At 49.3% G+C, this 167,071-nt stretch carries 131 protein-coding genes and 1 riboswitch; of the genes, 69 read left to right on the top strand and 62 right to left on the bottom strand.

Annotation, left to right across the window (positions count from 1 at the left end; genetic code table 11):
• The first annotated feature begins 4 nt into the window (after positions 1–4).
• The 4 genes from AB1757_01470 (at position 5) to AB1757_01485 (ending at position 3,781) form a co-directional block, all read left to right on the top strand.
• Positions 5–811 carry a hypothetical protein gene (locus AB1757_01470; protein ID MEW6125705.1) on the top strand — a complete coding sequence of 269 codons (807 nt, stop codon included), beginning with the start codon at positions 5–7 and terminating at the stop codon, positions 809–811.
• 186 nt (positions 812–997) lie between these two features.
• Complete coding sequence (locus AB1757_01475) at positions 998–1,699, top strand: hypothetical protein (protein MEW6125706.1); 702 nt, start codon at positions 998–1,000, stop codon at positions 1,697–1,699.
• 99 nt (positions 1,700–1,798) lie between these two features.
• Positions 1,799–2,566, top strand: a complete 768-nt coding sequence (locus AB1757_01480) for a hypothetical protein (GenBank protein MEW6125707.1) — start codon at positions 1,799–1,801, stop codon at positions 2,564–2,566.
• A 123-nt stretch (positions 2,567–2,689) separates the two neighbouring features.
• A complete protein-coding gene (locus AB1757_01485) occupies positions 2,690–3,781 on the top strand; it encodes a glycosyltransferase family 2 protein (GenBank protein ID MEW6125708.1) in 1,092 nt (363 codons plus the stop codon).
• Positions 3,782–3,813: 32 nt separating this feature from the next.
• Here the strand turns inward: AB1757_01485 and AB1757_01490 are convergent, their stop codons facing one another.
• Together AB1757_01490 and AB1757_01495 are read right to left on the bottom strand one after the other, a co-directional pair.
• The gene (locus AB1757_01490) at positions 3,814–5,817 is read right to left on the bottom strand and encodes a hypothetical protein (protein MEW6125709.1); all 2,004 of its coding nucleotides are present in this window, start codon (positions 5,815–5,817) and stop codon (positions 3,814–3,816) included.
• Between the two features lie 383 nt (positions 5,818–6,200).
• Positions 6,201–7,136, bottom strand: a complete 936-nt coding sequence (locus AB1757_01495; protein ID MEW6125710.1) for a glycosyltransferase family 2 protein — start codon at positions 7,134–7,136, stop codon at positions 6,201–6,203.
• A 299-nt stretch (positions 7,137–7,435) separates the two neighbouring features.
• Here AB1757_01495 and AB1757_01500 point away from each other — a divergent pair, with 299 nt between their 5' ends.
• The 3 genes from AB1757_01500 to AB1757_01510 all read left to right on the top strand — a co-directional run bounded on the left by AB1757_01500 (position 7,436) and on the right by AB1757_01510 (position 11,892).
• Positions 7,436–8,881: a bifunctional glycosyltransferase/class I SAM-dependent methyltransferase gene (locus tag AB1757_01500; protein MEW6125711.1), complete on the top strand. Its 1,446-nt coding sequence runs from the start codon at positions 7,436–7,438 to the stop codon at positions 8,879–8,881.
• A 51-nt stretch (positions 8,882–8,932) separates the two neighbouring features.
• A complete protein-coding gene (locus tag AB1757_01505) occupies positions 8,933–11,209 on the top strand; it encodes a 6-pyruvoyl-tetrahydropterin synthase-related protein (protein ID MEW6125712.1) in 2,277 nt (758 codons plus the stop codon).
• 128 nt (positions 11,210–11,337) lie between these two features.
• Entirely contained in the window at positions 11,338–11,892 is a 555-nt protein-coding gene (locus AB1757_01510; GenBank protein ID MEW6125713.1) for a DinB family protein, read from the top strand.
• Positions 11,893–12,005: 113 nt separating this feature from the next.
• Here the strand turns inward: AB1757_01510 and AB1757_01515 are convergent, their stop codons facing one another.
• Positions 12,006–13,253 carry a thiol-disulfide isomerase gene (locus AB1757_01515; protein ID MEW6125714.1) on the bottom strand — a complete coding sequence of 416 codons (1,248 nt, stop codon included), beginning with the start codon at positions 13,251–13,253 and terminating at the stop codon, positions 12,006–12,008.
• A gap of 154 nt (positions 13,254–13,407) precedes the next feature.
• Between AB1757_01515 and AB1757_01520 the strand changes: the two genes are divergently transcribed.
• The 11 genes from AB1757_01520 (at position 13,408) to AB1757_01570 (ending at position 26,210) form a co-directional block, all read left to right on the top strand.
• Positions 13,408–14,361, top strand: coding sequence for a 4-hydroxyproline epimerase (locus tag AB1757_01520; protein ID MEW6125715.1), 954 nt, complete (start codon positions 13,408–13,410; stop codon positions 14,359–14,361).
• A 72-nt stretch (positions 14,362–14,433) separates the two neighbouring features.
• Positions 14,434–15,555, top strand: coding sequence for an FAD-dependent oxidoreductase (locus AB1757_01525; protein ID MEW6125716.1), 1,122 nt, complete (start codon positions 14,434–14,436; stop codon positions 15,553–15,555).
• Entirely contained in the window at positions 15,548–15,796 is a 249-nt protein-coding gene (locus tag AB1757_01530; GenBank protein MEW6125717.1) for a (2Fe-2S)-binding protein, read from the top strand. Before AB1757_01525 ends, AB1757_01530 begins: the two co-directional genes overlap by 8 nt.
• A complete protein-coding gene (locus AB1757_01535; GenBank protein ID MEW6125718.1) occupies positions 15,789–17,060 on the top strand; it encodes an FAD/NAD(P)-binding oxidoreductase in 1,272 nt (423 codons plus the stop codon). The genes AB1757_01530 and AB1757_01535 overlap by 8 nt, the downstream gene beginning before the upstream one ends.
• A gap of 203 nt (positions 17,061–17,263) precedes the next feature.
• Entirely contained in the window at positions 17,264–18,160 is an 897-nt protein-coding gene (locus AB1757_01540) for a dihydrodipicolinate synthase family protein (protein MEW6125719.1), read from the top strand.
• Positions 18,161–18,202: 42 nt separating this feature from the next.
• Positions 18,203–18,397 carry a hypothetical protein gene (locus AB1757_01545; protein ID MEW6125720.1) on the top strand — a complete coding sequence of 65 codons (195 nt, stop codon included), beginning with the start codon at positions 18,203–18,205 and terminating at the stop codon, positions 18,395–18,397.
• A gap of 25 nt (positions 18,398–18,422) precedes the next feature.
• Positions 18,423–20,009, top strand: coding sequence for an aldehyde dehydrogenase (NADP(+)) (locus AB1757_01550; GenBank protein MEW6125721.1), 1,587 nt, complete (start codon positions 18,423–18,425; stop codon positions 20,007–20,009).
• Between the two features lie 29 nt (positions 20,010–20,038).
• On the top strand, positions 20,039–23,635 hold the full coding sequence (locus AB1757_01555) for a sugar-binding domain-containing protein (GenBank protein MEW6125722.1): 3,597 nt from the start codon (positions 20,039–20,041) through the stop codon (positions 23,633–23,635).
• A gap of 350 nt (positions 23,636–23,985) precedes the next feature.
• On the top strand, positions 23,986–24,675 hold the full coding sequence (locus AB1757_01560) for a DUF2867 domain-containing protein (GenBank protein ID MEW6125723.1): 690 nt from the start codon (positions 23,986–23,988) through the stop codon (positions 24,673–24,675).
• Between the two features lie 19 nt (positions 24,676–24,694).
• Positions 24,695–25,810 (top strand): nitroreductase, encoded by a 1,116-nt coding sequence (locus tag AB1757_01565; protein MEW6125724.1) that lies wholly within the window; start codon positions 24,695–24,697, stop codon positions 25,808–25,810.
• 58 nt (positions 25,811–25,868) lie between these two features.
• Positions 25,869–26,210 carry a hypothetical protein gene (locus AB1757_01570; protein ID MEW6125725.1) on the top strand — a complete coding sequence of 114 codons (342 nt, stop codon included), beginning with the start codon at positions 25,869–25,871 and terminating at the stop codon, positions 26,208–26,210.
• 6 nt (positions 26,211–26,216) lie between these two features.
• Here the strand turns inward: AB1757_01570 and AB1757_01575 are convergent, their stop codons facing one another.
• From AB1757_01575 to AB1757_01605, 7 genes are all read right to left on the bottom strand, one after another.
• Entirely contained in the window at positions 26,217–27,476 is a 1,260-nt protein-coding gene (locus AB1757_01575; protein ID MEW6125726.1) for a hypothetical protein, read from the bottom strand.
• A 9-nt stretch (positions 27,477–27,485) separates the two neighbouring features.
• Entirely contained in the window at positions 27,486–29,696 is a 2,211-nt protein-coding gene (locus AB1757_01580) for a hypothetical protein (GenBank protein ID MEW6125727.1), read from the bottom strand.
• A gap of 101 nt (positions 29,697–29,797) precedes the next feature.
• Positions 29,798–30,571, bottom strand: coding sequence for a hypothetical protein (locus AB1757_01585; GenBank protein MEW6125728.1), 774 nt, complete (start codon positions 30,569–30,571; stop codon positions 29,798–29,800).
• Positions 30,572–30,673: 102 nt separating this feature from the next.
• Positions 30,674–31,534 carry a hypothetical protein gene (locus AB1757_01590; protein MEW6125729.1) on the bottom strand — a complete coding sequence of 287 codons (861 nt, stop codon included), beginning with the start codon at positions 31,532–31,534 and terminating at the stop codon, positions 30,674–30,676.
• 464 nt (positions 31,535–31,998) lie between these two features.
• Positions 31,999–33,036, bottom strand: a complete 1,038-nt coding sequence (locus AB1757_01595) for a hypothetical protein (protein ID MEW6125730.1) — start codon at positions 33,034–33,036, stop codon at positions 31,999–32,001.
• On the bottom strand, positions 33,033–33,668 hold the full coding sequence (locus AB1757_01600) for a sigma-70 family RNA polymerase sigma factor (GenBank protein MEW6125731.1): 636 nt from the start codon (positions 33,666–33,668) through the stop codon (positions 33,033–33,035). The genes AB1757_01595 and AB1757_01600 overlap by 4 nt, the downstream gene beginning before the upstream one ends.
• Before the next feature lie 76 nt (positions 33,669–33,744).
• Complete coding sequence (locus AB1757_01605; GenBank protein MEW6125732.1) at positions 33,745–36,852, bottom strand: CHAT domain-containing tetratricopeptide repeat protein; 3,108 nt, start codon at positions 36,850–36,852, stop codon at positions 33,745–33,747.
• 232 nt (positions 36,853–37,084) lie between these two features.
• On the opposite strand from AB1757_01605, the gene AB1757_01610 reads away from it, so the two are divergent.
• The 6 genes from AB1757_01610 to bshA all read left to right on the top strand — a co-directional run bounded on the left by AB1757_01610 (position 37,085) and on the right by bshA (position 42,501).
• Positions 37,085–38,194 carry a D-glycerate dehydrogenase gene (locus AB1757_01610; GenBank protein ID MEW6125733.1) on the top strand — a complete coding sequence of 370 codons (1,110 nt, stop codon included), beginning with the start codon at positions 37,085–37,087 and terminating at the stop codon, positions 38,192–38,194.
• 81 nt (positions 38,195–38,275) lie between these two features.
• Entirely contained in the window at positions 38,276–38,875 is a 600-nt protein-coding gene (locus AB1757_01615) for a hypothetical protein (protein ID MEW6125734.1), read from the top strand.
• A gap of 103 nt (positions 38,876–38,978) precedes the next feature.
• Positions 38,979–39,899, top strand: a complete 921-nt coding sequence (locus AB1757_01620) for a hypothetical protein (protein ID MEW6125735.1) — start codon at positions 38,979–38,981, stop codon at positions 39,897–39,899.
• 163 nt (positions 39,900–40,062) lie between these two features.
• Complete coding sequence (gene bshB1, locus AB1757_01625) at positions 40,063–40,806, top strand: bacillithiol biosynthesis deacetylase BshB1 (GenBank protein MEW6125736.1); 744 nt, start codon at positions 40,063–40,065, stop codon at positions 40,804–40,806.
• Between the two features lie 102 nt (positions 40,807–40,908).
• On the top strand, positions 40,909–41,280 hold the full coding sequence (locus AB1757_01630) for a four helix bundle protein (protein MEW6125737.1): 372 nt from the start codon (positions 40,909–40,911) through the stop codon (positions 41,278–41,280).
• Positions 41,281–41,340: 60 nt separating this feature from the next.
• Positions 41,341–42,501 carry an N-acetyl-alpha-D-glucosaminyl L-malate synthase BshA gene (gene bshA / locus AB1757_01635; GenBank protein ID MEW6125738.1) on the top strand — a complete coding sequence of 387 codons (1,161 nt, stop codon included), beginning with the start codon at positions 41,341–41,343 and terminating at the stop codon, positions 42,499–42,501.
• Positions 42,502–42,716: 215 nt separating this feature from the next.
• On the opposite strand, the gene AB1757_01640 is transcribed toward bshA, so the two are convergent.
• Both AB1757_01640 and AB1757_01645 read right to left on the bottom strand, forming a co-directional pair.
• Entirely contained in the window at positions 42,717–43,229 is a 513-nt protein-coding gene (locus AB1757_01640) for a DNA topology modulation protein (GenBank protein MEW6125739.1), read from the bottom strand.
• Between the two features lie 46 nt (positions 43,230–43,275).
• Complete coding sequence (locus AB1757_01645) at positions 43,276–44,373, bottom strand: UDP-N-acetylmuramate dehydrogenase (GenBank protein MEW6125740.1); 1,098 nt, start codon at positions 44,371–44,373, stop codon at positions 43,276–43,278.
• Positions 44,374–44,665: 292 nt separating this feature from the next.
• On the opposite strand from AB1757_01645, the gene AB1757_01650 reads away from it, so the two are divergent.
• Together AB1757_01650 and AB1757_01655 are read left to right on the top strand one after the other, a co-directional pair.
• Positions 44,666–44,800 carry a hypothetical protein gene (locus AB1757_01650; GenBank protein ID MEW6125741.1) on the top strand — a complete coding sequence of 45 codons (135 nt, stop codon included), beginning with the start codon at positions 44,666–44,668 and terminating at the stop codon, positions 44,798–44,800.
• A complete protein-coding gene (locus AB1757_01655; GenBank protein MEW6125742.1) occupies positions 44,797–45,456 on the top strand; it encodes an alpha/beta fold hydrolase in 660 nt (219 codons plus the stop codon). Before AB1757_01650 ends, AB1757_01655 begins: the two co-directional genes overlap by 4 nt.
• Before the next feature lies 1 nt (position 45,457).
• On the opposite strand, the gene AB1757_01660 is transcribed toward AB1757_01655, so the two are convergent.
• The 5 genes from AB1757_01660 to AB1757_01680 all read right to left on the bottom strand — a co-directional run bounded on the left by AB1757_01660 (position 45,458) and on the right by AB1757_01680 (position 52,182).
• A complete protein-coding gene (locus tag AB1757_01660; protein ID MEW6125743.1) occupies positions 45,458–46,555 on the bottom strand; it encodes a tetratricopeptide repeat protein in 1,098 nt (365 codons plus the stop codon).
• Between the two features lie 210 nt (positions 46,556–46,765).
• Positions 46,766–47,263: a hypothetical protein gene (locus AB1757_01665; GenBank protein MEW6125744.1), complete on the bottom strand. Its 498-nt coding sequence runs from the start codon at positions 47,261–47,263 to the stop codon at positions 46,766–46,768.
• Positions 47,264–47,324: 61 nt separating this feature from the next.
• Positions 47,325–48,557 carry a lipocalin-like domain-containing protein gene (locus tag AB1757_01670; GenBank protein ID MEW6125745.1) on the bottom strand — a complete coding sequence of 411 codons (1,233 nt, stop codon included), beginning with the start codon at positions 48,555–48,557 and terminating at the stop codon, positions 47,325–47,327.
• On the bottom strand, positions 48,554–51,355 hold the full coding sequence (locus AB1757_01675; GenBank protein ID MEW6125746.1) for an FtsX-like permease family protein: 2,802 nt from the start codon (positions 51,353–51,355) through the stop codon (positions 48,554–48,556). Before AB1757_01675 ends, AB1757_01670 begins: the two co-directional genes overlap by 4 nt.
• Positions 51,356–51,495: 140 nt before the next feature.
• The gene (locus tag AB1757_01680) at positions 51,496–52,182 is read right to left on the bottom strand and encodes an ABC transporter ATP-binding protein (GenBank protein MEW6125747.1); all 687 of its coding nucleotides are present in this window, start codon (positions 52,180–52,182) and stop codon (positions 51,496–51,498) included.
• A gap of 319 nt (positions 52,183–52,501) precedes the next feature.
• Between AB1757_01680 and AB1757_01685 the strand changes: the two genes are divergently transcribed.
• Entirely contained in the window at positions 52,502–54,316 is a 1,815-nt protein-coding gene (locus tag AB1757_01685) for a long-chain fatty acid--CoA ligase (GenBank protein MEW6125748.1), read from the top strand.
• A 209-nt stretch (positions 54,317–54,525) separates the two neighbouring features.
• On the opposite strand, the gene AB1757_01690 is transcribed toward AB1757_01685, so the two are convergent.
• The 3 genes from AB1757_01690 to AB1757_01700 all read right to left on the bottom strand — a co-directional run bounded on the left by AB1757_01690 (position 54,526) and on the right by AB1757_01700 (position 59,049).
• On the bottom strand, positions 54,526–54,987 hold the full coding sequence (locus AB1757_01690) for a hypothetical protein (GenBank protein MEW6125749.1): 462 nt from the start codon (positions 54,985–54,987) through the stop codon (positions 54,526–54,528).
• A gap of 225 nt (positions 54,988–55,212) precedes the next feature.
• Positions 55,213–55,860, bottom strand: a complete 648-nt coding sequence (locus AB1757_01695; protein MEW6125750.1) for a response regulator transcription factor — start codon at positions 55,858–55,860, stop codon at positions 55,213–55,215.
• A 111-nt stretch (positions 55,861–55,971) separates the two neighbouring features.
• On the bottom strand, positions 55,972–59,049 hold the full coding sequence (locus AB1757_01700) for a two-component regulator propeller domain-containing protein (GenBank protein ID MEW6125751.1): 3,078 nt from the start codon (positions 59,047–59,049) through the stop codon (positions 55,972–55,974).
• Positions 59,050–59,474: 425 nt separating this feature from the next.
• On the opposite strand from AB1757_01700, the gene AB1757_01705 reads away from it, so the two are divergent.
• The 5 genes from AB1757_01705 (at position 59,475) to AB1757_01725 (ending at position 67,042) form a co-directional block, all read left to right on the top strand.
• On the top strand, positions 59,475–61,685 hold the full coding sequence (locus tag AB1757_01705; GenBank protein MEW6125752.1) for a protein kinase: 2,211 nt from the start codon (positions 59,475–59,477) through the stop codon (positions 61,683–61,685).
• Between the two features lie 157 nt (positions 61,686–61,842).
• On the top strand, positions 61,843–63,204 hold the full coding sequence (locus AB1757_01710; protein MEW6125753.1) for an amino acid permease: 1,362 nt from the start codon (positions 61,843–61,845) through the stop codon (positions 63,202–63,204).
• Positions 63,205–63,249: 45 nt separating this feature from the next.
• Complete coding sequence (locus AB1757_01715) at positions 63,250–63,861, top strand: hypothetical protein (GenBank protein MEW6125754.1); 612 nt, start codon at positions 63,250–63,252, stop codon at positions 63,859–63,861.
• 39 nt (positions 63,862–63,900) lie between these two features.
• A complete protein-coding gene (locus AB1757_01720) occupies positions 63,901–64,977 on the top strand; it encodes an aminotransferase class I/II-fold pyridoxal phosphate-dependent enzyme (GenBank protein ID MEW6125755.1) in 1,077 nt (358 codons plus the stop codon).
• A gap of 439 nt (positions 64,978–65,416) precedes the next feature.
• Positions 65,417–67,042 (top strand): VWA domain-containing protein, encoded by a 1,626-nt coding sequence (locus AB1757_01725; GenBank protein MEW6125756.1) that lies wholly within the window; start codon positions 65,417–65,419, stop codon positions 67,040–67,042.
• Between the two features lie 105 nt (positions 67,043–67,147).
• On the opposite strand, the gene AB1757_01730 is transcribed toward AB1757_01725, so the two are convergent.
• Both AB1757_01730 and AB1757_01735 read right to left on the bottom strand, forming a co-directional pair.
• Positions 67,148–68,776, bottom strand: a complete 1,629-nt coding sequence (locus tag AB1757_01730; GenBank protein MEW6125757.1) for a rhomboid family intramembrane serine protease — start codon at positions 68,774–68,776, stop codon at positions 67,148–67,150.
• Between the two features lie 55 nt (positions 68,777–68,831).
• Entirely contained in the window at positions 68,832–69,815 is a 984-nt protein-coding gene (locus tag AB1757_01735; protein MEW6125758.1) for a DUF2569 family protein, read from the bottom strand.
• Between the two features lie 398 nt (positions 69,816–70,213).
• On the opposite strand from AB1757_01735, the gene AB1757_01740 reads away from it, so the two are divergent.
• The gene (locus tag AB1757_01740; GenBank protein MEW6125759.1) at positions 70,214–72,271 is read left to right on the top strand and encodes a family 20 glycosylhydrolase; all 2,058 of its coding nucleotides are present in this window, start codon (positions 70,214–70,216) and stop codon (positions 72,269–72,271) included.
• A 236-nt stretch (positions 72,272–72,507) separates the two neighbouring features.
• Here AB1757_01740 and AB1757_01745 read toward each other — a convergent pair whose 3' ends face one another.
• From AB1757_01745 to plsY, 4 genes are all read right to left on the bottom strand, one after another.
• Complete coding sequence (locus tag AB1757_01745; protein ID MEW6125760.1) at positions 72,508–73,236, bottom strand: uracil-DNA glycosylase; 729 nt, start codon at positions 73,234–73,236, stop codon at positions 72,508–72,510.
• A 43-nt stretch (positions 73,237–73,279) separates the two neighbouring features.
• The gene (locus AB1757_01750) at positions 73,280–74,164 is read right to left on the bottom strand and encodes a hypothetical protein (protein ID MEW6125761.1); all 885 of its coding nucleotides are present in this window, start codon (positions 74,162–74,164) and stop codon (positions 73,280–73,282) included.
• A gap of 65 nt (positions 74,165–74,229) precedes the next feature.
• On the bottom strand, positions 74,230–75,243 hold the full coding sequence (locus tag AB1757_01755; protein MEW6125762.1) for an NAD(P)H-dependent glycerol-3-phosphate dehydrogenase: 1,014 nt from the start codon (positions 75,241–75,243) through the stop codon (positions 74,230–74,232).
• Positions 75,244–75,389: 146 nt separating this feature from the next.
• On the bottom strand, positions 75,390–76,016 hold the full coding sequence (plsY, locus tag AB1757_01760) for a glycerol-3-phosphate 1-O-acyltransferase PlsY (GenBank protein MEW6125763.1): 627 nt from the start codon (positions 76,014–76,016) through the stop codon (positions 75,390–75,392).
• Between the two features lie 301 nt (positions 76,017–76,317).
• On the opposite strand from plsY, the gene acs reads away from it, so the two are divergent.
• On the top strand, positions 76,318–78,264 hold the full coding sequence (gene acs / locus AB1757_01765) for an acetate--CoA ligase (protein MEW6125764.1): 1,947 nt from the start codon (positions 76,318–76,320) through the stop codon (positions 78,262–78,264).
• A 364-nt stretch (positions 78,265–78,628) separates the two neighbouring features.
• Here the strand turns inward: acs and AB1757_01770 are convergent, their stop codons facing one another.
• Positions 78,629–80,386, bottom strand: a complete 1,758-nt coding sequence (locus AB1757_01770; protein ID MEW6125765.1) for a radical SAM protein — start codon at positions 80,384–80,386, stop codon at positions 78,629–78,631.
• Positions 80,387–80,775: 389 nt separating this feature from the next.
• Here AB1757_01770 and AB1757_01775 point away from each other — a divergent pair, with 389 nt between their 5' ends.
• The 10 genes from AB1757_01775 (at position 80,776) to AB1757_01820 (ending at position 94,055) form a co-directional block, all read left to right on the top strand.
• Entirely contained in the window at positions 80,776–81,441 is a 666-nt protein-coding gene (locus AB1757_01775) for an HAD-IA family hydrolase (GenBank protein MEW6125766.1), read from the top strand.
• Between the two features lie 73 nt (positions 81,442–81,514).
• Complete coding sequence (locus AB1757_01780) at positions 81,515–82,042, top strand: HAD family hydrolase (protein MEW6125767.1); 528 nt, start codon at positions 81,515–81,517, stop codon at positions 82,040–82,042.
• A 57-nt stretch (positions 82,043–82,099) separates the two neighbouring features.
• The gene (locus tag AB1757_01785) at positions 82,100–82,708 is read left to right on the top strand and encodes a Uma2 family endonuclease (GenBank protein ID MEW6125768.1); all 609 of its coding nucleotides are present in this window, start codon (positions 82,100–82,102) and stop codon (positions 82,706–82,708) included.
• Positions 82,709–82,710: 2 nt separating this feature from the next.
• The gene (locus AB1757_01790; protein ID MEW6125769.1) at positions 82,711–83,064 is read left to right on the top strand and encodes a hypothetical protein; all 354 of its coding nucleotides are present in this window, start codon (positions 82,711–82,713) and stop codon (positions 83,062–83,064) included.
• 55 nt (positions 83,065–83,119) lie between these two features.
• Positions 83,120–83,280, top strand: a riboswitch (cyclic di-AMP (ydaO/yuaA leader).
• Between the two features lie 155 nt (positions 83,281–83,435).
• Positions 83,436–84,503, top strand: a complete 1,068-nt coding sequence (locus tag AB1757_01795; GenBank protein ID MEW6125770.1) for a sulfate ABC transporter substrate-binding protein — start codon at positions 83,436–83,438, stop codon at positions 84,501–84,503.
• Entirely contained in the window at positions 84,500–85,369 is an 870-nt protein-coding gene (gene cysT, locus AB1757_01800) for a sulfate ABC transporter permease subunit CysT (protein ID MEW6125771.1), read from the top strand. Before AB1757_01795 ends, cysT begins: the two co-directional genes overlap by 4 nt.
• Positions 85,356–86,210, top strand: coding sequence for a sulfate ABC transporter permease subunit (locus AB1757_01805; GenBank protein ID MEW6125772.1), 855 nt, complete (start codon positions 85,356–85,358; stop codon positions 86,208–86,210). The genes cysT and AB1757_01805 overlap by 14 nt, the downstream gene beginning before the upstream one ends.
• 103 nt (positions 86,211–86,313) lie before the next feature.
• Positions 86,314–87,819, top strand: a complete 1,506-nt coding sequence (locus AB1757_01810; protein MEW6125773.1) for a porin — start codon at positions 86,314–86,316, stop codon at positions 87,817–87,819.
• A gap of 15 nt (positions 87,820–87,834) precedes the next feature.
• Positions 87,835–89,715 (top strand): ATP-binding cassette domain-containing protein, encoded by a 1,881-nt coding sequence (locus AB1757_01815; protein MEW6125774.1) that lies wholly within the window; start codon positions 87,835–87,837, stop codon positions 89,713–89,715.
• A 605-nt stretch (positions 89,716–90,320) separates the two neighbouring features.
• A complete protein-coding gene (locus AB1757_01820) occupies positions 90,321–94,055 on the top strand; it encodes a carboxypeptidase-like regulatory domain-containing protein (GenBank protein MEW6125775.1) in 3,735 nt (1,244 codons plus the stop codon).
• Positions 94,056–94,323: 268 nt separating this feature from the next.
• On the opposite strand, the gene AB1757_01825 is transcribed toward AB1757_01820, so the two are convergent.
• On the bottom strand, positions 94,324–95,055 hold the full coding sequence (locus tag AB1757_01825; protein MEW6125776.1) for a hypothetical protein: 732 nt from the start codon (positions 95,053–95,055) through the stop codon (positions 94,324–94,326).
• A gap of 226 nt (positions 95,056–95,281) precedes the next feature.
• Between AB1757_01825 and AB1757_01830 the strand changes: the two genes are divergently transcribed.
• Positions 95,282–96,244, top strand: coding sequence for a branched-chain amino acid transaminase (locus AB1757_01830; protein ID MEW6125777.1), 963 nt, complete (start codon positions 95,282–95,284; stop codon positions 96,242–96,244).
• A 111-nt stretch (positions 96,245–96,355) separates the two neighbouring features.
• Here AB1757_01830 and AB1757_01835 read toward each other — a convergent pair whose 3' ends face one another.
• From AB1757_01835 to uvrA, 15 genes are all read right to left on the bottom strand, one after another.
• Entirely contained in the window at positions 96,356–96,784 is a 429-nt protein-coding gene (locus AB1757_01835; GenBank protein MEW6125778.1) for a hypothetical protein, read from the bottom strand.
• Between the two features lie 15 nt (positions 96,785–96,799).
• On the bottom strand, positions 96,800–98,194 hold the full coding sequence (gene cysS / locus AB1757_01840) for a cysteine--tRNA ligase (protein ID MEW6125779.1): 1,395 nt from the start codon (positions 98,192–98,194) through the stop codon (positions 96,800–96,802).
• A 165-nt stretch (positions 98,195–98,359) separates the two neighbouring features.
• Complete coding sequence (locus AB1757_01845) at positions 98,360–99,013, bottom strand: hypothetical protein (protein ID MEW6125780.1); 654 nt, start codon at positions 99,011–99,013, stop codon at positions 98,360–98,362.
• Between the two features lie 99 nt (positions 99,014–99,112).
• A complete protein-coding gene (locus AB1757_01850) occupies positions 99,113–100,219 on the bottom strand; it encodes an SPFH domain-containing protein (GenBank protein ID MEW6125781.1) in 1,107 nt (368 codons plus the stop codon).
• 130 nt (positions 100,220–100,349) lie between these two features.
• On the bottom strand, positions 100,350–101,726 hold the full coding sequence (locus AB1757_01855; GenBank protein ID MEW6125782.1) for a DUF4097 family beta strand repeat-containing protein: 1,377 nt from the start codon (positions 101,724–101,726) through the stop codon (positions 100,350–100,352).
• A gap of 124 nt (positions 101,727–101,850) precedes the next feature.
• On the bottom strand, positions 101,851–102,387 hold the full coding sequence (locus AB1757_01860; GenBank protein MEW6125783.1) for a hypothetical protein: 537 nt from the start codon (positions 102,385–102,387) through the stop codon (positions 101,851–101,853).
• A 188-nt stretch (positions 102,388–102,575) separates the two neighbouring features.
• Positions 102,576–103,088: a hypothetical protein gene (locus AB1757_01865; protein MEW6125784.1), complete on the bottom strand. Its 513-nt coding sequence runs from the start codon at positions 103,086–103,088 to the stop codon at positions 102,576–102,578.
• Positions 103,089–103,233: 145 nt separating this feature from the next.
• Positions 103,234–104,808, bottom strand: a complete 1,575-nt coding sequence (locus tag AB1757_01870) for a carboxyl transferase domain-containing protein (GenBank protein MEW6125785.1) — start codon at positions 104,806–104,808, stop codon at positions 103,234–103,236.
• A 78-nt stretch (positions 104,809–104,886) separates the two neighbouring features.
• Entirely contained in the window at positions 104,887–105,429 is a 543-nt protein-coding gene (locus AB1757_01875; GenBank protein ID MEW6125786.1) for a hypothetical protein, read from the bottom strand.
• Positions 105,426–105,974, bottom strand: coding sequence for a restriction endonuclease (locus AB1757_01880; protein MEW6125787.1), 549 nt, complete (start codon positions 105,972–105,974; stop codon positions 105,426–105,428). The genes AB1757_01875 and AB1757_01880 overlap by 4 nt, the downstream gene beginning before the upstream one ends.
• A gap of 73 nt (positions 105,975–106,047) precedes the next feature.
• Positions 106,048–107,367 carry an enterochelin esterase gene (gene fes, locus AB1757_01885; protein ID MEW6125788.1) on the bottom strand — a complete coding sequence of 440 codons (1,320 nt, stop codon included), beginning with the start codon at positions 107,365–107,367 and terminating at the stop codon, positions 106,048–106,050.
• A gap of 93 nt (positions 107,368–107,460) precedes the next feature.
• Complete coding sequence (locus tag AB1757_01890; protein MEW6125789.1) at positions 107,461–108,285, bottom strand: inositol oxygenase family protein; 825 nt, start codon at positions 108,283–108,285, stop codon at positions 107,461–107,463.
• A 384-nt stretch (positions 108,286–108,669) separates the two neighbouring features.
• On the bottom strand, positions 108,670–111,099 hold the full coding sequence (locus AB1757_01895; protein MEW6125790.1) for a serine hydrolase: 2,430 nt from the start codon (positions 111,097–111,099) through the stop codon (positions 108,670–108,672).
• Between the two features lie 119 nt (positions 111,100–111,218).
• Entirely contained in the window at positions 111,219–112,610 is a 1,392-nt protein-coding gene (locus AB1757_01900; GenBank protein ID MEW6125791.1) for a serine hydrolase, read from the bottom strand.
• A 151-nt stretch (positions 112,611–112,761) separates the two neighbouring features.
• Positions 112,762–115,623: an excinuclease ABC subunit UvrA gene (gene uvrA, locus AB1757_01905; GenBank protein ID MEW6125792.1), complete on the bottom strand. Its 2,862-nt coding sequence runs from the start codon at positions 115,621–115,623 to the stop codon at positions 112,762–112,764.
• 186 nt (positions 115,624–115,809) lie between these two features.
• On the opposite strand from uvrA, the gene ribH reads away from it, so the two are divergent.
• From ribH to AB1757_01955, 10 genes are all read left to right on the top strand, one after another.
• On the top strand, positions 115,810–116,274 hold the full coding sequence (gene ribH, locus AB1757_01910) for a 6,7-dimethyl-8-ribityllumazine synthase (protein MEW6125793.1): 465 nt from the start codon (positions 115,810–115,812) through the stop codon (positions 116,272–116,274).
• 216 nt (positions 116,275–116,490) lie between these two features.
• Positions 116,491–118,251 carry a sulfatase-like hydrolase/transferase gene (locus AB1757_01915; protein MEW6125794.1) on the top strand — a complete coding sequence of 587 codons (1,761 nt, stop codon included), beginning with the start codon at positions 116,491–116,493 and terminating at the stop codon, positions 118,249–118,251.
• Between the two features lie 132 nt (positions 118,252–118,383).
• Positions 118,384–118,836: a transcription antitermination factor NusB gene (gene nusB, locus AB1757_01920; GenBank protein MEW6125795.1), complete on the top strand. Its 453-nt coding sequence runs from the start codon at positions 118,384–118,386 to the stop codon at positions 118,834–118,836.
• Between the two features lie 72 nt (positions 118,837–118,908).
• Positions 118,909–121,008, top strand: coding sequence for an ATP-binding protein (locus tag AB1757_01925; GenBank protein ID MEW6125796.1), 2,100 nt, complete (start codon positions 118,909–118,911; stop codon positions 121,006–121,008).
• Between the two features lie 12 nt (positions 121,009–121,020).
• Positions 121,021–121,539, top strand: coding sequence for a chemotaxis protein CheW (locus tag AB1757_01930; protein ID MEW6125797.1), 519 nt, complete (start codon positions 121,021–121,023; stop codon positions 121,537–121,539).
• A 63-nt stretch (positions 121,540–121,602) separates the two neighbouring features.
• Complete coding sequence (locus AB1757_01935; protein MEW6125798.1) at positions 121,603–122,571, top strand: hypothetical protein; 969 nt, start codon at positions 121,603–121,605, stop codon at positions 122,569–122,571.
• A gap of 85 nt (positions 122,572–122,656) precedes the next feature.
• Positions 122,657–124,828 carry a bi-domain-containing oxidoreductase gene (locus tag AB1757_01940; GenBank protein MEW6125799.1) on the top strand — a complete coding sequence of 724 codons (2,172 nt, stop codon included), beginning with the start codon at positions 122,657–122,659 and terminating at the stop codon, positions 124,826–124,828.
• Positions 124,829–124,858: 30 nt separating this feature from the next.
• A complete protein-coding gene (locus AB1757_01945; protein MEW6125800.1) occupies positions 124,859–125,329 on the top strand; it encodes a protein-disulfide reductase DsbD domain-containing protein in 471 nt (156 codons plus the stop codon).
• A 206-nt stretch (positions 125,330–125,535) separates the two neighbouring features.
• Positions 125,536–127,110: a sugar transferase gene (locus tag AB1757_01950; protein MEW6125801.1), complete on the top strand. Its 1,575-nt coding sequence runs from the start codon at positions 125,536–125,538 to the stop codon at positions 127,108–127,110.
• 48 nt (positions 127,111–127,158) lie between these two features.
• Positions 127,159–127,362 carry a hypothetical protein gene (locus AB1757_01955; protein MEW6125802.1) on the top strand — a complete coding sequence of 68 codons (204 nt, stop codon included), beginning with the start codon at positions 127,159–127,161 and terminating at the stop codon, positions 127,360–127,362.
• A gap of 492 nt (positions 127,363–127,854) precedes the next feature.
• Here the strand turns inward: AB1757_01955 and AB1757_01960 are convergent, their stop codons facing one another.
• The 4 genes from AB1757_01960 to AB1757_01975 form a co-directional block, all read right to left on the bottom strand.
• Positions 127,855–128,046, bottom strand: a complete 192-nt coding sequence (locus AB1757_01960) for a hypothetical protein (GenBank protein ID MEW6125803.1) — start codon at positions 128,044–128,046, stop codon at positions 127,855–127,857.
• Between the two features lie 20 nt (positions 128,047–128,066).
• Complete coding sequence (locus AB1757_01965; GenBank protein MEW6125804.1) at positions 128,067–130,436, bottom strand: metallophosphoesterase; 2,370 nt, start codon at positions 130,434–130,436, stop codon at positions 128,067–128,069.
• A 345-nt stretch (positions 130,437–130,781) separates the two neighbouring features.
• Complete coding sequence (locus AB1757_01970; protein MEW6125805.1) at positions 130,782–131,225, bottom strand: DUF3828 domain-containing protein; 444 nt, start codon at positions 131,223–131,225, stop codon at positions 130,782–130,784.
• A gap of 80 nt (positions 131,226–131,305) precedes the next feature.
• Complete coding sequence (locus tag AB1757_01975) at positions 131,306–131,908, bottom strand: hypothetical protein (protein MEW6125806.1); 603 nt, start codon at positions 131,906–131,908, stop codon at positions 131,306–131,308.
• A 339-nt stretch (positions 131,909–132,247) separates the two neighbouring features.
• Here AB1757_01975 and AB1757_01980 point away from each other — a divergent pair, with 339 nt between their 5' ends.
• The 8 genes from AB1757_01980 (at position 132,248) to AB1757_02015 (ending at position 143,746) form a co-directional block, all read left to right on the top strand.
• Positions 132,248–133,435: a CoA transferase gene (locus tag AB1757_01980; protein ID MEW6125807.1), complete on the top strand. Its 1,188-nt coding sequence runs from the start codon at positions 132,248–132,250 to the stop codon at positions 133,433–133,435.
• Between the two features lie 239 nt (positions 133,436–133,674).
• Entirely contained in the window at positions 133,675–134,694 is a 1,020-nt protein-coding gene (locus AB1757_01985; protein MEW6125808.1) for a glycosyl hydrolase, read from the top strand.
• A 91-nt stretch (positions 134,695–134,785) separates the two neighbouring features.
• The gene (locus AB1757_01990) at positions 134,786–135,250 is read left to right on the top strand and encodes a MaoC family dehydratase (protein MEW6125809.1); all 465 of its coding nucleotides are present in this window, start codon (positions 134,786–134,788) and stop codon (positions 135,248–135,250) included.
• A gap of 118 nt (positions 135,251–135,368) precedes the next feature.
• Entirely contained in the window at positions 135,369–135,764 is a 396-nt protein-coding gene (locus AB1757_01995; protein MEW6125810.1) for a VanZ family protein, read from the top strand.
• Between the two features lie 67 nt (positions 135,765–135,831).
• Positions 135,832–141,546, top strand: a complete 5,715-nt coding sequence (locus AB1757_02000; GenBank protein ID MEW6125811.1) for a transglutaminase domain-containing protein — start codon at positions 135,832–135,834, stop codon at positions 141,544–141,546.
• 23 nt (positions 141,547–141,569) lie between these two features.
• Positions 141,570–142,418: a MaoC family dehydratase gene (locus AB1757_02005; GenBank protein ID MEW6125812.1), complete on the top strand. Its 849-nt coding sequence runs from the start codon at positions 141,570–141,572 to the stop codon at positions 142,416–142,418.
• Positions 142,418–143,149, top strand: a complete 732-nt coding sequence (locus tag AB1757_02010) for an SDR family oxidoreductase (GenBank protein MEW6125813.1) — start codon at positions 142,418–142,420, stop codon at positions 143,147–143,149. The genes AB1757_02005 and AB1757_02010 overlap by 1 nt, the downstream gene beginning before the upstream one ends.
• Before the next feature lie 249 nt (positions 143,150–143,398).
• Positions 143,399–143,746 carry a PilZ domain-containing protein gene (locus tag AB1757_02015; GenBank protein MEW6125814.1) on the top strand — a complete coding sequence of 116 codons (348 nt, stop codon included), beginning with the start codon at positions 143,399–143,401 and terminating at the stop codon, positions 143,744–143,746.
• Between the two features lie 393 nt (positions 143,747–144,139).
• Here the strand turns inward: AB1757_02015 and AB1757_02020 are convergent, their stop codons facing one another.
• Positions 144,140–146,962 carry a protein kinase gene (locus tag AB1757_02020; protein MEW6125815.1) on the bottom strand — a complete coding sequence of 941 codons (2,823 nt, stop codon included), beginning with the start codon at positions 146,960–146,962 and terminating at the stop codon, positions 144,140–144,142.
• 213 nt (positions 146,963–147,175) lie between these two features.
• Between AB1757_02020 and AB1757_02025 the strand changes: the two genes are divergently transcribed.
• The 6 genes from AB1757_02025 to mtgA all read left to right on the top strand — a co-directional run bounded on the left by AB1757_02025 (position 147,176) and on the right by mtgA (position 152,174).
• Positions 147,176–147,667 carry a Rid family detoxifying hydrolase gene (locus AB1757_02025; protein ID MEW6125816.1) on the top strand — a complete coding sequence of 164 codons (492 nt, stop codon included), beginning with the start codon at positions 147,176–147,178 and terminating at the stop codon, positions 147,665–147,667.
• Positions 147,668–147,682: 15 nt separating this feature from the next.
• On the top strand, positions 147,683–148,471 hold the full coding sequence (locus tag AB1757_02030) for a hypothetical protein (protein MEW6125817.1): 789 nt from the start codon (positions 147,683–147,685) through the stop codon (positions 148,469–148,471).
• 236 nt (positions 148,472–148,707) lie between these two features.
• Complete coding sequence (gene msrB / locus AB1757_02035; GenBank protein MEW6125818.1) at positions 148,708–149,103, top strand: peptide-methionine (R)-S-oxide reductase MsrB; 396 nt, start codon at positions 148,708–148,710, stop codon at positions 149,101–149,103.
• A gap of 333 nt (positions 149,104–149,436) precedes the next feature.
• Positions 149,437–149,874 carry a nuclear transport factor 2 family protein gene (locus AB1757_02040; protein MEW6125819.1) on the top strand — a complete coding sequence of 146 codons (438 nt, stop codon included), beginning with the start codon at positions 149,437–149,439 and terminating at the stop codon, positions 149,872–149,874.
• Positions 149,875–150,177: 303 nt separating this feature from the next.
• Positions 150,178–151,215 carry a methyltransferase gene (locus AB1757_02045; protein ID MEW6125820.1) on the top strand — a complete coding sequence of 346 codons (1,038 nt, stop codon included), beginning with the start codon at positions 150,178–150,180 and terminating at the stop codon, positions 151,213–151,215.
• 197 nt (positions 151,216–151,412) lie between these two features.
• The gene (mtgA, locus tag AB1757_02050; GenBank protein MEW6125821.1) at positions 151,413–152,174 is read left to right on the top strand and encodes a monofunctional biosynthetic peptidoglycan transglycosylase; all 762 of its coding nucleotides are present in this window, start codon (positions 151,413–151,415) and stop codon (positions 152,172–152,174) included.
• Positions 152,175–152,242: 68 nt separating this feature from the next.
• On the opposite strand, the gene AB1757_02055 is transcribed toward mtgA, so the two are convergent.
• From AB1757_02055 to AB1757_02120, 14 genes are all read right to left on the bottom strand, one after another.
• Positions 152,243–152,554, bottom strand: coding sequence for a DUF5615 family PIN-like protein (locus tag AB1757_02055; protein MEW6125822.1), 312 nt, complete (start codon positions 152,552–152,554; stop codon positions 152,243–152,245).
• Positions 152,551–152,781 (bottom strand): DUF433 domain-containing protein, encoded by a 231-nt coding sequence (locus tag AB1757_02060; GenBank protein ID MEW6125823.1) that lies wholly within the window; start codon positions 152,779–152,781, stop codon positions 152,551–152,553. Before AB1757_02060 ends, AB1757_02055 begins: the two co-directional genes overlap by 4 nt.
• Before the next feature lie 73 nt (positions 152,782–152,854).
• A complete protein-coding gene (locus tag AB1757_02065) occupies positions 152,855–153,391 on the bottom strand; it encodes a DUF1697 domain-containing protein (protein ID MEW6125824.1) in 537 nt (178 codons plus the stop codon).
• Between the two features lie 40 nt (positions 153,392–153,431).
• The gene (locus AB1757_02070; GenBank protein MEW6125825.1) at positions 153,432–154,178 is read right to left on the bottom strand and encodes an alpha/beta hydrolase-fold protein; all 747 of its coding nucleotides are present in this window, start codon (positions 154,176–154,178) and stop codon (positions 153,432–153,434) included.
• 23 nt (positions 154,179–154,201) lie between these two features.
• Positions 154,202–155,725, bottom strand: coding sequence for a biopolymer transporter TolR (locus AB1757_02075; protein ID MEW6125826.1), 1,524 nt, complete (start codon positions 155,723–155,725; stop codon positions 154,202–154,204).
• 107 nt (positions 155,726–155,832) lie between these two features.
• The gene (gene tsaA / locus AB1757_02080; protein MEW6125827.1) at positions 155,833–156,291 is read right to left on the bottom strand and encodes a tRNA (N6-threonylcarbamoyladenosine(37)-N6)-methyltransferase TrmO; all 459 of its coding nucleotides are present in this window, start codon (positions 156,289–156,291) and stop codon (positions 155,833–155,835) included.
• Positions 156,292–156,420: 129 nt separating this feature from the next.
• Positions 156,421–156,816 carry a hypothetical protein gene (locus tag AB1757_02085; protein ID MEW6125828.1) on the bottom strand — a complete coding sequence of 132 codons (396 nt, stop codon included), beginning with the start codon at positions 156,814–156,816 and terminating at the stop codon, positions 156,421–156,423.
• A gap of 20 nt (positions 156,817–156,836) precedes the next feature.
• The gene (gene nhaA / locus AB1757_02090) at positions 156,837–158,057 is read right to left on the bottom strand and encodes a Na+/H+ antiporter NhaA (GenBank protein MEW6125829.1); all 1,221 of its coding nucleotides are present in this window, start codon (positions 158,055–158,057) and stop codon (positions 156,837–156,839) included.
• A gap of 230 nt (positions 158,058–158,287) precedes the next feature.
• Positions 158,288–158,443 carry a hypothetical protein gene (locus AB1757_02095; GenBank protein MEW6125830.1) on the bottom strand — a complete coding sequence of 52 codons (156 nt, stop codon included), beginning with the start codon at positions 158,441–158,443 and terminating at the stop codon, positions 158,288–158,290.
• 83 nt (positions 158,444–158,526) lie between these two features.
• Positions 158,527–159,003, bottom strand: coding sequence for a hypothetical protein (locus AB1757_02100; protein MEW6125831.1), 477 nt, complete (start codon positions 159,001–159,003; stop codon positions 158,527–158,529).
• 210 nt (positions 159,004–159,213) lie between these two features.
• Positions 159,214–160,983 carry an SLC13 family permease gene (locus AB1757_02105; protein MEW6125832.1) on the bottom strand — a complete coding sequence of 590 codons (1,770 nt, stop codon included), beginning with the start codon at positions 160,981–160,983 and terminating at the stop codon, positions 159,214–159,216.
• Between the two features lie 104 nt (positions 160,984–161,087).
• On the bottom strand, positions 161,088–162,869 hold the full coding sequence (locus tag AB1757_02110; protein MEW6125833.1) for a DUF389 domain-containing protein: 1,782 nt from the start codon (positions 162,867–162,869) through the stop codon (positions 161,088–161,090).
• A 246-nt stretch (positions 162,870–163,115) separates the two neighbouring features.
• Entirely contained in the window at positions 163,116–164,681 is a 1,566-nt protein-coding gene (locus tag AB1757_02115) for a pitrilysin family protein (GenBank protein ID MEW6125834.1), read from the bottom strand.
• A gap of 173 nt (positions 164,682–164,854) precedes the next feature.
• On the bottom strand, positions 164,855–166,588 hold the full coding sequence (locus tag AB1757_02120; GenBank protein MEW6125835.1) for a pitrilysin family protein: 1,734 nt from the start codon (positions 166,586–166,588) through the stop codon (positions 164,855–164,857).
• Positions 166,589–167,071: the final 483 nt, after the last annotated feature.

Below are 167,071 nucleotides of genomic sequence, written 5' to 3' on the forward strand. Positions count from 1 at the left end.
AAACGTGACACCAGTAAAAAGCGTTGGATATTATCTTGCCATTGTCTTGGTAACGGCATTCTCAATTCTGATTATAAATTGTTCAAAAGCGGTGCCGTCACGAAACAGCCGGAAAGGGAATTTGAATAACGGCGCCGAAACGACTCAGATAACTAGGCAAGAAGCCAGCAATCATGAAACTTCTGAAATCATTCAGACTTTAATTCCAGATGATTTTGCGATAGACGAAGAGATAGACCGGTTTAACCGCGATGAAATAATAATTGAACTGACAAAATTAGAACCACAGACGCAAGGTGTGCGAGCGCTCAGTGTGGCGTATCTGCTTGCAAGTTTAAAACACGATTATTTAACCAACCAGAAAAAGATAGTAAGTTTATTACAATCCTGTAGCCGTGAAGGAATCAATCGAATAGGTTCAATCCAATGTGAAATGGCGACAGATTATGGAATCCGATTATTTGAAAAAGGCGATGACTCGTTGCTTAATCCTTTGCTTGATATGGGGTTGGTCAGTGATGGCGACCTGGCGGAAATGTTAGGCAGTTTTTATGCAGACATTCTCCAACATCAACCTGAAAAGTTTCTCCTTGCATTGCAGACACGAAAGCCAAAAGAACAACGCGAACTTGCCTGGTTGGCAGGCGCAGAAGATGGGAGCGGTATGCCTCCTGAAACCTTATCTGAAGTGATGATTTCGCTTGAACGAATATCCGAGCAGAAGAGCAATCGTCTGGCAGACACCGCAAGACGATGTTTAAAGGAAATTGAAAAAGTAAATCACAGGATTAACCGATTAACCAATGAGTGATGGGACACCGTTAATCAATACAGCGAATTCTCGATAGGCTGGACATCCACAACCTTCTTCAAACTCAGGGGGCAGTTTTAAACTGACGCTCAATGGTTTCTTTGAGCTTTAGGTTTTTAATAAAAGATTGAAACTGTTTTGGAATCTGTACGTTCAAAACCAAACATCAGGCGCGGTTAAACCAAAATGCAAAGCGCATTCATTGTTTTTCGACTAGCTCGACATCTGTCCGTTCACGTCGCTCACACGATTGAATCGCAGGTCGAAACTTACCCGGACGATTGGCGACTCGACCTCGCATCAATCATTCTATTCGGCGCTTTCGCCGGTGTTTCCGTGGGCGCGTGGACGGGCGGTATTCACACCGTTTATGTCGCAAGCAAAGTGCCGTTGTTGCTGATTGGCACTTTGCTCATCGGTTTGCCGTCGATGGCGCTACTCGGGCGATTGCTCGGTTGTTCGCTAAGTTTAACCGAGACTGCCAGTCTTACGCTTTCATCCATCGCCCGCACAGCGGTGGTGCTTGGCGCGCTGTCACCGGTGACTACCTACTTTGCGCTGACGCTCCCGTCGCGTGGCGTGAGTGTTTATCGCGCGGTGGTGCTCTTGCAGGTTTTTAGTTTTGCTATTGCAGGGTTCGTCGGCGTGGCGGCTTTGCGTAAACGATTAGCGAGAGTTGTCCTAAGTCGCAGCCACCAACTGCGTATCATTTGTCTGTGGTTATTTATTTATTCATTCGTCGGCGCGCAACTGACCTGGTTATTGCGCCCGTTTTTAGGCAACCCCGGCGCGACCGTTGAATACTTGCGCCCATACGGCGAACGCATCGGCGTTGATAGCAATTTTTATGTTTCGGTTTATCTGCTCATCAAACATTCACTTTTTTAATCACCGAGCTTGAACGATGAACGATGAATAAAAAAATTTTGACCCTCCTTCATCGTTCATCGTTTGGCGTTCAAGCTTTTTTCCTGGGGAGGAATAGACATGCGTCACACATTATGGATTGAGTTATATTTTCAAAAGGCTGCAACGGTCATCGGGCAATTGTTGCGCCGCTCGGATAGCGCAAGCGCAGGACTTCGCGCCGATGGTGGTGTGCCCATCTGGGATGCGTTGATTGTGGCGTTGCCGCTGGCGGCGTTTTACGGCATGGGTATGGGGCTTGGCGCGGGCTTTCGCACAGCGATGTATAACGGCGCGAAATTGAGTCTTATCTTATTTGCATCGGGTGCGATTTGCTTGCCGTCGTTTTATGTTTTTTCAACCCTCGCCGGTTCGCGCTTTTCATTCAAAGAAGCGGCGCGTTCCATCGCCGGGTTTGCCTTGATCGTATCGGTCATCTGGGCGGCGCTTGCGCCGGTCACCGGTTTTTTTACGGCAAGCGTATCATCGGGCGGGTTTCTCATCGCGCTACATGTAATAGCGATTTTTCTGGGCTTTTCCATCGGTGGCTCGATACTCGGTCGCGCGCTGGCTGGTACAAAACAATATCGTCGGATTCCCGCTTCCAATCTACAGTATGAGATTTTAGAACTGCCTGAAATTTCGTCGCAGCCTTTGCCAACCGCAAACGCCAAAGCCCGCGTGTCACCGGTATTTTTCATCATCTGGTTTGGCGTCTATGCTGCGGTTGTCAGCCAATTGTTCGTTGATTTCACGCCCTACCTTGAAGCCCACTCGTTCTTGCGCGGCGAACGCATTTTCTTTTTGGATGCTGCCCGACAGGTTTTAAATTGGGGGTCGGCGGGTTGAGTAAATTTGTAAGCATATGAATGTATGGCAGCGAGTTTATCGCCGGTTTGTTGAGGGCAATCCGATTGGCGTTGGACAACCTGCCGTACATTCAATTAAAACATGCCACGAACCATGCACGAGATGCCGCACCGACCATTACCCATTCCAAACTGCTCAGAACCCCATCAACCTTGCCGCAGCAGCATTATCATCGTCAGTTTTAATGCCAGGGAAAAACTCGCTCGCTGTTTGGATTCAATTGTTAAAAATCTTACAAACGATACGGAAGTAATCGTTGTCGATAATGCGTCTTGGGAAAGCAATGCCGAGATGGTTGAAAGCGCATACCCTGCGGTTGCTCTCATTCGCTCTGAAACCAACCTGGGATTTGCAACCGGTTGCAACCTCGGCGTTCGCCAGGCTCGCGGAAAGTATCTGGTATTTCTCAATCCCGATACCCTTGTCGAAAACAATTGGCTGGAAAACCTGATTCGTCCATTTGAGGAAAAAAGTGAAGTGGGAATTATCACGCCGAAAATTTTATTAAGCGACCGCCCCGATACCATCAATGCCTGCGGAACCGCTGTGCATCTGACCGGTTTGAGTTTGTGCAGAGGTTTAGGGTTGCCGCGTCAAAGGTATGACGGTTTCGGAGAAGTCGGAGCCATCTCAGGCGCGGCTTTCGCCATCCGACGCGAATTATTTGAGCGGCTCGGCGGGTTCGATGAAGATATGTTTCTTTATATGGAAGATATTGATTTATCGCTAAGGGCAAGATTGACCGGTTGGCAAACCTATTACACACCCGATTGCACGATTTTTCACGACTACGAACTGCGAGTCACGCCCTTGAAAGTTTTCTGGCAGGAGCGCAATCGTTACTTGATGCTACTGAAAATTTTCAAGTGGCGCACCTTAATCTTGCTTTTGCCTGTGTATCTTCTTGCCGAAATGATTACCTGGAGTTTTGTGTTCATTCATGACCGTCAGCATTTGATGAACAAACTGAATGCCTACGGTTGGGTCATCAGAAACTGGTCAACAATCCTGGGCAAACGCGCGACGACCCAGTCGCTAAGAGCGGTTACGGATCGCGAACTCTTAAAGGCGATGACCGATCAGTTGGATTTTGGACAAGCCTCCAGCGGAATTGTCGCGAGACTTGCGAAGCTTATCTTTACTCCCATTTTTTACCTGCTCAGAAAATTTATTTTAGCCATTGTCTGGTGGTAAATGATTAGTAGCTTTTCCAGGAAGTCGCTTTTTTAAGGCGGAATCTCATAAATCGAAAATCTCCCGGAAGGGGATTCATATAACAGATTGAGATGATCAAATCTTGCGCGAGTTTGAACCTCGCCCATCGCCAGAACATAACGCGCCCCCAGGGTTTTCAAAATCGGCAGATGCGGCGACAGCTTAACCACAACCGCATCATCTTGCGTACTGTTGAATCGGGTTCCCTGATTGGGTTCGCCATATTCAAGTTGCACCAGGGCAAAGCGATTGTATTGCGGTTGATAAATACCCGAGGGGTCGAACTTGCGCCATAAAGCCAACTGTGGGGGCCAGTGTTCGCCCGAGAGCGAGCGACCGCCAAGAAGCGTCACCAGGATGCCCGGATGAACGCCGCCATAACATAACCACAGAGGACGGTCGCTGGATTGCTGGTTGAGGCGCACGATTTGTTCGGCAAGTTCGGAGTGATAGAGGTGGTTCAGGTTGGTTGCCAGCGGATTGAATCGTGAGGTCGTGGCGATTAAAATCACACCGAGTACGGCGCAAAAAATCAGTTGTCTGCCATTTAATAAACAATATGACAAAACCCCTGCGATGAATGAAACCAAACCAATAGCCGCAACCGGCAGAAAATTTTCGGTGAGCTTATTTAACGAATATCCGTGGGCGATAAACAACAGGATAACCATTAGGCTTACGACCCAGGGCATCAGTTTTTCCCACGGACTGAACTCGGCAAGCCGCGCTCTGGCAGTAAACGCCAGCACCTGCATACATAAAAAGATTGACGCCAGTCCGATGACGATGTCGGCGCGGTAAGGCGGCACGTAACTCAAAAAAGTCAACCTGGCGATGATTTCCGGTAAACCGATAAACAGGAAAAAGAGCATCGTGAGCAGAAACCCGACCATCAACCAACCGATAATGCCCACACCTTTGCGTAATCGCCTGGAGAGCGCCAAGCCCAAAAAAACAACCGGAAAAAGATAATAAAAAGAAGATGACTCGGTCTGATTTAAGAGCGCCTGCGGCGCACCGTAAATGGTTATCAGATTGTACAAGCCTTTAAACAGCAGGGCAAAAGTATAGTCGCCTCCCAAAGAGACACGCCGCCCCGGATAAACCGTTGCCGACATCACTTTCATATCCGGCAAACAGGTATAAAGAAAAGCCCCGATGATTAAACCGGCTACAGCAGTAGCTCCCAGTAAAGCAAAAAGCCGGGGTTTGTAATTCGATTTAAAGGAAAGGTCAAGCCGGTCGCGGATAAACAGTCCGGCAAAAACAAAGAGAAACAGATAACCCAGAGACACCTGCCAGGGGGGATATAAAATCATCACGAATCCGGCAAAGCTGAGACCCAGAAGCAGGGCGCAGGTGATGAGGGTCGAACGTTTCTCTGTACGAAACAGATGATAGGCGGTTAAACATGCCAGGGCGATAAAAAACGTCAGATGCGCAGGCCATAAAGACCAGCAGACCACATAAGCCGAAGCGCAAAACCAGAAGGCTCCGAAAGCCGCCAGTTTTTTATTCCCCTGCAAGAGAATTTCAAATAGCAGGTAAAGCGCCGTGTAGCAGGCAAAGATTTGAAACCACCAGTACCAGGCGAGTCCGCGTTGCGCGCCAAAGATGAAATATCCCCAGGTCGCCGGTCTCGCAAGCGTCGCAATATGCAAAACCGGCGCGTGTTGACTGAGCAGCATATTCTGCCCGTTGCCGATGTTGGTATTGATAACCGGAAATTTTGGCTTGTGAGATAACTGACTGAGCGCCAGCGGTGTGGCAATGACCAATTCATCCCAACGAATCCAACGCGCCCGCGCCATCAACCAATCGCGTTTGGAATCGGATTCGCCATCTGTAATGGTTGAGGGTTGCGGATGCCAGAGGAGATAGCCATTGTAAGGGGTTTCCGGTGCCCACCAATCGGCGGTCACCCCGGTTGATGACCCGTGAATTCCCCACAAAACGAGGAGCAGAAAAAATGCCCACAAGCCTAATAATGCCCTGGTTCGCGCGTTGAGAGACATTACCGCTTTAAAAAAAAATTGCCTGTCCATATTCACTAAAGATTAATTTGAGATTTAATAAAGACCCGCACGCATTTAACCTCAGCAAAGGTTCCGGATGATCTGCATAAGCCTCGCGAACCGGTTTTATCGTCAACGGTCTTTATGGAAAATCACTGTGCCACTTATCAAAGGTGGCTTCCCAGGGGAAATTCAATTTGGTTTAGCGAACCGTCTTTTTCCGTAAACCAATTGATGGTTTCATCAATTGGTTTTCGATGCCACTTAAACGAATCTCTAACAGCCGATCAAATTGGCATCATCCTTTTGCCGATTTGAGGTTGTTGAAAAAAGCGCCCCGACAATCAAAAAATAGCTCATCGTAAAGCAAGCGAAATCCCGCTTTATTTGGGGGTTTCATTGATATCCAGAACGATGGCTTGCAAAAGCAGTTGGAAACCGAGAATCAATGGCAACAACGCCAACATAATCGTTCCGGTAGGCGTCAAACGATTGGTTAGCATGGTTTCAACCCACAAATACAATCCGAAAACCGTGCCCCAGGCAAATAGCAACAGCCCCAGGAATAAAAAGAGCGCAATCGGCGAAAAATCTCTTAAAACATATTTTTGATACACCCGATAGAAAAACCGCCTGATTAACAGAAAGGGAAACGTCAAACCTATCTTGAATGGGTTGAGGTCGGATACCTCTTCGCCATAGTGCGCCGGGATGGCAACGTCGATGACCCGTTTCCTGAAAAAGTTCAGGTGAACCAACATATCATTTTCAAAGAAGAAGCGTTGATGAACCGCATCAAGGTTTATCGTTCGCAGGGCTTCCGCTTTAATCGCCGTATAGCCGTTTTGCGGGTCGAATACCTGCCAGTAACCGGAAGCCAGTTTGGTTAAAAACGTGAGCGCCACATTACCTAAAAGCCTGTGTTTCGGCATAAAGGTCAAAGACTCGGCAAACAGGAAGCGATTGCCTTTGGCGTAATCGTAATTCTGTTCGATTAGCGGATCGAGTAAGATAGGCAGATACTCAGGTGGCATCTGTCCATCGCCGTCCATCTTAACGATGATGGCGCATTGAAGCTCAACCGCTTTGCGATAGCCGGTGATGGTCGCGCCGCCGACGCCTTGATTCTCTGACGATTGCAAAACCATCAAGCGTTGATCTGCGATAGCCTTTGCGGCTTCATAAGTGTCATCCTTGCTGGCGTCATCAACGACGATGATATGGTCAACAAAATCCGGCAGGCTGCGGATGACCTGACCAATATAATGCGCTTCGTTATAGGCGGGGATGACGATGGCAATACGATGGTCTTTATACATTTCCCGATGAGTAACTCTTTAATTTGTTCGGGCAGCAAATGCCTCTTTAGATTAAGTGACGGACAGTTAATCGAGGATTAACTGAATTCCCAAATGTACGATTCAAAGGCTTACGGATTTGCCTCAGCGCCATCACCCATAGCAACGGCGCATTCCCACTAGCGAAAATTTCGTCCTGCTATTATCCGATGGTCTTGTTGACTTGGCAACTGCGCAGCGCGAAACCCGCCTTTCTTTACAAGCCCCGGCAAAGCTGGTAATTTTTTTTGGCTTATTTCAGAAGTAATTAAAGGTTTAAAATGCAGTCCAAACCCAAGCGTATCGGAATTTTTGTTATCGCTTATAATGCGGTCAACAAACTTGACTGGACGCTGGATCGAATCCCCAAAGAGGTGTGGAATAAAGTCGAAGAGGTCTTTCTATTCGACGATTGCTCTACCGATAACACCTATTACGCGGCGATTGGCTACAAGCAAGCCAGACAACTCGATAAACTCACCGTCCACCGCAACGCGCAAAACCTGCGTTACGGCGGCAATCAAAAAGCCGGATATCAATATGCCATTGCGCGCGGTCTGGACATCGTCGTGATGCTGCACGCCGATGGACAATACGCGCCGGAAGTTTTAAATAATTTGCTCGAACCGCTGGAAACCGATGATGCCGATATGGTTTTCGGTTCGCGCATGGCAGCCGGTGGCGACCCGCTTGCCGGTGGCATGCCGCTTTATAAATTTGTCGGCAATAAAATTTTGACCTTTTTTGAAAATCGCATCGTCGGCATGAATTTATCGGAATTTCATTCCGGTTACCGGCTCTACAGTTGCGAGGCGCTCAAGCGCATTCCCTTCATGCTCAATTCCAACGAATGGCATTTTGATACTGACATTTTGATTCAGTTCAAAGAAGCCGGTTTGCGTATCGCCGAACGCCCCATCCCGACTTACTACGGCGATGAAATCTGTTACGTCAATGGCATGGGCTATGCGTTCAACTGTATCAAATCGGCGCTCAAATATCGCTTTCACAAAGCCGGAATGCTGCACGAGCCGAAATACGATATTGCCAAAGACCGCTACGTTTATAAAAGCGTTGACCCTTATAGCAGCCACGCGCAAATCATCAAATGGGTCGAGCAGACGCGCCCGGCTGAAGTTTTAGAGATTGGCACGGCGACCGGTTATCTGAGCGCCGAGATGACCAAGCTCGGCTGCCGGGTCACAGGCATCGAGCAGGATGCGCAGATGGCAGAACTTGCCGCCGAGCATTGCGACAACCTGCTGGTTGGGGATGTTGAGACGATGGATTTCAGCGACCTCGAAAGTTATGATGCCATCATTTTCGGCGACGTGTTGGAACATTTGCGCGACCCGCGCGCGGTGCTCGAAAAATTGAGCGGCAAGCTCAAACCGGGCGGCAAAATTTTAATGTCTCTACCCAACATCGCGAACATCTGGGTCAGGCTGAACCTGCTTTTCGGGCACTTCAATTATCGTTCGGTTGGCATTCTCAATGAATCGCACCTGCGATTTTTCACCTGGAAAACCGCCAAACAACTGGTTGCCGATTCGGGATTGGATATTGTCACGACCAGTGTGACCCCGATTCCGCTTCCCATTCTGTTACCGGTTACCAGCAAAGGAAGGGGTTTCAGTTTTCTTCACCTGCTGAACTGGGGCGTCACCAAACTCCGAAAGACACTTTTCGGGTATCAATTTATTCTCATTTGTCAGCCGAAGTCCTGAATCGTTCGGCGCGCCTGAAACAAATTGGAAATTATGCAGAGCGAGGTAAGCATGGAGGAAAGCTCTGAACTTACGAGTCCGGCTTCAATTCAAATTCAACGAATATTCAAACGCATTCCTTTTAACTGGCTTCTGGTGATGGTGCTGCTCGTTGTCGGCACCGTCATCGTTGCGCCGTTTTACTTTTCCCGCACTGCGCCGGGGGGAAACAATCAACCGGTCAGGGTCGTGCCCAACACCCACGATATGGCGCAACACCTGGCAATTATGGAGCAGTTCGATAAAGTGCTTCGCTCAGGGACGCTCTACCCGCGCTGGTTGCCCGATGTCAATAACGGCTATGGGCTTGCCTGGACGAATTTTTATTCACCGGCGTTCTATTACTCAACCTCGGTTGTCAATGCCGCGTTGAATAATTGGCTCGATTCAATATTGGTCATTTCGGTGTTGAGCTTTCTGGCATCGGGCTTTGCTTTTTATATTCTGGCGCGTCAGTTTTACGGGCAAGTCGCAAGCGCCACAGCCGCGCTGTTTTATCTGATTTTGCCCTATCACACCATTGACCTTTACTGGCGCGGCGCATTGCCGGAACTGCAAGGCTTCATATTGGTGCCGTTGATTACCTATTTCGCCTATAAAGCAGGCAGTCGCGGCAAGCTACAGGACTATGCCGGGCTGGGACTGTGTCAGGGGATTTATTACATGACCCACTTTCCCGTAGCTTACCTGATGACCTACACCATCGCTTTTTATGGACTCATCTGGGCAATCAGTAAACGGGATTGGCGAATCACCTTTCGCATCGCGCTGGGGATGTTCCTGGCTTTGATTTTGAGCGCCATTTACTGGCTACCGGCGGTCGTCGAATCACGATACGTTCAGGAACATTTCACCACTATTTTTCCTTATCATAACAGCTATATCACTCTGCTTCCGGCTGCCGACCGATTCGGTGAGCTGATCAACCAGTGCTTTGCGGTTCAGGCGCTCGCCTTGCTTATTGCGATTGCCATTTTGCGATTCGTCGCGCCTCGCGCCAGTCAATCAATCAGTCAAGCAACGCGGGAGTTTGAAACATCCGGTCAGTTTCAAACCCGCTTATGGGTCATTGTGGGCGTGGCGACAACCTTCATGGTGACTTCGCTTTCCATTTACCTCTCGAAGCTGATTCCCAAAATCGAAGCGGTCTCTTTCGCCATGCGCTGGATGGTGATTACCAGTTTTTTCACGGCGCTCGTCGTCTGTGCAGCGATTGACCGATTGTGTAAGCATCGGGATTTTGCAATCGTAACATTATGGGCAGGACGCATCGCTGTAGTGTTGGTCATCGGGTTGAATCTCTGGATTACCACGCGCCACATCATCAGAGAAGCGGTATTGCACCAACCGCTTCAGCCGCCTTTAATTCACTATGAACCGGCGTTTATTCCCAAAGGCGCGACCAATCCGCGAGAATTACCTGACACCCCTGATGTTTTGATTGAATCCGGTAGCGCCACGTATGAAATTCTGAGTTGGCAACCCAACCGCCGGGAGCTTGTCGTCAATGCCCAAGCGCCGGTAAAGGTGCGCCTGAAAACTTATAATTCTTACGGCTGGACTGCGCGGTTAGATGGGCAAGGCGTGCCGATTTCAAGTGACCTGAATGGTATCCAACTCATAGAGGTTCCGCCGGGTGTACATCAACTCGAAGTCGCTTTTACGACCACACCGCCGCGCCTCATCGGCGCGATTTTATTCGGCTTGGGATTATTGACGATTATTGGACTGACGGTGTTGTCGCGACGGCAACCCGGTCAAAATCAAATCAATGCCGGTGAGGGAATCGCGTCGCCTGGCGTTGATGTTGAAAGTCCATTAAACGAATTATCGAGGATTGACGCTGAGAAAATTCATTCTCAAGAAAGCGTGAAGCCGGTCGCTTCGGCGATAACCTTGAACAAGGTCATCATCATCATTGCCATCGCTGCGACCATCCTGCTCTTGTTCTTTCTGCCCAGGTTTTTCAGCACTCCGGAGAACCCGACTGCACCTGTAACAAGCGAGGCGCTGACGTTAGGCGCTGAAACCCGGTTACGCATTCCAAGAGGAGATTGGGTTTGGGTTGCCACCACTGACCAGGCATTAAATGAATTGATGAATGCGTTACCGGCAAATGATACTGCCAGGATAGAAATGCTGGTTCAATCCGGGCAAGTGTTGCGGGTTGCCAATCATACCAAAGTCCGCATTCTTGAATTCGACGCTGCAAAAACCAGAATCCGCATTCTCGAAGGCGACCACCTCACCCAAGAAGGCTGGGTGCCTGAACGTTGGTTAGGCAATTAAACGGTGTTTAGCTCAGGGATTTCTATTGGAATATTGGGTGATGGGTTTGCGGAACTTGCTTCACCTCTTCACCGCTTCGATGCTATCTTAAATCCGCTTACCTAGAAGAAAATCACCTGGAGGAAACAATGGTATTAACCAAAAAGGCTCAAGAGGTCGTGGATTACATGACTCGTGAGCGCGAAAAATTTTTAGCGACCGCTGAGGGGTTAAGCGATGCGCAGGTCAATTTCAAACCCGCAGAAGAGCAATGGTCAATCAGAGAAATTTTTCATCACATCTGGCTGGTCGAGGGGATGACCGCAAAACTCATGGCAAATATGTTGAAGCAGGCGACGGAAAATCATTTGCCTGCCGAAGCCGACCCCGACGGCTCTGTGCTGGGTAGTCTGGCAAACCACGCCGAAAAACTGGGAACGAAATTTCAAGCGCCCGAACGTGTCAGACCGATTGAGGCGCTGCCGCTTGCCGATTCCATCAATAAGATGACGGAGACGCGCGCGAAAATCCTGGAACCGCTCGATGCGCTCTGCCGCTATGATGTGAGCGATTTGCAATTCCCGCATCCGGCTTTGGGTCCGATTAACACCTATCAATGGTTGATGGTGATGGGCGGACACGAAGCCCGCCACCGCAAACAGATCAACCGCATTAAAGAGAGCGAGAACTTTCCGGCGAGTTAATCAAAGTAAAAAGTAAAAAGGTAAAAGTTCGGCAAGCGGCATTAGCCCGCAGTCATATAAAAAAGGCAAAGGTAATTATCAAAAATCACTTTTGCCTTTTTACTTTTGCCTTTTTACTTTTTACTTACTTCAGGTTGTTGCAGGTTTTGATTGTCGAGGGTGAAGCCTACGAAACCAATCATCATCTCTTCCCAGGTCTGTTGTCCCCATCGCACCTCTTTCGTGGCATCGGGATTCCATTTATTTTTGGTCGAATTATCGAAGTGCGCGACGCATTCGATGCGGCTGCCTTTGGGCGCAGCAACCGGCTGGGCAAATTCATAGCGCGTCTGCCAGTTGAAATCATACCTCGGAACCGAAAGCAGAATTTTCGTCGTGCCATCGGGCAACACCAGACGATATAGAAAATCTTTGCCGCGCAGATGCATATGTGGCATCAGGTCGGTGATGTGCGCATCCTCTTTGAAGCGAAAACGCGAAGTGACTTCATAACTATCCGCGCCTGCCGGAATCACAAAACGACTATTCAAAGCTGCGCCGCCCATGCGAATCTTCTGCACAGGCTTTTTCGCAAATATCAAACCAATCGAAGTCTTATCTTTTTGTGCGGTGCCGTTCGTGGTGTAGTGCATTTGCAGGACGAGCATCGAATTGGCTTTTACCAATTTCGCCTCGCCATCAGGAAGCGAGACTTCGCCTTCGCCGGGCGCGTAACCGACCAGACCCAATATGCCATCGCGCGCAAAAGCCGCGCGAAGTTGTCCGGGTTCAACCACAAAAGCGATGACGTGATGCACGACAGCGCGATTGCCCGGACGCACCTCTGCCGCCTGTACCCATTTATCCTCTTTGAAATTCGTCGGCACGATGAAATATTGATAATTGACCGTGCCGTTGGCGGGGACTTCAAATTCGCGCGCCGTCAACACCACATCGGGGGTGCCGATGTTCCAACCGGCTGTGAATTGCGGCGCGGGCGGCAACTCTTTGGCGTTGCCTTCTTTCATCCCCGTATCGACCCAGTTGATAATCGTCTCTTTTTCCTGTTTGGAAAGACGGCGGTCATTACTGAACGCGCCGTGCGCGGGGTCGGCGTGCCAGGGCGGCATTGCGCCTTCGGCAACTTTCTCGCGAATCGAACGCCCCCACGGGCGCGTCTCTTTGTAGGTCATCAATGAAAACGGGGCGATTTCGCCGGGTCTGTGACATTCGGCGCATTTACTGTAAAAAATCGGCGCAATGTCTTTGGTAAAGGTAAGCGGTTTGGTGTTTTTGGTGTCGGCATTGCCGGTTGATGCAATAATCATCGCGCACCCAAACAACAAGCCGACGCTTACCGTGAACATTAAATTTCTTTTCATTGATCTACTCCTGAAAGGGTCTCACTCCACTGTTTGCTTAGACTATCACAGAAGCGAAATAGTTTCAGTTTTTTCTCCGCTTGATTCCCAGGCTTCGGGGCTGATAGAGTGACGGGCTTTCGCAAGCTTGGGCTTTCGTTACATTCGAGAGGGTATGAAATCAATTGACAAAAAAATCATCCACGTCATTGATTCACACACTGGCGGCGAGCCGACGCGAGTGGTGACCAGTGGCTTTCCCGATTTGGGAAAAGGTTCAATGGCTGAACGACTGGAAAAATTCAAAAACCAGTTTGACCATTATCGTTCGGCAATCGTCAATGAACCGCGTGGCAATGACGCAATCGTCGGCGCTTTGCTTTGCCAACCGGTTGATGCCGGTAGCGCCGCCGGAGTGCTCTTTTTTAATAACGTCGGAGTCTTGGGAATGTGCGGACACGGCACCATCGGTTTGATGGTAACGCTTGCGTATCTTGGAAAAATCCAACCCGGCACTCATCGCATTGAAACCCCTGTCGGCACGGTCGAAGCCACTTTACACAATCCCAACGAAGTCTCGGTTGCCAATGTCGCGAGCTTTCGTCACGCCAAAGATGTCACCGTCGAAGTCGAAGGACACGGCAAACTGACAGGCGACATTGCCTGGGGAGGCAACTGGTTTTTTCTTATGAGTCATCACGGACAAAATCTGTCGCTTGCCAATCTCGACGAATTGACCGAATTTTCGTGGCGCATTCGCCGGGCGTTGAATGAACAAGGCATCACCGGCGCAAACGGACAGGAAATTGACCACGTCGAACTGTTCGTGCCTTCCGATATTGCCGGTGTGCATAGCAAGAGTTTCGTTTTATGTCCGGGCAAAGCTTATGACCGTTCGCCCTGCGGTACGGGGACCAGCGCCAAACTGGCTTGCCTGTACGCCGACGGAAAATTAAAAGTTGGCGAGGTCTGGCGACAGGAGAGCATCGTCGGCAGCGTCTTTGAAGGCAGCGTTCGCGTCGAAGGTGAAAAAATTTATCCGACAATTAAAGGCTCGGCGTTCGTCAATGCCGAAATCGATTTGATTCTTGACGAAAATGACTCGTTTTGCTGGGGAATTCGCAGATAAAACCGCCAGGTCGCCAAACAAATTAATTCACCTTTCACACAGTTGCCGGAATAAATTTGCAGCGAATAAATAATGACATTTGATGTTGCAGTAATCGGCGGGGGAATCGTTGGCGCAGCGTGCGCGCTCGAATGTGCGCGCTCAGGTATGGGTGTCGCCATCATTGAAAGTCAAATCATTGGTGGCGGCGCAACTGCACAAGGCATGGGGCACATCGTGGTAATGGATGATAGCGACGCGCAATTTGCCCTTACCAACTATTCGCAAAAATTATGGGAAGCCAAAGCCCGCGACCTCCCGGCAGATGTTGAATACCAACGTTGCGGGACAATTTGGGTCGCCGCAGACGAAGAAGAGATGGCGGAGGTTTATCGCAAACAACAATTTTATGAAGCGCGCAATGTTAAAGTCGAAGTGCTTGATGAACGAGCACTGGGTGATGCCGAACCGAACCTTCGTAAAAACCTTGCGGGCGGCTTACTGGTTAAAAATGACAGTGTGATTTATCCGCCCTGCGCTGCGAAGTATTTTATCGAACGCGCCAAAGATAAAAACGCCAGGCTTTTCATTGGAAAACCGGTTGTGCAAATTTCAAATGAGCAAGTGCAGTTAAATGACGGTACGCGCATCGCCGCTAAATTTATCGTTAATGCGACGGGCAGTTGGTCGCCGGAACTGACGCCCGGCATCGAAGTGAAAAAACGCAAAGGTCATCTGCTCATCACCGACCGCTATCCCGATTTTGTCCGTCATCAACTGGTTGAACTCGGCTACCTGAAAAGCGCCCATTCACTCACCGCCGAATCCGTGGCTTTCAACGCCCAACCTCGCAAAACCGGACAAATCCTGATTGGCTCATCACGTCAATTCGGAGTTGAACACTCGCAGGTCGAATCCGCAATGCTCAAGCGCATGCTCGCTCGCGCCGTTGAGTATTTGCCGCAACTCGGCGAACTTTCAGCGATTCGTTCGTGGACGGGATTTCGCGCCGCGACCCCCGATAAACTCCCTTTGATTGGTCAATCGGCAATTAGCGAAAGCCTCTGGCTTGCGACCGGGCACGAAGGCTTAGGCATCACCACTTCAACGGGAACCGCGAAACTTTTAGTTGACCAGCTGCTCAATCGTGCTTCTGAAATTCCGGTTGAACCCTATCTGCCGACGCGCCAGGTTACGGAGGCAACCCATGACTAAAGAGGTGATGGTCATCATCAATGGGGTTGCTGTTTCGATGCCCGAAGGCGCTACGGTTGCAGCGGCGATTATGCAAACCGGGGTCACAGGATTTCGCAAATCGGTGAGCGGCGAAAAGCGCGCGCCGCTTTGCGGAATGGGCATCTGTTTTGAATGCCGGGTGACGATTGACGGACGACCGCAGGCGCGCAGTTGTCAAATCGTTTGCCGCAATGGCATGCAGGTTAGCACCGATGAATAGACAGGTTTACGAAAGCGAGGTGTTGATTGTTGGCGCAGGTCCCGCCGGGCTTGCGGCGGCATCGACAGCCGCCAAAAAAAATCAGCGCATCGCGATGGTTGATGATAATCCGGCAATTGGCGGGCAAATCTGGCGCGGCGCGAAACGCCAATCGGCATCAAGCGAAATTGCTGAGTGGTTCGATAAATTTCAATCGGCAAAAGTCGAATTGATTAATGGGGCGCGTATCGTGGCACAACCGGAAAAGAATTTTCTGCTTGCCGAGACCTTGGATGGGGTTTGCGAATTTCAGTTTGAAAAATTGATTCTCGCAACCGGGGCGCGTGAACGTTTCCTGCCGTTTCCGGGTTGGACGCTTCCTAATGTCGTGGGCGCGGGTGGGTTGCAGGCGTTGGTTAAATCCGGGTTGTCGGTTGCCGGAAAGCGCGTGGTGGTTGCCGGAAGCGGCGCGTTGTTGCTGGCGGTTGCGGCTTTCTTGAAAAAAGCGGACGCGGAAGTTTTACTCATCGCTGAGCAAGCGCCGCTTAAACGACTCGCGAAATTTGCGTTTGGGTTGTTGGGTGACGCGCAAAAATTATTGCAGGCGATTGAACTCAAAAAATCGCTGCTCGGAGTTCGCTATTTGACCAATGCCTGGGTGACCAAAGCGCATGGCGAAGAGCAACTCACCCACGTCACTTTGCAAAAAGGTGAACGTCGCTGGGATGTCGAATGTGATTATCTTGCCTGCGGATTTCATCTGCTACCGAACCTTGAACTTCCACAACTGCTGGGCTGTGAAATTGAAAACGGCGCGGTAAAAGTGGATGAATTTCAACAGACTTCACAGGAAAATATTTTTTGCGCCGGTGAATCCACAGGCATCGGCGGATTGGATTTATCGCTCATCGAAGGGCAAATCGCAGGCTTTGCGGCAAGCGGAAATTACCACGAAGCGCGAGGGCTTTTGGCGGCGCGGAGCAAAGCCGGGGGTTTTGCAAATTTGTTGAATGCGACGTTCAGGCTGCGCGATGAATTAAAAGATTTATGTGAATCGCAGACTTTTGTGTGTCGTTGTGAAGATGTAACCTTTGAGCGTTTGCGAAATCTCAATTCCTGGCGCGAAGCCAAATTGCATACACGTTGCGGAATGGGCGCGTGTCAGGGAAGAATCTGTGGCGGCGCAACCGAATTTTTATTCGACTGGAAAGTGGAATCTATTCGACCTCCGGCATTTCCGTGTCGCGTTGAAACGCTTATAAAAAGCGATGAAGTAATTTTATGAATTTCAAATCCAGAGGATGAAAAAAGATTTTTACCACAGAGACCTAGAGAAAGAGATGAAGAAGTGAAGAAGTGAAGAGGTGAAACAGGTAAATTTTCCCTTCGCCTATCCCTTTTATTTTTCTCTGTGGTTTTATTTCATTTCTCAATTTCCGAATATGGAAAATACAAAATCGAATGATTTAGCGAGGAATAATTATGACGATGACCTGGAAGGGCGTGATGCCCGCAATTACTACCTGTTTTAATGAAGATTTGAGCATTGACCACGAATTCGTGGCGCGGCATTGCAACTGGATGATTGATGCAGGATGCACGGGGATTGTCGCGCCGGGTTCGCTTGGCGAAGGCAATACCCTAACCTTTGATGAACGCATCGCGCTCTGGCAAACCATTATCAAGGCAGTCGGTGAGCGTGTGCCTGTGGTTGCGGCAATATCCGCGCTCAGCACTGCTGAAGCCGTCAAACAGGCGAAGACCGCCGCCGAAGTCGGATGCCTGGGCTTGATGGTGTTGCCGCCTTATGTGTACAAAGGCGACTGGCGCGAAATGAAATACCATGTTGCTGCAACCATGCGGGCGACCAACCTATCGTGCATGCTTTACAACAACCCGGTTGCTTACGGCACGGATTTTTTGCCGGAACAGATTGAGGAACTCGCCGCCGAACATGAAAATTTTCATTCGGTAAAAGAATCGAGTACGGACGTGCGCCGCGTGACCGCAATTCGCGCGCTGGTCGGCAACCGGCTCGAAGTTTTCGTTGGCGTCGATGATGCGATTGTCGAAGCCATCGCGGTTGGCGCGACGGGATGGATTGCCGGGCTGGTAAATGCTTTTCCGAAAGAGTCGGTTGATTTATTCAACTACGCGATGCAGGGCGAAACCGAAAAAGCGATGAAATTATACAACTGGTTTTTGCCTTTGCTCCGCCTGGACACGGTGCCGAAATTCGTGCAGTTGATTAAACTTGTTCAAGCCGAAATCGGTATGGGCAATGCCCGCGTGCGTCCGCCAAGACTTGAAATCGTTGGCAAAGAATTGGAAGCGGCAAAAGCGGTGATTCATCACGCGCTCAGTCATCATCCGAATTTAGATTGAAGTGCTGGCAGTGGGATGAAGCGTCGTAGTTGAAATTAGCTGATGGAAGCCGTATTTATCACATTTGCAATGCTGGTTTCCCAACGGATTTTGTGGATGCGGCGGATGAAGACGGATAATCCGCGTCTATCCGCCGAGTCCGCCGCATCCGCTGGGAAATTCAACTTGATAGTGGAGTCGGTCTCTTTCCGTGAGTATTTTGAGATGAACGAATTGTTAGCAATGGCGGCTGAATGACCGGTTCTATTTGGGAGATCATCAATTGACCTTAACAGGCGAGTCAATCATCGGATTCAAACGTGGCGCGCGTCACGACGAAACCTTTTATGGATTTAACCCGGCAACCGGCGAACCACTGGAACCGGTTTACTGGGCGGCAAGCGCAGATGAAATCGAAAAGAGTGTGCAACTCGCGGCAAAGGCTTTTGCGGAGTATCGCTGCACATCCGGTACAAGGCGCGCGGCATTTCTCAGACAGATTGCCGCAAACATCGAAGCCCTCGGCGAACCATTAATCACCCGCGCCACCGCTGAAACCGCTTTGCCCGCAGGTCGCATTCAAATGGAGATCGGGCGCACCTGCAATCAACTGCGAATGTTTGCCGCTTTGCTTGATGAAGGCTCGTGGGTTGATGCGCGTATTGATCGCGCCAACCCTCAGCGAACACCCGCGCCGAAACCCGATGTGCGTTCGATGCTAAGACCTTTGGGAGTGGTTGTGGTGTTTGGCGCAAGCAATTTTCCGCTGGCTTTTTCAACCGCGGGCGGTGACACAGCATCGGCTCTGGCAGCCGGTTGTACGGTTTTGGTCAAAGCTCACCCGGCGCACCCCGGCACTGCTGAACTCGTTGGCTTGGCAATTCAAGATGCGGTGAAGACCTGCAATTTGCCGGAAGGGGTTTTCTCTTTGTTGTATGGCGCAGGCAATCAATTGGGCGAGATGTTGGTTCAACATCCGCTGGTCAAAGCCGTAGGGTTTACCGGCTCACGCCAAGGCGGACTCGCGCTAATGCGACTGGCGCAGGCGCGACCCGAACCGATTCCGTTTTATGCGGAGATGAGCAGCGTCAACCCGGTGTTCATTTTGCCCGGCGCAATGCGCGAGCGGCGAGACCAATTGATAAACGGGCTGCATACTTCTGTCACATTGGGCGCGGGACAATTCTGCACCAATCCCGGTTTGGTGTTTTTGGAAGATGATGCGAATGCGTCGGCATTTGCAGAAAAACTTGGCGAATTGATGAAAACTTCTATGCCCTTCACGATGCTCACCGAAGGCATTGCGACGGTTTATCAACAAAGCGTTACTGCGCGCGCAAGCCACGCCACCACGCTTGCGGTAAACCGCGAAACGACCGGCACAAGTTGTCAAACTACTGCGGCATTATTTCAAACCGAGGCGCAAAGGTTTTTGCAACAGGCGGAACTTGGCGAAGAGATTTTTGGTCCGACAACGCTGCTTATCAAACATTCGAGTCGCGATGAATTATTGAATGCGGCGCGCGCGCTTGAAGGGCAACTGACGGCAACCATTCACGGAACCGAGCAGGATTTAGCGGAGTTCAGCGATTTGATTGCGATTTTGGAAACCAAAGCCGGGCGGTTGGTTTTTAATGGATTTCCGACCGGCGTTGAAGTTTGCCCGGCGATGGTTCACGGTGGTCCCTTTCCTGCGACTTCCGACGGACGTTCGACATCGGTTGGCACACGGGCGATTTTCCGCTTCACCCGCGAAGTCTGTTATCAGGATTTTCCTGACACGGCATTACCTGAAGAACTGCGAAACGAAAACCCGCTCGGCATTTGGCGGATGATTGATGGCGGGCTTACGCGCGACGCTATCGCTTAAAATTAAAATGTGATAAAAACCGCAGCGTGATGAAAAGAGCCGCCGCGTTGCTGTTATGCATTTTTGCTTTTGCGATTTCCAGCCAAGCGCAAATTCGCAAATGGACAATCCAACTCGAAGAGCCGACAGGCATCGAACGTCGCGATAACGAAATCGTTCGCGTCGATTTAAAATTCGATTTTCAACTTTCATCCCTTGATGCCTTTCGCCTGCTTGACTTGCAAAGCCGCGAACTGCCTTTGCAAATCGCTCCTTTAGCTACCATATGTGGTGGGGGAATTTGTACGGTGCATGAGGCGAAGATAATGTTTCCTGCGTCACTGATTCCCGGCGAACGACCTGTCTATACGCTCATCTATGCGCCGCAACTCGCCGGTAAAAAACCGGTCAATCAATTTGGCGGCGAATACAAAAGCGACCTCATCGCCAGGGCAATTGCCACTTCGCGTTTTGAAATCGCCAACAGCCGTTTTCAAATCATCATCAATCTCGGCAAAAATGGAACAACACCGGCAATCGTCGAAGCCTACAACAAAACCGCTGGCAACGAGCGCATGGTCAACCTCGTTGAAACCTCTCCTGATTTAACCGAACCGTTGGCGTTCGGTGAACGAAGCGCCGGTTGGGGAACAACTCTCGGTAGGGAACAGGGGACAAACCGGGAATCGGGAATCGAAAAACGCGCGTCGGGTTTTACCGATGTTGCAATTATTGAATCGGGACCGCTGCGCGCCCGCGTGCGAATGAGCGGCGCGCGATTGGGTGACGCAAAAGAGGTTTGGGAATTTGAATGGTACGCCGGTAGCCCTGTGCTCATCTGGCGCACCCGCATAGAAAAAATCGCAAATAAAGAACAACCGACTGCCGACCACCGACTAACGGCTACCGAAAACTATGGCTTTTTCTTTTCGGCGATTTCCGCCTCGCCTTACATTCCCTTTACCCATTGGATGGTCGGCAAAGAGATTGGCTTTCCCGACGGTTGGGAAACCGATAATCCGCCACACAAGTTGATTACCCAGGGGAATCCGTTTACGAGTCAGCCGATGATTGATGATATTCCCGGCGGGCATGTGCTCTATTACAATCCGAAAGCGAATTATGGCGCGCTCAGTTTTTATGAATTGGATGGCGCGTTGAAATGGTCAGGTATCGGTGGGCGGCAATTTTATGCGACAAAAAATCTGCGCGATGAAATCACCTTAAAACAAACAGGCACTGCCGCAATCAAACGGCGCGAAGTGATGCGAACTGCCGGTTGGTCTTCGCAAATCGCTTTCGGATTTCCTGAGTGGAAAGGCACGGAGACCATTTTGAATGCCCGCGCCGATTATCGTCGTTTCGCGCAACCGCTACTCGCTCGCATAACCGACGCAGGGCAGCTTTCCGCTTTGCCAAAAATTTCCGGTGCTGAACGCGAAGCGGTTTATCGAATTGAAAACCTGGGAGCCGCGCCAAAACCTGCGCGAATCGCTACAGGTGATGAATCATCCGGCAAAAATCCGGCAGCAACAAACTCGGCTTTTTCGCTAAACGGCAACTGGCGATTGCAACACACGGAAAAGGGCGAAGGTGAAGCGCAGAAATTTTATGAAGTGAACCTCGATGATTCGCGCTGGCAAACCGTAAAGGTTCCCGGCAGCGTGCATACGCAAATTCTCAACTATCCCGCCTATTTTCGCCGCGAAGCCGAATGGATTAGTTTCAAAGAATGGTGGTATCGAAAAAGTTTTCGCCCACCTGCGGCAATGAAAGGCAAACGCCTGCGGCTGCAATTTGACGCCACCGATTATTACGCGGACATCTGGCTCAATGGAAAATTTTTAGGCAGACACGAAGGTTACATCGACCCTTATGCCTTTGAAATTTCCGACAAATTGAATTGGCAGGGCGACAATCAACTGACGGTTCGCGTATGGACGCCGGTCGATTATTACTGGCGACATCGACCTTATACAATTAAAGGTTCGTATGGCGCGGTTGACCAGAAACCCGATGACATTACCCCTCTGGGCATCACGCGCTCAGTGCGATTGATTGCCAACGATGCCGTGATGATTGATGCGGTGGTGACGCGACCAACTTTAAATAAAGATGGTTCGGCGGATTTGGATGTTGAAGTCGCGCTCGATAATCAATCAAACAACCCAGCGCAACTTGAACTCACGCTTGCGCCGCGCAATTTTACGGGCAATGAACGACTCAAAGCGACGGCGTTGATTGATGCAGACACGGATAAAATAAAAGTGCGTTTTCATCTCGCTAAACCGGAACTCTGGTGGACGTGGGATCACGGCAAAGCGAATCTCTACACCCTGACAACTCGGGTGAAACTCCTGCAAAATCGTGATCAAAGACCGCCGCTCGACTCGGAGCGCGAGTTTTCCGATGAACGCGAGCAGGCGGTTGGCATTCGTTCAATCGAACACGTCAACTGGAATTTTTATCTCAACGGGCGGCGCATGTTTATTCGCGGGACGAATTCCTATTATCTCGAACTTTTTATGTCAGAGATGACGCGGCAGAAATACGAGCGCGACCTGGCGCTTATGAAAAGCCTGAACATCAACATGATTCGCCTGCATTGCCATTTTCAAAATCCTGAGTTTTATGAATTGTGCGATGAATTGGGGATACTCGTCTGGCAGGATTATCTCGAAGCCTGGTATCCCGAAGACACCGAGTTTGCTTTAAAAGCCGCGCGCCTTTACGACCCGCACATTCGCTATGTGCAAAATCATCCCTGCATTGCTATCTGGGCGACATCGGATGAAGAGAGTCTGGAAAATTATCGCGTACTCACCAAACATTTAGCGGGACGGCTGGCGGCGCTCGATGTTGAACATCGTCCGGTGGCGCGTTCGACGGGACGTTTCGGCGATGCGCATGTTTACGAAGGCTGGTATGGCGGCACGATTTGGGAATATACCAAGACCCAAGAGAAATTCATTTCGGAACTCGGCGCAACTGCGCTGCCGAATATCGAAACCTTGAAAGAATTTTTGCCCAATCATTGGCCCATTGAAAATCATCAGGACGATTGGGTGTTTCACAAATTGCAGATATTTGAAGCCCTGCGGGCGTGGGGTAAACCCGATGGCAAGACTCTGGAAGAATATATTCCGCAAACGCAAGCCTATGTTGCGCGATTGCATCAACTGGCGATTGAACGCCTGCGGCGGCGCAAATATGATGCGGGCGGTATTCTGCATTTTCACGCCATCGATTTCTGGCATTCGGTGACGATGGCGGCGATTGATTATTTTCGTCGCCCGACGAAAAGTTACTATGCCGTGCAACGCGCCTTTCAAATGGTTTTGCCGAGCCTTGAATACGACAAAGATAAATGGCAAGTTGGCGAAGAGCTGGTTTGCGGTTTATGGATCATCAACGACCACTGGTTTTCGATACCTGAAGCGAAAATTCAATGGCGCATCATCGACGCGCAAGCCAATGTTTATGCAAACGGCGAACGCGCTTTAACCATTAGCGAAGATTCAAGCCTTAAACTCGAAGACCTCAAATGGAAAACCGAACGCGCTGGAAAGTACGAATTGCGCGCCGAAGTTTTCGATAAAGCGGGCACGCGCATTTCGGAAAATATCTACGAATTTGAAGTGCATTGATCTGCGAAAAAATCCACATACATTAATCAGAGAAGTTGGGGAATCATCCACATAAATGGGTCACATTTTGTGAAATGGTTCTGCTATCTGCCATTTCCACACTGACTGATAATGGCTTGCGAATTGCGTCAATCAACTCAGGCACGATTTTTATGATTCGATAAGGCGTGTGCCAATGCTTACCGTCAACGACGCGGATTGTTCAGAAATTACTCCCTCCAAGGGGGCAAACTCTTTGCCTCAATGCCGGCGATTTGCGCAAATCGTTGAAAGTTTTAATGAGAAAGTTGCGGCAGTTTGCAGCGACGGAATGCCAGTTTTAAATTGCCGCAAAAGAAAGGAGTGAGGTTATGAAAACCATCACAAAAACCGCAATTGCCGGTGGTACGGGATTGCTTGCCGCTTATTTTCTGTTAATTCGTCCGCAACAATCAAAATGCAAAGCTGCTTTATTAAAGAGCGAAGAAGTTCAGGAAAAATTTAACCGGCTGCCGCTTAAAGCGCATCATTTTCTGGCGGGAATTCCCATGCATAGTCTCGATTACCTTCAACTAAAAGGCGGGCGCGAAAAGCTGACCATCGCAGAAATTTACAACGCCACCGGTTTAAGCGATATGAGCAATGTCGAACTGGGATTCGGAACAAAAGCCCTGTTTGGACTGCGAACCTTGATTGGAAAAGTGATGCATTGGGACGAGGTGCCTGAACTTGTCGAAACGAATTCTTATCTGTCGCGACTTGGCGAAGCAGAACGCGCGAAATCATTGATTCCGCCGGGTGAAATCAGGGGTATCAGCCGGGTTCTGTATTGCTATGAAAACGAGATGCTTCTGGAAATTATTAATCAAACGGTGCATTGTTTCTGGCTTTTGGCTTCGGAACCGACGGCAGATGGTTATGGGCTTTACAACGCGGTTTACGTCAAACATCTGAATTGGCGCACCCCGATTTATATGACGCTCATTTCGCCGATTCTGAAAGAGGTCATTTATCCGGCAATCGACAAAAGTATGCAGCAAAACTGGGAGCGATACAGCTGAAATAGTTTGAGGGGGAGTGATGAAAAGAAGGAAATTTATTGGTCTTGTCGGCGGAGCCATTCCCGTAGCGGGCGCAACATTTTATTTGTTGAGCGATAAAAGTAACCTTTCGAGGGAGAACATAAAATCAGGTGACATCAGTAACGGAATTCTCGAATCGGATGAAAGAGAGATTTTGTTTCTCGCCTCGTTGGCTCCGAGTGGTCACAATACGCAACCGTGGTTTGTTCAATATCTTGAGCCTTACCATTGGCTTATTGGAAATGATAAAAGCCGATGGCTTCCCGCTGTTGACCCTAACCAAAGGGAAACGATTTTGTCTATCGGGGCTTTCGTTCAAAATCTGGAATACGCCGCTGCTGCCTTCGGTTATCGGTGCAATTGGAATTTATTAGCGAGGAATAATCAGGATGAACAGGTCATAAAAGTTCGACTCAACAAAACCCCAGCAAAAATTGATTTTGACATCGCAAAAATACGCAACCGCCGAACGATGCGCTCAAACTTTTTGAACGAGGTATTGAAAAACGAAGACCTTGATTACCTTGTCAACACAGAATCGGAATTCATTCACTATTTGCCAGTCACCGGCAAAGAGAGTCAATTCATCAGTGAGCAAACCATTGAAGCCAATCGTCTGCAAGCCTATCGTGACCCGGCACAACACGAGTTAGCTGAGTGGATTAGATTTTCAAGCAAAGATGCCCAGGCGTACCGCGATGGATTGACCACCGCCGGTATGGAAATTGAAGGGATATCGGGTTGGCTGGTAAGAAATTTTTATAACAAAAATGATGTGATGAAGATTGATTTCAGAGAGCGTGGTCTGGATAGAATCAGACAACAGGTCTCGAAATCGGCAGGTTGGATTCTGATTACCGCTAAAGATAATGCCGTAGAAACCCTGATTGAAACAGGAAGCAGAATGCAAAGACTTTTCCTGAACGTCAGGGATAGAAATATCGCCATTCATCCGATGACCCAGATTCTGGAAGAAGCATCAACCGGGCAAACCCTCAATCAAGCCATCGGAATAAGCGATACGATTCATTTCATCTTACGGACGGGGTATGTGAAAAATTACTTGCCACCGGTTTCGCTTCGTCGGCCTCCTGGCTGGTTTGTCAGGAAATAAAACAGGTGGTTCCAGATGCCGCAAATTAGGTAACCGTAAATCTGTGAAGGAGACAACAATGATAGTTGCACTAAAAACTTTGTTTTCTCTAGTTGTCGCAATCCACGGATTAATCCATTGGATGGGTTTTGCAAAAGCCTTCAACTTTGCTGAGATGAGTCAATTAACGCAGCCGATCTCTCGATTTCAAGGGCTGATTTGGTTACTTGCCGCCGTGCTCTTTTTACTGACCATCCCGGTTTTTCTGCTGCGGCAGAATTGGTGGTGGCTGATTGCTTTGCCCGCAATCGCAATTTCGCAGTTCATAATTATTTGTTCATGGCAGGATGCAAAATTCGGCACCATTGCCAATGTCATTGTTCTTGTTGTAATCGTGCTTAGTTGGAGTGTGAAGTTTTAACCAAACCTACTTCGCAAATCGCAAACTGCGCCAGTTGGTTTCGCTCATTTGCTCTGCCGATTGATTGAAAGCCAGCACCCGCCAGCGCAATTTGCCATCCAGGGATTTTTCTTTTAACCACGAAGGGGCGCGATAGCTGTTGATACCTGCCGGAAGCAATGCCGAATGAATCGTCTGTTCCTGCGCGTCAACCATTTCAAGGCGATAAAAAGCCGCGCCCGTCGCCTCCGCCCAAATAAACTCTAGCGCTTCATTTGAATTTTTTATTGCACCTTCACCGGGAAGCAATAAAGACAATGCGCCTTTTGTCACAACCGCTTCACCGCCGCCGATAAAATAACGCAAATAAGGCAGCGGGAAACCTGCAACCGCGCCGCTATGCACAATGCCTGTGCCTGCGCCGACCGCGGCTAAATTTGAATCGGCTTCTTTATCATCCACTGCTTCGATTCTGAGCAAAACCAGATACTGACCTTCGGCGAGATTCGGTAAATGTGATGCATCTGGTCCCGGTAAAATATATTTTCCAACCGGCGGCAGGAAAACATTAAAGGTGGCAAGTTGCGTATAGCGTCGCTGTTTGCCGCGTTCTTCTACAGGCAAAGTCGCTTCGGTGAGCAGGTCGCGATTATCGGGAATCTCTTCACCGGGTTTGACAACCTCCCAACGACCTTTGAGCCGTCCTGTGCCGTTGTAAGCGATTTGAGCCTGTATTTTCGGGGCTTTTTCACCGCTTTTTAAAAACGCTATCGGCTTGTCGGAATCAAAAACGAGTTTGACATCGGTCAAAGCAAACGGGCTGCGCGCCCCGCCCCCGGTCATGCGACAAGTCACCACGACATATTGATCGGGGCGTCCGGCGGTCAGGCTCACAAACCTGCGAACATAAAAAAACACCGAATCATTACCGGCAGCAGCATTTTGATAGGCGCGGTGTGACACCGATGTCGGAATCGTCATGATGTCCGTGTAAGAATCGTTGGCGCTCAAAGTCGATTGATTGTAACGCACAGGCAAACACCCATAGACGGTTGCCGGATTGGGTTTGAACCCAAGGTCGGGCGCGGCAGCAATGAGTTCGCTGCTCCAACAGGCTTCAACCGGACGATAGCCCTGCAAATTGCCGAAGGTTAAAAACACTGTGGTCGGCGCGTGGGCATTGACATTGACGCCCGTGGGATTGACTTTGATGGTTTGCGCCAAAGTGGTTTGGTGAATTGTGAGCATTGAGAAAAATACAAGCGTGTAAAGAAAATATTTTTTCATTGCTGCCTCCTAAAAGAATGTGAAACTCAAGCCGGTGTTGAGGGTTTCGATTTTCGTCAGGTTGTTAAATCCAAACACGCGGTCAAAGGCGCTGGCATAACGATTGGCATAGCGAATAAAAAATTGCCCCTGCACTTTGCGATAACGGCTCTTTTCGGAAATGAACCGGTAAGCCATTTGTAAATCGAATTCCGCATTGCGATTGCGACTGGTTTGCGCAAGGTCGCCCGCGCCGCTTCCCGAAATATTTGCCGTAAATGTCAGGCTGTTGGTGACGCGCCAGTTGATTGCCGAAGTCAGTCGCAAGGTGCGGTCGGTGCGGTTGGCTTCAACATTAGTGGCGCGCTCAAAATTCAAATCGAAAGTTAAATCAACTCTGCCAAGTGAAGGCAGCCCCAATAAAAAGCCGTTCACCAGATTTTTTAAATCGGCGCGCTCACGACCCGGTTGGCGATTGTCTTGAAACGAACGATTAAAGCGATAGCCGAAACGCAGGGATTTCGCCTGCCACTCAGCAGTGAAATTTTGATTTGAGCTGAGTTGATTGGGAATTTGACTGGGGCTGTCAAAGCCTGCGCTGATTGGGGAATTTCCGCCGAATTGCTGCACGCGGTCAAAGGTGTAACCGAGGCGCGGCAACCACGCAGAAGGTTTATCGGGTTTGCCGATAAACGACGCCAGCGGCATGCCGATGACCAATGCGTTGCGCCGCGTGAGCGTCGTTAGTACCGATGGAATATTGGCGAGGTTATCGTTGAAACGTTGGTGGGTCACTACCGCATTTAATTCGCCGATTGTGCCAACCAATTCATATTGATTTTGCAAACGGTCGGCTTGGGTGAACGTGGCAACGCTGCGGAAAAGTGGCGCGACGCGCTCGTGTTTGAGATTAAAGATAAGCGAAGCTTGTTTGCTTTCGCTGAGTTTGCGGTTTTGCAATATGGCGTAACTTGCATCGATGTATTCGGCATTGCGCGCGGTTGATTGCACCGGTACGACAGCGCGGTCTTGATTGAGTAGATTGTCTGCCGGATTGGTAAAGCGGCTGCGGGCGAATCCGCCATCGAGTTTAAAGCGTTGCGCCGGGTCGCTGGCAATGACGCGAAAGCTCAAGCCTTTGCTCTGTTCGGCATCGGTTACATTGCCTTGATTGAAATTGCTCACAGGAAGCAGTGAACCGTGAAGAATGCCGGTTTCAACGCGAAAGCCGCCGGGTCGTTTGGGCGCGAGTTCAATGCCGAGCGTGCCGGTGATGATTTGATGTTTGCGATTCGTAAGTCCTAAGAAATTGGCAAAGCCGACAATGCTTGAGCCGTTCATTGCCGCCACCGAAAAATCAGCTTTGGAAGTAATTGGAATGGTTAGTGTAATGCCGCGACTTGAAAAACTGTTAATCAAATGGCGGTTGGTTCCAAATGCGATATGTCCGACCTGCGCTTTCATTTTGCCGACATTGAATTGCATCAGGTAGCTTGCGAGGTCAAAGCGCGGGGCTTCATTGCCCAGTTGAGCGAAGCGCAGAGCTTCCTGTTGGAAACTCGAACCTGCAACATCAAACTGGCTCTGGTAGCCGGTTTCGCCGTTTGTCATTTCGGATTTGAAAGAACCCTGGATGATGAAGTCGGTGAACTGAGAACGCGCTGGCGCATTGGTGTCGGGAAAGTGAAACTCCTGTAGTTGAGATTTAATCCCAACCGTTAAGGCAGGCGTGATGCCGACTTTTTCGACAAATCGCTTCTTCTTACTATTGGCGCTTTGCCCCGCATCCGCAGTTTCCACAGGTGCAGCGGACGGTTGCAGTTGTGTTTGTTGATTCGGTTCCGCAATTTTCAAAGTGAATTGTCCAATGGTTTTCCACTCGTTGGTTGCAGATACCAGGTAAACCGTAATCGCATTTTCGCCCACAGGAAGTTGCACCAGTTTAGGCGTGAAAGTGAATCTCTGCTCTGTGGCAACAAAAAAAGCGGTCATATCGGTTTTGCCGATAATCACTGCAAGGCGACCCTCCGCAGTGGTGAGCGGGCGATTTAACCGAAAGCTGATGGCTTCGGTTTTTAAGACCATCGGTTTATCCGCGAAATCGGCGGTGATAGCAATATCCTGAGCATAAATTTTCATCAACCAGCCGAGTAAACCCGAAAGCAGAACGATTTCGATGGTCAGCGCGGTCAGTTTGATTCGCCTGATTTTTTTCTTGGTTGAGATTTTTTTGCACATCATCAAGCCCTCACTTGTTGCGCCGCGGCGCAGTTAAAGACCGGAAGGAATAAAAAACGACCTTTGAAAAGTGTGTGAATGAATGTTGCGTCTGAAAATCTCGGTTAAAGACTCGGCGTGAAAATAATTTTCAGACGACCTTTGATCTTTTGCTGGTTATCGTTTTGCACTCTGACCAGCCAGCGAATGCCGCTGTCCAATTCCTGTGAGGTAGCCAGGTGTTCGATTCGTAAAGGGCTTGCGCCTTGTTTGCGGGCAATGGTTCGCGAACTGCTTGAATGGATAAGGCTGAAGGTGAGCGGTACACTGGCGCTGGCATTGCTATCGGATTCCCATTCGATTTCCACAATGACGCGCCCCGGAGCGATCAGGTTGAAAGGGATTTCCTGAGCGTTGCCGGAATCCGTCAGCGTGAATTGAGTATCTACAAAAGTGCGTGTGGCAGCCGGTATGGTGATTCGCAATTTTCCGTTTAATTCCTGAGCGTTCGTTGGTGTTGCACGAGAAAGTTTGATTGCCCATTTGGCAGCGCGCCGCGCATTGAATGAATCGACTTCCGGTTCACTGGCGCGATATTCCAGGCGCAAGCTGTTGTTGGCTTCGGCGACGGCTGCCTGACTGCCATCCGGTCTTGTCAGCGTGAGTTTGAGAGACACCAGAGCCGCTTGTTGATGAGGATTTTTCCAATTGGCGTCGACGATGATTTTGCCGCCACTGAGCACCGGAAACTGGGCGGTGAACTCGCTTCGGGCATCCGGCGATAATGCGAAAGGGAATTCGAGAATGCGAGTGTTCGCCAGCGCCGTCTGTAAGTTGATGGATGTCGGCAAGAGTAAAAGCGTCGTCGCAACAAGTATCCTGGTCAGCAAGCTTTTCATGGCTTTCCTCTCTTAGCGTTCGGGTGTTTCGGTTGAAAGTTTCAACAGGGAAATTGCAAGAGCAACGTCAAACGGAAGCGCGTTGCTCTCGCAAAAACTTGTTTAGTTGCAATCGGGCGTAAAGGTGACTTTCGGGTCAATGTTCATGGTGTCATCGTTGGTGTTGTTGGTAATTTTCAATTTCCATTGTCCCGGTTTGCAGGTTGGCACATTGTAAATCAGTCGCAATTTTGGTGTCTTATCGGCGCGAATTTCATTAGTGGAGTAGGCGATTTGATAAGCGACACTGGAGTTGGTTGAGGGATCAATCAAATCAAATCTCAACCTGACCGGAAGCGGGCCAGGCATCGGGCCAATCGCATGATTCCAGTTAGCGGTGATGACGATTTTGCCCTGTTTCAATCCTGATGAACCGCCAAGATTTTTAATCACCGAGTTGCCTTTATTGAGCGAAATCAATCCGCCTTCAACATTGAGGCTCGAAGAACTGCTGCTGTAGTTCAGGGTGATGTTTCCGGTTACGGCATTTTCCGGCGCGCCGGGTGCGCGACGAACTCTGACTCTCCAGGGGTTGGAACAAGGTTGATTGCTGGCGGCACCGGCTAAACTGATAGTCTTTTCCGGGATGGTCACAGTAACGGTTTTGGTATCGACGACGGGACCTTCCTGACCTTGGGAAGCGCCCGGCTGGCGAAGTTCGATGAGCACCGGAACATCATTTTGGGTGCCGGGGTCGCCGAGTCGTTTTAATCTCACGGAGACGGTGACGCCTTGACCGCAGGGCACAGAAAAGGTTCTGAAATGGGAAGTGCTTTGTCCGGTTCCGGGACCAACTTCAAAAGCTTTGGTGGTGGTTTCAGCGGCGGCTTTCGGGGTCAGTGCGCCAAAGAGACTGAATACGGTCAGTGCCATTACGGTTGCCAGGGTGCTGGCGATGCTTTTTTTCGCTAAATTGATTTTCATTTGGTTTCTCCTTTTTCAGATACGCTTGGTGAATTGCTAAAGCATATCGGGTTTCAATTAATTTTTATTGAAGGCTGTTTCTTGCGCCTTCAATCCATACTGGCGGGTTTGAAAAAAACATTTCAGGTTTTTTGAAGGGAAGGAAATTTTTTTAAGAGCGTGAGAAATAGTCATCCAATAACCCTTCGGAGCAATGGCATGAAGTTAAGCGGCGCGGAGGTAACGCAGGTTGCCTAACCTGCGGCGGTCTTGGTCGAAGACCCCTTGAAATTTCGAGGATGGACTTTTCTAAATCGGCGCAGACTCGACCGTCTGCGCTACCGTTTTCCTTAACTTCATGCCCTTGCCTGAAAGGGCGCAATTCAATGTACAAATTCAACAGGCGATGCGGAGTTGATGTTATCTTCAATCCACATCGCCTGTTGAATGGATGTTTTAAATTGTTTCAGTACCTGTTGCCGGTTTTATTGCTTTTCGGTTTTGAAGTAATAAAAACCTGCGTCTTGAAATTTGCCCTTTCCGACGGCGCGTTTTAAGGTCAATTCATATTCGCCATTCGTGAAAATTGCAGCGGGCACGACGAGGTTCACCGCTTTACCCCAACTCGCTGAACTTGCCGCCAGCGCGTCTTTGCTCCACACCAGTGCGCCGCCGAAGGTTTTCACTTCAACACGGTATAAGCCTTTGCCATCGTCGCTTCCCAAATCGAGTTGCAGTTGAATGTGGCGGGCATTGCGCGGCAGCCGCAGCCGTTGCGGTTCATCGCTTTCATCGCGGGTTCTGCCGGATTCGAGCGCAAAAGAAATTACCGAATCGGCAATGCCGGTTTCACTTGCCGGACGAGTTTGCAGGGTTTTCTGTAAACGCTCTTTTTCAGCCTGCAACTCGGCGCGCTCTTTTTCCAATGCCTCACGGGTTTGCTGTTCGCGTTGTAGCTGTTCGTTCAATTGCTGATTGCGGTCTTGCAAATCATTGGATTGTTTTTTGGTCGCTTGATAATCCTGTTCTATTTGACGTTGTCGGGCTTGGGCAATGTCAACCTGTGATTTGAGTCGCGAGGTTTGTGACCAAAGCCAAACTCCTGCCACGGCAAACAGCAGCATTGCCGCTGCCATTGCTGTTTGCAAAACCAGGGCGCGCCCGCTGAGTAATCCGATTAAGCTTTGCCAAAACGATGGGCGTTCTTCTTGGCTTGAGCGATGCGCAACCGGAAGTGTTGCGGCTTCAGTGGCATTCACGGCTTCCGCCATCAAGGCTTTGACGACGGCGACCTTTTCGCGACGGGTTGAAGATTTATCGAGTTGCGCTTCAAATAATTTTCGCTCACGCGAACTTAAAGCGCCGCGCAAATAGTTGTAAATGAGTTCATCTTCGGCGATCAGTAAATTTTGATAAAACTCATCATCTTTAAAAAAGCGTTCTTCGATTTCCAGCCGTTCGGTTTCGGATAATTCGCCGAGCAGGTATTGATTGATTAATTTTTCCTGATTTTTCAGTGTCATTTTCGTTCCAATCGGTAAAGATTGCCTCCACGATTGCGCCCCGCAATCATCTGTTTTTGACAATGGGTAATGCATTTTTCGAGTTTTTCGCGCACTCTGAGGGCGCGAATCCGTAAAGCATTCAGGGGCAATTTTAATCGCTCTGCAAGCCGTTTGCGGTTTTCGATCTTCGCGCCTTTCTCTTGGGTGTAATAAGCCAAAATCATGTCGCGATTTTCCTCTGTGAGATTTTGCAAACACTGTTTCAAACAGGCGATGCGGATTTGTGCGTCTTCATCTTCATCACGGTTTTCTTCAACCGGTGGCGGCAATTCATTCAATGCAGCGTTGTGTTTTTCACGCTCTTTTAAAAGTTCAAGGGTGAGCATTCGCGCGACGCCGAAAACATAGGTTGAAACGTCGCGAATCTCGTCGCCGTGATCGATTTTGCGAACCACACGGTTGATGGTTTCATCCGCATGGTCTTCGGCAAAATGAAAACCGCGCCAGGCAAAAAAACTGATGAGTTTGCTGCGCACCCGTTCGTAAGCTTCGCCGGCGAGCACTCTATCGGCATCGAGGCAAACCAGAAATTTATCGAACGCTTCCTGCGTAATCGTCCACCCGACTCTGTTTAAGGCTGCGTCTTCCATAGAGAATTTCTCTTTTGCGTACTCAATCAGTTGTCTTGCAAATCCACATTGAAATTTCCGCGCGAAAACTGTCGGCTTACCGCCATTCACCCTGCAAGGTAAAAGCCGCCCAGTAATAGGGGGCTTTTTTCGCCTTAATCATTTCCACCTGCGCGGCTCTCAAGGCGGCGGCAGTGGTCAATTGGTTACCGAGATAGGCTTTATAAAATTGTTTCATCAACTCAGCGGTGGCGCGGTCTTCGACGCTCCAGAGACTGGCGACGACGCTTCGCGCTCCCGCATACATAAAGCCGCGCGTCAACCCGATGAGACCTTCGCCTTTCACGTCTTTACCGAGCGCCGTTTTACAACCGCTCAAGACGACGAGGTCGGCGTTTAATTGCAAATTGTAAATTTCGTGCAAGCGCAAAAAACCATCCACAGATTTGCCCGCTTCGTCGGTTAAAGATAAAACGATGCCCGATAGTTCCGGCGTTTTGCCGTTTAACAACGCATGCGTTGCAAAATGGATGATGCGATATTGCGTCAACGATTCACTCAAGGCGAGCGGTTTATTTGCCGCAAAATCGAGCGCGGCGAGTCGTTGACTCTGCGGCACGACTTCAATAATCGCTTCGGCTTCCTGGCGGCTCGACGGCAGGCGATAAAAATTGCTCAAGCCTGCGTCATTGCCTGACCGTAGAGCGAGCGTATTGGTGAGCGTCTCCGCCGAGGCTTTTTTGGCTGCCAGTTGTTTGACCCGCATATCTTCGGTTGAAAAAACCGGGTCAGCAAAAATCGCCAGAGTTTTTCGCGTTGCCGTTGTCTCTGCGCTGTCGCGTCGCATGGCGGTGAGTACCGATGACGAAGGCAAAGTGACGATTTCATTTTCGACAATCAACGGGTTTTGACTTGTTGGTTTCGGTAACGCCGCAAACGGCAGATACTGTAGCCAGCCTTCGCCAACAATCAGCAGACGTTTGTTGGCGAAAAGCGATGCAGCGGGCGCTAAAATCATTCGGCTCAACTCTGCCGCTTCTTTGCGAAACGCTTCGTCGGCGAGTTTCACGCGCATCAGTTTTTGTTCAATCGATTCATTCGCGATATTGCGATTTCTGGCGGTCAGCAGTTCATAAATCCGTTTGGCTTTGCTCTCGATTTCAAAGCGCGATGGTAAGGTGAAACTTCTGATTGAATTCGTCGTCACCGCCCACAGGTAACTGCGGTCTTTGCCGAGACTGTATTCCAACAGCAATGTGTCTTTATCCAATACCTGTTGTTGAATCTCTGCAAGCGTCAACGGTTGGGGTTGCATCATCGCCGCATAACGCGGATTGGTGGCGCGGATTTTAGCGCGCACTTCCTGAAAATCGCCTAACAGTTGTCGGAGTTCTTTTTCAACGATTTCAACTTGCGTGTTGGTGTGTTTCCCTGCAAGCAGGCGTATGCGGTATTGCTCTTTGGCATTGAGTTCTTTTTGAATCGCGGCGCGGCGAGTGATGAGCGTCGCATCAACCCCTTGGGTGAACTGCACACGCGCTTCCGTGAGCATATCCAACAGCCCGCGCGCTTTGCCGCGTTCACTGGTTTGTAGCGCCGCCGCTTGATAATTATTCGCGGGTTCTGCCGTGTGCATCTGCATCAGGATGTCGGTCAGGGTTTCGTAAAATTCGCGTTTCGATGAGAAGAAAGCCGTTTGTATATCCTGATTGTTGATGCGACTGCGCACCGATTCGATGATTTCAATTGCCGATTCCATCGCCAAACGCGCGGCGCTCAGATTGCCCAGGCTTCGTTCAACCTCGGCGATGCCTTTCAGGGTGAACGCTTCATCGGTTCGGCTTTTTATGGTTTGTTGGATCGTGAGCGCCTGACGCAACGTTTTTAACGCCTCGTCAGGTTTGCCCTGCGCGGCATAAATCAGCCCGAGATTGGCGAGCGCCTTGGCATCACCGAGCGCATCCTGCGAGGCGACCGACAATTGATGAGCTTTATCAAACGCTTCTTGAGCTTTTTGATAATCATTCATTTGCAGGTAAATCAGACCGAGATTGTTTAAGGCGATGATTTCCAAACGGCGGTCAATGACGGTTGCGTAAATGTCGAGCGCCTGCTGGCAACTCTGCAATGCCTGTTGATACTGTCCTGCCTCTTTATAGACGACCGCAAGATTATTGAAGATGGCAGCTTCCAACCGGCGGTCATTGACTTTTCTGGCAAGCGGCAATGCCTGTTGCAGATATTCTTCGGTTTTGGCGTAGTCGCTTGACGCGCCATAGGCTTGTCCCAGAGCGTTGACGGTATTGGCTTCACCTCTTACATCCCCGGCAGCGCGACGAATCGCCAGCGCCTGTTCGAGACTTGTAAAGGCTTTTTCGATTTCGCCGATTTGCAGATAGACGCCGCCGAGATTATGCAGCAATGAGGATTCCTGAAGTTTTGCGCCCAATTGATGAAGCAGGGCGATTGCTTGCAGGTAGTAATCGACGCTTTTTGGCGCGTCGCCCTGAAAAGCGTACAGGTTGCCGATGCTGTTCAAAATTCCGGCTTCAATCATGCGATTTGAGGTTGAGCGAATCAAAGGCAGCGAGAGATTCAAATGCTCCAGGGCGTTTGCGCTATCGCCGAGCAGACGATAAACGATGGAAATCATTTGATGGGTTGAGGCTTGCGCCTGCGCGTCGCCAAGTTCCCGTGCGAGCGCAAGGTATTGTTGATATTTTTCCAATGCATTGCCGAGGCTTGCAGCATCGCCTTTAACGCGCAATCGTTCGGCTTCTTCGTAGAGACGTTCGGCGGTAACGAATTTCAGGTCGGTAGCGGTTGCCGGATGAATGTCTGCGACCGTGATTTCAAAAGCGCCCTTTGCGCTTGCCCCTTTGGCAGTGCGGATTTCCAGTTGATAAACCCCTGCGGTTTGGGTGACCACAGCGATGCGTTCGACTTCGACCAAGCCGGCGGCGACATCGGATTGCAACACGACGTTGCCTTGCGGGTCGCGCAGGGTGACGACCAAATCAATTTTTAATTGTTTGACGGTGACGCGCAGATATTGATTGGCTTCAAGCGGCAGACGATAGGCATAAATTTCATTTTCGGCAATATCGTGTTTGACGACCGCGCCGTTTTCCAGGGTTCCCAACTCCTGAACCGATTGCTGCGGTAAGAGCAAGAAGAAAAGCAAGGTGATGATGGTTATTTTCATTCGTACCTCCGCATGAAAATTTGCAATGCCGGACAAATCAAATCGCGGATCAATCAAAACCTTTATTTAACCAGAGGGAGGTTTTTCATTTTGCATTGAAAATACGCTCCTACATTCTTATCTGGCAACTTCTGAAAAAACATTTCAGATTTTTTTGGTTCAGAGAAATTTTAATTTTTACCGATTGGCTTTGCGCCTTTTGATTCCCAAAGGGTAGTCTTCGCCTGTTGAAATGATGAAAAAAATTTTTGCCACTGCGGATATTGGAACCCCTGCGCTCAACCGTTTGCGCGAACTCGGTTATGCGGTCGAAGTTTACACGGAAATCGAACCGCCTCCACAAGCTTTAATCATCGAAAAAATTCAAAGCGGGATTGACGGGCTGATTACCACGTTGCGCGACAAACTCGATGAAACGGTTTTTGCGACGGGCGCAGGAACCCTCAAGGTTATCGGGCAAATGGCGGTCGGCATTGATAACATCGACCGCGAGGCGGCAAACCGCTACGGCATTCCGTTTACCAACACGCCGGATGTACTCACCGAAGCCACCGCCGAATTTGCGTTGTTTATGATGGGCGCAGTGTCGCGCAAACTCTATCCATCGGAAAAACTCGTGGAAGAAAACCGTTGGGGTTGCTGGCACCCTTACCATCCGTTTCTCGGTGATGAAGTCACAGGCAAAACGGTTGCGGTCATTGGCGCGGGACGCATTGGCAAAGCCTTTGCCAAAAAGTGCATCGGGTTGGATATGGACGTGCTGCTCTATAATGCGCATTCACGCGATGAGCGATTCGTTGAATTTGCGGCGCGTGAAATGCAACTCCGGTTCGATGCGGGCTTTTCGCGTCGTTTGCATCGTATCGCTTATGTTTCGTTTGAGACGGCGTTGCGAGATGCCGATTATGTGAGCCTGCATCTGCCGCTCAAAATGCCCGGTCAATCCGATACCCCGACCTTTCAGTTAATCAATCAGGGGGCGCTTGAGTTAATGAAGCCGACGGCTTATTTGATTAATACCTCGCGTGGCGCGGTTGTCGATGAGCGCGCGTTATATGAAGCGTTGCTCAACAAAAAAATTGCCGGGGCGGCTCTCGATGTTTTTGAAAAAGAGCCGTTACCGAAGGATAGTTTTTTACGCGATGGGCGATTAAAAGACCGTTTGCGCCTTTTTCATCATTTCGCGTCGGGGACGCAGGAAACCCGGCTTTCACCCGACCCGGATACCGGAATGGCAGGTCGCGCCGTGCAGGGGGTGATTGATGTTCTGGAAAATCATTACCAAGGCGATTTGACGGCAATGCCTTTTGTGGTCAACAAAGAAGCGTTTGGCGAAAAGTAATCATCCGGCTTTTGCCACCTGATGCCGAAAGTCATTGGGGGATTTTCACTTGAATTAACCAACCGGTATTGGGGAGCTAATATGGTTCAACCAAATCCAAAACGCAATCGGTTGTTGCGCTTTTTGAAGCGACTGCTCACCGCGCCGCTGGTTTTTATAGCGGCAATATTCATTCTGCTTGAAGACTGGTTATGGGACGATCTGGCGCGTTTGGCTGCGGCTATCGGGCGGTTGCCGATTTTTCACCAGATTGAAAATCTGATTTTGAAACTGCCGCCTTACGCGGCGCTTTTCATGTTTGCCGCACCCTCCCTTTTGCTGTTCCCGATTAAACTGCTGGCGCTCTATTTTATTTCGCATGGACAGGCGACGCTCGGCATGGCAACTGTCATCGGCGCGAAGTTCGCAGGCACGGCGCTGGTAGCGCGCATCTTTACGCTCACCAAACCTAAGTTGATGCGCATCAAATGGTTTGCCCGCCTGCACGATTGGTTCATCGCTTTCAAACATCGTATCTATGGTGCCATCAAAGCGACCGTTCTTTATCGGTTCACGCATCGCAAACTGGCGGCTTTGCGCCTGGTTTTGAAAGCCTGGATGGGCAAACGCCGCAGTTTTTTGCGCAGGCGTTGGCAGGCGGCAGTCAAATTGTTTCGCAGACAAAAACAATTGCAGGATTGAGGCAATCGCTTATTGCCCAGTCAATTTTTTTATAAAAAATATTCGGCATGTTTTTACAGATTTTGTCACTAAGGTTGTAGAGATGAATCGGAGGTGACGGAAGATGGCGATTAACTGGCTGGACGCTGAAACCTGGACACACAGTCCGCAACGCGGGTGCGTTTTTGAAGAACGATACAAGGGCAAATTATTCGATTCGGTTTTATCGCGCAATATCCACCCGACACAAAATCACTTTTTAGCTTTGCATTTGCGCGTCTTTTTGAAACCGGTTACCGGACAAACAACACAGCGCGATTTCAATAATCGCAGTTTCCCGATTAAAGAATGGACGCCCCAGGAATGGAGCAGTTTTACCAGTCAGTTTACCCGCCAGAGCTATCTTTGGAACAACCGCTTCTGGTTGATTCCGCCGAAATATTTCTCTCTGCTGGACGACAAATACGGCGGACGCGCCGTGCGCCCGAATATCAAGTGTCATTTAGCCGTAGAGGTGACCAATGCGGCGGGAAATGCTCATCGCACCATTGAAGTGGTCAACCTTGACCTTGCCGCCTTAGCCAGCCAGACCGGTAATAAAAATTTTGGCAGCGGGACGTTTCGCTCCTCGGATCGTCATTATGATTCATTGGATATCAAACCGCGTGACACACATTACACAGATGACCGGGGAGTCGAACACACCATTGAAAATTACTACACCATTGCCCACGAAATCGGACATGCCATTGGCTTGGGGCATGTCGGGGTTTTGAAATCCACGCCTCAGTGCGTCTTTGCGGTGGCTTTACGCAAGAACGGCGCTAGAAATGTCAGCAGCCATTTGAGCAACGGTTCCAATTCGCCAGTCTGTTACGGGCGATTCGATTCGCAAGGGCTTGCTGAAAACATCATGGGACTCGGCACCAAATTTGAAGAAGTCAACGCCGAGCCTTGGGTGAAACGTATCGGAATGCACACCAACACATCACTTCGGGATTGGAAAATTTCGCTGTCACACACTTCGCCGCAATCGGTGCGGTAGCTTTGATAATGGTTAGCGCCCCGTCGAGCCACCGAGTGAAATTGGCAAAATTGCAAACCCAAAGGGACACCGGTAAAACTTCAACGGCTCATTCTGACCCTCAGCCGCTAATCGCGTCTGCCCGAGTGTGAAAAGCTTCGCGCATCGGTTAAAATCTCCAGTGATGAATGATCAATTACACCTCGATGTTTTAGCTGTAGGCGCACACCCTGATGATGTCGAACTCGGATGCGGGGGAACGCTTGCGAAACTCGCAGCAATGGGCTACCGCGTTGGCATACTCGATATGACACGCGGCGAAACCGGAACCCGCGGCACTCCCGAAATTCGCGCTCAGGAAGCCGAAGCCGCCGCCAAAGTTTTAAACCTCGCCATTCGTGATAATCTCGAACTCCCGGACGCGCACGTCTGTTTAAATGATGAATCGCGCGTCCGCATGGTGAGAAAAATTCGCCGGTATCGCCCGCGCATCATGTTTACCCACTTCTGGGAAGACCCGCACCCCGACCACGTCAACACCTGCCGGATTGTCCGTGAAGCGGCGCATCTGGCGGGGCTTGCCAAATATGACGACGCCTCAAATCAATTGCGCCATCGCCCGAACACCGTAGCGCATTTCATGTTTCCACACACCATCACGCCAACTTTTATGGTCGATATTTCCGAGTACGCCGAACAGAAACGGCAGGCGGTTTGCTGCTATCGCTCGCAACTCTTTGACGCCAGCAGCAAAGAACCGCAAACCTATCTGAGCGATGAAAAATTTGTTCAGCGGCTGGAATCAAAAGACCTCTTTTTCGGTTATACCATTGGATGCGATCAAGCCGAAGGTTTCGTCGTACGCGAAGCCCTGAACGTCCACGACCCGGTCGATTTACTCACCCGAAAGATGAGCATGTACTCATGAAAGTCGAGAGTCTGGAGTCTGGAGTCCTGAGTCTCAGGATCACCGGCATACATTCGATTAACCTTAAAGTGTAAAGCGGGGGAACAAAGCAGGAGAAAATGCATGGCTACGTTCACGAAATTTGAAGACATTAAAGCCTGGCAGAAAGCCCGCGAAGTTACGCGAACGATTTATGAGTTGACCGCTAACGACCGCTTTGCAAGAGACTTTGGTTTGCGCGATCAAATTCGCCGCGCAGCGGTTTCAATTATGGCAAACATCGCTGAAGGGTTTGGCAGGCATTCCGATAAAGAGTTTTCCTATTTTTTAAGCATGTCTCATGGCTCGATTGCCGAAGTGCAATCACATTTATATATTGCCCTAGACCTGCGATACATTGAGCAAAAAGATTTCTCAATGCTTTATCGTTCACTTGATGAAACTTCACGCATGACACTCGCATTGGCTCAACATCTGAGAAAGCCTAAACCTTAATTCGGAAATAAATTTTGAAAGGACAGACTCCAGACTCTCGACTCTCGACTCCAGACTTTTATGAAAATCGGTATTACTTGCTACCCATCATACGGCGGCAGCGGCATCGTTGGCGCGGAACTCGGAGTTGAACTCGCCAAGCGCGGTCATTCGGTGCATTTCGTCAGCTACGCGCCGCCCATGCGACTTGGCAACGAAGAACGCGAAGGCGTGCAGTTTCATCCGGTGGATATGTTCACCTATCCGCTGTTTGAATATCCGCCGTACACCGATGCGCTTGCCTCGAAATTGAAAGAGGTGGCGGTTCAGGAAAAACTCGATGTGCTGCACATGCATTATGCGATTCCGCATTCGATTAGCGCCTACCTGGCGCGAGAGATGTTAAAACCCGAACGTTACCTGCCGACGGTGACCACTTTGCATGGCACAGACATTACCCTTGTCGGACGCGACCCGTCGTTTCTGTCCATCACGCAATTTGGCATCGAGCAATCGGACGGGGTTACGGCGATTTCAAAATATTTGCGCGCGGCGACCTGGGAGACCTTTTGTATGGGGTGCGATATTCAGGTGATTTACAATTTTATTGACGCTGATTATTACCATCGCGAGCCGCACGAAGCGTTAAAAAAACAGATTGCGCCGAAGGGCGAAAAAATCATTTTACATATTTCGACCTTTAGACCGGTGAAACGCATCGGTGATTGTATAGAAGTGCTGGCGCGTATGCGTGAACTTGAAAACGGCTCTGGTAGCCGCTTTGGAGTCAAACTGGTGATGTGCGGCGATGGTCCTGAGCGTGATGATGCCGAAGCGTTAGCCGATAGTTTGGGCATCAGCGAATGCGTGATTTTTGCCGGCAAACAACCGCAATCGGTGATTCGCGATTACTTGTCGATTGCCGATTTGTTATTGCTGCCAAGTCTCACGGAATCATTTGGATTGGTGGCGCTGGAAGCAATGGCTTGCGAAGTGCCGGTGATTGCCACGCGCGTTGGCGGCATTCCCGAAGTGGTTGTCGAAAACGAAACCGGCTTTATGTTCGAGGTCGGCGATATTCAGGGAATGGCAGAAGCCGCTTTGAAAATTTTAAATGACCAAGCCTTGCAGGAGCGCTTAGGACGACGCGGTCACGACCTTGCGGTTTCCGAGTTCACCACCGATAAAATCATCCCGCAATACGAAGCGCTTTATGAAAAACTGGTGCGCGAACATGCATAATCGCTGGTGGTTTAAATTCTGAATAGAGCGTGAGCAGGTAAAATCTGCTTAGAGCAATTTGCAAAAGAGTTTACTCAGCCTCTGTTGAGAGAGCGAGCTTTGACCGCGACTGCCTGACGACGCGGTCAAAGCTCGCTTGTTCAACCTCAGTAAATCGTATTGCAAACGGCTCTAAACTCGATCATCGGCGAGTTCCGCTGACGGTTGAAGAAAGGTTAAGCCTGTTTTGCGCCTTCGAGAAATTTTTCTACCTCTCTGGTGGAGCGCAACCACAATACATTTTTGTCAACTGCCTTCTCTTGAAGCACCTTGATAACTTTCGGGCGGGTTCGATTCCGGTAATTCAATATCCAAACGATAAATTCAAAACTGAGCTTTTCCAGGCAGCCTTCAGCCATATCCGGGCGACGCTGATTTCGGTATCGCGCCCAGCGTTTGAAAATCCGCCATAGACAAATCAGCGGCGCAATATCCAAAAAGATGATGGTGTCGCAAGCCTCAATGCGTAATTCAAGCGTCCCTGAATAATTGCCATCCATAATCCAGGCGTCGCGCATCAACAATTCTGCAAGTAAGCGTTTCCATTCGGGCTTGGGCATTTCAACCCATCCCGCTTGCCAATACAGCGAATCCAGATGAATGACTTCAATTTGGAGAATCTTGCTTAATTGCCTGGCAAAAGTTGATTTGCCCGCCCCGCCCGAACCAATAATCAAAATCTTGTTCATGATTTCTTAACCGGTGATTATTTCTTGCTGTGTTCTAAGGTCGCCCTTATTCAAACCCGATGAAAACCGGTTCAGGCGTGAGTTCAACGCCGAAGCTATCGAGGACGCGGGATTTGATGTGGTCGGCAAATGCGATGACTTCGCGGGCAGTGCCGCCGCCGCGATTAATAATCGCAAGCGCGTGTTTGCTTGAGGTGCCGACGTTGCCAAAAATTGTACCGCGCCGGATGCCTGCGCGTTCGATTAACCACGCGGCTGAAAGCTTCACTTCGCGACCAGCGCCGGCAAAAGCGGGCATCTGCTCGCCCGCTTGTAAAAATTTTTCAGCACGTTTGCGGATTTGTGCAAGCGCCTCCTGGCTGACAACCGGATTTACAAAGAATGACCCCACACTTTGCGAATCGGGGTCATCCGATAGCACCATCGCTTTGCGTTTGCGAATCTCGTAAACCGCCTGGCTCACCTGCGCAAGACTCGGTTCGCGCATTCCCTGTTCATCAATAAATTTTTTCAACTCTGCATAATGAATCTGCGGTTTGCCGCCATGCAATAATTTATAGGTCACTTTGGTAACCATGAAACGATGGCGGTCGCGATGTTTGAAACGGCTGGCGCGATAACCGAATTCGCAGTCTGCGGCGCTGAGTTCAACAAGCGCGTTGGTCTGTAAATCAAACGCTTCGACCGTAACAATCGTTTCGCTGACATCCTGCCCGTAAGCGCCGACGTTTTGAATCGGGGTTGAGCCGACATTGCCGGGGATACCCGATAGACATTCAACTCCGGCTAGATTTTTGGCGACGACCAACTCGACAAACGCGCTCCAGTTTTCTCCCGCGCCAACCGTCACCAAAGTTTCAGGCGAAGGCGAATTGGCGAACTCAGTGGGGGTTGGCGAAAATGCAATGCCGCGAATGCGATTATGAATCACCAATCCTTGAAAGCCCGCATCGGCAACCACGATGTTGCTGCCGCCGCCGAGGACGAATACCGGCAAATTTTTCGCGCCCGCCCAGCGCACTGCCTCAATTAAATTTTCGGTCGTGTTGGCTTCGATGAAATACTGCGCCGCCCCGCCGATTTTTAAAGTCGTGAAAGGGGCAAGCGAAATATTTTGTTGGATGTTTGATTCAACGAATGACAAAGGTTTTTCCTGATTCAAATTTTCGCTCCGGGTTTTAATAGCTGCTGCAATGTCAGTTTAATGCGCTCACGGAAAACTACCAGGTTCGCTGTGCACATTGATTTCCCCTCGGATGCGGCGGATGCGGACAGATGATTCGCCAATATCCAGGTCTTTCACTCAATTCAAAAACAAGGGATTCAACTTCACCAAGCGAGTCGCTCATATTTTTGTACGCCATCTCGCGCCAACCCTGATTTTTATTCAGACTACATTGCCTATTCGCATTCAGTCCAGATATTATTGCGCCGCTATGACAGAAGAAACGACAGCAAAAAAAGATACCAGAGATAAAATTATCGGCGTGGTTTTCACCTTGGTGTTGTTCGTCGTGTTAGTGTGGTTGATTTTGTACCTCACGATTGAGCCGGTTGCTGAAACTCAATGAAGGTTAAACTGAGCGACACGGAATCCGTCACCGCCGTCACTTACAAAGCCAATCGACGAAATCAATTTGGCATCACTTTGCTTTTGGGACACGGCGCGGGCGCTGACCAAAACAGCGAGTTTATGGTCACTTTTGCCAAAGGCTTGGCGGCGCGTGGCGTCGATACCGTGACATTTAATTTTCTCTACACCGAGATGGGACGCAAAGCGCCCGATAGACCCGATAAACTCGAAGCCTGTTACCGAGCCGTCATTGATGCGGTGTTGAAAAAATCAACCGGCAACCGCTTATTCATCGGCGGCAAATCAATGGGTGGGCGCATCGCTTCGCAGGTCGCGGCGCAATCGATTGAACCGGTGAGCGGTCTCATCTTTCTCGGCTACCCCTTACATCCGCCCGGTAAACCTGAACAGTTGCGCGCGGCGCATCTTCCCAACATCGGCAAACCTCTGCTGTTTGTGCAGGGCGAACGCGATGCCTTTGGCACACCCGCAGAACTCGCGCCGGTACTGAAAAAACTGAAACCGGCGGCAACCGTTTTTCCTATCCCGAAAGGCGACCATTCCTTTGGCGTTCCGAAAAAAAATCCGATTCCGCAGGCGGAAATTTATTCAATGGCAATGGATGAAATTGTCGGTTGGTTAATCAGCGTGTGAGTTATCTGTAAATTTCGTTGAAGAGTTTTTCGGCAAGCGGGGAATTGAGATTTTGCAGCATTTTATATTCATTCAAAGCTGCCGCGTGGTCGCCCACCAGTAAATGAATCTGTCCGAGTTTATAGTGCGCATCGCGAAATTCCGGGTTGATGCGAATCGCCTGCTTGCAGGATTCAATGGCATCTTTATAACGTCTGAGCTTTCGGTAAGTGACGCCCAGTTGCAAATACGCATCGGCAAAATCAGGGTCAATGCGAATGGCTTCTTTATACGAACGCACTGCGTCTTCGTGAAAGAGCAAATTGGTATAAGCAATCGCCAGATTGTAATGCGCGTCGGTGAAATTGGCATTGGCGCGAATCGCCTGCCTGTATAGCGTGATGGCTTCTTCAAAATGTCCCTGCCGATGATAAATCACCCCCAGGTTGTAATATGCCTCCGAATAATCGGGATTGCGTTCAATCGCGTCTTCATAGGCTTCGATGGCTTTTTCGGTCTCCTGCATTTTGCTGTAGATGATGCCCATTTTGTAATAGGCTTCGGCAAAATCGGGATGAATGTTGACGGCTTCCTGAAATGACTGCAAAGCATTTTCAAGGCGTTCGAGCCGGTAATAAAGTGTGCCGATTTGAAATTGAATTTGCGGCGAAGGAATGCCATAAACCTGGGACTTTTCATAAGCCGCGATGGCTTCTTCGGCGTGTTCAAGATGTTCGTAAGCGACGCCCATATCGTGGTACAAACGCCCGTCACCGTTTTGAATCGCCACTGCCCGTTTATATGCGCCGATGGCTTCTTGATAACGCCCGGTTTGCAGGTAGATTTCTCCAAGCCCTTTATGCGAAGCGTGGTCGTCAGGTCTCAAGGACAAAACTTTTCGGTAAGCTTCGATAGCCTGTTGATAATTGTTGATGGAGGTATACAGTTTGCCGAGTTTTTGAAAAGCATAGGGGTCATCGGGCGCAAGTTTTGCAGCCTGTGTGAACTGTTGAATCGCGCCTTCATATTCGTCTTTTTCAAATAGGCGGTCGCCAAGCTCGATTGCTTCCTGCAAGAGCTTCTTTTCTTTACGACCTTTGATGAAGCCGAAAATTTCCATATGCAATAAAAATTCTGGCTGAAACCTCTTACTGTGTTGTTGATTGATCTCGGTGAGGGCGAGCAACCTACATTGCCAATACATCCGGGGATAATACGATTGCTTCCGAGTTTAATTTATTCCGTAACGCGGGCAATGTCGAGAGTAATTAACGAAAAAATGTAAGGGGCTTGCGAGGTCGTAGGTTAGCGAAAATCACCCGGATTTTTTCTATTTTTCCGCTAGAAACGGTTTGATGTGTGGATAGGCTTCATCAACCGCCGAGGACAATTGCCCGATCATATATTTAAATTCCGGCAAATCAACAAGACGGTCATGCGCTTCGATGCGCGCGTAAAGCGATTTATCCGAAAGCGCGAATTTTACCGTATCCATCTGATCGTTCAGTTCCAATAATCTGGTGGTGAGTTCCTGAGAGAGACTTAATTCCTGACGACTCGCCAAGTCAACGAACATAAACAGCGATTCGCCGATGGAACTGATATTGACGGTGAAAGTTTTCAGGTTTTGCCCTTCAAATTGAATCTGCCAGATGCCTTCCTGAAGTTTGGCGTATTTGTACCCGGATTTATTGAGCAAATCGACAATTTTTGCGATGCCCGTAAGCGCAGGCGGCGCGGCGGGCTTGCGGTTTTGTTGCGCAAAAGTTGAAAAAGTGAGTGCCAGGCTGAATACAATAATCAAAAAACCTTGAAGAAACTGTTTCATCCTTATGTCCTTTTATTCGCAAAGCCTTTGCGAACATTCCAATTTCAATATTCTGCAAACCCTATTGAAAAATCGCGCCCATATTTTGACCGGCATAACCGGTCATTTCCAAATACCCGCGCCCGCCGACGACCTGCGCCCGGCTCGTGCCTTCAATACTGACGCTGCCTTCCCAATAAGTGACACCGGTGCTTTCGGTGGTTTGCAGTTCCTGATTACCAAAAGCCGCCCGCACAGTCAATCGTAATTCCAGTTTAGGAATTTCTATGAGCCATTCTGTCGGGTAGGTTGCCTGACTTACCTGCGACGACCAATTTGTGCCCGTCGGTTTCAAGGTGAATTCGCCAAAGGCAATGCGGGTCGCGCGCCCGTCTGCGTCAATCAACGTGCCGCTTGAATGTTGGTCAATCGAGCCGTCTTTACGGCGGATTTGAAAAAGCATCAGTTCGCGCCGGTCATCAAGTTGAATCGAAAACCAATCCCAACCGATTTGATTTTCTTCCAGAAAACTGGTGCCGAATTCGTGATCCATCCAACTGAGACCGGTGAGGTCAAAAGTTTCACCGTCAACCGTAATCGTCCCCGTGGTGCGCATTCGCGTAAGCGATACATAGTGCGAAGCGTTGCCAACTTGCGCGCCTTTTTGACTGATAGCATTTTCGCCGTGGATGATTTCGGTTTTTTCAGGCGTAAGTTGCAACGCGAGTTTGTAATTTTCACGTTCAGCATCGAGCACATGGGTATTGCCATCAAGTCGCGCCTGCCAGTCTTCATTCCATACGCGATAGCTGTTTGTGTCTGCGCCAGCCCAGCCGACGCCTGCGCGATTCAACCGCTCGAATGAATAGAACTTTTGATTCTCAATATCTGAAATACAGAAATGCGTCATGTACAAATCGCGCACTGCCCAACGCGAAGGATTTGCGGTTTGCATAACGACGCCGCTTCTAAAAAAGGTGAGTTGATAACCGAAACGTCTGCCGGTTTTTGATTCGAGGTTACCTGTGTAATACCACCACTCGATTTTGTAATCCGAGTGTGAAGCGTGGTCACGCGGAAATGAATAATTGTAATTGCTGCTCGCTTCGCGCCAGCCATCAGCATTGAAACTGGCGCGCTCTGAGGTGGGTAATTTGTCAGCCCTGTCGGTGCTGGCAGCCGGATAGTTTGTCAGTACCGCCTGCGGTAGCGGGCGGGTAAATTTCGCCAGTCTACTACTGCCGATTTGCGCGACTGCAAACCCCGCAACGCACAAAACCGGAACGCCTAAAATTGTTAAAAGCTTTTTCATCATTCGTAATTCAATACCTCGACCCGCGAGGCGCGCGCCGCCGGATAAAGACCGGCGATTGCCGTGACCAGTAAAATCGCGACAGCCGATTGCAACAAAAACAGTAATGGAAAACTGAATTGAATCGTCCAGCCGAACGATTGCACATTGATGACGTAAATCAACACCAGCGACATTAATGTGCCAATGATTGCGCCGATAGCTTCGCTTACGACTCCTATCAACAACGCTTCGATGACAATCATGCGGCGAATTTGCGAACGCGATGAACCTAAGAAAGTGAGCATCGCAAGCTCTGCCCGGCGCTCCAAAATCAAGGTTATCAACGTTGAAATTACGCCAAGCCCGGCAACCACAATGGCAATTAATTCCAGCGCATAAGTGATTGCAAAGGTGCTGTTGAAAATTCGCATGACTTCGTTGCGAATCGTTGCATTCGTGGTGATGATGAGTTGAAATCGCAATCCAACGGTTTGCGCCAGACGGTCGCGCGCGGCTTCCGTGTCTTCACCGGGTTTTAAATAAATCGACAGACTCACCGGACGAACCGGCGTGAAATATTTATCGTGGGTTTGTTTGTCCATCGCGATGGTTCCGCGATTGCTCGAATAGTCGAAATAGATGCCGATGATTTTAAATTGTTGTGTTCCCTGGTTGGTTGCGAGTTCGACCGTGTCACCTACCGCTTTTTTAAACTTCAAGGCAAAACTTTCGGTAACGATGATTTCATCTTTGCCCACCGCATCAATCATTCGTTCGCGCCCGTTTGCAGGCGATTTGAAAAGCAACCGCCCATGTCGCGCAAAGATGGAAAAATCGCTTGAACCCAGTGAAATCAGATTGCCCTGATAGGTTAAAGATTGCGAAGCGTAAGCATGCACTGCATCAACCGCCGCGTCTGCCTTTATCATTGCCAACGCCTGGTCATTGATTTCGCTGTCAACGGTTGTTGAACTGCGTATGATGGGGCGCGCGAAAATATCCGCGACCAGCGATTGGTCAACCCAGTAGGTGACGGTTTCGCGGAAACTGCCAATCATAATCGAAATCGCCACCATCATCGCGAGACTTACGGACAAAGCGGCTACGGAAATCGAGACCCGCGGAATTGCCCCGCGCAGGTTGGCGCTTGCAAGTTTGGCTTCGACGGCAAACCTGCGAAAAAGTTTGCCAATCCCTCGTCCGAGGAATTTGCAGGCAGCCAGCAAAGTTTGCGGCACCAGGAATGCGCCGCCAAACATTAATGAGACGGCTGCCAGATAACCGAAAAGCGGCAACCCATTCACGGCATCCAAACGACTGAATACAAAACCTGCGATGAATAAAATTGCCGCGATAATCAAGGTTTTGGGCGAAGGATTGAAACTTGCTGCCAGGCGTTTTGCGCCGCGCAGGGCTTCAACGACGCGCACCCGCGAGGCTTCCATTGCAGGCATCAATGCTGCAACCAGCGCGAGGGCTAAAGCGATAACGAACGCCAACAGCGCGTCCATCCAGGTCAAACTGTTGTGCGCCGCGGATTCGGTTGCCGCCGATGCGATATAAAAGGTGTCAACCGTAGTGGCAGTCGCGCGCACCGCAAAATTCGCCATTAACCTGCCGATGCCAAGACCGATAATGGTTCCAACGATGGCAAGCAAAATGGCTTCACCGAGAAAGAGCGCAAGAATCGCGCGGCGAGAGGCGCCGATGGCGCGCAGCGTGCCAATCTCTTCGCGGCGCGCGAGTACCGAAATCGCAATCGTGTTGTAGATTAAAAACAATCCAACAAACAGCGCGATTGAACCAAGCGCATTCAAATTGAAATGAAATGCGGCAATCATTTTTTCAATCTGATTGTAGGTTGCGGACGGTCGCGTGACCTGCAAACCTTGTGGCAAACGACCGGCAATTGCCGATTCCGCCTGTTCAATCGTTATCTTGTTTTTCAATTTCACGTCAACGCGGTCAAGATAGCCCAGGCGATTAAATGCGAGTTGTGCGGCGGCAATATCCATCAAAATGAAATTGCCATCCAACGTCTTCGCGGGACCTTCATCGCGCAGCATGCCGCGAATCACAAACTCGCGCTGCGTATCACCGATGGTAAGCCGGAGTTTGTCGGCGATTTTTAAATGATGTTTTCGGGCAAATTTTTCGGTGATGATGATGGATTGCGCGTCTGTGAGTAAAAACAGAAAATCGCGGGTGGTAATCTCTGTTTCATTCGCGCCGATGTCGAGTAATTGATAACGCCTGAGCGAACGATCACGCAAAATATCTACGCCAAGAATATGCACAAATTCGGAGAAGTCAGGAGTCCGGAGTCTGGCGTCTGGAGTCGCGATGCCGGAAGTTGAGGACTGAGTTTCTGTTGTTGGAATGGATGATGCCTCAGCAGTGATGAGCGGGTTGTTACTATTCTGACTTCTGACTTCTGACTTCTGACTTCCTGTTTGTGACTCCAGACTCCTGACTCCTGACTCGTGACTTCCTGTTTCTGAATCCTGAATCCTTGTCGAAGCGAGCGCGTAACCTTCGATGACCGGGCTGATGTCGCCGTACTGGCGCAGCCAGTCGAGTTCGTTCAATTGGGTTTCATCGAACCTGCCGGCGGTGCCGCTGATTTGAATGGAAGTTTCTCCGGCGATGGACTGAGTAGCGGTTTTGAATGAATCAAGCGCGCTCATATTCGCAAGCCGAATGGCGATCATCACGCCAACACCCAGGCTGATGCCGAGCGCCGTAAAACTCGAACGCAATTTTTCACGCGCGAGGGCGCGAATGATGAACCGCTTAAACAGGCTGAAGTAGACTTTCATAATCGGTAGCCGGTAGCCAGTAGTCGGTAGCCAGTGGTCGGTAGCCGGTGGTCGGTTTTAATCAATCGAAAATTCTTTCTATGATGGGATTCATAAATTTCACTTTCGCTGACTGCCAGTTTCTGATGACCGGCTACCGGCTACCGATTACCGACCACCGATTCAATCAATCCATCGCGCAGGCGAATTACCCGTTTAGCAAAGCGCGCGGCTTCTTCCGAATGCGTTGCCAGAATAAAAGTTACCTTGAGGTCGCGATTGATTTCCGCGAGCAATTGCATGACCTGTTCGCTGTTTTTGCTGTCGAGGTTGCCGGTCGGTTCATCTGCCAGAACAATTTGGGGATTGGCAATCAGGGCGCGGGCAATTGCCGCGCGCTGCATCTCGCCACCCGATAATTCTGCGGGATAATGCGTAGCGCGCTGCGCCATACCGACACGGGTGAGCAATTCTTGAGCGCGCCGGTTGGCGTCGCCTTCGTTTGCGCCATCGAGCATCAATGGCAAGGCGATGTTTTCCAGGACGGTCAAGGTCGGTAACAGATTGAAGAATTGAAAGACAAAGCCGATTTTTTTGCGGCGAATGGCGGTCATCGCTTCTTCGTTTAATGAATCGAGTTGGATGCCATCAAGCGACACGGTGCCGCGAGTCGGGCGGTCGATGCCGCCGAGTATGTGCAGCAAGGTCGATTTACCGCAACCCGATGGTCCCATCAAGGCGATAAAATCGCCGACTTCGGCTGTGAGACTCACGCCTTTCAGCGCCGCTACTCCACCGCGCGCCCCTTCATATATTTTTTCTATATTCGAGACCGTTAAAATAACCAAGTCGATTCTCACCTGCTTTGAATTAAAAACGAAGTATTACGTCCGTTACGACAACAGGCAAGGCAAGGTGAGAAACCAGGCTGAATGGTTTGTTTTAGCAATGAGATTGATTGCCCATCGATGTGCATACACCGGGCGCGACAAGGATGTCCCGGTGATCTGAAAAGACTATCGTAAATGCGCGATTTGTAGTTGAATCGGCTGGTGAAATGCAATGGATATTCACGAGAAAGTTTTTCCGGTATTTAGGTTTTACATCTCGGCGGCGTCAGATTAAAATAGCCGCCGCTTCAGAAATCACCTCAAGGCAGAAACCACCATGGAACATGCAACGCCAAAGACACTGATTGAATTGTTGAAACAGGCGACCAAAGCGCAATCGAAAAAAGCGGTTCTTCGTTACAAACAGGATAAAAAATGGATTGGCATAACCGGCGAAGAGATGTTCGAGCGGGTTCGCGATCTGGCGCTTGGTCTTTATGACCTCGGCATTCGCAAATGGGATAGAGTGGCGGTGCTTGCCGAAAGCGGCCCGATGTGGACGATGAGCGATTATGCGATTTTATCAACCGGCGCGATTAATGTGCCGATTTACCCGACCCAACCGGTTCATCAAGTCGAATACATCCTCCGCGAATCGCAACCCAAATTGATGTTCATCTCGAACTTGAAACAGATGAAGCGCGTCGCTGCAGCCTTAAAGAAATTTCCTGACCTGCGCATTGTGCCGTTTCAACCCATAGATGATGGCGAACACATCATTCCGGTTGAAAGCGTCGAAGCCGCTGGCGCAAAACTCCGACAAGAAAAGCCCGGACTGTTTGATGCCATTTCAACTGACGTGCAGGGCAAAGACCTGGCTTCGATTATTTATACTTCGGGAACCACAGGTGAACCCAAAGGCGCATTGCTTACGCACACCAACATCGTTTTCAATGCGATTACCGCAGGAAAATTATTTAACCTGAAAAACGATGATGTGATGCTGTCATTTTTACCGCTTTCGCATATTTTTGAGCGCACGGTTTTGTACCTGTGTTTGTATTATGGGGTACAGATAAATTATGCAGGGGGGATTGAAACGGTGGCGAATGACATCAAAGAAGTGCGACCGACGTTGATGTCAACGGTGCCGCGATTGATGGAAAAAATCTTTGCGCGAATGCAAAAGACGGCAGCCGATGCCGGTGGTTTCAAAAAGAAAACCTTTGACTGGGCGATGGCAATCGCCAAAGATTCTGCGCCCTACCTGGCTGAAAATAAATCGCTGCCACTCACGCTTTCATTAAAACGCAAAATCGCGGATAAACTGGTCTTCAAAAAATTGCGCGATGCGCTTGGTGGACGCATGCATCAACTGGTGTCGGGCGGTGCGGCATTGCCGCCGGACATCGCGCAGGTCTTTATCGGCGCGGGGGTTCCGGTTTTACAGGGCTATGGACTCACGGAAACCTCGCCGGTCATTGCGGTCAATTCGCTCAAGCATAATCGCATCGGTTCGGTCGGGCATCCGTTGCCGAATGTTGAAGTGAAGATTGCCGAAGATGGCGAAATCCTGACGCGCGGCGACCTGGTGTTTCAAGGCTATTTCAACAAACCCGAAGAGAGCGCCGCCGTTTTCACTGAAGGCGCGGAGAGCCAACGCTGGTTTAAAACCGGCGACATCGGCAAACTCGATAAAGACGGATTTCTTTACATCACCGACCGCAAAAAGGATTTGATTAAAACTTCGGCGGGCAAATACGTCGCGCCGCAAATGATTGAAGGACTGTTTGCGCAAAGCGAATATATCGAACAATCAATCGTGATTGGCGACAAACGCAAATATGTTGCAGCGTTGATTGTCCCTGAATTTGAACGCCTGAAAGATTGGGCGAAAGAGCAGGGCATTGATACCAAAAACAAAGAAACGTTGATTGAAGACAAGCGCATCGTTGATTTAGTGAAGCAGGAAGTCAACCGTTTAACCAGAGGACTCGCGGATTACGAAAAGGTCAAACGCATCGCGCTACTTGCCAAAGAGTTCACCATTGATGGCGGCGAATTGACGGCGACTTTAAAAGTGCGCCGCCGCTTTGTCGAAGATAAATATCAACATGTTATCGAAACGCTCTACCCGACGGGCAGTGAATAAATCTGCCTGGAAGGATAAAGGGCTTTTGTCCTGTCCAACTAATCAAGGTTGATTCCGGGTTATGCCGGTTCCAACTTTGACCTGTGCTTTTCGCCACCAACCTTTTGTGGCAGACAATCCGGGCTGTCCCCGCAATTGCTCAATAGTTCTTGCCATCTGGACTGTCAATATTGCCTGCCAGGTTCCGCGCACCGGACAGCTTGATAAAGCTAAGGCGTGGCAATAACCATGGGAAAATCTCTTTCCAAACCTTCTTGAACGGTTATCAGTGATGAAGCAAGCAGCGGCGCTTTCTTTTTCAGGTAGGTGATTGCCGTATCAGATGAACGGAGCGCAGCGAGCAACAGGTTCATATGGGAATCTAATGCCCATATAGTAGATTTCTCCTTGTTCTTTCCGACGGCTCTGTCAATAAACCCCTGGGGTTTGGCGCGTTTCAAAACGATTTTCTGATAGTGGGCAATCAGGATAGACGTATCGCGTGCAGGTCTGCCGGTCACTGTGATGGGACCTTTGATGGGCTTACTTTTCTTTAATCTGTTGTCGTTCGTATAAACGAACTCAAGCATCAATTGGACGGTTAAAAGGTCGTCCCAATCGCCGCTCTTACCGACTCGATGGGTTACATTGACGAAACGGTCGCCGCTGTTATCTTGGTCAACAAATGCCATACTAAATCTCCTTCTGGGTTATTAGTGCAACCCACTTGGTAAATTTTTATTGAATCGCTCAAAGTCATAGCCGCTAGTTATTTCTCCATCGGGCGAGATGGCACTCGCCTGATTACTTAACAAAGCCTCACCAACTGTTGGTTTATGGCTCAGCTATTGCGCCACCAACGCGCATAGACTAGGAAATTTTTTCAGGCAATGTAACTGGGTATTTACACAGGTCGGTTAAACTAACTTATTGCGAAGCGCCTTAGCGACGGCTTCGGTTTTCGAGTGGACTTGCAGTTTGCTGTAGATGTTTTGCAGATGAAAAGAGACGGTGCTGACGCTGATGTTAAGTTTTGCGGCAGCCGTTTTATAACTGTGACCTTCAATGATGAGTTTTAATAATTCGCTCTCTTGCGGGGTCAATTGATGCGAAGCTTTTTCAGGAGGCCGGAATTCGCGAAACAGTTTGACGACGCGCCGCGCAATATCGGGTGACATCGGCGCGCCACCCGATGCCACTTCTTTCAAACTTTCCAGCAAGCGTGCCGGTGGCGTATTTTTTAACAAATAACCCGAAGCCCCCGCGCAAAGCGCATCGAATACCTTTTCGTCATTGTCATAAACCGTAAGCGCCACGATGGGCAAATCGGCAAAGCGATTTTTCAAAATGCGAATGCCTTCAATGCCGCTCATACCCGGAAGTCCTATATCGGTTAGCACCACATCGGGCGGACTGTTTTTAATCGACCGCAAAGCCTCTTCCATGGTGCGAAAGGACGCCGTACAACGAAGTCCCGGCGAGCCGTTGATTAACATTGCCAAGCCTTCGCGCACATCGCGCAGGTCTTCGATGAGTATGACATTGATGTCAGATTCGCTTGGCAACAATCGGATTTTCCTCTTTTCAGGAGTTATCGTTTGCAGTGTATATCGAAATCCTGACTTCGTCACCTGTGTGTTTAGATAGGTCGGATAAAATATTTTCACCGGCATGGATTAACGCGGAATGGTTAGCGTGATGGTGGTTCCTTTGCCACAGGTTGAAGCGATGTGGAGATTGCCGCCTAAACTTTCGGCGCGACGACGCATATTGATCAGTCCGTGCCCATCGCTTGATTCATTGATTGCAAAGCCTCGCCCATCATCTTCAAGGATTAAAACAAATTGATGGCGTTCGCTGCGAAAGTTGATGTTGATACGCTGACAAGCGGAATGGCGCACCGCATTATTGAGCGCCTCTTTAAAAATCAAAAATAGATCACGGCGAATCTCTGACCCCAGTTTGATGTTAGCTTCACTTTCGGGAGCTTGAAAATTACAAGCGATGCCACGCGAAGGCAACAGGTCTTCTGCGAGTCGCCGCATTCGTCCGATTAAATCAAACAGGCTGTCTTTTCTGGGATTGATTGCCCAGACGATGTCGCTCATTGAGGAAACCGATTCGCGCGAAATGTGGGCGATAGCAGAGAGCGGATTTTCCAAAGCCCTTGCTCCGGGGCTTAACTGCGCGTTGGCGACTTCGCTCAAAATCGCAATCCGGGTTAAGTTCGCGCCGATGTCGTCGTGTAAATCGGCGGCGATGCGCGTGCGCACACGTTCTAACTCCAGCAGCCGATTGACGCGATAACGGATGAGCGTGTAAATCAATAGACCGAGCATCAATGCCGCAAGCGTCAAAAACCACCAGCGTTGCCAGACGGGCGAAAGCACACGAAATTCAATCGTGGCGGGCGTTGGGCTAACCAGACCATCAGAGTTGATGGCGCGCACCAGAAAGCGATAATCGCCTGGTTTAAGGCTCGCATAATTTACTGTGCGTTGGGTGGTGAGGGGTTGCCAATCGTTATTTGCGCCTTCGAGTTTGTATTGATACTGAACCAAATCGCCCGCTGCAAAGGTGAGACTGCCGAATCCGATTTCAAGTTGATTGCGATTGGGAGCAAGTTCAAGCCCGCTCATCGCCGTTTCGCCGATTTCTGAAATCCGCCGTACTTCTCCAAAAACCTTAATTTCATTGATAAAAATCGGCGGAACGGTTTGCGCAGACGGGGATTGCGGCAACAAACGTGATACCCCCGTGCTTGTGCCGAACCAAAATGCGCCGCTGCGGTCACGGTAGATCATATTGACCTGGTCGTTTGCCAAACCATCACTTGAGGTAAAGCGTTTTACATTGCCGGTATCGAAATTGATGTAATTCAAGCCGCGATTGGTCGCCACATAAAATTGATTGGGTCGGTCTTCGGCAAGACAAAGCACCGTATCGCTTGCCAGTCCGTTTGCGGTTGTGTAGCGAGTGATTTGCAGAATGTCTGCCGAAGGATTTTCAATTTTGCTTAACCCACTTTCAGTGCCGACTACCCAGAGCCGCCCTTGCGAGTCGGAAAGGAGTTGGCGGATTTCGCCTGAAGGCAGGCCATCTGCTGCCGTAAATGAGGTGAACCGCCCGTTGGCATAGCGCGCAATGCCGCCCAGAACAAAGCCTACCCACAGGTTGCCTGCATGGTCTTCGCGCATCGTTACAGGGAAATTTCCGGCAGGTAAGCCATCTGCTTCCGAGAAAATTTGGAATTTGCCGCTGGTTCGTTGCCAGCGGGCGATTTGCGTTTTACCGCCAATGGCTATCCATAAATCTCCGCTCTTGTCTTCGTAAGCGCTGACCAGATAATTGACCGGCAATCCGTCTTTGACGGTGTAATGCGCGATAGGCGGTGTATTGAATAGTTCTTCCAATCGAGCGGTTTTGGCGAAACGATACAGTCCGTTTAGCGTCGGCCACCACCATTCGCCTTGATGGTCTTGAAAGGGCAGTTGTCGAAGGTATTCAAAAGAAGATACGCCATAAGGGCGCGGCTTTACCTGTCGCGACACAAACCGGCGACCATCGAATTTGTCAAAAAACATGGTCTGCGAATTCAGCAGGGTACAGACACCGATTTCACCGCTATGGGTTTCGCTGATGAAATGGACATCGCGAAAACCCAAACCATCGGCTTCCGTATAGGTGGTAAAACCGTTATGCGCCAGTTGAACGGCTCCATGCGCCGTGCCAATCCACAAATTGCCGCTGCGGTCTTCATTGAAAGACCAGACGCGCAAATCGCGCAGATTTTCGGAACCAAGCCATTTGCGAAAACGCTTTTCCCCTTTGAGAAATTCATAAACGCCGCAATCGGCTCCCGTCCACAATCTGCCGTCTTGTCCTGTAAACACGGCATTCAATGGCGCGCAAGCGATTCCGTCTGTCACTCCAAAATGTTTGATAACCGGCGAAGACGTTGAAGCGGAGGTTTGCGAAATTTGCCAAAGCCCTGAACGCGCGCCTGCCCAAATGTGTTGTTGACTGTCAATGGTTATTGCCATCGAATTCTGAATCGATAGATATCCATTGCCAATCAATGTCTCGGTTCGACCATCAGCAAAGAGGCGAAAAATATGGTTGCGCGAGGCTATCCACAATGTGCCCGCTTGATCTGCAAGAATGCCGCGAATCCGATGGTCTTCCGGGTCAGAGCTACGAATACCAAGATCAATCGGTCGAAACGTCAGTTGTCGATTGCTGATTTCGATGCGGTATAACCCGCGACGCGTGCCGCACCAGATGCGCCCAGCCGGGTCTTCATATAAAACTTTGATGGTTGCTGCGCGTTCATCCACATTCGGGCGATAGACTGAAAACATTGGTCGGGTATTTGCAAAGTCGGTGATTTTCTCCTGTGGCAAAGGGACGCCTTGCGGGTCAAACAGACAAAGCCCTGCGCCGGTAGCGACCAAAAAAACTCCCTCACGAGTTTCCAGAAAATCGTCTACCCAGTTGATTGGCAAACCTTGTTGAGTGGTGTAATTGGTAAAGCGGTAGCCATCGAAACGCGAGAGTCCATCTTCCGTACAGAACCACATAAAGCCTCGCGAGTCGCGAACGATACGGCTGATTTTATTGCTGACCAATCCTTCGGCGGTGGTGTAAACCCTGATAGGTAATTGTTCGGCGCGGGTTTCAATGACAAGCAACAACAGTAAACCGATTAGCAAAATGAAAAAGCGGTAACCGACTGTTTTCTCTCTGGTTCTCAAACTTTTCCGTACCTCAACAATTATTATCGAGTTTAGCAGAATATGATAATGCAACGATTCTAAAGGTAACTGTGCGGGGATTCAATTGACCGCCTTACGAATAAAAAATCCGCACTTTGTTATTAACGTCATCACCGTAAGCCGGGTGATTTAACATCAATACTTCAAACAATCGAAATCGCCCTCATCATCTTTCCCCTCAATATAGCAATAGACAATTCACCGGTCTGTATCTGTTCAGATGAAGATTATTTTTTGTTTTGTGGCGTATCGGCTGAATTTATTGAATGCAAACGGACACCCTGGAAAGTGACGTTGCATTCTCTGCTTTTCATTCCTGAAATCTCTTGCTACCTTTTGTCAGTACAGATTCAAATCGGTCGTCGCTGGGGCGACAATTGAATCCCATTTTCGGAGCGCTTTGAATGAAGTTATCGACGCTGATCGGGCAGACGCTCGACGAAAAATATTTTATTGATAAACAGCTTGGCAAAGGCGGTATGGGCGCGGTGTTTCTCGCTACCCACATCGGCACAGGTCGTCCGGTCGCCGTCAAAGTCATTGCGCCGCAGTTTATGACCAACGATGAATTCGTCGAACGGTTTAAACGTGAAGCCAAAGCCGCAGGTCGTTTGCGTCATCCCAATGTGGTCAATGTTACCGATTTCGGGTTCGCTTCGCTTTCTGCAAATCGCCTGGCTTATCTGGTGATGGAATATTTAGATGGCTGTTCGCTCGGCGATATTCTCGCAGAAGAGCGCCGCTTGCCGGTTGAATGGGTGGTCGATATTTTGGAACAGGTCTGTTCGGCAGTTGACGAAGCGCATAAACAGGGCATCGTCCATCGCGATTTGAAACCCGATAACATCTGGCTTGAACCCAATCGTCGTGGCGGGTATACGATTAAGGTTCTGGATTTCGGGCTGGCGAAACTTGGCGACCCGACATCTCCCGACACCGCATCGCAAACGAACGCGGGCGAATCTCTCTCCGCCAATTCTCTGCCACCGCAAACCGGACAGGAAACCCAGGTCGGATTAAACGACCAAGCCAACACCATCGCCCAGAGTAAACAGACTCAGGTGATGGAGGTGAACACGGTTTTTCAACCCGTAAACGATGAAGAAGCGCAAACCCGCATCAGGCATCAGGAAGCGCAAACTCATCTGTTGGAAAATGCCGAAACCCTTGCAGGTGAAGAAGCGGTTACTCAGTTGCATCAGGATTTCGGCGGCGCGGCAACCCGTTTGCAACAGGTTTCAGCCGATGAGACCGAAACCCGGATTTTTTCACCCTCCGGTGATGAAGATGCGGAGACCCGAATTATGCCAACCCCTGGCGAGCGCGGCAGCACCACCAACAGCCTGAATAACGCGGCTTCAGTGAAATCCGGCGGCTTGCACAGTGATTGGTACGTCAGTTCACTTGCGGATTCGACCGATGGCTTAACGCGGGTTGGGTCGGTGCTCGGCACGCCGCTTTATATGTCGCCCGAACAATGCGCGGGGATGCCACTTGATGCGCGAACCGATGTGTATAGCCTCGGCGTGATTGCTTATCAAATGCTCACCGGCACGACCCCTTTTGAAGGCGATATGGTGACGGTGATGAAACATCATTCGGAAACCAACCCGCCACCATTCAAGGAAAAGCAGATAAAGACCACCCGCAAGCGCAAGTATCAGATTCCCAAACGCACGGAAAAACTGGTGCTTTCGGCGCTTGCGAAAAATCCTGACGAACGACCGCAATCGGCTATGGCATTTGCCGATATGCTCAGAACCAGCGCCGAAGGCGCAGGCGCGCTGTTTCGTCGGGCAGTGGCGCTTTACGGCGAATACTTCAATAAATTCTTCATTGTCTCTCTGCTGGTAAATATTCCGGGCGTGATTCTTCTCGGACTGCAAGTGCTGTCAACGATTTTGCTGAGAAGTTATGATGTTCAACACTGGAAAGTCATCACCACGGAAAGCGCCTTTTCGCTGGTTAAAATTGTGTTGAGCTTTTTTTCCACGTCGGTGCTTGCAGGGGTGACGGTCTGGCTGGTTACGCAATTGATGCTTGCGCCGCTTCGCCCGATTCGCATTCGCAAAGCCTTTGCAGCGGTTAAGAAAAAAGCCCGTCCGTTTTTTAAGACCTCGGCAATGGTCAGTTTGCTCTCGATGCTCGGTTTGATTTTGTGTCTGGTGCCGGGATTTATTTTGATGACCTTTTATGTGCTCACCTTGCCGGTCGTGATGATGGAAAATGTATCGGGACGCGCGGCGATGCGGCGGTCAAAAGAATTGGCGAAACGTTCACTGGGCACGGTTATTTTCGTCGTCCTGATTCAGTTTGGTATTCCGTTTATCTATTCAGCCGTCATCAATTCAATGATTGTCACGATTGGCAAAACCGCGCAAATTGATCGCATCATTCAACAACGCGCCATCGATATTTTCCGGCTTCCGGTTGATATTCTGCTCATTCCATTGGTGGCGATTATGACCGCTTTGTTGTATTTGAAAATGCGGCAGGCAGGCGGCGAAAACGTCAATGAATCGCTCAGCCGTTTTGAAGAAGAGGACGCGCCGCAAACCAAATGGCAGAAACGCATGCGCGACCGCGTGAGCATTTCAACCCAACCGAGTAAGTGAAAATAACCGGCAGTAAGCAGCAGGCAGTAGGCAGTCACAACTATCGCAAATCAATTTTTTCCTTTGTTGAGAAGCGGCATTTGACCGCGACCATAAACTCGTTGACTGAATGTCATTGGTCACTCGCAACTTGCCAATGACGAACGACCAATGACCGATGACAACTGAAAAACTCGCGCGTCGTTTGGGACTTTTTGATGCGACCATGATTGTGATGGGCGGCATCATCGGTTCCGGTATCTTCATCAATCCGCACGTTGTCGCTAAAGAGGTTCATACTACCGTAGCGATTTTAGGCGCGTGGGCAGTTGGCGGACTCATCGCGCTGGCAGGCGCCTTCATCTATGCGGAACTCGCCGCCACACAAACCGACACCGGCGGGCAATATGCCTATCTTCGCGAAGCCTTTCACCCGTCGGTGGCTTTCATTTACGGTTGGGGATTGTTGCTGGTTACGCAGACCGGCGGCATGGCTGCGGTCGCCATCACCTTTGCCAAATACTTTCTCCAACTCACAGGGAAAAATTCATCTGACACGAATGCGGCTCTGGTAGCCACTTTGACGCTGGCGCTGCTTACGATTATCAATTGCTTTGGAGTTCGCACCGGCAGCACCACGCAAAACATTCTGATGATTTTGAAAATTGCCGCTATCGTCGCTTTAGTGGTCGTCGGTATCCGGTATTCGGTAGTCGGTAGTCAGATGCCTGATATGAATATTTCACCGCCGCTCAACGATTCTTCACCGACTACCGAATACCGACCACTGGCTACCGCCTTTGGCGCGGCGTTGATTCCCGTAATGTTCGCGTATGGCGGCTGGCAGACTTCGAGTTTTATTGCAGGCGAAATGCGCGCCCCGCAACGGGATTTGCCTCGTGGATTATTGTATGGCGTGCTCGGTGTGATTGCGGTTTATTTAGCGGTGAATTTCGTTTGCGTAAGTGTGCTTGGCACAAGCGGGCTAGCGGCAACCGATACGCCCGCATCGGAAGTGATGCGGCTGGCGCTTGGCGAACGCGGCGCGAAATTCATTGCCATCGGGATTGCAATTTCGACGCTTGGCTTTTTAAGTCAAGGGATGCTCACCGCGCCCCGCGTCTATTTCGCGATGGCTGAAGATGGCGTGTTTTTCAAAAGCGTAGCGAAATTAAATCAAGCCCGTGTGCCGGTCGTTGCCATTGCTTTGCAAGGCATCTGGGCAGCGGTCATCGCCATGTCGGGCAGGTACGAACAGATTCTCAATTATGTGGTGTCGGTCGATTTCATGTTTTTCGGCGTCACCGCGCTTTGTGTCTTCGTCTTTCGTCATCGCGCGAAAAGTGCCAACGCGGGATTTAAAATTCCCGGTCATCCCTTCACCACAGCTTTTTTCGTTATCGCCTGTTTCGTGGTGGTGGTGAGCACGGTGAATAAAGATTTAAAAAACAGCTTGATCGGTTACGCCATTTTGCTTTCGGGATTGCCGGTCTATTTTTTATGGAAAATTTTTAAACAAAAGGCAGATAACGAAGAATAAAAGCTAAACTGCAACTTTTAACTTTTGTTGTATGGAGGAACGATTATGCACAAGCGTGTTTTGTTTACCTTGTTGATAATTAGCTTTCTGACACAAAGCAACTTGAGTCGAATCCCGCTGATTCAATCAAATACTATTCCTGCTGATGAGTATGAATTTTATTCTATGCTCATTCGTCATCTTGCTGGCGATTCCCGGTTGGTGGTCATCACCGATAAAACCAGTGGAGTGGGAGGCGATGATGAGCTTGGCGCGCTTTTTTTTGGTGAGAAATTTGAAAACCTAAAAAAATCAAATGGCTTTTCTGAAATCACTGAAGATACCATTGGCAATTATTTAAATAAGCCGAAGAAACCTATTAAGTTGACGCGGTCATTCAATCTTCCTAATGAGTATATTTTAATTAGTGAGAGTTCTATCGATGCCTTTTTTAAAAAGAAGGGTATTGGTGGTTGGGATGATTTTTATGCAAAGTATCCGAACTCGCGCGGGTATATTGGCTTTTCGAGAGTTGGATTCAACCAGCAAAAGAGTCAAGCGCTTGTCTACGCAATTGTAGCTTGTGGCTCGCGGTGTATGTATGGTGGTTACTATTTTTTTGTGAAGCAGCAAAATAAGTGGGTGCTTAAAGGAAAAAATATATTACTTCAAGCTTGATTGTTTATTGATAGATAAACAAATTTGGAAAGAAAACTAATGACAAAAAATTCTCCATACATTGAATGGGCGAAAACCAAATCCGCAGCAAAATACAACCTCGCACTGAGCGGCGTATTGACCTATCCACTGAATGAACTCGACATCCCTATCGAAGAGGTTGCAACCGCCGCGACCTCTTCGTATGGATACGAACCGTTGATTGACGCGCTTGCCGCGAAATTTCAGGTCGCGCCCGAATGTGTGGTTCACGCAAACGGCACTTCGTTTGCCAATCATCTGGCGATGGCGACGATTTTAGAACGCGGCGATGAAGTGTTAATCGAATATCCCGCCTATGACCCGTTGCTTCGCGTTCCCGAATATCTCGGCGCGAAAATCAATCGCTTCACGCGCCGCTTTGAAGATGACTTTCGCATCGACCTCGACGAAATCAAATGCCATCTTACGCCGCAGACAAAATTAATCGTCATCACCAATCTGCATAATCCGAGCGGCGTGCTCACCGATAACCACACGCTTCAACAAATCGGTGAACTGGCTGAGAGCCTCGGGGCGCGCGTCCTGGTTGATGAAGTCTATCTCGAAGCGATGTTCGAGCGCGCGCAACCTACGGCTTTTCATCTCGGCAATCAATTCGTTGTGACCAGCAGTTTGACGAAAGCTTATGGTCTGAGCGGTCTGCGTTGCGGGTGGATTCTCGCAGAAAGGGAACTCGCGCATCGAATGTGGCGACTCAATGATATTTTCGGAGTGGTTCCGCCGCATCCGGCAGAGCGTTTAAGCGTCGTCGCGCTGGCGAATTTGGACAAAGTGATTGCCCGCGCTAAAACCCTGCTTGAGCCGAATCGCGCCGCGCTTAAACAATTTTTGAATTCGCGACAGGATTTGCCCTGCGTGCAAACAGAATTTGGAACCACCGTCTTTCCCCGCTTGTTAAATGACAATGTTGAATCGTTTTGCGCTCACCTGCGAGAAAAATATGAAACCGCAGTGGTGCCCGGCAAATTTTTTGAAATGCCTGAGCACTTTCGTATAGGCATTTGCGCGGAGCCGGAAATCGTTGCCGAAGGGCTTAAACGGTTAGGCGCGGCACTTGATGAGTTGAATCGTTGATTGATAGCGATTGTTGATTCTCGCCCGGATATTTGGCAACAAATTTAACTCAGCCTGATTTAAAAGTTCTCACGGAAAAAGACCAGGCATTGATTAGAAGTAAATTTCCCAGCGGATAACGCGGATGCGGCGGATGAGGACGGATAAATTGATTCGGGATTATCAACGAGGAATCAAGTTTATCGATTTTCAAAAAACCCGCGTTAATCCGCGCGATCCGCTGCATCCGCTGGGAAACCAGCTTGAAAATCAGAGCCGATGGAATTCCGTTAGAAGTTTGAAATATTTTTCTGCAAAGGTGTTTAGCAAGGTCGTTCATCAATTAGCTTCGCAACCCACACAATACCAAGCCTAAATTATACGTGCATTTGACCAAATCAATTTTGGTATTCCTTGCAGACTGAAAAAAAATTTAAGAACTGCCGGGAGAGGAGAACCTATGTCTGAACGAATAACAAGAATAATCAAACACGGATGTGTTTATTTACTCGCCGTTGCCATGCTTAGTGCTTGCGCTCGCGACGCGAAACGAACCTCATCGGAAATTGCCGATGCGAGTAAACCTAGCCCCTACATACCCGCTACATCTAACGCTCAGGAAGCGCTACAGCCTGAATATAAAGTTCAAAAAGGCGAATTCAATACCGAAGATTATAAAAAAATCGATGAGAATGAATTTCTCGCGGTAAATGAAAACCCGCTCTCGACCTTTTCGATTGATGTGGATACGGCTTCTTATAGCAATGTCCGTCGCTTTATCAACAATGGACAGTTGCCGCCGAAAGATGCGGTGCGTATCGAAGAGTTGATTAACTATTTCAAATATAATTATCCGCAACCGGAAGGCGATGCGCCGTTTTCAATTTCGACCGAACTCGCCGATTGCCCCTGGGAAACTTCACATAAACTGGTGCAAATCGGCTTGCAGGGCAAAAACCTCGACATCTCGAAAGCCCCGCCGAGCAACCTCGTCTTTTTACTGGATACTTCAGGGTCGATGAATTCGCCCGATAAATTGCCGCTGCTCAAACAGGCGTTCAAATTACTCGTCAATCAACTGCGCGAAAAAGACCATATTTCAATTGTTGCTTATGCGGGTTCGGCTGGACTGGTATTGGAACCGACATCAGGCAGCAACAAAGAGAAAATTCTAGCGGCAATCGAACGCCTCGAAGCCGGTGGTTCGACTGCGGGTGGCGCAGGCATTCAACTCGCTTACAATGTAGCGAAGGAAAATTTCATTGCATCGGGCAACAATCGCGTCATTCTTGCGACCGATGGTGATTTCAATGTCGGCGTTTCAAGCGAAGGCGAACTGGTGCGCTTGATTGAAGAGAAACGCCAAGACGGCATTTTCTTAACCGTCGTGGGATTTGGCACAGGCAATCTGAAGGACTCAAAGATGGAACAACTCGCCGACAAAGGCAACGGCAATTATGCTTATATCGATTCGGTGCAGGAGGCGCGCAAAGTGTTCATCAACGAAATGGGCGGCACGTTGTTTACTATCGCCAAAGACGTAAAGATTCAAGTCGAATTCAACCCGACGCGGGTGCAGGCGTATCGGTTGATTGGCTATGAAAACCGTCTGTTGAAAGCTGAAGATTTCAACGATGACAGAAAAGATGCCGGTGAACTCGGCGCAGGGCATTCGGTGACGGCGCTCTATGAAATCGTGCCAGCGGGCGCGAATGCCAAACTGCCGAAAGTCGACGCGCTCAAGTATCAGGAAAAAATGACCAAACTGGAAGCTTACGCGAGCAATGAAGTGATGATGATCAAACTGCGTTACAAAGCGCCGCAGGAAAGCGACAGCAAATTGCTTTCGCGCGCGGTAGTTGATGACCGGAAAAATATCGAATCGGCTTCGGTGAATTTCAAATTCGCCGCGGCGGTTGCCGAATTCGGATTGTTGCTGAGAGATTCACGTTTCAAAGCCAATGCCTCGCATGAGCGTTGCCTGGAGTTGGCAAATCAGTCGCGTGGCGAAGATGAAGAAGGCTATCGCAGGGAATTCATCAGCCTGGTTGAAAAGAGCAAAGATTTGTTAAGGAAAAATGGTTAAAGAGAGGTTTGGACAGGAAACCTTGCGGGGCTTTTCAAAAACTGCCGGGGGATTATGGGAAACCGCTTGATCGAGGAGCAATTGATGGGAAGGCGGTTGATTGAATTACCGTGTCGGATGAGATGCCAATATATGCTGGCACATTTCGATGCCGCGTCGGGCGCGTGATTGATAACTTTCGGGCGGGTTCATTTTCAAAGCATTCTCGAAAAGTTTCAACGCCCGGCTTCTATCATAAGCCGAAAGCGCCGCTTCGCCGCCCTGCACACAGGCTCTCGCGGCAAGCGCGTCCTGCGTGTTGGTATCAGCCAATCGTTCGTATTCGATGGCGGCTTCGCGGTTTCTCCCGGTAGCGCGCAGGTAATCGCAAATCATCATCCAGTTGCTCGTGGTGATTTGCGGTTGCAACTGGGCTGATGAAAGCACGCTGAGTAAATCCATGTAAACCAGAAGCGCCGCATTTTTATCGCCCGCTAACAGATATTGATTAATCAGTCTGTCTGAACAGTAGTTGAATTGCTGAAAATCACCGATCAGTTTGCTGGTGTGCGCCAGCAATTTGATCGCTTCGCTGTCGTAAGGATTGGTGACGACATAGTATTTTAATTTGTACTGCGCTTTGAGAGCTTCGCCGCGTTGTAACATCTCCATTGCCTGAACCACCACAGGGCTGGCGATGGTTTCGCCATCATCATTTTTTACCACAGGTTGCAGGGCATAATTGCGCACCTCCAGTTTTTTCTTGATCGGGTTGAACGATTCATAAATCAAGGCAAAGAAAACCCCGAAGAAAAATCCCGAAACGTGCGCAAGATAAGCCACGCCACCCATCGCCTCTTTATCGATTCTTGAGGTAATCAATGACGAGTAATCGGCGATGAAATATAAACCTAAAACGATATAAGCCGGGATGCGAATGATGCCGAAGGGTTTCTTTTTCATCAGCAGAAAAAAGATGGCAAGCGGTATCGAGAGCCAGCCGACTTTGATTCGGGTTTTCGACATTGACGCGGCAAACGCCCCCATCACGCCGCTGATTGCCCCCGATGCGCCGATCAATGGCAGGTGGTCGGGTTTGATTAAATAAGGCAAACAGGCGCACCAACCGATGAAGATATAAAAAACGATAAACAGTCCGCGTCCCCAGCGTTCTTCCAACGCGCCGCCCAGCGCAAAAAAGAAAAGCATATTGCCGACCAGATGCATGATGCCGCCATGCATGAACATATGGGTGATGAGTTGCGGGAATTTCCATTTTCCATTTGGCGCAAGTCCGAATTGGTAATAGACATGCTCAGACACGGCTTTTTCATAACTTGCGAATTCGCTATTGAATTTTTCCACCAGCGCATCGGCTCGGCTTTTACCGAAACTTCGGATGGCGGTTTGTTCATCAATCAGGTCAACCGAATAACTGTCTTCTTCAGTAACCAGGCGGTTATTTTGAACCCAACCGGCATCCACTAACTTTTGTTTCACCGCGTTAATGGCGAGCAACCCCGGGTCTCTCTGGAGAATGTCAATAACCCGATTTCTGGCTTTCTCAATCTGGGTGTCCTGCCAGTCGGCAAACGGCATGGTGAGGGTAAAAGCGACGACGTTTAAAATAATGATGATGCCCGTAACCAACGGCAATTTTTTGAGACTCAGGCGATCATTTCCCAACGGAATGCAGGTGAACAGCATTTGAAAAATGATGATGAGGAGAGTGATTAATGAAAAAAGACTTTCCATAAACGATCACACGACGAATTAAAAAATGCTTGCTCAATACCGGTTCGTCTCGTCGCTAATTCACAAAGGTATTTTTCACGCGCAACGATTTATTGAAATACGATACCCAGAGGGCGCAGGAACTCACGGCAAAAACCAGCGACGGAACTTCGGAATCGCCCGATGTAGGGGGCGCAATCGGCTCGTATAAAAATTTTAATAACAGAATGTCGAGGGTGATGATAACTACCTGAATGAACAGGAGGACAACGTACAATTTTGGCGCGTTGGCTTTTTTGCGGAAAAAGCGGATGGCGACATAAATCGAAAACCCCACCATGAAAAGATTGGCAAGGAGTTCAAAGCCGACAATCGGTCTCAGTTGGACATAAGCGCGCAACCCGATATTGGCAATGATGGCTTCAGCCGCTCCGAAAAAAGCCAGACAGCCAAATGCCCCGAATAAAGCAATCAGCGGTCGCAGAACGATACCGATTGCCGGAAGAATCAACCAGCCGCCAAGCCCGCTAAGTTCGGATTGCTGCGTCCATTGTGTGGGTGGCGTGGCTGCGTAAGCCGGCGGTTGCCCGTATCCCGCAACATATGCCGGAACCATTTGCGGATTTTGCCACTGTTGTTGAGGCGCAGGGGTTGGTTGCGAATAATAGTGCGGCGCTTGCGGATAATATTGCGGCGGTGGCGCTTGCCACTGTTGATTCAATGGCGCACTTGGCGGTTGAACCGTTTGTTGACCCGGATTCGGGGTTGCCGGTTCGTTGCCTTGCCAGATGGAAGGCAGCGGTTGCGAAGCTTGCGTTTGGAGCGGTTGATTTGGTGGCGGCGCTTGCCAGGCTTGCGGATTCACGTATGGATAATTCGGCGGCATTTGAGGATTTGTGCCCTGCCAGTTTGCTGGCGGCACCGGCGCAGGTGATTGAGGTGAACTTGCCGGTGATGAATAGAATGGCGGTGGACTACTCAGCAACTGACCACAGCGTCTGCACTCCTGTGCAGTAACAAAATTAACCAGTCCACAACTGGCACATTTCACATTTGCCATGATGGTCTACCTTTGCGGGTTCTGGTTTGCGCGTATGCTGACAGGAGTTACCAGAATGCCGTTGACAAGCAAAATGATGAGGGCAGAATGCTTTGACGACGTATCTATAACTTATCAAAGGTTTGCTTATCTTCAAGACTAAATTTCAAACCCTGCCGCTCACTAAGAAGCAAGAAATGCCGGCATAGATTAAGTTTTCTCAAGATAACGGAACCAACGAAAATAACCGAACCAACGGAAAACTAATTTTTGTTCATTCCGCTTTTATGCGGTTGGTTCGGTGGTTAATCAGGTTTCCGGCGATGGGGGAGACAATCAGCAAAACCCGCTTGTCTCATCGCCGGTTATCAGGCAAACTGCGCTATTTGAAAGTCAAACTCCACACGGCAAGAGGCGAAATGAAAAAGAACTTATCTTTGCTTATGATTCTGGCAATGCTTTCTTTATTGCAAATTTTTGCGCAAGCTTCACAAAAAACTTATCAACATCATTTGATGCCGGTGCCGGCATCGGTTGAATTCACCCAAGCGAAACTCGCCATCACCCCCGCATTCACTTATGCCATCAAAAGCTTTTCCGATGCGCGATTGCAAAAGGGAATCGAGCGCGCTCTGCGCCGCCTGGAAGGACGCGCGGGCTTTACCTTTAAACGCGGGGCAAATCCCGACGCCCAGTCCGCAACCTTGATGGTTGAATGCGAAAGCGCGGGAAGCGCGGTGCAATCCATCAACGAAGATGAATCCTATGAACTCGCGATTGCTGAAAAACAGGCGAATTTACGGGCGAAAACCGTCGTCGGCATTCTGCGCGGACTCGAAACTCTCTTGCAACTACAGGAAGCAGACCGCGACGGCTATTTCTTCGTCGGCGCAAAAATTCAGGATAAACCGCGATTTCCGTGGCGCGGTTTGTTGATTGATGTCGGGCGGCACTTCGAGCCGGTCGATGTCATCAAACGCAATCTTGACGGCATGGCGGCGATGAAATTGAATGTCTTCCACTGGCATCTGACCGAAGACCAGGGCTTTCGCGTCGAGGTGAAAAAATATCCCAGGCTGCACGAGATGGGTTCCGATGGATTGTATTACACGCAGGAAGAGATTCGCGAAGTGATTGCTTATGCGCGTGAGCGCGGCATTCGCGTAGTTCCCGAATTCGATATGCCGGGACACGTGACCAGTTGGTTGGTCGGGCATCCTGAGCTTGCAGCAATTCGTCAGGACTACATAATCGAACGACGATTCGGCATCTTCGATGGCGTCTTCGACCCGACGCGGGACGAAGTTTATAAATTCCTCGATAACTTTTTTAAAGAGATGGCGGCGCTTTTCCCTGATGAATACCTGCACATCGGCGGCGATGAAAATAACGGCGTGCATTGGTCGAAGAGTGAAAAAATTGTCGCCTTCAGAAAAACCAAAAACCTTGCCGACAATCACGCTTTGCAATCTTATTTCAATCAACGCCTCTTGAAAATTTTGATGAAGTACAAAAAGAAGATGGTCGGCTGGGATGAAATTCTGCATCCCGATTTGCCGAAAGATATTGTCGTGCAATCTTGGCGGGGCAAAAAATCTTTAGCCGAAGGCGCGAAACGCGGTTATCAGGGCATCCTCTCGAACGGCTATTATCTAGACCACATTCGCGCGGCTGAATATCATTACGCCAACGCCCCCGTTGATGAACAAAGCGGCATGAGTGAAGAAGAGGCAAAGCGCGTGCTTGGCGGCGAAGCCTGCATGTGGGGCGAGCACGTTAATGCGGATACGATTGATTCGCGCATCTGGTCGCGTATGCCAGCGGTTGCCGAACGCTTATGGTCGCCGCGTGAAATCAAAGATGTGCAGGATATGTATCGTCGGCTTGAAGTCGTCAGTGTGCAGCTTGAAGAACTCGGCTTGCTGCATGAAAAAAACGCGCAGATGATGATGCGCCGCCTGGCTGCGGGGAGAAGTATTGCGCCATTGCAGACTTTGGTTGAAGTGATTGAGCCTGTCGATTTCGGTACGCGGGCGCAGACGCCGCCGCCGACTACGCAGGAAACGCCGCTTACCAAACTCGTAGATACGGCGCGACCCGACCCCGCGAGCAAAAGACATTTTGCAGCCCTGGTTGACGGATGGCTCAGTGACCAGCCGCGTTTTGCGGAAAATCGCGAACGCCTGATGCAGACCTTAATGGGTTGGCGCGATAATCGTGAGCCGTTTGAAGCGTTGGTTGCGGGTTCTCCGGTCTTGCAGGAAGCCGAGCCCTTGGCGAAAAATCTGTCGGACATCGGCGCAATCGGGTTAGAGGCGATGAATTATTTATTGTCCGGCACGCCGCCGCCTGTGGCTTGGAAAGACGCGAAACTGGCTGTGTTAGATGAAGCCGCCAAACCCAAAGCCAAAGTTAAACTGGTGATTATCCCGGCGATGAAAAAATTAGTTACGGCTGCGGCAGAGGCGAGAAAATGAATAGCTGCCAAATCAATCAATGGAAAGGAAGAGGCTTTTTCTGCATTTCGGCTAAAGCCTCTTTTCTTTTCTATCTTCAATCCACCATAGAGTCGGTCGCTTCCAATGAATTGTCTTCAATAAAATCCTTTCAATGAATTGCCTCCAACTTTAGTTGGAGGATAAAAGGAAAAAGGAAACAGGCTTTAGCCAAATTTCAAAAAGTTTTCTTTGAGTGTTAGCACAAAAAATAGAAATCACACATCAGGGATTTGCCAGTCGATGGGGTCATAGCCGTGCTTGATTAACTTCGCGTTGATTTCCGAAAATGGTTTAGTGCCGGAAAAGTCTTTGAAAAAACTCATGGTCGTCGGATGGGAACGTTCGACCACTTGGTGACGCGCCAGGTCAATCAATTTTTTCTTGGCTTTCGCAGGATTGCCCCATAACACGAATACTACCGGCGTTTTTTTCGCGCTCACTTGGCGAATCACTTCATCGGTGAAGGTTTCCCATCCTTGACCGCGATGCGAAAACGGCACGGGATTGCCGCCCGCGACTTTTGGTCCCACCGTAAGCACGGTGTTGAGCATCAACATGCCTTGTTTTGCCCACGGCGCAAGGTAGCCGTTATTGGGAATTTTACAACCGAGGTCGCTTTGCAGTTCTTTGAAAATATTTCTCAGCGAATCGGGCGATCTCAGTTCCGGTTTGACTGAAAAGCATAAACCGTGCGCTTCGCCAACGCGCTCGCCATTGGCTTTTTTCTGGATTCCCGGATAGGGGTCTTGTCCGATGAGCAGAACGTTGACTTTGTTAAATGGCGTGAGCTTGAATGCGGTGAACACTTCATCATCAATCGGAAAAACTTTACCGGGATGTTTTTTTCGTTCGCCATCGACGAAGGCTTCGAGGCGTTTGAAATAATCTTTCTCGAACTCTTCGCCGATGACTTTTAACCATGACGAGGGTAAATCAATTTTCATGGGATTTCCTTACGATACCAACGGTAACGCAATCCGCAGTTTATTAATTCTTCTTTTTATTCTGCTGTGAGGTGATGGTCACATAAACGCCGCCATCTTGTTCATTTGCGCCGACGACGACGAATCGTGTGTAATCACCGTCATTGGCTGAAAGGTTCATGTATTGCTTTCCGTTTATTTCCGAAGTCGTCTTAGTGGTTTTAAACCCTTGAGCTTTCAGTTTGTCTTCAAAGAAACTGATAACCTGTTGCAGGGAATCGTTGGTCTTAAAATTACAACCTTTGGCAATGCTTTCACCGGATACGCTGGAATAAGTGCCCTCCATTTTTACACCGGGATATTGCGGCACCCAATCCGGGAGCGTTGAATCGGCGTTTGCGCCAATCACGGTTTTACCATCAGGCGAAGTGACCTCAACTTTATCTTTGCCGACACTCACGGAAGTCTCTTTGCCGCTGGCATCTTTTTCTTTAAAGGTGATGTTGCCGTTGCTGTCCTGTTCAAAGGTAAGCGTCAGCACCTTCCCGCTCTTTTTATCTTTAACCGTCAGCGTGTTGGTTTTTTCATCAGCCGAAATGAGTTCTTTGTCGGGGTCCAAGTTGATGGCGAGTTTCGCAGCCGCAAATGCAGGATTGCGTTTTGCCAGGTCAGGGTCAAAGCCGATTTGCTTGGCTTTGTTGTAACCATACCAGACGACACCAACCGCAGCGATACCGCCAATCAGGATGAACCCGATGCAGCCGATGAGCACCCATTTCACTGCCCCGCCCTTTTTCTGCGGTTGATTGGGCGGCGGAAACGGTGGTTGTTGATATTGCCCCTGCTGATAAGGGTTTTGTTGATAAGGCGGTTGCGGATTCATGGGGCGGGTCGGCACCCCTTCCGATGGCGGAAAAGGCGGCTCGCCCGGCGGCGGATAATTCGACATAACATGTTCTCCTTTTAGTGCAAATTACTTGGCTTGGTGATTATGACACAGAAGAAAAATTCAATCTATTCGCGTTTGAGCGGACGCCCCATCAACTCATTGGCAGCCTCGGTCGCCGGTTTATCTTCGTAAAGCAGCGCATAAATACTTGCGGTGATCGGCATATCAACATTTAATTGTTTACTGAGTTCGTAAATCGCCCGCGTGGTTTTGACGCCTTCGGCAACCTCACGCATCTCTGCGAGAATGTCCGCCAGCTTTCGCCCTTTGCCGAGTTCAACACCCACATAACGATTGCGCGACAGTTCCCCCGTGCAGGTCAACACCAAATCACCCAGTCCCGCAAGCCCCGCCATAGTTTCCGGTTTTGCGCCGAGCCTGAGCGCCAATCTTGTGACCTCTGCCAGTCCGCGTGTGATGATGGCGGCAACGGCGTTGTAACCAAGCCCCAGCCCGCGCACCACGCCCGCGCCAATGGCAACCACATTTTTCACCGCGCCGCCGATTTCCACACCGACCACATCATCATTGGTGTAGATGCGAAATGAATTGCAACTCAAATCAAACTGCGCCTCTTCGCGACAAGCTGAATCCCGGCTGGCGACGACAATCGCTGTCGGTTCGCCGCGCGCCACCTCTTTGGCGAAACTCGGTCCCGATAATACCGCAATGCGCGGCACAAATTTATCTTTCATCACATCGGCAATCACTTCCGACATGCGCATGAGCGTCTGATTTTCAACGCCTTTGGTGGCGCTCATTAAAATGGTGTCTTCGGTGATGTGGTCGCGCATTTGGGTGATGACTTCGCGCATCGCATGCGAGGGCACCACGATGATGACAAAACGCGCATCCTGCAAGGCTTCCGCCATCGAAGTCGTAGCGGTGATGTTATCCGGCAACGCTATATCGGATAAATAAAACGGATTGCGATGGTGTTGTCGGATGGACTCAGCAACTTCGGCTTCGCGTGCCCAGATGCGTACATCGTGGTGATTGCGCGCCGCAGCCAGAGCCAGCGCGGTTCCCCAACTCCCCGCGCCAATTACGGCTATGCGTTTTTTCTGAAAATCACTCATAGGATATAGGGATAAGAACTGAGGATAGAATTTTTTTAACCATGAAGTATGAACGATGAAGGATGAACCGAAGAATTAAAACGTCGTTCATCGTTCCGCCTGCTTACTGCATCATTCATCAATTTGTTGGTTCGGTCATCTTTATTTCAACTCACCCGCTGACCGATTCTGTTTTCCGTGCCGTTCCATAATCGCGCGATGTTTTCATGATGTTTGGCGACAATCAGGGCGCAACCGAGAACGCCAACGGTGAGCATCGCCAGCAGATGCGGATGCGGCATCAGCCATCCGTAATAGAGCAGTGTCCACAGCGGCACAGCGGCGGTGGCTATGATTGAACCGAGCGACACATAACGCGAGAAATAGACAATCAGCACCCATAAGACAAGCGTCGAGAGCACCGAAAGCGGCGCAAGCGCCAGATAAACGCCGACGCCTGTGGCAACCCCTTTGCCGCCGCGAAACCCTAAAAATACCGGGAAAATATGACCGATGATTGCCGCAACCGCCGCCGCTCCTATCCATAGATAGTCATCCGGCGCAACCATTTTCATAAGTAAAACCGCCGCCACGCCTTTTAAAACATCAAACACATAGGTCATCAGTCCCGCCGCGCGCCCTGCGCGTCGCGTCACATTGGTTGCGCCGATACCGCCCGATCCGACCTTGCGAATATCTTCGCCCTCAGTGAATACAAATTTAACCAGCAGATACCCGAAAGGAATAGCGCCAAGCAAATAAGCGATGAATACAAAAAGAATTTTAATAGCCACCTTTAAAAGCCTCGCCAGGATTGAGTGAGAAATTTTTTGCTTATGGCGCGAAGAATATAGCAGAGGATGTTTTTCGTAGCCAGTATGTGAATCAAGGATTCAGGGGAGAAGAAACGATGAAGGCTGAAGGATGAAGGATGAACAACTACAAAACGCTTTCGGTTCATCGTTCATCGTTCCTACTTCATACTTTCCTTTCCCTGAATCCTGACTCCTGAATCCTACGCTTTCATTGAGTCCCTGCTTTTTGATGTGTTAATTTTTGACTTCCGATTTTTAATCCTGCGGAGGAATCCTTTTCATGTCAGCCAATATTGATTCGATACTCAAAGAACACCGACTGTTTGAACCCGGCAAAGCCTTCAGCGAGGCGGCGCATATTAAAAGCCTCGAAGAATACGAACGCATTTATAAACACGCCGAAGAAAACCCCGATGAGTTCTGGAGCGAAATTGCCAGCCAACTTCACTGGTTCAAAAAATGGGATACGGTGCTTGAATGGAATTTGCCCTGGGCGAAATGGTTTGTCGGCGGCGAACTCAATCTCTCGTACAATTGTCTCGACCGCCATCTGTCATCGTGGCGAAGAAACAAAGCCGCGATAATTTGGGAAGGCGAACCCGGCGAAACCCGCACGCTCACCTATCAACAACTGCACATCGAAGTCTGCAAATTCGCCAACGTCTTGAAAACGCTCGGTATTAAAAAAGGCGACCGCGTAGCGATTTACATGGGAATGATTCCCGAATTGCCCGTAGCCATGCTTGCTTGCGCGCGCATCGGCGCGACGCATTCGATTGTCTTTGGCGGATTTTCCGCGCAGGCTTTGATTGACCGCATCAATGATGCGCAGGCGGTCGCGGTGATTACGCAGGACGGCGCCTATCGTCGCGGCGGCGAAGTGAAATTGAAACCCGCCGTTGATGAAGCCCTGGCATCCTGCCCGACGGTTAAAAGCGTGGTGGTTTATCAACGCGCCGGCAGCGAAGTCCGAATGGAGTGGGGGCGTGACCACTGGTGGCATGAACTCATGGCGAATGCCTCCGATGATTGTCCCGCCGAAATTTTGGATTCCGAACACCCGCTCTACATCCTTTATACCTCTGGCAGCACAGGCAAACCCAAAGGCTTATTGCATACGACCGGCGGTTATTCGGTGAGCACTTATCTTACGACCAAGTGGGTTTTCGATTTGAAAGACGATGATGTCTACTGGTGTACGGCGGACATCGGTTGGGTCACAGGGCATAGCTACATTGTCTATGGCCCGTTGCAAATCGGCGCGACGGCGCTCATGTACGAAGGTGCGCCCAATCACCCCGGGCCGGACAGGTTCTGGCAGATTATCGAACGCCACAAAGTGAATGTTTTTTACACTGCGCCGACGGCGATTCGCGCCTTTATGAAATGGGGCGAACATTATCCGCGCAAATATCAAATGAACAGCTTGCGCCTTCTGGGCACGGTCGGCGAACCCATCAATCCCGAAGCCTGGATGTGGTACAGAGAAGTCATCGGGCGCGGGCGTTGCCCGATTGTCGATACCTGGTGGCAGACCGAAACCGGCGCGATTATGATTACCCCGATTCCGGGCGCGATTGCTACCAAACCGGGTTCGGCAACCAGACCTTTTCCCGGCATCATTGCTGATGTGGTGACCAAAAAAGGCGAAAGCGTGCCTGCGGGTTCAGGTGGGTATCTGGTGATTAAACGCCCTTGGCCCTCGATGGCGCGGACGATTTTCGGCGACCCGGAGCGTTACGTTCAACAATACTGGTCGGAAATCGAAGGCGTTTATTTCGCGGGCGATGGCGCGCGAAAAGATGCAGACGGTTATTACTGGATTATGGGTCGCGTCGATGATGTGATTAATGTGTCGGGGCATCGTTTGAGCACGATGGAGGTGGAATCGGCTCTGGTAGCCCATCCTGCGGTAGCCGAAGCCGCAGCCATCGGTAAACCCGACGACATCAAAGGGCAAAGCATTGCGGTATTTGTAACCCTGGAATCGGGGCAACAGCCATCCGAAACTTTAAAAGATGAGTTGAAAAAATGGGTCGTGAAAGAGATTGGCGCACTGGCTCGCCCCGACGACATACGCTTTACGGATACGCTGCCGAAAACCCGTAGCGGCAAAATTATGCGCCGATTGCTTCGTGAAATCGCGACGAGTGGAGAAGTGCGAGGCGACGTGACGACGCTTGAAGATTTCTCTGTACTTGCCGCGCTTCGCGATGATGAAGAATGATAAGTCGGTGAGCTAAATAATCTAAGTTGCCAGTTAAAAATGCCACGAAGTGGCAAAGGAGATTAGCCTGTGGTAACGCCACAGGAAACCAAACCCAAAAATTGTTTCGCCGCTCTGAAAGAGCGATGGATGGAAACAATTTCCTGCGCCCCGTCAGGGCGCGATAATTGTTTGATGCTCTACGACTACCAGTGGCTTCACCACTGGCTAATTTCCCTTGCGCCTCCGGCGCATTCAGCAAAACGAGCAACTTAGATTAAATAAACGACGACATTTCAAACGCTGCCATTCGCTGTTTTAACAAAATCGCTACAGGCGATGCTTAGCGAAAACCGAGGTAGGATGTTCAACCTGTATGAATTCATCAGCGTTGACCGCTTGCCGAGCGTTGTCTTTTCAGTACATAAACTTTTGCGACTTCGGTTTGAAACATTTCGCGGGTGGTGAATTCCTCATCGCTGACCGGTTCGAGCGCGAGGTCTGTATACTCGAACCGTCGCGGGTCGTGTTTGATGGCGCGATAGATGAGGCGCAAGCGCAAGTAGAGCGAAATCCAGCGAAATTGTTTGCTGAGAGTTTCAAAAAAATATTTCGGATAGAACTTCCATATCGGCTCGCGTCGAAAAGTCGGGCGACGGTCTTGGCGAAATTTGCGTCGCAGGAATCCGCCTTCGAGCGGATGAATCTTTTCAATGCCAATGCAGCCTTTGAACCAGACCACGAAAAACAGAATTTTGCCGGGACTGGTTCCCGTCACCATCGCGCGTCTCAGCAAAGTTTCAATGTGCTCGATGGTGTAATAGATTTCCCAAGCCTTCTTATAAGTTTCTTCCCATTCCTTTTTCGACATACGCGGGTGCGCGGTGGTGAGGTGATTGAGGTCATACTTGTTCAAATCCCCATCCAGTTCAACTCCCGATTCGCTCAAGCGGCGATGGTCTTCGGAACCGGGAAGCGGCGTGAGGTAAAAAAATTCCAATAAATCCACCGGCAATTCTTTTTTGATGATTTGAATATCGTGCAGAATGGATTCCGGCGTATCACCGGGAAAACCGAGAATGTAGCCGCAATAGGTGACGATTTTCGCTTGTTTCCAGGCGAGCAACATTTTGCGATATTCGGTGATTTTATTCTGTTGTTTTTTCGCGCCAAGCAGGTTGTCAGGATTGATATTTTCAAGCCCTATGAAGACGCGCTTGACGCCGGCGCGCGCCGCCTTTTCGATAAAATTCGGTAACTTATGGCACAAGGTGTCCACCTGAATGATGAAACTCATCTTGAAGTTTTCGACTTCGCGTAGATAAATCAGGCGGTCAAGGATGGCTTCCCAGTTTTGATTGCGAGCGAAATTATCGTCGGTAATGAAGAAGGAATGCAGCCCCTGCGCGATATTTGCCCGCACAATGCGTTCAATGTCTTCGGGCGAACGGTAGCGCGATTTGCGCCCCTGCACATTGATGATGGTGCAAAACGAACATTGATAAGGGCAGCCGCGCCCCGCGTCCAGACTGGTAGTTGCTCCGGCGGTCAAATGCACACGCTCGGCAGGTAGCAACGGCAGGGTCGCGCCTTCAAGATGCGGCAAATCATTTAAGTAGTTATAGAGCGGTTTGAGGTTTCGGTTATACGCATCAATGAGCACTTCTGCCAGACGACCTTCGGCTTCGCCTGCGAAAAGCGCGATGCCCATCTCTTCGGCGCGACGGACATGGGCATCGCGTTCAGTCAGCATGGCAAGCGTGCCGGAAACATGAAAGCCGCCGATGGCAACCTGAATGCCGCGTTCGCGCAGGGGGCTTGCTATATCCAAGGCTCTCGGAAATTGATTGGATTGCACGCCAACCAGCATCACCATTCCGGCTCCGGCTTTTTCGATAAGCGAAGCGATGAGTTGCGGGCGAATGCGGGTGTTGGTTTCATCGAAGGCGTGAATGTCTATCTCAACATCCTCACCAAAAATTTTTTGCTCGGCACAATCGAGCGCCAGCCCGTAAAGCACGGCTAATGAATTCGAGGGAATTGCCGAGCGAAACCATTGAATGACATAGCCGTCATCGTCATAGTGCGACGGTTTGATGAGTACCAGACAAAACCGATTGTGATTTAAATTCGCGTTGCGCATCCTGATGCCTCCGCACCCTCAAACGTGCAGATAGTTACGGTTCGCGGTTAAACAGCATTCTCGAAAGAATGGTTTTACATTAGGGGAATGATTCTGCACGGGATGTCAATTTTTCATCCTTTTGACGGGGAACGCATCATAGCGGCATTTTTTTCGGGTTTCAAACGATTTTTTCACGGATAGCGGTATTGGAACTGCTCACCCTGAAAATCATCAGGTTGAGCAAATTTTCAATTTTCCCTGTGGTTGACGCGAAACCCCTGCCTCTTTATGCTGAACGGTGAGTATAAAAAGGTTGTCGAAAAATAGTTTTATACCGCAGCGATTATGGATTTGTCAGTGTGTTGCCTGTCGATGGGCATTACTGAATAAAGGGTTAATGAGAAAAAATGTATTCAGTTCAATTCATGTTGTTCGATTTAGATGGGACGTTGATTGATTCACGAGCCGACCTGGCGCGCTCTGTGAATTTAATGCTTGCTGATTTAGGTCGCCCGCAACTATCGGAAGCGACGGTTGCAAGTTTCGTTGGCGACGGAGTGCCGACACTGACGCGCCGTTCACTAATTGCCACGAGTCCAACAGGCGAACCGCCCGATGCGCAACTTCATCAACGCGCCATAAAAGGTCTGCTCGCACATTATAAAAACCAGATGTTTATTTCAACGGCGCTTTATCCGCGCGTCAAAGAGACGCTTGCGCATTTCAAAGAGAAACGCAAAGCCATCGTCACCAGCAAAGAGTCACAGTTCGTTACGCCACTGCTGAAACATCTGGGAATCGCCGCTGATTTCGATTGCATCGTCGGCGGCGACAGCGTAAGCGCCCGTAAGCCCGACCCCGCGCCGGTTCTTGAAGCCGTGAAATTGCTCGGCGGCACCATTGAACAATCGGTCATGATTGGCGACAGTGAAAGCGATATTCTTGCCGGGCGTAACGCGCGAATGCTGACCTGTGGCGTCAGCATCGGTTTTCGCACTCACGAGCAACTCAAAGCATACTCTCCTGATATTTTGATTGAGCGGTTCGATCAATTAACCGAAGTTTTCTTTTAGCCCGTAGTTTGTAGTCCGTAGTCAGCAGTAAGAACGGCGGACGATAACTACGGACTACGGACTTAGAGCTGAGATGAAGGAAATTTTAGAACGCGCGCAAAAAATCAAACTGTTAATTCTCGATTGTGACGGGGTCTTAACCGACGGGCGCATCCAGATGACCGCAAGCGGTGATGAATCGAAAACCTTCGATGTGCGTGATGGGCATGGCTTGGTGATGTTGCACCGCGCAGGGCTGCGTTCGGCGATTATTTCGGGTCGCAAATCTATTGTCGTGCAACGCCGCGCCCAGGAACTCGGCATCGCCCACGTTCACGAAATGGCATGGATAAAACTTGAACCTTACCAGCAGATTTTAAACGAAGAAAATTTAAGTGATGACGCCGTCTGTTACGTCGGCGATGATGTCGTCGATATTCCCTTGCTCAGACGCGCAGGTTTAGCGGTTGCGGTTGCGGATGCCGTCGAAGAAGTCAAAGCTCAGGCGCATTATGTGACACGGGCGACCGGCGGACGCGGCGCGGTTCGCGAAGTGGTTGAGTTGATCCTGAAAGCGCAGGGCAAGTGGGATGAATTGATGCTGCGCTATACAAGTGATTGATGATTGCAACGCCTCATTCATCAAGCATAGAATGTTTGCCAAGCGAGGAATCAAACCATGGCACAATCAATTGCCAGCCTGGGTAAAACATCAGACCATCAACTGTCGCTCAATATTAAATCGGTTGGTTTAACCAACGAACAGTTACATCGTTTGTGCAGCGACAATCCTGAACTCAAATTTGAAGTGACGGCAGAAGGAGAATTGATCGTTATGTCGCCAACCGGCTCAAAAACCGGCATTCGTAATAGCAAGTTGACAACTCGTTTATTGAATTGGGCTGAAACGGATGGGACGGGCGTTTGTTTCGATTCATCCACCTTATTTGCTTTACCAAATGGGGCGAAACGCTCGCCTGATGCTTCATGGATTCATCTCGATAGATGGAATGCTTTATCGGAAAACGAACAGGAAGACTTTGCCCCGATCTGCCCGGATTTTGTGGTCGAACTGCGTTCTAAAAGCGACAGGCTCAAACCTCTGCAAAAGAAAATGGCGGAATATATCAAAAACGGCGCACAACTCGGATGGTTGATTGATCCCGAAAATCGCCGCGTTCACATTTATCGCCCGAATCAGGATGTCGAAATTTTGGACAATCCTGATAGCTTAAATGGCGAAACCGTGTTGCCGGGATTCGTGCTGAATTTGTCGGACATCTGGTAAGTATGCCTAAGACGATAACCCTGTTTCGCCCGGTTGGGCATAACGAACTCGAACTGATTCGAGAAAGCGGCTTTCGCAAATTTCCGCCAAGACTCGCTGAACAACCGATTTTTTACCCCGTACTCAACGAAGCTTACGCCACGCAAATCGCCCGCGATTGGAATGCGAAATACAACCGGGACAAGGTCGGTTATGTCACGCGCTTTCAGGTGAACGCCGATTATCTTGAAAATTTTGAAATACACACTGTCGGCGCAGCGCATCATCAGGAGTATTGGATAGCCGCTGAAGAACTTGACGAATTCAATCGCCGGATTGCCGGTCTCATCGAAGTCATCGCCGAATATCGCGGCTAGATAAATTTTAATGATTTGAAAAATCTTTTGTTTATGCAGTAGTATTGCCACGTTGACAATTTGTCTGCCTAAGTCATTCGCTTTTCCTAATGGCGAATGGCACGGGGGAACCAACGCTCTCAATAAAAAGAGCACGGGGCGTATCGCAAATTATTGCGTAGGGTACTTCCAGCCCAAGCCCGTCAGCTAACCTCGTAGGCGCAAGGGAAGGGCAGTAACGCCGCTATCATAACTTTTGATTGAGCGCGGAGTGTTTTGCTCCGCGCTCTTTTTCTATCTGCACAAAGCCGGCGTCCTCCCTGACCAACAACTCAATAAAACAACCTTGATGCAGCCAGCGGTTGGTCTGTGTCAAAGCGGAGGACTATGCGATGAATCTCAAACGAAGTAATCGATTGGGCAGGAGTCTATTCTTTTGCCTTGTATTGACGCTCTTCTTTAGCCTCGTCTTTTTACAAGGATGTAGTAGTGGCAGCAACAAAAGCGCGAATAAAGTGACCTTGATTCTTGGCGCTTACACCACGCCGCGTGAAGCTTACGGCAAAGCCATCCTTCCGGCGTTTAAAAAATATTGGCAAGAGAAAACCGGACAGGATGTTGAGTTTCAGGAATCCTATCAAGGCAGCGGCGCGCAATCACGCGCCATCATCGGCGGCTTTGAAGCCGATATTACGGCGCTATCACTGGAAGGCGATGTCGATAAAATCAGTGAAGCCGGTTTGATTACCCATGACTGGAAAGCGCAACCCCATCGCGGCATGGTCAGCACGTCGATTGTAGTAATTGCGGTTCGCCAGGGCAATCCCAAAGGCATTAAAGACTGGGCGGATTTAGCGCAGGCGGGACTCAATGTTTTAACCCCTGACCCGAAAACTTCGGGCGGCGCGCAATGGAACATCAATGCGATTTATGGCGCGGCGCTCAGAGGATTTGCTGGTACGCCGAAAGACGATAAAGCGGCGGCTCAGGAACTCCTGAAAAATATTTTTCGCAACGTTTCGATTATGGATAAAGGGGCGCGCGAATCCATCACCACCTTTGAAAAAGGCGTCGGCGATGCCGCCATTACTTACGAAAACGAAGTGCTGGTCGGCAGAAAAGCCGGGCAGACTTATGAGTATGTGACACCGCGTTCGACTATTTTAATTGAAAACCCTGTGGCGTTGATTGACAAACATGTTGATAAACATGGCGTGCGCGAAGTCGCCGAAGCCTTCGTGAATTTCTTATGGTCGCAGGACGCCCAACGCGCCTATGCCGAATACGGTTTGCGTCCGGTTGACCTGAAAATTAGTGAAGAAGTGAAAAAAAACTTTCCGCCGGTTGATGACCTCTGGCGCATTGATTATCTGGGCGGCTGGAAGCGCGTGACCGAAGAGATATACGGCGCGCAAGGCGTCTATACGAAAGTCATAGAGGAGTTGCAAAAAAACCAATGAGCGCCATCGCTCAATCGCAAAAAAATAGTCGACCCGTTGCGCGCGCGAAGCCTTGGTTTGCGTGGGGTAAATGGGGCTTGCGCGTGGTAGCGGTTAGTTATTTGTTTTTGATGATTGTGCTGCCGCTTTCCGCGATATTTCAAAACGGCTTCAGTCAGGGACTCGCGGCTTTCTATCAGGAGTTGATTGCCCCGATAGCTTTTGATGCGCTCAAGCTGACATTGATGGTCGCGCTCATCGTCACCGTGATTAACGCGGTGATGGGAACGCTCACGGCTTATGCACTGGTGCGTTATGACTTTCCCGGCAAGAGTCTGTTCAACGCCATGATTGATATGCCGTTTGCGATTCCAACATTGGTAACGGGGGTGATGCTGGTGGCGCTTTACGGGCAGCAACGAACGCTCGGCGCATGGCTTGGCGCACAGGACATTCAGGTTATCTTTGCCACGCCGGGCATTGTGCTGGCGCTGCTGGTGATTACTTATCCGTTTGTCATTCGCGCGGTGCAACCGCTATTGATGGAAACCGATATCGGGCAGGAAGAGGCGGCTTATACGATGGGCGCGTCAAAATGGACGACTTTTCGCAAAATACTACTGCCGACAATTTTCCCGGCAATCGTGACCGGCGCGCTGCTCAGTTTCGGCAGAGCGCTTGGTGAATTCGGTTCGATTGTCGTCGTCGCCGGAAACATTCCCGGTCGCACACTCACCGCGCCGGTTCACATTTATGGACAAATCGAATCGCAGAATCAACACGGAGCAAGCGCCGTATCAATCTTGCTGTTGTCGATTTCATTCCTGTTGATTCTGACGGTTGATTGGTTGCAAAGCCGCAAACGGAGTACCTATGTCGCAAACTGAAGCTGCTTTTACGCAAATTACTTTGACGCGCAGAAAACGCTTTCGCGTGGGCGAGAGTTTAATCGTTTTGTTCGTTTTAGGCTACGCTGCGTTTTTATTGGTTGGACCGCTCATCGCCATTATTTTGGGCGCATTTGCGGATGGTTTTGGGGCGTTCATCAACGCGGTTACTTCCGAAGAAGCAATTTACGCCTTGAAACTCACTTTGATACTGGCGGTTGCCGCAACCCTCATCAATACGATTTTCGGGATGTGCATTTCCTGGGTTCTGGTGCGCGATGATTTCAAAGGCAAGAGCATTTTAAACGGGCTGGTTGATATGCCGTTTGCGGTGTCGCCGGTTATCGCTGGTTTTATGTTGATTCTGCTGTTTGGTCGAACCGGTTGGTTTGCGCCTTTGATTGACCGGCTCGGAATCAAAATGGTTTTTGCAACGCCCGGTATGTTAATCGCCACGATTTTTATCTCTCTGCCATTTGTAATTCGTGAAGTGGTGCCGGTGCTCAAACAGGTCAACCTCGATCAGGAGCAGGCGGCTTACACCATCGGCGCAAGTAAATGGCAGACCTTCTGGCGCGTCACACTGCCTGCGATTCGCTGGGGATTGTTTTACGGCATCTCGCTTACGTTTGCCCGCGCGGTCGGGGAAATCGGCGCGGTCTTGGTGGTAAGCGGCGGCGTGAGCAAATTAACCGAAACCGCAACTCTATTTATTTTTCGTTCACTCGATGATCGCAATTATGTCGGCGCATATGCGATGTCCGTCGTTCTTGCGGCAATTTCATTCGTCATTTTGATGCTCATCGAACTTTTCAAAAAACGCACAACAGAAAATCACTGAATGAAATCATCGGAACCTCGTCATAACCTGCAAGGATTTTTCTGCTGTGATGGCATCAGGCAGATTTAAACACCCTCACCGGTAGCAATATCAGGGAGAGTTTATGAATATAAAAATTCGTTCGTTTACACATAGTTTCATCGTGATGTTGATGACAGTTGTCATTGCTCAGGCACAGGCAGGCGACCAATTATCACTAAAAGCCGATGACGGCAAAGCGCCTGAATCAACCATTACAGAAGTCGAGCGCCTGAAAAGCGAAATGGAAAAATTGCAAATGGTTGTCGAACAACAGCGGCAATTGCTGCTTGAAATGCAAAAGCGGCTTGTAATGATGGAAGCGAGTTTGCCGCAAAAAACTTCTGCGCCAAATGATAAATCCGTAGTCGCAAATGCTACTGCGTCGCAAACGCCATCGCTTGGTGATGGAACCACAGTGACAAAACCGCCTTCAGCACAAGAGAAACCGCCAGCAGTTGCCGGGTGGGATAAAAATCATGCCTTTCTGCGAAGCGCCGATGGCGCATTTGAAACCACCATCGGCGGCTACGCTCAACTGGATTTTCGCGGATATGCATCGGGCAATCATCCGCCCAACACTTTTCTCATCCGACGGGCGCGATTGATTCTCGAAGGCCGTTTGCACCGCTACTACGACTATAAAATCGAAGGCGATTTTTCTGACACCAACAACACCATTTTGCGCGATGGTTTTGTGCGCATTCATCGCATAGAGGCATTGCAACTCACCTTCGGACAATTTCGCGTGCCGATTTCGCAGGAAGAAATTCGCTCTGACAACACACAGGATTTCATCGAGCGTTCCCTGGTCAATAATCTGGTGCCCAGTCGCAGTCCCGGCTTGATGGCATCGGGCGTGATAAGCCGAGGTAAATTTGCATATCAGGTTGGCGCGTTCAATGGCAAAGGATTGCTTGCCGGTAACAATAGCGGCACGCCTGAAATCGCTTTGCGTCTGCGATTCAGTCCGTGGAAACAAGAGAAAATATTTTTAGCGAAAGGCTTGAGTTTCGGCGGCGCGATTACCCAAGGTCGAAATGTGAACGGGCAGAGTGTTCGCGGGCAAACCGAAAGCCGCAGCTTTACGTTCTTCGCTCCGGAAACGGTTAATGGAAAATACACGCGGGCGAATGCTGAGTTGACCTGGTTGTTGGGGAGTGCGGCGTTTCGCGCGGAGTATGTGCAAACGCATCAGCAGCGGCAAAGCTTAGGCGCGGGCGGCACCAATCTTCCGGGCGTCATCGCCAAAGGCTATATGGCGCAGTTCACTTATCTGCTCACCGGGGAAGCTAAACCCGAAGCGGCAACCGTTACGCCGAAACGCGAACTGTTCAGCAACGAAAATGGCAGGCGCGGATTGGGCGCTTTTGAACTCAAGTTCCGTTATGCCAATTTGCAAATCGCTGACGGAACGCCGCGAAGCAATCGCGCCGAAACGATTTTCTTTGGTCCCAACTGGTATTTGAATCGTTTCGCGCGTTATCTGCTCGATCTGGGATTTGAGCGATACAAAGACCCATCGCGTTCACCTAGTCCACACGATAAAAATTTCTTCGTGGTTCTCAGTCGCCTGCAATTCACGCTCTAAATTTGGTGATTAATTATGTCCATTATTCTCGAAAATCTGACCAAGCGATACGGCAATCAATTCGTGGTTGATAACCTATCGCTTGAAATTACCGATGGGGAATTATTCGTTCTGCTGGGTTCAAGCGGCAGCGGCAAAAGCACCATCCTGCGATTGATTGCCGGTCTCACAGAACCAACCGAGGGTCACATATTGCTGCATGGCAAAGATGTGACTTACCTGACGCCGCAGGAACGCGGCACCGGTTTCGTCTTTCAAAACTACTCCATCTTTCGTCACCTGAGCGTCAGCGAAAATATCGAGTTCGGCTTGAAGATTCGCAAAACGCCGCGCGCCGAGCGTGTGAAAAAACGCGAACAATTGCTTGAAATGGTTGGACTCGCGGGACTCGGCAGCCGTTATGCGCATCAACTTTCGGGTGGGCAACAACAGCGCGTGGCATTAGCGCGGGCGCTGGCTTATGAACCGAATGTGTTATTGCTTGATGAACCTTTTGGCGCGCTCGATGTGAAGATTCGCGCGCAATTGCGCCGCAGCCTTAAAGAGATTCAACGTCGACTCGGAGTGACGACAATTCTGGTGACCCACGATCAGGAAGAGGCATTTGAACTGGCGGACAGAATCGGCGTGCTTGAACGCGGCAGATTGCTTGAAGTTGACACCGGCGAAAATTTATATGCGTGTCCGAGGACCTTATTTGCGGCGACCTTTCTGGGCGCAGGTACGGTGCTTGTGGGTAGAGTTGAACAGGGCAAAGCGAAATTCGGCACGCTGAATTTGCCTTTGTCGCCGGAAATTGAGCACAAAGAAGGCGAACGTGTGCAAGTGTTATTTCGACCCGAACAGGTCAAATTATTTACAGATGAACCGAATGCGGATTTGCCGGTAATCGGCAAAGGCGAAATTATTGAAGACAATTTCACCGGCGCATTGCGACGATTGCGCCTCAGATTGCCGCATTTGACGGGCACGCGGCAACTTTCCCCTGTGGTGCCGTTCGGTGAAGAGGATATGCTGGTCGATGCCGCGGTTGCGCCGGAAAGCGGTTTTGCAGAGAAAGCGGTTTATGTCGGTCTGCGCGATTGGACGATTCTCAAACCTTCGATTCCGCGCCTGCTGGTTTGTGATTTCGGTGAAGGATTAACGGTTTCGCTTTCGGCGGCGAAAATTCTTGCACAGCAGATGGGCGCGTTAATTACTGTGCTGGCGGTTGCCGATAACCCCGAAATTGGTGAACGTTTCCGCAGTGTGATTAGTGATGCCATCGAACAGCAGGGATTGGCGCAGGCAGATGTGCATATTCGTTATGGCAACTTGCTTGAGCAGCTTGCCATTGAGCAGGCTGAATCGTTTTATGAAATGTTGATTGTCTCGGCGAAATCACGAATTAAAAATTTCATAAGCGGCAATCGCGAGTCAACGAGCAGGCAGCCCGGCGAATTGTTGCTGAATGAATTGAGTCGTTCGGATATGCCGATTCTGGTGGTGAAAGAAGAACTCACAACCATCAGGCATCTGTTGATTTGCACGGCGGCAGGCGAACCCGGAAAAAGTGATGTGCGCGTCGGCGGACAACTGGCGCGCCGGCTTGGCGCGACGGTTACTCTTTTTTATGTGACCAGAGGGGCTGCGGAACCCGATACCTTGGTGCGTAATCACCTGGAACGCGCGGCGGCAACGCTTCGCACCTACGATGTCGAAAGCCGTGTGCGTTATCGCCAAGCCCACCGACCCGCCGAAGGTATCGTTGCTGAGGCTCACGCCACCGATTATGACCTGATTGTAATGGGCAGTTCCGGTGCGCGTAAGCGCGCTTTTTTCGGAATGAATAATGTGACGAAAGAGGCGTTTGCAGGAACGCCCAAACCGGTTTTGATTGTTCCTGCTGAAGAATAATCCGGTCGTTTTGGTTTTCTGGCAGAAGTGAAGGGATTTCAGTTTGTGCCCTTATCAAAACTTCGTGAAGGCTATAGGAAAACGTGAATATTCAGGTGAAGCCGGGAAGGCATAGTGGGAAAAAGCTTTGGCAAAGTTCTTAAAATCCCTTGCATAAAACTGCAAATCATTATATTTTTCATACCCTTCAAGTAATAATGATCAGGCTTGGTTGTTCTATGGATCATATTCTCAATAATTCTTAATACAAGATGCCTGCTTGACGCCCAAAGGCACAATTTTCAAAATCAGTGGAAATTAGATATGAATGAGGGGCTTTTCTGTTGACAGAGAAAGCCGCTCGAAAGTGCCCGCCTTTAAGGACCGTAAGGCTTCCGCGTGTTAGGTAATTTCAATATTTTGACGTTTTTGCCGTAGTCAATTCCTAAAGGAAGCATCAACCTAAAACGGAACGCTAATTGGGTAGCGTGAGGAAATCTCAGGCTGCGCTACCGCATCAGGATTGATGATTCTTTTCAACGATTAATAGCATCACCTAGCATTTTAAACAAACGATGCTATGGCGATTCTATTGATCAGGCATAAACAATCTTAGGAGGATTTACATGAGACGACTCACTTCAATTGTATTGGCGCTTCTCATCCTATCAAACGTTGCAGTCTTTGCGCAGACAACCCGAGGAAGTTTGTCGGGGAATATCAAAGACCAAAATAACGCAACCATCGTAGCCGCCAATGTAACCATAAAAAATGTTGCAACCGGCGAAGAATTTCGCACGACGTCTGATTCTCAAGGGGCGTTCATTTTTGCGTCGATCCCACTGGGAAAATATTCCATTGCCGTAGAGGCGACCGGATTCAAACGCACCGAAGTAACCGAGGTAGCGATTGAGGTTGGCACCCCTGCGAAAGTTGATGTGGTGCTGGAGGTCGGAGCCGTCACTGACCAGGTCACCGTCACTGCCGGAGAAGCGCAGGAAATCATCAATACGACTAACCCCACGCTTTCAAAAACCGTCACTGCCAAACAGGTTCAGGATTTGCCGCTGCTATCGCGCAATCCCCTTGATTTAGCGCGCTTGCAAGCCGGTCTTGCGGTCAACGGAACCGATGTTCGCAATGCTTCTGTGCAAGGTCTGCGCGGCAATGCCACCAACGTCACGCAAGATGGCATTAATGCGATGGACAACTTCGTCAAAGGCAGTTCGTTTTTTGCCATCAGTTCGCCATCGCTTAACGCCACCAGCGAATTCAGCATCACCGTCGGAACGGTTGGTTCGGATGCCGGTCGCGGCGTGGCGCAGGTCACACTGGTTACGCCGTCAGGAACCAATGAATTTCACGGCGGCGTGTTTTATCAACATCGCAATGATGCGCTAAATGCCAACACCTTTTTCAATAATGCGACAAAAACTGAAAAAGCCTATCTGCGGCAACATTTCTTCGGGGTCTCATCATTGGGTCCGGTGTGGATTCCCAAGGTGTATGACGGGCGCAACAAGAGTTTCTGGTTCTTCTCTTATGAAGGATTTCGCGAGCCGTTCTCGGCAACCCGCAATCGCACAGTGCTGACGGACGATGCGCGCAAAGGAATTTATCGCTATGTGGGTGCGAACGGTCAACTGACAACCGTCAACCTGTTGTCGCTTGGCAATTTCCGTTCGTTGAATTCACTGACCACGACGCAACTCAATGCCATGCCGACGGCTAACAATACGCTGTTGGGTGATGGGTTGAACACCGCAGGTTTTCGCTACAATGTGCCGGGCGAAGACCCCAGCGACCGCTATAACCTGAGAATCGACCAGAATCTGTTCAGCAGCGAAAAATTGGGAACCCACAAACTTGAAGCGGTCTGGCATTACGGCGAATTTTTGCTGACTCCTGATACTTTCAATGGTCTTGAATCGCCCTTCCCAGGCGGCGTTAATGCTTTCCAATCTTCCAGAAGAACCCTGTGGAGCGCCGCGATTCATTCAACCTTTGGCGCTTATGCGACCAACGAGGCGCGCTTTGGTCATCAGGAAGCGCCAGTAGGATTTCTGCGCGAATCGCAACCTGACACACCCTTCATCACTTTCGGGTCGGTCACCAACTTTAACAATACCTTTATGTCACAAGGGCGCAACACCAAACTCAATCAGTTTGTTGACAACTTCTCTTTGATTCGCGGGAAACATACTTTCCGTATGGGAATCGATGTACAGAATGTTTTTGCCTACAGCTACAATGATGCGGGCATTAACCAGACCATCGCCATTGGAACCAACAGTGCAAATCCCGATGGGTTGGTGACGGCCAATTTTCCCAATTTGCCTTCGGGGCAAGCGGGAACCGATATTTTTAACCGGGCGCGCGCGATCTATCGTGACCTGACCGGTTCGCTAGGTTCGTCATCACGAACCTTCAATGTCAACAGCCCGGATTCGGGATTTGTGGCGGGCGCAACACGCGGTCGCCGCTTCCTCTACAGAGACGTCAGCTTGTATTTTCAGGACGCCTGGCGCGTAAAACGCAACTTCACATTTAATTATGGGGTGCGTTGGGAATATCTGGGGGTGCCGAGTTTGCCTGACGGATTGGGATTGCAAGTAACCAACTTTGACGATATTTTCGGCGTTTCGGGTCCTGGCAATCTCTTCAAACCTGGTGTGACCGGCGGCAATGCGGCGGCGACGCTTGATTTCGTGAGCGGCACGACCGGCAAATCGCTTCACCAGAAAGACTACAACAACTTCGCGCCGTTTATCGGGTTTGCCTGGAGTCCGAATTTTGAAAGCGGGATTCTCAGTTGGATACTCGGCAAAGAAGGCCGTAGTTCGATTCGTTCAGGCTTTTCCATCAGCTATCTGCGCGATGGCTTCACGGTTATCAGCAATGCGCTTGGCGTTGGCACGACCAACCCCGGATTGATTCAAACGGCAGCAAGCACAGTGCCCACTGGTGTCCTTACCAGTGCCGGTGTGCCGCTGACGACGCCCATCTTCAAAGTGCCGATTACCTCGGCGGAAAATTTCGCCATCAATTCCGGTAACGGGCTATGGGCGATTGACCCGAATTTGGCGACGCCATATGTTCAGCAATGGTCATTCGGTATTGAACGCGAACTTACGCAAAACATGGCTTTGGAAATTCGTTATGCCGGAAACCATGCGGTTAAAATCTTCCGCGCCGTTGACTACAACGAAGCCAATATTTTTGAAAACGGCTTCTTGCAGGAATTCCTCAACGCCCAGAGGAATCTGGCGATCAACCAGGCAGCCGGTTCAAATAGCTTTGCCTCAGGAAGACCGGGAACCGTTGCCTTGCCAATCTTCACGGCGCTGTTCCAAGGCGTTTCTAACGCCAACGGCTTCGGCAGCACGGGCTTTATCTCGAACCTCCAGCAAAACAACATCGGCACGATGGCGAACACTTTGGCTTATAGCCCGACCTACAGAACCGGTCGCGGCAATGTCGCGCCGAATTTCTTCGTCGCCAATCCGAATGCCGCTTTTGCCCGCGTTCTGGGCAACGGTTCCTATTCAAATTATCATTCCTTGCAGGTGGAAATTCGCCGCCGCTTTGCCGCTGGTTTGCAATTCCAGGCGAATTACACGCTCAGCCGAACCCTCAATGATGGCACCACGATTGTCAACAACCAAAGCACGCTTGAGTCCTATCGGACACTGAGAAACCTGCGACTGGATTATCAGAATTCCGATCAGGATCAACGCCATCGTTTCGTTGCCAATACGGTTTACGATTTACCGTTTGGCACCGGACGGCGATTCCTGAACAATACTTGGGCGCCACTTCGCAAAGCCCTTGAAGGCTGGACGCTGGGAACGATTGTCACGATTCAGAGCGGTTCACCTTTTTATATCACTTCAAACCGGACGACGTTTAACAACTTCAACGGCGGAAGCAATCCGGCGGATTTGGTGGGACTGTCGTTTGATGAGTTCAAGAAAAACCTTGGGGTGTTCAAAACAGCGGCGGGGGTTTTCTTTATCAACCCGACGCTGCTGACTTTGAATATCAATCCGACGACCGGGCAACTCAATAGTTCCAGAATCAAGGACGGCATCTTTGCTGCGCCGGCTCCCGGAACTTTTGGCAACTTCCCGCTCAACTCGCTCTACGGACCGAGCTTTACGCAAACCGATTTCAGTGTGGTCAAACGCACCTATTTCAGTGAGCGTGGCAATGTCGAATTGCGGGTCACAGCATTCAATGTCTTTAACCATGCCAATTTTACTTTCGGCAGTCAAACCTTCGATAGCGCAAGCTTTGGTCGAATTACCGGCACACGCGGTATCGAGCGTCAATTCCATTTCGCTCTCGGCGTCAACTGGTAATCCGGGTTTTTAATTATGGAAGTGTTTTTTAGGAGCGGTGATTTTCAGCCGCTCCTTTTTTTAGAGCTGAAGGGATGTTGAGGGGGTGGTCTAAAGACCGCGCTTTAATCAACGACGCGGTCTTGAGACCGCTTGTTCAACAGCAGTTGTGCAAGGCAGGTTAATCAGCACAAACGGGTTGTCGGGCTTGAATAATCCGCTCGGCGAAAATTCAACCTACGGCAAGCCCACCGCGCAAATGCCGGGGTGACGCCGGAAGGTTACGAACTCAATATTCCAACTTTCCTTCGTACATCATATCTTTCACCTTGTAACGTCTATCGAGGCGATAGGTGTTGTTGAGTTCGGTGAAAAAATGGATTTCCTCGCTCTCCGGCGTGATGAACGGTTTGCCATCAACCAGGCGCTGAAAAATGAATCGCGCGCCCAAGCCATCCGGTTTTGGCGGTTGATATTCGTGTAGAAAAATGCGCTTTCCGCCTTTAATTTCAAGATAGGTGTTATTTTTTAACACCGCTGTGCCACGCGATTGTAATAGCCCATAAGCTTCCTGAACATTGGAGCCGACCTGTTGCGAATCAACCGAAACCGTGATGACGATGTATTCCAAAAACTCACCCTCAACGATTGATTTCAGGTGCGCCGCCAGTTCATTGCTGAGCGATTGTTTCTGTTTAACTTCCAACAACCGCGCGATGGCTTGGCGAATGGGTTTGGCAGAAAGGAAACGAATGCGAAAATTCAAGTGTGTCGCCGTATCAGTGTTTGCCGAAGTGGGCGAATTGACGCCGACTCTGCCGGAGGTCGGACCTCTGAAAAGCGAGACATTGGAGGTGTATACCTGGGTTCGTCCCCAGGGCGAATCATTGAGTAATTTCTGCGCCTCTTTTTCCGTCCACTCCGTATAAGGTTTTTTATCCCATTGCGCGAAGGCTTGAAAAGGGATGATTAAAGATAGAAGGGCAAGAAGCAAAGTTACCCGGTTTTTTAAACACCTCATGGTTTATCTCCCTTGGCGAATTGTTAGCAGTTGGGTGATAAGTAAATGACTTGAGCCAAAGATTGTCAACCCCGCAAGGTGATTCCTGCTGAAATTTCACTGATGCTTGACCATTGTTTGCAGCGACTCGTATCATATCGCTTGTTTTTTACTCGTCACAAAACTCGGTATCCTTTGGCGATAGTTATCGCACATGACTTACATCAAATCAGGCAGGAGAATATTAATGGCATATCAAGAAGCGGGAAAATTCATTTGGCATAATGGCAACGTCGTCCCCTGGCAGGAAGCTACCATCCACGTCATGTCTCACGTGGTCAATTACGGTTCATCGGTGTTTGAAGGCATCCGTTGTTATGAAACCAAACGTGGTTCGGCAATCTTTCGTTTGCCCGAACACATCGACCGCCTGGTCAATTCCGCGCACATCTATCGCATGAAACTCGCATACAGCCGGGATGACTTGATGAGTGCCTGTCATCAAATGGTCAGCGCCAATGATTTCAAACATTGTTATTTGCGCCCGCTCATCTTTCGCGGCTATGGACCGTTTGGCGTAGACCCGTTTCCCGCGCCCATTGAGGTTTACGTTTGTTCGTGGGTCTGGGGCAAGTATTTAGGACAGGAAGCCCTCGAACAGGGGGTTGATGTTTGCGTATCAAGCTGGACGCGCATTGCGCCGAACACTTTGCCGTCGATGGCGAAAGCCGGAGCCAATTACATGAACTCGCAACTCATCAAGATGGAAGCAAAAATCAACGGCTACGTCGAAGGCATCGCGCTCGACCCGCAAGGCTACATCAGCGAAGGTTCCGGCGAAAATATTTTCCTGATTAAAAACGGCGTAGTGATGACGCCGCCACTGTATTCAACGATTCTGCCCGGCATCACGCGGGATTCGATCATCAAGATTTGCAAAACGCTTGGTCTTGAAGTGGTCGAACGCGCCATTCCGCGCGAAATGCTTTATCTCGCGGATGAAATTTTCTTTACCGGCACGGCTGCCGAAATCACCCCGATTCGTTCCGTAGATAAAGTGCAAGTCGGCGTCGGTCATCGCGGTCCGATTACCAAGATGTTACAGGATAAATTCTTTTCGATTATCGAAGACGGCGATGATGAATTCGGCTGGTTGAGTTTTGTGGAAAGCTCAAAATTCGCAACCCAGAGCGAACAACCGGTGAGTTAAATATTCAAAATAACTTTAGTTTGTTGAGAAGGCGGTCTCAGACCGCCTTTGTTTTTGCGCGAATGGCGCGGTCAATGACCGCTGGTTCAACGGTGATTTTTATATTTTGGTTTACTGAAAAATCGCTGATGGGGCGCGGTATTCTTTATCCCAGCCTTCATAGACCACATCGGTTGCGCCGATGACGTATCTTATGACTCGCCATTTGCCGTTTTGCTTTTTCAGCAGAGCGCAAATCCAATCATCGAAAATCCCATCTTTGATGGCTTGTTGATAAGCGGTGCCGCGATAATCCATGCGCTTGCCGCCGGGTTGTTGCGGCACGCCGCGCATAAACGCCCAGTCGCCTTGCAATTTCAAATGGTCAACTTTGAAGACCACCTGTTTGCCCAACTCCTTTTCAACCGGCGCGCGCAGCGCGTCCATAATCGCTTTGCGTTCGGGCGTGCCTGCTTTCGGCGTATAAGTTTGCGCCAACGTCGCAACGCAAAACCCCAGGAGGATTAAAAATAACCAATAAACACGGGCTTTTTTTAGCATAACGAATCCATGAAACTATTTATGTTTCCATTTGGTGCCTTGCGGCGTGTCTTCCAAAATAATACCGCGCGCCGCAAGTTCGTTGCGGATTTCATCGGCGCGGGCGAAGTTGCGTGCTTTGCGCGACTGGTTGCGCTCTTGAATCAAGGCTTCGATTTCCGCATCAAGCGACACCGCTTTCTCTTCGCCTAAAATGCCGAACACGCTGTCGAGTTTTTCAAGTAGCGCAAGCGCCGCCATTTTATCGTCTTCGCCAAACGCGCCTTCGTCCATTGCCGTGTTGATGTCGCGGCGAAAATCGTGAATGGCAGCAAGCGCGCTCGCGGTATTCAAATCATCATTCATGGCGTTTTCAAAATCGCTTTGCGCGCGACGAATGATTTCATTAACCCGTTCGTGCGAACCCGCTTTGCCGGTAAAGTCTTTGACACGACGGCGGAAATTGCGGAGTTTTTCAATTGCGGTTTCTGCGCCGCGCAGACCATCCAGCATGAAATTGAGTTGTGTGCTGTAGGGCACTGAGACGAGCAGATAACGAATCGCCGCAGGCGAAAACCCTTTATCAAGCAAATCGCGCACGGTGTAAAAATTGCCCTTTGATTTGGACATTTTTTCGCCTTCGACCAACAGAAACTCAACGTGAAACCAGTGTTTGACGAAGGGCTTTCCGGTTGCGCCTTCCGATTGCGCGATTTCATTTTCGTGATGCGGGAAAATCAAATCGACGCCGCCGCAATGAATGTCGAACGATTCGCCGAGATACTTCATAGACATCGCCGAGCATTCGAGATGCCAGCCCGGACGACCGATACCGAAAGGCGTTTCCCAGCGCGGTTCATCCGCTTCTTTCGGCGCTTTCCACAATACAAAATCCCGCGCATCGTCTTTTTCATACTCATCAACATCGACGCGCGCCCCTGAAAGATTGCCTTCAACTTTAAGTCCCGAAAGTTTGCCGTAAGTGGGCAGCGTGGCGATGCTGAAATAGAGCGACCCTTCGCTTTCGTAGGTGTGACCGTTGGCTTGCAAACGCTTCATGATATCGACCATTTCGGAAATGTGATGCGTGGCGCGTGGAATGATTTCCGGGCGTTCGATATTCAAGGTGTCCACATCTTGCAAAAATTCGTCGGTATAAAATTCGGTGAACTCCTGCAAACTTTTTCCTGACTTGCGCATATCGCGAATGATTTTGTCTTCGATGTCGGTGATGTTCATAACATGCACGAGGTCGTAGCCGAGATATTTCAAATAGCGGCGCAAAATATCGACGGAGACAAAGGTTCGGAAATTGCCGATGTGCCCGAAATCGTAAACCGTCGGGCCACACGCATACATCCGCACCTGATTATTTTCGAGCGGGTGAAATTCTTCTTTGGCGCGGGTGAGCGTGTTCCTGAGTTTTAACATAAATGGTCGTTATCCTTTGTTAGCTTTCTATCGTTGAAATTAAAGCCGTCATGGTAGCGAAGCAAAAAAGCAGTTGTCAACGAAAGCCAAATTGCCGGAAATAAAAACAGCAGCGAGAAGTTAATATCTTCTGCTGCTGTTTCCTTCGATGATGAATGATGAAAACTACTCAATCTTGATATTAACTTCCAGTTGAATGGATGGCAGTCCACACTGAATATCAAGGTTTGGACAAGGGTCGCCAACGATGAAGAGTTTGGTCAAACCGGCGCGGACGGCTTGAAATACGGCTTGCGCGCCTTCGACTCTTTCGGCATCGGGCAGTTTGACCAGGATGGTTTCATCCGGCGAACTGGGAATCCACTCATAGGGTTTACTGCTTTTGATAAACACCTGAACTTTTTCGCCGATGGCTAAGGTGATGGTTTTTCCTGCGTCTTCAAAGGTAATGGTTTTTCCGACAAAGAACGGAAAAGTTTCAGAGACCTGCCCGGTGGCGTTTTGTGCCTGAATATCGGCAACCGTGCCGGGCGCGACTTTCTTGAAGGCTTTTTTAATCACCAGCAGATTGGGTGATGTGGGGTCAAACCTCGGCGTCAGCAGACGACCATTGACCATCACCATCGTACTGCTGTCAAAATTTTCACCGGTAAGCAACAGTTTGTTACCCTTGATTAAACCCTCAACAATTTTGGGTGCAGTAGATTGTTGAATTGCGGGAAGCGTCGGTTGGTATGCTGTAACCGATTGATTTGAGCCTGCCAATAACAAACTCAAACAGACGACCGAAAAAAATGCTATGAATCTCAATTTGCCCATCTTACTTGACCTCCGATAAAACAGCTTGGGGCTAGAGGTTTTCGTCGCAATCGCTTTCCCGCTTCGACTCCATTCAAAAATTTAACTCATCATACGCCTTTATGCAGGCGTGCCGCAATTGGCGCAGAATTTCGCGCCCGCCTGCATCGGCGACTGACAGTTTTTACAGGTTTGCGGCAGCATCGATTGTCCGCAATTGGCGCAGAACTTCGAGCCTTCCTGTACAGGCGTCTGACATTTCGGACAAGGGACGGTTGCCACTTGTGCCTGTTGCGTCGCGCCACAGTTCGAGCAGAATTTCGCGCCCGCTTGCAAGGCAAATCCGCATTTCAGGCAAGGCACGGTTTGCGCTGCGCCGCCGCCTTGTTGCGGTCCTTGCCCGAAAGCTCCTGCCATCATCTGACCGTAGCCCATCCCTAAGCCGAAACCCATGCCGGTTCCGGCAGCGCCGCCGGGATTTTTTGCGGCGTCTTGAATGGATTGCGCAGCTTTGTATTGCATATAGGCGCTCATATCGCCAATCGCTCCCATGCTTGAGCGTTCATCAATCATCTTTTGAACTTCTTCGGGCGGCGTGATGGCTGAGATGATGAAGTCAACCAGTTCAAGACCCTGTTTGGTGAAATCATCGGCGACGCGAGCTTTGACGCCTGCGGAGATTTCATCGTAATAAGCCGGCAAATCAAAAATCGTTTTGAGGTTTTCGCCGAGCAAGTCATTCAAACGGGCGACGATGATGTCGCGCATAAACGAGTTGATGGCTTCGGCGGAAACAATGCCGCGAGTGCCGACAACCTGCCCGACAAACAGTTGTGGGTCGGCGACGCGCAGCGAATATTTACCGAACGCCCGCAATCGCACAAACCGCAATTCGGAATCGCGAAAGGTAATCGGCTCTTTGGTGCCCCATTTCAAATCCTGAAAGGTTTGCCTGCCGACAAACATGACACTGGCTTGAAAAGGCGATTTGCCGCCGAAAGGAATCGACAGCAGCGTGGTCAGCAGCGGCAGATTCTGCGTGGTCAGCGTGTGCCGTCCGGCAGTGAAGGTATCAAGCGCCTTGCCGTCGCGGAAAAAGACCGCCGTCTGATTTTCCTGAACGATTAATTGCGCCCCCATCTTGATGGCATCCGAACCGGCTTCCGGTATGCGATGGACGATTTCCTGTCCCGAATTATCGAAATACTGTAATACTTCTATTGCCATTCTTTCTCCTCTTAACCGTCTGGAATCTGGAGTCTGGAGTCCTGCGATGAATAATTTCGCGTCGAATCAACATTCAAAAAGATTCACGCAACCCTTCACAAAACGGATGCCGGACACCGAACCTCAGACTTTAAGACCGTTTCGTAACTTTGATGCTTCCTGACACAGTTTTAATTTTGAGTGCTTGTCCGCCTGTGCCAACCGTGCCGATGGCTTCAGCATGACCGGGCGATTTAGCGACCTGAACTCCCAAGCTTTTTACATCAATTGAACCTGCGGTGGTTTGCGCATCAAGCTCGGCATTTAAATCCGATTTAAACGATAGGTCAACGTCGCCTGTAACAGTTTTAAAATTCATTTCGTCAATGGACGAGGTATTTTCAAAATTGGCGCTGATGTCGTTTGATGTTGCAGTTACATCAACCGCTCCCCTCACGTTTGTCAGTTCTACGCTGCCGGTTTGCGAATTGACGCGAACGCTGCTGTCGGCTTGTGCAATAGCGATATCGCCGCTTTGCGTTTTGACGGTGACTGCGCCTTGCACTTTTGCCAGGTCAACCTTGCCGCTTTGCGAGTTGATTTCGATGTCCGCATCAATGTTGTTGAGTTCAATATCCGAACTCTGCGCGTCGACTCGCACGCTGCCGAGACTGCGCGGCAATTTGATTTGATAGCGCACCTCTATATCGTCCGCATTATTCATTTGCGTTTCAAGGGTGAGATTGCCACCGGCAGTTGAATAACGAATCTCGACCTCGCGGCGGTCATTTGCATCACCGCCGCTTTTAATCACGGTGATTTCTGCCGAGGTACTATCCGTGCCTTCAATAGAGATGTTGCCGCTCGGATTCTTCAACGAAAATTTAGCGGTGTTGCTCAGCGGAAATTTCTGGGTAATCGTCGTTTCACCAGCGTTCACCACTGCGCCTGCTTCACTGAGTACGCCTGTCCCGGGTCTTGGCACATCACCGGGCTTAGGTGTCGCTGGCGCAGCAGGAGGTGGCGGCGGGAATCTTCGCGACGATCTTGAGGCGCGACTGATGAAAATTGCCATGAAGAAAATGACGCCAACCAGAACCAGTGCGCCGATGCCAAGCAACCACCCCAGCGACGAACCTGATTTCGTCGGCGGTTGATAGTACGGCGGTTGCCCCGCGTACATCGCCGGTGGGGTTTGCGGAACCTGATAATTCACCGGTTGATTGAATAGATGCGGTGGGGTGTTGCGGTCAAACCCGGCGGTTGATGCGCCGGTTGGTGGCGCATCCATAAATCGCGTGGGTTGACTTTGAGTATGCTCGTTATAGGTTGCGTGAGCGTTGGTTTGCGCCACCGGATTGGTATTGGGGTTTTGCGGCGCAGTATTGGCATTGCGTGGCGCATCCGTCTCATCCGGCATCATTTGTGTAGGCGCAAAGGTGCCGAGACTTTCGCTGGTCGGCAATCCGCACTTGCGGCAAAACCGTTGTTCCGGGACAAACTCAGCACCGCACCGTAGACATTGCATGACGACTCTCCAAATCTGTGCTTGGTGCCTGGCACTTTGTGCTTTGCCAGTAATTGAGCAACCGTTGAATTGAAATCTTAAATAGCAAATCAACGACTAAGCACAAAGTATCAAGCACAACCAACTATCCAAATAACGGCTTGCCTTGCGGCAAGTCATTGCCTTGACCGAATTCATTGATGGTTTTGTAGCGGTCATCGAAAGCGCGGTCGAATGCATCAATCGCACTGGTTAAATTAGCGCCACCGATTTTCAATCCGTCGGCGGTTCCTGCCTGCGCTTTTAATTGATTGGCGGCGGCTTCGATAGCTTCAACCTTTTCCACCAGCGCCAGATCGAAGCGATAAATCATGTCGAGTTGCGCTTCTTCGATTCTCACGGCATCGAAAAAGCCCGCATAACCGTAGCTTGCGAAGCGCACCCGGTTTTCAATTTTATCGAGCCTTTTCAAAGGCGTATCAATTGCGCCGGTTTCAAATAAACGCCCGCTTGAAGTCAAATCATTCATCACATCAAGAAGCGGCGATTTAACCGCATGCAGCCGATTTGCCAATCCTTCGCGATGGAGTTTATCCACATCGCGACGGCGCTCTTTATCATGATAGCCACTATAGCCCGGAATTTTACTTGAGATTTTATCAATCCAGTCTCTGATGCTCATTCGTCCTCCAATGCAGAATGCCGGATAAAAAGTATGAAGTAGGAACAATGAAGGATGAACATTTTAAAATTCCTCCTGTTCATCCTTCATCGTTCCTGCCGCCCTGAATCCTGTTAAAAAAACGCCGCTCCCAGACGACTCACCACTTTACTTCTGACACGACGTAAAGCTCGCAAAATTTTTCGCTGCTAGGCATTCGATGAAACTCTGCTTGATGGCGTGGTCAGGGTTTGCAAATATTCATCATAGGCTTTGCGGTCTGCCGCAGACATATCGCGAATATAAACGCCGACATTCCAATTGATGCCATCGGGTTTGTACCACGCGGCAAACCCCGTGACCTTAATCATCTGCGCAGGCAACTCAACTTCCAGTTCCAGTTTATTTTTAAAGGCTACGGTATGGTCACGAATGATATTGAGTTCACCCGTTTCAATGGTTCCGGTTTGAATTCTCAGTCCTTGCGAACCGGCATCTAAAACCAGACCTTGAATGACCCTTGAACGGTTGCCTTCATCGCTTTGATCAATAATTGTGAGTCGCATCGGTAGTGGTTGTGGGGGTGGCGAAACCAAACGATGCTCTTTCTGAGCATCCAGATCGGCGGTGCTTTGCACGCTTTCAACCAATCGCGAGCCGTCAATGCTACAGAAGCGATTCGTGTCGGGGTAAAATTTATGGCACTCAGGGCATTCTTTCATATCTTCACCTGTATGACGATTATAACAGGGGACAGTTTACAGGAAACAGGTTACAGTAAGAAAACGGCAATGAAAGAATAAGAGTTCCTTTGAAAAGACAAATGAAATTAAAATTGTCCGAAACTTCTAACCTGTTCCCTGTAACCTACAAAGGAATATTGCCGTGTTTTTTCGGGGGATTGCTGTCGCGTTTGTTTTCAAGCAACGCAAGCGCATGAATCAATTTCGGGCGCGTCTGCTTAGGTTCAATCACTTCATCAATGAACCCGCGCTCGGCGGCAATGTAGGGCGAAGCGAATTTATCGCGAAATTCATCGGCGCGACTTTTGGCTTCAGCCTGCGGGTCTAAAGCTTTGCCAATCTCGCGGCGATAGAGAATTCCGACCGCGCCTTCTGCGCCCATCACCGCGATTTCTGCCGTCGGGTAAGCGAAATTCACATCGGCGCGAATGTGCTTCGATGCCATCACGCAATACGCGCCGCCGTAAGCTTTGCGGGTGATGACAGTAATTTTCGGAACCGTCGCCTCGGCAAAGGCGAATAAGAGTTTCGCCCCATGTCGAATAATCCCACCGTGCTCCTGGTTGACGCCCGGTAAAAATCCCGGCACATCTTCAAAAGTAATTAGCGGTATATTGAAACAATCACAAAAACGCACGAAGCGCGCAGCTTTCACCGAAGCGTCAATATCTAAAACGCCGGCTAAAAATGCCGGTTGATTGGCAACGATGCCAACCGCGCGCCCGTCGAGTCTGGCAAACCCTACAACAATATTTTTCGCATAGTGTTCGTGGACTTCAAACAGGTAGCCTTCATCAACCACCGCGTGAATGATGTCGCGAATGTCATAAGGGATGTTGGCTTCTTCGGGCACCACTTTGTTCAATCGCTCATCCATTCGGTCTGCCGGGTCAAGCGTCGCGTGGCGCGGCGGGTCTTCGAGATTATTTGACGGAATGAAAGAGAGCAATTCGCGGATGAGTTGCAAACACTCTTCATCATTTTCCGCAGCAAAATGCGCCACCCCTGAAACCGTATTATGGGTCATTGCGCCGCCGAGTTGTTCTTTGCTGACCTCTTCATGAGTGACGGTTTTAATGACATCGGGACCGGTGATGAACATATAAGAAGACTCTTTGACCATCACATTGAAATCGGTGATTGCCGGTGAATAGACCGCGCCGCCGGCGCAGGGTCCCAAAATCGCGGAGATTTGCGGCACCACGCCCGATGCCAGGGTGTTTCGTAAAAAGATGTCGGCATAACCGCCTAAGCTTACGACGCCTTCCTGAATGCGCGCGCCGCCCGAATCATTGAGTCCGATGACCGGCGCGCCGACCTTCATCGCCATATCCATGACCTTGCAGATTTTTTCGGCGTTGGTCTCAGAAAGCGAACCGCCAAATACCGTGAAATCCTGGGCAAATACGAAGATGCGCCGCCCGTCAATCAATCCGTGCCCGGCAATCACGCCATCGCCGGGATACTGCTGGTCTTGCATGCCGAAATCGAGACAGCGATGTTTTTTGAAGCGGTCGAACTCTTCAAAGCTGCCATCATCAAGCAGGAATTCGATGCGTTCACGGGCGGTGAGTTTACCTTGCGCGTGCTGTTTTTCAATGCGCGCTTTGCCGCCGCCTTCGAGTGCTGCTGTGTTTTTTTCTTCAAGCAGTTTTAACTTATCCGGTTTCACTTCAATCATCTTTTCCGACGTAGCCATCGTTGCTCATCCTTAATTCGTGCTGCTTAATTTTTGAATTTGTATAACCAGACCACAGTCTATCAAATGGCGCTGAGGTTAAGCGGCAATAGAAGACAGAAAACTGTTGAGACTGGTGACCAACGGATGTCGCCTTAACGCTTTGATTGCCTGCTCATCAAGGTCTTTGACGAGTTGTAAGCGCTTACCGCCGGTTTGGTTGGATTCTTCTAACGCATCAGCTAAAAATTTTCTTGGGTGAAGTTTTGCCAGTCGCAATTCCATTTTTGAAAAATGTTTTTTAGTCAACTTCTCTATGATTGATGGCGTTTCAACAAGTAATGCCTCCATTTCAGGCTCAACCAAAAAAACTTCAAATTTGGTATCGGATGCCGCTTGTCGTAACAACTCTTCTAAAAAATCTTTCTGTTCTTGAATGTTCTTTTCATTGGTTGTATCCGCGTCCAGAACCAACGCTACCGGAATTTGCCGATTGGCAAGTAAAGTGCGCGCCAAAGATTGCGCCGAGTAGCGACCGGAACCTACAACAAATTCAATATCACGGGTTTTATTTTTAGGCAGAAGTTTCTTTAAAAGTTCCGCATCAAATGACCCTTCAGTAATGATGTAGGCTTTTTTCATGGTATGTCCTCAACGGTGATATTATAATCACGCAATCCCTTCTCAATGCAATTGCGATACTTGGAAATCAAGGCGCGACAGATGAAATGTTTTCTTAAACAATAGTCAATCTCTTCGCCTGTCCATAACAAAATGGTCTGTGGCGCAGTAAACATTGCCAGTGTGACTGCCGGAGCGGTGAATCCTTCACGACTGAAAACACAACCAATAACTTGACCGGGTCTGCGCAATAATTGATTCCTCAATTTAGCAATCGGTTCAATATTAATGCTGGTGTTTTGATCCTTACATTCAATCAAACAAGCGATACCGTCATAGTAAACGACGCCATCTATTTGCTCCAATTCGTCGCCATCAAGACGTACACTATATGGGTAACGGACATCTGCCTTATCCAGTTGAAATGCTCGAATCACTAAATATTCAAAGGCTTTTCCAGCTTTCCATCCCGGCGTTTTCCCTTCTTTAACGGCTTCCCATAATCCGAGCAACGCTTCCCAGCCATACTTCATTATTTTCTTTTCATAAGTTTTTTCCTGAAGCATATTTTGGTTGCCTAGCTTTTTTACAGATCAACAAGAATCCGGTAATTCTTGCTGCGTGTGCGGCGTCAAGCTTCTATCGCTTATTACCCATCAAAGCCAACAAGCCATCAACGAGTGTGCCACGCCAGTTGACATATTCATGTCCGCCGTTGAATTCGGCGTAATGCACGAAATAACCTTTGGATTTAAGAATCTCGCGCAGGTGGCGGTTGGCAATAACCATGCTCGGACCTTTGCCCGGTGTCGGGTCGCTTTCCATCAGTCCTACATCCATATAAAACCGCACAGAGAGTTTCGGGCTTGCGGCAAATTGTTTGGTCAACCATTCGTGTTCTTCATCTTCTCTGCCTTCCGGTCGCCACCAATATGAACCCGATTGCGACAGCACATTGCCGAAAACTTCCGGGTGACGAAAAGCCGCATAAGCCGAAGCCAAGCCGCCATAGCTTGACCCTGCAACCACGGTTTGCTGAGCGTCTTTGCTGACATTGTATTTTTCCCTCAGCATCGGCACCAACTCTTTCGCCAGGAAATCGGCGAACTGCGGGTTGCATGGGAGTTCAACGCCGCGCGCCGCTTGCGATACATTATCAACGGTGACGGCTACCATCGGCGGAATTAAATTTTTGGCGATGAGGTTATCGAGAATATGTTGCGTCGGCACCAGCGACAGATAGGTGAAGCCGTCGAAGACCACCAGCAACCCGTAAGGTTTGCCGTTCGTTTGATAATCGGGCGGCGTATAAACCCAGATGTTACGTTCATTGTTTAAAATCGCGCTTTTAATGCGTTGTTTTTCAACCGTGCCTTTTTTGATATTCGCTTGTTCGAGGTGATAGGTTTGTGCCGGAGCATCAGGCATTTCGACAAGCGAAGGCGTGAAGCCCGGAAATTTTTTCGGATTGAGCGGGTCGGCTTTAAACGTCGAAATCCGTTGCATCATCGCTTTGAAATCGTTCAACGGCAATTTATCGAATGATACCAACGAATCGTTAATCGAAAAGGCATAAGTGAATCGCGCATCTTTACGAACCCGAAAGGTTTTGTACCAGACATCGGAATTGGCGAGATTTGCCATCCGGCATTTTTCAACGTCGGTGCCTGCTATGCCGCCGAATATCAACACATTTTTGACATCATCTTTGCCGCGATACACGAAAGTCACCAGCGCGAATTTGTCGTCAACGGCAATCGGTTCAATGAGCGGCGCGGTATTTGTCGTCATCCCTTGCCAGAAGTTTTCAAGCGCCGCGCGATTGCCCGCCGCCAGTTCTTTCTGCAATGCGGCAAGGCGCGGACTGAGGATTTCATCTTGCATCGCGCGGACAGCAGCGGTGCAGGCGAGCAGGCAAAGCGCGGTTGCAATCAGCAGCGAAAGTTTTTTACTTGGCATAACCAATCCTTTAATTTTTTTGTTTTACGATGGAATCGACGCAAAGTTTTATGGTCAGGAAGTTTTAATAATCAGGTTGTTGCTCGGCGTTGTTTACCAGCGCAGTTTTTCAGGTAAAAATTCAGCCACCAACGCTTCATAGTATGGGCGCAGGGCGTCGATATCCGGGCGCTGCTCGCCCTTGGAATACAGGTCATAGGGACTGAAGGCACGCACCCAGTCAAACATGTGCTTGTCCTGTCCATTCATCAAATGCGCATATTCGTGTTGTTGGTGGATGACATAACAGGAATGATAGCGAATCATGTATAAGCTCTCTTCGGGCAGATAAGCTTTCATCACCTGATAAAGATATTCATCGTGTCCCCATGAAAAATGCACATTATCCAGACCGCAGCCTTCTGCGTAGATACCGGTTCGGGTTTGATAGAGCGGATTTTGACTGTCGGGATTGGCAGCAAAAAGTTCCGGGTAAACAATTTTTTGCGAATAAGCACAACCAACCGGAAAGGTATCGCCGACCACTGCCCATTGCGGTTCGCCGAAAAACGACAAGATTTTGCCGAGGTCGTGAATCAACCCGGTGAGGATGAACCAACGCGGATGCCCGTCACGGCGTATGGCTTCGGCGGTCTGGAGGTTGTGTTCGATTTGCGGCACGTCGGTGTCCGGGTCGCTGTCGTCAACCAAAGTGCTCAACTGTTCGATGGCTTGCCAAACGCCCATCTCGATTTTCGTTTTTGTGCGATAGGCTGCTTTTTTGTGGAGTACGAATTCGACAGTTTGATTGGCGTGGTTCATCTGGTAAAGCTCTTTTACCGTGCTGCGCGTTTTGGTCTGATAGTCACGAAAAGACTGAGCAAACTTATTCCCCCTGCCAGCCCCGAATAACTTTTCAGATGATGGTGTTGAATTCATCGTTGAATCAATTTCACCCATAACAGGAACCCGTATAAACGTATTGATACTTTAAATGCGTATTGTGAGGATGCAGCCCCGGTCATCAGGGCAACCGATGACCAAAACCTCGATATGAATTATAGGGTGCTGTGAAACGCCCGGATTATAGCACGACAAGTCAGGCAATTCTACGCGCTCATCTTCTAGCGGGAGTGAGCGCCATAAATTAAGAAAAATTTTTGTGGATTTTGCGTGAGGGCACATTTTCCACAAAGATTATAGGAATACTCAAACTCATCACGCTTCAAGATGAGCATCTGATTAAGCGAGGCTTTTGGTTATCGCTCAACGCGATTCCTTATCAGTGAAAACAATCGTAATCGCTTTAGCCGATTTCCTGACTCATTTGATTTTCTCGAACGGCACATTGCCGATGCGATAGGATTTCCAGTCTTGATAATCGAAATGCCACCACTCAGCTTCGTAAACCGTAAAGCCTTCGGCTTCCATCGCGTTGCGCAATAAACGACGAAGCCAGCGTTGCAAAGCTGTGCCGCCCGGATAATCCGGGTAAGCGCGGTCTGTGGTTTCATCATAAGTGCTGACCATCTCAACGGCTTTGCCGGTCTTTAAATCATAAAGCGTCAAATCCACCGCGCAGCCGCGATTGTGACGTGAACCATTGGCAGGATTGGCGACAAAGATATGCTTGTCTTCGGGCGTGGCATCCCAGAAAACTTTGGTCACATACCAGGGGCGATAGCCATCGTGAATCAGCAATCCGTAACCGTACACTTGCAATTTTTGACTGGCTCTGACGAGCGCTTCAGCAGCCGGGCGTTGCAGAAAAGCCCGTTCCTGTTGATAGAACACCGAACTCAAAAAATTGTTGGTGGTGGCGTAACGAACTTCGAGTTTGATGGTCGGGTCGAGTTTCGTCAGTTCCGTCAGTTCCGGCTCGCGGAAATTGCCGGTCTCTTTTGGTGGTTGTTGGTTGATGGCTTCTTTGAGAAGCTCTGCCACCGGGCGCACCGGTTTGATTTTCAGTTGTGAAGCGCCCGCGCCGGGTTCAATGTTGCGCCGTTTGAACACTATGCCTGCGGCGGTAACTTGCGTAGCGCGACCTCTGGCATCACGTTTGAAAATCAATTTTTCGCCATCGTATAAACCGTGATTCGGGAATTTGAAAACCTCGGACGAGACCTCTTCGAGCGGGTCAAATTCGTACCATTCAATCAAACACCAGAGTTTCTTGTCTTTTTCAAAGAGGTAAAGGATGTCGTGATCCCAACCATATTCGCCGATTAATCCTTTGAAAGGTTCCGGCGCAGGTAACGGTCTTTCAATCGGGACACGCGAATAAGTTTCATTATTGACGACTAGTTTATCGTTATGCACTGTGAGTTTTTGCCCGAAACCTAACCGGTCGTCAACGATGAGTTCTACCCCAACCGTTGGCGAAGAGGCTCTTTCACCTTCTTTGAGCCTGACGCCTGCCACCCTCAGTTGCAGCGGTTCGCCACCTTCGCTACTCCATAGAGCCAACTTACCTGCACTCTCCACTAACTCAAGATGCTTATTAGCCGCCATATATCGACCGGCTAATTCTTTGGCGATTGCGACATTGAGTGGCGATGTTTTTTCCGGTGCTTGTATGAGTTTACCTTCACGCGCCGCGAGCATCATGCGCAATGCGTAATTGGCGATGCGATTGGTCACGGCATTCACCGAATCTTTCGTTGCCACTACGACCACGCCGAGTTTGTCGTCCGGTAAAGCATTGAGCGTTGTCGCAAATCCGTAAATCGCGCCGCCATGCCCGACGCGACGATGCCCATCCAAAGTGCCTAAGCCGAAGCCAATTCCATAAGGCGTTTTGTTGCCTTGCGCGTCGGTTTGCGGCGTCCACATCTGCTCAAGGGTTTCGCGTTTAAGTATTCGACCATTCTTGCCTTCGCCGCCGGCAAACAAGGCGCTCATAAAATGCGACAAATCCGCAAGCGTAGTGTACATACAACCGGCGGGCGCAATCCCCAACTCAAAAGTCGGCGCATCAAACACCCGTCCATCAAGCGTCCACATCTGCGCTTTCGCCAGATGTTTTTTGATTTCCGGCGTCGGCTCGAAATTGCTGTCGCGCATTGCGAGCACATCAAGGACGCTACGTTTCAAATACTTCGCAAACGGCATTTTCTGCGTGCGCTCTAAAACATAGCCAACGGTGGCAATCGCCGCATTGGAATATTTGGTGCGGGTTTCCGGTTCATAAACCAATGTTGTGTTGTTTAAACTCGCGATGGTTCGCGCCAGGGTCGGCGGCTGCGGGTCGAAGTAACTGCCAATCGGAGTTTCGCGCACCAGTCCCGAACGATGCGACATCAATTGTCTGAGGGTTATCGCTTTTTTATACGGATTGCGCGGGCGAAATTCGGGAATGTATTTTGTCACCGGCGCGTCTAAATCGAGTTTGCCTTGTTCGACGAGTTGCATTACCGCGATGTCGGTAAAAAGTTTCGACACCGAGCCGACGCGATAGATGGTCTGCTCAGTTGGCGCGAGTTTCGCTTTTGGGTCGGCATATCCGAAACCTTTTTGCCAGACGATGTTTTGATTATCGACGAGGGCAATCGAAATCGCCGGTAATTCTTTTTCAAGCAATTGCTCATTGATAAATTCCGAAAGTTTCTCTATGACTTCCGAGTAATCGGTTCCGGCAATCGCTTGAGGGATGACGACGGGTTGATTTGAATTTTCATTTGCAGAAACCAGTGGCAAATAACTTTGCAATAAACAAGCCAGCGATAAGAGCAACGCGAGCGACAATCTTTTCATGCGAATTCTCCGAATGGTGGATTTGACAGTTGAAGCGAAAAGAATACTACTCGCTCAGATTGTTTATGCAAATGGTAAGGCACATGACTTTCGTTAAATCAACTTTCGGTTTGCGCGGTTTATTTGATTTTCTTTGCAGGAATATTCTGCCCGCCCTGATGCAACACCATTTGCGTCACTTCACCATTCTCATTTTTGACGAAAGTAATCTGCGCATCGACGACTTTGTAAAAGAATAGGTTTTCCTTTTCGGCATAGATTTGAAAGCGCGGTTGGTCTGTGGCTTGAGCAAATAACTGGTCGCCTTCCTGTGTGACGGTGATTTTGAAATGGGGCGCGAGTTGATATTCGCCGACATAGGTGGCAAGCACTTTCGGGTCAACTTTGATTTCCGGGCGTTGGTTCGGTTGCGCGAATTTCTGCAAAGGGAACTGGCTTTCGAGAATATGCAGTCCGATGTCATCCTGTCCGAGTCCCGAATTGGAAAGCACCACGACACCCGCGCGTTTTTTATTATCAAAACCGGTGAAGGTGCGATAGCCGCCGGTGCCGCCATTGTGCCAGATGATTTCGCCGCCAAAACGTTTGTTGATGTGCCAGCCAAGCGCGATGTCCATATCCGCCGAATCGGTTTTGCGCTGCATCTGATGGCTCATCTGCAAAACCGGATAGAGTTTGGTTTTCGTAAGCCCCACGTTTGCCGCTACAAATTTCAACATATCGTTTACCGTCGAACGCAAAGCTCCTGCGCCTGCCAGTACATCGATGTCCCAGTTCGGCGTCGGTTGCAAACCCGATGTGTGACCGGTTGCCAGTCGGGTTTTCTGTTCATCAGAAAGCGTGATGCGCGTGTCATTCATCTTGAGCGGTTTGCAGATGCGTTCAATCACTAAGGTTTCATAATCTTTTTTGGCTTTCAAACTGATGAGGTGACCGAGAAGCCCCATGCCGACATTCGAGTATTCATATTTGCTGCCGATGTCGAGCAGCAGTGTATAGCTTGAGAGAAATTCATAAAGCTGGGTGGCGGTGTAATCCGCAAAAGGATTTTTCGCATCTTGGGGTTTAAAATTGGTCGGCATGCGCGGCAAGCCCGAAGTATGCGTAGCGAGATCAAGCAAAGTGATTTCCTTGCCGTTGCGGGTTGGCGCTTTCACACCTGCGGGCAGGTATTTCGCAATCGGGTCATCGAGTTTCATGTCGCCGCGTTTGACCATATCGGCAAGCAGGATGCAGGTGAAGACTTTAGTAATCGAGCCGATTTCAAAAATCGAATTGCTATCGACTTCGCGGGCTTCATTGACCTGCATTTTGCCGTAGTTGATGAGCTTGATGCCCTTGTCGTTGATGATGCCGACGGCAACCCCGACGCCTTTTTTATCGGTAGTGATGCGTTGTTCAAGAATTTTTTTAACTTCGGCTTCATCCTGAATGGATTGCGCGAAAGTGAAAGGTGGTAAGAGAGCCAAAAGCGCGTATGCAATAAAGCGGCGTTGAATCAATTTTTTCATAGAGATCGCCTCCCGATAGTGTTGGGTTAATGCGCAGTTAAAATATCACCGCGCTGTAATGCAGACAAGAAAGTGCGAGTGACGGTAGGTTTATGGATGCGTAGATAAACCTTGTTGGGGTTGCGAATCGCGCATATCTTAAAACCGAATCTTAAATTTTTTGAACACCGTTGCCATTATTAAATATCTTTTGCAGGAATTTTCCAGTGTGTGAAGGTTCACAGGCGGCAATCTGTTCGGGCGTGCCGGTCGCCACCACGTTGCCGCCTTCGTAACCGCCTTCCGGTCCCAAATCAATAATCCAGTCGGCGCTTTTTATTACATCGAGATTATGTTCGATGATGATGATTGACCCGCCCGCTTCGATTAACTGACGAAATGCCGCGAGCAGCTTGTTAATGTCATCGAAATGCAAACCGGTCGTCGGCTCATCAAAAATATAAAGCATGCGTTCGCTTTCGCGTTTGGCTAAATACGATGCCAGTTTGACGCGCTGCGCTTCGCCGCCCGATAGCGTCGTCGCCGATTGTCCAAGTCGCAGATAACCGAGTCCGACGTCATCGAGCACTTGCAATTTCGAGGCGATGCGATTGATGTGCGAAAAGAACAATAAGCCTTCGCGCACCGTCATATTCAACACGTCGTGAATCGACCGACCTTTATATTTGATATCGAGGATGCCCTGTTTGAAACGGCGACCTTTGCACTCTTCGCAAATCAATTCGACGTCGGCAAGAAACTGCATCTCTTTAATCTCGACGCCATTGCCTTCGCAGCGTTCACAACGTCCGCCGGGCACATTGAAACTGAAATGCGAAGCGTCGTATCCGTGCGCCTGCGCTTCGCGAGTCTGCGCAAAAGCTTCGCGCACCGCGTCATAAACTTTGATGTAGGTAATCGGATTGGAACGCGGCGTGCGACCAATAGGCGATTGGTCAACCAACACGACATCGGAAATCAGATTGCCTCCGCGTAGCTCGGCAAACGCCCCGACGTGCCCTGTCCATTCGCCGCGTTGTTTTTTGAGTCCCGCATAAATAATGTCGTGAACCAGGGTGGATTTGCCTGAACCCGAAACCCCTGTAATGCAGGTCATCATTCTCAGGGGAATGTCTATATCAACTTTTTTCAGATTGTGTTCGCTCGCGCCGCGAATTTGCAAAACCTGTTTGGGATTGAAGACACGGCGTTCACGCGGCATTTTGATTTTTAAATCGCCGCGCAGGTATTTCCCTGTGAGCGACCCGTTGCCGTTGAGTAATTTTTCTTTCGTGCCTTGAAAAACCACCTCGCCGCCGAGTTCACCTGCACCGGGTCCAATATCAATGATGCGGTCTGCCGCCAGCATCATCTCAGGTTCGTGTTCGACGACGAGCACAGTGTTTCCAATATCGCGCAGATTTTCGAGTATGCGAATCAATCGCTGATTATCGCGTGGATGCAGCCCAATCGATGGTTCATCCAAAACATACAATGCGCCGACCAGCGAGGCGCCGAGATTGGTTGCCAGTTGAATGCGTTGCGCTTCGCCGCCCGATAGCGTCGAAGCCAGGCGATTGAGCGTCAGGTATTCAAGCCCGACATTGATTAAAAATTTCAAACGCGAACGGATTTCATAAAGCAATCGTTCGGCGATTTCCAAATCGGCTTCGGCAAGTTCGAGTTGCTTGAAAAAGTCTGCGGCTTCGGCGGCGGTCATCGCGCAAACTTCCGGCAGAGATTTTCCGGCGATTTTGACGATACGCGCTTCCAATCTTAAACGCCCGCCATCGCATTCGGGGCAGCGCGTATAGCCGCGATACTTCGACAGGAAAACGCGAACGTGAAGTTTATATTTTTTGGTTTCGAGATAATCGAAAAATCCCTGCACGCCTTCAAATTCATTGTTGCCGTACAAAAGGGTTTTTTGTTGGTCGCGAGAGAGGTCGCTAAACGGCACATCAACCGGGATGCCTGCGGCTTTGCAGTATTTCAGCAACTCTCTTTGCGCGTGTTGATATTGCGGTTTGGTGAACGGGTCAATCGCGCCGCGTGCAAGCGACAACTCATGGTTTGGCACCACCAGGTCATAATCCAGCCCGATGGTATTGCCGAACCCCTGGCAGGTCGGGCACGCGCCGAACGGATTGTTGAAACTGAAAAGTCGCGGTTCGGGTTCGGCATATTTGATGCCGCAACGCTTGCACTCGAAATCTTCTGAGAAAGAGAGGTGAATAGGATTTTCGCCGACGGTTTGAATTATTGCCTGTCCGTGTCCGTCCTGATAACAAATTTCTATTGAATCAACCAGACGGGCGCGCACATCCGGGCGCACCACCAGGCGGTCAACCAGAACAAAGGTGTTGTCGAAATTGTTTGCCGTGTAACTGTCGGGGGTTGCGAGTTCGATGATTTCGCCATCTTTATAAAGTCGCGTAAAACCGCGTTGCATCAAACTCATCAAATGAGCTTTGACTTTGGTGTCGTCGCTTGCCGTTGATTTCTTCGAGGATTTTTTCGATTTCGTTGGGGGGGCGCTTGGATGCGTCTCCTCAAAACCGGCGCTTGCCGGGAACAGCACATAAAAGCGTGTGCCTTCGAGGATGTTTAAAACTTCATCGGCGATGGATTCGGGCGTATCGCGAAACACCTGATTGCCGCAACGCGCGCAAAAGGTTTTACCAATGCGGGCGTAAAGCAGGCGCAGGTAATCGTAAGTTTCGGTTTGCGTAGCGACGGTCGAACGCGGATTGCGCGTGGAATTTTTCTGACGAATCGAAATCGCCGGACAGATGCCTGAAACTTCATCGACATCAGGTTTATCCATGCGTTCGAGGAATTGTCGCGCATAGGCGGAAAGCGATTCGACATAACGGCGTTGCCCTTCGGCATAGATGGTGTCGAAGGCAAGCGATGATTTGCCGGAACCGGAAACCCCTGTGATGACGGTGAGTTTGTTGATGGGAACTTCGACGCTGACGTTTTTTAAATTGTGAACCCTTGCACCTTTGATGCTGATAACTTCGTTTGACATGCTCTCCCGCTCGTAACTTTAGAGATCTGCTCGTAGCAGCTTTTTTGCCCCAAAAGTAAAGAATTCATCATAGCACTCGAATGCGAAGCGAATCAAAGTGGTGATGAAATCCGGCTTGCTTGACAGTGATTTGGTGCGAACCTATACTGCAAACCACTTCCAAAAACGAATGGAGACAGCAGCAAATTGGCTAAAACGTTACAAGGAAAATTGAGCGCCGAAGGCTTGCGTGTGGCAATCGTTGCAAGCCGTTGGAATGATTTCGTGGTGAGCCGGTTAATCGGCGGCGCGATAGACGCGCTTGAACGATTGGGCGCATCCGAAGATGCGATAACCATTATTCGCGTGCCCGGTTCATTTGAATTGCCGCTTGCCCTCAAGCGCGCGGCGCTGAGCGGCAATTATGATGCATTGATTGGCGTGGGCGCGATTATTCGCGGCGAAACTTCGCACAATGAACACATCGCCAGCGAAGTGTTCAAAGGCATTGCGCAAATCTCGCTCGATACGCAAAAACCCATCGCCCTGGGCGTGGTCACCGCCGACAATCTCGAACAGGCGATTGACCGAGCGGGCGCGAAATCCGGCAACAAAGGTTTTGAAGCGGCGATGTCTGCCGTTGAGATGGCGAATCTGTTTCTGGAATTTTAAAACGATTTGAATTTTTGTTTTTCAGAAGTTTTCAGAAGTTTTGAGCGTTTCTGAAAGGTTCCCCCTAGAACGATGAAAAAAAATAAAGGTTCCAAGCTGAGGGACACGCTTGCCCCTATCAAGGGGGTTCTATACTTTTCTGCCTTTCAAATTTTTTTCAGTCTCGCCTACATCATTTTTTTCAGTATTCGTTTTCGCTTTCAAAAAAGCCTGATTATGGTTCATTTTATTCTGGTTTTAAGCGTGCTTGCGCTGACGACTTTGTTGATGAGCCTTCCGTTAAGTTTTACATGGTTTCGTCGGTTGCGCATCGCCAGGCATCTGCTCAGCCTGTTTCCGGCGCTCACCTTTTTAGCATTGCTGTTTATTTATGTCTCCAATTTTCTCAGCAATAGTTTCTGGGGCAGCAATATTAATTACACCCTGGTTGCCGATTACGCTTTTCACTTCGGTTCGATTTTGAAAGCTTTGCCGGTCAATGCCAACTGGGTTTACCTGGTGTTAATCGGATTGTTGGTATTCGTCATTGTGGTTTACCAGTTTTTTTCCGGCGCAATTTTCAAAAGCCTGCAACAGATGCTTCTGCCTGAGCACCCGGTGAGCCTGTTTAACAACCGCTTGCGAGGCTTGAAATCCGCTCTGGTGATAGTGTTGTTTATGGTTGCGATGACGACGCTCATATCTGCGCTGTGGAGTAAGCGTGAGCACTACGAAGCCGCCTGGCGCGACCCCATCATCAGCTTTTTTATGCCGACGATTACCTATCTGGAACCCAATCCGCACCGGTTGAAAGTTTATTATGATGACCAGCGCTCACGTTTTGAATACCCGCGAAGTGAACAATTTCAAAAGAAGAATGTGATTTTGATTATTGCCGATGCGCTGCGTGCAGACCATATGCAACTTTATGGGTATGACCGACCGACGACGCCGTTCTTATCAAAACTTCAACATAACGGTTCGCTCAAGAGAGTCGATTTCGCGGTCTCATCGTGTGCCGATACGGTGTGCGGCATTATGTCAACCATGTCGTCGAAAAATTTAAAGAATGTCTGCAATCAAAATTTCACCCTCTATGATTTGCTCAATGACCAGGGGTATGAATCCTATTTCATTTTGTCAGGCAGTCATTCGTGGTATGGATTGAGAGAGTATTACGGCGAGAAAAATTTAAAGCTTTATTTCGATGGCGAGAGTTCGCAAAAATACACCCTCAATGATGACCGGCTGATTTTTGAAGGGCTGGAACAAGTTCAGAACTTTAATAACACGCCATCATTTTTCTATTTTCATTTGATGTCGCCACACTATTCAGGCGCGAAATTGGAAAAATTCTCGAAGTATGCGCCCAAGGATAAAAAGCTCGAAGTCTATGCTTTTCTTGGCGGCGATTATGACACGTCGCTTGTCAAAGACAACTACGACGATAAAGTGATGCAGACCGATGCGATGATTCAACAATTGTTTGAAAGCCTGAGACAGAAAGGTTATTTGAAAAACAGCCTGGTGGTAATTATCGGCGACCACGGTGATGGGCTTGGAGAGCATGGACATTTCGGGCATGTGCATTATCTCTATCAAGAGCAATTGCGGGTGCCGTTTTTAATTTATGATGAAGAGAAGGCGCGCTATGCCAATCTGCGATTTGCTTCGCAACTCGATGTTGCGCCGACCATTGTTGATCGGTTGGGACTACGGATTCCTGCCTGCTGGGAGGGCGAATCCCTGTTGCAATCGTCGAGCAATCCTTACACTTTCCATCAATCGTTTGGTAATCCATTGCGCTATGCCGTGCTGTATCGCACGGGGAAAGAAATTTTCAAATACATACGAACCGGCAATGGCGAAGGTGAAGAGATTTATGAACTGCTGAGCGACCCTGACGAACAACATAATATTTTTCAGAGTGCTGATGCGTCACTGGTTGAAAATCTGCAAGGGAAGTTGCGTCAGCATTTTGAAACTCAAAATAATTAAAAATTATTTTCACCAAAAGCGCATATTGGCGAAATCAGAATTGTTTTTTACGGCTTGATTTGGCAATCTGTAAAGGGACGCTTAATTGAATTAGTGGAATTCATATTTTGATATTTTTAGTAGGTGGTTATTATGGGTGCAAGACGTAAGGCGAGAGTTTGTGCCTTACAAATGCTCTTTCAATTCGATGTGGCTCAACCGCGAGTGGACGAACTGGTTGAAACCTACTGGGGGGAATTCGGCGACGAATTCGGTGAAGTTGACCGGGAATTTTCCAATCGGCTCGCATTGGGCGCAGTGTCACATCTGAAAGAAGTTGATGAATTAATCCGAAGTCGGGCGGAAAACTGGCGTATCTCGCGCATGGCAATCGTTGATCGGAACATTTTGCGGCTTGCCATCTATGAATTTCTTTTTGAGCCGGAAACGCCTAAGACCGTGGTGATCAATGAAGCGTTGGAAATCGCTCGGAAATTTTCGACCTTTGAGGCGACGCAATTCATCAATGGTATTCTGGATGCGATAAAACGAGACCTTGAAAACGAACAGAGTGTTTCAAGCGCATCAAGCTCCAATGGGAATTGAGGGATGAGTTGAACACCACTGATCTCTCAAACCAACAATAACGGTTTTTTGTCGCTCACTCATCATTAGCCTATGATTGAAGACAAGGCATTATTGAGTGAATATCTCTCTGAGTCCGAAGAACTGCTGGATTCACTGCTCACCGACCTTGATTCTCTCACGCCACAACCGCACATCAATCTCATCAATCGCATTTTTCGCACCGTTCATTCTCTGAAAGGGTTAACCGGAATGATGGGGCTTGCCGAGGTGCAGGCGCTCACTCACGAATTTGAAGATACGCTTGATGACCTTCGCCTGGGACAATTCAAGCTGGATGCCGAAGATTCGGTTCTTCTATTACAGGAATGCGGTGCCGGACTTGCCGCGCTGGTTTCAGGCGCAGCGCGCGGCTCCGCAAATGAAGAAGATTATGAACGCCTGCGCGATTTGCTGATTCGCATTGCCGCGCGTCCGCGCACCCGCATCAAAGAGGAAGAAGGCGAGCTTGAATCTTTGGGGCTTTCGGAAAGCGAACGCCGATTGCTCACCGATTATGAACGCCATCGCATCAGAGAAAATTTTAATGCCGAACGCGCTTTCTATGCATTCAGCGTGCAGATAAAAATCAGCGATATTGATACGAAGTATCGCGCCTTCACCAACCAGCTTGCCGAAATCGGCGAACTGATTACCACATTGCCTGAGCCGGCAAAATCTGCCGAGACCGTGGGCTTTAAATTGTTGCTGGCGACGCTTGGTAAAGAGAGTGAAATCAAACCGATTGCCGATAAATTTAATGCGCGGTTGTATCGCGTCGGGCGTTCGACCTGGCGCATTGCCGGGGAAGCGTTGCGGGTTGTGGGGCGCAGAAAATCGAAAACCGCAAAGAGCGATAAACCGACTGAAAATTTATTGCCGACCGCTTTCGCGCAGGAATCCCTGCAACCGCTGTCGCCAAATGTGCGGGTGGATTTAACTAAAATCGATGAACTATCGGGCATCGCGCATGAACTTTCCATCGAAGCGCAAAAACTCTCTTCGATGGCGAATAATTTTTTGCAAGCCGCAGGGCTTGGCGCGCGTGAGCGGTTCGATTTGAAATCGAGCATTAAAAAACTCGAACGCGAATTCCTCGAACTCGAAGAGCGACTGGTTGAATTGCGCATGGTTTCATTGGCGCAAACTTATACCCGCGCAGCAAGGCTTGCGGGTCGTCTGGCGCGTGAATTAGGGAAATCCGTATCGGTGGAAATCGCCGGACGCGATACCTTGCTCGATAAAATGATTGTTGACCGCATCGCCGACCCGCTTTATCACATCCTGCGTAATGCCATTGACCACGGATTGGAACTGCCGCAGGAACGCCGAATCCTCGGCAAAAATGCGCGCGGCAAAATTAAACTGGATGCCCGGCTTGAAGGCACACGCGCCAGCATTTCGATTAGCGATGACGGGCACGGCATCGATTTACAACAGGTGCGCCGCCGGGCGATTGAAATTGGCGCTATCGACGAGAACGATAATTTAGCCGATGAAGAATTGCTGAGAATGATTTTTCATTCGGGCTTTTCAACCGCCGGACAAATTTCATCGGTTTCGGGACGCGGTGTCGGATTGAATGCCGCAGAGCGCGTCGTGCATGAATTGGGCGGCGAAATTCGCGTGACTTCCGAACCGGGCAAAGGCGCGACATTTGAAATTGCCGTGCCCACCACGCTGGTGATGATTTCGGCTTTTGTGGTCGGCGTGGGCGAATGGCGTTATGCGATTAATGTTGGGCAAATCGTCGAATTGGTTTATCTGCATTCGGACGATGTGCTCGGTCGCGATGGTCGGCGCAACGTCGAATGGCGTGGGTTTATTGTGCCGCTCATTGAATTGCGTTATTTGTTGGGGCTTGGCGGCGCGCGCCTGCTGCATCAGGCAGAGCACGAGTCGGCAAATGGCAAAGCCACCAAAGCCGGGCAAACTCAGGAGCGTGTGCCGATTTTTATTACTCGGGTTAATGAAAAGTATGTTGCCATCGCGGTTGAACGATTTTTCGAGCAACGTGAAATTGTTGTGAAATCGTTAGGCTCGCTTGGGCGAAAAATCAAAGGCGTCATTGGCGCGGTTGACCTCGAAGGCGGCGATGTGGCGCTGGTTTTGGATTTACCGAGTCTGTTGATGCTGAGAAGCATGCGGGTGTAAGCAATAATTCAGATGCCAAAAGGACGAACCACTGCGACCATCAATTCACTGCTGAGACTGGCGGCAAGGTCTTTGCGTTTGAATGAAGAACAGGTTCAGGACGGCGACCACGATAAACTTTCATTTCTGGTTTTTGAAATTGATAATGAACCGTTGGCGATTTCAGTTGAACAGACCGAAGGCGTCGTTGATGCGCCGCGCATCACGCCATTGCCGCATTCGCCATCCGGCATCATCGGGGTAGCGAGTGTGCGCGGGCGCATGACATTGGTCACCCATCTGCGCGCCGAAGAGGCGCAATTAAAACATAAACAACGGTTGATTTTGCTCAAAGGCGATTCGCAACTCGGGTTGCTTGCAGACCGGATTGATGATGTCATCACCCTATCGACCAAAGATGTCCTGAGAACCGAGAACTTAAAAAAAGAGCGACCAACTGAAGGTGATGCGCTGGCTTTCAGTAAATTTTTTTTTAAACGAAAAGACAGGTTAATTCCCATTATCGATGCCGAACAGATTGGCGAATCTTAAAATTTGCCGATTAAAGTTGAAGTTTACGCGCATCGAATTTACACTATTGAGCTTATGAGCGGAATGAAATTTCGGAGAACTTGTACGGTTTGCGGAACTACCTTTTTTTCGCCCGACCGAAAAGCGGCTTATTGTTTAAAGTGCGTTAAGAAAAAAATCGTCAAGCACGTTCCCACGACGCCAAAGCCTATTGTGGTTCATAAGGCTTCGGCACCGGTTCGTGCCGTGCCGCGTCCCGCACACCATTCCTCGCGCTCAGCCGCCGCGCCGCGCAAGCAAAAGCAACCGCGTGCGCCGCGAGTTGATGCGCTTACCCCTGAAATTCGCACACGAATCATTGAGTGCTATCAAACGGAGTTTGTCGGTAAGGAAAGCGCTTTGCGTGAAGTCAATTCGCAAATCGCAACGAAACTCTGGGTCAAGCGCAAAGTGGTTGCCGATGTGCTGCAAGAGTATCTGAATTCCAGCAAAATTGACATCACGCCGGACCTCAGAGACAAAGCCATTGATATGTACCGGCGGTTTGTTGAAACCGGCTATCGCCCGGACGGTGGACGCCGACATGCCATCAGTAAAACACTCGGCGTACCTTATAAACAGACGATGAAAATCATTCGCGATTGGGCGAAATCGGAATATGAACAGTCGCCAACGCCTGAGCCGACCCGTTTGCAGTTATTCGAGATTGAAAAACTCTATTGGAAAGAGATGGACGCGCAACAGTTTCGGCTGATGGAATTGCCGGAAAAAATGGCCGAACAACTCGGTTATGTGACGCGCTGGCAAATTTTGCGCTGGCTCGATATTTTGCATGATGATGAACGCGCCTTTTCAAACGTGCCGGATCCGTCACCCGAAATTCAGGAACAGATTCTTAAAGCCTATCAAGATTATTTAGCCGCGCCTGAACCCCCTGAACATGGATTGCACTACACCATCGCCAATTTGATTGAAGGCATCACCCCGCGTCAGGTTCACAAGGTTCTGCAAAGCTACCGTCATAAACGACGCATGGATTATCCCCTCTTATAAAAGTCAATAGTCAGTAGTTTCCAGTCTGTAGTTATTGACAAATTTCTACTGACTACTGACTACTGACTACTGACTACTGACTGTGATGAAACAAGTCGTTCAGAATTACCGCACCGGCGAATTAACCGTAGAAGAATTGCCACCCCCAGCTTTGAAAGCCGGAGGACTGCTGATTCGCACCGCCTGTTCGCTGATTAGCGCCGGTACGGAACGCACGATTGTTGAAACCGCGCAAAGTTCTCTGGTTGGCAAAGCCCGCTCACGCCCAGACCTCGTGCGCCAGGTTTTCGATACCCTTAAACGCGAAGGCATTCGCTCGACTTATGAAAAAGTCACCGCCAAACTCAATCAGATAAAGGCGCTCGGCTACAGCGCCTCGGGAACCGTGATTGCCGTTGGCGAAAACGTCAACGGTTTTCAGGTTGGCGACCGCGTGGCTTGCGCCGGCGCGGGTTATGCTTCGCACGCCGAAGTGTTATTCGTTCCGCAAAACCTCTGTTGTAAATTGCCGGATGCCGCTTCCTTTGAATCTGCCTGTTACACAACCGTCGGCGCCATCGCCATGCAGGGCATTCGCCAAGCCGATGTGCGACTCGGCGAAGCGGTCGCGGTTATCGGGCTTGGACTCATCGGGCAACTGACGGTGCAGATGTTGAAAGCCGCCGGTTGTCGCGTGCTGGGATTCGATATTGATCCGCTTGCCGGTGAACTCGCGAAAAAATCCGGTGCCGATTTTGTCGCCGCAACCGAAGAGGGCGTGCGCACCGCCTGCCAAATTCTCACCGAAGGGCGCGGCGTTGATTCGATAATTATTACGGCAAGCACCAAATCGGATGCGCCGGTTGAACTCGCTGCCGACCTTGCGCGTGACCGCGCGCGCATCGTTGCCGTTGGCCTTATCGGCATGAACATTCCGCGCAATGCCTATTACCTGAAAGAACTCGAGGTGCGGTTGTCGCGTTCTTACGGACCTGGACGTTACGACCCCGAATATGAAGAGAAGGGCAATGATTACCCGATTGCCTATGTGCGTTGGACGGAGCGGCGCAATATGGAAGCCTTCGTGCAACTGATCGCCGAAGGCAAAGTGAAAACCGATTTGCTGACCACCCATCGCTTTTCGGTGGCGCAGGCGATGGACGCTTACGAGTTAATCACCAACAAAGGCGGTGAGCGTTATTGCGGCATTGTGCTTGAATACCCGCAGGCGGAGATTGCAAGCGGCAAGGTTGTTAAAACCTCACACGCCAAAAAAACTTCTGAAGGTGCGTTAGGTGTGAGTTTCATTGGCGCGGGAAGTTTTGCCAGAGGCGTCTTGCTGCCGATTGTTAAACGCGCCGCAAAAGTTCAACTCGAAGGGGTTGCCACGGCGACCGGCATTAATGCGAAAAATACCGCAGAGATGTTCGGCTTTGTCTATTCAACGACCGATGCCGATGAGATTTTAAATAATGAAAAGAGCGAAGCCCTATTCATCGCCACGCGCCACGATTCACACGCCGATTTAGCCACCAGAGCTTTGCGGCAAAACAAGGCGGTGTTTGTTGAAAAACCGTTGGCAACCACTCTTGAAGGTTTACGCGAGGTTATCCTTGCAGCGCGTGAGACAGCGGGTGTCCTGACCGTCGGCTACAATCGCCGGTTTGCGCCGCTTGCCGTAGACCTTAAAAAACATTTCGCGAATCGCGCAGGCGTCCTCACGGTTTTGTATCGCGTCAACGCCGGGCAAGTGCCCGCAGAGCATTGGACGCATGATGCAACAGAGGGTGGCGGGCGCATCATCGGAGAAGTCTGTCACTTTGTTGATTTCGTGCAATTCATCACCGATGCTTTGCCTGTGCAGGTGAGCGCGGCGCTCGTGCCGCAAAAACGCACAGCCGGTTTTGTTGATGACAGCGTCACGGTTTCAATGACCATGAGCGACGGGTCGGTTGCTTCGATTGTTTATACGGCAAGTGGCAGTAAAGCGGTTGCCAAAGAGCGCGTCGAAATTTTTGGCGAACGTGAGGTCGCCATTTTAGATGATTTTAAAAAAGCGGAAATAATTTCCGACCGCAAAACGATTAAACTAGGAGGCAGCGCACAGGACAAAGGGCACGCGGCGGAAATCGCGGCGTTTTTGGATGCAGCGCACGGAAAAACCGCTTTGCCCATTAGCCTTGAATCGCTGACGGCGACCAGCCTTGCTTGCCTGGCGATTATCGAAAGCGCAAAGCAGGCAAGCGTTTGTTCGATAGATATAAATTCGGTATTTTAATTTTATAAACGTTCGATTGACGGAGGAATTATGAAATTGAGTAAAGCGATTTGTTTATTCGCCGCAATAATTTTATGCAGCGCCACCGCGATGGCGCAGAATTCAGCAAGTGTCGTCAAAGTTTCTGCCGCAAATGTCACGGTGAAAAAAGGTGGCGCGGGTACGGCTACGGTGACCTTGGATATACAGGGCGGCTATCACATCAATTCCAATCGCCCGTCGGAAACCTATTTGATTGCCACGGCGCTCAAACTCGAAAAGTCCGCCGGGTTGACGCTCGGCGGCGTGATTTATCCGAAAGCCAAAATGCAGAAGTTTTCGTTTTCTGAAAAGCCGCTTTCGGTTTTTGAGGGACGAACCGTATTGAAATTCACGGTTCGCGCAGGCGCGGCGGCGGCGAGTCAAACCGTGAAAGGCAAATTAACCATTCAAGCCTGCAATAACGAGCAATGTTTGCGCCCTCAAACCGTAAATGTTAGCATTCCCGTTGAAGTGAACTGAATTCCGGTCAATTGTCCGTTGTCGTTCGCCAATGGTTATCCCGTTTGTTGTTTGAATGCCGCTCAATTCAACTGCCAACCCTTTGCCAATAACCAATGATAACGGACAATTGACCAATGACTGAGAACCGACCCGTGTGTTATCCTTTCTCACTAGATTTGAACCGCTGTATCTCTCCCTATAAATTTTGATTGATTGAAAAATAAATGGTTCAACAAGCTGCTACAGTCGAAGCGATAAAAACCGGAGCCAATCGATACAGTCTGGCGTCGAACGCCGTAATGGTCATCTCCTTAATTTTTGTAGATGTCCTGCTTGCCGTTTTAGCCTTTGTGTTAGCCTACGAAATTCGTCAGGATGCGCCGATTTTTTTATGGGAGCGATGGAAGACCTTACCCGTCGGCATTGCGCCCGATTTCAAACCTTATTTCAGCATTTTATTATTCGTGCCTTTCGTAAAACTTTACGCGCTCCATCATTACAGCTTTCATAAACTGCGTGGCGAATTCTCTTTTTCCGGCGATTTTTTCCGCATCATTAAAGCCGCCACGATGTCGTTCATGATTTTGGTGGTCATCGCTTTCCTGTTTCGCCAGGGGTTTGCGATTCGTGATGGCGAAATTGTCAAACAGGATTTTTCCTATTCGCGTCTGGTGTTCATTTATGACTGGGTGCTGTCGATAGGACTTTTCTGGATGCTCAGAATATTTGTGCGGACTTTGCAAATCGTGTCGCGCAATAATGAGCGCAATCTGATTCGCACGGTGGTTGTCGGGTCAGGCGAAATGGCAGATGTTTGCATTGCCGAAATGTCTGAAAAACCGCGCCTCGGATACAAACTGGTCGGGGTAGTGACGGCGCGAAAAAATCAAACCGCATCGGGTATTGAAAAACATGGTATCCGCAAACTCGGCTCATTCGATAACCTCCCTGACCTGGTCAAACGCCACGGCATCGAAGAGGTGTTAATTACCGATTCGAGCATCAGCCCCGCGAGAATGTTTCACGTATTGATGGAATGTGGGCGTGACCATCACATTAAATATCGGGTGATTCCCGATTTGTTTGACTGTATGCCGGGCAAAACCGAAATTGCCACTATCGGGTCGTTGCCCATGATTAAGCTCTACGAAGAGCCACTTCGCGGCTGGCAACGGGTACTCAAACGTGGGGTAGACATCGTGGTCGCCACCTCTGCCATCATTTTGACCTCGCCGTTCTGGATGGTGCTGGCGTGGTTGATTAAACGCGAATCGCCGGGTCCGGTATTTTTAAAACAGGAACGTGTCGGCATGGATGGCAAGGTTTTTCTGATGTACAAATTTCGTTCGATGATTGATGGCGTCGACGATCAGGCGCACCGGGAACTCATGGAAAAAATGATTAACGGTGAACATGCCAATCAGGGAACCAGTGATGAACCGATTTATGGCAAGGTCAAAGATGACCCCAGGCTTACGCGCATCGGCAGTTGGATGCGCCGTTATTCGATTGATGAATTGCCGCAGATGTTCAATGTTTTACTGGGCGAGATGAGCGTCGTCGGCCCGCGTCCGCCGATTCCTTACGAAGTCGTGCATTACAAAGACTGGCATCGCAATCGCTTTCATATCAAACCGGGAATTACCGGACTGTGGCAGGTGAGCGGGCGCAATCGCCTGCACTTTGAAGAGATGGTCAGGCTCGATATTTTCTATCTGGAAAACTGGTCGGTGTGGCTGGATTTGAAGATTATGTTTAAAACCCTTCCGGTGATGCTGCGCGGCGATAACACTTATTGAAATCTCACTTGCGATTGTGAGAAAGTGACAGAGAAAGGAACAGAGATTATGGAAGAGAAATTGCTAATTGAGGTTCCTGAATCAAAGCGGAAAGAGTTTGAGAAGTTACTCGACGAGTTGATCAAAGGGATTAAACACACGGTAAAGCAAGGTGAAATTCAAGCCGCCAAATTCGCAGAGCATCAAACGGAGTTTCAGCGGATAATGAGAGAAATCGAGGCGCGAAGAAAGAATGTGGAAAAAGCTGCTTGAAATTGCCAAATAAATTTTTGCGCTGAACCTTACCGTTAATCGCCATACCGAACAGATAGACGCTCTTAAAAAAGAAATCCACCAATTGTCTGAAGCTTTGCGCGACACCACCAATGAAGTTTATCGAGTGATTGAAACTATACGCGAGACGAAAGATGAAACCCGGCAATTGTCTCAAACTTTGCGAGAGACAAAAGATGAGGTTCGGAGAAACGCCGAGCGCGAAGAATTTGAACGTGAACGGCTGCTCCACAACTCGAAAACATTTTGCTAAAGGCTCAAATCAAACCGCCAAAACAACGGAAACTCTCCTCGAAACGCCCTAAAGCAAACCCCAATCGGGATACACAAGAATAAACCGGGAATTACCGGACTGTGGCAGGTGAGCGGGCGCAATCGCCTGCACTTTGAAGAGATGGTCAGGAAGGCAGGAATTCAGGCAGAAATACTGGGGCGAAACTTTAGGGGAATATTGACGAGCGAGCTTTTGCTTTATTTTGACGTCGTGGGATTGGTGTCCTCTAAAATGATTTGCGAACCGTGCTCAATAATTAAATTTGCCTTTTCTTCTCCAACCCGGACGATTAAATCTCGAAAAATTTTAAGCTCTTTAATAAGCTCTTTGGATTGCTGATTGACCTTTACGTTTTCAATGTCTAAGCGAACCATTCCATTTACTGACATCAGATGATTTCCTTCCATTATCAATTAACGAGTTTATCTATAATGAGACTGCCCCATGTTTGTGTCAAGGCTTTCAAATCGCTTCTTTCTTGTTGTTTCTGTGCTTCCGTCAGGTCAAAAACCGGCAGCAGGCGAGAATATTCTTGGGTAGAAGAAACGTTTAGTACGCCCATCGCTATGCCTGATTGGTCAATCCAGGGAATGGAGAGAAGAATATTACAAGGAACCCAAGAGGAAGGCTTTCCGCTGAATGCCGCCATTTCATCAGGACTGATATAGAGTTCGGTTTTATCTGCAAGCGGATTGTAAAAGACCGCTTCGCCGGTTTCAAAAGCCGACCCTTGGCAACCTTCACCGGGCATGAAATATTCGTCAAATAAATTTTCAATGTGACCGAAGTTTGAAAGCACACACCTCAAGACGGAATGCTGATCATCGAAAATCGCCAGACTGATTTGCAAGGTTTCTCGTAAATTCCTCGCCGGATATTTTTTGTGAAAATACTCAAGCAACCCTTCCAGAATATGAACCAAATCGGCATAGTCACCGGCAGATGATTCCTGACGCTTTTGGGCAATCATTAACAATTGCTTTCTCACAAACCGCAATTTCTCCATCACCTCTTGACTAGCGGATTTATCAGGCGCAGTTGCTTTGTAGCTCCACTGAATTCGATAGCGAAAATAACTCACCGGAGAAGGCACATCCAATATCAGACTTCTTCCCTGACACTTGAGTTTATTTTGGATTCTGAAGCTCTCTTTGTCGTGTTGAATGAATTTGCGGTCATTGGACTTGACGGATGTGGTTTTTGGCGCATACTGGGCAATCGCATTGAAATCTTTTATCGTGCCCATGTCGAATCCGTCAGGAAAATTAACCTGGAGTCTGAGGTAATCGGCAGGTCGTTCACATTCGATAGTGGCGATTTCCCACTTTAATTTTTCTCCCATGAAATTAATCGGATATCTTCGTTGAAATTCTTTCAAGCTGAGCGCATGACCATTCATCAAGCGGTAAGTATATTCCAGGTCGAAGGTGGGGTGTTCTTTCAGGCGTTTCTGAAAAGTGATTTGTCCTTTGGTATTCCAGGGAGTGCTGCCGGGTTGAATATTCATAAACGCATGGTCAGGAGAGGTATCCGTTTCCTGGAGCGCCAACCCTCTGATATAGACCGGCCTGTCGGTTTCTAAATCCTCAATCGGATAAACATCCTTTCCGTCTCTGGTGAGAACTTTACAATCCTGTAGTTGAATCAACACCTGACTATAGCCCTGGCGCGTGAGGGAAATCACCTTGGCAATGTGACCGATGGATAGCCCGAGTTTTCGCTGTTCAAAATTTTTTCGGCGCTCTCTTATATCGTTTAAATCATAAAGGTCATAATGCGGACTTTTCGGGTTCGGCTTGCCATCCTCTGCGTAAAAACTTTGTTCCACTTCAACCGTATCATCATCATAAATCTTTATAATGTTGAAACCATTGCCGAGCGGGTCAGAAGGGTGCTTATGGGTTGTGGAACCCGCAGCCAGTACGGCGATGCTGTGCCTGGTTCCGTCCTCAAAATCATAGGTTATTCGAGAAAAACCGGAACGGTGTTTATGCCCATGAAGAATCAAATCCACTCCCTCTTTCACAGCGTGGTCAAGGAAAAGACCGGCGTTATGAAAAACCATGAAACTGTTAAACAGACCGCTCTCTTTGTCCTGGATTATTGGCAACGGATGATGATGCACCACGACGATTTTAAAAAAATCGCTTTCCCCAAGTTCGGCGTTTATTTTCGTCGAAAGCTTTCTGATTTGATCGAAACTGACTCTGCCCGTAGCCATACCGAACCATTCAAACAAGGGGGTTGAATTCAATCCGAATATTGCCAGTTGGCGACCTCTGTCAATCAGGGTTTGAACCGCATCCGCATCACGCAGGGCTTTCCCTTTGGGCAACAGCGCATTGCCTGCCAGTTTCAAATAGCGACCAAGGCGTTCGAGTCGATTGATTCTGAAATGTTCCAATCGCTCATCCCAAGATGCCTCACCATTCCATTGTTTTCTGAAGTAGATTTCAAACGGAATGCGGGTCAAGCGCCAGAATCCCACAAGCCCCATGCGTTTGTAATCGTGGTTTCCGGGAATGACCAGCACATTAGCCGGAGCGATACCGGATTGCTTAGCCAGGGTGCAGATAAATTTGTGGGCTTCAAACATGGCAAAGGGCGAAGGGTGTTCCGCCACATCCCCCGAAGCGATTAAGAAGTCAGGCGTTAGCTTGTGGGTTTCAATCAAGGTATTTAATGCTTTGATGATTTCTTCATTCGTCTGTTTGATAAAAAATTTTCTGCCAAAATGCAGGTCGGAAATATGTAAAATGGTTGCGCGAACTTTACTCATCAATCAGCCTTTGATTCAGTTCAATTGGTGAACTCTCGACTTTGAAAAGACTAAATGTTTCTCACCAAACTTCAATGCATTACCTGACTGGTAATCTTTTGGCAGGGAAATTACTCCTGATATTTGCAGCTTGTCAATGACCTCTTCGGCTTTTCTTAGTGGAAAAAAAGACTGTCTGGGGTTGTAAAATGCAATTGCTCTCGATTGGCTGGTTAGGAAAAATAAACAACAAGACAATCGTTGGAATTAGCGGTTATTGGCGGCTTGACTGTTGAAAATGCCCGGCTTGGCGATGCTGCCGGTACGGGGCGATTTTTCGGTCACGGTAATTACAGCCGCACTTCATTAAAGCGGGTCGATTCTATCTATTTTCCAGACGCCCGCGATTTGCTTCATATGAATGCGCATTTTGCTATCGCCGAATGATGGACTTCCCTTGAGCGTCACATTCATGGTTGCTTTAGCTCCTTGAATCATCAACTTTGCAATCATCACATGCTTTCCCCAAGCTTCATCGAAATCCTGCGCGTTGATGAAAATGTCGGCATCCATTTGCTCAATCAATCTGGGCGCTTTTCTGAGTAATTCGGGAGTCAGGTATTTTGCCATCGTCGATTTTTTCTGACTGAGCGGGTCGATGTTTTTACTGAGTTGTTCGATATACCAACGATAAAATTCTTTGACCGTCGCATCAGGCGAAGCCGCAGGTTTCGCGCTTTGACCGGCATTGAGTGTAAAAGAAAAATTACAACAGAGGGTCAGCAATAAAAGCACTGTCTTGACTCGCATAAAACTCCTTTGGCGAAGCGTTCAACGAAAGAGAGAAAAGTGAAAACTCGAAATTTCACTTTTCTCTCAACACTTTTCGCCTAACGTTTTTTACAACAATTGACTTCCTGAATTTGCAGGCAGAACGGTCGGTCATAACGGAAAATCTGTGTCGGGTCAGAGCAGTAGGGACGAATCTCCGCTTCACCGTTGATGCCGCGATAAACGCCGATGCCGCCGACGACTGCAAGAATTTCCGTCGGACCTGTAAACGGCGGTCCCTGCGTGCCAACGATTGCCGGGCCTGCGCCGCCGGTTGCCGATAACACGCCGGTCACGCCCTGTAATTCAACGGTTCCGCACCGAAGCAGAAAACTATGCTTCATCACCAATCGTCCGTCATCGGCGACCTCGCCCCACGCCCGCCAGGTGCCGACTTCAACCGGTTCCGCTTTGGCGAATTCACAGGTTGCCTGATTGATGGTTCTGAACGGATAAACTTTTCCTTGCAGATAAAACGTCGTGCCGGTAGCGGGCAAGGCGCTCAAGGTCGCCGCATCCGGTCTGACATCGAAAATATATTCGCAACCACCCGATTGGGCATTCGTGGTCGGCGTATTGATTTGATAGAGCGCGACGGCGGCGATAAAGAGCAGAACGATTCCTGAAATCAAAATAAATTTACGGTTAAGGTGTATAGTCATCTCAGTCTCCTTTCAAAAGCATTCAAACTTAAAACGGGTCAGATTTTGTAGGCAACAAAACTACTGGATTCGGATTTTTTCAGCAACATTCAAATTATGATTTCATTTCACGTGGGTTCGGTTGAAGAAAGTTTTTTCAAAAGGTAGGATGCCCATTCAATTGCGGATTGCGAAATGCGGATTGCGGATTGCAAGATGCGCATTGATAAGAAGTGCCGGTGATCAACCCATTTATTGCAAAATGTTTAATCGGAAGCGACATTTTCAAAATCCGGTTGATAGTTGAAATGAAAAATCCGCAATCCGCATTTCGCAATCCGCAATCAGAGGAGGTTTGAGGTGAGAGGAATTCTCGAAGGCATTCGAGTGATTGATTTCGGACGCTTTATTGCTGCGCCTTATTGCGCGACTTTGCTCGCGGATTTTGGCGCGGAGGTGATTCGCGTCGAACGGCGTGAAGGTGGCGAAGACCGCTACCTGGGGCCAGTTACTGAAAGCGGCGAAGGCGGATTATTTCTCAATCTCAATCGCAACAAACGCGGCATCACACTGGATTTTTCCAATCCCACAAGCGCAGAAATCACCCGGCGCTTAATCAAATCGGCAGACATCGTCATCGTCAATCTGCCGATTGATGTGATGAAAAAAAATCGACTCGATTATGAATCCCTCTGTGAAATCAAACCCGACATCATCCTGGTAATGGCTTCGACTTTCGGACCCGATGGACCTTACGCAACGCGGGTTGGCTTCGACACCGTGGCGCAGGCGATGAGCGGAGCCGTCAGTCTCACAGGCTTTCCCGATAGCCCGCCGCTTCGCGCGATGGCGGCTTATTGCGATTTCGGAACCGCTTTGCATGGCGCATTCGGCGCGATGGCAGCGTTGTATGAAAGAGCAAAAAGCGGGCGCGGGCAACTCATCGATGTATCGTTGCTATCGACGGCTGTGATGATGATGACGCCGTTACTTGCCGAAAGAACCTTGACCGGCATTGAACGCAAACAACAGGGAAATGCCAGTTATTACAGCGCCCCAAGCGATATTTATCGCGCCAAAGATGGTTGGGTGCTCACACAGGTCATCGGCAATCCGATGTTTCGCCGCTGGGCGCGCGTCGTCGGGCGTGAAGATTTGATAGACGACCCGCGCTGCAAAGATGACATCACACGCGGCAACAACTGTGAATTTATCGCAGAGGTGATGAACGCCTGGTGCGCCACGAAAACCCGCGATGAAGCGATTGCCGAACTTGAAAAAGCCCGCATTCCTTGTGGTCCGGTCTATAACCTTGACGAAGTAGCGGCTGACCCGCAGGTGAAAGCTCGCGGTTTGTTGCAGACCCTGGTGTATCCGACCAGTGAACAACCGGTTCCGGTTTCACATCCGGCGCTTAGACTGAATCGAACGCCCGCCAAGTTGCGCCATCGCGCCCCGACGCTTGGCGAGCACACCGATGAAGTGTTAAGCGAACTCGGGTTTACTGATGAAGAGATTAACCTATTTCGTAAAGCAGGAGCGATATGATGAAAAAAGAAAAACCACAGTTGGGTGCAAAAGCAGATGGGGAGAAGGGGAGAAAGGGAGAAAGGGAGATGTTGAACTTCATGACATACTTCAAAACAAAGTGGTTGAACCGGCAAGTGGGAAGATGGCAAAAATGTTTTGCCTCCCTTTCTCCCTTTCTCCCTTTCTCCCCTTCTTCTGCAAGCGTCTCTGTGATGAAAATTATTCTGCTTCACGCTGTTTTAATCGGGAGCGTAATAATGTTTGCGATGATGACCGTGAATGCCCAATGGCAAGTTCAAGATGTGAAAACCGATGCGTCATTTCGCGGGCTTGCGGTCGTGAGTGACAAGGTTGTCTGGGCAAGCGGCACCAAAGGCACCTTCGTTAAAACTACCGATGGCGGCAAAAACTGGATGGCTGCGAGTGTGCCGGATGCCGATAAACTCGACTTTCGTGACGTTGAAGCTTTTGATGCGAATACCGCCTATCTGTTAAGTATCGGCAATGGCGATTTGTCGCGCATTTACAAAACCACAGATGGCGGCAAGACCTGGGCATTGCAATTTAAAAATGAAAACCCGAAGGCATTTTTTGATGCGATGGCTTTCTGGGATAAAGAGCACGGCATTGCGATGAGCGATCCGGTGGATGGCAAAATTTTATTGATAACGACAAAAGATGGCGGCAAACATTGGACGCCTTTACCGGCAGAGAGCCTGCCACAAGCCTTGCCGGGCGAAGCGATGTTTGCAGCAAGCGGCACTTGTATTATGACGCGGGGCAAAAGCAACCTGTGGATTGCCACAGGCGGCGCAGCGTCTCGCGTTCACCGTTCAACCGATAGAGGTCGCACGTGGTCTGTTGCAACCACACCAATCATAACCGGTGAAGCGGCTGGCATCTTTTCCATCGCTTTCAGAAATGATAATGAAGGCATCATCGTTGGCGGCGATTACAAAAAACCGAATGAGGCGAAAAACAATGTCGCGGTGACTAAAGACGGCGGCAAAACCTGGACACTGGTTGAGGCGAAAGGTCTCGGCGGTTATCGCTCGGCGGTTACGTATGCGGCAACCGGCAAAGTGCTCTCTATGGTTGCCGCCGGAACTTCGGGTTCCGATATTTCCATTAGTGGTGGCAACGAGTGGATGAGTTTGGATAAAGCCAATTACAACAGTGTGGTTTTTACCAATCAGGCGGATGTTGGTTGGGCAGTCGGGCCAAATGGTCGCGTAGCAAAATTCGTTCGTAATGATATACCTGATTCAAAACGCTAGATGCGTAAAACTGGCTACTGTAGCCATTTTCAGGGTTCTTGTGTTTATTGAGTTGCAATAAAAACTATAATTGATTTTCAAAGGAGACAAAATGGCAGCTAGAGTGATTAACGGAATTGAAGAACTGAAAACCTTGGTCGGGCAGGAGGTCGGCGTCAGCGATTGGCTGGAAGTGACGCAAGAGCGTATCAATGCCTTTGCCGATGCGACGCTCGACCATCAATGGATTCACGTCGATGTTGAACGGGCAAAACGGGAAACCCCTTTCGGGTCAACCATCGCGCATGGATTTTTGACGCTTTCGCTGTTGCCGCATCTGGTGGCGCAGGCGGTTAAAATCGAAGGCAATTTCAAGATGGGCATCAACTATGGCTTGAACAAACTCCGCTTTGTTTCGCCCGTGCCGTCGGGTTCACGCATACATGCGCGCTGCACCTTGCAAGCGGTCGAAGATGTCGCGGGCGGCTGGCAAATCACCTGGCTCATCACCGTGGAAACTGAAAATGCGACAAAGCCTTCGCTGGTTGCGGAATGGGTGGTACGCAATTACGCTTGATAGACATTGAAAAATGGATTTGTCTGAATAGTGGCAAACCGGCAATCGTTTTGTTAAATAGACTGGCAACCAATTGTCGGAAAACTTAAACTAAAACGGCGTTTGTCACTTTTATTTTATGAGAGCAAAAATTCTTGCAAGCCTCTATATCATCACTCTGTTTGTCATTGTGTTGATTGCCGACCACAAAAAATATCACCACCTCTTTGACCGGATTCGCGCGGTTCCCTACGGCGATAAAATCGGGCATTTTCTGTTGATGGGCACGCTCGCATTGGTCGTCAACATTTTGTTCTCTTGTAAGACCTTTCGCGTTCGCAGTATGCAAATCTTTATCGGCAGTTTGGTGGTCGCTGTGCTGGTTACGATTGAAGAATTTTCGCAACTGTTTATCGCCTATCGCACATTTGATTTTGGGGATTTAACAGCCGATTATCTGGGTATACTTCTTTTCACTTATTTGGCAAAATACCTCCGCCAAAAAATTAATGTTGGATTCAAAGAGTCCGCTTAATTTGCTGACAAACTAAACGCAACCCTCAAGCGAAATTAAATACTACCTACAGGTGAAGGGAACTTTTATGTCAAGGAACCTCTACAGATTTTGCGCGGCATTTTTTCTATTTCTATGGTGTTTTACAGCAATCAGTGATGCGCAGGAGTCCAACCTGCGCGCTACCGAATGGCAAAACTATCAACTGCCTGCAACGGAATTCAAGCGCATCGTTACGCCCGAAAAAAATCTGGTGTTTCGCGTCCCCGCCAACTGGCAGCAACAAGGACAGGCGCTTGCATTTTCAACCGCTGACCAGGTTCAACTTCAAGTAGTGATTGAAACGATACCCGAAGGCATCAGCCTGAAACAATATCTGCTCTCGCTGGTTCAGGGTTTGCGAAATATCCCCGGTGGCACCGATGCGCTTTCGGTGCGGCGTGTGCAGTTGTCAGGGGTTGAAGCTCGCGAAATTGCTTTCGATTATCAAGACCTGAAAGGCACAGCTTTGCGCAAACAAATCTGGCTGACCGTCGATGGCGCAAAGGCGGTCAATTTTATTTTTACCGCGCCGGTTGCTTCTTTACCTGAACACCTGCCCTATTTTAAAGCCGTTGTGCAATCGGCAACTCTTCCGATTCACCAGTTTTTCTATAGCGAATATGACAACGCCCGCTCAAAAGTTATCAAACACAGCAACCCATCAAAGGTCAATGAACTGCAAACCCTGGTTAGCGCGCTCGATGGGCATAACCTGGATGCGCGCTCAAAAGCGATAACCGATTTATCGCAAATGTATGCTGCCTCTTCGGAAGTTGCGATGGATTTGCTGATTGACCGCCGACCTTTCATTCGCGCTTACGCGGTGAAGGCTCTGGCGATGAGCGGTAATGACTCGCTCAAGGATTTATTGTTTTACGCCGCAGGAGATATTGATTGGTATGTTGCTGCGCAAGCCGCACAAGCGGTTGCCGCGTTGCCCAACGCCCTGGCGCTTTTACAAAATGATGCGACCGGTCTCCGCGTACACGAGCAAAAATTTCTCAACATCGCCCTGTTGCTGGATGTAAAAAATCGCGCCCAACTGGCAGAGAGTTTGTTCAATGCCGGTAAACCTTCCGCCAAACCGGCATTCAACTATTCGATGAACGTGAATGGTTTGCCGAAACCACCACCGCCGCCGCCGCCGATAAAAAACACGAGGATAAAGAGACCGGCAAAAGCGCTTCCTAAATCGCTTGGCGTTGTGCAGGTAAAGGCTATGGATTATGTGGCGAATCAACCGCAGTTTCTCGCGCTCAATCTGCTTGAAGAAGTGCCATCGCAACTTGTCAAAATTCCTTTTCAGGAGATTTTTTCGCAAAACAACTCTACCTTGACCAACCTGGCGATGGAGATGGCGATTGCCAGAAACGAAGCGCTGCCGGTTGAGCTGTTATTCAATGCCTTGAATGATGAAAAGACCGGGTTGTTTGCGGCAATCGCGCTCGGTCATTCGGCTTCGCTGGCTGATGTTGAGCGTATCGAAAGCTACCTGCAAAAAATTTCGGCAACCAAGCCCGAAACGAAAACCGCTATGCAAAAGCCGACAGAAAACCCTGAATCGGTCAACCGAGAAAAAGTCTTTTTGAATGAATTGCGGGTAACGATTAAACGCATTCAGTTACGCGAACGATTAAAAGCTATTGCGGATAAAACTGCGCGACTGGCATTGCTCAACGAATCATCCGGCGATGCGCATTTTGCCGATTGGGTATGGGTCGAGCATTTGCGAAATGAACTGGAAGGGGCGCGGAATTTGACAGCGAGTGCCAAGCTGACTTCACCTGCCAGCGCCAAAACCGCAATCATTTCACCGCTCGGAGAAAACCTGTTTCCGGCAAACACCATGCTCTACACGGCATTGCCAAAACCCGGTGAGGCATTCGATAAACTCGGCGATTCGCTCACCAATTTGCAAATGGATTCGGCGCGTGAACAATCGCAATTCGTGGTTTTCATGGAAGCCCTGCGCGCCCAATTGACGGCAACCCTCGCGGGTGATGAAGGGGAAACCTTTTTCGAGCAGGTCGGTATCAATGCCGATGCGCCGATTGCCTTTGGCAATTGGACTGCCGAAGGCGCATTGCGAGGACTGCCCGGCGCGCAACGCAGTGCCGCGATTGTCCGCATCAAAGATCGCGATAGGTTCGAGCGTTCCTTGATGATTTATCAAAGAAATATCGGTAATTTCGCAAGCCTCGCCAACTATGCGTCCGGCTTTTCACATTTCATCGGACTCATCCCTTCATTCTTTCCAATCGTTGCCGCCGATGCTTTCAATCCCAAGCCACCGAAACCCACAGAATCAATTCCCTCCAGATATTTTATTACCGGCAGGGATAAGTGCGCAGGGTTTCCCGTAAACGTCATCACGCGCCGTACCTTTGACGTTAAGAACGGGATGATTGAAAACGACAACCTCTATCTGACCTATCTCGGTGATACGGCGCTGCTCACGCCCGACTGGTATTCATTACGCGATGCGCTCAGACGTTTGGAAAGTCAAAGCGCCAGCATTGCATCCAATCAAACGTTTAAACGTGCGGTCGCCAATGGCGGTGAGGTGATTTACACGGCTGATGTCACGGGATTTCTGGATTCGGTTAGCCGCGCAGCCGTTCTGTCAAACGAGACACCCACTGCCGCAACCGCCGGCGAAAACCAAACCAATGAGATTAGTGAATTTGGCGGATTAAAAATTTCCAACTCGGCTTGGGAAAATTCTTACAGGCTATCTTTCAAAGATAGCGAATGGACAAAGCCGCTTATCGGTTTTCAAACCGCGCAACTCGTTGCTCCGCGAGAATTGTTGCCCGCTTCAACGTTTGCCTATTTTTCGTTGAAATTCGATGCCGTCCAGGGCTGGCGCGAATGGAGCAATGGTTTGTTTGGCGCAACGACCAGCAAAGATATTGCTGCCATCTGGACAATAGATTTTGAAAAAGAGGTATTGCCGGAACTCGGAGATGAATTCGGCGTGGCGTTGCTTGAGCTGCCTACCAATTTAGCGGTCGATGAATTTTCATGGGGAATATATGCAAAATTGAAAAGCGATAAGCTGGCGAAGCTTTTTAATGAAGGCAAATTATTCAAAGACGCTGGCGGACGTTATGCGCGGGTCAAATTCGGAACAACGGAAATGGTCGTGACCGTTAAAAACGGATTCCTGGTTTTTGCTCCGGGCGATGCGGCGCTTAATAAATTGGAGATGAAAGAAAAGCTTGCCGATACGCGCGATTTTTCAAAAGCGACAAAACAAGCGCCGGGAACGGTTGTGGCATTCGGTGGCTATAATCTGGAAGCCGCTATCAATACGATAAACAAGAAAACCGATGACCCTGACCTTTTGCGAATGGTCAGTTTTTTTACAACCATTGCGAGAGCTTTTCACAGTCAAAATATTTATATGACGTTGGAGCCGGATGGTTTGAATGCGCAGATGTCGGTATCGCTGGCGCGCGAGGGGCGCTATTCAGTTGCCGAACTTGCCGAAAAGACCAAAGATTTTCGTCTTGCTTATGCCGAACTCGAAGCGCGCGGCATTCCGTTGATTAACCAGCAGCAACTCGAAACCGTAAAATTGCGAATTAAAACACCCAACAAGAATGCCACAGAACACATTAAAGAAATTATCGCTTCAACTTCGCAAACCGCGGAAAAACAATCCGACGATACCTTGATTGTCACCATGCGTCCGCGCCGCGTGACCTCACCGGCGAAAGTACAATTGCCAATCGCCGATACGAAGTTTGCAGAGTTTTTAAAGCCCACGCGGGAGTTGCGTTCAGACGATAAAAACGTGATAGCGAAAGCCCGGGAGATTGCCGGTGAAGATCGCGATGCCTGGAGCGTGGCATGCAAACTATCCAATTGGGTGCATCAGAATTTGAAGTGGCGTCGTGTGGATGTTGCGGATGCCGCGCAGACGCTGGCGACTCTTGAAGCCGATTGTCTGGAATTCAGTGAATTGTATATCGCAATGGCGCGCGCGCTTGGGCTTCCGGCGCGCATGGTTACGGGGCTTGCGCACAGCGGCGGTTCATTTGGCGGACACGCCTGGGTTGAAGTTTACGCAGGCGAGTGGATTGAACTCGACCCGACGTGGGGAACCCATTATGTTGATGCAACACACATACGCGAAAAGGATGGTGAATTATTAAGCTACGCTGCTTTGAATTTGATGCAGGTGGAGATTCTCGAAGCGACCCGCGCCGTTCCCGAATTTCAACGCGATGCAACCCTGTTGGTGCAAGCCATCGGGCAAGATTTTCTCCTGCAAAGTAATGAGGCGCTGGCAGTGGCTTTCGATGCCGAGATGTTGGCGGAAACTCATTGGGGAGCAGGCGTCTGGGCGACTCTGAGCGAACCTGAACGCGAGCGATTCACTACTGCCGTGAGCCGATTATCCGAAATCACTTCAGATGAATTCACCGCTGCGGATTTGCTTGATGATTCCTTGCAGGTCTTGAAATTGAAAAGTGAAGGTGATAACGCCGAAGCGCTGGTTATGCAATCGGAAAGCGATGCTCTGTTGCTGTTTAAAATGACTCGAAAAAACGGAGCCTGGTTTGTAACCGAGATTCAAAATCCCGATGTTGACCTTGCGATGGTCAGCAATACCTTGCAACCAACTATTCAAATGATGGTGGCTGAACGACAAAGAAAGGCATATCAAAACAGCCATCTGTCAGCCAAGACGCGAGCTTTACTGGCGTTGCAACGGGATGAAAAAATCGCCCTCGAAATCGCCGAACAGGCTTTAAAGCGTGAACCACAAAACCGCGCCTTTCGCTTAATCAAAGCCCAGGCGCTATTGAGAGCCGCCAATAGAGTGAAGTTATTACAGGTCGGAAATCAAAAGGCGACGCAGAAAGAGATTGAGGAATCAATTCAACAACAGAAGATAGCCGAAACCTTGCTGGAAGATTTATGTAACGAAAAAGCGCCACCGGTTTCAGCATTTTTAGTGCTGGCAAATCTGTGCGCGGAAGAAGAGAAGGAAAAGGCGACGAAACTTTATGAACGATATGCCGAACTGGTTCCCGAAGACCCGCGACCTCATAAGCGATTGGCATCGCTGTTTAGAGGTCAACAAAATTTTGACAAGGCGCTTTTTGAGTATAAAGCGGTCATTGAACGAGATTCCAAAAATCCAATTGCTTATGTAGATTTGGCGGAGTTTCTGGCATTGCTGAAACGTTACGATGAAGCGATGCAGCTTTTAGATGAAGGCGCAAAATATGATGTTGAACAAACGGATTTGTTTGCGGAACTTTTTCTGCGCTTTTACGAGTCTGATGATCAAAGCGAAATCGCCGAAGGATTGGCTGGATTGCACCCTGAGCGATTGGCAAAAAGTTACGATGCCAATATCTACCTGGCATATATGCGATTGCAGGAAAATCATGCCGCGCAGGCATTGCCGGTATTGAAACGGGCAATCGAGATTGATGCCAGGAAAATCGACGCCCACGTTACGCTCGCAGCGGTTTATCGCCAGTTGAAAAACTGGAATGCAACGATTGCAGCTACCGATGAAGCCATCAAGATTGATGCGGAAAATGCAGAAGCGTATTATCATCGCGCTTGCGCTTTGGCGAGACTCGGACGTAAAACGGATGCCCTATCCTTTTTAAAACATGCCATTGAGCTTGATGAAGATTATCTTTATGACCTCAGCGAAGAAGTCGACCTCAAGCCCTTGGCAACCATGCTTGAATTCAAAAAACTTTTGAAGCAAGCTGAAAGCAACGACAAATAACCGCTATGAAAGCGAGAACGAACATGAGCGCGAATGAACAGAAAAGCAAATTTGCACCTATAAAATCCTATGGTATCCGGGCGCGCAATACCGCAGCAGATTCCGAAAATAAAATTCACGACGATGAAATCGCTTCGCGTTACGGGTTTCGCGGCGGCTTGGTTCCGGGCGTCACGGTTTATGCCTATATGACGGTGCCGCTGGTTGAATCGTTTGGTGAAGGGTGGTTGGAACGCGGGGCGATGCAGGTCAAATTCAACCGTCCGGTTTATGAAGGTGAGAGCCTCACCATTCGCGCAGATGTCGATAATGATACTGAACCGCGACGGGTTTTTATCAACGCCGAACGCGAAGACGGGGAAGTGTGCGCCGTGGCGATTGCAACATTGGATGACAAGGACAGTTGGATGATGCCGCAAATTGATGATTATCCAATTAAAGATTTGCCGGAAAGCGAGGCGCGCTCGAAAGCTTTACGCGAAAATTTTATCATCGGCGCGGCAATCGGAACGCTTACGGAGAAAATTGATTTAACCGGGCAAGCGAAAGATTATCTGCAAAAGATTGATGAGCATCTGCCGAATTATTTTGGTGAGAGAGCGGTTCTGCATCCGGGTTATCTGCTGTCGCTTGCCAATCAGATTTTTGTTTGCAATTTCACCGTCAGTCCTTGGATTCATGTGGGAAGTGAGTTGATAAATCGCAGCGCGGTTCGCGATGGCGAAAGGCTTGCGGTGCGCGGGCGCATTGCCGAATGTTTCGAGCGCAAAGGGCATGAATTCGTGGTCTTGGATTTGCTGTTTGTGGCTAACGAAAACCGCATCGCCGCACAGGCGCGCCACACAGCGATTTATAAATTACAGGAGAAATAATGGATAAGGTAGCTTTAATCACCGGAGGCGTGCGCGGCATCGGGCGAGCGATTGCGCTGGCGCTTAGTGAGCGCGGATGGGCGATTGCCACCTGTTATCGCGCCAGCGAAGAGGATGCGGCGAGCCTGAATAAAGCATTGGCGGCAAAAGGTGTGCGGGCGATTTCCGAACGCGCAGATGTGTCTGATGCGCGTCAGGCGGAAGCCTTTGTGCGAATGGTTGAAAATGAATTCGGGCATATTGATGCGCTCATCAATGGCGCAGGACCCTATCATCGCGTCAATTTGTTAGAAGAAACCGTTGACGGTTGGAACGAGATGATAAACGGCAATCTCAATTCGGCTTTTTATGTGAGCCGCGCGGTTATTCCTGGGATGAAGGAGCGCCGCTCAGGACGCATCATCAATTTCAGTATGGCAAATGCCGATAAAGGTGAAGCCCAACCGTTTGTCACCGGACACTATATTGCGAAATCGGGACTTTTGATTTTAACGCGGACGCTTGCCAAACTCCTTGCGCCGTTTAACATCACGGTCAATGCCATCTCGCCCGGGTTTATTGATTCGGGCAGCGCCTCCGCAGACGAATTACAGAAGATGCTGAAAACCATTCCCGCAGGTTATCTGGGAAGCGTTGAAGATTGCGTGAGCGCGGCGCTTTATCTGCTATCCGAAGAAGCGCGTTACATCAACGGCGGCAACATTCATTTAAGCGGCGGTTGGGGCATGTAGCGGTGAATACAAAAACCAAATGCGACAAAATGGAGAATTGCATTAGACCTGCTTGGACTGCTATTGCAATCTGACCGAATCAGATGAACTGAGGTTCCTATAAATTTAAGAAATTATTCAAGCATCAAGGAAGTTCGGGACAATTTATTATTTTCTCTCACTAGGTTAAGGATAAGCCTCACGATCCGACCGATAAAATCACAAAACAAAGTTGGATGAACCAACTTGCAGGTGTTGAGAGAGGGCACTGTGTTTGATAGACGAAATTCCGTAAGACATATTCTGCATTGGCAAATTGATATTGATGGACGCGACAGTTTTGGCAGGCTATTTCACGAATCCTGCGTGATGGAAGATTTAAGCTCAACCGGAGCGTTTTTTTATTTGAATCATAAAGTTGAAGTTGGTACAGAGGTATCGTTAGCGATTAAATTACCGACAACCCTTGCAACGCATATGCGCTACACCGCCAAGGTGGTTCGCATCGAAGAGCGCAGTGCAACTGAAGAAATTGCAATGAGAGTTGCGGATATGCCGCAACGCTTTGGCATCGGCGTGCGCTTTGATTCGCATAAGCCGGTGTTTGTTGATGGATAGATAAAAGCCAAGTCCTTATAAAAATCTAAGCAATTATCGCTTTCTTAATTCAGAGGCGCGCGGCGCGCGGGCGTTGTCAGGAGCGTAAGCAGGAAACGCTCTGCACAATGCTTGCGAACCTTGCGCCTCGTTTTTTTTCAGCGCCGGTTTTATATTAGCGAAAGAAAAGTTGTGAGATGAGAGCTATTGGCGAATGATTTTACTTTGAATCGTTTTTAGAAGCGATCTTTGACCGCTGATACAACCTGGGAAATGCTTTAACAGGCGGCTCTATAGCAGTTTGCAAAACGATTTACTCAAGTTGAGGAAGCGGTCTTTGACCGCGTGTGACGGGAAACGCGGTCAAAGACCGCTTCCTCAACCGAGGCTGAGTAAACTCAATCGCAAACCGCTCTAATTGGCAGTTTGTAATTTGGCGATAGCGGCATCGCAGCGGGCTAAATCCTGTGCCGCAATTTCAACCGTGCCGTGGTCAGGCGGCGTCCAGATGCCCTCTTTTTTTATGGCGTCGTAAATTTCAAAAGCTTTGTGCAACCATAAACGCGCTGCCTGCCAGCGTTCAAGCTGTCTATCGGGCGGCGTGTTTTTTGCCGCAGCCAGCGCCGCGTAAGCATTACCGAGATAGGCATAACTTGATGCGCGAAAGGCGCGCAATTCGGCATTCGAGGGATTCGCGTCGGCTAATGCTTCCGCAAATTCACGCGCCTGGTTGCAATTTGCGAGCGCCCCGTTTTCATCTCCCTGTTTAGCCATTAGAAGTCCGCTTTCTTTCAATACCAGAGACAACTCTGCGCGCCCGAACATATTGGCTTTATCCGATGAACTGATTTTTTCCAGAATGATTTTAGCTTGATCAAAGGTGTGTAGCGCGGCTTGCGGTTCAGTAGTTGTTTGGACGATGCCGATTTTTGCCAGAATCGAAGCCGACCCGTAAAGATATTGGGTATTCTGAGGGTCGGCGTTGACCAGGGTTTCGCAAAGTTTTTTTGCTATGCGGTAATTTTCCAGCGCGGCGGTGAAATTCTTTTTTATTTCATTGGCTTCTCCGAGCGAAGTGTAAGCGCCGACCACACCGGTTTGATAATCGACATTATGGGGATTTTCTTTTGCCAACTGCTGATAAATTTTCAGCGCCTTGCCAAATGCCTCAATCGCGCCATCCGGGTCACCGGATTCGCCGAGCGCGTCGCCGATGGCTATCTGGTTTTGCGCCATATCTCTGCGCGCATCGGGATTGGTGGGGTCATTTGCCACCAGTTTTTCATTGATGCTGCTTGCTTTGTTCAGTAATACCAACCCGCCTTTGATATCGCCCGCCTGCGCCTGCGCATAAGCCGCGCGGGTGTAATTAATCCAGAGGTTGCGCGCCGCTTCCTGATCGTTGGGATTGGCGCTCAACAAGCCTTCTTCGATGGCAATGGCTTTTTGATGATATTCGATGGCGCTCTTTAAATCGCCTTTCCAATGCAACACGCTGCCGATGCGATTGTCGAGCGCGGCAACAGCGCGACGGTCATCCTGATGGTCTGAGTTTTTTGCCAGCAATTTTTCGCGAATCGCCAGTGATTTTTTGAAACTGGCAAGCGCGCCTTCCATATCGCCGAGATTGCCGATAGTAGGATTGCCCTGCACATCGCCGACTTTTTGATAAGCCGTCGCGAGTTCACGTTGCAGGGTGTCGTCGCTTTCGGCTTCCTGTGCGAGGCTGTCCAAATATTCAAGGGCGCGTTTGACGACCAGTTCACGAGCAGGGGTTGCGCCGGGTAAATCGGCAATCGCATCGTGAAATTCAAAGAGAAATGAATTGGCGAGTTGACGGACATCATTAAAACGGCGTTCGGCTTTACGTTTTTGAATCGTGGTGGTGATGATGCCACCAATCAAAGTCAGGAGAATTAACGCCGCCGCAAGCATGGCTGCTTTGTTGCGACCCATGAATTTCGAGGCGCGATACCAGAGGGTGTCCTGGCGGGCAATCACCGGCAAATTTTCGAGATGGCGACGAATGTCATTGGCAAACTGATCAACCGATGCATAACGTCGCTCAGGTTCTTTGCGCATCGCCATCAACACGATGTTGTCAATATCGCCTGCCAGACGTTTACGCAATTTTTCCAGATTGCCGTCGCGGGCTTTGCTCACGGCTTCGGGGGTGATTTCGACTTCCATTCCATCGCTTAAAGAAACGCTTTCGGTGCGTTTGACGGCGGTGCTGGGTTTTTCAGGATTTTGCTGGCAAATCACCAGCGCCAGATTTTCCGGCGTGCGCGTTTGAAAACGATAGGGTCGATGACCCGTGAGCAATTGATAGAGTAAAACGCCGAGCGAATAAATATCGCTTGCCGTGGTAATCGGTTCGCCTTTGACCTGTTCGGGACTGGCATATTCAGGAGTCATCAACCGAACCGCTGCGATGGTGGCTTCAAGCGGGTGGTCTGCAAGTTCAGGATTGAGCAATTTGGCAATGCCGAAATCCAGAAGTTTGGGAATGCCGTCATCGGTAACCAATATGTTGCTCGGTTTCAGGTCGCGATGGATGACCAGGTTTTGATGCGCGTAATGCACTGCCGAACAGACTTTGCGAAACAGTTTCAAGCGTTCGATGGTTGATAAGCGGTGCGTGTCCGCATATTCGGTGATGGGTTTGCCTTCGATGTATTCCATCACAAAATAGGGACGACCATCGGGGGTCGCGCCGCCATCGAGTAGTTTGGCAATGTTGGGATGGTCTAGGCTGGCGAGAATCTGGCGTTCATTGCGAAACCGCTTGATGGCAAAGTCATTTTCAAAACCGATGCGGATAACTTTAATGGCGACCTTTTTGCGATATTGCTCGTCGTCGCGTTGCGCCAGATAAACGATGCCCATGCCGCCTTGTCCGAGCACGCGAAGAATTTTGTAAGCGCCGATGTTGGGTTCGATGAGCAGCGCAGATTGTTCTTCTTCACTGAGACCGATGGTTGCGGCATCTGAAAAGAGTTGAGTCGTCGCTTCCTGCCGGGTGGCATCGGAGTTATCGAGCGGTTGGGTGCTGCTCGCGGCATGATAACTTGCGGTCTTTTCAAATAGAAAAATGCGGGCTTTCACTTCGTTTTGCAAAACGGGATCACCGGCACACGCCTGTTTAATGTACGCCTCGCGTTCGCCGTTATCGCGAGCGAGTGCCGCGTGAGAAATCAATTCAATCTGTTGTTCGCGTTCCGAATTCGTACTCATAGAGGCAAGCTCAGTTGAAGATAGTAAATTCTGTGAATAGACACTTCAAGTGATTTGCGAAGCGACTCCATCAGTTTTGAAAATGGTCAATACAAAGTCAGTTTCAGAACTTGCAGAGATTTTTGAAACCCGACGGGCGATGCCAGCGAATTGCATGGAGCAAGCCATTTGCCTATGATGAGTATTGAGTAAATACATTTCAGGAGAAAAGGCATGTCAGTGAATCGGAGGAAATTTTTGAAAACCGGCGGCGCAACGGCAGTGGGACTCGCAGCGGTTTCAACGACCGTGGCGCAGACTGCAAAAACCAAAACCGCAAAAAGCTCTGTGAAAAAACGCAAAGTGTTGACTGACCGCGCCCCGAAACCCGCAGGACCTTACAGCCAAGCCATCATTGCCAACAATACGATTTATGTTGCCGGTCAGGTGCCGACCAACCCGAAGACCGGAAAGATAGAGGCAACGACTTTTGAAGAGCAGGCAACTCAGGTTTTTGAGAATATCAAAGCGATACTGGAAGCCGCAGGCTCTTCGATGGCAAACGTTGTGAGCGCGCGGGTCTTTCTGAGCGATTTGAATAATTTTCAGGCGATGAACAATATTTACCGGCAATATTTCACCGGTGATTTTCCGGCGCGGACAACCGTCGGCGTACAATTATCGGCAAATATGCAAATCGAAGTCGATTGTATTGCCGTATTATAATTTGGAAGTTGAATCGTGAGTTTTAAATTATTAAACAAAAGCAGCATCTTCATCATCGCGCTTGTGATGATGACCATCCCTGTTTACGCGCAAAGTAAAAGCGCCAGGACCAAAGCCAAAAAGCCTGCACCTCAAACAGCGAAAAAAGAAGCCCCGGCGGTTGCGAAATCGAAGGAATTGATTGAAGCGACGGAAAAGCTCAAAGCCGATTTAGAAAAGGAAATTGTTCTTCGTGAAGCGAGCATCAAGAAGATTAATGACGAACTGGCGAAAAAACGTGAGCTTTTTGAAGCCGGAATCATTTCAAAAAAAGAGTTGGAGGATAAGCAATCCGAAGTCGCAGCCGCACAGGCGGAACTGAACGCCCGCAAACAGAAAATGAACCAGGACATGGTTCAAGTCGATAGCCTGCTTGCCGAAGTCAAAGCTATCGAACAGATGGCGAAATTACCGAACCTGCGCGTCGGTGGATATGCAACAACCGCCGCGATGATTCGTTATAACGGGCCATCGGCGTGGGTGCTCACGGACATTGCCAAAGTCGATTCGTTTTTTACTTCACAATTCCGCCGTTCATTGCCGGTCAGCGCCTTCGGGCAAACCGAAGTTCACAATCGACTGGGATTCGACCATCGCAATTCGGTTGATGTCGCCCTTCATCCCGATAGCGCCGAAGGGCAGGCATTGATTAACTATTTGCGCAGCGCAGGCATTCCGTTCATCGCATTTCGGCAAGCGGTTCCGGGGTCAGCGACCGGCGCGCACGTTCACATCGGCTACCCCTCGCATCGATTTACGCGGTAGCGGAATAAATTTGATAGGTTGATGATTTATCGATTGGGAAAAACCGAAATACCAATTTATAAGGATGTTCAGGAGGTGAGGCGGTGAAGCTTACAAGCGTTTTAGCCCTGAGTTTATTGACATTTTTATTTATTGCCTGTGGCAAGTTGAGCGCCAGCGTCACGGTTGAAGAAGGCAATGCGAACGTTGAAGGCGCACAGGCGAAAGCTGATAAGTCGGCAAAGAAGGAGAAGAAGATGAAAGTTGTGAAAACCGATGAAGAGTGGAAACAGATACTTTCACCGGAAGAATATTATGTGACCCGCGAACACGGCACGGAACGCGCTTTCACGGGCAAATATTGGGACAATCACGAAAAGGGAACTTATGTATGTGCCGCCTGCGGGCAGGAGTTATTCGAGTCCGATACCAAGTTTGATTCGGGCACCGGTTGGCCCAGTTTTTATAAGCCGGTCGAAAAGGATGCGGTCGATGAAAAACGCGATACCACTTATGGCATGGTGCGCACCGAAGTGTTATGCAGCCGTTGCGATTCGCACCTCGGGCATGTTTTCGATGATGGTCCCAAACCGACGGGACTGCGGTATTGCATGAATTCAGCGGCGCTCAAGTTCGTGAAGAGAGAGAAATAATTTTTACTAAACTTTAAACCTGCGAAGCCGCAAAGATGAATTTCTTTGCGGCTTTAATTTTTTTCGTGGCTTGTGCGGCATTTATGTCGCATACTGAAACTTCAAATACGTCGTAATATATTTCTCTGATTGAAAAACCAAAAAATTAAGTTTCTTTGCTCAGTGTGCGACTCTTTTGTCGGACAGTTTCATAAGTTCATTGTGTTCGATGTTCAAGAATCAAAGATACGGCAATCTGAGGAGTCATAAAACCATCAGGTGCTATTAATGATTTTAAGTTTAGGGTTAAGCTAAACCTAACTTTTGGCATTTTGTTTTCTGAAAGGAGCAAACATGATTCAAGTAAAAGTTATTATTTTGTTGATCGGTCTAATATCAAATATTGGGCTGGCTCAAGGGACAAAAGAGTCCAATGAGAAAGAGCGGGTAAAACAAACCATCGGCATATATTTTGAAGGACTCAAAAAGTGTGATGCGGAAATTATCAATCGTGTCGTTTATTCCAAAGCCAAATGGTTTTCAGTAGTTGATGGCAAAGTGCAGGAAGTAACTCAGGAGCAAAAGACAAAAGCCGTGAAAACCAATCCGAGTCAGAGGTATGCGAAGGTAGAAGGCAGAATCCTTGAAATTGACATAAGCGGAAAGAATGCTTTTGTAAAAGCAGAGATTGATATGGCATATGGAATAGTGACCGAATATTTGCTTCTTTCGAGCATTAGCGGGGAATGGAAAATTATTAGCGGTACAGCCTCCGCGAAACCTAAGGAATAGGGCAGAAAACAAGCTGAAATTTTAACTGCAAGACAGGTTGTAAATTGGACGGCATCACCTGTCTTGCAGTAAACACAACCCAGGATGTCAAATTTTTTGTGTGAGCGACCTATGAAACTTGCTTAAGGCTGGGAGCTACACTGAATTCAAACTGAATTTCTACCTTCACTAGACCGCAAAGATGAATTTCTTTGCGGCTTTAATTTTTTTTCAGGATAGAAGTCTGAGCTGATTGAATTTTGCGTAAAACCTCGCGTTAAGAAGTGGAGAATAAAAATCCCGAATTTATTTCACAGAGGTTTTATGTCTAAACAAGCACCATCACAACTCGTTTCAGAAGTCCCTTTGGAAGTTCAGTTTTTACAGATGCTCAGCGGGTACTGGGTATCGCAATCGCTTTATGTCGCGGCGCGACTCGGCATTGCCGATTTGCTGGCAAACGGCTCGCGCGCGGTTGAAGACCTTGCCCAGGCGAGTAATTCGCATACGGAAAATCTCTATCGTCTGCTTCGCGCGCTAGCGGGCGTCGGCGTTTTTGTCGAAGAAGAGAACCGCAAATTTGGATTAACTCCGCTTGCCCAGTTTTTGCAGACCGGCGTAAACACTCAGCGGGCAATGGCAATTCACATCGGCGAAACCCCGTCGTGGAATGCCTGGGGTGATTTATTGCATACGATTCAAACCGGCGAAACCGCTTTCGCGCACGTCAACGGTCAAGAGGTTTTTCCTTATTATGCAGAACATCCCGAATCACAGGAGCCGTTCAATCAAGCCATGACCAACTATTCGGAAGTCGTCAAAGCCGCGGTCTTGCAGGCTTATGATTTTTCCGGCTTCAAAAAAATCGTCGATGTCGGCGGCGGTCACGGCAGTATGCTCACCGCGATTCTCGAAAAGCATACTGAAATGCAAGGGGTGGTTTTTGATTTGCCGCCGGTAGTCGAAGGCGCAAAAAAGCGCATCGAAGAAGCCCATTTAACCAATCGCTGTGAAGCCATAGGCGGTGATTTTTTTGAAGCGGTTCCGGCGGGCGGCGACGTTTATACCTTGAAGACCATCATTCACGATTGGGACGAACAGCGCGCCATTAAAATTCTCAAAAACCTGCATCGCGCCATGAAAGATGACGGCAAATTATTGCTCATTGAAACCGTCATTCCCGAAGGCAACGAACCATCGTTCAGCAAGCTGTGCGATATTCATATGATGGTGATGACCGGCGGACGTGAACGCAGTGAATCCGAATATGCAAAGCTATTTGCGAAGGCAGGATTTAAACTCACGCGCGTCGTGTCTGGCGAATTTTTAATCAGCATCATTGAAGCCGAAAAAGTAAAATAAGCACTGCGATTTATGGATGCATTAAAGGCGGCGAAATTAATCGTCGCCTTCTTTATTTTGGGTGATGGTGATTGCAAAAGGTAAAGAGTTTTCTACTGCATCAAACGAAGGCTTTTTGTAAGCCTTGATACGGCTTAACAAAATTTCTCGATTAGCAAACGCAAAAATTTGCGCGACGCCTGCGGTTTCAAGGTATAATGCCGCCTATGGTTGATGTCGTTGAACAACCCAAAACCAGAAAAAAAGTTAAACCTCGTTGGCGCGTCTGGGCATTTAGAATCCTGCTGGCGGTCATTATTTTAAGCGTGCTTTATCACGGCTGGATTCTCGCGTTGGTCTTTCGTTACAAATCAACCAATCCGCAAATCACCGCGATGATGCAACAACGCGCCTCGGAAGCCGAAAGCGACGGCAGAGAACCCAAACGTGAACAGACCTGGGTGCCTTACGAAAAAATTTCTTCAAACCTGGTTCGCGCCGTGCTTGCCGGTGAAGACCAGAAATTTTTCGACCATGATGGCTTCGATTGGGAAGAGTTGCAGAAAGCCGTTGAAAAAGATTGGGAAGAGAAAAAATTTAATCGCGGCGGTTCAACCATCAGTCAACAATTATCGAAAAATCTATTTCTTTCAACCTCAAAGAACCCTTTGCGGAAATTGCACGAAGCGTTGATTACCGCCGAGATGGAGCAGATTTTATCGAAGCGTCGGATATTGGAAATCTATTTGAATGTGATTGAATGGGGCGATGGCATTTACGGAGCCGAAGCCGCTGCCCGTCATTACTTCAACAATTCTGCGGCATCGTTAAATGTAGACCAGGCAGCCTATCTTTCGGCGATGATTCCGGGACCGTTGAATGCCTATAACCCGACAAAAAATCCCGGTCGGGTCAACCGTCGCAAAGCCTTACTGCTTAGACTCATGCGCCACGTCGTCATTCCCAGAGATTTGGATTGATTGCCAACTATTGAGGTCTTACGATAAGGGTAAAATCCGTACTCTCGAACGCCCTTCATCCAAAACAATCAACGCGCCTGCATCAACGATTCGTGGTTTTGTAAAACGTCAATGACAGGTTTTTCCAGATGGGCGGGCGTTATATCTTGTGTGCGGACTTGAATGACGCTCGGACTTTCGGCTTTCGTCAACGCCAAAGCCGTACCAAAGTCCAGATCGTGTGTGAAAACAACATAATTATTATCCCGTGCCCAATCCATCAAAACAGTATCTGCGGCGCGCGGGTCGCCAACGGCTGACCAATGAACCGCTGTAATTCCGTGCTTGGCAAATACCTCCACCCAATCGGGTGACAGATTCATATCAATCAGAATCTTCATGTGGTCACTAACGGCAGTTCAATCTCTTCAGCGCGCCACGCAGCATACGCCAAGGCTTCGCGTAAATCTTCTTCTTCAAGGTAGGGATACAGTTTCAGAATTTCGGCGGTTGAATAACCGGAAGCGATTAACCCGACAATCGCGCCGACCGTGACACGCAAACCGCGAATGCAGGGCTTGCCGCCCATCACCTTCGGGTCGAATGTAATTCGTGTTAGCTGTTTCATGTCCGCCATTATACCTTAATGAAACAAATCGCCACAGGCACGTTGTAGAGCGACACCACCGATTCATGACAAATTATGAATATTTCGCGACCAGTTTTTTAACTGTGGTTGAATTGCGCATGGTTGCGGACATTCCAAGAATCTTTTCCATATTCCCTTTAAATAAACTTTCGCTGAAACGGGTTCGACACAGCCAATACATTTCGCGTTGATGAAAATGGAATGCGTCAACCGTCGTTTGCATGGAAAGCATTTTCTGTTGCGCTTCGCCGGTTGGTTCATCAGGCAAAAAAGCGATGTAGATGCCGTGCCCTTCGCCGCTGAGTTCCGCATCGCTGAACGGTTGGTACTGAGCGATAGTTGCGAGTTCCACAGTAGACCGGATGAATGTTGCAACCGCGTAACCGAGTTTTTCTTTTAAGTGTTTTTCAATTTTCTGTTCGAGCGGTTGCGGGTGTTTACCGGGCGAATCGAATATGACATTGCCGCTGGCAATAAAAGTTTCAACATTTGAGAATTCCATCTCTTCAAACAGCAACCGCAACGCATCCATTTTTACGGTATGCCCACCAACGTTGATGGCTCTAAGGAACGCAATATATTTCGGCATGAAAAATTTTTCCTTTGCACGTCATTCTTAAACAGCGAATTTATTTCTTGAAATCATACTGCTGATAGCGCGGGTCTTCAGCCAGTTCATGCTTTTTTAAGAATTCCCAGACACTATTGTTAATGGTTGCCGCAAGATCATAATACGAATGATTGTGATTGGGAATTTCAGTCAATTCACCAGGGAATTCCCGCTTTTTTAATTCGTCGCGGGTTGAGCGTACAACCGTCAAAGGAAAGTACGGGTCTTTTGTCCCAACGAATATTGCCATCGGTATCTTTCGCTTTGCGTAATCAAAAATCGGATAATCTTCCGGTTGAATGGCACCTGCATGAACGGCAGTGGCAGCAAAGTATTGCGATTCATACAAGGACATGTAGAGCGCGAAGATTGCGCCGCCTGAGTGACCGAATAAATATACTTTGCGGGGATTTATTAGGTATTTTGATTTGATGGCTTCGACTAATTCATGTAAAAAATCGGGACCGTCAACAGGCGTAACCCATTGGGACGAATCCCAAGAATCCGGGCCAACAATGATTAGCCCCTCCTGCTTTGCTTTATCTTTCCACTTTTCGACTAAAGATAAGCCATTACGTCCTGAACCATGTAGCAACACAATAAGCGGTGCCGGTGTTGTGGGCGATAAACTTTCAGGAACAAATAAGTGGTAAGTGCGCTGTTTGCCTTGTGAGGTTATCGAATCTTTTACAATCTTTTCTGATGATGCATCTGTCTTCAGCGGGAGCATCAGGAATATAAAGATGCTTAACACAGTAAATTTCATATAACCTTCCTCCTATCCAATGATCACTTCATCTGGGTGTTGCTGATGAAGGCGATTTTTTTGCTGTCGGGCGACCACGAGGGGACATTGATGGTTCCTTGACCGCCGTACACATAAGCGATGACTTTCGCTTGACCGCCTTGAACCGGCATCAATCGCAGGTAAACCTGTTTGTAAAACGGATGGTCGTTCGGTGAAACCTCTTTTAAAAACGATAAAAACACCACCCATTTGCCATTCGGCGAAAGGTGCGGGAACCAGTTGTTGAATTCGTCATTGGTTAATTGTTCAGGATTGCTGCCATCGGCTTTCATGCGCCAGAGTTGCATCGTCCCGCTGCGCGCCGAATTGAAGTAAATGTATTTGCCATCGGGCGCGTATTCCGAACCGTCATCGAGTCCTTTGGAATTCGTGAGATTCACCTCTTCGCCGCCCGCCGAAGGGATTTTATAAATATCAAATTCGCCGTTGCGCTCTGCCGTGTAAATTAAAAACTTGCCATCCGGCGACCAGCCGTGCAGATAAGAATGCCCTTTAGCGGTCACCCGTCGCGGTTTGCCGCCGCCAACCGGCACCACATAAATAATCGATTTGTTGCCGTCGTCTCGACTGTGATGACTAATCCCCAGCCACTTGCCATCAAAAGACAACACATGGTCGTTGTTGTTGCCGGTCGCAAAATCCGTATCAATGACCCGAGGGATTTTGGTAGCCAAATCGAAACCAAAAAGTTTGCCTTTGCTGTTATAGATGAGAGTCTTGCCGTCCTTTGTCCAGTTGGGCGCTTGCAGGGAATCGGGCGAAGTATAAATGATTTTTCGGCTGCCCGTTGCCATATCCATGATTTCCAGATTGCTGCCGATGTAATCTCTGTAAGGAACAAAATTTTCTGCGGCAGGAATAATGATTCGGGTATTTTGATAAACCGCTTTTTCGGTCACTGCCTGGTTATGCGAACAGACATACAGCCCCACATAAACTTCATCGCCCAGCGGCATGTCGGAAATTTGAGAATCCGTAAAGGTGTCGCCGAATCGCGCAACCGACATCACATAGTTGTTGCCTCTCTTTTCCAGTTGAATAATGTCCGCGCCTTTGACCGGTGATTTGATTTCTTCGGTGATGCCGCCTGCGGTTTTACGATACTGCAAAGACGTAAGCCCGTCACCATGCACGGTGGCATTCACATGCGCCGAATTGGGTTCCAAAGTCGAACGCACCATCCAGCCGATTTTTCTGTGCGCCTCAACACCTTTGCCGACAAATTGCGCCTGGGTTTGCAGAATGAAATTGCCCCGCAAACGTTTCCAGACGAAATGAAATTCATCGCGCTCTGCCCACATATTGCTGCCGGAACCGCTGAGGGTATAGCGCTGGTTTTCGGCATCGAAAATTGCCGAACCGCTTTGGGCAGGCTTGCCGACATCGGTTTGCCCTTCAAATATGCCAACGGAATTTTGTTGAGAGAAAGCTTGAATGGTTGAAATAAAAATCAGGAATAAGACAACCCCCAAAGCTTTCGGCAGGTGACATCTACGGTTTTTCATGGCGAAAAGGTATGACGATTGACGACGAATTTCAAGTAGCGGAGAGTTGAAATTCGCCTGTAGGTAAACCCAAACGGCTAAACGCCAATCCCTCAACAAGCGCAATTCTAACTGCCGGTTTGAAGACCGCTATTGCGGCGCGCTTCGGCTTCGGCAAGCCAGCCGCGTTTCAATTTATCAATCGGAACCACCGATAAATAGGGCTTGATGTCGAGAATCGGGGTGCCGTCGAGCATATCGACACCTTTAACGTGCAGGTTTGCGCCGTCTCGACTGACGAGTTCGACCACCGTCAGCCCTATGGGATTGGGGCGGCGCGGGGCGCGGGTCGCAAACACCCCGTGCGGGCGATCATCCGATGGCGGGTGACTGATAAGACTGTAGCCTTCCGATTGATGAAAAGCCCAGATGACGAAGAGATGAGAAAAGCCTTCGATGTCCATCAACCCTTCGGCAAACTCCGGCAAAATTTCCAGCGTTCCTTCGGCGGTGTGTTCCGCGCCACAACCTTTGGGAATCTGCGATTTTTCCGTGTAGGCATTGCGAACATATCCAATTGCTGACATGGTAAACATAATTCGATTAAAGACAGGATTGAAAAATTTGACAAGCTGAAATAGAGAAAAATGAAGATTAGAACGGATTGCCAAACTGTGGGCTGAGATTGTGCAAATGGTCTTTGACCACAATTCGCTTTAAATCAGGCGGCGCAGTTTGGCGGCGATTAAGGGCGAAAGCGCCATCGCCAGCATGCCGATTGCCAGCAACCCGCCTTTTGCCGGATGGTAATCCGATAAAATTCTCTCCCACGAAAATTTGAAAACCACTCGTCCGAGAAAAATTTCAAAACTGACGGTTAATCCAACCCAGAGCCATCCGACCGATAGCAATTGCCGAACCGTCGTGGCGCGAAGCCAGCGAATGAATGCATAGGTAATCAGAAAAATAATCGCGATGCCGGTGAATACGGTAATTTGCCGCGCCCTGAAATCACCGACTACAGGTTCAAGCAATAGGGTTCGCGCTGTGCCGTGCAGGGTTTCAGCAAAGATGATTAGTAGCCAGATAACGATTCCTCTCAGATAAATCATCCTTGTCTCAAAGCAACTGTTTATATCGTGGCTTCAGTTTCATTGGCTGCAAAATCCATCGCCTCAAGGTCATCATCAATCGCTTCCGGCATGGTGAAAAATCTCAACCATAGAAAACCGATTATGCCAGCCGTCAACGAAGATAATAAAATCGCCATTTTCGAGGCATTGACGATATTCGCTTCGCCAACGAATGCGAGATTGGTAATAAAAATTGACATCGTAAATCCAATGCCACCCAACAGCCCCGCGCCAAAGATGTGCTTCCAATTTAAATCAAGCGGTAACCGGCATAGCCCAATCGCGACCACCAGAAAACTAATCAAAGTAATCCCCAGGGGTTTTCCGGTCACCAATCCGAGAATAATGCCTGCACTGTTTGCGGTGGTTAAATCCTGATACCAGTTATTCGCAATCACAATACCGGTGTTGGCGAGCGCAAAGATTGGCAGAATGAGATAGGCTACAGGTTTATGTAAGGCGTGTTCGATTTTGTGTGATGGTGATTTTGCATCATCCTCTTTGCCGGTGAAGGGAATCGCAAATGCCAGCAACACGCCGGCGATGGTCGCGTGAACTCCCGATTTCAACATGAAAAACCACATCAACGCGCCGCCGATTAAATAGGGAATCAAATTCATCACCCGCAAACGATTGAGAACGACAAGCAATGCAAAGACGCCCAACGCCCCCAGTAAATAACCCGTTGCCAGTTTCGCTGTATAAAAAATCGCAATGACGATAATCGCGCCGAGATCGTCAATCACGGCAAGCGCCGTTAGAAAAACTTTGAGCGAGGCGGGAATGCGGTCGCCCAAGATCGCCAGAGCGCCCAGCGCAAAGGCGATGTCGGTTGCCATCGGAATGCCAATACCGGCTTGTGTCGGGGTGCCATTATTTAAAATGAAATGAATTAACGCGGGAACTCCGATGCCACCGAGCGCCGCAAAAATCGGCAGCAGGGCATTTTTGAAATCCGACAATTCACCGACATAGAGTTCGCGCTCCAATTCCAGACCGATGAGCAAAAAGAAGACCGCCATCAGCGCATCATTAATCCAATGTTCGATGCTTAACCCAATGATAGATTGATGCCAGAAACCCAAATACGTCGCCCCGAATGGCGAATTGGTGATTGCCAGCGAAACGGCGGTGCAGATAATTAAAATTACGCCGCTTGATTTTTCAGAATCGAAAAAGTTTTTGAAGGCTTGGGATAATTTTCTTTTAACTATGCTCATGGTTACCTTTCAGTAGTTTGACCATCAATAAGATTTATTGGAGACGAATTACCGCCCGATTACTAACTTTCGGTGGTTAGCAAAAATACTCTCTTAAACCTGCGATTGAGGGCGCAGCGACACTTTTTTGTTGATGAATGAATGGAGTAACTTGGCGCACTGCCTCCATTCAACTATTTCATGACCGGCGCTGAACTTGATGAGCAGCGCCGGTTATGAAGCTGAACCGTTTATTTCTGCAAGTTGGTGGACGTTTCACCTTTTCCCGCTGTTGTTCTTTCTTGCTCATCTCTTTTATGTTGACGACGAGAAGTGATGATAATCCAGATAACGAATGAAAAAAACAGTACAACCAGACACAGCGCAAAAATAATTTGAGAATCCATAAATCCTCCCTGCAACCGATAGATAGGTCGGCGCACCTGTTGAGTTAGCCATCAAGATAATTTGGAAAATTAGCGCGAAGGGTTTACGCAACAGCCGGGGGGGCGCGGTCGCTTGGTCGGGAGAAAAAATCTACAGAATAATCGGCTTGGGAATAATAAACCGTTTTTGGGAGTGGCACGACATCTGCCACGTCGCATACGAGACTTAACGGAAGACTGACGAAATGATTGATCTGTTGCTCAACGGCAATACGGTTTAGAGTTGGCGATGAGATGTCAACTTTACGCAAGGCGGGAGAAACCGGAGAGGGTAACGGCGAAGAACCGCGTGCCCCGGAAACCTTGAGAAGGTCGGTAGTCGTGGGTGCAAAATTTCGCAAGGGGAGTAATTGCAACCCCACGCCTTCGGAAATACAAAGCGCCAACAGCACGCCGAGAATGGGCAAAGCGCGCAGGCTATAGCGGATTGTGGAGTTGACCGATTTCTTCATCATCCAATTGATAAAATGGCTTGGATGGCTTGAGCGCCCATCACCGCCGGACACTGGCGTGATTATCATTTATCCGTATGCGATAGTTGACCAGATTTTCTGACAAATACTACCTGTCTGCTTCAACGAACTTTTATGATAGTGCAGTATGAAAAACCGCTGCAACTATTTTTTCCAGACTCAATCTGCGATGAGGCAACTCAGTACCAAAGGCGCAGAACTTCAGGAGTTTTTATAGTCAGTCAGGAACCTGAGCGATGAAGCGGTTGGCAAATTTTATCAGCGGGGGAATAATGGCCAAAAAACCGGCAGGATAAATAAAACGACCAGCATGAGGATGAAAGTCAGCAGTGCTCCTGTCTTAATAAAATCCCTAAACTGGTATTTGCCAGGACCATAAACCAGTATGCAGGCAGGCTCAAAGGGCGCGATGAAAGAAATAGACGCTGCCAGCATAATAGCAATCGCGAAACTCCGTTGATTGGCTCCCAACTTCTGCGCTGTCTGCATGGCAATCGGCAGCACCACCAACGCTGCCGCCGCATTTGACATGGGTTGCGTGAGCAAAATGGTTAGCAGGAAAAGCCCTGCCAAAACCACTCTGATACCAAATGGTTCAAGCCCTTCGACAATTCCTTTGGCAAGAAATTCAGCCGCTCCGGTTTTTTCCATTGCCATGCCAAAAGCCATCATACCGCCAATCAAAATGATTAATTTCCAATTGATATATTCATAGGCTTCTTCAATCGTGATGGTCTTGAGCAGGATGGTCAGGAGCGCCGCCCCTAAAAAAACGATTGACAGCGGCAACCATCCAAGCCCACCGACGATGACCGCAATTGCCAAACAAGCGACAATATATCCACCTTTCTTTGCTCGGTTTACAGATGGGCGAATCTCTTCCAATATCCACATATCCGGGTGACGACGCACATATTCGAGTTGATCGGTTGATCCTTGAATGAGCAGCAAGTCACCCATGCGCAAGCGAATATTTCCGACCTTTTCGGTTACCAACCGACCGTGACGATTAAATGCCAGTACCACCATTCCATATCGCAAACGAAAATTGACCTCTTTTAGGGTTTTGCCAATTAAATCCGATTGCGGCGTCACAATGACCTCTGCCATGCGAATTTCGCCGGTCTGCAAACTGTCATCGAAAAGTTTGACTTCCGGTCGAATCTCGATATCGGCGGTTTCCTTGACTTTCATCAAATCGCTGATCCGCCCTTCGACCAGCAGAACATCACCGGATTGGATGATTGTTGATGCATCGGGAATAAACCGAGTATCGCCACGCAGAACTTCGAGAATCCGAAAGCCTATTTGCGACAAACTCGAATGGAAAATCTTCTGCCCAATTAGCATTGAACCACGGGGAATGACTATCTCGCTGAGATACTCGCGAATGTCATACTCTTCGGTCAGGCTTTCTTCGCGGTACTCCGGCAGCAAACGCTGACCAATAAACAGCAGATAAATAATGCCTACTCCTAAAAGCATCAAGCCAATCGGAGTGATCTCAAACAATCTGAGGGCAGGCATTCCTGACCGGGATATAAACCCGCTGACCGCAACATTCGTAGACGTGCCGATCAATGTGCAGGTGCCGCCCAGTATTGAGGCAAAGGCTAAGGGCATCAGTAATTTTGACGGACTCAGGTTAGCGGTCTTGGCTACACCCATTACCGGCGGAATAAAAATTGCTGTTGCCGTGGTGTTATTCATAAATGAAGAGATGCTGCCGATGATGACCATCATGGCAAGCAGAAGGCGATTGCGACCGCCTCGCGCAAATTGATAAAGTCGCGCTGCCAGAATATCCATAATACCGCTTTGTTGTAACGCCCCGCTGATCACAAATATCGACGCAAGGATGATAATGATGTCATTACTGAAACCGGCAAATGCCTCAAGTGGTGTGAGGATTCCTGTGGTTACCAGTCCCATTAACAACAGCAGCGTGATGACATCCACGGAAAGTCGTTCCATGGCAAACATGATGACGGCTATTAGTAACAGTCCCAGAACAATAGCTATTTCCATGACTTTATGCTTGAGCAAAAAAGTTAATTCACTGGTTTTTCAGAAGCAGATGTTGAGAGCTGCTTTCTGAAAAAGCATCCTCAGCGCAAAAGAAATTTTCCCGGTTAAGACGCCGCCTCTGCGAGTTGTAATTTGATTAAAGCCGAGCGGTCGGAATTGGTTCGGAGTGTCACCTTGATGCGGTCGGGTGAAACTTGCCAGCGTTGCGCCAGATAATTACGGATCGCTTGTGCCCGCTCTTCGGCAATCGTTGCTTTTTCTCCAGGTTCGGCATTGGCGATAATTTCCAGATATAGCGTTGGCATCTGCTGAAGGCTTTGCCCGACGCCATCAAGCAGTCTGGCTCTAGTTGTCGGTAAATCCGCCTGATTCCTGCCAAACAACAGGGGACCAAAATCCGAAGGGATGCGCTCATAATTGACGACCACTTCGGGGTCGGCAAAGCGAGCGCGAATTTCCTCGGTGATGATCGTGCGGGCGTCATTGTCCATCTCATGACCGCCAAGGTAGCTGAGGGTAATTTGCATGGCAGCCGTAGGGCTGGTGACGGTTCTGTAGCCCACCATCTGAGTGCCCGTCGGTAAGCGTAAACTCGCAAGCGCACGGTCAATGCCGTCCCAGAAACGAGTCTTTAACTGCGCGACTGTGGGCGGCGTTTCTTTGCTTTTTTCGGTTCGCGCCTTTGCCAGAAAGTCTTGCCCGCTGGCGGTCGGAACATCTACCAGTTGGCAAGATATAGAGTCACGAGGTCGTCCCAGGCGCGTCGCCAGAAGCTTGGTTAGCTCGGTTTTCTCGACTGGTGAATAAGGCAGGGAGGTAAAGACGCGCAGAAAAATGGTCAACTTCTCTCCTTGCTCAGCAATGTTCACTTCATCGAGATAGGAACGCGGTTCGCCCGATGGTAATTGGCTAAAATTTTGTTGCCACACTTCTGTAACCAGGCGCTCCAACCGGTTTGCATTTTGTTTGCGGATAATTTCGTTTTTGAGTTGATTAAACGATTGGCTGAGCGGAATCAAAATCATCAAAATCGGGATTAGGATCATCACAAAGCGCACCGTCAGACTATCAAGCTTTCTGGCTCCTTCCCTGAGCGCGTACCGCCCAAGCGCGCGTTTGAAAAAAGCGCTCTCTGTATCCTCATTCTGCCACTTTCGGGCGATGGACTTCACTTCGTCCGTGCCAATGTGCAGAGCCAGAAAAACAATCATAGCGGTAAAGGTAATCGCCACCAGATTCGTTAGAAAGAGCAAGCCCCCCCCACGCGCCACTTGCATTCCTTCGCTGCCGCTCACGCTGAGGGCAATGCCCATGCCGTAGCCAATCACACACAAAGGCGGCATTAAGGCGACAGCAATGGCGACACCCGGTATGGAAGTGACCACGCCTTTAACTTCTTTGCAGATCGCTATGGAACCGATAGCGCCGGAAAAAAGCGCAATAATGAAATCCAAAGTGTTCGGTTGGGTTCGGGCGGCAATTTCATCAGTCATTTCTCTAAAAGGCAACAAACTGACCAGAACAACCGCAAAGCTAACCGCTACCAGGCAACTCAAAACCAGACTCAACAGCGAGCGAACTCCCAAAATGAGGTCACCGGCTGCAAGCGATAGTCCGCCAGCGAGAATCGGTCCCATCAATGGCGAAATGAGCATTGCGCCGATAATCACAGCCGGGCTGTTGAGAATCAGACCCATCGTAGCGATTCCGGCAGCGAAAAGAATTTGCAGCCAATAGGCAACATCCCGGAGCGTAGCCGATTTGGAGATGTCAACATAAAGCTCTTGTTTGCGCAGCGGGTTTACCCCAAGATGATTGGCGAACCAATCACCAAACCGCCCAACGCCGGAACGGTTCACGGTTGGTCTATCTTCCACTTGTTGCATCGTTGGTTACCTCAGTCTGAGTGGTGCGGGCATTCTATCACGAAGGCTAGACCTGGAATAATAGACGAGATGACTGGGCAGCAAATATTTGAAGGGGAAGCGTATCGTTTTGCGTAAGCTTGGCAGATTTTGAAAATCAACGAGCGAGGCTTATCCGGCAGGGCTTGATTGTCAGAGGGCTGTTCTTTCAAAACTTCAAATTGCAGAGGCGCAGCAAGCATTCACTTTGCGCCTCTGCCTTTATGACTAACTCTGCGGGTATTTCATAGTGAGCGGGTCGGGTAAAGGAATGCGAGTGACCTTGCCCTCTTTCGCGAATTTCATGAGTTGATATTGCGGTTTGTCAGGGTCGCCTTTGGCGATGTCATCGATATTGCCAACCACCAGAATCACCAGTTTGTCCGGTTGCAGGTATTTTTGCGCGACCCGCAAAATGTCATCAGCGGTGACCGCTTTGATGCGCTCGCGATATTTTTCCCAGAAATCGGCGGCGCGACCGGTGTATTCGTCCTGCGCGAAGGTCCCGGCAATCTGCGCGGCGCTCGAAAAATTCAACGAAAAGGTTTCGACGAATTGATTGATTGAAGTATTCAACTCTTCGGGTTTGATTTTTTCTGTGCGGATGCGATTGATTTCCTGCAAAACAATTTCAATCGCTTGCGCCGTAGTCGAACTCTTCGATTGAAATGACGCGGTAAACGACGTTGGATAATAAGTGCCAAATCCGAAATCGGAACCGGCGCTATAAGCCAAGCCTTCATCCGAACGCACGCGACCCATAATGCGCGATGTAAAACCGCCACCTCCGAGGATGTCGTTCATAATCGCCAGCGCGTAATAATCGGGATTGTCCCGCGTCGTGCTGAGGTGTCCGAGGGTGACGCGACCTTGATTGACATCCGGTTTATTGACCACATAAAGACCCGGCACCGGTGTGTGCGTCGGTTTGGGAACCTGCGCCACCGGTTCACGACCGGCGTCCCAACCGCGCATGGCGTTTTCGAGTTTGGCTTTCATCTCGGCGGTATTGAAATCGCCCGACACCGCAAAGATGAAATTCGCCGGGTTGTAATATTTTTTATGAAAGGCGAGCAAATCATCGCGCGTGATGCTTTCAATCGAAGCTTTGGTTGAAAGTCGCGTCGAAAAATGATTATCGCCATACATCAAGCGTTCCCATTCGCGGGATTCGATGCCCTCGGTGTCGTCGTTGCGGCGTTCCATGGCTTGCAGAATTTGCGTCTTGGCGAGTTTCAACCGGTCTTCCTGAAAGCCCGGATTTTTCAGCATATCGAAAAACAGGGCGAGGGCTTTATCAATATCTTTCGATAAGCAATTGAAATTTGCGCTGCCCTGTGTATTGCCGATGCCGCTGCTGAGTATCGCCGCCAGAAAATCCGCTTCTTCATCAAAATCTTCGGCTTTTTTAGTGGTGGTTCCGCCCGAACGAATCTGGCTGCCGGTGAGGCTTGCGAGTCCGTCTTTGCCTTCGGGTTCCAGATAATCACCTGTGCGAACAATGACCGTAACGTTGATGAGCGGCAAGGTGTGGTCTTCGACCATATAGGTCACGACGCCGTTTGCCAACACCTGACGATACTTGGCGCGTTGCGGCGGCGTGTAAACCAGGGTCGGGTATTTCAATTGGTCTGGATGCGCGACGATGCCGCTTTGAGTTGTCGGTTTGGCTTTTTGAGCAATTGAAAAACTCGGCGTCAAAGCGAGAAAGAGGCTCAATGCAATGCCAATCGCTAACGATCTTTCAAGTGCAGTTGCTGACGTGAACCTGACGGTTCGCAGAACTGCTTTCACCGCAGAGGCGCAGAGAACGCAGAGATAGCGCAGAGACGGAATTCTTTCTCTGCCAACTTTCAACGTCTTTTGCGACGCTGCGGTTAATGAAAATTGAGTTGGAGAAATTTGAGGTTCCTTTGAGACTTTCAAACCGGATTCTTCACAGCACAATTGCTTCTTCATTTTCTCGTTCACTGTTTTCCTCCTTCCAACTGCTTCAATCTCTCTTCGAGGAGTTTTTTGGCATATTTGAATGCCGCTTTTTGTTCGGGCGGGGCGCTGGCTTCCTGTTGTTGAATCGAACTGAGAATCTGTTTGACCTGTTCGACTTTCAGTTGCGGCAGCATGGATTTGAGTCGTTGAATTTGCGCGCGTTCCTGTTCGCCCAGGGCAGCCAGTTCCGGGTCTTCGGGGGTATCGCTCTTCTTGGTGTAATAAATCGCCACATTGCGGTTTTCTTTGGCGAAATATTTTTTGGCGACGCGCTGAATATCGGCTGCGGTGACGGCTTGCAGCAACGGCGGGTCGGTGTTGATGGATTGCCAGGTGCGGCTCGATTCGCGCAACAGCAATTGCACCATCAATCCGAAATTGGATTGCAGTTGACGGAAATTATTTGCCGCCAGTTGATTTTTAATCTTTTGCAATTCACGTTCGGGCACCGCTTCGTTCTGTAATTTTTCAATCTCTTTATAAAGCGCCTGCTCGACCTCTTCGGGCGTATTGCCGGGTTTGGCGGTGCCTTGCAATTGAAAATAACCTTCCAGCTTCTGCCCGTTTTGAAATCCTGCGGCAGCCGTCGCTATACCTTGTTGCAGGACGAGCGATTTATACAACCGTCCGGTTCGACCATTAAGCAAAGCCGACATCACCGACAAGGCGTATTCATCTTTGTGCCCGTCGGGAACCGTATGATAACGCGCGCGCACCTGCGGCGAGGTTTCCGCATAAGCGGTCAGGCGTTGTTCGGCGAGTTGCGGCATTTCAAGTGTGCGAACCGGCTCCAATGGCTTGGGCGAAGGCTTCAACCGTCCGAAATATTTTTTCGCAAGCGCCGTGGCATTCGCCGGGTCGAAATCGCCGACAAGCACCGCAGTGAGATTATTGGGCGCATAATTTTGCGCGAAATATGCCAACGCTTCTTCGCGTGTGATGCTCGCCAGGTCGCTCGGCCATCCGACCACGGGCCAACCATAAGGCGATGATTGCCAGAACAGGGATTCAAACTGCTCGTCGAATTTTCCGGTCGGGGTGCTTTCGGTTCTCAGCCGTCGTTCTTCGCGCACCACATCGCGTTCGGAATAGAATTCGCGAAACACCGGGTTGAGCAACCTGTCGGATTCCATCCAGAACCACAGTTCGATTTTGTTTGCCGGAACGTTGATGAAATAGACCGTCCAGTCATTGCTGGTGCTGGCGTTCATGCCTGCGCCGCCCGCCGTCGTGTAGATGCGGTCAAATTCATCTTTCACCATGACTGCGCGTTCACGGTCTGTCAGGTCACTCAGTTGTTTGAGCAATTCCTGATGGCGCGGCGAACGATTTTTCGGGTCGTTGGCATCATCGATTTCACCGAGTTGCTGTCGGTGAATCAACAGGCGCTGCTCTTTGTCAACTTCGGCTTTGACGCGGTCGAGTTCAGCGATGATTTTAAGATTTTCTTGAATATTGCGAGTGCCGATGGCATGTGTGCCTTTGAACATCATGTGTTCAAAGAGATGCGAAAGCCCGGTGATGCCCGGACGTTCGTTGATGGAACCGACCCGCGCAATCCAGCCGGCGGCGATATTCGGGTCGCCTTTGCGTGGCACCATCAACAGTCGCAAGCCATTGTCGAGCGTGACTTCCTGCACTTCGACTTTCTGAGCGACGGCAAATGGCGCGCACAAAAGGAGAATCGAAAAAGTGAAAAGCAGTCTTTTCATGTGGATTAACCTTTCGTTGTTTAACATAGTGAATAAAAGTTTAGCCTGTTTGTTCGAGCAATCAAAAACGAACTGAAAACCGGGGAAGACAGCCAGCGAAAATCAAGCCTGATTTTGAATTGACATCATACCATCTGAAAATGCCTGAACCGCAGGGCGTCTTGCGGTTTAACATTTTTTTACAATAGCCGAAAGGTGGAGTTGCAATTTTGCAGTTCAAGTTAATTGATATTAAAACGAAAGGGTAAATTTATTCTCGGATTGGGCGGATGAAACGGATTAAGCGGATTTGTCCGTTATCCGCTTGTTCCGCAAAATCCGAAGATGAACTCAGCATCGTTTCTTTATAAATTAAATGAGGCGTGGTCATAAATGCTAAGACCCGCCAATAGAATAATAACCGCGCTTGAGCATAGCCAAAGCGCGGTTGACTCCGTAGTATCTCATTTTCCACAAATCGAAACTTTGGAGATGATGAGATGC

The sequence above is a fragment of the Acidobacteriota bacterium genome (assembly GCA_040754075.1).
Classification (GTDB): domain Bacteria; phylum Acidobacteriota; class Blastocatellia; order UBA7656; family UBA7656; genus JBFMDH01.

Coding starts and splice junctions, on each gene's coding strand:
- AB1757_01475 (MEW6125706.1), top strand. CDS start 998: ATGCAAAGCGCATTCATTGTTTTTCGACTAGCTCGACATCTGTCCGTT.
- AB1757_01480 (MEW6125707.1), top strand. CDS start 1,799: ATGCGTCACACATTATGGATTGAGTTATATTTTCAAAAGGCTGCAACG.
- AB1757_01485 (MEW6125708.1), top strand. CDS start 2,690: ATGCCGCACCGACCATTACCCATTCCAAACTGCTCAGAACCCCATCAA.
- AB1757_01490 (MEW6125709.1), bottom strand. CDS start 5,817: ATGTCTCTCAACGCGCGAACCAGGGCATTATTAGGCTTGTGGGCATTT.
- AB1757_01495 (MEW6125710.1), bottom strand. CDS start 7,136: ATGTATAAAGACCATCGTATTGCCATCGTCATCCCCGCCTATAACGAA.
- AB1757_01500 (MEW6125711.1), top strand. CDS start 7,436: ATGCAGTCCAAACCCAAGCGTATCGGAATTTTTGTTATCGCTTATAAT.
- AB1757_01505 (MEW6125712.1), top strand. CDS start 8,933: ATGGAGGAAAGCTCTGAACTTACGAGTCCGGCTTCAATTCAAATTCAA.
- AB1757_01510 (MEW6125713.1), top strand. CDS start 11,338: ATGGTATTAACCAAAAAGGCTCAAGAGGTCGTGGATTACATGACTCGT.
- AB1757_01515 (MEW6125714.1), bottom strand. CDS start 13,253: ATGAAAAGAAATTTAATGTTCACGGTAAGCGTCGGCTTGTTGTTTGGG.
- AB1757_01520 (MEW6125715.1), top strand. CDS start 13,408: ATGAAATCAATTGACAAAAAAATCATCCACGTCATTGATTCACACACT.
- AB1757_01525 (MEW6125716.1), top strand. CDS start 14,434: ATGACATTTGATGTTGCAGTAATCGGCGGGGGAATCGTTGGCGCAGCG.
- AB1757_01530 (MEW6125717.1), top strand. CDS start 15,548: ATGACTAAAGAGGTGATGGTCATCATCAATGGGGTTGCTGTTTCGATG.
- AB1757_01535 (MEW6125718.1), top strand. CDS start 15,789: ATGAATAGACAGGTTTACGAAAGCGAGGTGTTGATTGTTGGCGCAGGT.
- AB1757_01540 (MEW6125719.1), top strand. CDS start 17,264: ATGACCTGGAAGGGCGTGATGCCCGCAATTACTACCTGTTTTAATGAA.
- AB1757_01545 (MEW6125720.1), top strand. CDS start 18,203: ATGGAAGCCGTATTTATCACATTTGCAATGCTGGTTTCCCAACGGATT.
- AB1757_01555 (MEW6125722.1), top strand. CDS start 20,039: ATGAAAAGAGCCGCCGCGTTGCTGTTATGCATTTTTGCTTTTGCGATT.
- AB1757_01560 (MEW6125723.1), top strand. CDS start 23,986: ATGAAAACCATCACAAAAACCGCAATTGCCGGTGGTACGGGATTGCTT.
- AB1757_01565 (MEW6125724.1), top strand. CDS start 24,695: ATGAAAAGAAGGAAATTTATTGGTCTTGTCGGCGGAGCCATTCCCGTA.
- AB1757_01570 (MEW6125725.1), top strand. CDS start 25,869: ATGATAGTTGCACTAAAAACTTTGTTTTCTCTAGTTGTCGCAATCCAC.
- AB1757_01575 (MEW6125726.1), bottom strand. CDS start 27,476: ATGAAAAAATATTTTCTTTACACGCTTGTATTTTTCTCAATGCTCACA.
- AB1757_01580 (MEW6125727.1), bottom strand. CDS start 29,696: ATGATGTGCAAAAAAATCTCAACCAAGAAAAAAATCAGGCGAATCAAA.
- AB1757_01585 (MEW6125728.1), bottom strand. CDS start 30,571: ATGAAAAGCTTGCTGACCAGGATACTTGTTGCGACGACGCTTTTACTC.
- AB1757_01590 (MEW6125729.1), bottom strand. CDS start 31,534: ATGAAAATCAATTTAGCGAAAAAAAGCATCGCCAGCACCCTGGCAACC.
- AB1757_01595 (MEW6125730.1), bottom strand. CDS start 33,036: ATGACACTGAAAAATCAGGAAAAATTAATCAATCAATACCTGCTCGGC.
- AB1757_01600 (MEW6125731.1), bottom strand. CDS start 33,668: ATGGAAGACGCAGCCTTAAACAGAGTCGGGTGGACGATTACGCAGGAA.
- AB1757_01605 (MEW6125732.1), bottom strand. CDS start 36,852: ATGAAAATAACCATCATCACCTTGCTTTTCTTCTTGCTCTTACCGCAG.
- AB1757_01610 (MEW6125733.1), top strand. CDS start 37,085: ATGATGAAAAAAATTTTTGCCACTGCGGATATTGGAACCCCTGCGCTC.
- AB1757_01615 (MEW6125734.1), top strand. CDS start 38,276: ATGGTTCAACCAAATCCAAAACGCAATCGGTTGTTGCGCTTTTTGAAG.
- AB1757_01620 (MEW6125735.1), top strand. CDS start 38,979: ATGGCGATTAACTGGCTGGACGCTGAAACCTGGACACACAGTCCGCAA.
- bshB1 (MEW6125736.1), top strand. CDS start 40,063: ATGAATGATCAATTACACCTCGATGTTTTAGCTGTAGGCGCACACCCT.
- AB1757_01630 (MEW6125737.1), top strand. CDS start 40,909: ATGGCTACGTTCACGAAATTTGAAGACATTAAAGCCTGGCAGAAAGCC.
- bshA (MEW6125738.1), top strand. CDS start 41,341: ATGAAAATCGGTATTACTTGCTACCCATCATACGGCGGCAGCGGCATC.
- AB1757_01640 (MEW6125739.1), bottom strand. CDS start 43,229: ATGAACAAGATTTTGATTATTGGTTCGGGCGGGGCGGGCAAATCAACT.
- AB1757_01650 (MEW6125741.1), top strand. CDS start 44,666: ATGACAGAAGAAACGACAGCAAAAAAAGATACCAGAGATAAAATTATC.
- AB1757_01655 (MEW6125742.1), top strand. CDS start 44,797: ATGAAGGTTAAACTGAGCGACACGGAATCCGTCACCGCCGTCACTTAC.
- AB1757_01660 (MEW6125743.1), bottom strand. CDS start 46,555: ATGGAAATTTTCGGCTTCATCAAAGGTCGTAAAGAAAAGAAGCTCTTG.
- AB1757_01665 (MEW6125744.1), bottom strand. CDS start 47,263: ATGAAACAGTTTCTTCAAGGTTTTTTGATTATTGTATTCAGCCTGGCA.
- AB1757_01670 (MEW6125745.1), bottom strand. CDS start 48,557: ATGATGAAAAAGCTTTTAACAATTTTAGGCGTTCCGGTTTTGTGCGTT.
- AB1757_01675 (MEW6125746.1), bottom strand. CDS start 51,355: ATGAAAGTCTACTTCAGCCTGTTTAAGCGGTTCATCATTCGCGCCCTC.
- AB1757_01685 (MEW6125748.1), top strand. CDS start 52,502: ATGGAACATGCAACGCCAAAGACACTGATTGAATTGTTGAAACAGGCG.
- AB1757_01690 (MEW6125749.1), bottom strand. CDS start 54,987: ATGGCATTTGTTGACCAAGATAACAGCGGCGACCGTTTCGTCAATGTA.
- AB1757_01705 (MEW6125752.1), top strand. CDS start 59,475: ATGAAGTTATCGACGCTGATCGGGCAGACGCTCGACGAAAAATATTTT.
- AB1757_01710 (MEW6125753.1), top strand. CDS start 61,843: ATGACAACTGAAAAACTCGCGCGTCGTTTGGGACTTTTTGATGCGACC.
- AB1757_01715 (MEW6125754.1), top strand. CDS start 63,250: ATGCACAAGCGTGTTTTGTTTACCTTGTTGATAATTAGCTTTCTGACA.
- AB1757_01720 (MEW6125755.1), top strand. CDS start 63,901: ATGACAAAAAATTCTCCATACATTGAATGGGCGAAAACCAAATCCGCA.
- AB1757_01725 (MEW6125756.1), top strand. CDS start 65,417: ATGTCTGAACGAATAACAAGAATAATCAAACACGGATGTGTTTATTTA.
- AB1757_01730 (MEW6125757.1), bottom strand. CDS start 68,776: ATGGAAAGTCTTTTTTCATTAATCACTCTCCTCATCATCATTTTTCAA.
- AB1757_01735 (MEW6125758.1), bottom strand. CDS start 69,815: ATGGCAAATGTGAAATGTGCCAGTTGTGGACTGGTTAATTTTGTTACT.
- AB1757_01740 (MEW6125759.1), top strand. CDS start 70,214: ATGAAAAAGAACTTATCTTTGCTTATGATTCTGGCAATGCTTTCTTTA.
- AB1757_01745 (MEW6125760.1), bottom strand. CDS start 73,236: ATGAAAATTGATTTACCCTCGTCATGGTTAAAAGTCATCGGCGAAGAG.
- AB1757_01750 (MEW6125761.1), bottom strand. CDS start 74,164: ATGTCGAATTATCCGCCGCCGGGCGAGCCGCCTTTTCCGCCATCGGAA.
- AB1757_01755 (MEW6125762.1), bottom strand. CDS start 75,243: ATGAGTGATTTTCAGAAAAAACGCATAGCCGTAATTGGCGCGGGGAGT.
- acs (MEW6125764.1), top strand. CDS start 76,318: ATGTCAGCCAATATTGATTCGATACTCAAAGAACACCGACTGTTTGAA.
- AB1757_01770 (MEW6125765.1), bottom strand. CDS start 80,386: ATGCGCAACGCGAATTTAAATCACAATCGGTTTTGTCTGGTACTCATC.
- AB1757_01775 (MEW6125766.1), top strand. CDS start 80,776: ATGTATTCAGTTCAATTCATGTTGTTCGATTTAGATGGGACGTTGATT.
- AB1757_01780 (MEW6125767.1), top strand. CDS start 81,515: ATGAAGGAAATTTTAGAACGCGCGCAAAAAATCAAACTGTTAATTCTC.
- AB1757_01785 (MEW6125768.1), top strand. CDS start 82,100: ATGGCACAATCAATTGCCAGCCTGGGTAAAACATCAGACCATCAACTG.
- AB1757_01790 (MEW6125769.1), top strand. CDS start 82,711: ATGCCTAAGACGATAACCCTGTTTCGCCCGGTTGGGCATAACGAACTC.
- AB1757_01795 (MEW6125770.1), top strand. CDS start 83,436: ATGAATCTCAAACGAAGTAATCGATTGGGCAGGAGTCTATTCTTTTGC.
- cysT (MEW6125771.1), top strand. CDS start 84,500: ATGAGCGCCATCGCTCAATCGCAAAAAAATAGTCGACCCGTTGCGCGC.
- AB1757_01805 (MEW6125772.1), top strand. CDS start 85,356: ATGTCGCAAACTGAAGCTGCTTTTACGCAAATTACTTTGACGCGCAGA.
- AB1757_01810 (MEW6125773.1), top strand. CDS start 86,314: ATGAATATAAAAATTCGTTCGTTTACACATAGTTTCATCGTGATGTTG.
- AB1757_01815 (MEW6125774.1), top strand. CDS start 87,835: ATGTCCATTATTCTCGAAAATCTGACCAAGCGATACGGCAATCAATTC.
- AB1757_01820 (MEW6125775.1), top strand. CDS start 90,321: ATGAGACGACTCACTTCAATTGTATTGGCGCTTCTCATCCTATCAAAC.
- AB1757_01825 (MEW6125776.1), bottom strand. CDS start 95,055: ATGAGGTGTTTAAAAAACCGGGTAACTTTGCTTCTTGCCCTTCTATCT.
- AB1757_01830 (MEW6125777.1), top strand. CDS start 95,282: ATGGCATATCAAGAAGCGGGAAAATTCATTTGGCATAATGGCAACGTC.
- AB1757_01835 (MEW6125778.1), bottom strand. CDS start 96,784: ATGCTAAAAAAAGCCCGTGTTTATTGGTTATTTTTAATCCTCCTGGGG.
- cysS (MEW6125779.1), bottom strand. CDS start 98,194: ATGTTAAAACTCAGGAACACGCTCACCCGCGCCAAAGAAGAATTTCAC.
- AB1757_01845 (MEW6125780.1), bottom strand. CDS start 99,013: ATGGGCAAATTGAGATTCATAGCATTTTTTTCGGTCGTCTGTTTGAGT.
- AB1757_01850 (MEW6125781.1), bottom strand. CDS start 100,219: ATGGCAATAGAAGTATTACAGTATTTCGATAATTCGGGACAGGAAATC.
- AB1757_01855 (MEW6125782.1), bottom strand. CDS start 101,726: ATGCAATGTCTACGGTGCGGTGCTGAGTTTGTCCCGGAACAACGGTTT.
- AB1757_01860 (MEW6125783.1), bottom strand. CDS start 102,387: ATGAGCATCAGAGACTGGATTGATAAAATCTCAAGTAAAATTCCGGGC.
- AB1757_01865 (MEW6125784.1), bottom strand. CDS start 103,088: ATGAAAGAATGCCCTGAGTGCCATAAATTTTACCCCGACACGAATCGC.
- AB1757_01870 (MEW6125785.1), bottom strand. CDS start 104,808: ATGGCTACGTCGGAAAAGATGATTGAAGTGAAACCGGATAAGTTAAAA.
- AB1757_01875 (MEW6125786.1), bottom strand. CDS start 105,429: ATGAAAAAAGCCTACATCATTACTGAAGGGTCATTTGATGCGGAACTT.
- AB1757_01880 (MEW6125787.1), bottom strand. CDS start 105,974: ATGCTTCAGGAAAAAACTTATGAAAAGAAAATAATGAAGTATGGCTGG.
- fes (MEW6125788.1), bottom strand. CDS start 107,367: ATGCCAAGTAAAAAACTTTCGCTGCTGATTGCAACCGCGCTTTGCCTG.
- AB1757_01890 (MEW6125789.1), bottom strand. CDS start 108,285: ATGAATTCAACACCATCATCTGAAAAGTTATTCGGGGCTGGCAGGGGG.
- AB1757_01895 (MEW6125790.1), bottom strand. CDS start 111,099: ATGAAAAGATTGTCGCTCGCGTTGCTCTTATCGCTGGCTTGTTTATTG.
- AB1757_01900 (MEW6125791.1), bottom strand. CDS start 112,610: ATGAAAAAATTGATTCAACGCCGCTTTATTGCATACGCGCTTTTGGCT.
- uvrA (MEW6125792.1), bottom strand. CDS start 115,623: ATGTCAAACGAAGTTATCAGCATCAAAGGTGCAAGGGTTCACAATTTA.
- AB1757_01915 (MEW6125794.1), top strand. CDS start 116,491: ATGGTTCATTTTATTCTGGTTTTAAGCGTGCTTGCGCTGACGACTTTG.
- nusB (MEW6125795.1), top strand. CDS start 118,384: ATGGGTGCAAGACGTAAGGCGAGAGTTTGTGCCTTACAAATGCTCTTT.
- AB1757_01925 (MEW6125796.1), top strand. CDS start 118,909: ATGATTGAAGACAAGGCATTATTGAGTGAATATCTCTCTGAGTCCGAA.
- AB1757_01930 (MEW6125797.1), top strand. CDS start 121,021: ATGCCAAAAGGACGAACCACTGCGACCATCAATTCACTGCTGAGACTG.
- AB1757_01935 (MEW6125798.1), top strand. CDS start 121,603: ATGAAATTTCGGAGAACTTGTACGGTTTGCGGAACTACCTTTTTTTCG.
- AB1757_01940 (MEW6125799.1), top strand. CDS start 122,657: ATGAAACAAGTCGTTCAGAATTACCGCACCGGCGAATTAACCGTAGAA.
- AB1757_01945 (MEW6125800.1), top strand. CDS start 124,859: ATGAAATTGAGTAAAGCGATTTGTTTATTCGCCGCAATAATTTTATGC.
- AB1757_01950 (MEW6125801.1), top strand. CDS start 125,536: ATGGTTCAACAAGCTGCTACAGTCGAAGCGATAAAAACCGGAGCCAAT.
- AB1757_01955 (MEW6125802.1), top strand. CDS start 127,159: ATGGAAGAGAAATTGCTAATTGAGGTTCCTGAATCAAAGCGGAAAGAG.
- AB1757_01960 (MEW6125803.1), bottom strand. CDS start 128,046: ATGTCAGTAAATGGAATGGTTCGCTTAGACATTGAAAACGTAAAGGTC.
- AB1757_01965 (MEW6125804.1), bottom strand. CDS start 130,436: ATGAGTAAAGTTCGCGCAACCATTTTACATATTTCCGACCTGCATTTT.
- AB1757_01970 (MEW6125805.1), bottom strand. CDS start 131,225: ATGCGAGTCAAGACAGTGCTTTTATTGCTGACCCTCTGTTGTAATTTT.
- AB1757_01975 (MEW6125806.1), bottom strand. CDS start 131,908: ATGACTATACACCTTAACCGTAAATTTATTTTGATTTCAGGAATCGTT.
- AB1757_01985 (MEW6125808.1), top strand. CDS start 133,675: ATGTTTGCGATGATGACCGTGAATGCCCAATGGCAAGTTCAAGATGTG.
- AB1757_01990 (MEW6125809.1), top strand. CDS start 134,786: ATGGCAGCTAGAGTGATTAACGGAATTGAAGAACTGAAAACCTTGGTC.
- AB1757_01995 (MEW6125810.1), top strand. CDS start 135,369: ATGAGAGCAAAAATTCTTGCAAGCCTCTATATCATCACTCTGTTTGTC.
- AB1757_02000 (MEW6125811.1), top strand. CDS start 135,832: ATGTCAAGGAACCTCTACAGATTTTGCGCGGCATTTTTTCTATTTCTA.
- AB1757_02005 (MEW6125812.1), top strand. CDS start 141,570: ATGAGCGCGAATGAACAGAAAAGCAAATTTGCACCTATAAAATCCTAT.
- AB1757_02010 (MEW6125813.1), top strand. CDS start 142,418: ATGGATAAGGTAGCTTTAATCACCGGAGGCGTGCGCGGCATCGGGCGA.
- AB1757_02020 (MEW6125815.1), bottom strand. CDS start 146,962: ATGAGTACGAATTCGGAACGCGAACAACAGATTGAATTGATTTCTCAC.
- AB1757_02025 (MEW6125816.1), top strand. CDS start 147,176: ATGTCAGTGAATCGGAGGAAATTTTTGAAAACCGGCGGCGCAACGGCA.
- msrB (MEW6125818.1), top strand. CDS start 148,708: ATGAAAGTTGTGAAAACCGATGAAGAGTGGAAACAGATACTTTCACCG.
- AB1757_02040 (MEW6125819.1), top strand. CDS start 149,437: ATGATTCAAGTAAAAGTTATTATTTTGTTGATCGGTCTAATATCAAAT.
- AB1757_02045 (MEW6125820.1), top strand. CDS start 150,178: ATGTCTAAACAAGCACCATCACAACTCGTTTCAGAAGTCCCTTTGGAA.
- mtgA (MEW6125821.1), top strand. CDS start 151,413: ATGCCGCCTATGGTTGATGTCGTTGAACAACCCAAAACCAGAAAAAAA.
- AB1757_02055 (MEW6125822.1), bottom strand. CDS start 152,554: ATGAAGATTCTGATTGATATGAATCTGTCACCCGATTGGGTGGAGGTA.
- AB1757_02060 (MEW6125823.1), bottom strand. CDS start 152,781: ATGAAACAGCTAACACGAATTACATTCGACCCGAAGGTGATGGGCGGC.
- AB1757_02065 (MEW6125824.1), bottom strand. CDS start 153,391: ATGCCGAAATATATTGCGTTCCTTAGAGCCATCAACGTTGGTGGGCAT.
- AB1757_02070 (MEW6125825.1), bottom strand. CDS start 154,178: ATGAAATTTACTGTGTTAAGCATCTTTATATTCCTGATGCTCCCGCTG.
- AB1757_02075 (MEW6125826.1), bottom strand. CDS start 155,725: ATGAAAAACCGTAGATGTCACCTGCCGAAAGCTTTGGGGGTTGTCTTA.
- tsaA (MEW6125827.1), bottom strand. CDS start 156,291: ATGTCAGCAATTGGATATGTTCGCAATGCCTACACGGAAAAATCGCAG.
- AB1757_02085 (MEW6125828.1), bottom strand. CDS start 156,816: ATGATTTATCTGAGAGGAATCGTTATCTGGCTACTAATCATCTTTGCT.
- nhaA (MEW6125829.1), bottom strand. CDS start 158,057: ATGAGCATAGTTAAAAGAAAATTATCCCAAGCCTTCAAAAACTTTTTC.
- AB1757_02095 (MEW6125830.1), bottom strand. CDS start 158,443: ATGGATTCTCAAATTATTTTTGCGCTGTGTCTGGTTGTACTGTTTTTT.
- AB1757_02100 (MEW6125831.1), bottom strand. CDS start 159,003: ATGATAATCACGCCAGTGTCCGGCGGTGATGGGCGCTCAAGCCATCCA.
- AB1757_02105 (MEW6125832.1), bottom strand. CDS start 160,983: ATGGAAATAGCTATTGTTCTGGGACTGTTACTAATAGCCGTCATCATG.
- AB1757_02110 (MEW6125833.1), bottom strand. CDS start 162,869: ATGCAACAAGTGGAAGATAGACCAACCGTGAACCGTTCCGGCGTTGGG.
- AB1757_02120 (MEW6125835.1), bottom strand. CDS start 166,588: ATGAAAAGACTGCTTTTCACTTTTTCGATTCTCCTTTTGTGCGCGCCA.